The organism is Pseudomonas extremaustralis, assembly GCF_900102035.1.
GTDB classification, from domain to species: Bacteria; Pseudomonadota; Gammaproteobacteria; order Pseudomonadales; family Pseudomonadaceae; genus Aquipseudomonas; species Aquipseudomonas extremaustralis.
In genome coordinates, this window is the sequence record NZ_LT629689.1 from 5,061,904 (window position 1) to 5,286,144 (window position 224,241).

Consider the following 224,241-nt stretch of genomic DNA (forward strand, 5'->3'; position numbering starts at 1 on the left):
AGCGGTGGCTTACCGCGACCTGATCCTGGCCTGGGGCGCGGAAACCGTGCGTGTACCGGTCGAAGGCGATGCCGCCGAGCTGATTTTTCCGATCAACGACCTGGAAGACTATGCGCGCTTTCGCGCCGCCGCTGCCGGCAAGCACCGTGTGCTGGTGCTCGGCGCCGGCCTGATCGGCTGCGAATTCGCCAACGACCTGATCCTCGGCGGCTATGAGATCGACCTGGTCGCGCCGTGCGAGCAAGTCATGCCGACGCTGCTGCACCCGGCGGCGGCCGCTGCGGTCCAGGCCGGGCTGGAAGGCCTGGGTGCACGCTTCCACCTGGGCCCGGTGCTCAATCGCCTGCAACGCAGCGCCGATGGCCTGGAAGCGCATCTGTCGGACGGTAAAGTGATCCTGTGCGACCTGGTGGTCTCGGCCATCGGCCTGCGCCCACGTATCGACCTGGCGGCCGCCGCCGGCCTGCAGGTCAACCGTGGGATCATGGTCGACCGCCACCTCAAGACCTCCCACGCCAATATCTACGCCCTGGGCGACTGCGCCGAGGTCGATGGCCTGAACCTGCTGTACGTGATGCCGCTGATGACATGCGCCCGCGCCCTGGCCCAGACCCTGGCCGGCAATGCCACGGCTGTCAGCTATGGCCCGATGCCGGTCACCGTCAAGACGCCGGTCTGTCCGCTGGTGGTTTCGCCCCCGCCACGCGGCACCGAAGGCGTGTGGAGCGTCGAAGGCCAGGGCGCCGACATCAAGGCCCTGTGCCGCGACGCCAGCGGCCGCTTGCTGGGCTATGCACTTACCGGCAGCGCGGTGATGGAAAAACTGGCGCTGAACAAAGAACTTCCGCCTTTGCTGGCGTAAATACTGGTCGTTCTGTCGGAATAACCCTGTTTTTCAGTCTAGAAAGGTCGCCGCGAGACTGGCGGAGCGTGCGAGGGCATGCCATCCTCACTCCCGTCTGCCGCAGAGTAGAGCCTGCGGCGCTTTGGGCGCTGCTCCACAGATGAGCGGCACGGACATAACAACAAAAAACCGTCAAAGAGGCTTCACTTATGCGTAAACCAGAACTCGCAGCCGCCATCGCTGAAAAAGCCGATCTCACCAAAGAACAGGCCAACCGCGTCCTCAACGCCGTTCTCGAAGAAATCACCGGCGCCCTGCACCGCAAGGACAGCGTCACCCTGGTTGGCTTCGGCACCTTCCTGCAACGTCACCGCGGTGCCCGCACTGGCAAAAACCCGCAAACCGGTGAGCCTGTGAAGATCAAGGCGAGCAATACCGTTGCATTCAAGCCGGGCAAGTCGCTCAAAGACAGCGTCAACCCGTAATAGCAATACCGTCTCGAAGGGAGGCGGGGCGGTAAAAAAGATGGGCACGCCGACTGGGTCGGGTGCCCATTTTTTATTGGCGCGCGAGGGTGAGTATTTTGTATTGAATTTTGAACAGCCTACCTTCTGAAATTGGAACTTGTTTTTGTATGGCGTCACACAGTGTCTGAGGTTGCAGGGAGGCCTCTCTAATATCATTTTCAGAGGTGAACTTATGAAGTTATCCAATCAGCCCTTTCTTCCGCACTTGGCGTCGACGGCCCAGCCGCAGACACCGGGCACTTCTGCGGTGTTGATCAAAGGCAATGGTGCATCAGTCCAAGAGCATTCCAACACTGAACATGGCTCACAGCGCGCCCGGGTGTTTTCCCCCGAATATCCCATGGCGAGTGATCAAGATATTCATATACGAGACACCCGCGCATTGAGGCGTGCGTCCCCACTCAAACCACTGAAACCAAAGGCTGCCAAGCCCACGCCACAATCCCGACCAGCGCCCAGGCCCGTCCCAAAACCCGCGATAAAGCCAACGCCACAGGGGGCGGCGACCGGTACGCGAGCGGCAACGAGCAGCGCAAAAGCGATTAGCGATCTGCACAATAAACATGCATTTGCGCCCCTATCGTCTGAACTGGCTGCCAGCGCACGTAGTTCATTTGTAAGTTCGGCGACCAGCAACTTGATAAATATCCCCTTCAGTGTGGGGCAGCACATGGTTTCTAAAGCCATCCTCGAAAGAATTGACGCGCAGGCAAAAATGCCTGGCGCAGAAAAAAAGAATGCGGATGGCACCACGACCTCCGTTGATCCTTCCGCGACCCAACAGCAAAAAATTGAGGCACGCCTCACAGACAATGAAATAAAAGTCGAGTTGATGACCAACACGATCCTTTCCATCAACGAAGGGCCAAACGCACAGGCCGTGGGCAAGCGGCCTGACGCACCGACTGATACGAACGGACGCTTGACCGGCCTTGAGACAACCATGACGGCTGTTGAAGCCCAGATGAAAGATGCGGGCAAACGATATGGGCTTATCTATACGCCGTATGTTGCGCCCACCTCGGCAGACGTGCCTAGCGCTGAGTCGCGGCTGGACGAGATTGAAAAGCGTCACGCCCATATGAACAAAATGCTTAAACGGCTGGTCAGGAATGCAGAGGCGGATACGGAAGATGCTTGATGGGTTTCCGGTTTAAGCCGTAGACAAAAAATGGGCACCCCGGCGGGGCGGGGTGTCCATTTTTTCTGGGATATACAATCCGCCGATTGAAGGCTCTTGCCACGACGCGGATCCGGCTTACTGGACGCACGGTGCCGTGCCCTAACGTTTAAGCGTGAAACGCCGGTCGGTGTTTCATCTCGGTGAATCTTCGGCTAGCGTTTATGTTTTGTGTGAACAGGACGTTTTAACCAGATTGCGGCTCTCTGCTTTGGTTATCTCTGAGGAATAAGTCCAGTGATCTCAAACTTCCCTTTTTTGAAGGTGATGTCGTCATTTGCCTCGAATTCCAAGGTGCCAGTGAAACGCTCCGAAGCAGAGTCGTAGTGATAGATGACAGTTCCTTTATCTGCTCTATGTACGCCTGTATAAACCAATGTTGCCAATGCAGACTTACCATCTTCATTCAAAGTGATGGGTAACTCTGGCTCACCTAGTAAAGCACGAGGTATATGGAGGTGAATTTGATGTTCCGGGAATTCTTTAACTTTAGCAATGACTTGCAAGAAAGAGCCGGCGCCTGTGCCTCCGACAAACTCCATTGACACGTCAGTGGCTACAAATTCAATATTACCGGGCTGCAACTCGCCTTTCAGGCTTCCTTTACTGAGACGCTGAGGTTGCTGGTCGAAGGATACGATGCCGTGACTCAACGTCGCCTCCGCGGTTATTGCCGGGTCGACGCTTTTCGCCACGCAGTCAAAGCTGCCAACAATGCGTTGCTCAGTGGCCGTTTCAGTCAGATTGAAATGGCCGGATATATCGACGTAATAACTGAGTATGTTCAGGTGGGGTGGAAGGTAGAACACGCGGACTTTGTTGTTCGGATCTCCATCCAGCAGATACCTTCCCGGTGGTGTGCCATTTTTGATTCTTAAATCAACGGTGTACATGCGAAAGGGTGAGAAGGCATTCTCACGGGCCACGACCGTTAAAACATCTTCTTTTAATGTTGTGGTCGTGGTGTGGGCGTTGAAGTGATGGGTTTCTCCGTTTAGCTCTAGGGTGACCCTGATTTCGCCTGCTCTTTTTCCGTGATTGTTGCTCATGATGATTTCCTCAACGATGACGTGAGCTAATAATTTACGTTTCGAGTGTGCTGCGTTTATCAGGATGTAAGAGGCGCAGGATAATGGCTACTGTGATAATTAACAGGGCGTTAGAATTTTTTTAACTGGGTGTTATTTCCAATAGGTCTTTAGTGTCGCGGGAGCGTTGCATGATCGGGTCCTTAATTGACTGGCTAGTCATAAGGTTTTCCCGTCTGCGCACCACTATCACATACTGTTTTGAATAGTGGCGTTCTGTATGCGAATCGCTAAACTGCGGCAACTCTTTATTATTCTGAGGCTACGCGCTTATGAAATTTCGTCTTCTCCTCTGGGTGCTGGGCCTCATGATGGGCAAAGCCAGCCGCACCAATCCCACCTTCCAGCAACAGCTGGGTGACAAAGACCTGGCGTTCCAGTTGCAGACCCTCGACGGCAAGGTTGCCCGTCACTTCATCGTCAAAGACCAGCGCATCACCAGCCGCTCGGGCGTTCACCCGGCGCCAGCATTTGCCATCGCGTTCAAGGACGCCGCCTACGGCTTCGCCACGATGCAGGCGAAGAACAAGCAACTGGCGTTCATGACGGGGATTCAGGACAAGTCGATCCAGATCAAGGGCAACCCGGCGCTGGTGATCTGGTTCCAGGGGCTGACCAAGTATCTGAAGCCGAAGAAAACCAAGAAGGCTTGAAGGCAAGCCCTGTAGGAGCGAGCTCGCTCGCGAAAAACCCATAGACGACGCGGGCTACCGAATGGCGCTGCGTCATCGTTGACGTTCTTCGCGAGCAAGCTCGCACCTACAGAGGGATCGCTGGCTCAGGACTGGCTGAACTGGGACGCTAATTCACGCAGCAGCACTTCGGCATCCAGCACCTTGGCCACCACGTCCTCAGCCTTGTCACGCGTCAGCCCCAGGCGCTCCAGCAGTGCATCCGGAATCGTCTCGTCCGGCCCGGAGCCGATGCCATGGCTGCGCAGCAGGCGCACGGCCACGCACACCAGGTTCGGGTATTCGGCGTATTGGCCGTCGTAGGTCGGGTCGTGCTGGAAGCGCAGGGCGGTGGACAGTTCGTCGGGCATATCCCAGTAGCGCATCAGCCAGGCGCCGATTTGCTCGCGGCTGATGCCCAGCAGGTGTTGCTCCACATAGCTGTGGCACAGGTGCGGGTTGACCTCCAGGTGTCGGCAGATCAGCGAGAAGTGCGGTGGAAACACATGGGCCAGCAGCAGGTAGCCGAAGTTGTGCAGTAAACCAGCGAGGTAGGTCAGGCCGGCTTCCGGGCGCTGGGCGCGGGGCATGGCGCGGGTCAGGCCTTCGATTACCGCAGCGGTGTAGATCGACTGGTGCCAGTACGGCGTTGCCTGGTGCGGATGGTCTTTGGGCAGGCTCAAAGTCTTGCCCAGGGCCAGGCCCAGCGCCAGGTTGATCACCAGGTCGAAGCCCAGCACGCGCACGATTGCATCTTCCACGGAGCGGATCTTGCCCGGCGATGCGTAGTAGGGCGATGCAGCCCAACTGACCACCTGGGCGGCCAGCGACGGGTCGGTTTCCACCACGCTGGTGATGTCATCGATGGTGGCGTTGGGGTCGACGCGCAGCTTGATGATCTTCTGCGCAGTGTCGGCCAGCGGCGGAATCTCGATGGTCGCTTCCAGGCGCTGCTGGATGCGACGGGCGGTGAACGCCTGCATCGCCTGGGTGATTTCCTCGCGGTCGTCATTGGGGCGGTCGAGGTTCGGGCGGATATTGCTCAGCGGCTCGCCGAAGTGGCCGGCGCTGGCCTTGGTGAGCATGGTCTTGAAGTGGGCGCTGGAAATTTCCAGCAGCAACCCGGCTTCGCCCGAATGCACCAGCAGGCTTGGCTCGTTGAGCAGGCTGCCTTCGTACAGGCACGGCGAGCTGGTCAGGGCCGGCAGACCCGGCAGCAGGCTCAGGTCATGCTTGCTCAGCATACGTTCGACGCGATCCGGCGCCACTGCCGTGAGGCGGCGACCGGTGAGCTCGGTGAGGCGGTTGAGGTCGAGCAGTTGGTTCTGCGGGAACAGCACCATCAGAGCGCCCACCGCATCTTCCAGCAGCACGGCCTGGACCTTTCGAGCCGGATTCAGGCCAGGCGCTTCGATGACTTGCGTGTAGCTGATGGCGAGCTTTTCGAGCAACGCCCGAATGACCGGCGGGGCGGTCAGTGGGGTTGTGGCGAGGGCAACTTCTGACATGGCCTGATCCAATTTCTTACAATCACCGGAGTATAACCAGCTTGATACATATGTTGGTCGTATAAGTGCGGTTTGTGATGGTGTTGGCGATAGGGGCATCTTTCGGCCACCACCGCCGGTAATCCTTCAGACCTGACCGTATTGCTGCCCGTGTCGTAGCCAGCGATCCAGCAATGGGCTGACATGCTCCGGCCAGCGCTCCAGAAGGGCTTGCGCCGCATCGCGCACGGCCGGCAACAGGTCGGCGTCGCGCATCAGATCGGCGACCTTGAATTGCAACAGGCCGGTCTGGCGGGTGCCGAGCATCTCACCGGGACCGCGCAGTTCCAGGTCTTTTTCGGCGATGACAAAACCATCATTTGTTTCACGCATGATACTTAGGCGCTGGCGGCCGATCTGCGACAGCGGCGGGTGATAGAGCAGCACGCAGTGGCTGGCCGCGCTGCCCCGGCCGACGCGGCCGCGCAGCTGGTGCAGTTGCGCCAGGCCCAGGCGTTCGGGGTTTTCAATGATCATCAGGCTGGCGTTTGGAACGTCCACGCCCACCTCGATCACCGTGGTGGCCACCAGCAGTTGCAGGTTGCCGGCCTTGAACTCCGCCATCACCGCGGCTTTTTCCGCCGGTTTCATGCGCCCGTGGATCAGCCCGACCTTGAGTTCGCCCAAGGCGCTGGTGAGGTCTTCGTAAGTGGTTTCGGCGGCCTGGCAGGTCAGTTCTTCGGACTCTTCGATCAGCGTGCACACCCAATACGCCTGGCGGCCTTCGGCACAGGCGCTGCGTACCCGCTCGATGACTTCCACGCGTCGGGTGTCGGTGACCAGCACCGTGTTGACCGGGGTGCGCCCGGGGGGCAGTTCGTCGAGGATCGAGGTATCGAGGTCGGCGTAGGCGCTCATCGCCAAGGTGCGCGGGATCGGCGTGGCGGTCATGATCAGTTGGTGCGGGCTCATGCGTCCGCCCACGCCTTTCTGACGCAGGGCCAGGCGCTGTTGCACACCGAAGCGGTGCTGTTCGTCGATGATCACCAAGGCCAGATTCTTGAACTGAACTTCGTCCTGGAACAGCGCGTGCGTGCCCACCACCATTGGCGCGCCGGCGGCAATCTGTTCCAGCGCTGCCGCACGATTCTTGCCCTTGAGCTTGCCGGCCAGCCACGCCACTTCCAGGCCCAGCGGCTCGAGCCAGCGCTTGAAGGTGATGAAGTGCTGTTCGGCGAGGATCTCGGTGGGCGCCATCAGGGCCACCTGGTAACCGGCTTCCAGCGCCTGCAGGGCGGCGAGGGCTGCGACCATGGTTTTGCCCGCGCCCACATCGCCCTGAATCAACCGCAGCATGGGCTCTTTCTGGCTCAAGTCGTAGGCGATTTCGTTGCCGACGCGTTGCTGGGCACCCGTCGGCGCAAAGCCCAGGTTGGCCAGGTATTGCGCGGGCAGGCGTGTGGCCTTGGGCATCGCTGGCGCGCGCAGGGAGCGCATGCTTTCGCGCAGGCGCTGCTGGGACAGTTGGTGAGTCAGCAGTTCCTCAAACGCCAGGCGGTGCTGGGCCCAGTGATGACCGAGCGCGAGTTCGTCGACATCGGCGTCGGCCGGCGGGTGATGCAGGTAGCGAATCGCTTCGTCCAGCGGCGCCAACTGATAGTCGCGGGCCAGCTCCTGGGGCAGCCAGTCGGGCAGGCTTTTGGGGCCGAGCATCGTCAGGGTCTGCATGCACAACTGGCGCAGGCGCTGTTGGGTCAGGCCCTCGGTGAGCGGGTAGATCGGTGTGAGGGTGGTGTCCACCGGCGGCGGTTCGTCGCCGGTAATGGCGCGGTATTCCGGGTGATAGATCTCCAGGCCCGACGCGCCAGGCCGTGCTTCGCCATAGCAGCGCACGCGGGTGCCACGCTTGAGGCCTTCTTTCTGTGCATTGCTGAAATGATAGAAGCGCAGGCTCAGGCCGCCGGTGCCGTCCTGCAGGCGCACCACCAGGCTACGGCGCTTGCCCATCACCACATCGGCGCCGCTGACTGTGCCTTCGACCACGGCATCCTGCCCGGGACGCAACTGACCGATGGGCACTACGCGGGTCCGATCCTGATAACGCAGCGGCAGGTGGAACAGCACGTCCTGAAGGTTCTCCAGGCCGACCTTGGCCAGCTTCTCGGCCATGGCTTCACCGACACCCTTGAGTGCCGTCACTGACACTTGCGACAGCTCTGTCATACCGTTACTTAGCTCGCAGCAGGCGGCTTGGCCACCGAGCACAGGCGGATCGAGTCGGCGAGGATCTCAATGGCTTTGGGCCTTGGGAAGCTGGCGCGCCAGGCGATCGCTACGGTTCGGAATGGCACTGGCGGCGTGAGCGGGCGCACTTCGATTACGCCGGGGGCGTAGTGATGGCTGTCCACCGCCGACAACGGCAGGATCGAAATGCCCAGGCCCGAGGCGACCATGTGGCGAATGGTTTCCAGGGAGCTGGACTCCACGGTGGTGTGTTTGGCGCCGTCGTTGCCTTTGGTCAGGGTCGGGCAGGCTTCGAGCACCTGGTCGCGGAAGCAGTGGCCTTCGCCGAGCAGCAGCAGGCTCTTGTCATTGAGCAGGCCGGCGTCGATGGTGTCTTTTTGCGTCCACGGGTGGGAGGCGGGCATCAGCACATAGAACGGTTCGTCATAGAGTGGTAGGGTCAAAACGTCCGCTTCGGTGAACGGCAGGGCGATGATGATCGCGTCCAGTTCGCCGTTGCGCAGTTTGTCGCGCAGTACGTGGGTGAAGTTCTCTTCGATATACAGCGGCATCTGCGGCGCGACGCGGTGCAGTTGCGGGATCAGGTGCGGGAACAGGTAAGGGCCGACGGTGTAGATGGCGCCGACTTTCAGCGGGGCGGTCAGTTGATTCTTGCCGGCCTGGGCCAGTTCGCGAATGCTTTGCGCTTGCTCGAGAACCTTCTGGGCCTGGGCAACGATGCCTTCACCCACCGGGGTTAGGCGCACGGCGCTCTTGCTGCGCTCAAAAATCAGCACACCGAGTTCGTCTTCAAGCTTTTTCACGCCCACCGACAATGTCGGCTGGCTGACGTGGCAACGCTCGGCCGCGTGGCCGAAGTGCTGCTCTTGGGCGAGGGTGACGATGTAGCGTAATTCTGTAAGAGTCATAGCGGGCGTCCATGAGGTTGCGAGCCAAGCATACCGGCTGCAATCGATAGACGCACGTTATCAGAACTTTCGCCGGGATTGATTGGAGAATAGCTGAGTTTTCACTAAGCAAACGCCTGGCGGGGGCGGCGCCGTGGAGAGAGGGCAAGCCGCCTCTCCACAGGACACTGCCACCGTCAGCGGCGGTTCTTCTCGATGTTGTACACGAACGGCGCAACGATCTCGATGCTGCCGCTTTTCACCATGTCGGCCGGTGGCTTGGGCAATGGTTGGGCATTACGGATCATGTCCAGGGTGGCGCGGTCCAGGTTGGCGTTGCCGGAGCGGCCCACCAACTCGTAGGACAGCACATTGCCTTCGGCATCGACCACGAAGCGCAAGCGATTCATGCCTTCCTTGCCACTGTTCAGAGCGCTTTTCGGGTACTTCTTGTACTTCTGCAAGTGCGCCAGCAGGGCGCCTTCCCAGGAAGCCTTGGCCGCGACCAGTTGCGGCGACGGGCCTGGAGCCGGCTGGGCCGATTTTTCAGCGGGTGCGTGGCTCGGCGGCGTCTCGCTCGGTGGGTCCTCGGACGGTTTCTCCTTGGGCGGCTCGGGCTTTTTCTCCACCGGCTTGGGTGGCTGCGGTTTCGGCTTGGGCTTGACCGGCTTGGGCACCTGGATTGTCGGCTTGGGTGCCTCGGCCAGTTTCGGCAGGGGCAGTTCTTCCTCCGGTGCGGGCGGTTGCGGCGGCGTGATCACCTTGGGCGGTGCCGGCGGCGGTGGCGGCGCTGGCATCGGCGCCAGGTCGATGACCATGGCTGCCGGTGGCAGTTGCGGTTGGCGCGCAACCGACATATGCAGCATCAAGGCAATCGCGACGGCATGCACGCCCAGCACGACAGCGAGGCTGGTGCCATATCGCGTCAGTTTGCGGCGCGTCGTGATCATTTTTTGGCTGCCGTCTCGAGTCCGACCAGGCCGACCTTGAGGTAGCCGGCTGCCCGCAGGGCATCCATCACGCTCATCAGGTCGCCGTAGTCCACGCCTTTGTCGGCCTGGAAAAAGATCGTCGTGTCTTTCTTGCCCTGGGTCTTGGCGTCGAGCTTCGGCCCCAGGGTTTCAGCCTTGACTTCTTCTTCGCCCAGGAACAAGCGTTGATCCGCCTTGACGCTGAGGAAGACCGGTTTTTCCGGCCGTGGCGCCGGCTTGGCGCTGGACGCGGGCAGATCGACCTTGATGTCCACAGTGGCCAGGGGTGCCGCCACCATGAAGATGATCAGCAATACCAGCATCACGTCGATAAACGGTGTGACGTTGATTTCGTGGTTCTCGACGAGTTCGTCGTCGCCTTGATTCAGATGCAGGCCCATGGCCGATTACCCCACTTTCACCATGTGCGGTTGCGAGCTGCGCTCGGTAGGCAGGTGATCGAGATCGCGGCTGACCAGCAGCAGGACTTCTGCCGATGCGTCCGATACCTGGGCCTTGTAGCCGGCGATCGAACGGGCGAAGACGTTGTAGATCACCACCGCGGGAATCGCGGCAACCAGGCCCAGGGCGGTCGCCAGCAGAGCTTCGGCAATACCGGGCGCGACGACGGCGAGGTTGGTGGTCTGGGTTTTGGCGATGCCGATGAAGCTGTTCATGATGCCCCACACGGTGCCGAACAGGCCGACGAACGGCGCGGTGGAACCGATGGTCGCCAGCACGCCGGTGCCGCTGCTCATATTACGGCCGCAGGCTGCAACCAGGCGCTCCAGGCGGAACGCCACACGCTCCTTGATGCCTTCTTTTTCGCGGGTGTTGGCCGACAGGCGCATTTCTTCCAGGGCGTCGTGCACCAGGGTATTGGCCAGGGTGCCCTTCTGGGTCGCGCTTTCGCTGGCTTCCTTGAGGGTGGTGGCTTTTTTCAGGTGGACGATTTCGGTACGCAGGCGGCGCTTGGCGCCCAGCAGCTCGAAGCCCTTGGCGATCCAGATGGTCCAGGTAATGATCGAGGCGATGGCGAGGCCGATCATCACGGCTTTCACCACCACGTCAGCATTCTGGTACATGCCCCAAGGAGACAGGTCGTGGGCCATGCCCAGGGTGTTGTTTTCTTCCAGCACGACGCCGGTGTCGCTGGCTGCCGGGTCGGCGGCGGCTGGCGTTGCAGCCGGGGTGGCGGCATTCTGCTCGGCGGCAGGCGGTGTCGTCGGCGCTGTGGCATCAGCGAATGCGGCGGTCGGTGCCAGCAGTACGCTGAACAGCAGCGCAGCAATCGCACGCCAGGCGCGGGATGGACTGTGAAGCTTGGTTGGCGAAGCGGGGTTTGTATGACGTGTCATGCTGGCCGGACCTGAGAGAAAAAATGAGTGATCGTCCTTCCAGACCCTGAGCGGTCGAGGACAAATGGGCGGTTATTATTGCAAGTAATTCTTGTTAACAAAAGTAATACAGTTACTTTATTTGTCCTTTTTCTGGCCGTGGGTCGGTGGCGAAGGCTAATCTAGACCTTTCAGTCCGGAGTTTCATGATGTCTGTGCCTTCTGTTGTGATTGCCGGTTGTGGCGATGTGGGAAGTCGGCTGGCCAGCCAATTGCTCGCTTCGCAATGGGAGGTGCATGGCCTGCGACGCGATATTTCGCGTCTTCCCGATGGGGTGATCGGCATCGCCGGCGACCTGTTCAATAAGGACTGCCCGGACACCTGGCCGATCGGCGGGGTGGATTACCTGGTGTACTGCGCCGCCGCGACGGACCACGATGAAGCCGGTTATCGCGCGGCGTATGTGCAAGGCTTGCAGCATGTGCTGGAGTGGCTGGGCGACTACGGCCAGGCGCCCAAACACCTGTTGTTTGTCTCCAGCAGCAGCGTCTATGGGCAGCAGAACGGGGAATGGGTCGACGAAACGTCTGAGACCCAGGCGAAAGGGTATTCCGGCCAGGTCATGCTGGAAGCCGAGCAAGTGGCGCTCAATAGTGGCATCCCCGCCAGCATTGTGCGCCTGACGGGTATCTACGGTCCGGGTCGCGAATGGTTGCTGACCCAGGTACGCCAGGGCTACCGCGTAGCGATCGATCCACCTTTATATGGCAACCGGATACACGCCGATGATGCGGCGGGCTTGCTGGCGTTTTTGTTGCGTCATGTAGAGCAGGGCGGTTCGCTGGATAAGTTCTATATCGGCGTTGACGATGCCCCTGCGCCGTTGGCAGAGGTCGTGGCCTGGTTGCGTGAATATCTGGGCGTGACGCAATGGTCCGAGGACGCCAGTGTGCGGCGGGCGGGCAGTAAGCGATGCAGCAATGCCCGCGCCAAAGCGCTGGGTTGGGTGCCGACGTATCCAAGCTATCGCGAAGGTTACGCGGCAATCCTGAAAGGCTGACCATGCTCTTTGTGGGAGCCGGCAAGCCGGTACCTACAAAGAGGCTATTGTTTTTCGAGCAGCCATTGGCGAGGGCCCGGCGTAAACGAAGGTACTTCATCCGCCTGCGCGGTGTTGATCGCCTGGAAAATCTCCAGTTGCTTGCCCTTGCGCGCAAAGATCCACGGATTGCCTACGCCATTCAGTTGCAGCCAGATGCTGTCATAGCCGCCGCTCATGGACGCGCAATCACCGGCCAGGCACAACGAGTACCGATCGACGCCAGGCAATCCGGCGACTTTGCCGTTGGCCTGGAACTGGACCGTGGCGCCGTTCCCGAAACCGTCGGTGATCTTCCAGTCGCCGCCCATATAGGCTGCGTACAGCGCACGTTCGAAGTTGGCACCCAGCGGCGCGCCTTCTGGAGCCGGCTCCTGGGCGCGGGCGAACAGCTGTTCGGGCTCGTTGTCGTTGGCCACTTGCAGCAGTTGTTTGCCTTTGCGCTTGAGTTCGGTGGCGGAGCTGCCGTAGAAACTCACGCTCCAGGCGCCGGATTGTTCACCCAGCAATTTGCCTTCGGCTACTTCAAAACCGTTGTAGTAGCGTGCCTGCGAGCCCTTGGGGTTGATTTCCCACTCCAGGTTCGGGCCGTAGCTTTGCAGCGCTTCACGTAGAGGGCCACCCTTGGCGGCCGCATCGACAGCGGCCTGGTTGACCCAGGTACCACTCACATCCAGGTCGGCAGGGTTGCTGGCGCAGCCGCCGAGCAACAGGGCGAGCAACGAAGAGGCTACAAGCGCTTTGCGCATCATGAAATCCTTTAAAAACGAAGTCGGCGCAGCCTGTGGTGGCTGCGCCGAACGTATTACTCGATGACCAGAATCGCGTCCATCTCAACCTGTGCGCCCTTTGGCAGGGCGGCAACGCCGATGGCGGCGCGGGCTGGGTAGGGTTGTTCGAAGTATTTGCCCATGATCTCGTTGACCTTGGCGAAGTGGCTCAGGTCGGTGAGGAAAATGTTGAGCTTGACGATGTCCTTGAACGAACCGCCAGCGGCTTCGGCCACGGACTTGAGGTTTTCGAAGACTTGCACGGTTTGTGCTTCGAAGCCTTCCACCAGTTCCATGGTCTTTGGGTTCAGCGGGATCTGGCCGGACATGTAGACGGTGTTGCCGGCCTTGATCGCCTGGGAGTACGTGCCGATGGCAGCTGGGGCTTTGTCGCTGGTGATAACGGTCTTGGTCATGAATGACTCCTTGTAAGAGGTGGGCTATGCACGCATGCGGGTGATGCGGATCACCCCGGTCAGGGCGCGCAGTTTCTTGATCACGCGGGCCAGGTGCACACGGTCGTGTACGCTGACCACCAGTTGGACCACGCTGATGCGACCATCGCGCTCGTCCATGCTGATTTTTTCGATATTGCCATCGGCCGCGTTGACGCTGCTGGCCAGCAGGGCGATCAGGCCGCGCTGGTGTTCCAGCTCCACCCGCAGCTCGACATTGAATTCGCCGGTGACATCCTTGGCCCATGAGAGCTGGATGCATTTTTCCGGGTTGTGGCGGATTTCGCTGATATTGCGGCAGTTGTCCAGGTGGACCACCATGCCTTTGCCCGCCGATAGGTGCCCGACAATCGGGTCGCCCGGGATCGGCGTGCAGCACTTGGCGTAGCTGAGCACCAGGCCCTCGGTGCCACGAATCGCCAGCGGGCCTTCCGGGCTTGGCAATTGTTCGCCTTCACCAAGCAGACGACGGGCGACCACATAGGCCATGCGGTTGCCCAGGCCGATGTCTTCCAGCAGGTCTTCGATGGTTTCCTGGCGGTACTCGGTGAGCATCGCTTGCACGCGCTCTGCAGGAATCTTGTCCAGCGCACTGTCGAAACCGTTGAGCACCTTGTTCAGCAGGCGTTCGCCCAGGCTGATGGACTCGGAGCGGCGTTGCAGTTTCAGGGCATGGCGGATGTGGGTACGCGCCTTGCCGGTGACTACGAAGTTGAGCCACGCCGGGTTCGGGCGTGCGCCCGGTGCGCTGACGATCTCCACCGTGGAGCCGCTTTGCAGCGGCTCCGACAGCGGGGCCAGGCGACGGTTGATCCGACAGGCAATGCAGCTGTTGCCGACGTCGGTGTGTACCGCGTAGGCAAAGTCGACCGCCGTGGAGCCTTTCGGCAGCTCCATGATCCGGCCTTTGGGCGTGAACACGTAGACCTCGTCCGGGAACAGGTCGATCTTCACGCTCTCGATGAATTCCAGGGAGTTGCCCGCACGTTGCTGCATTTCCAGCACGCCTTTGACCCATTGGCGGGCGCGGGCATGGGTGCCTTTGGGCTGCTCGTCGCCGCTGGACTTGTACAGCCAGTGGGCGGCGATGCCGTTGTTGGCCATCTCTTCCATTTCCCGGGTGCGGATCTGGATCTCGATCGGCACCCCATGCATACCGAACAGCGTGGTATGCAGCGACTGATAGCCGTTGGCCTTGGGAATGGCGATGTAGTCCTTGAAGCGCCCCGGCAGGGGCTTGTACAGATTATGTACAGCGCCCAATACGCGGTAGCAGGTGTCGACCTTGTCGACGATGATCCGGAACGCATACACGTCCATGATCTCGTTGAAGGCCCGGCGCTTGCCGCGCATCTTCTTGTAGATGCCGTAGATGTGCTTCTGGCGTCCGCTGACCTCGCCCTCGATCTCGTCGATCGCCAGGCAATGGCTCAGGGACTCTTCGATCTTGTTGACGATTTCCTTGCGGTTGCCCCGGGCGCGCTTGACCGCCTGGTAGATGCGCGCCGAACGCATCGGGTGCATGGCCTTGAAACCGAGGTCTTCGAATTCGATACGAATGGCGTGCATGCCCAGCCGGTTGGCGATGGGCGCGTAGATTTCCAGGGTTTCCTTGGCGATACGCCGACGTTTTTCGCCGGACAGCACTTCCAGCGTGCGCATGTTGTGCAGCCGGTCGGCCAGCTTGACCAGGATCACGCGGATATCCCGGGCCATGGCCATGGCCATCTTCTGGAAGTTTTCCGCCTGGGCTTCGGCCTTGGTCTCGAAATTCATCTGGGTCAGTTTGCTGACCCCATCGACCAGTTCGGCCACGGTTTCGCCAAATTGCGCGCTGAGCGCTTCCTTGGCGATGCCGGTGTCTTCGATCACGTCATGCAGCATCGCAGCCATCAGGCTCTGATGGTCCATGTGCATGTCGGCGAGAATATTGGCCACCGCAAGGGGATGGGTGACATACGCCTCGCCACTGCGGCGGCGTTGGCCGTCGTGAGCTTGTTCGGCGTAGAAATACGCTCGGCGGACCAGGTTGACCTGGTCGGGGCCGAGGTAGGTCGATAAGCGATCGGCGAGGGCGTCTATGCTCGGCAAAGGATGAACTCCTGCCGATGGCTGTGACCCCGCGCCGTGCTACGTCGACCAGGCATAGGCTTAGACGGCCTCGTTGGACTCGTCCTCGAACGCTGCAAACAGCGGTTCGTCTTCAACGATTTCGGCGTTGGCGATGAACTCATAGCTCATCAGGCCTTCAGCGATTTCACGCAGGGCGACAACGGTAGGCTTGTCGTTTTCCCACTGGACCAGGGGCTCTTTGCCGCCAGTGGCCAGTTGACGGGCACGCTTGGTAGAGAGCATGACCAGCTCAAAGCGGTTATCCACGTGTTCTAGGCAGTCTTCAACGGTTACGCGGGCCATGGTATTCCTCGGAGCGAATGCAAGATGCGCGCTGCCCGGTTGGGCGAGCGGACTAAACAGTTTAAAAAATCACCAGCGTTTAGGGAAGCGCTGATTTTCCGCAGGCGCTTGCAAAACCGCTACAAGCGCCAATGTAAGGCCCTCGCAGCTGTTTTGGGAAGCGCTAATCAGCCGAGCAGTTCGGCCAGTAATTTGCCGAAACGCTGCTGTTGACGCTTCTGTTGCAGCTGATTGGCGCGGAAAATCGCCTTCAAATCGTCCAGCGCGTGGGAAAAATCGTCATTGATGATCAGGTAGTCGTAGTCGACGTAGTGGCTCATTTCGCTGACGGCTTCACGCATGCGGCCGTCGATGATCGCGTCGCTGTCCTGGCCGCGGTTGGTCAGGCGCTGATGCAGGGCTTCCAGGGACGGCGGCAGGATGAAGATCGAACGCGCCTTGGGCATCAGCTGGCGCACTTGCTCGGCGCCCTGCCAGTCGATTTCCAGGATCAGGTCATGACCTTCGTCCAGGGTCTGCTGCAGGTGGCTTTGCGAGGTGCCATAGAGGTTGCCGAACACTTCGGCACGCTCCAGGAAGTCACCGTGCTCAATCATCTTGACGAACTCGGTGCGTTCGACGAAGTGGTAGTGCACGCCATTCACCTCACCCGGACGCATGGCGCGGGTGGTGTGGGAGATCGAGATGCGGATCTGGTCGTTGGTGTCGGTCAGGGCCTTGACCAGGCTGCTCTTGCCTGCGCCCGAGGGGGCGGAAATGATGTAAAGGGTGCCAGTGCTGTGGGTCATGGAGGTTGCCTTACTCAATATTCTGTACTTGTTCGCGCATCTGCTCGATCAACACTTTGAGGTTGACCGCAGCCTGTGTGCTGCGCGGGTCAAATGCCTTGGAGCCGAGTGTATTGGCTTCGCGGTTGAGTTCCTGCATCAGGAAGTCCAGGCGCCGACCGGCGGCGCCGCCGGACTTGAGCACCCGGCGCACTTCAAGGATGTGAGTGCTCAGGCGGTCCAGCTCTTCGGCGACGTCACTCTTCTGTGCCAGCAGCACCATTTCCTGTTCCAGGCGCGTCGGATCGAGATCTGCCTTCATGTCGGTGAAGCGGTCGAGGACCTTCTGGCGCTGAGTGGCGAGCATCTGCGGGACCAGTTCACGCAGGGTCACCACATCGGCTTCGATCGCGGTCAGGCGCTCGCTGATCAGGCGGGCCAGTTCGGCGCCTTCGCGCTCGCGGCCGGCCTTGAGTTCCTTCAAGCCCTGGGTGAACAGGGCGAGGGCTTCGGCGTTGAGGGCTTGCGGGTCAGTGGCGTCGGCAACCAGCACACCAGGCCAGGCCAGTACTTCCAGAGGATTGAGCGCCGCAGGCTGTTTGATCAGGCCAGCGATGGTTTCGGCGGCGGCCACCAGTTGCGCGGCGCGGTCGCGGTCGACCTGCAGTGGCTTGCCGGTGGTTTCCTCGGTGAAGCGCAGGGTGCATTCCAACTTGCCGCGAGAGATGCCCTGGCGCAGCGCTTCACGCACGGCGCCTTCGAGGTCGCGGAACGATTCCGGTAGGCGCAGGTGCGGCTCCAGGTAGCGGCTGTTGACCGAGCGCAGCTCCCAACTCAGGGTGCCTTGGGCGCCGGCTTTTTCGACGCGGGCGAAGGCGGTCATGCTGTGCACCATGGAGGTACCTCGCGTTACAGTCCCCTAAAACACGGACTGATGGGTAAATTGAAGCCGACTGGCTGCGAAGGCGCAGGATTGTAGCGCAGTGGGGCGAGCGCGCCCAAACAATGGGCGATGGGCTGGCTATTCGTAAGCGTATTTTTTAGAAGTGCCCCGAATCGGCTCGCGGCTCTATAATGCTCGGCAGTTTTTCGTCCTCAGTACAGGTATCCCCTATGAAACGTCCAAGTGGTCGCGTTGCCGATCAGCTCCGCTCGATCCGCATCACCCGCAACTACACCAAACACGCCGAGGGATCCGTACTGGTCGAGTTTGGCGATACCAAGGTGATCTGCACCGTCAGCGTCGAAAATGGCGTGCCGCGTTTCCTCAAGGGGCAGGGCCAGGGTTGGTTGACCGCTGAATACGGCATGCTGCCGCGCGCGACCGGCGAGCGTAACCAGCGTGAAGCCAGCCGTGGCAAGCAAGGCGGGCGTACCCTGGAAATCCAGCGCCTGATCGGTCGCTCCCTGCGCGCCGCCCTGGACATGACCAAGCTGGGCGACGTGACCCTGTACGTCGACTGCGACGTGATCCAGGCCGACGGCGGCACCCGCACCGCATCCATCACCGGTGCCATGGTCGCGTTGGTCGACGCGCTGAAAGTGATCAAGAAACGTGGCGGTCTGAAAGCCGGTGACCCGCTCAAGCAGATGATCGCCGCTGTGTCGGTAGGCATGTACCAGGGTGAGCCTGTGCTGGACCTGGACTACCTGGAAGACTCGGCCGCCGAGACCGACCTGAACGTGGTCATGACCAGCACCGGTGGCTTCATCGAAGTGCAGGGTACCGCCGAAGGCGCGCCATTCCAGCCAGCCGACCTGAACGCCATGCTGGCCCTGGCCCAGAAGGGCATGACCGAGATTTTCGAGCTGCAGAACGCTGCCCTGGCTGACTGAGTCGGCTCTCAAGGAGAAACGCTATGAATGACCGCCAGTCACCGGTTCCTACGCTGTCCTATGAGGTGCGTCAGGCGGCGATGTTGTGTCATTTCGCGGCGTTTCTGGGGTTCGTGTTTCCCTTCGGCAGCGTTGTGGGGCCGCTGATCCTGTGGCAGGTCAAAAGGGAAAAGGATGGGTTCATCGACGATCAAGGCAAGGAAGCGCTGAACTTCCAGATCACCGTGGCGATTGCCTGGCTGGTCTGTATGGTCCTGGCGTTTGCAGTGATCGGCTTTTTCCTGATGATCGCACTGGCGATTGCCACCGTGGTGCTGACGACCATTGGCGGGATCAAGGCCAATAAGGGGATCGCCTATCGCTATCCCTTTACCTGGCGTCTGGTCAAATAATGAGCGCTCACAAAAAAACCGACAGCGATGTCGGTTTTTTTGCGCCTGGACAAAGACCTCAGATGGTCAGTGTCCAGTCGTAGTCCACGATCAGTGGCGCGTGCTGCGAGAAGCGTGGCTGGCGCGGCAGGCGTGCACTGCGTACGAACCGGCGCAGACCTGGGGTCAGCAGTTGGTAGTCGAAACGCCAGCCGAGGTTGAGCATCTCCGCCTGTTCGTTGTCCGGCCACCAGCTGTACTGGTCGCCTTCGCGGCTGACTTCGCGCAGGGCATCGACATAACCCATGTTGCCGACAATCTCGTCCATCCAGGCCCGTTCCGGCGCCAGGAAACCCGGGGATTGCTGGCTGTCGCGCCAGTTCTTGATATCCAGCTTCTGTTGCGCCACGTACAGCGAGCCACAATAAATGTACTCGCGACGTTTGCGTCGCTGTTTATCCAGATAACGGGCGAAATCGTCCATTAGCTTGAACTTCTGGTTCAAGTCTTCATCGCCATTCTGCCCCGAAGGGAGCAGCAAGGTCGCGATGCTGACCTTATCGAAATCGGCTTGCAGGTAGCGCCCGTAGCGGTCGGCTGTCTCGAAGCCGAGGCCGCTGATGACCGCCTTGGGTTGCAACCGCGAGTACAAAGCCACGCCACCTTGGGTGGGCACTTCGGCATCGCAGGCATAAAGGAAGTAGCCATCCAGTTGGAAGGCTGGATCGTCCAGTTCAAAGGCGGAAGCGCGGGTATCCTGCAGGCAGATGACGTCAGCATTCTGGGCTTGCAGCCAACTGAGCAAACCACGCTCGACTGCAGCCTGAATACCATTAACGTTCACACTGATGATCCGCATAAATGGCCCCAAAAATCGCGTGCGTGTATGATACACGCCGTCTACCTAATTAGCTAAATCCGTGGTATCTGAGGCTTTTTTCATGCAGGCGTATCAACGCGATTTCATTCGTTTTGCCATCGATCGCGGGGTTTTGCGCTTCGGTGAGTTCACCCTCAAGTCCGGGCGCACCAGCCCGTATTTCTTCAATGCAGGCTTGTTCAACTCGGGTTCGGCCCTGGCTCAGCTGGGTCGTTTCTACGCGGCAGCCATCGTTGAAAGCGGCATTTCCTTCGACGTTTTGTTCGGGCCGGCCTACAAGGGCATTCCCCTGGCCGCCGCTACCGCCGTGGCTCTGGCTGAACATCACGGGCGCGATCTGCCCTGGTGCTTCAACCGCAAGGAAGCCAAGGCCCATGGCGAAGGCGGCAGCCTGGTTGGCGCGCCGCTGACCGGCAAGGTGCTGATCATCGACGACGTGATCACTGCCGGCACCGCGATTCGTGAAGTGATGCAGATCATCGCTTCCCAGGAAGGTGCCAAGGCTGCAGGCGTGCTGATCGCCTTGAACCGCCAGGAGCGTGGCAATGGTGAATTGTCGGCGATTCAGGAAGTGGAGCGTGATTTCGGTATTCCGGTGGTGAGCATCGTGTCGTTGAACCAGGTGTTGCAGTTCCTGGAAGACGATCCGCAACTCAAGCAGCACTTGCCAGCGGTGCGTGCATACCGCGAGCAGTTCGGCGTCCAATAAACGCCGCACAACAAAAAGCCCCACCCTCTGCAGGAGCGAGCTTGCTCGCGAAGAACGCCAACGATGACGCGTTTATTCTGGATGAACGCGGCGTCTTTACGTTTTTCGCGAGCAAGCTCGCTCCTACAGAGGGTGGGGCTTTTTTTTGTTTAAGGGCGCTTGCGGTTGCTGATCAGCGTGCCTACACCGGTGTCGGTGAAGATTTCCAGCAGGATCGCATTCGGCACGCGGCCGTCCAGGATCAGCGAGCTACCCACGCCGCCCTGCACCGCTTCCAGGGCGCAACGGATCTTCGGCAGCATGCCGCCATAGATGGTGCCGTCGGCGATCAGTTCGTCCACCTGTTGGGTGGTCAGGCCGGTCAGCACCTTGCCTTGCTTGTCCATCAGGCCGGCGATGTTGGTCAGCAGCATCAACTTTTCAGCTTTCAGCGCTTCGGCCACTTTGCCGGCCACCAGGTCGGCGTTGATGTTGTAGGACTCACCGTTGGCGCCCACGCCGATTGGCGCGATCACCGGAATGAAGTCGCCCTTGACCAGCAGGTTCAGCAGGTCGGTATTGATACCGGTCACTTCGCCCACCTGGCCAATGTCGATGATTTCCGGCTGAGTCATTTCCGGCGTCTGGCGGGTGACCGTCAGTTTTTTCGCGCGGATCAGCTCCGCATCCTTGCCGGTCAGGCCGATGGCGCTGCCGCCGTGACGGTTGATCAGGTTGACGATGTCCTTGTTCACCTGGCCGCCGAGGACCATCTCCACCACGTCCATGGTCTGCGCATCAGTGACGCGCATGCCATCGATGAAGTGACTCTCGATCGACAAGCGCTTGAGCAGGTCGCCGATTTGCGGGCCGCCGCCATGGACCACCACAGGGTGGATCCCCACGGCTTTCATCAACACGATGTCGCGGGCAAAGCCGGTTTTCAGCTCGTCGCTTTCCATGGCATTGCCGCCGTATTTGATCACCAGCGTCTTGCCGACGTAGCGTCGAATGTAAGGCAACGCTTCGGACAGGACCTTGGCGGTGTTGGCAGCGGCTTCGCGTTCGAGGGTCATTCAGGGCTCCGGTAAAAAATCAGAACGGTAATTGGAGATCAGGGGCAACACGTTTCAACTGGGCGTGGAACACATCCTTGATGCGCTGCAACTCAGCCTCGGTATCCGCCTCGAAGCGCAACACCAGCACCGGTGTGGTGTTGGACGCGCGCACCAGGCCCCAGCCTTTGGCGTAATCGACTCGCACACCATCAATGGTGGTCAGGTTGGCACCTTCACCCCATTGCGCATCGTGCAGGGCGTCAATGATGCTGAATTTGCTCTCTTCGGTCACATGGATATTGATCTCAGGCGTAGAAATATCATTCGGGAAGGTCTCAAACAGCCCTTGCGCGGTGGATTTTTCCTTGCTGAGGATCTCCAGCAGACGAGCGGCGCTGTAAATGCCGTCGTCAAACCCGAACCAGCGCTCCTTGAAGAACACGTGGCCGCTCATTTCGCCGGCCAGCAGGGCGCCGGTTTCCTTCATTTTCTTTTTGATCAACGAGTGACCGGTCTTCCACGATTCTGTTGAAAAAGTCGGAATTTCAGGCTGTAAGAAGGCGACGTTGGCCCTCGTTTCAGAACCTGGTCACCACGTTGCGTGGCTTTCCGGTTCTGCATTGACCGTTGCAGCTTGGTTAATAGGTTAATTTGAGGGTTTTTGCTGATTCCGGGCGTACCTATCCCGTGGTCGGCGGCCCTTGTGAGGTCAGTTTCGCCAGTCGTCTTAAATTCTGTACCGCAGCGGCCAAGGTAAATTCGTCGTTTGCACCGGTCATTCCTCGTAGCCTTAATCGATCCAGTTTCAGGATTCGTTTGAGATGAGCGAACAACATTTCGACCTTTTTGCGCTCATGGCGAGAGCACACGTATTGCGGTGTTGCGGCAATTCGCCGAGCAACATTGCGTGCCGCCTCATGGACGCTACGGGCGATTTTTCGGAACGAGGTGTTTGGGCAGCAGCGCTCTTTCATTGAGCATTTAGAGCAGTCTGTTTTCCGGGATCGAAAGATGATGGTGTCGGCTTTCGTGACATGTGAGCGCTGGTTCTTGAAGGCCCGCCACTCGCTGCGCAGGGCGTGCCCCGTGGGACAACGATATTCCTGCGCTTCTTCACTCCATTGAAAATCACTGATCGAGAGGCTCTCGTTCTTACGCTCGGTTTTGTCCCAAACCGGCACATGCGGCTCGATGTCTTTTTCGTTCACCATCCAGGCCAGCATCGGTGCGGTTCCGTAAGCGGTATCGCCGATGAGCCGATCCGGCTTGATGTCGAACTGTTCTTCGACCCGCTCGATCATGGTCTTGGTGCTCTCGACCTCGGCGGTTCGATGCGCTGGGGTCGGCTCCACATCCATGATCACGCCATGCTCGACATCAATCAGATAGTTCGTCGAGTAGGCGAAAAACGCCGGGCCTCCTGGCGCTGCGGTCCAACGAGAAAGTGGATCAGTCAATGACAGGCGCTTAGGCAGTGCTTCGCGTAACGCTTCTTCATCCAGCGCTTCAAGGTACTCACGCACGGCGCGAGTACTCAGCGACGGATCGCGCCAGTTGATTTCATCATCGCCAGGTACGCCACGTTGCCGACTGGCATCTGCTTTGATGACGCTGGCGTCGACCGCAAACCCTTCGCCCTTGACCAGACCTGCGTCCATGCAGCGACGCAGCACCTCGTTGAACAGCCAGCGAAACAGCGAGCTGTCACGAAAGCGACCGTGCCGATTCTTGGAAAACGTAGAGTGATTGGGGACTTCGTCTTCGAGGCTTAAGCGGCAGAACCAGCGATACGCCAAGTTCAAATGAGCCTCTTCGCACAACCGACGTTCGGAGCGAATGCCGTAGCAGTAGCCCACCACCAACAGGCGAATCATCAGTTCGGGATCAATCGATGGGCGCCCGATTGGGCTATAAAAATCGGCGAGATAATGGCGCAGATCGCTGAGATCAAGGCATCGATCAATGCTGCGCAGGAGGTGATTGGCTGGGATGTGATCTTCAATGTTGAACGAGTAAAACAGCCTCTCTTGTCCGCTCGACAATTGTCCCATCATGCTGCGAATCCTCCCGCTGGCCGATGACCTGATTTTGCCGCAGGCCAAGCAGGATATCTACTTTTTCAACAGAATCCCACATTAACGGACGACCGCCATATTCCTTGATCAGTGGGGTGAGGCGGCGGGTGCACTTCACGTCGAAAATGATCTCGGCACCTGGGTTGCGCGCCACCACGTCGCGGGCAAACAGCATCAGCAGACGGTCCGGGAACACGATTTCGCCGGTTTCGGTCACCACGCCCACGCGGTCGCCGTCACCGTCGAAGGCCAGGCCGACATCGGCGCCGGTTTCCTTGACCTTGGCGATCAGGTCCACCAGGTTCTCAGGCTTGCCCGGGTCCGGGTGGTGGTTGGGGAAGTGGCCGTCAACCTCGCAGAACAGCGGGATCACTTCGCAGTTCAGGGCTTCGAGCAGTTGCGGGGCAATCACGCCAGCCGCGCCGTTGCCGCAATCCACCACCACTTTCAGGCGGCGGGCGAGTTTCACGTCGCCGGTGATTTCATCAGAGTAGCGCTGGAGAATGTCGACTTTGGTGATGCTGCCCTTGCCGCTGGTCAGGTCGTTGTTCTTCAGGCGGTCGTGCAGGGCCTGGATCTGTTCGTTGGCGAGGGTGTCGCCGGCGATGACGATCTTGAAGCCGTTGTAGTCCGACGGGTTATGGCTGCCGGTCAGCATGACCCCGGATTTGCCAGCCAAGACGTTGGCCGCATAGTACAGCGCTGGAGTTGGCACCAGGCCGACGTCGCTGACATGGCAGCCGCTGTCGGCCAGGCCCTGGATCAGTTGCTCGACGAGCTCCGGGCCGGACAGGCGACCGTCGCGGCCGACCGAAACGTTAGGCTCATCCTGGGCCAGGCTCTGGGAGCCGATGGCGCGGCCGATCCAGTAGGCGGTTTCGGCGGTCAGGGTCTTGGGGACTACGCCACGGATGTCATAGGCGCGAAAGATGCTGTCGGGGAATGTCGGGGCTACTCGGGCTGCGGTACTCATCGCGGGGGGAAACTCCATCTGAAGGGGGCAAGGCTGGCCTTAACGTGGCTGACCGGCAGGCTCAAACTGAAGGGTATGACGGTGTTTTCGGCAGAGAGTTCGTGCTGCAAAAATGCCATCGGAGTGCTGGCTTCGTGTTTTTGTCTGCGTAATACATTGATTTCATTGGTGAAATCTCGCTCATGAGGTCCGCGCATTCTTCGTCCTGAAAACCCTTGCGGTGGGCGTCGAGCCGGGCAAAAGCGCCCGGCCGGATTCAGCGTGGTCAGTGACTGCCGGAGTGCCCGAAGCCGCCTGCACCGCGTTGGGTCTCGTCGAATTCCTGCACCAGCTCGAAGTGCGCCTGGACCACCGGAACCAGCACCAACTGCGCAATGCGCTCGCCGACAGCGATGTTGAAGGCCGTCTGGCCACGGTTCCAGCACGACACCATCAGCTCGCCCTGGTAGTCCGAGTCGATCAGGCCCACCAGGTTGCCCAGCACGATGCCGTGTTTGTGACCCAGGCCGGAGCGCGGCAGGATCAGCGCCGCCAGGCCCGGGTCGCCGACATAGATCGACAGGCCGGTCGGAATCAGCAGGGTCTGGCCCGGTTCGAGCACGGTGTCCTGCTGGAGCATGGCGCGCAGGTCCAGGCCGGCGGAGCCCGGCGTGGCATAGGCCGGCAGTGGGAAGTCGGTGCCGATGCGGGGGTCGAGGATCTTGGCTTGCAAAGCGTGCATGGAAATTAAACCTGGTTCAGCCGTTGGGCGATAAAAGAGATCAGTTGGCGGGCAATCTTGCCCTTGCTGGTCTGGGCGAAAAGGGTGGCGTGCAGGTCGCGGTCGATCACGCTGCAAGCGTTTTCCTCGCTGTTGAAGCCGATGCTCGGGTTGGCGACATCATTGGCAACGATCAGGTCGAGGTTTTTGTCTTTCAATTTGCGTGCGGCGTAGTCCAGCAGGTGTTCGGTCTCGGCAGCGAAGCCGACGCTGAATGGGCGGTCCGGACGGGTTGCGATGGTGGCCAGGATGTCCGGGTTGCGCACCATTTGCAGGAGCAAGCCGTCACCGCTCGTAGGGTCTTTCTTGAGCTTTTGCGGGGCAACGACTTCAGGGCGGTAGTCTGCAACCGCTGCCGAGGCGATGAACAGGTCGCAGGGAATCGCTGCCTCACAGGCCGCCAACATGTCCCGGCCGCTGACTACATCGATTCGCGTGACGCGATCGGGGGTCGGTAAATGCACCGGCCCGGTGATCAGCGTGACCCGTGCGCCTGCCTCGACCGCCGCTTCGGCCAGGGCGAAGCCCATTTTTCCTGAGCTATGGTTGGTGATGTAGCGCACCGGGTCGATGTTTTCCTGGGTCGGGCCGGCGGTGATCAGCACGTGCTTGCCGGTCAGGGCCAGGTGCTGGAAGCACTCGGCGGCGCACAGCGCCAGGTCAGTAGCCTCGAGCATGCGGCCCATGCCGACGTCGCCGCAGGCCTGGCTGCCGGACGCCGGTCCGAACACCTTGAGGCCACGGCTTTGCAGCAGTTGAGTGTTCGCCTGGGTCGCCGGATCGCGCCACATGGCCTGGTTCATGGCCGGGGCGATGGCGACGGTGGCATCGGTGGCCAGTACCAGGGTGGTCAGCAGGTCATCGGCAATGCCTTGGGCCAGGCGGGCGATCAGGTCGGCGGTGGCCGGGGCGATCAGCACCAGGTCGGCCCATTTGGCCAGTTCGATATGGCCCATGGCGGCTTCGGCCGCCGGGTCCAGCAGGTCCAGGTGAACCGGGTGCCCGGACAAGGCCTGCATGGTCAGCGGCGTGATGAACTCACTGCCGCCGCGGGTCATGACCACGCGCACTTCGGCGCCTTGGTCGAGGAGCCTGCGGACCAGCTCTGCGCTCTTGTAGGCGGCAATGCCGCCGCCGACGCCGAGAACGATGCGTTTCCGATACAGACGCTGCATTGGTTTGCCTTTCCAGTTCAGTGAAGCCAGTTCAGTGACGCTTGCGATGCCCCCTCCCCAGGTGAAATCGCATGCAAAAAAGTGGGGCTACGATAACACAGCGTCCGCCAGGCAACAGCGGCGTGCATGCACAGGGAGGTGGGATGAGTATTCGTGATTGGCCGGCGGCAGAGCGTCCGCGGGAAAAGCTTCTGGAGTGGGGGGCGGCGAGCCTGTCCGACGCCGAGCTGTTGGCAATCTTCCTGCGCACCGGGGTTGCCGGTAGGAGCGCGGTGGACCTGGCGCGTCATCTGTTGGCGCAATTTGGCGGCTTGCGTCCGCTGCTGGAAGCGAGTCAGACATTATTTAACCAGCAACTGGGCCTGGGGCCGGCGAAGTTTGCCCAGTTGCAGGCGGTGCTGGAAATGTCCCGGCGCCACATGGCTGAACGCTTGCGCAATGATTCGGTGCTGGAGAGCCCGGTGATCGTGCGCGATTACCTCAAAGCGTTATTGCGCCACGAGCCCCACGAGGTATTCGGCTGCCTGTTTCTAGACTCCAAGCATCGGGTGCTGGGTTTCGAGGCATTGTCCCAGGGCACCATCGACGCTGCGTTGGTTTACCCCCGGCAAGTGGTCAAGCGCGCCCTGGCCCATAACGCGGCGGCGTTGATCCTGTGTCACAACCATCCTTCCGGGAACACGGAGCCCAGCGCGGCTGATCGAAAATTGACCAAGTTGTTGCAAAAGGCCCTGGAAGTGGTGGATGTGCGGGTGCTGGATCACATTATCGTGGGGGATGGCGATCCGTTGTCGATGGCCGAGTATGGATGGATGTAACCCCGCCCCATTGGGGCGGGGTGGGTGTTCAAGGTTTGACGCTGACTTTCGAGAAGTCCTGGCGTCCGAAAGGGCTTACCTGGTACCCCTCGACAGTCTTGCGGGCCAGGGCGAATGCCGTCGGGTGCGCCAGCGGCAGCCACAACGCCTGTTGCTGGATCTGCGCCTGGGCCTGCTGATACAACTTGCTGCGCACCCCTTGCTCGCTGGTGGTCTTGCCGGCGCTGATGAGTTTGTCCAAGGCCGGGTCGCAGTAACGGGCGAAGTTGGTGCCGGATTTCACCGCCGCGCAGGAGAACTGCGGGGTCAGGAAGTTATCCGGGTCACCGTTGTCACCGGCCCAGCCCATGAACAGCAGGTCGTGCTCACCCGCTTTGGCGCGGCGAATCAACTCGCCCCACTCGATCACGCGGATCTCGGCCTGGATGCCGACATTGGCCAGGTCCGCCTGCAGCAACTGCGCGCCGAGGTTGGGGTTGGGGTTCAGCAGGCTGCCGGTAGGGCGTGTCCAGATGGTGGTTTTGAAACCGTCCTTGAGACCGGCGCGCTCCAGCAGGAGCTTGGCCTTGGCGAGGTCCTGTGGATAACCCGGCAAGTCCTTGGCGTAGCTCCAGGTGTTGGGCGGGTAGGGGCCGTTGGCAGCTTCGGCGGTGCCTTCGAACACTGCTTTGAGATAGCTGCCTTTGTCGAAGGCCAGGTTGATCGCCTGGCGTACTTCGGGCTTGTCCAGCGGTGGGTGTTGGCTGTTGATCGCGACGAATGCGGTCATGAATGCTGCGGTTTTTTCTACTTTGAGTGCAGGATCTTTCTCGGCTTCGCCCACATCCAGGGGTTTGGGTGACAGTGCTATCTGGCATTCGTCGCGGTGCAGTTTCTGCAGGCGCACGTTCGCATCCGGGGTAATGGCGAAGATCAAGTTATCCACAGCCGGTTTGCCGGCGAAGTAGTCCGGGTTGGCTTTGTAGCGGACCACGGCATCTTTCTGGAAGCGGCTGAAGATGAACGGCCCGGTGCCGATCGGCTGGCTGTTGAGCTTCTCCGGGGTGCCGGCCTTGAGCAGTTTGTCGGCGTACTCCGCCGGATAGATCGAGGCAAAGCCCATGCTCAGGGCGGCGAGGAAGGTGGAGTCGGCGTGGTCCAGGGTAAAACGCACGGTCAGCGGGTCGAGCGCATCGATCTTCTTGATCAGATCCGGCAATTGCAGCGACTGCGCATGGGGGAAGCCGCTCTGGGCGATCTGGTGCCATGGGGTGGCCGGGTCGAGCATGCGTTCGAAGCTGAAGCGCACGTCTTCGGCGGTCAGGGTGCGGCTGGGGGTGAAGTACTCGGTACGATGGAATTTCACCCCTGGGTGCAGCTTGAAGGTGTAGGTCAGGCCATCCGGCGAGACATCCCAGCTGTCCGCCAGGCTCGGTACCAGTTTGCCGCTGGTCGCGTCGTAGTCCACCAGGCGGTTCATCAGCACGTCGGCCGAGGCGTTGGTGGTGGTCAGCGAATTGTATTGCACCACGTCGAACCCCTCGGGGCTGGCCTCGGTGCAAACGCTCAAGGTGCTGGCGGCAGAGGCCAGCGGTGCAATAAAGAGAGGGGCGAGCAATAGCGGTAGGGCAGCGAGGCGCATGTTCGGTTTCCTGTGCAGATCGAAGGCCCATCTGCGAGCGCAGTCTGGAAAAGACCTACCGTAGTGGTCTGATTGATAAATGACTAGCCCATTTTTGCCTGTGCTTTTGCCTCAAATGCTGTTTTGATGGCGCCTCAGCACGTTTCGCCGTGCGCTTCACTGCGCGCGCGGGCGCTGTAAATCATTCTGTGCGACGAGCGGTCGGCTATGGCAGCGGCCCCTCCTGGCAACGGTTCGGGCGTCTGTCGCCGAGATTTACACCGGTAAAAACACACGGGCTGTTGTTGCACTTGGGTCTTTCTGGTATAAAGCAGCGCTCTTTTCTAGGGGCCCGGTTCCTTCGCTTGTAGGTGTAGCCGGTAAGACCCTAAAGAAACGCGGCGCCTGGCGCCAAATGACTGAGAGATTAAGCGGCCAACCCATGCCGGGTTGGGCATGTGGTTTTAGAGGGCTGAGGCATGTCGAGAGTCTGTCAAGTTACCGGTAAGGGTCCGGTGACTGGGAATAACATTTCCCACGCAAATAACAAAACCCGTCGTCGTTTCCTGCCGAACCTGCAGCATCACCGCTTCTGGGTTGAAGAAGAGAAACGTTTTGTACGCCTGCGCGTATCCGCCAAAGGCATGCGCATCATCGACAAGCGTGGCATCACTGTCGTGCTGGCCGAAATCCGCGCCGCTGGCAAGATCTAAGGAGCTCTATCATGCGTGAATTGATTCGAATGATCTCTAGCGCCGGTACTGGTCACTTCTACACTACCGACAAGAACAAGCGTACTACCCCGGACAAGCTCGAAAAGAAAATGTTCGACCCGCGCGTTCGCAAGCACGTGATCTACAAAGAAGGCAAAATCAAGTAATTGATTTTCCTCCTTGTGAAAAAAGCCCGTATCTCACGATGCGGGCTTTTTTTTGCGTGTGGGATTTGCCGGTCAGGCTTTTTGCTCGAACACCACGTAGATCTTGCGGCACGGCTCCAGCACTTCCCAGGTGCCGCTGAAGCCAGCGGGAATCACGAAGCGGTCGCCAGCGCGCAGGGTCTTTGAATTGCCCTCGTTGTCGCGCAGTACCGAAACACCCTGCACGATTTCGCAATACTCATGTTCGGTGTAGTTGACCTTCCACTGCCCGACTTCACCTTCCCAGACACCAGCGCTCATCTGTCCGCACGGGCTGTTGTAGTGGTTGTAGATCGTTTGTTCGGGATCGCCCTTGAGGATTTTTTCCGGGGCAGGAAGGTAGCGATCGGGGGCGGAGTTGGCTTGGCTGAAGTCGACGATGTCCTGGATGCTCATGTGCGTGTCCCGTCTGGCCTGCGGTTGGAGAGCCCAAAGTCTATGTTTATTAAAATGAACATCGCAAGGCCGTTTACCGCCGTTATGTCAAATATATTGATACATCCCCAGCCGCTGGTTTAGGGTGGCAGCTGCCTTGAGCCGAACGACTGGCTGGCGGGGCAAGCATTCTTTGAGGCTGCCGGCGGACATCGCCTGGCCCTTGTATTCAATAAGAGGAGGACACTCGCATGACCACCCTGACCCGTGCCGACTGGGAACAACGCGCCAAGGACCTGAAGATCGAAGGCCGCGCCTACATCAATGGCGAATACACCGCCGCTGTTTCCGGCGATACGTTTGAATGCATCAGCCCGGTCGACGGTCGCCTCCTGGCCACTGTTGCCAGCTGTGATGCCGCCGACGCCCAGCGCGCCGTGGAAAACGCCCGCGCCACGTTCAATTCCGGTGTGTGGTCGCGCCTGGCGCCGGCCAAGCGCAAGGCCACGATGATCCGTTTCGCCGCGCTGCTCAAGGCCAATGCCGAAGAGCTGGCGCTGCTTGAAACCCTGGACATGGGCAAGCCAATCAGCGACTCCCTGAACGTCGACGTACCCGGCGCGGCGAATGCCCTGAGCTGGAGCGGCGAGGCGATCGACAAGATTTATGACGAAGTCGCCACCACCCCGCACGATCAGTTGGGCCTGGTGACACGGGAGCCGGTCGGCGTGGTGAGTGCGATCGTGCCGTGGAACTTCCCGTTGATGATGGCCTGCTGGAAGCTCGGCCCGGCCTTGTCCACCGGTAACTCGGTGATCCTCAAGCCATCGGAAAAATCCCCGCTCACCGCCATCCGCATCGCGGCCCTGGCTGTCGAAGCCGGTATTCCAAAAGGCGTGTTCAACGTGCTGCCGGGCTACGGCCACACCGTGGGTAACGCGTTGGCGCTGCACATGGACGTCGACACCCTGGTATTCACCGGTTCCACCAAAATCGCCAAGCAGCTGTTGATCCGCTCCGGCGAGTCGAACATGAAGCGCGTCTGGCTGGAAGCGGGCGGTAAGAGCCCGAATATCGTGTTCGCCGATGCCCCCGACCTGCAAGCCGCTGCGGAATCGGCTGCTGGCGCGATTGCGTTCAACCAGGGCGAAGTCTGCACCGCCGGTTCGCGCCTGCTGGTGGAGCGTTCGATCAAGGATAAATTCCTGCCGCTGGTGATCGAGGCCCTCAAAGCCTGGAAGCCAGGCAACCCGCTGGACCCGGCCACTAACGTCGGCGCGCTGGTGGACACCCAGCAGATGAACACCGTGCTGTCGTATATCGAAGCGGGCCATACGGATGGCGCCAAGCTGGTCGCCGGTGGCAAGCGCACCCTGGAAGAAACGGGCGGCACCTATGTGGAGCCGACGATTTTCGACGGCGTGACCAACGCCATGAAGATTGCCCGGGAAGAGATCTTTGGCCCGGTTCTGTCGGTGATCACGTTCGACAGCGCCGAAGAAGCTATCGCCATCGCCAACGACACCCAATACGGCCTGGCCGCAGCGGTGTGGACGGCGGATATCTCCAAGGCGCACCTGACCGCCAAGGCCTTGCGCGCCGGTAGCGTGTGGGTCAACCAGTACGACGGCGGCGACATGACCGCGCCGTTCGGTGGCTTCAAGCAGTCGGGTAATGGTCGCGACAAGTCGCTGCATGCATTCGACAAGTACACCGAACTGAAGGCGACCTGGATCAAGCTCTAAGCCACACGGCAGGTCCCTGTAGGAGCGAGCTTGCTCGCGAAAAACGTCAACGATAACGCGTGCTGTCTGGTTGAACGCGGTGTCTTTGAGTTCTTCGCGAGCAAGCTCGCTCCTACAGTTCGTTTGCAACCCTGAAAACAATGATCCACAGGAGCGTGGAAATGCGTTGGGCGACATATTTCGCCGTGCTGGCCTCGGTGCTCAGCGTCGGCCTGGCGTTGGGTGTCAGTATGCCGCTGGTGTCCCTGCGCCTCGAAAGCTGGGGCTATGGCAGTTTCGCCATTGGCGTGATGGCAGCGATGCCGGCCTTCGGCGTATTGCTGGGCGCCAAGGTCTCCAGTCGCCTGGCCTCATGGCTGGGGACTGCCAAGCTGATGCGCCTGTGCCTGTGGGCTGGCGCGGTGTCCATTGGTTTGTTGGCGATATTGCCCAGCTACCCGGTGTGGCTGGTGCTGCGGCTGATGATCGGGGTGATCCTGACCATCGTGTTTATCCTTGGCGAAAGCTGGATCAACCAACTGGTGGTGGAGCAGTGGCGCGGTCGGCTGGTGGCGCTGTATGGCTGCAGTTACGCCTTGAGCCAGCTGTCGGGTCCCTTGCTGTTGGGCGTGATCGGCACCGAGCATGACTACGGTTTCTGGGTCGGCGTGGGCCTGCTGACGGTCGCACCGCTGCTGTTGCTGGGGCGTTCCGGCGCGCCGACGGCCGAGTCGTTCGGCGTGACGTTCAGCGACCTGTGGCGCTTCTGCCTGAGCCTGCCGGCGATTGCCTGGGCGGTGGCCCTGTTCGCCGCGTTCGAAGCGATGATCCTGACGCTGCTGCCGGTGTATTGCCTGCAACAGGGCTTCACCGCCGAGATCGCCCTCGCGATGGTCAGCACGGTGGTGGTCGGCGATGCATTGCTGCAGTTGCCCATCGGCGCGCTGGCCGATTACCTGCCACGGCGCACGCTGTTCCTGGGGTGTGCATTGCTGTTGCTGGTATCGAGCCTGGCGGTTCCGCTGTTGATGCACACGCCGCTGATCTGGCCGGTATGGGTGCTGTTCGGTGCCAGTGCCGGTGGATTGTTTACCTTGTCGTTGATCCTGATCGGCGAGCGCTACCGCGACGACGCGCTGGTGCGGGCCAATGCCCATGTCGCGCAGTTGTGGGGCATCGGTTGCCTGATCGGCCCGCTGGTGGCCGGTGCGGGCAGCCAGTGGATCAGTGGGCATGCCCTGCCATGGCTGATGGCGGCCGGGGCGTTGGGGCTGGTGCTGTTGTTGCTGCGCCAAGGGGCCTTTGGTGTGGCGCAGCCTGTTTAGGTGATGCGTGGGGGCAGGTCGGGCGCGGTGTTCTTGCGTTTTTGCTCCTACAGCATGCGCTCCAGGCCCACGCGGGTGGCGAACCAGGCATTGAACCGCCGCCACCAACTGCCCGGCTCACGGGACAGGGTGTGCAGTCGGCCGTTGTCCTCGGTCACCCACACCACGTTGCCGCCCTTGAGTTTCGCTTCATAGCTCAAGGGCGGCGCCATGCCTTCCAGCGCCAGGTTGCGCACGTGTTCGGCCAGTTCGGGGCTGTCCACCAGCACGCCGACTTCAGTGTTCCACAGCGCCGAGCGCGGGTCGAAGTTGAACGAGCCGATGAATGATTTCGTCCGGTCGAAAATCATCGCTTTGCTGTGCAGGCTCGAATCCGAACCTCGGAAGGCGCCGCGCCGAAACAGGTGTGGCCCGCTGCCGGCGCCGGGTGCGCCGGGCTGGCGACGCAGCTCATAGAGTTTTACCCCGTATTCCAGCAGCGCCTTGCGATAGGGCGCGTAGCCGCCGTGTACGGCCGGCACGTCGGTGGCTTCCAGGGAGTTGGTCAACAGGCTGACCGACACACCCGCATCGGCCCGTCCGGTCAGGTACACCACCCCGGACGGGCCCGGCACGAAGTACGCCGAGATCATCATCAACTCGTGGTTGACCCCTTGCAGTTCCGGCGCCAGTTGGGTGGTCAGCAGTAATCGAGGGTCGGGGTCGGCTTCTGCCAGCACTTTGCTTGGCGCGTCCCACAATGCCTGGTTCCAGGCCCAGATCAGCTCGCGGCGCCACATGTCCATGCGCGGTTCGGTCTGGTAGATGCGCAGGCGGTTGTACAGGGCGTGGTTCTGTTGGCGGGATTGGGCCAGCGACTCGTTCAGGAGCCGGCGCGCAGCGGCCAGGTCGCCTTTGGACGGCAGGTTGGAGACGAACTCGGCGATGGGTTTGCTCAGGGCGCTGTTCCAATACTGATCGAAGCTGTGGCCGAGCTGTTCGGCTACCGGGCCCATGCTGAGCATGTCGATATCGGTGAAGTTCAGGTTGGGCTCGGCGTCGAAATACTCATCCCCCAGGTTGCGCCCGCCAACAATGGCCGCGCTGTTATCCGCCAGCCATAGCTTGTTGTGCATGCGTCGGTGTTGCAGCGACAGGTTGAACAGGCGGCCCATGGCGCGTGTGACCCCGGTACTGCGCCCCAGGTGCAATGGGTTGAACAAGCGAATATCGATCCGGGGATGGGCGGCGAGGGTGGCAATCACCTCATCGAGGCCGTCGCTGGTGGTGTCGTCCAGCAGGATGCGCACGCGCACGCCCCGGTCGGCGGCCTTGAGCAGTTCGTCCACGAGCATGCGTGTGCTGATGCCGTCGTGCACGATGTAGTACTGCAGGTCGAGGCTGGTCTGGGCGTTGCGGATCAGTTCGGCGCGGGCCATGAAGGCTTCGCTGCTGCTGGGGAGCAGGCGAAAGCCCGAGCGGCCTTGATACGCTGCGGCCTGGGCCTGGATCGAGCGGCCGAACGACGATTGCGCGGCCGGCAGGGCGTCACTGGGGATGCGCGGCGCGGTCACCGTGGCGCATCCGCCCAGGGCCAGGGCTCCCAACAGGAAAAACGGTAAAAGCCGTCGAATCATCAAGGGAGTCGCTTCCGGATCAGGGCGGTTGTCGACATATGACGGCAATTTCCCGCGAAAGGTCAGTCGGCTGCCTTGGCCAGCAGGTTGCTCGCGGCGGCGCCTACCTTACGCACGGCTTCTTCAATCTGCGGAGTGGGTTTGGCAGCGTAGTTCATGCGCAGGCAATTCCTGTACTTGCCCGAAGCCGAAAAAATACTGCCCACCGCGATCTGTACGCCTTGTTCCACCAGCACGCGATTGAGCTTCAACGTATCAAAGCCTTCCGGCAGCTCGACCCACAGCATGAAACTGCCTTGGGGCCGGCTGGCACGGGTGCCCGCCGGGAAATAGCGGCTGACCCAGTCGAGCATCAAGTCGCGATTGCGCTGGTATTGGGTGCGCATCCGGCGTAAATGCGGTTCGAAATGGCCGCCCTTGAGAAATTCGGCGATGGCGATCTGCGGCTGTGTGGCGGTGGAACCGGTGCTGATGTACTTCATGTGCAGCACTCGCTCCAGGTATCGACCGGGCGCTACCCAACCAATGCGCAGGCCTGGCGCCAGGGTTTTCGAGAACGAGCTGCACAGCAGCACGCGGCCATCTTCGTCGAAGGATTTGATGGTGCGCGGGCGCGGATAGCTGTAGGCCAATTCGCCGTAGACGTCATCCTCGATGATCGCCACGTCAAAGCGCTGGGCCAGGGTCAGCAGCGCCCGTTTGCGCGCCTCCGGCATGATGTAGCCCAAGGGATTGTTGCAGTTGGGGGTCAACTGGATGACCTTGATCGGCCACTGCTCCAGCGCCAGTTCCAAGGCTTCCAGGCTGATGCCGGTGAGCGGGTCCGTAGGGATTTCCAGGGCTTTCATGCCCAGGCCCTTGAGGGTCTGCATGGCGCCGTGGAAGCTCGGCGAGTCCACCGCAACGATATCTCCCGGCTCGCAGATCGCATGGATGCTGGCGGACAGCGCCTCGTGGCAGCCGGTGGTGATCACGATGTCTTCAGCGCTCAGTTGGCAGCCCGAATCCAGTGACAGCCGGGCGATCTGCTCCCGCAATTCCATACAGCCGAGGATATTGTCGTAATACAACCCCGGCAGATCCTGGCGTCGACTCACGCGTGCCAGGCTGCGCAGCAAGGGCTTGATGGTGGGGGACAATACATCCGGCATGCCACGCCCCAGCTGTATGACGTCTTTGCGCGGCACGGCGCGAATCAGTTCGAGCACCTGGTCCCACTGGGAAATTTCCACCGGACGCTGGGCCGGCCGCCCGACTTCGGGCAGTGCCGGCAGCTCGCGGCCAACCGGAACGAAGTAGCCGGATTTCGGCTTGGGCGTCGCCAGGCCGTTGTCTTCCAGCAGCCGGTACGCCTGCTGCACGGTGCTCAGGCTGACCCCATGCTCCACACTCAAGGCGCGTACCGAGGGCAGGCGATCGCCGGGGCGATAGAAACCCTGTTCGATGCGTGTGCCCAGTAGTTCGGCGAGGTTGACGTAAAGGGTCATGGCGGTCGCTCCCAGGGGACCAGTACAGATTGGGGGAAAATACAGGATTCAGCCGCGCAGAGGCAGTGTCTGTATGGATTTAATAAAGATCCATTGAATCTGTAATGGTTTTGCTTGCTCACCCATTCTAGTCACTCATGGCAACAGGCAAACGAGGGGCAGCAAAATGAACGGGATGAGCGATGTGCGGCTGATGTTACGCAGTCAGGAATTGCAGGCTGAGCAAGAGCGGGCGAGCGCGCCGCGCGATATCAGTCGTTGGCAGCTGTTCTGGCGTCGTCGCCACACGCGCAAGGCCTTGCTGCATTTGACCCGCGAGCAGCTGCGCGATATCGGGTTGACCCCGGAGCAGGCGCGCCAGGAGGGCTTGAAGCCATTCTGGCGCGATTGATCAGACCAGCTCTTTGAGGCGGTGCCAGAGCATCCCCAATGCCAGCAACGGCGAACGCAGGTGTTTACCGCCGGGGAAGGTGATATGCGGGACTTGGGCGAACAGGTCGAAACGCCCCTGTTGCTGGCCGCTGATGGCCTCGGCCAGCAGCTTGCCCGCCAGGTGCGTGGCGTTGAGGCCATGGCCCGCATAGGCCTGGGCGTAATACACATTGGGTTGATCCGCCAGCCGGCCGATCTGGGGCAGGCGGTTGGCGCCGATGCCGATCATCCCACCCCATTGGTAGTCGATTTTGACGCCGGCCAGTTGTGGGAACACGTGGAGCATCTTCGGCTGCATGTAGGCGCCGATGTCCTTGGGGTCGCGTCCGGAATAGTGGCAGGCGCCGCCGAACAACAGGCGACGGTCGGCGGAGAGGCGGAAGTAATCCACCGTCACCCGCTGGTCGCACACCGCCATGTTCTGCGGCAGCAACTGGGCGGCCTGGGCTTCGCTCAAGGGCTCGGTGGCGATGATGTAGCTGCCGGCGGGCAGGACCTTGCCACCCAACTGCGGATTGAGCCCATTCAGGTAAGCATTGCAGGCTAGCACCAGGGTGTTGGCGTGCACCGTGCCGTTGGCGGTGTGCACCTTGACCTCGGGCCCGTAGTCGATGCGCGTCACGTTGGATTGCTCGAATAACTGCACCCCCAACTGTTGCGCGGCTGCCGCTTCACCCAGCGCCAGGTTCAACGGGTGCAGGTGGCCGGAGCCCATGTCGATCATGCCGCCCACGTAGCGGTCGGAGCCGATCACGCTGCCCATCTCGGCGGCTTGCAGCAGGCGCACCTCGTGGCGGTAACCCAGGGCGCGCAGTTCTTCGGCGTCTTCGGCCAGGCCTTGCAGGTCGCGGGGTTTATTGGCGAGGTCGCAGTAGCCCCAGGTCAGGTCGCAGGGGATCTGGAAGCGCTCGACGCGCTCGCGCACGATTTCCACGGCCTCCAGCCCCATCAGCTTCATCTGGCACACGCCGTCGGTGCCGATCACGTTGGCGAACTGCTCCAGGCCGTGACCGATGCCGCGAATCAACTGTCCGCCGTTGCGCCCGCTGGCGCCCCAGGCGATTTTGCGCGCTTCCAGCAGGACAACGCGCAGGCCGCGTTCAGCCAGCTCCAGGGCAGTGTTGAGCCCGGAAAACCCACCGCCGATCACACACACATCGGCGCGTACATCGCCCGTCAACGCCGGGTAATCGGGTTGCGGCAGGCTGCTGGCGGCATAGTAGGAAGCGGTGTGCCGGGTGCTGGCAGTCATCGGGAGCATCCCTGTCTGGAAAATTTGACGCAGGATACAGCGGTCGGACGAAGCTGTCTGCGCGGGGTGTTTTGCGTCAGAATCCACGTCTATTCGCCGTTCGGTACGTGTTTCGATGAGTTGCAACAGTCAGAAAATCAGCGCCCTGCGCAGGCAGATTCCTACGTTCGAGTGCGTCCCCGGCTGCCACGACTGTTGTGGGCCGGTGACCACGTCGCCCGAGGAAATGTCGCGGCTGCCGCGCAAGACCGCTGCGGAGCAGGAGGCCGCCATGGATGAGTTGAACTGCGTGCACCTGGGCCCCAACGGCTGCACCGTGTATGACGAACGGCCGCTGATCTGTCGACTGTTCGGCACCACAAAGACCTTGCCATGCCCCAATGGGCGCGGGCCGCTGGAGCTGATTCACCCACGGGTGGAAAAGCAGATCCACGAATACATGGCGAGCACCCGGCAGGTGCTGGTCTAAATGTGGGAGGGAGCACGCCCCCTTCCACATTGACCCAGTTGTGTCAGTCAGTCGGGGATCGGCAGGTTCAGGCTCTCCTTCACCTCTTCCATCACGATATAGCTCTTGGACTCTCGCACATGGGGCAGCTTGAGCAGGATATCGCCGAGCAATTTGCGGTACGACGCCATTTCGGAAATCCGTGCCTTCACCAGATAGTCGAAGTCCCCCGAGACCAGGTGGCATTCCAGTACATGGGGCAGTTTCAGCACGGCGCGGCGGAACTCCTCAAAGGTGTCGCCGGATTTGTAATCCAGGCTGATCTCGACAAATACCAGCAAACTCCCCTTCAAATGCTGGGGATTGAGCCGTGCGTTGTAGCCCATGATGATCCCTTCGCGCTCCAGGCGCCGCACGCGTTCTGTGCAGGGGGTGGTCGACAGTCCGACCTTTTCCCCCAGCTCCGTGAACGAAATACGCCCGTCGGCTTGTAGGATGCGCAGGATGTTGCGGTCGATCTTGTCCAGCTCCCGCTTGGTCTGGGTGTTGGTACGCATAGGGGATACGCCTCTGTGAAAAGGGTTTTTGCCGAGAATTGTCGCCAAATATAAGCATTTATATAGTGAAATGCACTGGTGATTGCTTTTTATACTGCGCACATCATTGCTCGAACAACACACGTCGGCGGTCAGCCGCGATGAGGATATAAAAATGCGCGTTCTGGTCTTGGGTAGCGGCGTCATTGGGGTGACCAGTGCCTACTATTTGGCGCGGGCTGGTTTTGAAGTGGTCGTGGTCGACCGTCAACCTGCCGCTGCCATGGAAACCAGTTTCGCCAACGCCGGCCAGGTGTCCCCTGGCTACGCCTCACCATGGGCCGCTCCGGGCGTGCCGCTCAAGGCCATCAAGTGGCTGCTGCAACGCCACGCGCCGCTGGCGATCAAGGCCACTGCCAGTATCGACCAATACCTGTGGATGGCCCAGATGCTGCGCAACTGCACGGCCAGCCGGTATGCGGTGAACAAGGAGCGCATGGTGCGCTTGTCCGAGTACAGCCGCGACTGCCTCGACGAACTGCGCGCTGAAACCGGCATTGCCTACGAAGGCCGCACGCTCGGAACTACCCAGCTGTTCCGCACCCAGGCCCAGCTCGATGGCGCGGCTAAAGATATCGCCGTGTTGAAAGAGTCCGGCGTGCCGTTCGAACTGCTCGACCGCGCCGGCATCGCCCGCGTTGAACCGGCCCTGGCCAGTGTCACCGATATCCTCGCCGGTGCCCTGCGCCTGCCGAACGACCAGACTGGCGACTGCCAGATGTTCACCACCCGCCTGGCCGAGATGTGCAAGCAGTTGGGCGTGGAATTCCGTTTCGAACAGGACATCCAGCGCCTCGACCACGCCGGCGAGCGCATCAACGGTGTGTGGATCGACGGCAAGCTGGAAACCGCCGACCGCTACGTCCTGGCCCTCGGCAGTTATTCGCCGCAGTTGCTCAAGCCGCTGGGAATCAAGGCGCCGGTATACCCGCTCAAGGGCTACTCGCTGACCGTGCCGATCACCAACCCGGCGATGGCGCCGACATCGACCATTCTCGACGAGACCTACAAGGTCGCGATCACCCGTTTCGACAACCGCATCCGCGTCGGCGGCATGGCTGAAATCGCCGGTTTTGACCTGTCGCTGAACCCGCGTCGGCGTGAAACCCTGGAGATGATCGTCAACGACCTTTATCCTCAGGGCGGCGATCTGACCGAAGCGATCTTTTGGACCGGGCTGCGTCCAACCACGCCTGATGGCACACCGATTGTCGGCGCTACTCCGTTCAAGAACCTGTTCCTGAACACCGGCCACGGCACCCTCGGTTGGACCATGGCCTGTGGCTCCGGTCGTCTGCTGGCTGACCTGATGGCGAAGAAAACCCCGCAGATCAGCGCCGAAGGCCTCGATATTTCCCGTTATGGCAACCACCAGGAGACTGCAAAACATGTCAATCCAGCGCCAGCTCACCAATGAGCGCATGAGCCAGATCGTTACCCACGGCGGGACTGTGTATCTGGCAGGGCAAGTCGGCGACGATCTGAGTGCCGGGATTGAACAGCAGACCCGTGAAACCCTGGCCAATATCGAGCGCTTGCTGGACCTGGCCGGTACCGACAAGACCAAGTTGCTGTCGGTGACGATCTACCTGAAAGACATCGACGCCGATTTCGCCGGCATGAACGCGGTGTGGGACACATGGCTGCCCAAGGGTGTCGCCCCGGCCCGCGCCACCGTTGAAGCGAAGCTGTGCGAACCGGAAATTCTGGTAGAGCTGTCCGTCGTGGCTGCGCTGCCGTAAACAACGATCCCTCTCCCGGCGCCGATGTTGTCGGTCGGCGCCGGTTTTTTCTTCCCTTGCCGCCTAGAAGCCTGCCGCCATGCGTCCTGCCCGTGCCCTGATCGACCTCCAAGCCCTGCGTCACAATTATCAATTGGCCCGTGAAGTCACGGGGGCCAAGGCCCTCGCCGTGATCAAGGCCGATGCCTACGGCCATGGTGCCGTGCGCGTGGCCCAGGCGCTGGAAGCCGAGGCCGACGGGTTTGCCGTGGCTTGTATCGAGGAAGCGCTGGAGCTGCGGGCCGCTGGCATCCGCGCGCCGGTATTGCTGCTCGAAGGGTTTTTCGAAGCCGACGAGCTGCCGCTGATCATCGAGCATGATTTCTGGTGCGTGGTGCATTCGCTGTGGCAACTGGAGGCAATCGAACAGGCGGCCTTGAGCAAGCCACTCACTGTTTGGCTCAAGCTCGACTCGGGCATGCACCGCGTTGGTCTGCATCCCAAGGACTACCACGAGGCGTACCAGCGCCTGCTGGCCAGCGGCAAGGTGGCCAAGATCGTGTTGATGAGCCACTTCGCCCGTGCCGACGAACTCGATTGCGTGCGCAGCAATGAACAGCTGGCGATATTCGATGCGGCGCGCCAGGGCTTGTCGGCCGAAGTGAGCCTGCGCAACTCGCCGTCGGTGATGGGGTGGCCGAATGTGTCCAGCGACTGGGTGCGCCCGGGCATCATGCTGTATGGCTCGACGCCATTTACCGAAGACCAGGCCATCGCCGCGCGCTTGCAGCCGGTGATGACCCTGGAATCGAAAGTCATCTGCGTGCGTGAACTGCCGGCCGGCGAGCCCGTGGGTTACGGCGCCAAGTTCATCACGCCAAAACCGATGCGCATCGGCGTGGTTGCCATGGGGTATGCCGATGGTTACCCGCGCCATGCGCCGACCGGCACGCCGGTGCTGGTCGCCGGGCAACGCAGCCAGTTGCTGGGGCGTGTGTCCATGGACATGCTGTGCATCGACCTGACCGACGTGCCGCAAGCGGGTTTGGGTTCCACCGTCGAGCTGTGGGGCAAGAACATCCTCGCCAGTGACGTCGCGACGGCCGCCGAGACCATTCCCTACCAGATCTTTTGCAACCTGCGCCGGGTGCCAAGGCTCTATTGCGGCACTTGATCGCCCACGACGAAGGCCGTTGCCTGGGATTTAGGCCCAAGTGTTGTAAATACTGAACGCTGTCGCCATGATACCGCTCAATTACAACAAAGCCTGAATCCTAGGAGGCTCCCGCATTGGACGTCGGCGAACGACTGCAATCCATCCGTAAGCTGAAGGGTCTTTCCCAGCGTGAGCTCGCCAAGCGTGCGGGTGTCACCAACAGCACCATTTCGATGATCGAGAAAAACAGTGTCAGCCCTTCCATCAGTTCCTTGCGCAAGGTGCTGGGCGGCATCCCCATGTCGATGGTCGAGTTCTTTTCCGAGGAAGTCCTCCAGGAAATACCGACACAGGTCGTCTACAAAGCCAACGAACTGATCGACATCTCTGATGGCGCCGTCACCATGAAGCTGGTGGGCCGTGCGCATCCGGGTCGGGCGATCACGTTTCTCACCGAGATTTACCCGCCTGGCGCCGACACCGGCGAAGAAATGCTCACCCACGAAGGCGAAGAAACCGGAATTCTGGTGGAAGGCCGCCTGGAATTGGTGGTCGGTCTTGAAACTTTTGTGCTCGAAGCCGGCGATAGCTACTACTTTGAAAGCACCAAGCCTCACCGTTTTCGCAATCCGTTCGATGTGCCGGCGCGACTAATCAGCGCAGCCACACCGGCGAACTTTTGATAGAAGAGGCGTCCTGCCAGCGTTGCAGAGGCACCCGAGCCGTATTTCGCCAGGTTGAATCCCCCTTTATTTAATAGGGTTGTTTCGGCCAGGCGGGGTAACCGTTATACTTTCGCCGCCTGCGAAACCGTGGCCGCAGGCGTGAATAGCCACCATTGAGGGTGAATGCGTGAACCTAATTATGAAAATGCTGGCTGTACCAGCAATAGTATTAGCCCTTGGGGGCTGTGGGCAGAAAGCTGAGCCTCCTGTCAGTAAGACCGCCAGTGATGCGATTGCCCAGCGCCTGGACCCAGTAGGGAAGGTCTGCGTTCAGGGCGAAGAGTGCAAAGGGATGGCAGTCGCTGCGACAGCGGGCGGCGGCGGCGGTGCGAAAACACCGGACGCGATCATCGCCAAACATTGCAACGCATGCCACGGCACCGGCCTGCTGGGCGCACCGAAGATCGGCGACACTGCCGCCTGGAAAGACCGCGCCGACCACCAGGGCGGCCTCGACGGCATCCTGGCCAAGGCCATCACCGGTATCAACTCCATGCCGCCAAAAGGCACATGCGCTGATTGCTCGGATGACGAGCTCAAGGGTGCTATCAAGAAGATGTCTGGCCTGTAATCTGCCGATCTTCGCCAAAAACGCCGCTTACGAGCGGCTTTTTTGTTTCTTGAATTCTGTTTTCAGGCTGTTCTTTGCAGCAAAGACCCGGCAAGCTCGGTCCAACCCCTAATCATGGAATGTCAGGAGGGTCGGATGGTGCAGTTATGTTCAATCGAGCAAGCAGTTGATGACGTCCTGGCGCGGTTGCCGGCCCATGTCCACATGGGGCTGCCTCTGGGCCTGGGCAAGCCGAACCTGTTCGTCAATGCGCTCTACCGGCGTATTGCCAAGTTGCCTGAGCGGTCGCTGACCATTTACACCGCGCTGAGCCTGGGCCGCCCCGCCTTGGGCGACGGCTTGCAGAAGCGCTTTCTCGAACCCTTTGTCGAGCGCGTGTTTGGCGACTACCCCGAACTGGATTTTCTCGCTGACCTGCATAAAGACAGCCTTCCAGACAATATCCGCGTGCAGCAGTTTTTCATGCAGCCCGGCAACTTGCTCCACAGTGTGTCGGCCCAGCAGCAATACATCAGCAGCAACTACAGCCACGCCGCCCGCGATATCAACGCCGCCGGCCTGAACCTGGTGGCGCAATTGGTGGCCAGCAGTCCTGACCATCCGGACCGCCTGAGCCTGAGCTGCAACCCCGATATCACCCTCGACCTGCTACCGATGATCGCCAAGCGCCGCGCCGCCGGGGAAACCGTGCTGATCGTCGGCCAGGTCCATACCGATTTGCCCTACATGCCCGGTGATTCGGAGCTGGGCATGGACGAATTCGATTACCTGCTCGATGAAAAGGACAGCACCACGTTGTTCTCCACGCCGAACATGCCGGTGGGTGTCCAGGATCATTTTATCGGCCTGCATGCCAGCACCCTGGTGCGCGATGGCGGTACGTTGCAGATCGGCATCGGCTCCATGGGCGATGCGCTCACGGCCGCCTTGCTCGCCCGCCAGGCGGATAACGAAGCCTATCGGCGGCTGCTGACCGATCTCGATGTGTACCGGTGGGCGCCGCTGATCAGTCGTGAAGGCGGGGTCGACCCGTTCGCCCGCGGCCTCTATGGCTGCAGCGAAATGTTCGTCAACGGCCTGCTGGTGCTGGCGGATGCGGGAATTGTGCGGCGCAAGGTCTATCCGGACGTGGCGACGCAAGCGCAAGCCAACGCAGGGCTGCTGGATGACGCGGCGCAGCCCGATGGCGTGTCGATCCACGGCGGCTTCTTTCTCGGGCCGCGTAGTTTTTACCAGCGCTTGCAGGAAATGACTCACGCCAGGCGCCTGGATTTCGACATGACCCGCATCAGCTACATCAACGAACTGTATGGCCAGGAAGAACTCAAGCGTCTGCAGCGCCTGGATGCACGGTTTATCAACAGCGCGATCGTGGTGACCCTGCTCGGCGCTGGGGTTGCCGACCAACTGGAAGGTGGCCACGTGCTCAGTGGCGTGGGCGGGCAGTACAACTTCGTGGCCCAGGGCCACGCGCTGGAAGGCGCGCGCTCGATCCTGATTTTGCGCAGCTGGCGCGAAGCGGCGGGAGAGGTCAGTTCCAATATCGTCTGGGAGTACGGGCATTGCACGATCCCACGGCACCTGCGGGATATTGTCATCACCGAATACGGAATTGCCGACTTGCGCGGTCAGACCGATGCCAAAGTGATCGAGGCGTTGCTCAACATCACCGACTCACGTTTCCAGAACGACTTGATCGAACAGGCGAAGAAGGCTGACAAGCTGCCCAAGGACTTCGAGCTGGACCCGCGTTTTGCCGATAACACGCCGGAGCGGCTCAAGGACATCCAGGCGCGGCATCGACGGTTGTTTCCGGAGTATCCGCTGGGCACCGACTTCACGGACGAGGAGCGGGATCTGCTGCGGGCGTTGAACTGGCTCAAGAGCAAATTCAAGCTGACGGAGATGCTGGAGTTGGGCAAGGCGGCGTTGGATGCGCCGGAGCCGGAGGCGTTTCCCGAGCATCTGAAGCGGATGGGGTTGGACCAGCCGGAAGGGCTGAAAGAGGATCTGTACCAGCGCCTGCTGCTCGCCGGACTGCAGGCCACCGCGCACTAAAAACCCCTATCAAACCCTTGTAAAACCCACACAAAACCCAATGTGGGAGGGGGCTTGCTCCCGATAGCGGTGTGTCAGTTACCAATAAATTGACTGACCTACCGCTATCGGGAGCAAGCCCCCTCCCACCTGTTTAATCGCGTTTCGTCAGCGATTACTCGATGAAGGTCACGACCCCATTGGCCAGCGACTTCACGCGAGCCAGGGACTCAACCCGATAACCCTGCGCATCCAGCTCCGCACGGCCACCCTGGAACGACTTCTCGATCACGATCCCCAGACCTGCCACGGTGGCGCCGGCCTGCTTGATGATCGAGATCAGCGCCTGGGACGCTTTGCCGTTGGCCAGGAAGTCATCGATGATCAGCACGCGGTCGCTGCTGGTCAGGTGGCGTGGCGAGATCGCCACGGTGCTTTCCACTTTCTTGGTGAAGGAATACACCGTCGCCGACAACAGGTTTTCGGTCAGGGTCAGGGATTGCTGCTTGCGCGCGAAGATCACCGGCACGCCGAGGTTCAGGCCGGTCATGATCGCCGGGGCAATCCCCGAGGCTTCGATGGTGACGATCTTGGTGATGCCCGAGTCCTTGAACAGCGCGGCGAATTCGTCACCGATCAGTTTCATCAATGCCGGGTCGATCTGGTGGTTCAGAAAGGCGTCGACCTTGAGTACCTGATCGGAAAGCACGATGCCTTCTTCGCGAATTTTCTTGTGCAGTGCTTCCACGGAACGCTTCCTCTAATGGCGCGGGGTGCGCCGAAAGTAGATTGAAAAGTAGTCGATTCTAGCGCTTTAACATCGCGCGTATGTCCGCCAGGGCGGTGTTGCCGCGAACGGCCTTCACCTCGGTCGGGGTGTCGTCATTGCCTTCCCAGGCCAGGTCATCCGGCGGCAGTTCGTCGAGGAACCGGCTGGGGGCACAATCGATGATTTCGCCGTACTGCTTGCGCTTGGCGGCAAAGGTGAAGGCCAGTGTCTGACGCGCGCGGGTAATGCCCACGTAGGCCAGGCGCCGTTCTTCTTCGATGGTGTCGGCTTCGATGCTGGAACGGTGTGGGAGGATTTCCTCTTCCATGCCCATGATGAACACGTAGGGAAATTCCAAGCCCTTGGACGCATGCAAAGTCATCATCTGCACGCCTTCGGCGCCGTCCTCCTCTTCCTGCTGACGCTCGAGCATGTCGCGCAGTACCAGCTTGCCGATGGCGTCTTCGACGGTCATTTCGCCGTCTTCGTCTTTTTCCAGGGTGTTCTTCAGCGCTTCGATCAGGAACCAGACGTTGCCCATGCGGTAATCCGCGGCCTTGTCGCTGGAGCTGTTGGTGCGCAGCCAATTCTCGTAGTCGATGTCCATGACCATGCTGCGCAGGGCGCTGATCGGGTCTTCGCCGGCGCATTGCTCGCGCACCTTGTCCATGAAGCGCTTGAAGCGCGACAGGCGATCGGTGAAACGCGTGTCGAGGTGTTCGCCCAGGCCGATTTCGTCGGTGGCGGCGTACATCGAGATCTTGCGTTCGGTGGCGTAGTTGCCGAGTTTTTCCAGGGTGGTGGAGCCGATTTCCCGGCGCGGCACGTTGATCACCCGCAGGAAAGCGTTGTCGTCGTCCGGGTTCACGATCAGCCGGAAGTAGGCCATCAGGTCTTTGACTTCCTGGCGTCCGAAAAAGCTGTTGCCACCGGACAGACGATACGGCACCTGGTGATGCTGCAACTTCAGCTCGATCAGCTTGGCCTGGTAGTTACCGCGATAGAGAATCGCGAAGTCGCTGTAGGGCCGGTCGGTGCGCAGGTGCAGGCTGAGGATTTCCACGGCCACGCGCTCGGCTTCGGCGTCTTCGTTGCGGCAGCGGATCACGCGGATCTCATCGCCGTGGCCCATCTCGCTCCACAGTTGTTTTTCGAACTCGTGGGGGTTGTTCGAGATCAGCACGTTGGCGCAGCGCAGGATGCGGCTGGTGGAGCGGTAGTTCTGCTCCAGCATCACCACTTTCAGGGACGGGTAGTCGTCCTTGAGCAGCATCAGGTTTTCCGGGCGGGCGCCGCGCCAGGCATAGATCGACTGGTCGTCGTCGCCCACCACGGTGAACTGGTTGCGCGTGCCGATCAGCAGCTTGACCAGCAGGTATTGGCTGGCGTTGGTGTCCTGGTATTCGTCCACCAGCAGGTAGCGCACTTTGTTCTGCCACTTTTCCAGGATGTCTTTGTGTTCCTGGAACAGCTTCACGGGCAGCAGGATCAGGTCGTCGAAGTCCACCGCGTTGAACGCCTTGAGCGTGCGCTGGTAGTGGGTGTAGACGATGGCGGCGGTCTGTTCCTTGGGGTTGCGCGCGTTTTCCAGGGCTTCGGGCGGCAGGACCAGGTCGTTCTTCCAGGCGCCGATCATGTTCTTGATCTCGTCGACGCCGTCGTCGCCCGCGTATTCCTTCTGCATGATGTCGGTCATCAGGGCTTTGACGTCGGTCTCGTCGAAGATCGAGAAACCCGGCTTGTAGCCCAGCCGCGCATGCTCCTTGCGGATGATGTTCAGCCCCAGGTTGTGGAAGGTACACACGGTGAGGCCGCGGCCTTCGCCGCCCTTGAGCAGGGTGCCGACGCGCTCTTTCATTTCCCGCGCCGCCTTGTTGGTAAAGGTCATGGCGACGATGTACTGGGCGCGGATGCCGCAGTTCTGGATCAGGTGCGCGATCTTGCGGGTGATCACGCTGGTCTTGCCGGAGCCTGCGCCGGCGAGCACCAATAGAGGGCCGCCGACGTAGTTCACGGCTTCTTGCTGCCGGGGATTGAGTCGGGACATACAGAGTCAGGGAGTCATTGTTCAAAAGGGCGGGCATTTTAACAGGCTGGCAAGATTCTGCTGCCCTGGATCGATGGTGTGACGTACCACTCGATCTAAATTTGCCGCATTTGTTACTTTGCCGCAGGATGTGGGGGTATTTGCGCCTTTTGTGCGCATTGCTTGTATTTGATAACTCTTGTCATTGGTGATTGCCAGGCCGCACGTCATAATGCGCGCGGCCAACGAAATCTTGCAGAGTCTAGGGAGCTAGCTTGTCTACGCCTGTCGAACCCTTGCGTTTGCTGCTACTGGCCGATATGCCTGAGTGGGCAGCATTGTTGCGCGAGTGCCTGGCGCCGATGGGCGATGGGGCTGTGCTGATCAGTGCACCCAACTGGGACTCGGTGAGTCGTCTGTTCGATGACGACCACAGCGCCATGCTGTTGACCACGCCCAACCTGCAACCCGGCCCTGGCCGTTGCAGCTTGCCGTGCGTGTTGTTGCTGGAACAGGAGCCACTGGTGGTACCCCTGGGGGTCAGTGACTGGCTGGTCCGTCATGCCCTGGACGCCAACACCCTGCGTCGCTGCCTGCGCCATGTGCGCGAGCGCGGCGTGCTGGAAGACACCCTGCAGCGCCTGGCCGAACAGGACCCGCTGACCGGTATCGCCAACCGCCAGGGTTTCCAGACCCTGCTGGCTGCGCGACTGGCGGACAACGATGGTCGCGGCCTGGCCCTGGGGCACCTGGACCTCGACAACTTCCGCCACGCCAACGATGCCCTCGGCCACCAGGCCGGCGACCGGCTGATCCTGCAAGTGGTCTCGCGGCTCAAGAGCCAGCTCGAAGCCGGCGACCAACTGGCACGCCTGGGCAGCGACGAATTTGCCTTGCTGATCGACACCCGCCGCGCACCCCAGCGCGCCGAATGGATGGCCGAGCGCATCATCGAAGTCATGGCCGAACCTTATTGGGTGGATGGCGAAAGCCTGCTGATCGGCTGCAGCCTTGGCATCGCGCATGCCCGCGCCCGTGCTGGTGCCGACCCGTTGATGTGGCATGCCCATATCGCCATGCAGCAAGCCAAAAGTACCCAAGGTTGCACGTTTCATATCTTCAACGAACGCATCAACCGCAACGCCCGCAGCCTGGCCGATCTGGAAAGCGAACTGCGCCGGGCCCTGCGTCGCGATGAGCTGGAGCTGCATTACCAGCCGCGCCTGGACCTGGACGACGGGCATATCGTCGGCCTCGAAGCCCTGGTGCGCTGGCGCCACGGCGAGCGCGGGCTGTTGCCGCCCAGTGAATTCGTGCCGTTGGCCGAACAAAGCGGCCTGATCGTACCTTTGGGTTACTGGGTGATTTCCCGGGCCCTGCGCGACATGCAGGACTTGCGCGAACGCGGCCTGCCGCCGCTGCACATGGCGGTCAACCTGTCGTTCCGCCAGTTCCAGGACAGCCAGTTGCTCTCGACCCTCAGCCGGCTGATTGCCGAGCGTGGGGTGGAAGCACAATGGCTGGAGTTCGAACTCACCGAAACCGCCGTGATGCGCCGCAGTGACCTGGTCAAGCAGACCATGGACGCGCTTGGCCGCTTGGGCGTGCGGTTTTCCCTGGATGACTTCGGCACCGGATTCTCATCATTTGTGCACCTCAACAGCCTGCCGATCGCCTTGTTGAAGATCGACAAGAGTTTTGTCGGCGGCATGGAAGAGCGCGAAGAGAACCGCAAGCTGGTGCACGCCATGATCAACCTGGCGCATAACCTCAACCTGGAAGTGGTGGCCGAAGGGGTGGAAACCCCAGAGCAACTGGCGCTATTGCGCTTGTTCGGCTGCGACCAGGCCCAGGGCTACCTGATCAGCAAGCCGCTGCCGTTGGCCGAGTTGGTGGAATACCTGACGTTCGGTCAAAGCCAGCAAGCCTTGCTGGGCTAGTCCGTCTCACTCGGTCTGTGCGGCGTGAAACCCGCGGTGGGCCTTTGGCTCCCGGCGGATCATGCGCTTGATCTTCGCCTCAAACGCGCAGGTCAGGCTGACCGCCGCACAGGCCAGGCCCAGCGCCAGGCCCCACCATACACCGGTCGGTCCCCAGCCCAGGGTGAAGGCCATCAGCCAGGCAGAAGGCGCGCCGATCAGCCAGTAGCAGCCCGCACCGATCAGGAAGGTGGTCTTGGCGTCCTTGAGCCCGCGAATGCAGCCCATGGCGATGGTTTGCACGCCGTCGAACAATTCGAACCATGCGGCGACGGCGAGCAGGCTGACAGCCAGGATGATCACGTCGTGGAACGCCGGGTCGTTGTGGTCGATCAGCAGTCCGATCAGCGGATCAGAAAACAGCCACAGCACGGCGGCAAATCCCAGCATCACCGCCGCGCCAAATCCTATGCCGACGCGTCCGGCCATACGGGCCTGTACCAATTGCCCGGCGCCGTAATGCTGGCCGATGCGCATTGTGACTGCGTAGGACATTCCCGCCGGCACCATAAAGGCGACCGATACGATCTGCAGGGCGACCTGATGCGCCGCCAACTGGGTGCTGCCCATGGTGCCCATGCACAGCGCCGCAAAGGCGAACAGCCCGACTTCCACCGCATAGGTACCGCCAATCGGCAGGCCCAGTCGCCACAGCTCGCGCAAGTACTGGGTATTGAGGCGCAGCAGGCCCGCGCTCAGCGGGTAGGCGGCGTAAGTGCGGTTGCTGCGGATGTACCACATCAACGCCAACGCCATGCCATTGGCGACGATGGCAGTGACCAGGCCAATGCCCACCAGGCCGAGTTTCGGCAGGCCGAACATGCCTTCGATCAACGCATGGTTGAGCAGGTAATTGAGGACGGTGCCGCCCAGGCTGATCACCATCACTGGCGTCGCCTTGCCGATGGCGCTGGTGAAGCCGCGCAAGGCCATGAAGCTCAGGTACCCGGGCAGGGCGAACGGCAGGATCGTCAGGAATTGCCCGGCCGAGTGCACATTGGTTTCAGTCTGGCCGAACATCAGCAGGACAGGCTTGAGGTTCCACAGCAGTAGACCGGCCGCCAGGGCCATCAGCCAGGCAAGCCACAGCCCGGCTTGGGTCAGGCGGGTGGCGCCGTGGATATCGCCGGCGCCATGACGGATGGCTACCAGCGTGCCCACGGCGGCAATCACGCCAATGCAGAAAATCGATACGAATGAGTAACTCGCCGCGCCCAATCCGCCACCGGCCAGGGCTTCGGGGCTCAGGCGCGCCATCATCAGCGTGTCGGTCAGCACCATCAGCATGTGTGCCAACTGCGAGGCAATCAACGGCCCGGACAACCGCAGAATGGCCCAGAGTTCGCTACGTGCTGGATGCTGCATGATCATCACGCTCAAAAAGTCATTGGGGAGGGGAAGGGCTGATTCTCGGCGCTCTCAGACCGTTGCACAAAGGGATAAATGCGATCATATGCATGATTAAAACTCATGCCTGATTGATTCTGGTAGGGTTTGGGCATTGCGCCGTCGGAGCTTTCCTCATGTCTCGTCGTCTTCCTCCGCTTTACGCCTTGCGCGCGTTTGAAGCCGCCTCGCGGCACAACTCCTTCACCCGCGCGGCGGAGGAGCTTTCGATTACCCAGAGCGCGGTCAGCCGCCATATCCGCACGCTGGAAGAGCATTTCGCCTGCCGCCTGTTCCAACGCAGCGGCCGTAACCTGCAACTCACCGAAGCCGCGCGCTTGCTGTTGCCCGGCGTGCGCGAAGGGTTCGCCGCGCTGGAGCGGGCCTGCCATACCCTGAACGCCGAAGACGACATCCTGCGCATGAAGGCGCCGTCCACGCTGACCATGCGCTGGTTGTTGGCGCGGGTCAGTCGTTTCCGGCATTTGCAGCCGGGCAATGAGGTGCAACTGACCAGCGCGTGGATGAGCGTGGACGAAGTGGACTTCAACCAGGAGCCCTTCGATTGCGCGGTATTGCTGAGCTATGGGCATTTTCCGGCGGACTGGGAAGCCTGCTACCTGTTCCCTGAACTGCTGATTCCTGTCGGTGCCCCGAACCTGTTGGACGATGGGCCTTGGGACGCTGCGCGGCTGGCCACCGCCGAATTGCTGCACCCCACGCCCGACCGGCGGGATTGGCGCAACTGGCTGCAACGTATGGGGCTGTCCTCCCAGGTGTCGCTCAAGGGCGGGCAGGTATTCGACACCCTTGAGCTGGGCATGATCGCCGCCGCGCGGGGTTATGGCGTCTCCATGGGCGATCTGCTGATGGTGGCCGAAGACGTGGCCCAGGGCCGGCTGAGCCTGCCGTGGCCCACCGCCGTGGCCAGTGGGGAAAGTTACTACCTGGTGTGGCCGAAGACCCGTCCCGGCGGCGAGCGCTTGCGGCGGCTGGCGGACTTTCTCCAGAGCGAAGTCAGCGCCATGGAACTGCCCCAGGTCGAACGCCTCGGCTGACGTGGGGAAAACAGCCGATGCAATCGTTTGCGAGATACCCCTGCGAATCGCTCAAGTATTGCTTCTGGCCGCCGAAGTAGGGGTGTTGGAACTATCGTGCACCAACGTTTCCCACTCGATAATTTGCCGAGCAGCGCTATGAGATCAGGACGATCCAGGCGTCGGCCAGGAGCCGTCATGTCTAAACCCCGTGCCCGGATCGCTTCACAGTTAGGCCTTGCGCTCGCTGTGATTCTGGCCGTCGTCATCAGCGGCAGTACCGTGTTTGCCTTGCGTTCCCTCGACTCCGCCAACCTCGACACCCGTGAGGAACACCTGGCCAGCGAGGCACGCCTGCTCGCCGATCAACTCAATACCTTCCACAGCACCTTGCGCGAGAGTACTCAGCGTTTGAGCGGGCTGTTCGAAAAGCGTTTCGGCGCCGGCTTGAGTGTGCGCGGTGACCAGCCAGTGGCTATCGCCGGGATACAGACGCCAGGCCTGTATCTGGGCAGTCATCTGCTGAACAACGATTTCGCTGAGGTCGATGAATTCAAGGACACCTCCGGCGGCGTGGCCACGGTGTTTGTGCGCAGCGGCGAAGACTTTGTCCGCATCAGTACCTCCCTGACCAAGCAAGACGGCAGTCGCGCCATCGGTACGGCCCTGGACCATCAGCATCCGGCGTATCAACGCCTGCTGGCCGGGCAGAGTTATGTCGGCCGCGCGGTGCTGTTCGAACGGTCCTACATGACCCAATACACGCCAGTGCGCGATGCCGCCGGCAAGGTGATTGCGGTACTGTTCGTCGGCTTCGACTACACCGATGCCCAGAACGCCCAGTTCGACAACCTCAAACGCTTCCGAATCGGCAAGACCGGTTCTCTGGCCTTGCTGGACGAACAGAAGCGCTGGCTGGTGCCACCGGCCGGTGTGCAGGCGCTAGAGCAGGCGATCCCGGTGATGCTCGACCTGGCGAAAAAGCCGGGTGAAGGGCGTTTCTGGAGCGACAAGAACGAAGACTTCTACAGCGTTTCGGTGCCGTTCGAAGGCGGCCCGTGGTCAGTGGTGGCGAGCATGCCGAAGGCTGAAATCCGCGCAGTCACGTGGGCGGTGGGCATTCGTCTGGTGATTGGCAGTGCGCTGGCGATGCTGTTCGCGGTGGGGGCGACGGTCTGGCTGCTGCGCAGCAAATTGCAGCCCCTGAGTGACCTGGTACGTCAGGCCGAGGCCTTGGGCGCCGGTGATTTGAGCGCACGGCTGAACGTGTCCAGCCATGACGAGATCGGCCAGTTGGCGCGCAGCTTCAACCAGATGGGGGAAGCGCTGTCGACCATGGTTTCGCACATCCGCAAGGCCGCCGAAGAGGTCAACGGCCGTGCCCAGGCGTTATCCGGGTTGTCCGGCGGGGCGTATGAGGGCATGGAGCAGCAGTCCGGCGAGATCACCAGCATGGCCGGCGCGGTGGAAGAATTCAGCGCCACCTCGCTGAACATCGCCGACAACATGGGCAACACCGAGCGACTGGCCCAGGAAAACGCCCAGCAGACCCGCATTGGCCGGACCTCAATGCAAGAGGCATCGTCGTCCCTGGAACACATCGCCACCGCGCTGAACAGTACGGCCACGGTGATCAACACCTTGGGCCAGCGCTCCCAGGAAATCGGCGGCATTGTCGGCGTGATCACCTCGATCGCCGAACAGACCAACCTGCTGGCGCTCAATGCCGCCATCGAGGCCGCCCGTGCCGGTGAGCAAGGCCGAGGATTTGCCGTGGTCGCCGACGAAGTGCGCAACCTGGCCTCACGCACCCGCCAGGCCACCGATGAAATTTCCGGGATGATCCAGAGCATCCAGCAGGAAACCGGCAACGCCATCAGCACCATGGAACAGGGCAACGCGCTGATGCAGGAAGGCTTGTCACGCAACGCCGACGTGGCGTCGGCCCTGGCACGTATCGACGAGCAGAGCCGCTCGGCCGGTCAGCAATTCGCCGCGATCACCACCGCCACCCAGGAGCAGAGCAGCACCGCGACCTTGCTGAGCAGCAACCTGCAAAGCATTGCACTGGCCAACAGCGAGCAGCGCGAAGTGGTGTCGAACCTGGCGATTACCGCCAAGGAACTGGAGACGCTGGCGGCGAGCCTGCGCCAAGAGGTCGACCGGTTCCGTTGACGGCGTGCCTGGCTAGCGTGCTTTGAGCGCGTGAGCCAGGCGGCGCATGGCGGTTTCGATTTCATGGGCAGTCAGGGACGAGTAGCCCAATAACCATCCCTGTTGCGTTGCCGCACCGGCATACAGTCGGCTGAGACCGGGCAGTTGCACGCCCGCGCTGGCGGCCTGGCGGATGGTTTTTTCTTCCGACCAGCCCTCGTGCAGCACGCAGGGAATTTGCAGCCCGCCCTGGGGCCGACACGCTGTGACCACATGGCCCAGGTGCTTGCCGATGGCATCGAGCATGATGGCTTGGCGCCCGGCGTAGAGTTTGCGCATCGCCCGGACGTGGGCGTTGTAATGCCCGTCCTCCATGAAGCGCGCCAGCGTCAGCTGCAGGATTTGCGGAGTGTGGCCGTCCAGCATGCTGCGCGCGTAGGTAAAGGCCTTGACCAGTTCACGGGGCAGCACCATGTAGCCCATGCGCAGGCCGGGGAACAGGGTCTTGCTGAAGGTGCCGAGGTACAGCGTGCGCTGGTACTTGTCCAGGCCTTGCACGCAGGCCGTGGGTTTGCCGGCGTAGTGGAACTCGCTGTCGTAGTCATCTTCGATGACCCATTTGCCTTTTTCCGCGGCCCAGTTGATCAACTCAAGACGCCGCTCCAGGGTCAGCGTGGCGCCGGTCGGGTATTGATGAGAGGGCGTGACATACACGCAATGGGCGCCGCTGCGGTCGGCGTGCAGCAGGTCGGTGCGGATGCCGGACGCATCGACATCGATGGGCACGACCTTGGCCTCGGCGGTTTCGAAGGCCTTCCTGGCGCCGAAATAGCCTGGGTTCTCCAGCAGGATCGGTTTGCCGACATCCACCAGTAACTGTGCGCACAGAAAAAGCGCCTGGCGCGTACTGCTCAGCACCAGGACCTGGTCGGGCGCGCAGTTGGCGCCGCGCTCAAGGTTCAGATACGTCGCGATGGCTTTGCGTAACGACTCGCTCCCTTGCGGGTCGCCGTGCAACAGCACGCTGCTGCGATAGTCCTTCATCACCTGGCGTTGCAGGCGCTCCCAGACATCGGTCGGGAACGAGCGGGTTTCGGGCAGGCCGGTGGCGAATGCTTTGATCACTTGTTGATCGTTCACGCCGCCGCTGTCGAGGATCATCCGCCCGCGCTGGCTCAAGCCGGCGCCCGGCGCCGCCTGGCTGATTTTGACCGCTTGCGCCTGGCGGCGGCGGGAGGCGCCGCGCAATTCGGCGCCGATGGCCTCGCACACGTAACTGCCGGACCCTTCGCGCCGCACGATAAAGCCATCGCGGTGCAACTGTACGTAGGCGTTCTCCACCGTATCGCGCGCGACCCCCAATGACTTGGCCAGGACCCGCGTCGCCGGCAACTTCAGGCCGGGCGCCAGTACGCCATCGAGGATCAAGGCCCGCAGTGCCCGTTGGATTCGCTGGTGCAGATCCAACTGCCGGAGTTGTGCGTCGTCGAGGCGCATTTGCAGGGTTTCCAGCTCGAAGGTTTTCGCCATGCGGTCTGCCTTGCTTTGAAGAATTGGCCGGTAACGGCAGGCCAGTCTATCCGTAGACTTTCACCCGTGCCACCGCCTCAAGGCCGGCCAACGACCCATCACGCGAGGCTCAATACCTCGCCTGGCAAGGAGCAATGTCCCTATGTCTTCTTCAATCTCGCCGTCGTCGCTGCGTCTGCGCGACGTGTTCCACCCCATTGTGGCCGGGCTGATTTCGGTCATCGTCAATTATGGCGGCACCTTCATTCTGGTGTTCCAGGCGGCCAAGGTGGCCGGGCTCAGCCCCGAGCTGACGGCGTCGTGGGTCTGGTCGGTGTCGATCGGCGTGGGGGTGACCGGGCTGTTTCTCAGCTGGGTGAGCCGCGAGCCGATCATCACCGCATGGTCGACCCCCGCGGCGGCGTTCCTGGTGGTCGCGTTGTCTGCTACGCCTTACGCCGAGGCGGTCGGCGCGTACATCGTGTCAGCCGTGGCATTTGTGCTGCTCGGGCTGTCCGGCTGCTTTGAAAAAGTCATCCGGCTGATTCCGCCGGGCATCGCGGCGGCCATGCTGGCGGGGATTCTGCTGCAGTTCGGCATCGGCGCGTTTGGTGGCATGAGCCTCGACCCGGTGCTGGTCGGCTTGTTGATCGCCGCTTACGTCGCGCTCAAGCGGTTCACTGCACGCTATGCGGTCGTCGGTATTCTGCTGCTGGGCCTGGGATTCCTGCTGGTGCAGGGGCGGGTGGACCTGTCGGGGCTGTCCCTGCAACTGGCGGCGCCGGTATTCACCCAGCCCGTGTTCTCGCTCAATGCCTTGCTCAGTGTGGCGCTGCCGCTGTTTCTGATCACCCTTACGGGCCAGTACATGCCGGGCATGCTGGTGTTGCGCAACGATGGTTTCAAGACCAGCGCGAACCCGATCCTGACGGTGACCGGGCTGGGCTCGCTGTTGATGGCGCCGTTCGGCTCGCACGCGTTCAACGTCGCGGCCATTACAGCGGCCATCTGCACGGGCAAGGAAGCCTCGGAAGACCCGTCCAAGCGCTGGGTCGCCGGGGTTGCCGCCGGGGTGTTCTACATCCTCGTCGGAGTGTTCGGGGTGACGCTGGCCGCCGTATTCATGGCGTTCCCGCCGGCGTTCATCACCACCCTGGCCGGCTTGGCCCTGCTGGGCACCATCGGCGCCAGCCTGGCCAACGCCATGGCGGACGTCCGTTCACGGGAAGCCGCGCTGATCACCTTTCTGGCATGCGCCGCCAACATCAACCTGCTGGGGATCGGTGGCGCGTTTTGGGGCTTGTTGATCGGCTTGGCCGCGTATGCGTTGCTCAATGGTCGCCTGCCTCGTCGCGGCCGCGCGCCGGTTTATCGCTGATTTTGACTTCTAGGCGTTTGCACCGTCCGCCGAGTTGGAGGCCGATGGCCGGTATTGCAGGGCCTCGGCAATGTGGCTGCGCTCGATAGTGTCTGCGCGCTCCAGATCCGCCAGGGTGCGGGCGACCTTGAGCAGGCGGTGGGCCGCTCGAAGGGACAGGGTCAAACGCTCGCAGGCGCTTTCCAGCCAGGCTTCATCCGGCCTCGACAGCGCACAATGCTGGCGCAAACCCGGCAGGTCCAGGAACGCATTGGCGCAGCCCTGGCGCTGTTGCTGGCGTTCCCTGGCCTGGGCAACCAGTGCCGAGGCGCTGGCGGTGTTGTCCCCTGGCTGCGGGGCCGGGTTCAGCGCGGTGATTTCGCGGGCTACCGTCAGGTGCAGGTCGATCCGATCCAGCAACGGCCCGGAGAGTTTGTTGCGGTAGCGCTGGACTTGCTCCGGCGTACAGCGACAGCGCGCACTGGAGTCGCCCATGTAGCCGCAAGGGCAGGGGTTCATCGCGGCGACCAGTTGAAAGCGCGCCGGGAAACTCACGCGGTCACGGGCACGTGAGATCACGATATGCCCCGATTCCAGTGGCTCGCGCAAAACCTCCAGCACTTTACGATCAAACTCGGGCAGTTCATCCAGGAACAGCACCCCATGGTGGGCCAGAGTGATTTCCCCCGGTTGCGGCCTCGACCCACCGCCTACCAGTGCAGGGCCTGATGCCGAATGATGGGGCTGACGAAACGGTCGATGGGGCCAATGGCTCAAGGGCGCCAGGCTGACCACGGATTGAATCGCCGCGACTTCAAGGGCTTCCTGCTCGCTCAATGGCGGCAACAAGCCGGGCAGACGGCTGGCAAGCAGGGTCTTGCCGGTGCCGGGTGGCCCGCTGAACAACAGGTTGTGCGCGCCGGCCGCCGCAATCAGCAACGCGCGCTTGGCTGCCAATTGGCCCTGAACTTCACTCAGGTCCGGGTAAGGTTTGTTCAAGTACCGCAAACCGTCGGATTTATAGGCCTCAATCGGCACGTGCCCATTCAGGTGCGCCACCACTTGGAGCAGATGGTCCACCGCAATCACTTTCAGCCCTGAAGCCAGGCATGCTTCCTCGGCATTGTGCCGGGGCACTATTACCGTGCGCCCGGCCTTGCGCGCCGCCAGCGCTGCCGGCAGCACGCCCTTCACCGCGCGCACCTCGCCGGACAACGCCAACTCTCCCAGGCATTCCACGTCATCGAGCATCAATGCCGGCACCTGCACACTGGCTGCGAGGATTCCCAGGGCAATCGCCAGATCGAAACGCCCACCCTCCTTGGGCAGATCGGCGGGCGCCAGGTTGAGGGTGATGCGGCGGGAGGGGTATTGCAGGGCGGAGTTGAGAATGGCGCTGCGCACGCGGTCCTTGCTTTCCTTGACCGCCGCTTCTGGCAGACCGACCAGCGTCAACGACGGCAAACCATTGGCCATATGCACTTCGACGGTGACGGCAGGGGCTTCGACGCCAATCTGGGCGCGGCTGTGGACAATGGCGAGGGACATGCTCGTTCCTTGAAAAGTGGGGCCCGCTTCCTGCGGTTTTTCAAGGGTAGATGAGGTGGGGAAGAATGAGGCGGGGAGGTTTTACAGAACGTATCCAGGGGGCCGTGAGCCCCCCAGGGGTTGAACTTATTCGGCGGGCGGGTTCAACCTTGCTTCCAATTCCGCGACTTTCGCCTCAAGGCTCTCCAACCGCGCACGCGTGCGGGCCAGTACCACCATCTGGCTGTCGAATTCTTCCCGACTCACCAGGTCCAGTTTGCTGAAGCCACTCTGCAACAAGGCCTTGAACTGGCTTTCGATTTCATTGCGGGGCAGCGGGGTGTCACCGCTGAACAGGCGAGAGGCGTGGCCGCTCAGGGCGTCGAGGAGGTCTTTGGGCGCGAGCATGGGAAATATTCCGGAAAACTGTTGGCCGGCAGTGTATCACGCAGCGTCTATAGTCTTTTCCAGGGCCCGATGCGCACGCTTTTCGCGCAGGGGGCCGGGAGGTGGCGCACTGTTTTTGTGCGCATTGCGGCCGCCATGAAGCCCCGCCGGTGGGCATAAGTGAGCAAGGGACTGATTTCAGTGGTTTTTACGGAGCTGGCAAGGTTTCTGCTTAGACGATCATGACCCATGCACTGATGCAGTCGCTGTGACGAATGCAGTGCGCCGACGGATCAGGGGTACAGGTTTCGTCACCAGTGGTTCGCTGGCGTCGTAATGGCAACTGCTCTTGCGACGACGCGTTACAAAGCCAGGCGCTGCGCTTAGACTTGAGACGGGTTTGTTTTCCTGGGGCAAGTCCACCAATTCGGGAGAGAGTTTTCATGAAGCTAGTCACTGCCATCATCAAGCCGTTCAAGTTGGACGATGTACGCGAGTCGTTGTCCGAGATCGGCGTGCAGGGCATTACCGTTACTGAGGTCAAAGGCTTCGGTCGGCAGAAGGGTCACACCGAGCTGTATCGCGGCGCGGAATACGTGGTCGATTTCCTGCCGAAGGTGAAGATTGATGTCGCCATTGACGACAAGGATCTTGATCGGGTTATCGAGGCGATAACCAAGGCCGCCAACACTGGCAAGATCGGTGACGGCAAGATCTTCGTGGTCAATCTGGAACAGGCTATTCGCATCCGTACCGGCGAAACCGATACCGACGCAATCTAAGCCGCCAAACCCCAACGCCCCAGGAGAAAACAATATGACTCTGCGTAAATTCGCAGGGCTCGGAGCCCTGTTGTCCATCGTAATGCCCGGCCTGGCCATGGCGGCAGACGAAGTGGCGGCTCCAGTCCTCAATTCCGGTGATACCGCGTGGATGCTCACATCCACCGCGCTCGTGCTGTTCATGACCATTCCCGGCCTGGCGCTGTTCTACGGCGGCATGGTGCGGTCCAAAAACATTCTGTCGGTGATGATGCAGTGCTTCGCCATCACTGGCTTGATCACCATCCTGTGGTTCGTCTACGGCTACAGCATGGCGTTCGACACCACCGGTATGGAAGCAGGCGTCGTCAACTTCAACTCCTTCGTGGGCGGCCTGTCCAAGTTGTTCCTGTCGGGTGTGACGCCGGCCAGCATCACCGGCCCTGCGGCGCTGTTCCCTGAGGCGGTGTTCGTCACCTATCAGATGACGTTCGCCATCATCACCCCGGCGCTGATTGTCGGTGCCTTCGCCGAGCGTATGAAGTTCTCCGCGATGCTGATCTTCATGGGCGTCTGGTTCACCCTGGTCTACGCGCCGATTGCCCACATGGTGTGGGGCGGTCCGGGCTCGCTGCTGGGTGATTGGGGCGTGCTGGACTTTGCCGGCGGTACCGTGGTGCATATCAACGCCGGTGTGGCCGGCCTGGTAGCGTGCCTGGTGCTGGGTAAACGCAAAGGCTTCCCGACCACGCCAATGGCGCCTCACAACCTGGGTTACACCCTGGTGGGCGCGGCCATGCTGTGGGTCGGCTGGTTCGGCTTCAACGCCGGTTCCGCTGCTGCGGCCAACGGTACTGCCGGTATGGCGATGCTGGTGACCCAGATCGCAACCGCCGCCGCCGCCCTGGGCTGGATGTTCGCCGAGTGGCTCACCCACGGTAAGCCAAGTGCCCTGGGCATCGCCTCGGGTGTGGTTGCGGGCCTTGTGGCCATTACGCCAGCTGCCGGCACTGTGGGCCCGATGGGCGCGCTGATCATCGGCCTGGCGGCGGGTGTGGTGTGCTTCTTCTGCGCCACGACCCTCAAACGCAAACTGGGCTATGACGACTCCCTGGACGCCTTCGGTGTCCACGGTATCGGCGGTATCCTCGGCGCAATCCTGACCGGTGTGTTTGCGGCACCGGCCCTGGGTGGCTTCGGCACCGTGACTGATGTGGCAGCCCAAGTCTGGATTCAGTGCAAAGGCGTTGGCTTCACCGTGATCTACACCGCCATCGTGACCTTCATCATCCTCAAGGTGCTGGACATGGTCATGGGCCTGCGGGTTACCGACGAAGAAGAGGCGGTCGGCCTCGACCTGGCGCAACACAACGAACGCGGCTACAACTTGTAAGTACGCAAAAAAACATGCCCGGCTTGCCGGGCATTTTTTTGTCTGGCGTTTGTCATTCATAACAAGCTGTATCGGTTTTTGCGCTCCGTTTGTGATGGAGCGCACGTGGCACGTTTCAGTGTGCGTATGTCTTACAGCCCTGTGGGCGTATTCGGCACTTTGTTTTTTCCCAGAGCACGCTAGAATGCGCGCCGATGGGCGGAGAACTGTATGTGGCAACAGACCCTGATTACCCTGCGGGCCAAGCCCCGGGGCTTTCACCTGGTGACCGACGAGTTGCTTGCCGGCTTGCCTGAATTGAAGGCGTGTCGCGTGGGCCTGTTGCACCTGTGGCTGCAGCACACCTCGGCCTCGTTGACCGTCAACGAGAATGCCGATCCGGCGGTTCGCCGTGACTTCGAGCGTTATTTCAACTCGCTGGTGCCGCAAGGCCTGGCAGGGTTCGAACACAACGACGAAGGCCCGGATGATCTGCCGGCGCACTTCAAGGCCAGTCTCCTGGGCTGCCAGCTGAGTTTGCCGGTGAAGGCCGGCCGCTTGGCGATGGGGACCTGGCAAGGTGTTTATCTGGGCGAGCACCGTGATCATGGCGGTGCTCGTAAAGTCCTCGCCACTTTGCACGGTGATGGGGCATAAGCCACTGGTTATCCGGTGGATGTTGATTTTTTTCCGGCAACCTCGACAGAGGGTGAAGCTGGGCTATAACTAATCTGCTTTTCGCAAGTCATGAGGTAGAACATGAGCGACGATGATCTGGAAAACGACGAACTGGAAGTAGGTGACGAAGACGACACCGAGGAAGGTCTTGAAGCGGCGGCGGAAGACGTTGCTGACGACGACGGCGGTGACGATGTTCCTGTTCCGGCTGCCAAAGGCAAGGCCAAGGCCGCTGTTTCGGTAGACGAACTGCCGAGCGTCGAGGCCAAGAACAAAGAGCGCGATGCGCTGGCCCGTGCGATGGAAGAATTCCTCGCAAAAGGCGGCAAAGTGGTCGAGGTCGAGCCCAATGTGGTTGCAGACCCTCCCAAGAAGCCTGACAACAAGTACGGCAGCCGGCCTATTTAAGTCCGTCCCATGCTTGCGTGAAAAAGCCCGCCGTCGCTGCGGGCTTTTTCATGTGTGAAACAAACTCTGTATGCCACTCAAGATCAGTCTCAGTTCCAGCTGCGCAGTAACTCGGGCAACTCCGCCAGGCTATGAATCTGCGCATCCGGGCGCTTGTCCCCTTCCCAGACCTTGCCCGCTGGGTTGAACCACACCGCACGAAGCCCCGCCTGCTGCGCGCCGACGATGTCATCGCCGGGATGGTCGCCGACATGCACCGCCGCACTCGCCTCCACCCCGCCACGCTGCAACGCCTCCTCAAACAATCGCGCATCCGGCTTGGCGATGCCGACATCTTCGGCGCGCAGGGCAAAGTGAAAGTAGTCCGCCAGGCCCACGCGCTGCACATCCGCGTTGCCATTGGTGATCACCCCCAGCAGGAAGTGTTGGCGCAGCGCCCGAAGCATGGGCTCGGCTTCAGGAAACACGGTGAGCTGGTGCCGTGCACGAATGAACGCCTCAAAGCACACATCGGCCATTTGCGTGGCCTCGGGCTGTGGATAGCCTGCTTCTTCAAACGCATGTATCAGGACGCGATGGCGTAAGAGGCTGATGCGGTGTTTCAGTTCGGGATGACGTTGCAGCACCTGCTGGCGCAGGGTGGCGAAGTGTTCCAGAGGCAGTTCGCCGACCTTGGACGCATGGGTGGCCAGCCATTCGCGCATCGACGCTTCGGCGCTGATGATGACCGGTACGTTGTCCCAGAGTGTGTCGTCCAGGTCGAAGGTGATCAGCTTGATACTCATGAGTCGCCGCCCTTGATGCGTTTGGCCCGTGGATGGGCGCTGTCATACACCGTTGCCAGGTGCTGGAAGTCCAGATGGGTATAGATTTGCGTGGTCTTGATATCGGAGTGGCCGAGCAGTTCCTGCACTGCGCGCAGGTCTTGGGACGACTCCAGCAAATGACTGGCAAACGAGTGCCGCAGCATGTGCGGATGCAGGTTCTGCCCCAGCTCGCGCTCACCGGCCGCCTTGACCCGTAGTTGAATGGCCCGCGGCCCTAGGCGCCGGCCCTGCTGGCTGACGAATACGGCGTCGTCCGCCGGGTTGGTCAGCGCGCGCAGGGGCAGCCACAGTTGCAGCGCTTCCCGGGCCTTCCGGCCGACCGGCAGCACGCGGGTCTTGCTGCCTTTGCCGAGCACTTGCACCAGGCCGTCGGCCAGGTCCAGTTGATCGAGGTTCAGGCCGGTCAGCTCCGACAGGCGCAGGCCCGAGGAGTAGAACAGTTCGAGGATCGCCTGGTCGCGATGGGCGAGGAAGTCATCCTCCACGGCACCATCGAGCAGTTGCAGGGCGCGATCGGTGTCCAGGGTCTTGGGCAGGCGCCGTTCGCCCTTGGGCGGGGCCAGGCCATTGGCCGGGTCGTGGTCGCACAGGCCTTCACGGTTCAGGTAGTGATACAGGCCGCGCACCGCCGACAGCAGGCGCGACAGGCTGCGCGAGGATTGGCCTTGCTGGTGCAGCCGCGCAATCAGGCTGCGCAGGCTCTGGATATCCAGGGCCTTCCAGCTGGTGATCTGTTGTTTTTCGCAGTACGCCAGGACCTTGTTCAAGTCCCGCCGGTAGGCTTCCAGGGTATGGGGCGACACCTGGCGCTCGTTGCGCAGGTGAGCGCAATAAGCGTCCAGTTGCCGTTCCATGGCTAGCGCACCGCGCGCAGGGCGGTGGTGAAGCGCGGCAGTATGCGGCCCAGCACTTCGGCGATGTAGGTCAGGAACAGCGTGCCCACCGAACTCTTGTAATGCGCGGGGTCTCGGCTGCCGATGGCCAGCACGCCGTGCAGACCTTGATGGCTGAGGGCGACCACGGCGGTGGAGCCGATCTGCTTGCGTTGTTCGGTGCCGAACAGGAAGTCCAGTTCATGCTCGCGCAGGGTGCCGCAGATGGTCTTGCCTTCGGACAGCAGGCCGCCGATGGCGGTTTGCGCCTCGCCACCGCTGACCCAGCGACCCACCGGCATCGGGTTGTCGCTGAACAGGATCAGGCTGACGAAGGGCACCTGGAAGTCCAGGCGCAGGCTGTCTTCCACGGCGATCACCGCTTCTTCCAGGCTGGTGGCATCCATCAGTGTGAGGATCAGGCGGCGGGTCTTGTCGAACAGGCGGTCGTTGTCGCGCGCGACGTCCATCAACTGCGAGAGCCGATGGCGCATTTCGATGTTGCGCTCGCGCAGGATCTTCATCTGCCGCTCCACCAGCGACACGGTATCGCCGCGCTGGTGGGGGATGCGCAGGGCCGGCAGCAATTCTTCGTGGTCGACGAAAAAGTCCGGATTAGCCTCAAGGTACGCCGCGACAGCTGCGGCCTCCAGGCTTTCGCTCGGGGTTGCTTGGGCGGGTACTTGAGGCTTATCGGTCATTAGCTCGGCTCACTCATAGACGGACCTGTCCTTCGTATACACGCGTGGCCGGCCCGGTCATCAGCACCGGGTGGCCGGGGCCTGCCCATTCGATGGACAGGCGTCCACCGGGCAGGTCGATCAGCAGCGGCGAATCCATCCACCCCTGGCTGATCGCGGCCACGGCGGCAGCGCAAGCGCCGGTACCGCAGGCCTGGGTTTCGCCGGCGCCGCGCTCCCACACGCGCAATTGCGCGCGGGAACGGTCGATCACCTGCAGGAAGCCCACATTGACCCGTGCCGGAAAGCGCGGGTGATGTTCGATCTTCGGCCCCAGCTCATGCACGGGCGCGCTGTTGATGTCGTTGACCCGCAGCACCGCATGGGGATTGCCCATCGACACGGCGGCGATATCCACCGATTGTCCATCGACGTCCAGCGCGTAGTGGGTCGCCTGCTCGGCGGCCTGGAACGGAATATCCGCGGGCACCAGGCGTGGCGCGCCCATGTTGACGCTGATCTGGCCGTCATTACGGATATCCAGCTCGATCACGCCGCTCTTGGTCTCGACACGAATCTGGCGCTTGGCGGTCAGGCGCTTGTCCAGCACGAAGCGCGCAAAGCAGCGCGCTCCGTTGCCGCACTGCTCCACTTCGGAGCCGTCGGAATTGAAGATCCGATAACGGAAATCCACCTCCGGGTTGCTCGGCGCCTCGACGATCAGCAATTGATCGAAGCCAATCCCGGTATGCCGGTCGCCCCACTGTTTAGCGTGCTTGGGCAGGATGTGCGCGTGCTGGCTGACCAGGTCAAGGACCATGAAATCGTTGCCCAGCCCGTGCATCTTGGTAAAACGCAGCAGCATGGCTTACTCCGGCAGCAGGCTTTCGCCAGCATACAACTCGGCTACCGTCTCACGGCGACGCACTTCAAACGCTTGATCACCGTCCACCAGCACCTCGGCGGTACGCCCGCGAGTGTTGTAGTTGGAGCTCATGACAAACCCGTAGGCACCGGCCGAATGCACGGCCAGCAGATCGCCTTCTTCCAGGGCCAGTTGACGATCCTTGGCCAGGAAATCGCCGGTCTCGCAGATCGGGCCGACGATGTCATAGGCACGAGCCTGGCTGTCGCGAGGCTTCACGGCGGTGACATTCATCCAGGCCTGATACAGCGCCGGGCGGATCAGGTCGTTCATCGCCGCGTCGACGATGGCGAAATCCTTGTGCTCGGTGTGCTTGAGGTATTCGACCTGGGTCAGCAGCACGCCGGCATTGGCGACGATAAAACGGCCCGGTTCGAACATCAGTGTCAGGTCGCGGCCTTCGATGCGCTCGCGCACGGCCTTGATGTAGTCGGCAATCAGCGGTGGCTCTTCATCGCGATAACGCACGCCGACACCGCCACCGAGGTCGATGTGATGCAGGTAGATGCCGCATTCGCCAAGGCGATCGACCAGCGCCAGCAGGCGGTCGAGGGCATCGAGGAACGGTGGCAGGGTGGTCAGTTGCGAGCCGATATGGCAGTCGACGCCCAACACTTCCAGGTTCGGCAGCTGGGCGGCGCGGATGTAGACGTCCTCGGCGTCGGCGATGGCGATGCCGAACTTGTTCTCTTTGAGACCGGTGGAAATATATGGGTGGGTGCCAGCGTCGACGTCGGGGTTGACGCGCAGGGAGATCGGCGCGCGAACGCCCATCTCGGCCGCGACGACCTGCAGGCGTTCAAGCTCCTCGGCGGACTCGACGTTGAAGCAATGCACGCCGACTTCCAGGGCGCGGCGCATGTCTTCACGGCTTTTGCCGACGCCGGAGAACACGACCTTGTCGGCCTGGCCGCCAGCGGCCAGCACACGTTCCAGCTCGCCACGGGAGACGATGTCGAAACCGGCGCCCAAACGCGCCAGGACATTCAGTACACCCAGGTTGGAGTTGGCCTTGACCGCGTAGCACACCAGGTGCGGTACGCCATCGAGAGGGTCGGTGAATGAGCGGTACTGGGCTTCGATGTGCGCGCGCGAGTACACATAGGTCGGGGTGCCAAAGCGCTCGGCAATCGCGGACAGCGCCACGCCTTCCGCGAACAGCTCGCCGTCCCGGTAGTTAAAAGCGTCCATGAGGTTCCCTTAGTAGGTGTCGTGCTTATGCGCTTTGGCGGGCTTTTGCGACGATTGCGCCTGGTCATTCGGGTCTTTGCTGTCATCGGGCAAATACAGCGGGCCTTTTTGACCACAGGCACTAACGAGGCAAGCGACCGCGACGAGCGCAGCAAGAGAAGAGATCAGGCGCTTCATGGCGAAATCCTTGAATATGCATTAATTGCGCCCGAGTATACCGACCACCCGGCAGCTTGCCTATGCGCCGAAGTACCCGTCCGGCGGGGGTTTGCCGAGATAGTCGAGAAGCGGGCTACGCTGGCTGAGGATATTTCGTACCGCCATCTGTAATGAAATCGGTATCCTTTGCAATCGGCGGGGCTCGCCCGTATCGTGCGGCGCTCGAGCGAAACCAGACACTTTTGAGGTTGCCACAATGAGTTTGACCGAAGCCCGTTTTCACGACCTGGTGGATTCGACCCAGCAGGCGCTGGAAGATATTTTCGACGACAGCGGCCTGGACGTGGACCTGGAAAATTCGGCCGGTGTGCTGACCGTCAAGTTCGAGAACGGCACCCAACTGATCTTCAGTCGCCAGGAGCCTTTGCGCCAACTGTGGCTGGCTGCACGTTCCGGTGGTTTTCACTTCGATTACAACGAAGAAGACAACAATTGGCAGTGCGATACCAGCGATGAGCTGCTCAGCGAAATGCTCGCGCGGCTGGTTCAGGAGCAAGCTGGCGTCGAACTGGGCTTCGATGAGCTGAACCCCGACGAGGACTGATCGTGAGCCAGTCTGCGCCTGTGCGTGCGCCCAAGCCGCTGTTCAGCAATATCAGCCCGGCAGTGCCGTCACCTTGTATCAGTTTGTGTCGCCTGGATGAGCAGAAAATCTGCCTCGGCTGCTTCCGTCATGTGGAAGACATCCGGGAATGGCGCTCCGCCGATGATCAGCGGCGACGCGTGATCGTGGCCCAGGCCGAGCAGCGTAAAGTCGCGCCCTGAGCCTGTCTTGTTTATTTATGGTGCTGTGGTAGTGTCCGGGTACGCCTCGACCCATAGAGGCCCGTGAGAACCCCGCCTTTTTCTGGCGGGGTTTTGCTTTTTTGTGCAGGAAAAAGGAGTCTGCCTGAATCATGACCACCGCACCGTCCATCATTCTTACCCGTCTTGACGTGCAGCGTCTGGAGCAACTGATCGACCGCTTGGGCGACGAAGCTCCGGGCGTCGCGGCGTTGCAAGCCGAACTCGATCGCGCCGAAGACGTGGTTGGCCACGATGAAGTGCCTGCGGGTGTCGTGACCATGAACTCCAGCGTGCATTGCCGTGAGCAAGGCAGCGGCAAGGATTACCACCTGACCCTGGTCTATCCGAAAGACGCGAACGCCGATGAAGGCAAGATCTCGATCCTGGCCCCGGTGGGCAGTGCCTTGCTTGGCTTGCAAGTGGGCCAGCATATTGATTGGCCAGCACCTGGCGGCAAGACCCTCAAGCTTGAATTGCTCAGCGTTGAAGCCCAGCCCAAAGACGGCGGTCCCTTTTCGCTCTAGATCCGGCTCAGTGCCTGGTTCAGTGAGCGCTCAAGTTCGGCCTTGTAACGCAGGTACAGATTGCTTGGGCTCTGCACATCGCCGAGCAGACCCGACAGGTCCAGATCAGTGATATAGCAGCGGTAGCGCTCGGCTTCCCGGCGCTGCCCGACGATCTCCTGGGCGACCACTGCAAACAGCTGGTCGCCAAACTCCAGTTCGGAAAACTCCCGCTGATTGCAGTACAGGGTAATCCCCACCTGGCCAGGCGCCGCCTTGCCGATAATTGCCTGCACGTCATAAAACGGCTTGTTTGCCGGGTTTTGCGGTGCCGGCCGCGGCTCGATGCCGCGTGCGCGGTTGCTGCCTGACGGTAGCAGTTGGTAGTACAGGATTTGCACCGCACCCAGCGGTTGTTGCGGGTCCAGGGGCGACAGGGCGTCACGGCGATAAATGATCGACTGCAGAAAGCGCTGCAACGGTACCAGCAGGCTCTGTTCATCATGGAACGGCAAGCGTTGCTGCCAGAGCGCGTTGAATTCATCCAGCACGTACAGTTCGGCGAAGTTTTCGTTGACCCGGTAGAAGACCTGAATGCAATCGGCCATCCCCATGGGCAGCAGCAACGCGAGCTCGTGGTCTTCCAGGGCCATGGCGTCCAGGTGCAGCGGGCTGAAGCTGGCCAGTTCTTCGCTGAGGTAGGCGATCAAGGCGTCCTGGGTCGGCAGCGACACATGGGTGGCCTGGCCCGGTACCAACTCCATGACGTGATAGTGCTGTTGTACTTGCAACACATAACGGTGGTTGCCCTGAGCCAGCAGTAGGTTCTGCGCGGTGTCGAAGATTTCTTCCACACGCCGGGCAATGAATTGCGCGCGGTTGTGGCAGAAGCAGCGCACCCGCAGGCGTGGCAGGTGGTCCGGCGGCAGTTGGTTGAGATAGTCGCGCAGGCAGTCGAGCAGGGCCTGGGGGCCGTCGTAGCGGCTGACCATCACCTCGTTCCAGCTATTGAGGGTGACTTGGTCCAGGGTCAGCACCAGGTTGTCGCGTACACCGGCATAACTCAGGGAGTCGGTGCGCTCGGTGGTCATCAGGATATTCAGGTCGCGGTGGTGCTTGAGCGGGTCGATGCCGACGTTGATCAGCAGCAATACCTCTTCGGGCACCGCCGAGCGCAGCAGGCGTTCTTCATCGACGCTGGCCAGGGGCAGGGCGATGCTCTGTTGCAGGCTACCCAGCAGGTTGAACAGCTCGAATTCGGTCAGATCGCTGGCGCCAGGGTGCAGGGCCAGGCGGGTACTGCTGTCGATCACGCCATTGCGGTGGCACCAGGTGAGCATTTCCAGGAGGTCGCGGCTGCGCTTGATCGGCGCGAAGTGCTCCCACTCCAGGGCGGTTAGGTTGCCGTTGTACAGGCCCCAGTGGTGCTGGCCCGGCTCCTTGCGGATGGGCGATTGCACCAGGGTCAGGGTGTCTTCGGCCAGGTCCGGGGCGATGCCGGGGTTGATGAACTCGACTTTGCCGGCCTTGCGCTCAAAGGCCGCATACAGGCGGCGGCCCAGCACATTGAGGTCGCGCTTATTGATCAGGCTGACAGTCTGCTCGGTGCGCGCGAACTGGGTCAGGAAGCGATAGCTGTAATTGAGTTCGTTGACCAAGTCGCGCCGTTCGGAGACCACCTGGCGGACTTTCCATTGGCTGCGGCTGTCCAGTAGCGCCAATTGTCGCTGATCCCAACCCCACTCATGGGCCAGGCGCTCCAGCAAGAGTCGCTGCCAGCCGATGGTGCGCTGGCCGGAGGTGAGCTTGCGGTTGACCTTCAGGTACAGCGCGCGGCGTACCAGTTCCAGGCGTTCGGGCTCGTTGCGGGCCTTGAGGTATTCCTCGATGCGCCGGTACACCACGATATAGGGGTCCAGTTCATCCAGGTCCATCTGATTGGCGAACACCGCCCGTTTGAAGCGCAGGCTCAAGCAGTGCACGTTCGGGTGCTCGCTGGCATAGACCTCGGTCAGCAGCAGCTTGAGCAACGACTTGTAGGGCGACTCGATGCCCTTGAACAATTGCCACAGCCCGGCCCCGATGAATTCGCCCGGCGGGATGCGCGCCAGGTGGCCGAGGTCGAGGGTTTCATCGGCACGGATAAAACGTTTGGACATCAGCGTGTGGGTGAACTCGGCGTAGCGTGTTTCTTCATACACCGGTACCAGCCACCAGATCGGCGTACGCCCGGCCAGCCAGATGGCGGTGCGGTAGAACTCGTCCAGCAACAGGTAATGCTGGGTGGTGCCGCAATCGTCAGAGCTCAGTTGCGTGTCCCGTTCGCCCAGCACAAAGCGGGTCGGCTCGATCAGGAAGAAGTGGGCTTCGGCACCCATGCTCAGGGCCCAGGCTTCCAGGAGTTGGCATTTCTTGCGCAGCTCGGCCAGCTCGTTTTCGCCCAGGTCTGCCGCGTGGCACACCCACACGTCCATATCGCTCTGATCGGCCTGGGCCAGGGTGCCCAGGCTGCCCATCAGGAACAGACCGTGGATCGGTCGCGGTGGGTTGCCGTGGCGTGGTTTGTAGGAGAACGAACGGGTGAGGCGCTGGGCTTCGGTCAGGGCTTGAGCGTCAGGCTCGAAGTTCGACAGGCCCGCCGGCGTGCTACCCGACACATAGCCTGGCAGCAGCGGGTGGTTGACGTGAAAAAACAGCGGTAACAGGGTCAGCACACTTTGCTGGCGTGGCGTCAGCCCTTCGACGGCCCGGGCCATGCGGCCTTCATTGAGCGCCATGAAACGCGCACGCAACTGGGCCAGCACCTTGCGGTCGATGCCTTCGTCCAGGTCGGGGCGGATTTCATGGGTGCGGGTCATATCGGATTCGGTGGCTCGCAGGCCCGACGTAGGCGGTTTAGAGGGAAAAGGTTTTTGGCGTCAGAATTTTGTGCCGCCCACGGCAACGCCCTCGGAATCCGCATTGGGCGGACTCCATGGGCGGTATCAGGTATCAGGCGGCTTCTTTGTTCGTGGCGGTCGTCAAGATAGTCAGCAGGGTTTGCGCCTGCTCGGCAGCATCCCGGCCCAGGCTGGTCAGGTAGCCTCCGTCCGGTTGATCAATCAGTTTTTTCTCGAACAGGCGCTGGGCGGCGGCGATGGCAGTAGGCGCAGCGGTCTGGTGGACTTTCAGACCTTCCTGGGAGCTGTCCAGGTTGAAGAGTGCAAGGATTTCCAGTTCGGCAACCAACTCAGGGGTATACGACATAAGGACTCCAGACTTTCTAAGAATTTGTTAGAGGCTAGCAGGCCATAAGGTGAACGCACTTTGGCAGGCTGTCCAGTAGGAGCGAGCTTGCGCGCGAAAAACCTGAGAGCGCCGCGTATATCCAGGCGCCCTGGGGTACCGTTGACGTTTTTCGCGAGCAAGCTCGCTGCTACGGAAAATAGCGGGCTATTGGTTTTCGGGCGGCAGTTCAGGCAGCGCTCTTAATGCGGTTTCATACCACTGGGTATCGAAGGCGCGGTCTTCGTCCAGCATCTTGTCGATCTCCACGGCCAGCACATGGGCCATGAGATTCAAAATCTCATCACGCTCGTAACCCACCAGCGTCAACTTGTTGAATGTGGCTTTGGCCGCCGGCGGGTTGTCGCTTTCAATCTGGTTTTCGATGGCTTGGGTCAGCGTGCTTTCGGCGAACTCTTCTTCGTCGTTGTCGATATCGGTCGGCTCGCTCATGGCAGGCTCCTCAAGGAAAGGGCGTCAGTCTACCTCCATTCAGGCAGCTGATGCTGCTGGTCAGATCGGGCCTGGGGATCTATAACGCTTGCAGCCAACCCTATTCCCAGCCTGGAGGCGATTGTCATGCTCAAGCTCTATGGATTCTCGGTCAGCAACTACTACAACATGGTCAAACTGGCGTTGCTGGAGAAAGGGCTGCCTTTTGAAGAGGTGCCTTTCTATGCCGGGCAAACCCCCGATGCCCTGGCGGTGAGCCCGCGAGGCAAGGTGCCAGTGCTGGGCGTGAAGCAAGGTTTTATCAACGAAACCAGCGTGATCCTCGAGTACATCGAGCAAACCCAGGAGGGGCCGTCGCTGCTCCCGGCCGAGCCATTTCAACGCGCCCAGGTGTTGGCGCTGTGCAGGGAAATCGAGTTGTACATCGAATTGCCCGCACGGGCGTGCTTCGGCGAGGCGTTTTTCGGCATGCCGGTGCCGGAGGCGATCAAGGAAAAATCCCGGGCCGAGTTGTTGTTAGGCGTGGGATCGCTAGGGCGACACGGTAAGTTCGCGCCGTACGTGGCGGGTGAGAGCTTCACCCTGGCGGATCTGTATTTCATGTACAGCCTGAACCTCGCCTGCGGCGTGGGCGAGAAGCTGTTTGGCCTGGACCTGTTGGCGGAGTACCCGGCGGCCAAGGCGTTGCTGGAGCGTTTGCATGCCATGCCCAACGCCCGGAAGGTGGCGGCGGACAGGGAAGCAGCGATGCCGGCGTTCATGGCGATGATTGCGGCGAAGAAGTAGAACCGCGCTTGTAGTGAGGGAGCAAGCTCCCTCACCACAAGGTATTAACGACTGGCGAGTAGCGCCTGACCACGCACAACGGCTGCCTTCACCTGTGCCGGCGCAGTGCCGCCCACATGGTTGCGGGCATTGACCGAGCCTTCCAGGGTCAGTACGGCAAACACGTCCTGCTCGATCTGGTCGCTGAACTGACGCAGTTCTTCCAGGCTCATTTCCGCCAGGTCCTTGCCGCTTTCCACGCCATATTTCACGGCATGGCCGACGATTTCGTGGCAGTCGCGGAACGGCAGGCCACGGCGCACCAGGTAGTCCGCCAGGTCGGTCGCGGTGGAGAACCCGCGCAAGGCCGCTTCCCGCATGATCGCGTGCTTGGGCTTGATCGCCGGAATCATGTCGGCAAAGGCACGCAGCGAGTCGCGCAGGGTGTCGGCGGCGTCGAACAGCGGTTCCTTGTCTTCCTGGTTGTCCTTGTTGTAGGCCAGGGGTTGGCCTTTCATCAGGGTCAGCAGGCCCATCAGGGCGCCGAATACGCGGCCGCTCTTGCCACGGACCAGTTCGGGTACGTCGGGGTTTTTCTTTTGCGGCATGATCGAACTACCGGTGCAGAAACGGTCCGGCAGATCAATGAACTGGAATTGCGCGCTGGTCCACAGCACCAGCTCTTCGGAGAAGCGCGACAGGTGCATCATCGCGATGCTGGCGGCGGCGCAGAACTCGATGGCGAAGTCACGGTCCGAAACGCCATCCAGGGAGTTGCCACCCACGGCGTCGAAGCCCAGCAGTTGCGCAGTGTACTCGCGGTCGATCGGGTAGGTGGTGCCGGCCAGCGCGGCGCTGCCCAATGGCATGCGGTTGGCGCGCTTGCGGCAATCGACCAGGCGCTCGTAGTCACGGCTGAGCATCTCGAACCACGCCAGCAGATGGTGGCCGAAGGTCACGGGTTGCGCGGTCTGCAGGTGGGTGAAACCGGGCATGATGGTGTCCGATTCACGCTCGGCCTGTTCCAGCAGACCTTTTTGCAGGCGGGTGATTTCGGCCAGGATCAGGTCGATTTCATCACGCAGCCACAGGCGGATATCGGTGGCCACCTGGTCGTTGCGGCTACGGCCGGTGTGCAGTTTCTTGCCGGTCACGCCGATGCGATCGGTGAGGCGGGCCTCGATGTTCATGTGCACATCTTCCAGGTCGACGCGCCAGTCGAACGTGCCGGCTTCGATCTCACCGCGGATGGTGGTCAGGCCGTCGATGATGCTGTCACGCTCGGCGTCGGTCAGCACGCCGACCTTGGCCAGCATCGTGGCGTGGGCGATGGAGCCCATGATGTCGTGGCGGTACAGGCGCTGGTCGAAGGTGACGGAGGCGGTGAAGCGGGCGACGAAGGCGTCGACGGGTTCACTGAAGCGGCCGCCCCAGGACTGGTTGGTCTTGTCGGTGCTCATGGATTCGCTCGTGATCTGCTTATAGAGAGGCATGGAAGTGTGCCGGCGATAATAACAGGGTTGCCCGTGATGGCGGTGCTGTGGGTCGTCGGCATTTTTATTTGTGCAAAGGATGGCTAAGTGCCTTGCCGCCGAACGCGTCCGGGACGAGACTGGAGGCAGGCTTATTGAAACGATATTTGACGATTGAGCAATATCGTCTCAGTGAGCGTCTACAGTTGGACTGATAGTGTGTGAATGCACCAAAGTCGGGTGATGCGGTCATAGCCCAGACTATCCATTTAAAAAGGGGGGTATTCGGATTGTGTATCAGCAAACCCTACGACGATGCCCGAAGGCACCAGGTCTTGGGCGCTATTGAACAGGTCCGGGTAAATATGGGTGCCGATCTCGGGGCACTTTTTGCCGCTCGCGCTAGTCTTAGCGTGGATCGCTGTGACGCAAGTCACCGCACCTGTCTACGCTATCCTTGTGCGAGACTCACGCAGGAATCCAGCGCAATATGAATGTCCTGATCGTTGATGACGAACCCCAAGCCCGCGAGCGACTGAGCCGTTTGGTCAGTGAGCTCGAGGGTTATACAGTCCTTGAACCGAGCGCCACCACGGGCGAAGAGGCGTTGACGTTGATCGACAGCCTCAAGCCGGATGTGGTGTTGCTCGATATCCGTATGCCAGGCCTCGATGGCCTGCAGGTTGCCGCCCGCTTGAGCGAGCGGGAATCGCCGCCTGCCGTGGTGCTGTGCGCTACCCAGGAGGAGTTTTCCGCAGAGGCGCTGGAGGCCAGTGGCGTCAGCTTTCTTGTCAAGCCGGTGAGTGCCGAGGCACTGCTCAAGGCCCTGAAAAAGGCCGAGCGACCCAACCGCATACAACTCGCTGCACTCACCCAGCCAGCCGCCCAGAGTGGTAATGGCCCGCGCAGCCATATCAGTGCCCGCACACGCAAAGGCATCGAACTGATCCCCTTGAACCAGGTGGTCTACTTTATTGCTGATCACAAGTACGTGACCCTGCGGCACGAGACCGGCGAAGTGCTGCTCGATGAGCCGCTCAAGGCGCTCGAGGATGAATTTGGCGACCGCTTCGTGCGCATCCACCGCAATGCGTTGGTGGCCCGTGAGCGTATCGAGCGCCTGCAGCGCACGCCCCTCGGACACTTTCAGTTGTTCCTCAAAGGGCTCAATGGTGATGCGCTGATCGTCAGTCGGCGCCATGTCGCGGGCGTGCGCAAAATGATGCAGCAGCTTTAGCATCAGGGTTGCAGCGAGGCCTGCCTTCCTGATTCCGGTGCGACGTGGCCAGGGAGGCCTGGCACTTGCTGATTCAAATCAAAGCGTATTTGCCTGAGCTGTTATTATCTGCCGTATCTATTCAGTACGGATTGATCCATGTCCTCTCGCGAAATCCGCATCGCCACCCGTAAAAGCGCCCTGGCCTTGTGGCAAGCCGAATACGTCAAAGCCCGCCTTGAACAGGCTCATCCCGGCCTCAAGGTGACCTTGGTGCCCATGGTCAGTCGTGGCGACAAGCTGCTGGACTCGCCGCTGTCGAAAATCGGCGGCAAGGGCCTGTTCGTCAAAGAGCTGGAAACCGCGCTGCTGGAAAACCACGCCGACATCGCGGTGCACTCGATGAAAGACGTGCCCATGGACTTCCCCGAAGGCCTGGGCCTGTTTTGCATCTGCGAACGCGAAGACCCGCGCGATGCCTTCGTTTCCAACACCTACGCGTCCCTGGATGAGCTGCCCCCTGGCAGCATCGTCGGTACCTCCAGCCTGCGTCGCCAGGCACAATTGCTGACCCGTCGCCCGGACCTGCAGATCCGCTTCCTGCGCGGCAACGTCAACACGCGCCTGGCCAAGCTGGACGCTGGTGAGTACGACGCGATCATCCTCGCTTCGGCGGGCCTGATCCGCCTGGGCTTTGAAGACCGCATCACCTCGGCCATCAGTGTCGAGGACAGTCTGCCGGCGGGTGGGCAGGGTGCCGTGGGCATCGAGTGTCGCACCGTCGATACTGAAATCCACGCGCTGCTGCAACCGCTGGATCACCACGACACCGACGTGCGCGTCACCGCCGAGCGAGCCCTGAACAAGCACCTCAACGGTGGCTGCCAGGTGCCGATCGCCTGTTACGCGGTGCTCGAGGGTGAAAACCTGTGGCTGCGTGGCCTGGTGGGCGACCCGGACGGTGGCACGTTGTTGACGGCGCAAGCGCGGGGCCCGCAGCGAGACGCCGCCGCCCTGGGCATCCAAGTGGCGGAAGAATTGCTCGACAAGGGCGCCGGAGCCATCCTGCAAAAAGTCTATGGCGAGGCCGGCCCGCAGTGACCGATTGGCGAGTGCTGCTGACGCGGCCCGCCGAAGAGTCGGCAACCCTGGCGGCGACGTTGTCCGAAGCCGGTATCTACAGTAGCAGCTTGCCGTTGCTGGACATCGAGCCGTTACCCATCACGCCTGAGCGGCAAGCTGTCTTGCGTGACCTGGGCCGCTATTGCGCGGTGATCGTCGTGAGCAAGCCGGCTGCGCGCCTGGCCTTGCAGCAGCTGGATCAAGCCTGGCCGCACTTGCGCTGGTTCAGCGTCGGCGCGGCCACCGCTCAAGTGCTGGCCGATCGAGGCCTGGACGTTCACTATCCGCAAACGGGTGACGACAGCGAGGCCTTGCTTCAATTGCCTGCGTTGCGCGAGGCTATTGCACGCCCGGATGCCCGGGTATTGATCCTGCGGGGCGAGGGTGGGCGCGAGCTGCTGGCTGAGCGTTTGCGTGAGCAAGGTGCTAGTGTCGACTACCTGGAGTTGTATCGCCGTTTCCTGCCGGCTTACGACAGCGGTGTACTGACACAGCGCATCCAGTTGGAACGCTTGAACGGCCTGGTGGTCAGCAGTGGGCAGGGTTTCTTGCACTTGCAGGCCCTGGCCGGACCCGATTGGCCGCAGGTGGCCCAGATGCCGTTGTTCGTGCCCAGCCCGCGAGTCTATGAGATGGCGCGGGCCGCTGGCGCAGAAAAAGTTGTGGATTGTCGCGGCGCGAGTGCCGCGGCTTTGTTAGTGGCGTTGGGCAGCTTTGCCTTATAAGGCATCCCGCCCCCACTCTCTGATACGCAAAGGACGGATACGTGAGCGAAACATCCTTGCCCAAAGAAGAAGCCCAGCCCGCACTCGATGCGCCGGTTGAGTCACCGGTCAACGCGCCGCGCCGTGGCAACGGCCTGGCAATCGTGGCCCTGCTGCTGGGCGCTGCCGGTGTTGCCGTCGGCGGCTGGGGAATCTGGCAGGTCCGCGCCCTGCAAGCCAGCAGCCAGCAACAGCTGGGTCAGGTGCGAACCCTCGATGACCAAGCCCAGTCCCTCAAGCAGAGCCAGCAGCAACTGGCTGCGCGCCTGGCCCAGTTGCCCGGTGCGGACGAGCTGGAGGAGCGCCGCCGGCTGGTCGCCCAATTGCAGGGGGATCAACAGCATTTGAGCCAGCGCCTGGAAACCGTGCTGGGCGCCAGCCGCAAGGATTGGCGCCTGGCTGAGGCCGAGCACTTGATACGCCTGGCGAGCCTGCGCCTGTCTGCCTTGCAGGACATCAACAGCGCCCAGGCGCTGGTGCAGGGGGCCGACGAGATTCTTCGCGAGCAGAGCGATCCAGGCTCCTACGCCGCTCGTGAACAATTGGCCAAGAGCCTGGCCGCACTGCGCAGCACCGAGCAGCCGGACCGTACCGGGTTGTATCTGCAATTGGCGGCCCTGCGCGACCAGGTGGTGCAACTGGCGGCCATCGCCCCGGAATATCAACTGACCGAGCCTGCGCCCCAAGGCCGTCCGACCACCGACACCGACAACCGTTGGAGCCAATGGTGGGAGCAGATCTCCCGTTACTTCCGCATCGACTTCAACCCTGATGACAACATCCGTCCGCTGCTGGCCGGCCAAGGTCTGAACCAGGTGCGCCTGGCCCTGAGCCTGGCCCTGGAGCAGGCCCAATGGGCTGCGCTCAATGGCGAGTCGGCGGTCTACAGCCGCTCGCTGGGCGAGGCGCGCGGCGTGCTGCAGGACAACTTCAATCAGGACAACCCGCAAAGCAAGGCGATGCTGGCGCGCATCGCCGAGCTTGAACCCAAGGCCGTTTCGGTAGTGACGCCGGACCTGGCCGCGAGCCTGGCGGCGGTGCAGGCGTACCTTGAACGTCGTCATCTGTCTGCCGACGAAGCCAAGGCGGCGGCCACGCCGGCGACCCAGGAGTAGAACCGATGAAGCGCTTCTATGTGATCCTGGTGCTGACGATAGCGATCGCCCTGGCACTCGCCGTGGGCATTTCGAAACATACCGGCTATGTGCTGATTACCTATCCTCACGTGCTGAATTACGAGTCGAGCCTGTGGGCTACCGTGGTGGCGGTGTTTGCCATTGGCCTGGCGATCTACCTGATCCGCGTGTTATTCGGCCTGGTCAGCGCGTCAAGCGGGGTGGTCAACCCGTGGTCGCGGCGTAATCGCAGCCGTCGCGTGCAGATTGCCATCGAACAGGGCCAGATGGACCTCGCCGAAGGCCGCTGGGCCAGCGCCGAGCGCCACCTGCGCCGCGCTGCCGAAGCCGAGCGCCAGCCATTGCTGTATTACCTCGGCGCGGCGCGAGCCGCCAACGAGCTGGGGCGCTATGAAGAGTCGGACGGTTTGCTGGAGCGTGCCCTGGAGCGTCAGCCCGAGGCCGAGCTCGCGATTGCCTTGAGCCATGCGCAATTGCAACTGGACCGTGGCGACACGGATGGCGCGTTGACCACCCTGCAGGCGATGCATGAGCGTCATCCCCATAACGCCCAGGTGCTGCGCCAATTGCAGCGCCTGCATCAGCAGCGGGGCGACTGGTCGTCCGTGATTCGCCTGTTGCCGGAGCTGCGCAAGGACAGGGTGCTGCCTGCCGCCGAACTGGCCGAACTCGAGCGCCGTGCCTGGGGTGAAAATCTGAGCCTGGCCGCCCAGCGTGACGAGCAGGGCGAAGCGGGCCAGCAGTCGCTTGAGCGCGCCTGGCAGCAACTCACCTCGGCCCAGCGCCAGGAACCGCAATTGGTCCTGGCTTATGCCGAGCAACTGCGTCAACTGGGCGCCGATGCCGATGCCGAAGAAGCGCTGCGCGGGGCGATCAAGCGCAGCTACGACAGTCACCTGATCCGCCTCTACGGTCTGCTGCGTGGCAGCGATCCGGGCCGGCAATTGAAATTTGCCGAAGGTTGGCTCAAGGACCATCCAGGGGATGCCAGCCTGCTGCTGACGCTGGGTCGCTTATGCCTGCAAAACAGCTTGTGGGGCAAGGCGCGGGATTATCTGGAAAGCAGCCTGCAAGTGGAGCGCAATCCCGAGGCGTGTGCTGAATTGGCAAGGCTGTTGGCCCAGTTAGGCGACGCTGAGCGTAGCAACCAGTTGTTCCAGGAGGGCCTGGGGTTGTTGGATAGCCGCTTGCTGGCGTCACCCCTGCCTGTCCCGGCTCGGGTTTGATGTAGGAAGATGTCTGGGGTTGGGTCAGATGTGTCTGATAGCCAGCCCCTTAATGTCTCGCAAATGATGGGCCTTGAGCGTTCGTAGGTGAACTCCTACACGCTGCACCTCGAAGTCTTCCATGTTCTGACGGGTTGTCCTTACGCTCTCGCGGAATCGTCTGCTCTGGCGTGTATTGAAAGGGGTCAGGCCTTTCCTCTACCGTATCGACCTATATTTCGCGGTGCGGATAAAGCATGTCTTTGGCCCCTTCACGTTCCTTGTTTTTCCTTGCGTTCCTGGCGGGTGCGCTGACGTTGGGCGCGTCTTTTTACCTTGAGTTCGGTGCGTCGTTGCGGCCCTGCTTCCTCTGTCAGATGCAACGGGGCTTCCTGGCCGTCTTCACGTTGATCAATCTGCTCGCCGCCATCCACAGCCCCAAGCGTTCTGCCATCTACCTGTACGGGGTAGCCAGCATGGGATGCGCGCTGCTCGGCGCCATCACCGCCGTGCGCCAGGTGTTGCTACAAAACGCCGCACCGGAGTTGGCTGGCGATTGCTGGCCCAGCCTGCACCATATGATCGAAAACCTGTCGCTCTGGCAGGCGCTGCAATTGACTGTCCAGGGCAGCGTCGATTGCATGGAGATCACCTGGACACTGTTTGACTTGAGCCTTCCCGAGTGGAGCCTGCTGTTCTTCCTGGGGATGCTGATGCTCGGCGTAATGCAGTTTTCACGGCTGTTTTTGAGCCAGCGCCTGCGCCCGGCAAGGCACTGAGCGGCAGTCGCAGTTTGTAGGACGGGATTAAACACTTGTATGAACATTCTCTCCTGCGTACCTTGAAGCCATAGTCATGCGGGCATAATCTGGCCCGCACGCGTTACTGAAACCGTTGTCAGATGCGGCCTTGCCCGGCTGCCGCTTTTATCCATGAAGTGTTGCGCGGGCATGGGCGGCAGCGCCCCTATAGGGAAGAGAGATCATCATGCTGGAAAGTTGTCAGAATGCTCAGGAACGCTGGGGTGGGGTGCACAAGCTGATCGACAGCTGGTTGAAGGCACGTCACGAACTGGTTCGGGCCTTTGATGTTCTCGGCGCAAAGCCCGAGGCACTGGCTGCGAATCTCAAGCCGTTGCAAGAGTTCTGCGGAGTGTTGGTGGACTACGTGTCGGCTGGCCATTTCGGCGTCTATGAGCAACTGACCAAGGAGGCGGAAGCCTTCGACGATCAGCGTGGCCTGGAATTGGCCGAGACGATTTACCCGCGCATCGATGTCATTACTGGGCAACTGCTGGCCTTCAACGACCTGTGTGATGCCGGAAACTGTGTGGCGGAAAAATTCAAAGAATTGGGCGCATTGCTTCACGAGCGTTTCGAGCTGGAAGACTGCTTGATCGAAGTGCTGCACAACGCGCACAAGGAAGAGCCGGCTATCCAGGCCTGATCCTCGACAGCGGGAAAAAAACGGTGCGCATGACGCACCGTTTTTTATTGGGTCAAGGGCGAGTGCCGAGCAATTCGATCTCGAACACCAGTGGCGTATAAGGCGGGATCAGCTCGCCAGCACCGTCGGCGCCATAGGCCTGGGCCGATGGAATCACCAGGCGCCATTTCGCACCCACCGGCATCTGTTGCAGTGCACTGCTCCAGCCGCTGATCACACTGTCCAGGCGGAACCATTGGGGCTGCGTGCTCTGATCGAACACCGTACCGTCGGGTAGCCGTCCCACGTAGTTCACTTGAACCTGGTCGCTGGCCATCGGCTTATTGCCCGTGCCGGCCGTGAGTTCTGTGAGCAGGATACCGTCCGCCAATTCGCGTACACCTTTTGCGGCTTTTTCCTTGGCCAGAAACTGTTGTTCGGCAGCCAGTGCTTTTTCGCTTTTGGGGGCTTGCGTGTCAGCTTCGCTCTGCGCTTCTTGCTGGGCAAGAATCTGTTCGATGCGCGCGTTATCCAACGCCAGCGGTTGGCCTTGATAGGCTTGCTTGAGGCCATCGATCAGGGCCTGGATCTGCAGGTCGGGAACCTCTTGGCGCAGCCGCTCGCCCAGGCTGGCACCCAGGCTGTAGGCGAGATCGTGCTGAGTCTGCGCCGGGGTTTGGGGCGGCGACTGTTCGTTCGCATGGGCCACCGAAATCGCCAGGCCAAGCACAAGAAAAAGGTAACGCGACATGGGTGTTCTCCCGCCGAAAGTGCGACGGATTATGCCAGTGCGAGGAGGTAAAAAGTGCCGCGTATTTTCGTTATATCGATAAGAATTTTCGTAGGGTGCAACGCAAGGCAAACGATACTGTCAACATGCCCTAGCGGCGGTAAGAGCAGAGGGCTAGTATGAGCCGCACCCACGTCAGCCAGGAGGTAAACCATGTCGGCCAAACAGAAGCCTGTTAATACCCCGTTGCATCTACTTCAACAACTTTCGGGCAGCTTGCTCGAACATCTGGAAAGCGCCTGTTCTCAAGCGTTGGCCGATGCAGAAAAACTGCTCGCCAAGCTGGAAAAACAACGCGGTAAAGCGCAAGAAAAACTGCACAAATCCCGCACCAAACTGCAAGACGCCGCCACTGCCGGCAAGGCCAAGGCACAAGCCAAAGCCAAGGACGCCGTCAAAGAACTCGAGGATCTGCTGGACGCTCTCAAGGATCGTCAGGCTGAAACCCGCGCCTATATTTCCCAACTCAAGAAAGATGCCCAGGAAAGCCTGAAACTGGCCCAGGGCGTTGGTCGTGTGAAGGAAGCCGTGACTAAAGTGCTGGGCGCTCGTACCCCTGCAAAAGCTGTTGCAGCAAGCCCGGTGAAAAAGCCGGCAAGCAAAGCAGTTGCCGCCAAGGCCCCTGCCAAGCCAGTTGCCAAAACCGCTGCTGCAAAACCAGCCGCCAAGCCAGTTGCCAAAACCGCTGCTGCAAAACCAGCCGCCAAGCCAGTTGCCAAAACCGCTGCTGCAAAACCAGCCGCCAAGCCAGTTGCCAAAACCGCTGCTGCAAAACCAGCCGCCAAGCCAGCTGCCAAAACTGCTGCTGCGAAACCAGCCGCCAAGCCAGCTGCCAAAGCTGCTGCTGCGAAACCAGCCGCCAAGCCAGCTGCCAAAGCTGCTGCTGCGAAACCAGCCGCCAAGCCAGTTGCCAAAGCTGCTGCTGCGAAACCAGCCGCCAAGCCAGCCGCCAAAACTGCTGCTGCGAAACCAGCTGCTAAGCCAGTCGCCAAAGCTGCTGCCGCGAAACCAGCCGCCAAGCCAGTTGCTAAAGCTGCTGCTGCGAAACCAGCGGCCAAGCCAGTTGCCAAAGCTGCTGCTGCGAAACCAGCCGCCAAGCCAGTTGCTAAAGCTGCTGCTGCAAAACCAGCGGCCAAGCCAGCCGCTCCAGCAGCACCTGCTGCTACTCCTGCGCCCACCGCGCCGGCGAGCAGCGCTCCTGCGGCGGTAGTGCCAAGCACCACCCCAACCAGCGCTTCCTAAGTGCCGGTGACCATGGCGCGCAGCCGCAGCAGCGCGTCATGGTCAAGGTTGGTGGCATTCTCAGCCGCCAGCCCTTCCAGCCATCGCGGGTAACCCATCGTCTCTGTGATCGGCCATGTTTGTGCCAACGCTTCCAGTCGCATCAGTAGCGTTCTTTCGGCGTCCAGCTCCAGGGCTTTGACCCGCTCCCGCAACACCGCCAATTGCTCATCCTGCTGCGCCATGGCGCGCCATTGCCCGCGCATCTGTCGCAACGGCTCGACCACCTGCGCCTGCCACGGCCGGGCGAGCTGTTGCAGTGCCTGCGCGCGCCCCGGCTCAAACGCAACACCGCGCTGTTCCAGCCACGCGCCGCACAGTAACAGGCACACATCCGCGCCTTGCGCCTGCAAGCGCAGGCAAGCGGCTTCGACGCCGGGGCGGGCGTAAGTCGAGAGGGCAAAGCTCCACAGGTCAGCGCACATATTCACACCCAAGCCAGCGGCCAACGAAGCTGGTAGACTCCGCCGCCATTATGATCCGACTTCAAAGCCTAACATTACAGCGTGGCCCGCAACGTCTTCTCGAAGACGCCGAGCTGACCCTGCACGCCGGTCACAAAGCCGGCCTGATCGGTGCCAACGGCGCCGGCAAATCCACATTGTTCGCCCTGTTGCTCGGTGAGCTGACCCCTGATTCCGGGGACTGCCTGCTGCCGGCCGACTGGCGCATCGCCCACATGCGCCAGGAGATCGATACCCTGGACCGCATCGCGATCGACTATGTGCTCGATGGCGACCTGCGTCTGCGCCAGGTGCAACACGACCTGGCCGAGGCCGAGAAAGCCCAGGACGGTGCCGCCCAGGCCCGCCTGCACGCTGAACTCGACAGCGCCGACGGCTACACCGCCGATGCCCGTGCGCGCAAGATGCTCGCCGGCCTGGGCTTTACCAATGAACAGATGGACCGCCCGGTCGCTGACTTCTCCGGCGGCTGGCGCATGCGCCTGAACCTGGCCCAGGCGCTGATGTGTCCCTCGGACCTGCTGCTGCTCGACGAACCGACCAACCACTTGGACCTCGATGCGATCCTGTGGCTGGAAGACTTCCTCAAGAGCTACCAGGGCACCTTGCTGCTGATTTCCCACGACCGGGATTTCCTCGACGCGGTGGTCGACAACATCGCCCATGTCGAACAGCAGAAAATCACCCTCTACCGTGGTGGCTACACCGCGTTCGAACGCGCCCGTGCCGAACGTCTGGCCCAGCAGCAACAGGCCTACGAGAAGCAGCAGGCGCAGCGTGCGCACATGGAAAGCTACATCGCCCGGTTCAAGGCCCAGGCCACCAAGGCCCGTCAGGCCCAGAGCCGGATCAAGGCGTTGGAGCGCATGGAGGAACTGTCGGCGGCCCACGTCGATTCGCCGTTCGATTTTGTGTTCCGCGAATCGGTGAAAATCTCCAGCCCCTTGCTCGATCTCTCGGATGCGCGCCTGGGTTACGGCGACAAAGTCATCCTGGAGAAGGTCAAGCTGCAGCTCACGCCGGGCGCACGCATCGGTTTGCTCGGGCCAAATGGCGCGGGTAAATCGACGCTGATCAAGAACCTGTCGGGCGAGTTGCAGCCGTTGGCCGGCCGCCTGACCCGAGGCGAGAACCTGGTGGTGGGCTACTTCGCCCAGCATCAGCTGGACTCCCTCGACGCCAAGGCCAGCCCGTTGTTGCACTTGCAGCGCCTGGCACCGACCGAACGCGAACAGACCCTGCGCGACTTCCTCGGCGGTTTCGATTTCCGTGGCGCGCGCATCGATGAACCGGTGCTGAATTTCTCCGGTGGCGAAAAAGCCCGCCTGGCCCTGGCCTTGATCGCCTGGGACCGGCCGAACCTGCTGCTGCTCGACGAACCGACCAACCACCTGGACCTGGAAATGCGCCTGGCGCTGACCATGGCCTTGCAGGAATTCAGCGGCGCGGTACTGGTGGTGTCTCACGATCGCCACTTGCTCAAGAGCACCACCGACAACTTCCTGCTGGTGGCCGATGGCAAAGTCGAAGAGTTCGACGGCGACCTCGACGACTACGCGCGCTGGCTGACGGATTACCGCCTGCGCAACGCGCCGACCAGCAACACCCCGGTCAACCCGGACAAAACCGACAAGAAGGCCCAACGCCAGGCCGCCGCCGCGCTGCGCCAACAACTGGCGCCGCACAAGCGCGAAGCCGACAAGCTGGAAGCCGAACTGGGCAAGGTGCACGAGCGCTTGGCCAAGATCGAAGCCAGCCTGGGCGACAGCGCCGTGTACGAGGCGGCACGCAAGGACGAACTGCGCGACCTGCTGGCCGAACAGGCCAAGCTCAAGGTGCGTGAAGGGCAATTGGAGGAGAGCTGGATGGAAGCCCTCGAACTGCTCGAAAGCCTGCAAGCGGAGCTGGAGGCGCTGTCCTGATGGAAGCGTTGCATCTGCCGCCACAATGGGTCGAACCCGTGTGGATCGGCGTGCAAATCCTGCTGATCCTGCTGGCCGGTTACCTTGCTCAGCGGTTTGTCGCCAAGGGCCTGACTCGCCTGGGGGAGCGTTACCCGTTGCCGCCGCAACTGCTGATGCCGCTGCGCGGGGGCTTGCGCTGGTTGATCATGGGCAGTGCGCTGATCTTTGTGCTGGGCCGCCTGGGTGTGTCCGCCACGGTGTTGTGGACGGCACTGTCAGGGTTTGTCGCGGTGGCGGCGGTGGCGTTTTTCGCCATGTGGTCGGTGCTGTCCAACCTGTTGTGCGCGATCCTGATTTTCACGGTCGGCCCGTTTCGCCTCGGTGACATCGTTGAGTTGGTCGACACCGTCGACAAACCTGGGGTGAAGGGGCGCGTGGTGGCGATCAATCTGCTCTACACCACGTTGATCGAAGTGGAAGACGCAGGCACCGGCAGCGCCATGGTGCAGGTACCTAACAGCCTGTTCTTCCAGCGCTCGGTGCGACGTTGGCCGGGTACCCATGTGTTTCCGGGCGACCGCTAGCGTTTACATCCTGTAAAAATCTATAGCCAGCGTTTGCTCGGCGGAGTTAGCTTAAGGCCCATCAGCAAACGCGCTCCTGAGGTATGTCATGGCACTCGATACGTGGCTGGCCTTTTTCCTGGCCAGTTGGATCATTTCCCTTTCCCCCGGCGCCGGCGCCATCGCCTCGATGTCCAGCGGCCTGCAATACGGTTTCCTACGCGGTTACTGGAATGCCATCGGCCTGCAAATCGGCCTGGCGATGCAGATTGCCGTGGTGGCGGGCGGTCTGGGGGCGATTCTGGCGGCGTCGTCTACCGCGTTTTATGCGATCAAATGGTTCGGTGTGGCGTACCTGGTGTACCTGGCCATCAAGCAATGGCGGGCCTTGCCCATGGATATGACCGATGACGCGGCCGTGCGCCCGGTCGGCAAGCCGATGGCAATGGTGTTCCGTGGCTTTCTGGTCAACGCCAGCAACCCCAAGGCCCTGGTGTTCATGCTGGCGGTGTTGCCGCAGTTCGTGAACCCGCAGGCGCCGCTGCTGATCCAGTACCTGATCCTCGGCGCGACCATGATCAGCGTCGACATGATCGTGATGGCGGGCTACACGGGGCTGGCGTCGAAAGTGTTGCGCCTGTTGCGCACGCCTAAACAGCAGAAGCGCATGAACCGCACCTTTGCCGGGTTGTTCGTGGGGGCTGCAGGTTTCCTGGCCAGCCTGCATCGCGCAACGGCCTGATTGACGAAACCGGATCAATATGTGGGAGGGAGCTTGCTCCCACATTGGTTTTGGGTTGTCCGCAGGATTGCGGCTCAGCGCAGAATCTTCGGCGCTTCATCCAGTGGCAGGTGGTTGCGCAGCGGCGGTTGGCCGGGGTCTTGATACCCGCCGCCCAATTGTTCCGCCAACTGCCGCGCCACATCCTCACCCAGCGCCTTCGACACTTCCTTCACCACCCGCGGCCGGTTCAGGCTCACGCGCACGTCGCGGCTGCTCACCAGTTTGGTGTCCTGGCCTTCACCCATGGCGGTGAACGCCGAGGTGATCTCGTAGGTGCGCGTATTAATCAGGCTGAAATCCGCCACCAGCGTCAGGCCCAGCACCGCCGAGTAGCTGTTGGTGTGGTCCAGGGCGTTGATGTCCTGGGTGAAGTCGATGTCTGACAGCGTGCCGAACAGCACGTAGTCCGCGCCCTTGAAATGACCGGCCTTGATGCGCTTGATCACGTCATACACGTCACCCTTGGCATCGGCGGTGTAGGGCGTGCCCTGCACCAGCTGGAACTGACGGGACTTGAGGATCTCGCCTTTGATGTCGCCGCTGAATTTACGCAGCTCGGTCTGTTCGATGTAGCTGGTACGGCTCTCGTACTCGCTGTAGTTCGACGCGCCGCTGGCGTGGTAGGCGCTGGCCTGAAAGTTGTTGCTGGCCGAAACCTGGTGGATGTACTCCTCGACCCGAGCCTCGTAGGCCAGGTCGGTCACCGCGATCTTCGGGGCGGCCGAGGCGCCGAAGGCGCACAGCAGGCCGATGATGCCGATCCATGCACGCATTGCTTAACGCTCCGTGGTTTTGCGGATTTCTTTTTCGTCCATCCATTCGGCCAGGCCGCTCTCGACGTCGATCAGCTGCAGGCTGAACTTGTAGAACACGTCCTTGTAGTCGGAACTGCGCTTGACGATGGAGCTGATGGAGCCTTCGAGGCGGTACTTGGCGGCGACCATGTTGCCGGTCTTGTTCACCGTGGACTTCTTGTACAGGCCGCTCTGGTTCTGCAGCTTGAGCTGGTCGACCTGGCTCTGCATGTCGGTGTTGTCGCTGGCGAAGCGCGCGGTGCCGGTCTTCATCAGTTGGGTCTTGATCGACGTGGTGATCTCGCGGGTGTCGATGTACTCGCTGGTCTTGTTCTTCACGTCATACACCTGCACCACCGGGCGGCCCTGGAGGATGCCGGACTGGGCCAGGGAGCGGGTCATGCTTTCGGCGATCATCTGCAGGTCGGTGGAGCCGAACTCGTTGGTCACCAGTTCCACGGCCTTGGTGTCGCCGTAGCCGATGTTTTTACCGCCCAGTACCGGGGAGGTGTTGGCGCAGCCACTGGCCAGGACGGCGACGACGGCGAGGATCGAAAAGCGTGCAAACATGGGGACATCTCTCAGCAGCAAAAGGGGTGGACGGCTCAAGGGGTTTTCACTTCAAGACGGAAGTCCGCCGCCTGGGGCAGATTGGCGATGGCCGGCAGGAAGGTCGCCTGGTTGGCGTACAGGTTCAGCACTTTCCAGGTCTCTTCGTCGCCCACCGGAAAGCCGTCGGCGCCCAGCCAGGCGAAGCGGTAATACATCATCCGGTTGCTGCTGGTGGTGTTGCTCAACTGCACCTTGGCGGTGAGAAAACCGTTCTCGCGCGCGACGCGAATGGCACCGACGGCGATGCCCTTGAACGAGCCCATCACCACGATTTTGCTGGCGGCGCTGCCGGGCGCCGGCGGCGGCGGGGTGGCGCAACCGGCGAGCAGGACCAGCGCCAGGACGCCGAGGATGAAATGACGCATAGCGCGCTCCTTAAGGTTATTTGAGAGTGGCGATAGCCTGGGGTTGAGTGCTCGGCACGACATGGGCCGCAAGGCCGCCGGTGAACACTTGGTTGCCGACCACGCGCAGCGTGATCACTTGGTAGCGCTGATCGGCCTTGACCGTCACCAGCGTGCCGCCCAGGGCATTGGGCAGGCTGACCTGGTGTTCGCCGTGCTTGAGGCGCAGGCGGGTCACTTGGGTCATGTCCGGCAAGGTGCGCCAGGTGCGGGTGTCGGCGCCTTCGGCCACCGCCGAGGCGACACCCAGGACCAGGCCCGCCATGGGGTTGGTCTTGTTCAGGTTGTTTTGCGCCACGCCACGGCTGACGGCCCGCACGGTGGTACGCAGGATGATGCCGGGCATGTCATCGCGCAGGGCTCGGCGGGACATGGCGGTGGTGCTGTTGAGTGGCGTGAGGTTCTGCTGCTGGCCGTCGACACCGATCTGGGCGAACGACGCGGTCGATGTGTCGGCCTTGATCACCGGGAACGACAACGGGGTGATCACCAGGTTGCCATTGATCGGGATCGGCAGCGGCAGGCGAATCGAGTCGCGGGCCGGTGCCAGGCCGCTCTGGACCACGATCAGGACATCCGTTTCATCGGCGCCGACCTTGGATTTGTCCAGGTTCAGCAGGGCCTGCTCCAGCAGCGGCGTGTTGGGACGCAACTCGGCAGCCTTGCGGTAGCCGGGGGCGGCCAGGTCTTTTTCGCCCAGGGCTTCGTAGACGAAGCCCGCCAGGTAATGGCTGAACGCACTCTGGTAGCTGTTTTTCAGTCCGACCACTTCCGGCGCGTCCAGGGCTTCCACCGGGTAGCCGCGCAGGTCTTTCATCTGGGTGGTCACGCCTTCGCGCTTGGCTTCATCCTCGCGCTTGAGGTATTCCTTGTCCCGCAGGTCGGCGATCACTGCTTCGCGTTCGTGGGTCTTCTTGATTTCGGTGCGTGCGCCGTCGAAGTCATTCAGGGCCAGCAGGTTCAGGGCCATCTGCGTGGTCAGCATGACTTTTTCGTAGTCATAACCTTCGTAGCGACGCACTTTGTCGTTGACCAGGAAACTGCCGAACTGGGCGAGGTACTTTTCGCTGTCGAACTTGACCGACTCTTCCCACTTGTAGACTTGCAGATCGGCGCTGCGCCAGGCGGCCTGGCTGCCGGTCAGATCGCCCTTGGCCCGCAGCAACTCGCCTTTTTCAAAGAAATAGAGCAGGTCTTTGTCTTTGCCGGTGTTGTTCTTTTCCAGCTGCGTCAGGGCGCCGTCGACATTGCCGGTGGCCAGTTGCTGGTTGGTGGCTTGCAGCTCGGTATCGTAGCTGCGGAACATCGAACAGCCGGACAGCAAGGTGACTGCCGCAAGCGCGAGCGGAGGTAAGGCGCGAAATGCCATGCAACTTCTTCCCTGAAAGTATTCAACTTATATGGCAATTCCTCATAAAAATGAGGATTGAAATTCCCTTTAGCGCTAACAGGGGCGCGCATTATAAGCGCCATTACTGGCGAAACAATGGCTTTGTGCTTTTACGCGAGCGACTAAATGCCACTATCGTCGCTGGACTGCGACGTCTTTACACAGGCGAGACCACGAACACCTTGAGTCAAACCCTTTAAAGTTAAACAATGTGTTACTTCGTATTTCCCTTTGAGATTCATTCATGATTGCGCCCCTCCGTTTGCTCGCCTGGCTGGTAGTGCCGGCGTTGATGTCGTGCAGCTTCAACCTGTTGGCCGCGAATGCCGAGGGCGCCCCGAAAGCCTTGCATTTACTCGATTACATCGGCGCGGACTACCCGCCGACCGTGGCCGCTGGCAAGGTCATCGATGAGTCGGAATACCGCGAGCAGGTGGAGTTTCTCGGGGTGTTGCAGGGGCTGGTGGCAGATTTGCCCGTCAAGCCCGAGCGCGCCGAGTTGGTCAAAGGGGTCGATCAATTGAAGGCGGCAGTGACCGCTCGTCAGGACGGAGCCACCGTGGCCCGCCAGGCTCGGCAGTTGGGCGCCAAGCTGGCGGTCGCGTATGAAGTCAGCCAGGCCCCGGCGATTACCCCCGACCCAACGCGCGGCGCACCGCTCTATGCCCAGCATTGCTCGGTCTGCCACGGCACGGCGGGGGCCGGTGATGGCCCCGCGAGCGTTGGCATGACGCCACCACCGGCGAACCTCACAAGCGGTGCACGTCTGGACCGCCTGAGTCTCTACGCGATCTACAACACCCTGGGCCTGGGCGTTGAAGGCACCGATATGCCGTCCTTCGCCGACCAACTGGACGACCGTCAGCGCTGGGACCTGGCCACCTATATCGCCGGCTTCACCGCCGATCCGGCCGCCGCTAAGAGCGAACAACCCTTCAACCTCGCCGACCTGGCCCGCCAGACCCCCAATGAAGTGCTCGCCGCCAGTGGCCCGGATGTCACCGCGAACTTCCGCGCCCAGCGTGCGCAACCGCCCCAGGTCAAACGTGGCCCGGCGCAGTTGCTCGACTACACCGCCGCCACCCTGGACAAGAGCCTTGCCGCGTTCCGCAACGGCGATCGCGAACAGGCCTATGACCTGTCGGTAGCGGCTTACCTGGAGGGCTTCGAGCTGGTGGAAAGCTCCCTGGACAACGTCAACGCCAACGTACGCAAGGACACCGAGAAGGCCCTGATGGCCTACCGGCAGGCGTTGCAGGACGGGTTGTCGATCGAGCAGGTGCAGCAGCGCCTGGACGCTGCCAAGGGCAAGCTCACCGAATCCGCCGGCTTGCTCGGCGGCGACGGCCTGAGCTGGTCGCTGAGCTACATCTCCGGCTTGTTGATTCTGCTGCGAGAAGGCCTGGAAGCGATTCTGGTGCTGGCCGCGGTCCTCGCTTTCCTGCGTAACACCGGCCAGCAATCGGCGGTGCGCAGTGTCCACATGGGCTGGGGCCTGGCGCTGTTGGCCGGCTTGGCCACCTGGGGGCTGGCGGCGTATGTGATCGACGTCAGTGGCGCCCAACGCGAACTGCTTGAAGGTTGCACGGCACTGTTCGCCAGCGTGATGGTGCTGTGGCTCGGCGTGTGGATGCATGACCGACGCCACGCAGCCGCCTGGCAGGATTACATCAAGAGCAGCCTGGTGGGCGGCGGCGGGCGTTTCGGCTTTGCGATGCTGGCGTTCTTCTCGGTGTACCGCGAGCTGTTCGAAGTGATCCTGTTCTACGAAACCCTGTGGTTGCAAGCCGGCCCTGCCGGGCACAACGCGGTGCTGATGGGGGGCGCCACGGCGCTGGTGCTGTTGACGGGCCTGGCCTGGGTGATCCTGCGCGGTTCGGCGAAGCTGCCGCTGGCGTTGTTCTTCGGTATCAACGCGGCGCTGCTGTGTGCGTTGTCGGTGGTGTTCGCCGGGCATGGTGTGAAGGCGCTGCAGGAAGCGGGCATCTTTGGTACGCGGCCGGTGGCGTTCTTCGACTTCGACTGGCTGGGCATCCACGCCGACGCTTACTCATTGGGCGCGCAGGTGGTGGCGATCCTGGCGATTGTGGTGCTGTATGGCCGCAGCCGCCTGGCCGACAAGCACCGCGTGGCGGCCTAGGCATGCGGGTGTGGATCGACGCCGACGCCTGCCCGCGGGCGGCCAAGGACCAAGTGGTGAAGTTCGCCCTCAAGCGCCAGTTCGAAGTGGTGTTGGTGGCCGGACAGAGCCAGATCAAGCCGAGCTTCTCTTGTGTGAAGCTGATCGTGGTGCCCAGCGGCCCGGACGCGGCCGATGATTACCTGGTGGAGCACGCCGTGCCTGGCGAGCTGGTGATCTGCAGCGATGTGCCCCTGGCCGACCGGCTGGTGAAGAAGGGCGTCGCAGCCCTGGACCCGCGCGGCAAGGAGTTCAGCCCGGCGAACATGAGTGAGCGGCTGGCGGTGCGCAACCTGTTCACCGATCTGCGCGAGCAAGGCCAGATGGGCGGCGGTCCACCGCCCCATGGTGAAAAGGACAAACAGGCATTTGCCAACGCGCTTGACCGCATCCTCACTCGGTTGATGCGGTAAGCCTGGAGGTGAGCAGGGCTCAGTCGTTCTCGTGGGTCAGCTCCAGCACCCGATCCACCAGCTTGTTGATGCCTGACGCCACCTCGCTGATGTTCTTGCCCAGCATGTAGGCTGGTGTACTCACCAGTTTGCGCGCCTTGTCCTCGACGATGTCCTCCACCGTGCATTCGTGGTGGGTGGCGCCCATTTTTTCGAGGGCGGCGGCGGTGCCGGCATCGTTGCCGATGGTGCAGATCACGCCCGGGCCATAGATTTTCGCGGCCAGGGCCGGCGAGATGCAGATCAATCCCACCGGTTTACCCGCTTCGGCAAAGGCTTCGGCCAGCGCCAGCAGTTGCGGGTCGATACTGCAAGCGGCGCCCTCAACGGCAAAGTTCGACAGATTCTTCGCCGCCCCGAACCCGCCGGGCACGATCAGCGCGTCAAAGTCTTCGACGTTGGCGTCGCGGATGTCTTTCACTTCACCCCGGGCGATGCGCGCCGATTCCACCAGCACATTGCGCGATTCGGGCATTTCGACGCCGGTGAGGTGGTTGATCACATGCAACTGCGCGATGTCCGGGGCAAAGCATTGGACCTGAGCGCCGCGCTGGTCCAGGCGCAGCAAGGTGATCACGCTTTCATGGATCTCTGCGCCGTCGTACACGCCACAGCCGGAAAGGATCACTGCAATCTTTTTGCTCATGGGCATTTCTCCTGGGTTCTTGGCGTTAAATGTCTACTAATTTGTAACCTGTTGCCAATGGGATCTCGTGCCACTGCACCTAATCTTGACCAAACAAAAACACACCGGACCAGCCCATGGACTTCGTGCCTTATGCGGTACCGTTTTTCATCGCCTTGATTGTGGTAGAGCTGCTCGCCGACCTTTGGCGCGGCCAGCGCAACTACCGAGTGGCGGACGCCATCAACAGCCTCAGCACCGGGGTGCTATCCACCACCACGGGCCTGCTGACCAAGGGCGTGGGGCTTTTGACCTACGCGTTTGCCCTCCAGCACCTGGCACTGATCGAACTGTCGGCCCAGAACGTCTGGACCTGGGTGTTCGCCTTTGTCTTCTATGACTTCTGCTACTACTGGCTGCATCGCTGCGGCCATGAGCGCAACATCCTTTGGGCCGCGCATTCGGTGCATCACCAGAGCGAGGACTACAACCTCACCACCGCCCTGCGCCAGACCAGCACCGGCTTCCTGCTGAGCTGGATCTTCTACCTGCCCCTGGCCGTGCTCGGCGTGCCGTTGGTGGTGTTCATCAGCGTGGCATCGCTCAACCTGCTGTACCAATTCTGGGTGCACACCCGCCACGTGCCCAAGCTTGGCTGGTTCGAGTGGTGCTTCGTCACGCCATCTAATCATCGGGCCCACCATGCACAGAACGCTCTCTACATGGATCGCAACTACGGCGGGGTGTTCATTATTTGGGACCGGTTGTTCGGCAGTTTCCAGGAAGAAGACGATAACGAGCCGGTGATCTTTGGCGTGACCACGCCCCTGGCCAGCTGGAACCCGCTATGGGCCAACCTGCAGTTTTATGTGCAGTTGTGGAACGATGCGCGGCGCACGCAGAGCTGGTGGGACAAGCTGCGCATCTGGTTCATGCGCACCGGTTGGCGGCCGGCCGATGTGAAGGCCAAATACCCGCTGGCCAAGCCGGACCTGAGCCAGTTCCGCAAATTCGAGGTGCCACTGGACACGCGCCAGCAGGTGTACGTCTCTGTGCAATTTGCGGCGTATGTGGGCTTTGGCAGCTATTTGATGAATGTCGGCGAGGGATTGCCCGCGGCGGCGCTGATCCTGGGCTGGAGTGCGATGGCGCTGGGGTTGTTCACGTTGGGGGTGGCCCTGGAGAATCGTCCGTGGGCGCTCAAGGCCGAGCTGGTGCGCCTGGCGCTGAATGTGCCATGGGTGTGGCTGGCGCCGGTGGTCGGGCTGTGGCCCGCCAGCGCTTTGGGCTGGCTGGGCCTGGTGAGTTACAGCTTGCTCAGCCTGATCGGCCTTTACTGCTGCAGAAGCCGCCTTACTCGACTGGCGTCTTAGGGGGCTCGACCGGAGCGGGCTCGACGGTCAGTCGGGCCTCGGCATCGGCGCAGGCTTGGCGGGCGATACGTGCGTTCTTGAAGCGCCGACGCAGCCACAGGGCAAAGCCCAGCACCAGCAAGGCGCCCAGTACCCACAGCTCGTATTTCTTGACGCTGCCGAGCATGCCTTCGAGTACCGCGCCGAAGTGATAGGCCGCAGCGCCCAGGGCCGCAGCCCAGACCGCAGCGCCGATACCATTGAGGATCAGGTAGCGCACCGGCGAGTAGCCGGAAAGACCGATCGCCACGGGCATCACCGTGCGCAAGCCGTAGACAAAGCGGAAACTCAGCACCCAGACATCCGGATGCTTGCGGATATGTTCCAGGGCCTTGTCGCCCATCAATTGCCAGCGCGGCTTGCGCGCCAACAGTTTGCGGCCGTGCTTGCGCCCCATGTAATACCAGAGCTGGTCACCGGCGTAGCTGCCGAAGAAGGCAACGACCACTACCAGGTTGATATCCATATATCCACGGAACGCCAGGAAGCCTGCGAGAACCAAAATGGTCTCGCCTTCGAAGAACGTGCCTAGGAAGAGGGCGAAGTAGCCGAAGTCATGCAGAAATTGTTGAAGCATGGTCTGGGTGCTGGCGAAATGAACGCGCAGCCTACGCCTTCGTGAACTTTGATGAAAGTATCGAGATGTGTCACGAAGTGAACAATTCCTACATAAACGACGAATGCGACTACAGGTCGCATGCTTAAGCACAACTGTCATACCTTCGTCATAATGGCCGCTTATAACTGCAACGCTCGCCCGTAAACCCGGGCTCAGGAGTCTGTCGTGAGCTTTACCCCTGCCAATCGCCTGTTCCCAGCCACTCGCCTGCGTCGCAATCGCCGTGATGATTTTTCTCGTCGCCTGGTGCGTGAAAACGTGCTGACGGTGAACGATTTGATCCTGCCGGTGTTCGTACTGGAGGGTGAGAATCGTCGGGAAGCGGTGGCATCGATGCCCGGTGTAGAGCGTTTGACCATTGATCTGCTGCTTGAAGAGGCTGCGAACTGGGTCGAACTGGGGATTCCGGCGCTGGCGCTGTTTCCGGTCACGCCATCCGAACTCAAGTCCCTTGACGCTGCACAAGCCTGGAACCCGGAAGGGATCGCCCAGCGCGCCACCCGTGCCCTGCGCGAGCGCTTTCCCGAGCTTGGGGTGATCACCGACGTGGCATTGGACCCATTCACCACCCACGGGCAGGATGGCATTCTTGACGAAGACGGCTATGTTCAAAACGACCTGACCGTCGACGCGCTGGTCAAGCAGGCCTTGTCCCACGCGGCAGCCGGTGCCCAGGTGGTCGCACCTTCTGACATGATGGACGGACGTATCCAGGCGATTCGCGAAGCCTTGGAGTTGGCCGGTCACGTCAACGTGCGGATCATGGCCTACTCGGCCAAATACGCCAGTGCCTATTACGGCCCGTTCCGCGATGCGGTGGGCTCGGCCCTGAACCTGGGCAAGGCCAACAAGGCCTCGTACCAGATGGACCCGGCCAACAGCCACGAGGCCTTGCACGAAGTGGCGGCCGACCTGGCCGAAGGCGCCGATATGGTAATGGTCAAGCCGGGGATGCCTTACCTGGACATCCTTTACCGCGTCAAAGAGGAATTCAAAGTGCCGACCTTTGTGTATCAGGTCAGTGGCGAGTACGCCATGCACATGGCTGCAATACAGAATGGCTGGTTGAGTGAAGGGGTGATCCTTGAATCCCTGACGGCCTTTAAACGTGCCGGGGCTGATGGCATCCTGACCTATTTCGCCGCCCGCGCCGCCCAATTGCTTAGAGAGCAACAATAGCCCTCACAGGAACAGTCAATGAATACCGAAGGACTCTCTGAAGTTGCCGTAAAAGACGCTCACCCGGTGGTTGAATCCGTCGCTGAGACCCCGCCGGAGCTGGAGCCGGTGCCGCCCGTGGTGGTCGCCGAAGCGCCGGCCCCGGCCCCGGCGCCCGCCGTGGTGACCAACCTGGATGACAGCAGCCTGTACATCCACCGCGAACTGTCGCAGCTGCAATTCAATATCCGCGTGCTGGAACAGGCGCTGGATGAGTCTTACCCACTGCTGGAGCGGCTGAAGTTCCTGCTGATCTTCTCCAGCAACCTGGACGAGTTCTTCGAAATCCGCGTCGCCGGTCTCAAGAAGCAGATCACCTTCGCCCGTGAGCAAGCCGGCGCCGACGGCCTGCAGCCGCACCAGGCCCTGGCACGTATCAGCGAGCTGGTGCACGGCCATGTGGACCGCCAATACGCGATCCTCAATGACATCCTGCTGCCGGAACTGGAAAAACATCAGGTCCGCTTCATCCGTCGCCGTCACTGGACCACCAAGATCAAGACCTGGGTGCGTCGCTACTTCCGCGACGAAATCGCACCGATCATCACCCCTATCGGCCTCGACCCGACCCACCCGTTCCCATTGCTGGTGAACAAGAGCCTGAACTTCATCGTCGAGCTGGAAGGTATCGACGCCTTCGGTCGCGATTCCGGCCTGGCGATCATCCCGGCGCCGCGCTTGCTGCCACGGATCATCAAGGTACCGGAAGAAGTGGGGGGCGCTGGCGATAACTATGTATTCCTGTCGTCGATGATCCACGCTCACGCCGATGACCTGTTCCAGGGCATGAAGGTCAAGGGCTGCTACCAATTCCGCCTGACCCGAAACGCCGACCTGGCGCTGGATTCCGAAGACGTCGAAGACTTGGCCCGTGCCCTGCGCGGCGAGCTGTTCTCGCGGCGCTACGGCGATGCGGTGCGCCTGGAAGTGGCCGACACCTGCCCCAAACACCTGTCGGACTACCTGCTCAAGCAGTTCAACTTGAGTGAGAGCGAGCTGTATCAGGTCAACGGCCCGGTGAACCTGACGCGTCTGTTCAGCATCACCAGCCTGGACAGCCATCCAGAGCTGCAATACACGCCGTTCACGCCGCAGATCCCGAAACTGCTGCAAAACAGCGAAAACATTTTCAGCGTGATCAGCAAGCAGGACATCCTGTTGCTGCACCCGTTCGAGTCCTTCACGCCGGTGGTCGACCTGCTGCGCCAGGCCGCCAAGGACCCCCATGTACTCGCCGTGCGTCAGACCCTGTACCGCAGCGGCGCCAACTCGGAAATCGTCGACGCCCTGGTGGACGCTGCGCGTAACGGCAAGGAAGTCACTGCGGTGATCGAACTGCGCGCGCGCTTCGACGAAGAGTCCAACCTGCAACTGGCCAGCCGCCTGCAAGCAGCCGGCGCGGTGGTGATCTACGGCGTGGTCGGCTTCAAGACCCACGCCAAGATGATGCTGATCCTGCGCCGCGAAGCCGGTGAAATCGTGCGCTACGCCCACTTGGGCACCGGCAACTATCACGCCGGTAATGCCAAGCTCTACACCGACTACAGCCTGTTGACCTCCGACGACGCCTTGTGTGAAGACGTCGGCAAGTTGTTCAGCCAGCTGATCGGCATGGGCAAGACCTTGCGCATGAAGAAGCTGCTGCACGCGCCGTTCACCCTCAAGAAGGGCATGCTCGACATGATTGCCCGCGAGACCCAGTTCGCCCTCGACGGCAAACCGGCGCACATCATTGCCAAGTTCAACTCGCTGACCGATCCGAAGATCATCCGCGCGCTGTACAAGGCCAGTCAGTCCGGCGTGCGTATCGACCTGGTGGTGCGCGGCATGTGCTGCCTGCGTCCGGGCATCGCCGGCGTCTCGCATAACATCTATGTGCGTTCGATCATCGGCCGCTTCCTGGAACACACGCGGGTGTTCTACTTCCTCAACGGCGGCGAAGAGCAGATGTTCCTCTCCAGTGCCGACTGGATGGAGCGCAACCTCGACAAGCGTGTCGAGACCTGCTTCCCGGTGGAGGGCAAGAAGCTGATCATGCGGGTCAAGAAGGAGCTGGAAAGCTACCTCACCGACAACACCCACAGCTGGAGCCTGCAGTCGGACGGCCGCTATGTGCGCAACACGCCGACCGGCAACCAGAACCCGCGCAGTGCGCAGGCGACGTTGCTGGAAAGGCTGGGTAGCCCGATTCTGGCCGTGAATTGACGCGGACCTAATGTGGGAGGGGGCTTGCTCCCGATAGCAGTGTGTCAGTCAACCCATCAGTGACTGACACTCCGCGATCGGGGGCAAGCCCCCTCCCACTTGTGTTTTCGGCGTTGTTTAGCGCAGGTTCAGGGTAAACCCCACCCGCGTCAGCCACTCCGCTTCCTGGGCGAAGTCCGCCTGGGTCAGTTGGTTCTCGTCCAGCCAGCCTTTCGGAAACACCACATCCAAGCTGTCGCCGCTGGCGCGCAGGGCCACCTGGGGCATTTCCTGGGTGCCACGGATGTGGTGGAACAGGATCGCAAAGCGCAGCAGCACGCACAGGCGGATCAGCTTGATGCCGTCGTCGCCGAATTCGGCGAATTTGTCCTTGGGGATATTGCGGCGATGGCCGCGTACCAGCAGCGCGAGCATCTGCTGGTCTTCCCGGGAGAAACCGGCCAGGTCCGAGTGCTCGATCAGGTAGGCGCCGTGCTTGTGGTAGTGATAGTGGGCGATATCCAGGCCCACTTCATGCACCTTGGCCGCCCAGCCCAGCAGTTCGCGCCAGACACCGTCTTCCAGATCCCAGTCCGCGGCCACCTGGTCGAAGGCATGCAGGGCTTTGCGTTCCACGCGGGCCGCTTGTTCCAGATCGGCGTGATAGCGCTCCATCAACGAACTGAGGGTGCGCTCACGCACGTCCTCGTGGTGATGGCGACCCAGCAGGTCGTAGAGCACGCCTTCGCGCAGGGCGCCGTCACAGTGGTCCATGCGTTGCAGCTCGAGGGCGTCGAAGATCGCTTCGAGGATCGCCAGGCCGGCCGGGAAGATAGTGCGCCGGTCGGGCTTGATGCCGTCGAAGTCGATCTTCTCGGCATCCCCCAGCTTGAACAGTTTGCGCTTGAGCCATGCCAGGCCTTCGGCATTGACTTCACCGGTGCCATGGCCGCCGGCCTTGAGGGCCAGGCCGATGGCGCGGATGGTGCCGGAGGAGCCGATGGCTTCATCCCAGGTCAGGCGGTGCAGGGCGTGCTCGATACTCATGATCTCCAGGCGCGCCGCCGTATAGGCCTGGGCGTAGCGTGCCGGGGTGATCTTGCCGTCCTTGAAATAGCGTTGGGTGTAGCTGACGCAGCCCATTTGCAGGCTTTCGCGCAGCAGCGGCTCGAAGCGCTGGCCGATGATGAACTCGGTACTGCCGCCGCCGATGTCCGCCACCAGACGCTTGCCAGGGGTGTCGGCGAGAGTGTGGGACACACCGAGGTAGATCAGGCGCGCTTCTTCGCGGCCGGAAATGACTTCTACCGGGTGCCCGAGAATTTCCTCGGCGCGGCGGATGAACTCACCGCGGTTGCGGGCCTCGCGCAGGGCGTTGGTACCGACGATTCGCACGGCACCAGTGGGCATGCCGTTGATCAACTGAGCAAAACGCTTGAGGCAATCGAGCCCGCGTTGCATGGATTCTTCATTGAGCTGGCGCTCGTCGTCGATCCCGGCAGCCAGTTGCACTTTCTCGCCGAGCCGTTCAAGGATGCGGATTTCGCCGTTCTGGGCCTTGGCCACGACCATGTGAAAGCTGTTGGAGCCCAGGTCGATGGCGGCGATCAGGGACAGATTCTTGGCTTGGGATTGCGGCATGGTTAGGGGGTCTCGGTCGATAACCTCGCCATCGTGCCACGATCGACCGCTGCCGCCAACGCGTAGTGCCTCAGGAATTTCTCTTCGGCCGCTTGTAGGTGATTCTTGTAGGAAATGTAGGTTAGCTTTCCAAGCTTCTGTTGGCTTGAGCATATGGCACGTAGGAAGTATTAACTTTGATCGGTTGTAAGGTCACTAACGAATTGGCCTACACCCTGGTCGGAGGTGTTTTATTCGTGATTATGTTTGAGCCTACTGTTGGGTCAGGTTCTGGCGACAATTTATTTATATCGCTCTCACATTAATTGACGTGTTGTCTTATTCTTTAGCGCCGTACCAAAGCGACAGACTGTCACTCGGCAATTTTGCCGTGGTGTTATTTATTTATGACTTGCCGTTTCAAGTTAAAAATAAATACGCCTGATAACTTTAAGTGACAGGTCGAATATGAAAAAAATTGTTGGATTGACTCTTGGTCTCGCTTGCCTGGCCGCAGGCCTCAACGCTCAGGCATCCACCAGCGCCGAGCTGATCGTCAGGGGGACGATCAAGCCCGTCGCCTGCAACCTCAGCATGACCGGTGGCGGCATTATCAATTACGGCGACATCCCCTCGGGTCAACTGCAGCAGGCGGCGTTCAACCCGCTTGCGGAAAGAACCACGCCGTTGACCGTCAACTGCGGTAACACACCTGCCAGGTTCGGCCTGAAGTTCGTCGACCTCCAGGCGGGTAGCAAGGTGCCAGGCATCCTCAATGCACTCGGGGCAGGCTACACCGAGGCGCACAACTATGGCCTGGGCACAGCGTCGGGCCGCAAGACCGGTGGCTTTGCGGTCACCCTCAAGGACCTCAGGGCGTCGACCACGCCGCTGTATCCCATCATGCGTTCCGGTGTGGGCGCCTGGCAGAGCAGCGACGGCAAGGTTGCCCAATCGCCCACTCAATACTCATGGCGCAGCAGCACAGCGATCGTTCCAGCCGCGGTCTCTCAACTGGCCGGGACTATCGCGGTGCGGGCGGTTATCAACAGGGGCCAGGATCTGGACCTGAGTCGTGACATTACCCTTGATGGGCGCGCGACACTTGAGTTGAGCTACATCTAAGCGACTGAAATACAGCCGACCAAGATACTCCGTGTTTCTTGTCGGCTGTTTTTACGTGGGCGTCTGGTTATCAATCGTCAACTTCAAGGTCGTGGGGAGCGCTGAGTGCTTAGTCTTTCAGTAATAAATAATCTGCGGTTGTTGTGTGCAAGTGTGTGTATCGGATTTGTCGGTATTACCGTGGCGGACGGTATGTTGCCGGAAACTACGGTAGTTGTGCTTTATGAGGAACAGGGCGAAGCCACGATAAACATCAAGAATACCGACGCGGCGCCGGCGCTGTTGCATTCGGTCGTGGAAAACGTGCCCGAAGACCTGGAGCCGTTATTGATTGTGACGCCACCCATAACGCGTGTGGAAGCCGGTGAAACCCAGCTGGTGCGCTTCATCGGCACCTTGCAGGAACCCCTGAAGACCCAACGCCTGAAACGCGTGACTTTCGAGGGCATCCCCCAGGCGCGCGTCGGCGGCGGTGCGACCATTGGTATCACCCTGCGGCAGAATTTGCCGTTGATCCTGCACCCGCGAGGCCTGCCCGTGCACCACAGCCCTTGGGAGCTGCTGAAGTGGCAGCGTGCAGGGGAGCGTCTCACGGTTCACAACGACAGCGCCTATGTGGTGCGCCTGGCGCCGGAGGTGCAGTTGCTTCCGCAAGGCGTGCTGGCAACGTTGCCGCGAACCTACGTGTTGCCGGGCGAAGCGCTGACGCTCAAGGTTGAAGGTTCGTTGGAGGGCGTGGCAGGCGTCGAAATCCATCCGGCGACGATCTACGGGTTTTCGGCAGACAGTCACCGAGCCTCGATCGATACCGATGGGAGTTGATCGGGCCATGACCAACCTGTCGAGTCATCGATCTGCCGCTTCCTGCTGGCCGCGCCGACCCACCCTGCTCGTGGGGGTTGCCACGCTATGGAGCTTGCCGGGCCTCGTTCCTGCCCTGGAGCTGGGCGAGGGGTTCGATCTGGCGGCGCTCACCACCCACGGTATCGACCCGAAAGTCTCCGACTACTTCCGCAGTGCGGCGCGGTTTCGCGAGGGTGTCCATGTAGTGGGGCTGCGGGTCAATGGAGACCCCCTCGGCCTGGTGGATGCGCGGTTCGACGCCCAAGGGCAATTGTGTTTTACGCCGGGGTTGCTGGAAAAAGCGGGCCTGGTAAAGCCCGGTGATGTCGTTCGCGCCGCGGCTACTGCAGATCAGGCCTGTCACGACTTTCTCGGGGCCTTCCCCACAACGATGGTGCGGCTGCGGCCTGGCAGCGACGAAGTGGCGCTGGTGGTGCCGACCGGTTCACTGCGTGAGCCGCAATGGGATGCCGGGGAGTTTGCCCGGGGCGGTGCGGCAGCGATGTTCAACTATGACGTGCAGGGTTTAGACAGCCATTCGCGCAGCGGGCCCAGCCGCTTCGTTTCGGCCTATACCGAGGCAGGCTTCAACTTGGGCGATTGGCTCGTGCGTAGCCGCCAATTCTATGTGTCCGACAACGGTACAGCCCGTACCGAGCATCTGTATGCCTACGCCCAGCGGGATATCGCCGCGTTGCAATCGACCTTTCAGGTGGGGCAGCTTTCCAGCAACAACCCGTTGTTTGGCGGCATCCAGCTGTCCGGCGTGCAGTTTTCTCCCGATGGTCAATCGCGGGCGCCGGCGGGCAGCAACAATGCGGTGGTCGAAGGGCTGGCCCAGAGCCAGTCGCGGATTGAAGTGCGCCAGTCCGGTGTGTTGATTCACAGCACGCTGGTGCCGGAAGGTCCCTTCAGGTTGACGGGCCTGCCCCTGCTCAACGGCACCAGTGACCTGGAGGTCAGCGTCATCGATGTGCGCGGTGCCAAGCGCAGCTTCGTGGTGCCGGCGGCCTCTTTCGCGGGGGCTGTTCCGGCGGCCCCCGGTTATTACTTCGCCCTTGGCAAGGTGCGTGAAAATGCCCAGGAGGAGGCTCGGTCGCCGGTAGTTGCCATGGGCGGCGGCACCTGGGGCCTGGGGCGCGACACCTCGGCGGGCCTGGGCCTGTTGGGCACCGATGAGTACGGGGCGGCAGGGGGCACCCTGAGCCATGTGTTTTTCCAGCGGGTTTCCGTGGGGGCGCGTCATAACCTGTCTCGGGACAGCCGTAATGCCGTATCCGGGTCACGCAGCAGCGTGTCCGTGAGCAGCCCGGTGTTCGCCAATATCGATGCCAACCTCAGCGCAACCACGCAGACCCGTGGTTACCGGGAAGTGCTTGAAGCGGGCCGCTCGCCCAAGGTCGACGAGCTGGATTCGCGCTTCAAGAACCAATATACGGCGGGCCTGAGCTGGGTCGATGACACCTTGGGTGCCTTCTCCCTGGGCTATACCCGTAGTGCGCAGGTGAATGGGCAAGCCACCGAACATGTGTTCGCCTCCTGGAACAAGTCGTTGCGCTACGCCGATATCGCGCTGGTCGCCGATTCCCAGGTGGGCGGCACTTCGCCGCGCCGCAACGTCAATGATCCGGATCGCCGGCGTGATACTGCGCGGGACAATGACCTGTCCGTGCGGTTGCAGGTCAGCGTGCCCTTGGGCGGGGATCGTCGCGTGAACAGCTACATCAGCCGTCGTGGGGATCAGTCCCGAGCGGGTACCGCACTCAGCGAGCGGGTCAATGAGTATGTGAATTACGAGGTGGGCGTCGAGCGCGACCTCAGTGCACGCGAGCAATCGATGCATGGCCGGGTGGACCTGATGCCTCGTTATACCCGCGTGGGCCTCGGGGTCAGTCGCGACCCATCGGGTACCCGCTATTCAGGGCAATTGCAGGGCGGCGTAGTGGCTCATGGTGGCGGGGTGACTTTTTCGCCCTACGCGGTGCAGGACACATTCGGCATCGTCTCGGTAGGTGACATCGGCTCTGCCAGGATCGATACCCCGCAAGGTCCGGTCTGGACCGACTTCAGCGGGCAGGCCGTTCTCCCTGCCTTGCCGGCCTACACCAACAGTCGTATCGAGGTACAAACCCAATCCTTGCCAAAACGCGTGGACTTGAAGAACGGCACCCAGGTGCTCGCCGCGGGGCGAGGGTCTTTCAATAACGTGGCATTCGATGTGGTGAAAGTGCGTCGGGTCTTGATCTCCGCCAGCGATGCACAAGGTCGACCGTTGCCTCAGGGGGCTGCGGTGTTCGACAAGGACAATCGCTTCCTCACCAGCGTGGTGGGTGAGGGCATGATTTTCCTGAACGACGCCAATGACGCGCCAAACCTGCGGGTGTCACTGTCGGACTCTTCCTCCTGCCTGCTGAACCTTGCCCCCGAGACCCAGGCCGACAATGACAAGTTCTACGAGACAACATCGGCGGTGTGCCATGGTCGCTAAGTTCAAAGGCATCGGCGGGGTAATGCTGTGCATGCTGCTGATGGTCCAGGGGGCGCGGGCGGACGACTGTCGGTTGTCCATCAGCCAGTCCCGTGTCGATTACGGCGTCATTCACAGGGAGGCCCTGGTCGAGAGACCTTCGGTTGCGCTGGGTACGCGTACGCTGCACTTGAACGTACTCTGCACGGAGCCTTCGGCAATGGCATTGCGGTTTACCGGAGCAGCAGAAGGGCAGGGTTTTCGCTTTGGTCGTGAGGGACGCATGCGTCTGACGCTCAGGCACGCCCAGGTGGATGGGCGTGCCATCGATTGGAGGATGGCCCACCTTCCCGGCGAGACCGCCAGCGGCCAGTTGCTACCGGGGCAGGTTCTGGTGGCCGGCTCGCCGGGAAAGCGGCTGACGGCCCAGGTCGATATCGACACCGACCTGCCCTCGGACGCCTTGCAGGTGCGCAGTGAGACGATCCTGGAGGGGCTGGGCCGCTTCGAGCTGGTCAGTCCGGCTGTTCCGTTGAGCCGATGAAGTTGGCGAGCTCGGGGGTTCGCGGGTTGGCGAACAATACCTTGGGGTCACCCACTTCGTGCACCTTGCCCTGGTGCATGAACACCAGCTTGTCGCCGACTTCGCGGGCAAAGCGCATTTCGTGGGTGACCATGATCAAGGTCATACCGTCCTTGGCCAGTTGGCGCACCACGCTGAGCACTTCGTTGACCAGTTCCGGGTCCAGGGCAGAGGTGATTTCGTCACACAGCAGCACCTTGGGCGACATCGCCAGGGCGCGGGCAATGGCGACCCGCTGTTGCTGGCCGCCGGACAAACGATCGGGAAACGCGTCGAACTTTTCTCCCAGGCCGACGCGTTCCAGCATCTGTCTGGCCAGTTTCGCCGCCTTGGCCTTGGGCACTTTCTGCACCACTTGCGGCGCGAGCATGACGTTTTCGCCCACCGTCAGGTGCGGAAACAGGTTGAACTGCTGGAACACCATGCCGACTTTCTGTCGCAGGCTGCGCAGGTCGGCGCGGGCGGCGTCGAGGTATTCGCCGTCGACCTCGATCACGCCATCGTTGATCGACTCCAGGCCATTGAGGGTCCGCAGCAAGGTGGACTTGCCCGAGCCGCTGCGGCCGATGATCGCCACCACCTGGCCTTCTTCGACCGTCAGGTCGATGCCCTTGAGGACGTGGTGATCGCCGTAATACTTATGCAGGGCGGAAATTCTAAGCAGAGGCATGCAGTCTCCTTTCCAGGTAGCGCGCACTGAGGGACAAGGGGTAGCAGAGCAGGAAGTAACCAAGGGCCACGAGGCCGTAGACCATGAAGGGTTCGAAGGTGGCGTTGGCGAGCATGCCGCCGGTCTTGGTCAGTTCGGTGAAGCCGATGATCGATGTCACGGCAGTGCCCTTGACCACCTGCACCGAGAAACCCACGGTGGGCGCCACGGCAATCCGCAGGGCTTGAGGCAGGATCACATAGCGCAATTGTTCAAGAGGGTTCAACGCCAGGCTGGCCGATGCCTCCCACTGTCCGTGGGCGATGGAGTCGACGCAACCGCGCCAGATTTCGGCGAGGTAGGCGCTGGTGAAGAGGGTCAGGGCAATCGCGGCTGCCAGCCAGGGCGAAATATCCACCCCGAGCAGGGCGACGCCGAAAAACACCAGGAACAGCTGCATCAGCAGCGGCGTGCCCTGGAACAGTTCGATATAGGTACGGGCGACGTTGCGCGGGAAGGCTTTTTGGCTGATGCGCATCGTCATCACCAGCAAGCCGATCAGCCCGCCACCGATAAACGCCACCAGCGACAGCAGCACGGTCCACTGCAGGCCGGTGAGCAGATTGCGCACGATGTCCCAGAAGGAAAAATCACTCATCGGCTGTTCCTCATCACAAACCGCCGACCGATCCAGTTGAGCAACTGGCGAATCATCAACGCCATGCACAGGTACACCAGGGTGGTCAGGGCATAGGTTTCAAACGCACGGAAGTTGCGCGACTGGATAAAGTTGGCGGCAAAACTCAGTTCCTCGGTGGCGATCTGCGAGCACACCGCCGAACCGAGCATCACGATGATGATCTGGCTGCTCAGGGCCGGCCAGACTTTGCCCAGCGCCGGCAGCAGCACCACATAGCGGAACGCTTCGAAGCGCGTCATCGCCAGCGCGGCGGCGGCTTCCAGTTGCCCGCGAGGGATGGCCTGGATGCCGGCGCGGATAATCTCGGTGGAATAGGCGCCCAGGTTGATCACCATCGCCAGCACGGCGGCTTGCCACTCGGTGATTTTCAGCCCCAGGGAGGGCAGGCCGAAGAAGATAAAGAACAACTGCACCAAAAATGGTGTGTTGCGGATCAACTCGACATACACCCCGAAAAACCACGCGAACGGTTGGATCTTCCACGCCCGTACCACTGCGCCCACAGTACCCAGGGCGATCCCCAGGATCGCGCCGATAGCGGTCAGTTCAAGGGTGAACAGGGCGCCGCGCAACAGCAGGTCGGTATTGGCCAGCACCGGCACAAAGTCGAATTGATAGGCCATGGGTCAGCTCCGCTTCAGAGATCGGCAGGCAATGGTTCTTTCAGCCATTGCATTGCGTTCTTTTCCAGGCTGCCGTCAGCCTTGGCCGCCACCAGGATCTGGTTGACCTTCTCCAGCAGCGCCGGCTCGTTCTTGTTCACGCCTACGTAGACCGGCGAATCCTTGAGCTTCACTTTCAGTGCCGGGACCCGTTTCGGGTTGCGCTCGCTGATGGCCACCATCACCACGTTGCCGCTGGCGATCAGGTCGACCTGGCCGGCCAGGTAGGCGGCGATGGTCGAGTTGTTGTCTTCGAAGCGCTTGATCGTGGCTTCCTTGGGGGCTACGGCGGTCAGCTCGATGTCTTCGATCGCGCCACGGGTCACGCTGATGGTCTTGCCCTTGAGGTCGTCAGTGGTGCTGATCGCGGCGTCAGGCGGGCCGAACACGGCCAGGTAGAACGGTGCGTAGGCCTTGGAGAAATCGATGACCTTCTCGCGTTCTGGGTTCTTGCCCAGGCTGGAAATCACCAGGTCGACCTTGCCGGTGGTGAGGAACGGAATGCGGTTGGTGCTGTTGACCGGGGTCAGCTCCAGCTTGACCTTGAGCTGGTCCGCCAGCAGCTTGGCGGTATCGATGTCCAGGCCACGTGGCTTCATGTCGGGGCCGACCGAGCCGAACGGTGGGAAGTCCTGAGGCACGGCGACCTTCAGGGTGCCGCGGGCGACGATGTCGTCCAGACCATTGGCCTGGGCGGGTGCCTGGCTCAGCATCAGGCTGGCAAACAGGGCAGTGAACAGGGCGCTGCAGCGCTTGGTCATGGCAACTCTCCGAGAAGGGCGAAGGATTTTTCTGGATTTGCTCAGTGCACAGCCCATGCCAGCCGCGCTCGGATCGTCTGCAGGGCTGGAGTTCATTGAGCTGAGGTGGTCTTACTGGTCTGAACAGTAGGCAGGCTTTTCGCACCCTTTTCGAGCGCCGGTAAAATTGCGCGAGCCCCTTTGGGGCGTGGCTTGCCGCCAGCCGCGAATAGCTTTACAACTAGCCGCACAGCTGACCGAAAACTTGAGTTTTTTATGACTTCCATCGCCCAAGCCGTACCCGAAGCGGCCCTGCAGGCCATCCGCAAACTGATCAAGCAGCACGGCTTCGGACCGGGCGATGCGTTGCCGTCCCAGCGCGACCTGGCGGTGCAGTTGGGGGTGAGTCGGGCGTCGTTGCGCGAGGCGTTGTCGTCCCTGAGTGCCTTGGGCGTCGTCAGTGTGCAGCCGGGCAAGGGGGTGTTCGTGCAGGCGATCGATGAGACGCCGTCGTTCGCCTGGCCTTTTACGGCGCAGGCCACGCCGCTGGATATCTTCCAGTTGCGCTATGCCCTTGAGGGGTTCGCGGCGGGGTTGGCGGCGGTGACGTTGACGATCGACGAGCTGGACAGCCTGGAGGACAACGTCGAGGCGATGCGCAAGGTGCTCAAGGCCGGTGACTTCGATGCAGCCAACCGGCTGGACTTCGAATTCCACCAACGCATCCTGCTCGCCAGCGGCAACCAGGCGATGGTGAGCATTCTCAGCACCAGCGCCGAGGTGTTCCTGGAGAGCCAGAAGCTACCGTTCATCCGACCGGAACGGGCCATGGAGACCTGGCAGGAGCATCGCAAGATCCTGCGTGCATTGGCCCGTCGCGCCAGCGCGGCGGCGCAGAAAACCATGCAGGAACATGTACGTAACGCGGCGTTGCGTACCGGCATTGCCTTCGTTACCCCTGTAACTCCGTGAGTCGGGCCATACCCAAACTCATGGCCCATCATAGGAAGACTCAATCAGAGGCAGCTTCCTGAACGAGGGAAGGGCAGCTATGATGGGCAACGTTTTTTTTGCTTACAATCCGGAGACATCCATGAGCAACGATCTTATCAAGCACGTCACCGACGCGACCTTTGAGGCCGAAGTACTCAAGGCTGCTGGCCCGGTGCTGGTTGACTACTGGGCTGAGTGGTGCGGCCCTTGCAAAATGGTCGCTCCTGTCCTGGACGACATTGCAACCACCTACGAAGGCAAACTGACCATTGCCAAGCTGAACATCGACGACAACCAGGATACCCCGACCAAACACGGCGTGCGCGGTATTCCTACACTGATGCTGTTCAAGAACGGCAACGTCGAAGCGACTAAAGTAGGCGCGCTGTCGAAGTCTCAGTTGCAAGCATTCCTCGACGCACATCTCTAAGCGTCGTCAAAAAAGCCCCGCAAATTGCGGGGCTTTTTCGTGAAACAGGGCTAGACGCTCCGAAACTCAGGTGGTACATTCGGCCCCGCACTGGTTTCTCCACTGCCCCCTGCAAGCCGTCGCCGACGCATTCCTTTTCGATTAGTACGCGATCCTGTCGCCTTCTCTGCGGCGCGGCCTCATTAAGCCAAAAGCTTAATTTCCCCCCCTCCATAAATGATTACGTCATTCCTATATGAATCTGACTGAACTCAAGCAAAAGCCAATTACCGACCTGCTCCAATTGGCCGAAGAAATGGGCATAGAAAATATGGCCCGTTCGCGCAAGCAGGACGTGATTTTCTCCCTGCTCAAAAAGCACGCGAAAAGCGGCGAGGAAATCTCTGGTGATGGCGTGCTGGAGATTCTCCAGGACGGTTTCGGTTTCCTCCGCTCTGCAGACGCCTCCTATCTCGCCGGCCCGGACGATATCTACGTCTCGCCGAGCCAGATCCGCCGTTTCAACTTGCGCACCGGTGACACCATCGTTGGCAAGATCCGCCCTCCGAAGGAAGGCGAGCGTTATTTTGCCCTGCTCAAGGTCGACACGATCAACTTCGATCGTCCCGAGAACGCGAAAAACAAGATTCTCTTCGAGAACCTGACTCCGCTGTTCCCGACCGTGCGCATGAAGATGGAAGCCGGTAACGGTTCCACCGAAGACTTGACCGGCCGTGTGATCGACCTGTGCGCGCCTATCGGCAAGGGCCAGCGTGGCCTGATCGTCGCACCGCCGAAAGCCGGTAAGACCATCATGCTGCAGAACATTGCAGCGAACATCGCACGTAACAACCCGGAAGTTCACCTGATCGTGCTGCTGATCGATGAGCGTCCGGAAGAAGTGACCGAAATGCAGCGCACCGTGCGCGGCGAAGTGGTTGCCTCCACGTTCGACGAGCCGCCAACCCGCCACGTGCAGGTTGCTGAAATGGTGATCGAGAAGGCCAAGCGCCTGGTCGAACACAAGAAAGACGTGGTGATCCTGCTCGACTCCATCACCCGTCTGGCCCGTGCCTACAACACCGTGATCCCAAGCTCCGGCAAGGTATTGACCGGTGGTGTCGATGCCCACGCCCTGGAGAAACCGAAGCGTTTCTTCGGTGCCGCGCGCAACATCGAAGAAGGCGGTTCGTTGACCATCATCGCCACCGCGCTGGTCGAAACCGGCTCGAAGATGGATGAAGTGATCTACGAAGAGTTCAAGGGTACCGGCAACATGGAACTGCCCCTGGACCGTCGCATCGCGGAAAAACGCGTCTTCCCGGCCATCAACATCAACCGCTCCGGCACCCGCCGCGAAGAGTTGCTGACCGCTGACGACGAACTGCAGCGCATGTGGATTCTGCGCAAGCTGCTGCACCCGATGGACGAAGTGGCCGCCATCGAGTTCCTGATCGACAAGCTGAAAACCACCAAGACCAACGACGAGTTCTTCCTGTCGATGAAGCGTAAGTAATACGACGTTTCAGGTCCGAAAGAATGGCGCCCCCAGGGGCGCCATTTTTTTGTGTGCGCTTTTTAAGGGCCTTCGACAGCCAAATGCACCGCGATAAGCTGCCAGCCGCCCTCAGAGCAGGTAGGATGTACGCCTATTTTACGGGTGGCATGGTTAATGAAATTCAAGGATCTTCGGGATTTCGTGCAGCAACTTGAGCAGCGCGGAGAGTTGAAACGTATCCAGGTGCCGGTGTCCCCGGTGCTGGAAATGACTGAGATTTGCGATCGTACCCTGCGCGCCAAGGGCCCGGCGCTGCTGTTCGAGAACCCGACCGGTTTTGATATCCCGGTGCTCGGCAACCTGTTCGGCACCCCCGATCGCGTGGCCTTTGGCATGGGCGCCGAGTCGGTCAGCGAATTGCGCGAGATCGGCAAGTTGCTGGCATTCCTCAAGGAGCCAGAGCCACCCAAGGGCTTGAAGGACGCCTGGTCGAAGCTGCCGATCTTCCGCAAGATCATTGCCATGGCGCCCAAGGTGGTCAAGGACGCGGTATGCCAGAAAGTGGTCATCGAAGGCGATGACGTCGACCTGGGCATGCTTCCGGTGCAGACCTGCTGGCCCGGCGATGTCGGCCCGCTGATTACTTGGGGCCTGACCGTCACCAAGGGCCCGAACAAGGAGCGCCAGAACCTCGGCATCTACCGTCAGCAAGTGATCGGCCGCAACAAGGTGATCATGCGTTGGCTGAGCCACCGTGGCGGCGCCCTGGACTTCCGTGAGTGGTGCGAGAAGCATCCCGGCAAGCCATTCCCGGTCTCCGTGGCCCTGGGCGCCGATCCGGCCACCATCCTTGGCGCCGTGACCCCAGTGCCTGACAGCCTGTCCGAATATGCCTTCGCCGGTCTGTTGCGCGGCAATCGCACCGAACTGGTGAAGTGCCGTGGCAACGACCTGCAGGTGCCGGCCACCGCCGAAATTATCCTCGAAGGCGTGATTCACCCCGGTGAAATGGCCGACGAAGGCCCATACGGCGACCACACCGGCTACTACAACGAAGTCGACAGCTTCCCGGTGTTCACCGTCGAACGCATCACCCATCGGATCAAGCCGATCTATCACAGCACCTACACCGGCCGTCCGCCGGATGAGCCAGCGATTCTCGGCGTGGCGCTCAACGAAGTGTTCGTGCCGATCCTGCAGAAGCAATTCCCGGAAATCACCGACTTCTACCTGCCGCCCGAAGGCTGCTCGTACCGCATGGCCATCGTGACCATGAAGAAGTCGTACCCAGGCCATGCCAAGCGGGTCATGCTCGGCGTGTGGTCGTTTTTGCGACAGTTCATGTACACCAAGTTCGTTATTGTCACCGACGATGACATCAATGCCCGCGACTGGAACGACGTGATCTGGGCCATCACCACGCGCATGGACCCCAAGCGCGATACGGTGATGATCGACAATACGCCGATCGACTACCTCGACTTCGCTTCGCCGGTGTCGGGCCTGGGTTCGAAGATGGGCCTGGATGCCACCCACAAATGGCCGGGTGAAACCACCCGCGAGTGGGGTCGGGTGATCGTCAAGGACGAAGCCGTGACGGCACGTGTCGATGCGATGTGGAAAGAATTGGGAATAGATTGATGCGTTTAACCCTGCAACCTTCCGGCGCCGTACTGGAGCTGGTCCCCGGCGAGCGAATCCTCGAAGGCGCGCGGCGCCTGGGCTACGACTGCCCTCAGGCGTGCCGCAATGGCGTGTGTCATGTGTGTGCGGCTTTGCTGGTGGAAGGCCGGGTGCAGCAAGCCGGCGAAGTGCGCGATCACGGTGAGTTCTACACCTGTATCGCCGAACCGCTGGAAGATTGTGTGGTGTTGTGGGATGGCGTGCTGGCGCCGGGAGAGTTGCCGTTGCGCAAGTTGTCGTGCCAAGTGAGTGAATGCGTGGAAGTCGGTGGCGATGTCTGGCGTGTGCGCCTGCTCGCCCCGGCCGGCAAGGCAGTGCGTTACCACGCCGGGCAATACCTGATGATCGAGCGGGAGAACGGCGAGAAGTCGGCGTTTTCCCTGGCGTCGGCGCCCCATTGCGGGCGTGAATTGGAGCTGCATGTGCTGGTCCGCGAGGACAGCGCGCGCACCCTGCTGGAGCAATTGCAGCGCAACCGCATGGCGCGCATCGAGCTGCCGTTTGGTGACACCCACCTGGCCGAGCTGCCGGACGGGCCGCTGGTGCTGATCGCCGCCGGCACCGGCATGGCGCAGATGCACAGCCTGATCGAGCATTGCCGTGCCTCCGGCTTCAAACACCCGGTGCACTTGTATTGGGGCGTGCGTCGTCCTGAGGATTTCTACGAGATCCAAGAGTGGGATCAATGGTTGAAACTGCCCAACCTGTTCTTGCACAAAGTCGTCAGCGACCTGTGCGGTTGGGATGGGCGTTGCGGGTTACTGCATGAAGCCGTGTGCGAAGACATTGCCGATCTCAAGGGCGTGCACGTCTACGCCAGCGGCTCGCCGGCGATGATCTACGGCACGCTGGATGCGCTGGTCGACGCCGGCATGGATGCGCACCAGATGCGTGCCGACGTGTTTGCCTATGCACCGCGCCCTTAAAAACGCACGCCGGTCGTCACCATTGCCGCATTGAACCCCAGCAGCACCAGTTCCGCCGCGACCGGCCCGTAATGGGTGCCCACTGACGGAATGATCACCGGCGCCACGCCGAAACGGTTCAAGGGGATCTTGTCGCGGTACTTGCCGCGATACCCCTGGATCGCCCCGCCTGTCAGTTTCAAATACACCGGATAGTCGCGCATGTCATAGCGTTTGCCTGCATAGACGTAGTAGGCGCGCTGGCTGAACGAGTTGCGAAACGTCGCCCCGCCATACACCAGGCCTGACGCCTCATTGCGCTCCAGGCCGAGTAAATCCTGATGATTGTTGTGCTCGGGGTCTGGTGAGAAGTGCCGGGTGTAGACGCTGGTCTGCGCATACCAGAAGCCTTTGTCATCGTCGGCAGGCAGCGCTTCGGCCGCCAGAGCAGTGGTGGCCTGTACCAGTAGCAGCAGGCCAGTCAGTCGAATTTTTTTCATGGAGGTGACCTCGATTAGTCGGTTTGAGGGGCGGCTAGGTGGGTCGTGATAGGGGAACTATTTTGAAGAGTTGGTGTGCACCCAGTCTGAACCGGGGCTGAAAGTAACGGGATTGCTGTCTCGGATCCTGACGATCGGGTGTACCGTTCAGGGGAGCTTTTTCGCCGTACGGTAACAGCCGCGCGTTTTATTACGGTAAAGTTGCTTACAACTGGTAACACAAAGGGGGCACTCCGCTTTTCGCCATGACCGCCATTGAATCCGATCTTTTGCAGTTGGCTTACCCTCCGCGGCTCGATCTGGGGCCGCAACTCACTCACGAACAGTTGATGAGCTCGATGCAGGCCACCATGGCGCGGCATAAGGGTGGGCCAGTGTGGCTATTTGCATATGGTTCGTTGATCTGGCGCCCTGAATGTTCGTCGACCGAGCGGGTGCGGGCCCGGGTTCATGGTTATCACCGTGGCTTGTACCTGTGGTCCCATGAACACCGAGGCACGCCGGAATTGCCGGGGCTGGTCTTTGGCTTGGATCGCGGCGGATCCTGCAGCGGGTTTGCCTACCGCTTGCCGGAAGATCAACTGGAGGCCTCGCTTTATGCCCTGTGGCAGCGCGAGATGCCTTACCCCTCCTACCGGCCGCACTGGCTCAGCTGTCGTCTTGAAGATGGCAGCCAGGTGCAGGCTTTAGGGTTTGTCCTGGAGCGGCACTTGCCCAGCTACGCGGGCAACTTGCCTGACATCGTGCTTAACCATGTACTGCAAAGTGCGTGCGGGCGTTATGGCACCACGCGTGATTATGTCGAGCAGACCGTCAAGGCCCTGCGCAGCCACGCCATGCCAGATAAAAACCTGGAGGCGCGGCTCAAGCGTTGTGCCAAGGATTGCTCAGCATGATGGCGTTAGCGGGTCTGGACGACGACTTTGCCAACCGCCTTGCGCTGGCCCAGGTCATTAATCGCCTGGGCGGCCTGATCGAGTGGGTATACCTGCGACACTAACGGCTTGAGCTTGCCCTCGGCGTACCACGTGAACAGTTGTTGGAAATTCGCCCCATTATCCTGCGGCTGGCGCTGGGCAAACGAGCCCCAGAACACCCCGACCACCGCCGCGCCCTTGAGCAGCGCCAGGTTCACCGGCAGCTCGGGAATGCGTCCGCTGGCAAAGCCCACCACCAGCAGGCGGCCGTTCCAGGCGATGGCGCGGATGGCCTGGTCGAACAGGTCGCCGCCCACCGGGTCGTAGATCACGTCGGCGCCGTTGCCGTCGGTCAGGCGTTTGATCTCGTCCTTCAGGCTGGTTTCGCTGTAGTTGATCAACTCATCGGCACCGGCCGCCTTGGCCACCGCCAGTTTCTCGGTACTGCTGGCGGCGGCGATCACCCGCGCGCCCATGGCCTTGCCGATTTCCACGGCAGCCAGGCCCACCCCCCCGGAAGCGCCGAGCACCAGCAGGGTTTCACCGGGTTGCAGGTTGGCCCGTTGTTTCAGCGCATGCATGGACGTGCCGTAGGTCATGCTGAACGCGGCGGCGGTGTTGAAGTCCATGCTCGGCGGGATCGGCAGCACGTTATAGCCCGGCACGGCGACCTGTTCGGCAAAGCTGCCCCAGCCGGTGAGCGCCATGACCCGGTCGCCGACTTTCAAGTGACTGACCTTTTCCCCTACTTCGCTGACCACGCCCGCCGCTTCGCCGCCCGGCGAGAACGGGAAGGGCGGCTTGAACTGGTATTTGCCCTCGATGATCAGCGTGTCCGGGAAGTTCACCCCGGCGGCATGCACGTCCAGCAGGATTTCGTTTTTCTTGATCGCCGGGCTGGCGATTTCTTCCAGCACCAGGGTTTCGGCAGGGCCGAAGGCTTTGCACAGCACAGCTTTCATCGGACTATTCCTTTGGGCGTCGTGGCCGATAAGTGTAGGAGGGTATGTCCGAGGGTCAATGAGCATGTCCCGGCCTGATAAGTCGCCATAAGCTTGTGCTCTGCGTTGCTAGCGTTATGCTACCGGGCAACCGAATGTGAGGAATGAACTGTGAAAGCGTGGATTCTGTTGATGCTGGCCCTGACCTTGCCGATGGCGGCCCAGGCCCAAGAGGCGAAAGAAGCGAAAGAAGGCGAGGCGCCGAAGGTCAGCTATATCAGCCTGAGCCCGCCGTTCGTGGGCAACTATGGCCTGGATGGCACGGCGAAACTCAAGGTATACAAGGCCGACATCGCCCTGCGCGTGACCGGCACCGAAGCGGCCGCAGCAGTCAAAGCCAATGACGCGCTGATTCGTAACCAGTTGGTGGCGTTGTTCAACCAGCAGACCAGCGAGACCATGAGCACCGTCGAAGGCAAGGAAAAGCTGCGCCAGGAAGCCCTGAAGCAAACCCAGCAAGTGATGAGCGACGAGACGGGCAAGCCGATGGTGGAAGATCTGTTGTTCAACAACCTGATTGTCCAGTAGGAGCAAGCTTGCTCGCGAAAATCGTCAACGATAACGCGTACTTTCTGATTTGACGCGGTGTCCTTGAGTGCTTCGCAAGCAAGCTCGTTCCTACCGTCGGCGGCACGCGGTTTCAGGAAGCCAGGCTCTTCCTGAACCGCGCCAGCGCCACCGCAAAGAACAGCAAACCAATCCCCGCCAGCGCCAGCATGTCCGGCCACACCACGCTGACTCCCGCATCCCGGAACAGAATCGCCGCGCTCAGGCTTACAAAGTGTGTCGACGGCGAGACCTGCATCACCCACTGCAACCATTCGGGCATGCTGTCCAACGGCGTACTGCCGCCTGAAAGCAGCAGCATCGGGATGATCACCGGGATCGCCAGCAAGCCGAACTGCGGCGTCGAGCGCGCGAGGGTGGCGAGGAAGATGCCCAGCGCGGTGCTGGCAAACAGGTACAGCGCCGTCACAAACAGGAACAAGACCAGCGACCCGGCCAACGGCACGCCGAGCATCCACTTGACCACCACCTCCAGCGACAGCCAGGTACACAGCACCACCACCAGCATGTTGCTCCAGATTTTCGCCAGCATGATTTCCAGCGCGGTCAGCGGCAGTACCAGCAGGTGGTCGAGGGTGCCGTGTTCGCGCTCGCGCAGCAACGCGGTGCCGGTGAGTACGATGGCGAGGATGGTGATGTTGTTGACGATCTGGATCACCGCCAGGAACCAGCCGCCCTCCAGGTTACTGTTGAACAGCGCCCTGGACGTGAGCAGGGCGGGCGCCTGACTGGCGGCATTGGCTTGCCCGCTGTAGGTCAGCAGTTCCTGCTGGAAAATCCGCCCGATGTAGCCCGCGCCCATGAACGCCTGGCTCATTGCCGTGGCATCGACATTCACCTGCACGCCCGGCTGACGCCCTGCCAGCAGGTCGGCCTGGAAGTTCGCCGGCACGTTGATCACGAACGTGTACTCGCCGCTGTCCATGACCTTGTCCAACTGATCGTAGGCCAACGGCACTGGCGTCTGAAACTCGGGGGGCAGCAGCGCTTCGGCCATCTGCCGCGAGAGCGCGCTGTGATCTTCATCGACAAACGCCACGCTGGCATTGTGCACGCCGATCACCGAACCGGCGGCAGGCATATAGATCGCCACGGTGAAGGCGTAGAACAGGAACAGCAGCAACACGCTGTCGTGGCGCAGGCTGGTGAGTTCCTTGAGGCCCAGGCGCAGGATATGAGCGAACTTGTGCATCAGACCTCCTGTTTCTTGAGCATGATCAGACTGAGCCCGGTGAACCCGACGAAAAATCCGAACAGCGCCAGGCATTGCGGCCACAGCTGGCGCAGGTCCAGGGCCTTGGTGAAGGTGCCCACGGCAATATCCAGGAAGTGCCCGGCGGGAAACAGCGTGCCCATTACTGCAGCAGCGCCTTCCAGGGACGAGCGCGGCACGATCAGCCCGGAGAACTGGATGGTCGGCAGGCTGGTGATGATCATGGTGCCGAGGATCGCCGCGATCTGGGTGCGGGTGAACGCGGAAATCAGCAGGCCCATGCTGGTGGTCGCCAGCACGTACAACAGGCCGCCGAACGCCAGGGTCAGGGCGCTGCCCTTGAACGGGACGCCGAACAGCCAGCGGTTCATGGCCACCAGTACGGCCAGGTTGATCAGGCTCACTGCCAGGTACGGCGCCTGTTTGCCCAGCAGGAACTCCAGGCGGGTCAGGGGGGTGGCGTAGAAGTTGGTGATCGACCCCAGCTCTTTTTCGCGCACGATGCCCAAGGCGGTGAGCATCGCCGGGATAAAGGCGAGGATCAGCGCCATCACGCCCGGGCCGATGGCATTTACGCTGACCACATCCTGGTTATAGCGAAAGCGTGTTTCCAGCTTGGCCGCAGCCTGGTTGTTCGCGGGCGCGCTGCTCAGCTCGGCCAGTTGCTCAAGGTTGGCCTGGTGTACGGCTTCCACATAGTTGCGGCTGGTTTCTGCGCGAAACGGCATGCCGCCGTCGAGCCAAGCGGCCACCGTGGGTTGACGGCCGGCATACAGGTCGCGGCCGAAACCGGGCGGGATTTCCAGGGCCAGTTTGATTTCCGAGCGTTGCAGGCGCCGGTGCAGTTCGCTGGCATCCTGGATCGGGGCTTGTTCGGCGAAGTAACGCGAACTGCGAAAGGCTTCCAGGTAGGCGCGGCTTTGTGGGGTCTGGTCCTGGTCGTAGACGGCGAAGGCGAGGTTTTCCACGTCCAGGGAAATGCCGTAGCCGAAGATCACCATCATGAACATCGCCCCGAGCAGGGCAAAGGCCATGCGCACCTTGTCGCGCAGCAATTCCTTGCCTTCACGGCTGGCCACGGCCATCAGGCGCGGCAGACTGAACCCGCGCCTGCTCGCGGGCGGTGCGGCGGTTTCGCTGACGGTTTGGGCCGGCGCGCTGGGTTCGGGTTCGCCCTGGGCCTGTTCCAGGCAGGTGACGAACGCGGCTTCCAGGGTGTCGCCGTGGAACTGCTGTTGCAGCGCGTCGGGTGTATCGCAGGCCAGTACCTTGCCGGCGTGCATCAGGGAAATGCGGTCGCAGCGCTGGGCTTCGTTCATGAAGTGGGTGGACAGGAAGATCGTCACCCCTTGTTCGCGGGACAACTCGATCAGCAGCCGCCAGAAATCATCCCGCGCCGCCGGGTCGACGCCCGAGGTTGGCTCATCGAGGATCAACACTTCCGGGCGATGCAGCACCGCCACGGCCAAGGACAGGCGCTGGCGCAGGCCAAGGGGCAGTTCGCCGGACGGCTGCTCGGCCACATGGTCGAGGTCGAAGCGTTGGATCAGCTCATCGATGCGCTTAGCGCTGTCGTCCTTGGGCAAGTCGAACAGTTGCGCGTGCAGCACCAGGTTCTGGCGCACGCTGAGTTCGCCATACAGCGAGAAGCTTTGCGACATGAAGCCCACCCGCTTGCGGGTGGCGAGGTCCTTGGCGTCCACCGGGTTGCCCAGCAGCGTGGCGCTGCCTTCGGTGGCGGGCATCAGTCCGGTGAGGACTTTCATGGTGGTGGTCTTGCCGCAGCCGTTGGAGCCGAGGAAGCCGAAAATCTCGCCGCGACCGATGGCAAAGCTGACCTTGTTCACCGCGGTGAAATCGCCGAAGCGCAGGGTCAGGTCGTGGGCTTCGATGGCGATATCGTTGTTGGCGTTTGTCCTGGGTGGAATCACCAGCGGCTGGTTGTCATGGCCGCTGTCGCCCTGGAAGTGGGTGAACGCTTCATCCAGTTTGCCGCTGGGGGTGGCGGCGGCCAGTTCGTGGCTGAGGCCATCGGCGATCAGCTTGCCACGGTCGAGCATCAGGCAATGTTCGAATTGCTCGGCTTCTTCCATGTAGGCCGTGGCCACCAGCAGCGTCAGTTGCGGGCGCTCGCTGCGCACGGTTTCGACCAGTTCCCAGAAGCGCCGGCGCGACAGCGGGTCGACGCCGGTGGTGGGTTCGTCGAGGATCAGCAGGTCCGGTTCGTGGATCAGCGCGCAGCACAGGCCGAGCTTCTGTTTCATCCCGCCAGAGAGTTTGCCGGCCGGGCGGTCGGCGAAGCGTTCGAGGTCGGTGGCCAGCAGCAGGTTGTGCATGCGCTGGTCGCAATCGGCTTTGGACAGGCCGAACAGCGTCGCGAAGAAGCGGATGTTTTCGCTGATGGACAGCTCGGGGTACAGGTTGCCGCCTAGGCCTTGGGGCATGAAGGCGATGCGCGGGTACAGGCTGTTGCGGTGGTGGCGGTCGGCGATGGAGCCGCCGAGCACCTCCAGCTGGCCGTCCTGCAGTTTTTTGACCCCGGCGATCAGTCCCAGCAGGCTCGACTTGCCGGCGCCATCCGGGCCGATCAGCCCGCAGCGCGTGCCGGCGGGCAGGCTGAAGGCGATGTCGATCAGTGCCTGTTGCTTGCCGTAGCGGTGCTGGATGCCCGTGGCGTGCAGCGCCAGGCCGCTCATTGCAGGTTGGCCGGCCAGTCGATGTCAGCCGTGCGCACATAGCCGGCGCCGGGCATGCCCGGTTTGGCCTGGGGCACGGCGCTGGGTTGGGTCAGGCGCAGCTTGACGCGGAATACCAGCTTCTGGCGTTCATCGCGGGTTTCCACTTCCTTGGGGGTGAACTGGGATTTGGCCGCGACAAAGCTGATTTTGGCCGGCAGCGATTGGCCGGGGAGCGCGTCGAGGAGGATGCGCGCATCGCTGCCGACGGTCAGGGCGCCGGTCACCGAGGCGGGCAGGTAGAGGTTCATGTATTGATCCTCGGGGTCGATCAGCAGCAGCACGCGACCGCCAGCGCCGAGCACTTCGCCGGGCTCGGCCAGGCGCAGCTGGATGATGCCGTCGATCGGCGCGCGCAGGCTGCTGTCGTCGATTTCGCTGGTGAGCTGGGCCACCTGGGCCTGGGCCGCGCCGATGGCAGCCTTCACCGAATTGACCTGGGCCTGGGCCGCGACCACCGCCGCATTGCCGGTGCTCTGGCGGGACTGCTGCTGGTCGATCAATTGGCTGCTGGCAAAGCCGCGCTTGTACAACTCCTGGGTGCGCTTGAGTTCTTGATTGGCCAGCAATTGTTCGCTCTGGCGCAGTTGCACGGTGGCCTCGGCGGCGGCGAGGTTTTCCCTGGCGCGCAGCACTTCGGCTTCGGCCTGGGCACGCTGGGCTTCCAGGGTGCGGGTGTCCATGCGCGCCAGCAGTTGGCCTTTAAGCACCTTGTCGCCTTCATCTACCCGCACTTCGGCCAGGCGGCCAGGGATCTTGGCGGCGATCTGCACTTCAGTGGACTCCAGTCGGCCGTTGCCCATGCTCAAGCCTTCGGGCAGACGGTCCTGGGTGGAGCGCCAGTAACCGAAGGCGCCAGCCCCCAGCAATAGGGCGAGCAGTGCGATGGCAAAAAAGCGGGACAGATGGCGGTTCGTGGACATGACTGCTTCCTGCGGCATTAGCGGATGAGTGTGATCTGTTTCCCCGGAGAGGGCTTTGATACCGGTCAGTTAAAGCAAATGAAGGATGGCGGCCCATTGCTGCGGCGTGACGGCCATCACGGAAAGGCGGCTGCCTTTTTGCACCAGCGGCAACTCGGCGAGGGCGGCTTGCTGTTTCAGATAGCCCAGACCCAGCACCTTGGGGAAGGTCTGGACGTGCGCCACATTGATGGCACTCCACGGGTTCTTCTCCGGGCTGGCCTTGGCGTCGAAATAGTGGCTGTCCGGTTCCAGTGCGGTGGGGTCCGGGTAGGCGGCCTCGACGATTTTGCCGATGCCGGCAATGCCCGGCTCGGGGCAACTGGAGTGATAGAAGAAGAACTCATCGCCGACGGCCATGGCGCGCAGGAAATTGCGCGCCTGGTAGTTGCGCACCCCGTCCCAGCGGGCTTCACCGAGCTTTTCCAGACCTTTGATCGAGAGTTCGTCCGGTTCGGATTTCATCAGCCAGTAGGCCATTGTCGGGCTCCTGAAAATGGGGTTTGGCAAGTTGTGCGGCAATTGGATGACAAACCGACAGTCGGTTGGCGCCAAGGTTTGCGTGTTGGTTCACGTTAACGCAGAATGCCGGGATTTTAAGCTTGACGCAGCTGCAACGGACTACTTTGGAACGTTGTTGTCATCGTGTACGAGGTGCCTGAAGGGGGGCAATCGATGCAACGTAAACCGGATTTACTATGGATTCTGGTGATTTTGTTTGGTCTGGGTGTGGTCACCACCGGGTATGCGCAAAGCCTGTGGTCGAACAAGACAGATGCCCCGGTGGAGCTGGCCCAGAAGCCGCCACAACCGTTCAAGCGTTGACCCTTCTTCAAGGCGCCGCTGATTCCAGTGGCGTCTGTGCGGTATACCATCTCTTGTCAGTAACGGTGCCCGCCAACGGCACATCCCAGCTCGCCTGTACCAGCCGTTCGACTTTCTGACACTCATGGGCCAGGCCCAATAGCGTCGGCTTGCGCCAGCGTTGGCGGCGCGCCAGGTACGCCAGGCTGCGGTCGTAGAAGCCACCGCCCATGCCCAGGCGACCACCCGCCTCATCGAACCCCACCAATGGCAGCAATACCAGGTCCAGTGCCCATACCTTGCGTTGCCGGCTGACGGTCACGCGTGGCTCCAGAATGCGAAAACGGTTGGGCCGCAGCTTTTCTGCGGGCAGCACGCGCTGGAACACCATCTTGGTCCGCGGCCAGGCGCTGAGCACCGGCAGGTAAGTGGCCTTGCCCCGGCGCTGCGCTGCGCGCAGCAGCAGGCGCGGATCGATTTCACCGTCCGTCGGTAGATACAAAGCGATATGTTTGGCCCGGCGAAACAGCGGATGCTGTGCCAGTTGTCGATACAGGCCAAGGGCGGCCTGGCGCTGCTCACTCGGCGTGAGGGCGCGTCGAGCGTTGCGCAACATGCGTCGAAGTTGCGGACGGGAAAGCGGCGCAGGTTCGGTCATGGCTTTTCGGCTCATAAAACAATGCCAGTCCTTGAGACTGGCATTGAGTTTGGAATTCAGGCTCCCCGACAGAGCCGCTGTCGACTCAGCCCTTGAACCCGAAAGTTCAAGGTGGAAGATGCAGTAGGCTTTAAGGCTTTCCGTCTAGCGGACATGCACACCAGCCCAACGTGCAACTTCCAGGGTAGTGCGAATCGGCTCCGGGACATCGCCGACTGGCAAGCACGCCAGGGAGTGCGGCGAGTATACCTTAAACCTTGGCGGCAATCAGCCTTTGGGTGTGTCTGAATCGCTGGAGAGAACCAGGTCGACGCGTTCCAGCAGGTCGCGCACTTGCTCGCGCGTCGAGCCGCTGGCCTGCACGTCAGGGCGTTCCTGCTTATGCAGCAGATCGTGGGTGATATTCAGGGCGGCCATCACGGCGATGCGATCGGCGCCGATCACTTTGCCGCTGCTGCGGATTTCACGCATCTTGCCATCGAGGTAGCGGGCGGCGCTCACCAGGTTGTTGCGCTCTTCCGGGGGGCAGATGATCGAATATTCTTTGTCGAGGATCTGCACGGTGACGCTATTGCTTGAACTCATGAGTCTTGCTCCAGGGCCTTCAGGCGCGAAATCATCGATTCGACCTTACGCCGGGCGATTTCGTTTTTTTCAATGAGGTGAGCGCGTTCCTCGCGCCAGGTCTTTTCCTGAGCTAATAGGAGTCCGTTTTGACTCTTAAGTTGCTCGACCCGAGTAATTAGCAATTCGAGTCTGGCCATCAGCGCTTGCAGGTCGGTGTCTTCCATTGGGTTCCACTGGATTTGTCTGATGAATGGCAACTGCAGGATAAACGATCTGACGCCCTTGATAGTCTTGGTACGTCTGCCGGTGCTAGGATACAGCGCTCCATTCTAGACATTGCGCCGTCTGGCGCCTAGCTCACCATGCCCAATCCAAATTCCCCGTACGATGCTTTTTCCACACTGCTGAGCACCAGCGGTCATCCTTGCTCACCTGCCGAACTGCACGGCGTGCTTTTGGGCCGCAGTTGCACCGGCGTTGGTTTCGATGCCGACAACTGGCTGGCCGATGTGGCTGAGCTGCTGGAAAAAGAGCCAGAAGACAGCGTGCGTAATGCACTGATCGGCCTGCAGGAAATGGTCAAGGGCGAGCTGACCGGTGATGACGTCACCGTGGTCCTGCTGCTGCCGACCGATGATGCGCCGCTCGCCGAGCGTGCCGCTGCGCTGGGTCAATGGTGCCAGGGCTTCCTCCATGGCTTTGGCGTGAATGCCGGCGGCCTGGAACTGAGTGACGACGCCAAGGAAGTACTGCAGGACCTCGCGGCCATCTCCCAGGTGCAAGATGCCCTGGAAGAATCCGAAGACGGCGAAGGCGACTACATGGAAGTCATGGAATACCTGCGCGTCGCGCCGCTGCTGCTGTTCACCGAGACCAAGAAGTCTGCTGAGCCGGTCGCGGCCAAGCCGTCGTTGCACTAAGGCCGTCACTGCACCCAGAAAGGAAGCCCATCTGCCCATGATCCATATCCCGAAAGCGGAATACATCCGGCGCCGCAAGGCGCTCATGGCGCAGATGGTCCCCAACAGCATCGCCATTCTGCCGGCCGCCGCCGTGGCGATCCGCAATCGCGATGTCGAGCATGTCTACCGCCAGGACAGCGACTTCCAGTACCTGAGCGGCTTCCCCGAGCCCGAAGCGGTGATCGTGCTGATGCCCGGTCGCCAGCACGGCGAATACGTGCTGTTCTGCCGCGAGCGCAATGCCGAGCGCGAACTGTGGGACGGCCTGCGCGCCGGTACCGAAGGCGCCGTGCGTGACTTTGGCGCCGACGATGCCTTTCCCATCACCGATATCGACGACATCCTGCCCGGCCTGATCGAAGGCCGCGACCGGGTGTATTCGGCCATGGGCAGCAATGCCGAATTCGACCGGCACTTGATGGAGTGGATCAACGTCATCCGTTCCAAAGCGCACCTGGGCGCCCAGCCACCGAACGAATTCGTTGCCCTGGATCATCTGCTCCACGACATGCGCCTGTATAAATCGGCGGCGGAAGTGAAGGTGATGCGCGAGGCTGCGCGCATTTCCTGCGCGGCTCATGTCCGCGCGATGCAGGCCAGTCGCGCCGGTTTGCATGAGTTCAGCCTGGAAGCCGAGCTGGATTACGAGTTTCGCAAGGGCGGCGCGAAGATGCCGGCCTATGGCTCAATCGTCGCGGCCGGACGCAACAGCTGCATCCTGCATTACCAGCAGAATGACGCGTTGCTCAAGGACGGCGACCTGGTGCTGATCGACGCCGGTTGCGAGATCGACTGCTATGCCAGCGATATCACTCGCACCTGGCCGGTCAACGGCAAGTTTTCGCCGGAACAGAAGGCGATCTACGAAATCGTACTGGCCTCCCAGGAAGCCGCGTTTGCCCAGATCGCGCCGAACAAGCATTGGAACCAGGCCCACGAGGCGACCGTCCAGGTGATCACCGCCGGGCTGGTCAGGCTGGGGTTGTTGCAGGGCGACGTTGACGAGTTGATCGCCAGCGAAGCCTACAAGCCTTTCTATATGCACCGCGCCGGCCATTGGCTGGGGATGGATGTGCATGATGTGGGCGAGTACAAAGTGGGCGGTGAATGGCGCGTGCTGGAAGTCGGCATGGCGTTGACCGTGGAACCGGGGATTTATATTTCGCCGGATAACCAGAACGTGGCAAAGAAATGGCGTGGCATTGGCGTACGCATCGAGGACGACGTGGTGGTGACCAAGCAAGGCTGTGAAATCCTGACCGGCGGCGTGCCCAAGGCGGTCGCCGAGATTGAAGCGTTGATGGCGGCAGCCCGATGAGCCGGGTCAACCTGGCGATTATCGGCGGCGGCCTGGTGGGTGCCAGCCTCGCGTTGGCGTTGCAGGCCGGCGCCAAGGCGCGGGGCTGGAAGATTGTCCTGATCGAACCGTTCGCTCCGGGCGACAGCTACCAGCCGAGCTACGATGCGCGGTCGTCTGCGTTGTCCTATGGGGCTCGTCAGATTTATCAGCGGCTGGGCATCTGGCAGGACATTTCCCGCCGTGCCGAGCCGATCAAGCAGATCCATGTGTCGGACCGTGGGCGTTTCTCCACCGCACGTCTTTCGGCCATGGAAGAAGGCGTGCCGGCCCTCGGTTATGTGGTCGAAAACGCCTGGCTCGGCCAATGTCTGTGGCAGGGTTTGGATCGCGACGTGGTCAGTTGGCGTTGCCCGGCGGAAGTCACGCGCATGGAACCGCTGCCGGATGGTTATCGCCTGACCCTCAACGACGAAACCGTGCTGGAGTGTGACCTCGCGGTGCTGGCCGATGGCGGCCGTTCCGGTTTGCGCGAGCAACTGGGCATCGGCGTGAAAACCCGGCCCTACAACCAGAGCGCGCTGATCGCCAACATCACCCCCAGCGAAGCCCACAATGGCGAAGCCTTCGAGCGCTTCACCGACGACGGGCCGATGGCCTTGCTGCCGCTGCCGGACAACCGCTGCGCGCTGGTCTGGACCCGCGCCGGCATGGACGCCCAGCGCCTGGCCGCACTCGACGAGCGCAGCTTCTTGAGTGAATTGCAGGGCGTGTTCGGCTATCGCCTGGGCACCTTGAAGCAAGTGGGCGCCCGTCATCTGTATCCGTTGAATCTGGTGGAAGCCGAAGAGCAAGTGCGCTCGCACCTGGTGATCCTCGGCAACGCCGCCCACAGCCTGCACCCGATTGCCGGGCAGGGCTTCAACCTGTCCCTGCGCGATGCGAGTGCCTTGGCCGAGGCCTTGTTGGCCGGGCCTGCGGTACCCGGTGACCTGGCGACCCTGCAAGACTATCGCGAGCGTCAGCGGATGGATCAGAAGCTGACCGTGGGTTTTTCCGACCAGGTCACGCGGCTGTTCGGCAGTGCCCAACCGCTGGTGGCGTTGGGCCGCAACATGGGCTTGCTGGGCCTGGACCTGTTACCGCCGGCCAAGCGCTGGTTCGCCCGTCAGGCCATGGGCCTGGGCACGCGTCCCGATGCGTAAAGGGTTGATCGAGCGTCTGGGCAAGGCGCGGTTGTTGCGTTGGATCATGACCCTGTACCCGCCGTATCTGGGCGCGGGCATCCGCGTACAGCACATGAGCGCTGATTTTCGCCATGTCAAAGTGCGCATGGGCCTGGGCTGGTACAACCGCAATTACGTCGGCACGCAATTCGGCGGTAGCCTGTATTCGATGGTCGACCCGTTCTACATGTTGATGCTGATGGAGAACCTGGGCCGCGACTACATCGTCTGGGACAAGGCCGCCAGCATCGATTTCGTCTCGCCGGGCAAGGGCCCGGTGTACGCCGAATTTTCCATCGACGACGCCTTGCTCGATGAGGTACGTCGCCAGACCGCAGGCGGCGAGAAGTATTTGCCCCACCTCGAGGTCCAGATTCATGACGGCTCCGGCACCTTGGTGGCGCGCGTCGACAAAACCCTTTACGTGCGGCGCAAGCCGCCAGCGAGACAGGCTTAAAGCATGGACATGCGCGCAGATGTGCTGATTGTCGGGGCCGGAATGGTCGGAAGCGCCCTGGCGCTGGCGTTGCAGGGCAGTGGCCTGCAGGTGCTGCTGCTCGACGGCAGCGCGCTCAGCGTCAAGCCGTTCGACCCCGAGGCCGCCTTCGAGCCACGGGTGAGCGCCTTGTCGGCCGCCAGCCAGCGCATCCTGGAGCGCCTGGGTGTGTGGGACGGCATCGTCGCACGGCGCGCCAGCCCTTACGGCGAAATGCAAGTGTGGGATGGCAGCGGCACCGGGCAGATCCACTTTTCGGCGGCCAGCGTGCATGCCGAGGTGCTGGGGCATATCGTCGAGAACCGCGTGGTCCAGGATGCCTTGCTCGACCGCCTGCACGACTGCGACCTGGGCCTTTTGGCCAATGCGCGCCTGGAGCAGATGCGCCGCTCCGGCGATGACTGGCTGCTGACCCTGGCCGATGGCCGCACGCTGCGCGCGCCGCTGGTGGTCGCCGCCGATGGCGCCAACTCCGCTGTGCGCCGCCTGACCGGCACCGCAACGCGTGAATGGGATTATCTGCATAACGCCATCGTCACCAGCGTGCGCAGCAGCCAGCCGCACCAGCGTACTGCGTGGCAACGCTTTACCGACACCGGCCCGCTGGCGTTTTTGCCGCTGGTGCGCGATGGCCAGGAGGATTGGTGTTCGATCGTCTGGTCGACCACGCCGGCTGAATCCGCACGCCTGATGGCGCTGGACGATGAGCGCTTCTGCCGTGAGCTGGAGCGTGCGTTCGAGGGGCGCCTGGGCACCGTGGTCAGCGCTGACCCGCGCGTTTGCGTGCCCTTGCGCCAGCGCCACGCCAAGCGCTATGTGGCCGAGGGGCTGGCACTGATCGGCGATGCCGCCCACGTGATCCATCCATTGGCGGGGCAGGGCGTGAACCTGGGCTTTCTCGACGCTGCGGTGCTGGCCGAGGTGCTGTTGTCGGCGACCGAGCGTGGCGAGCGCCTGGCGGACTTGAAAGTGCTGAGCCGTTACGAGCGCCGGCGCATGCCGCATAACCTGGCGCTGATGGCGGCGATGGAGGGCTTCGAGCGCTTGTTCCAGGCCGATCAACTGCCATTGCGCTGGTTGCGCAATGCGGGCTTGAAGCTGGTCGACCAGATGCCCGAAGCGAAGGCCGTCTTCGTTCGCCAGGCCCTCGGCCTGACGGGCGACTTGCCGGAACTGGCCAAACTCTGAAACACAACCCTCCTGTAGGAGCGAGCTTGCTCGCGAAAAACGCAATGACACCGCGTTTATCCAGTCGGACAAGCGTTATCGTTGACGGTCTTCGCGAGCAAGCTCGCTCCTACCGGGAGGGCGGTTTGCAACATCTGGTAACGCCTCTGCTGAGTGTTTGATTGAGATGCTAAATGTGAGTCCCTATCATTTGCCTTCAATTTGCATCTGAGAGACCGCACCCATGTCGGCATCCAAACGCCTTCTGACTGCCCTGGCACTCACCCTGATCGGCACCACCACCGTGCAGGCGGCCGACGAAGTCGTGGTCTACTCCTCGCGCATCGATGAACTGATCAAGCCGGTGTTCGACGCCTACACCCAGAAGACCGGCGTACAGGTGAAGTTCATCACCGACAAGGAAGCCCCGCTGATGCAGCGCATCAAGGCCGAGGGCGAAAACGCTACCGCCGACCTGCTGCTCACCGTGGATGCCGGCAATCTCTGGCAGGCCGAGCAGATGGGCATCCTGCAACCGTTCACCTCTGACGTGATCGACAAGAACATCCCTCTGCAATACCGCTCTTCCAAGCACGCCTGGACCGGCTTGAGCCTGCGTGCGCGGACCATCGCCTATTCCACCGACCGGGTAAAACCGGGTGAGCTGACCACCTACGAAGCCCTGGCCGACAAACAATGGGAAGGCCGTCTGTGCCTGCGCACAGCGAAAAAGGTCTACAACCAGTCGCTGACCGCCACCCTGATCGAGACCCATGGCGAGGCCAAGACCGAAGCCATCGTCAAGGGCTGGGTCAGCAACCTGTCCACCGATGTGTTCTCCGACGACATTGCTGTCCTGGAAGCGATCAACGCCGGGCAATGCGACGTGGGTATCGTCAACACGTACTACTACGGCCGCCTGCACAAGCAGAAGCCGGACCTGGCGGTGAAGCTGTTCTGGCCGAACCAGGGCGACCGTGGCGTGCATGTGAACCTGTCGGGTATCGGCCTGACCCAACACGCACCGCACCCGCAAGCCGCCAAGGCACTGGTGGAATGGATGACCACGCCCGAGGCGCAGAAGATCTTTGCCGATGTGAACCAGGAATTCCCGGCCAACCCGGCGGTACCGCCATCGGCTGAAGTGGCGAGCTGGGGCAAGTTCGTAGCCGATACCTTGCCGGTGGAAGTGGCGGGCAAGCGCCAGGCCGAGGCAATCCGCTTGATGGATCGGGCCGGCTGGAACTGAATGTAAATGTGGGAGGGGGCTTGCTCCCGATGGCGGTCGGTCAGTCACTGATGGGGTGACTGGCACGGTTCCATCGGGAGCAAGCCCTCTCCCACATTGTTTTGTGTCTGTCTGTAGATCATCCACTCCCTGGGAACTTGCTCTTGGCCCACCCCGCGCAACGTCGTTGGTACCTGCCGGTCTTCACCGTCGCCGCCCTGGTTTTGCTGCCGCTGAGCGTGCTGGTGCTGTCCTGGCAAAGCATCGACGTGCAAATCTGGTCCCACCTCTGGGACACCCAGATGCCGCGCCTGCTGGGTAACACCCTGACCCTGGTGCTGGGCGTCGGTATCGGCGTCACGCTGCTGGGCGTGAGCCTGGCCTGGCTGACCAGCCTCTGTGAGTTCCCCGGACGGCGCTGGCTCGACTGGGCGCTGATGCTGCCCTTCGCGATCCCTGCCTATGTGCTGGCCTTTGTATTCGTGGGGCTGCTGGATTTCGCCGGCCCGGTGCAAACCCTGCTACGGGACGGGTTCGGCTCAGGGCTGCGCTTGCCACGGGTGCGCTCCACTGGCGGCGTGATCATCGTGTTGGTGCTGGTGTTCTATCCCTATGTCTACCTGCTGGCACGCGCCGCGTTCCTGTCCCAGGGCAAAGGCTTGATGGAAGCCGCGCGGGTGCTGGGACAGTCGCCCTGGCAAGCATTCTGGCGCGTGGCGTTGCCCATGGCGCGACCGGCGATTGGCGCGGGCGTGGCCCTGGCGTTGATGGAAACCCTGGCGGATTTCGGCGCCGTATCGGTGTTCAATTTCGATACTTTCACCACCGCCATCTACAAGACCTGGTATGGCTTCTTCAGCCTGTCCAGCGCGGCGCAGTTGGCCAGCCTGTTGCTGCTGGTGGTGATGCTGGTGCTGTACGGCGAACGGCGCGCCCGGGGCGCCAGCCGACCCAGCAACGAACGACCGCGAGGCAAGGCCCTGTATCACCTGCGCGGCTTCAAGGCCGCGGCGGCCAGCGGTTGGTGTGGATTGGTATTTGCCTGTGCCTTTGTCATTCCGATGCTGCAACTGCTCGCCTGGTTCTGGCAGCGCGGGCGGTTCGACCTGGATGAGCGCTATTCGGGCCTGATCGTCCACACCCTCTACCTGGGCGGCATCGCGGCCCTGATCACCGTCAGCGTGGCGCTGCTGCTGGCCTTCGCCAACCGCCTGGCACCTACCCGGACGATTCGCTCCGGCATCAGCCTGGCCAACGTCGGGTACGCCTTGCCGGGCTCGGTGCTGGCGGTGTCGATCATGTTGGCATTCAGCTATCTCGACCGGGAACTGGTGGTGCCGCTGTCCGGCTGGCTCGGCGGTGCGGGCAAACCCTTGCTGTTGGGCAGCCTGTCGGCGCTGGTGCTGGCGTACCTGGTGCGTTTCCTGGCCGTGGCCTATGGGCCGCTGGAAAACAGCCTGGCGCGCATCCGCCCCTCCTTGCCGGAAGCGGCACGCAGTCTTGGAGTGAGTGGTCCACGACTGTTTTGCAAAGTGTATCTGCCGTTATTACTGCCCGGGACGTTGAGCGCTGCGCTGCTGGTGTTCGTCGATGTGCTCAAGGAAATGCCCGCGACCTTGCTGATGCGCCCGTTTGGCTGGGACACCCTGGCGGTGCGGATTTTTGAAATGACCAGCGAGGGGGAATGGGCACGAGCATCATTACCGGCCTTGACCCTGGTGTTGGTGGGCCTGCTGCCGGTCGTCGGGCTGATCCGACGCTCTGCCCGTCAAATCGGCTAGGTGCCAGTCCTACAGCTTGAGGCTACAATGCGCGGCATTCGGTGCGGTCCGTCTTTCGGATCGAGTCGCTGTGCGTCGCTGCAGGCCTTGTAATTCAAGGTATTCAGTACGACCGGCAACCCTGCGCACCTTCGCCAAGCCCGGAAGGAGAAACCCATGGGACAGCGTACGCCTCTGTATGACCTGCATCTCGCCCTCGGCGCGAAAATGGTCGATTTTGGCGGTTGGGATATGCCTCTGCACTACGGCTCGCAAGTTGAAGAGCACCATCAGGTGCGACGCGACTGCGGGGTGTTCGATGTATCTCATATGACCGTGATCGATATCTCAGGCCCCCAGGCCAAGGAATGGCTCCAGCACCTGCTGGCCAATGACGTCGACCGTTTGGATGGCTGCGGCCGTGCGTTATACAGCGCCATGCTCAACGAGCAGGGCGGCGTGGTGGACGACATGATCGTCTACCGTACCGAAACCGGTTACCGGCTGGTGGTCAATGCCGCCACCCGTGACCAGGACATGGCCTGGATGCAGGCGCAACTGGGTGACTATCAGGTGCAACTGCTTGAACGGCCCGAGCTGGCCATGTTGGCGATTCAAGGCCCTCACGCGCGGCAGAAAATTGCCGAGCTGGTCACCCAGTCTCGTGCCACGCTTATTCACCAGCTCAAGCCTTTTGAAGGCCAGGCCGACGGCGACTGGTTCATTGCCCGGACCGGCTACACCGGTGAAGATGGCCTGGAAATTATCCTGCCTGCCGACCAGGCTCCGGGTTTTTTCAACGACCTGGTGGGCGCGGGTATTTCACCCATCGGCCTCGGCGCCCGCGATACCTTGCGCCTGGAGGCCGGCATGAACCTGTACGGCCAGGATATCCGCGAGGATGTCTCGCCGCTGGCAGCCAACATGGCCTGGAGCATTGCCTGGGAGCCTGCCGGACGCAACTTCATCGGCCGTGCGGCGCTGGAAGCCGAGTTGGCGGCGGGCGTGCAGTCCAAACTGGTGGGGTTGGTGCTGGAAGAACGCGGGGTTTTACGCGCGCATCAGGTGGTTCGTATCGCCAATGTTGGCGAAGGGGAGATCACCAGTGGTAGTTTCTCTCCTACGCTGAGCAAATCCATTGCCTTGGCGCGTGTACCGTCGGCGACTGCCGACCGGGCCGAAGTGGAAATCCGCGGCAAGTGGTACCCGGTTCGAGTGGTCAAACCGACCTTCGTGCGCCATGGCAAAACCTTGATCTAACTATTTATGGCAGGCCAAAGGCCGCTGACATTTCTTCTTGAGGACACAGACTATGAGCAATATCCCGGCCGACCTGCGTTTTGCCGTAAGTCATGAATGGGCCCGCCTGGAAGCAGACGGCACCGTGACCGTCGGTATCTCCGATCATGCCCAGGAAGCCTTGGGTGATGTGGTGTTTGTTGAGTTGGCCGAAGTGGGGGCTGAATTTGCCGCCGAAGGCCAGGCTGGCGTAGTCGAATCGGTGAAAGCCGCTTCGGATATCTACGCCCCGGTGGCTGGTGAGGTCATTGCAGTCAACGAGGAACTGAGCGCAAGCCCTGAGCTGTTGAACTCCGACCCTTATGGCGCCTGGATCTTCAAGCTCAAGCCGGCTAACCCGGCTGACCTGGACAAGCTGTTGGATGCTGCCGGCTACAAAGCCGCCATCGGCGAGTGATCCTGCTGCAGGAGCCGGGCATCCGGCTCCTGCAATACGCTTTCAGCGTTGCAACACTGCTTTTACCGCTGCGACCGACCGTTCGACATCCGCTAGCGTCATCGCCGTAAACATCGGCAACGACACGATCAAGCGCCCCACCTTCTCCGCTACCGGGAACATGCCTTCCTTGAACCCCTGCGCCCGATACAGGCTCAGCAGGTGGATCGGTGGGTAGTGGTAGCCAATGCCTACGCCGCGGGCCTGCATCTGCTCCATGAAGGTGGCGCGGGCGGGCAGGCCGTCCTGACGCTCCGGCAGTACCAGCTGGAACAGGTGCCAGTTGCTGTTTTCGAAATCCGCCGGCGGCAGTTGCGCACCGTACTTCTCTTCGAAATCGCTGCCGAAGCACTTGAAGTAGTGCTGTGCCAGGCTGCGGCGGTGGGCAGTGATTTGCTCGATGTGGGCAAACTGCCCCAGGCCGATGGCGGCGGCAATATCGGTCATGTTGAACTTGCCGCCCAGTACATCCACGTCCAGGCCGTCGAAGCCGGTACGGGTCACGCCCTGCAGGCGGTATTTTTCCGCCAGGCGCGCCTCTTCGGCATCGTTCAGCACCAGGCAACCGCCTTCGGATGAGGTGATGTTCTTGTTGGCCTGAAAGCTGAACGACACAAAATCACCGGTGGAGCCGATGCGTTCACCGTCCCAGCTGGAACCCAACGCTTGTGCGGCGTCTTCGACGATGCGCAGGTTGTACTTGTTGGCCAGCGCATACAGCATCGGCATATCCACGGGCAGGCCCGCCAGGTAGACCGGAATGATTGCCTTGGTGCGTGGAGTGATCGCGGCCTCCACTTGGGCCAGATCGATATTGCGGGTGACCGGATCGATATCGGCGAACACCGGCGTGGCACCCACTTCCAGGATCACGTTGGCCGTGGCGACCCAGGAGATCGGCGTGGTGATGACTTCATCGCCCGGCCCGATACCGGCAATGCGCAAGGCAATCTCCATGGTGCAGGTGCCCGAGTTGAAAGTCCGCACCGGTCGGCCGCCGAAATATTCCGACAACTGCGCCTCGAATGCCTGCACTTTGGGCCCGCTGGTGATCCAGCCCGAGCGCAGTACATCGCCGACCGCCGCAATGGTGGCTTCGTCGATGGTAGGTTTGGAAAACGGCAGAAAGGGCTGTTGGCTCATAACGACGAAGGCATCCGTTTCAGATTGGCGATGAGTAAGCAAGGTATCAGTACCGGCATGGTTGCACGGTTCTACTGAATATAGCCTGTCGCCTGTGAATGAATCGTCAGCATGCAGACAAAAAAATGCCGCTTCGAGAGCGGCATTCTTCAGAGTGGGCGTATCACTCGGTGACAGCGTTTTTCGCAAGGATGGCGTTGGCCAGTTCCATATCCGTGGCTTGCAGGCCAGGATTGTCGGCGCGGACTTTCTGCATGGCCGCTTCCAGGTACGGGCCGCGGATGCCGCCGTCGCTGGCGACAAAGCTGCCGGCGTCGTCTTGAGCGGCGACTACCAGCTTGTGGTCCTTGAAGGTCAGGTACGTCGAGCCGGTAGTGGCACCCGACGAAATGACATTGCGCCAGAAGCTGTCGGCCATGGCTGAGCCGACAGGGAGAGAAAGCACGGCGAGGGTTACGACAGCATATTTGAGACGCATGATGGGTGACTCCGGGTGGGGTATCTGTTCATTATGATTGTCGTTAGCCCAGCCGAGTTCCATCGCTGACTAAACAGTTTCAACCTTCAGCACGGCACCTTCCTGAGCAACCACCCTTACATGAGCGCCTACAGGGCTGTCCGGACCGGTTACCATCCATACGCCATCCCCGACTTTTACCTTCCCTCGGCCATCGACAATCGCCTGATGGACCACAAACGTGCGGCCGATCAGCTCCGAGCCCCGTTCGTTCAGCCCCGGTTGGTCACTGGTTTTGGCACTGCTGCGTTGGCGCTTCCACCAATACACCGCGGTCAGTATCGACAGCACGGCAAACAGCAGCAGCTGCCATTCCATTCCCAGGTGCGGGACCAGAAACTTGATCACGCCTACGGCGGCCGCTGCGATACCCATCCACAGCAGGTAACCACCGGCGCCGAAGACCTCAAGTATCAACAGCACCGTGCCCAGTGCCAGCCAATCCCAGAATGACAAGTGCTGCAGGAAATCCCACATGATGGTGGCCTCAGCCTTTCTTGCTATCGAACGTGGCCTTGACGATCTCGCCGATACCGCCGACGGCGCCGATCACCTGGCTGGCTTCCAGCGGCATCAGGATGACCTTGCTGTTGTTGGCCGAAGCCAGCTTGCCCAGGGCGTCGATGTATTTTTGGGCGACGAAATAGTTGACCGCCTGCACGTTGCCCGACGCGATCGCTTCCGACACCACCTGAGTGGCGCGGGCTTCGGCTTCGGCCTGACGCTCGCGGGCCTCGGACTCCAGGAAAGCCGCCTGACGGCTACCTTCGGCTTCAAGGATCTGCGCCTGCTTCTTGCCTTCGGCAGTCAGGATTGCCGAGGCGCGCAGACCTTCGGCTTCGAGGATTTGCGCTCGCTTGATCCGCTCGGCTTTCATCTGGCCGGACATGGCGGCCATCAAATCGGCGGGCGGGCTGATGTCCTTGATTTCGATACGGGTGATCTTGATGCCCCAGGGTGCGGTGGCTTCGTCGACGGTTTTCAGCAGTTTTTCGTTGATGCCGTCGCGTTGGCTGAGCATGGCGTCCAGCTCCATGGAGCCGAGCACGGTACGGATATTGGTTTGCAGCAGGTTGCGGATGGCGTGCTCGAGGTTGTTGACCTCATAGGCGGCTTGCGCGGTATTGACCACCTGGAAGAAACACACTGCGTCGATCTGCACGGTGGCGTTGTCGGCGGTGATCACTTCCTGCGGCGGGATATCCAGCACGCTTTCCATCACGTTGATCTTGCGACCGATCCGGTCCATGACGGGGATGATGATGTTCAGGCCTGGCTTGAGGGTGTTGGTGTAGCGGCCGAAGCGCTCGACCGTCCATTGGTAACCCTGGGGCACGACCTTGAAACCCATGAAGAGGATGGCGATGGCCAAGCCCACGAAAAGAAGCAGTACGGTTCCGATCTGCATAGCGATTCCCTATCTGAAGGTCTAAGTAAAACGACATTTGGCCGATTGTAGCGGTGTTGTCTCCGATGTTTCACCGCCCAACTGACAAAGGATTTGTATCTGAATCCCCAGGCGTGACCCGTAATACTTCTGCCACCGTGGTCAACCCCGCCTTGACCTTTTGCAGGCCTGCCATGCGCAGGCTGCACATGCCACGGGCAATGGCCGTGCGGCGCAGGGCCTGTACGTCGGCGCCAGGCGTGATCAGCGCCTTGAGGTCCTCGTCCACTGTCATGATCTCGTAGACCCCGGCACGGCCCTGGTAGCCACTGTGTCGGCACTGCGCGCACCCGATGGCTTCGTGGGCATCCCCCGCCACGCGTTTGCAGTCAGGGCAAAGCAGCCTGACCAGGCGCTGCGCCATCACGCCTAGCAGGGTGGCTTTGATCAAATAATGAGCGATGCCCAGTTCTTGCAGGCGACTGATGGCGCCGGGGGCATCGTTGGTATGCAGGGTCGACAGCACCAGGTGCCCCGTCAGTGCGGCCTGGATCGCCATTTCGGCGGTTTCCTGGTCGCGGATTTCGCCGATCATGATGATGTCCGGGTCCTGGCGCAGCAGGGCACGGATGCCTCTGGCAAAGGTCAGGTCGATAGAGTGTTGCACCTGCATCTGGTTGAAGGCCGGCTCGACCATCTCGATCGGGTCTTCCACGGTGCACAGGTTGACCTCCCTGGACGCCAGTTGCTTGAGTGTGGTGTAGAGAGTGCTGGTCTTGCCTGAACCGGTCGGACCGGTGACCAGAATGATGCCACTGGTTTGGCGAGTCATGGCGCGCCAGCGTTGTTGGTCCCCGTCGGACAGACCCAGTTGGTCGAAGTCCTTGAGCAGTACCTGCGGGTCGAAAATCCGCATCACCAGCTTTTCGCCAAAGGCGGTGGGCAAGGTTGAAAGGCGCAGCTCGACTTCCACCCCCGCGGGGCTTTTGGTCTTGACCCGGCCGTCCTGGGGTTTGCGTTTCTCCGCGACGTTCATGCGGCCCAGGCTTTTCAGGCGGCTGACCACCGCCATCGTGACCTGGGGTGGAAACTGATAGACGTCGTGCAGCAGCCCGTCAATGCGAAAGCGTACACGGCCCTGTTCGCGGCACGGTTCGACGTGAATATCACTGGCCCGCTGGCCGAAGGCGTACTGCAATAGCCAGTCGACGATATTGACGATATGCGCGTCGTTGGCATCCGGCTCTTGATCGCCGGCACCGAGGTTGAGCAGGTCGGATTGGCCGGGCGCCACGGCCTTTTGCTCTGCGCCGTTGACCGACTTCGCCAGCCGGTAGAACTCGCCGATACAGCGTGCAATGTCCTGGGGGTTGGCCACCACGCGTTTGATCGAGCGCTTGAGCACTTGGGCAAGCCCGGCTTCCCAGCGAGTGACGTAAGGCTGGGCGCTGGCGACGGTGACGGTCTGCGCGTCCACGGCGACCGCAAGGATGGCGTGGCGTTGGGCGAACGCATAGGACATCAGCGGCACAATCTTCGCCACCTCGATCTTCAGCGGGTCGATGCGCAGGTAAGGTTGCCCGGCGTGCCGGGCAAGCCATTGGGTCAGGGTTTCCAGGCAAGGGCCTTCGGCGGCGATGCATTCCAACGGATGCCGGTCTGGGTCGGTCGGTAGGTTCGCCAAACGCTGGGCGATGTCGCCATTGATCAGCCCGGCCTCGATCAAGGGCGGTAACAGCGGACGTAGTTCTAATCGTCGGTCAACGGGCATGAAAAAATCCTGGGTGGCATCGGTGGTAAATCCCAGGCTAGCCAGCCCCTGAATATCTTCCTCTCCGCGTGTATTGCAGGCTTTTACCGGACGGCGGCCCGCCCATCGATGCGGGCGCCATTTCGACGTAGCGCTGTCGCGCAGCAAACGGCACCTCTGTAGCAAGCCCGCCGGCCACAAAAAAGCGCTCGACTGAAATGGCTATGCAAGACTCAAAACTTCAGGCTGAAATTTTAATCCTTTGAAATCAACAAGTTACTTTAATTTTGATAAGGGCGGGCTCTCTCGCGAAAAACTCCAAGACACCGCGTTTACCCAGGAAACCCGCGTGATCGTTGACGCTTTTCGCGAGCAAGCTCGCCCCTACAGGCAGATGGATTTACAGGCGCAACAGGGTCTTCCAGGCGCGGTTCTGATACACCGCAATCGCTTGATGCATACGTGCATCCAACGATTCGTCGGTGATCGGCTGGTTGGCCAGCAGCGCCAGCTTGTTCAGCTCGCCATACAGACGGTCCAGTTCTGGAATGTCCACCACCTGACGCGCATGGTGCAGCCACGCCTGGATGCGTTCGATACGCGGCAGTTGCTCGGCCAAGTCTTCCGGTTGCTGCTGGTAACGCTGCAGCTGCAGGGCGACGGCATCGTCGGCCAACAGGCGTGGCAGCCAGTTGGTGATTTGCGCAGCACCCTGGCGGTTGCCACGCACATTGCGGTCGGCGGTCCAAGTGCGGTTCAGCAACCAGCGGGAGGTGTTCAGTGAGAACAGGCCCCAGCGCACGTCGGCCAATTCGTCGGCGAATTGCTCCGGCGCGGCTTTGCGGATGTCTTCATCGTCGTCACCGGCCTGGACCAGCGGGCGCCAGTCTTCCAGCAGGGCATCGAGTGCGCTGCGCAGTTCGCTGGTGGATTGACGCGGTGCGGCCTGGCCGAGGCTGCCGAGCAGGGCGCGCAATTCGCCGAGGTTTTCGACCCAGTCCTGCAACAGGCGCCAGTGGCCATTGAAACGGTATTGCTCGGCCAGGCGCTGGCTGCTGCCCAGCAGGTGCCACATGATCGCGGCGAAGGCGTCGTCCAGCGGCATTTCGGCGTGCAGCTGCGGTGCCGGCAGGCTCAGGGAGTAGCTGCTGGCGTCATACAGGCGGTAGCCGCGCTCAGCCTTGCTGATGTCACAGGGCATCAGTGCCAAGGTCGCCGCCAGCTCGGCGGCCAGCTCCAGCAGGGCAGCGGGTTCGCCTTCGCGCAGTTCCAGTTCCAGCTCGCAGATTTCTTCTTTCTGCTTGCCGGCGACCACATGGCCCAGGTCCAGGGCGGCTTCGATCACCACCTTGGCCTTGCCGCGGCCCCAGGCGATTTCGGCGCGTTCGCGCACGAAGTCGGTGGTGAAGATCGGCTTGAGGGTCTTTTTGTCCAGCTCGGCGAGTTCCTCGGGCCAGCACTCGCCGTCGAGTTTCTTCACGTCGAGCTTGGCTTTGGGCAATTCCCAGTTGTATTCGTTACGTTCCGACAAGCCGGCGACGCTTTGGCCGCGGGTCTTGAGGGTCTGGATAATGTCGTCACCGTCCTTGCGCAAGCGCAGGGCGACTTTGGCGCGGGCCAGGTCGCGTTCAGGGGTGTCGAAGTACTGGTTCATCAACTCACGGCGTTCCCAGCCACTTTTGTTGCGTTTTTTCAGTAGCGGGTGCTCACGCAGCGCGGCGAGCGTTTCGCGGCTGACACGGAGCTTGATTTCGGTTTCTTTCTGCATGGCCGGAAAATCCAGGATCGGGAGCGCAGCCGGGGAAAAGAGAGGCTGCCAAGGTCGTGCAGTGTACAGGACTGCGCCCGGCAACGCGCCGCAACGGTTTATTGTGTCGCACCGATGCCTTTATAGTGAGGTTCATCCGGGAAGTAGGGAGACCGCGCATGCCGTTACCGTCCATGAAAGAGCAATTCGCCGCCTTGATTGCCACGCCGTCGGTCAGTTGCACCCAAGCGTCTCTCGACCAGAGCAACCGTCCGGTGATCGACCTGCTCGCCAGTTGGCTGGGCGATCTGGGCTTCGCCATCGACATCCAGCCCGTCAGCCCCGGCAAGTTCAATCTGCTTGCCAGCTTCGGCACAGGCCCTGGTGGCCTGGTGCTGGCCGGTCATAGCGATACCGTCCCGTATGACGCCGCATTGTGGAAGACCGATCCGCTCAAGCTGACGGAAGTCGACGGCCGCTGGGTAGGACTGGGCAGCTGCGATATGAAGGGCTTTTTCGCACTGGCCATCGAAGCGGTGTTGCCGCTGCTGGATCAACCGTTCAAGCAGCCGTTGCTGATCCTCGCCACTTGCGATGAAGAAAGCTCGATGTCCGGGGCCCGTGCGCTGGCCGCCGCCGGCCGTCCGTTGGGCCGCGCGGCGGTGATTGGTGAGCCGACCGGCCTCAAGCCGATCCGCTTGCACAAAGGCGTGATGATGGAACGCATCGACATCCTCGGTCGCAGCGGCCATTCGTCGGACCCGAGCCTGGGCCACAGCGCCCTGGAAGCCATGCACGACGCCATCGGCGAACTGCGTGGCCTGCGTCTGGCCTGGCAGCGCGAGTACCGCAACCCACAGTTCAGCGTGCCGCAACCGACCCTGAATTTCGGCTGCATCCATGGTGGCGATAACCCCAACCGCATCTGTGGCCAGTGTTCCCTGGAGTTCGACCTGCGGCCCTTGCCTGGCATGGACCCGCAGGTGCTGCGCGCGGCGATCCGGCAGAAGCTCGAACCCGTGGCCGAGCGCCATAAGGTGAAGATCGACTATGCGCCGCTGTTCGCCGAAGTGCCGCCGTTCGAGCAGGCCGAAGACGCAGAGCTGGTACGGGTCGCTGAGCGATTGACCGGTCATCGTGCCGAAGCAGTAGCGTTTGGCACCGAAGCGCCTTATCTTCAGCGCCTTGGTTGTGAAACCCTGGTGCTTGGCCCCGGCGATATCGCCTGCGCCCACCAGCCGGGCGAGTACCTCGAAATGTCACGCTTGACGCCTACAGTGCGTCTATTGCGGGAACTGATCGAGCATTACTGCCTGACACCTGCCTAATTTGATCCCCACCCATTCGTACATAAGGAGAGCGAGCGTGTCGCCAAGCCTGTTCCGACGATAACCATCAGCCTGCTGTGCGTTTTCACGACTCATCCTTTTTCGGCTGCTTTTTATTACAGGCCCAGGTTCCATGCCCGATTACGTCAATTGGCTTCGTCACGCTTCGCCCTACATCAACGCTCACCGGGACTGCACCTTTGTGGTCATGCTGCCCGGCGATGGTGTGGATCATCCGAACTTCGGCAATATCGTCCACGACCTGGTGCTGCTCCACAGCCTGGGCGTGCGGCTGGTGCTGGTCCACGGTTCGCGCCCACAGATCGAAGCGCGCCTTGACGCGCGCGGCCTCACCCCGGTTTACCACAAGGGCCTGCGCATCACCGATGCCGCAACCCTGGAGTGCGTGATCGACGCGGTCGGCCAACTGCGTATTGCCATTGAAGCGCGCCTGTCGATGGACATGGCGTCGTCGCCGATGCAGGGCTCGCGCCTGCGCGTGGCCAGCGGCAATCTGGTGACGGCCCGCCCGATCGGTGTGCTGGAAGGCGTGGATTACCACCACACCGGCGAAGTGCGCCGCGTCGACCGCAAGGGTATCAATCGCCTGCTGGACGAGCGCTCCATCGTGCTGCTGTCGCCCCTGGGTTATTCGCCCACTGGCGAGATTTTCAACCTGGCCTGCGAAGACGTCGCCACCCGCGCCGCCATCGATCTGGCGGCCGACAAGCTCCTGCTGTTCGGCGCCGATCCCGGTCTGATCGACGAAAATGGCCGTCTGGTGCGCGAGTTGCGTCCGCAGCAAGTGCCAGCGCATTTGCTGCGCCTGGGCAGCAACTACCAGGCTGAATTGCTCGATGCGGCCGCCGAAGCTTGCCGTGGCGGGGTAGGGCGCAGCCATATCGTCAGTTATGTCGAAGACGGTGCCTTGCTCACCGAACTGTTCACCCGGGACGGCGGCGGTACGCTGGTGGCCCAGGAGCAATTCGAGCTGGTGCGCGAGGCGGCGATCGAAGACGTCGGCGGCTTGCTCGACCTTATCAGTCCGCTGGAAGAACAGGGCATCCTGGTACGCCGTTCGCGGGAAGTGCTGGAGCGCGAGATCGAGCAGTTCAGCGTCGTCGAACGCGAAGGCATGATCATCGCCTGCGCGGCGCTGTATCAAATTGCCGATTCGGATGCGGGGGAGCTGGCGTGCCTGGCGGTCAACCCGGAGTACCGCCACGGCAGGCGCGGCGATGAGCTGCTGGAGCGCATCGAGGCCCGTGCGCGGGCACAGGGTTTGAAGACGCTGTTCGTACTCACCACACGCACAGCGCACTGGTTCCGCGAGCGCGGCTTTGTGCCTAGCAGCGTGGAGCGCCTGCCTTCGGCGCGGGCATCGCTGTACAACTATCAGCGTAACTCGAAGATTTTCGAGAAAGCCCTGTAAACACCTGCCCCGCCGCTATTGAGCCAGCGCCTGTGGGCGCTGGCTTGTCTGTCGATGACTTGGTCGCTCAAGCTTTTGGGGCGCGTCTGTGTGTTTCCCCATTCACTGCTACAGTTTCAGAATTCTTGACTTTGAGCCGGATCGATCAGGGCCCAGAGGGGTAAATTGCGCGAAGTTTTCGTGGGCAGACGGTTGCACCGGCGGCGTCGATACCACCTTGAAATATTAGTGATACAAAAACTGTAACAAATTGACTGGAAAATCGGCGTTTGGCCATGATGGCCTCGTTTTTTCTGATCCTGGTTGACGTATGTAATGCCGCGTTCAAGCCTAAAAGATCTAAAAGGCTCATAAAAAATACCCTTTAGGAATTAGCTTATGCGACGACTCGTCTACTCTGACGTGCCCGACTCATGCCAAGGCTTATTCCGAAATTGTATGAAAAAGGATGAAATAATTCTTTTTGGGTGTATGAAAAACTCATTACCCTGCAAGGACCAAATCAACTGCGATTAGACGAAGGTAGTAGACACATAAGGTTACGATTGACTTGTTGGTCACTATGCGGTGCTAATCGCGCATCTGTGGATCGCGGGCGTCAGACCCGGGACCAAAGAAATACAAAAATTAGAAAAAGAGGAGCGGTACATGAAGAAGTCCAATTTGGCACTGGCTGTAGCTTTGGGCGCAATCGCCCAGCATGCAGGCGCTGCTGGTTTCATCGAAGACAGCCACGCCACACTGAGTGCGCGTAACTTTTACATCAACACCGATAACCGTGATGGTGCTCCAACGGCGAGCAGTCGTAGTAAAAACGCCGAGTGGGGCCAAGGCTTCGATCTGCGTTTCATCTCGGGTTACACCCAAGGTACCGTTCAGTTCGGCGTTGATGCGATCGGCCTGTATGGCGTGCGTCTGGACTCCAGCCGCGAAAACCACGGTAACTACAGTGGCACTGCTTCCGGCGGTACCATCTTCCCAAGCGATGGCAACAAGGCCGTCAACGATTTCGCCAGCCTGGGCGTGACCGGCAAGGTCAAGATCTCCCAAACCGAATTGAAACTGGGCACCCTGCAGCCTAAGTTGCCCGTTATCGTGACCAACGATGGTCGTATGCTGCCGCAAACGTTCCAAGGTGGTCAGATCACCTCTAACGAGATCAAGGATTTGACTCTGGTTGGTGGTCAGATTGAAAAGGCTAAGGGGCGTAACTCCAGCAATAACGAAAACCTGTCGATTGCCGGTGCCAACGCTAGTTCTAACTACAACACCGGCAAATTTAGCAATAAGTTCTACTACGCTGGTGGTGACTACAAGCTCACCAAAGATCTGACTGCCCAGTACTACTACGGCAACCTGGAAGACTTCTACAAGCAGCACTTCCTGGGGCTGACTCACAACTGGGCCATCGGTCCGGGCGTGTTGAAGTCTGACCTGCGTTATTTCAACAGCTCTGACGATGGTAAGAACGGCAACACCGCCGCTTACTACACCAGCGGTAACTACAATGGTTTCGCCAGCGGTAAGGGCAAGGTCGACAACAACCTGTACAGCGGCCTGTTCCTGTACACCGTTGCCGGTCACACCTTCGGTGGTGGTTATCAGGTCAGCAACGGCAGCAGCGACTTCCCTTGGTTGAACCAGGGCGACGGTTCGTCGGCTTACCTGACAACTGACATGCAGATCCAGAAGTTCGCCCGTGCCGGCGAGCGTACCTGGCAAGCTCGCTACGCTTATGACTTCGCTACAGTCGGCGTACCTGGCCTGACTGCCGGTGTTATCTACCTCAAGGGTAGCGATATCGACACCGTTACTGCTTCGCGCACTGAAATTACCGGCCAATCCGAGTGGGAACGTGACATCACGCTCGCCTACGTAATTCCAGAAGGCCCGCTGAAAAACCTCGGCTTTGCCTGGAAAAACGCAATGTGGCGTACCGACCTGGCGAATACCCGTTCCCAGGACGAAAACCGTCTGATCGTCAGCTACACCCTGCCACTGTTCTAGTAGCGTGAAGCTGTTGTAAGACTGTAAACCCTGCCCGGCGCAACGCCGGGCAAGGTGTCTTGCTTTTCAAGTCGGGCTCAACCCCCGCAAGCCCTTCCTGAACCCCTCTTTTGCAGCGTCTCAAGGCCTTCTCGAACCTTGGAGCGAATGTTGGCCCTCGCCTGTTTCCCGGTCCAGTGAACACATTTTTAATATTCCTTTATCGTCTAGATAAATCGATATTTATTCTTTTTAAAATATCCACAACCGATGCACAGTGAGCTCCATAAGCACTCATCAGGAGCCACACCATGAGCCTAAGACTGGGCGATATCGCCCCCGACTTCGAACAGGATTCCAGCGCCGGCAAGATCCGTTTCCACGAATGGCTGGGCGACAGCTGGGGTGTGTTGTTTTCCCACCCGGCGGACTTCACTCCGGTCTGCACCACCGAGTTGGGGTTCACCGCCAAGCTCAAGGACGAATTCGCCAAGCGCGGCGTCAAGGCCATTGCCCTGTCGGTGGACCCGGTGGACTCGCACCACAAGTGGATCGAAGACATCAACGAAACCCAGCACACCGTCGTCAATTTCCCGATCCTGGCCGATGCCGACCGCAAGGTCTCGGACCTCTACGACCTGATCCACCCGAACGCCAGCGACACCCTGACCGTGCGTTCCTTGTTCGTGATCGACCCGAACAAGAAGATCCGCCTGACCATCACCTACCCGGCCAGCACCGGACGCAACTTCCACGAAATCCTGCGGGTGATCGACTCGCTGCAACTGACCGACCACTACAAAGTCGCCACGCCCGCCAACTGGCAGGACGGTGATGAAGTGGTGATCGTGCCGTCGCTCAAGGACGAGGAAGAAATCAAGAAACGTTTTCCCAAGGGGTATCGGGCGGTGAAGCCATATCTGCGGCTGACACCGCAACCCAATCGCTGAAACAGGACCGATGTGGGAGGGGGCTTGCTCCCTCCCACCCGTTGATCGCATTTCAAAGTACACATAACAGGGGTTTTGAGGCCGTTTCGACGGCCTTTTTTTTCGCCTGGCGATTCATGATCCTTATATTCTTTTAAGGAATAAACAAATGAAAAAATAAGATTTATAGATATATAAATCTGCTGATAAGGTCTGTTCCATCTTGGCGCTATCGCCACACAGCGAACCGCCGACACTTGCTCAAGGAATACCTGCATGCTGGTCGTAACACTTGGAGGCAGTCCCAGCCAACGTTCCCGCTCCGGGGTCTTGCTGGATAAAACCCGTCAGTGGTTGCAAGACAAAGGTGTGGAAGTGGTGAGTTACCAGATACGGGACTTCCCGGCCGAAGACTTGCTGCACGCGCGCTTCGACAGCCCCAAGGTCATCGACCTGCTGCAACAGGTGGCCAACGCCGATGGCCTGGTCATCGCCACCCCGGTGTACAAGGCTTCGTTTTCCGGCGCGCTGAAAACCGTACTCGACCTGCTGCCCGAACGCGCCCTGGCCCACAAGATTGTGTTGCCCATAGCCACCGGCGGCAGCATCGCCCACATGCTGGCGGTGGACTACGCCTTGAAGCCGGTGCTGTCGGCGCTCAAGGCCCAGGAATTGCTCCACGGGATTTTTGCCGAAGACAGCCAGATCGCCTATGGCGAAGGCAGTGCCCAGGCGCAACTGGTGCCGGTACTCGAACACCGTTTGCACGAGGCCCTGGAGACGCTCTACAGCGCCATGGCCCGACGCCCGAAACCTTTGGACCCTCATGTGTTGAATGAGCGTCTGTTGAGTGCTCGCTGGAGCATCTGAGCCTTACCGATACAACGAAGTACTCACCTTACTCAGCCGCCAACGGCCAAGCAGGTGCAGCCAACCCCCTCATCGCACTATTTGGAGAGAGCGCCATGCGCACTGTCATCTTGCGTCGTGGTCTGGTCGCACTGTTTGCTGCGGCTGTGTCCTTCGGCGCCATTGTTCAAGCCCAAGCTGCCGAGGCCCTGCGCATCGGCTATCAGAAATACGGCACCCTTGTGCTGCTCAAGGCCAAGGGCACTCTGGAAAAACGCCTGGCCGCCCAAGGTGTCCAGGTGCAATGGACCGAGTTTCCCGGCGGCCCGCAATTGCTCGAAGGCCTGAACGTCGGCTCCATCGACTTCGGCGTCACCGGCGAAACCCCGCCGGTCTTCGCCCAGGCGGCCGGTGCCGATCTGCTCTACGTCGCCTACGAACCGCCAGCGCCGACCAGCGAAGCGATCCTGGTGCCCAAGGATTCGCCGATCAAATCGGTGGCCGAGCTCAAGGGCAAGAAAATCGTGCTCAACAAAGGCTCCAACGTGCACTACCTGCTGGTACGTGCCCTGGAAGACGCGGGCCTGAAATACACCGACGTACAGACTGTATTCCTGCCGCCCGCCGATGCCCGTGCTGCGTTCGAGCGTGGCAGCGTGGACGCCTGGGTAATCTGGGACCCGTACCAGGCCGCCGCCGAGAAACAACTGCAAGCGCGCACCCTGCGTGACGGTACCGGCATCGCCGACAACCACCAGTTCTACCTGGCTACCAAGCCTTATGCCGAAAAACACCCTGAAGTGATCAAGGCGTTGGTGGAAGAAGTACGCGCAGTGGGCGAATGGTCCAAGGCCAACCCGCAGGAAGTCACCGAACAAGTCGCGCCGCTGCTCGGCCTGCCGGCTGACATCACCCTGACCTCGGTGAAACGCCAGGGCTACGGCGCGCTGTTCCTGACCCCGGAAGTGGTCGCCGCCCAGCAGAAAATCGCCGACACCTTCTACCAACTCAAATTGATCCCCAAACCCTTGAGCATCAAGGACGTGATCTGGACGCCACCGGCCGCCGTTGCCAAAGCGCCGTAATCCGACTTCTTCAGGAGACAACTCCATGAGCCTCAATATTTTCTGGTTCCTGCCTACCCACGGCGACGGCCATTACCTTGGCACCGCCGAAGGCGCTCGCGCCGTCGACCACGGTTATTTGCAGCAAGTGGCCCAGGCTGCTGATCGCCTGGGCTTCGGCGGGGTGCTGATCCCCACTGGCCGCTCTTGCGAAGACTCGTGGCTGGTGGCTGCCTCGCTGATCCCGGTGACCCAGCGTTTGAAATTCCTCGTCGCGTTGCGCCCCGGGATCATTTCCCCGACGGTGGCGGCGCGTCAGGCCGCGACCCTCGATCGCCTGTCCGGCGGCCGGGCGTTGTTCAACCTGGTGACGGGCGGTGACCCGGAAGAATTGGCCGGCGACGGTTTGTTTCTCAGCCACGAAGAACGCTACCAGGCCTCGGTGGAATTCACCCGCATCTGGCGCCGCGTGCTGGAAGGCGAAACCGTGGATTACGACGGCGAGCACATCAGCGTCAAAGGCGCCAAATTGCTCTATCCGCCGATCCAGCAACCGCGTCCGCCGCTGTACTTCGGCGGTTCTTCCGAAGCGGCCCAGGATTTGGCGGCCGAGCAGGTGGACATGGTGCTGACCTGGGGCGAGCCACCGGCTGCCGTGGCGGAAAAGATCGAACAGGTGCGGGCCAAGGCCGCGAAACTGGGGCGCACCGTGCGCTTCGGCATTCGTTTGCATGTGATCGTGCGCGAAACCAACGATGAAGCCTGGAAAGCCGCCGACAAACTGATCTCCCATCTGGACGACGACACCATCGCCCGTGCCCAGGCTTCCCTGGCGCGCTTCGATTCGGTCGGCCAGCAACGCATGGCCGCCCTGCATGGCGGCAGCCGCGACAACCTGGAGGTCAGCCCCAACCTGTGGGCCGGCGTCGGCCTGGTGCGCGGCGGTGCGGGTACCGCGCTGGTGGGCGATGGCCCGACGGTTGCGGCGCGCGTCAAGGAATACGCCGCGCTGGGCATCGACACCTTTATCTTCTCCGGGTATCCCCACCTGGAAGAGTCATATCGGGTCGCCGAACTGTTGTTCCCCCATCTGGATATCGAACGTCCCGAGCTGCCAAAAAGCGCCGGCTACGTCAGCCCGTTCGGGGAGATGGTCGCCAACGACATCCTTCCCAAAGCGGCGTCACAGAGCTGAGGTGGCGCCATGAACTTTGAAAAATTGAGCCATCGCGTGGCGCCCTGGGTGCTGCCGATTGTATTGCTGGCGGTGTGGCAGTTGTCTGTGTCGGCCGGCTGGTTGTCGACACGCATCCTGCCGGCGCCCAGTGCGGTGATTGAAGCCGGGATCCATCTGGTGGTCAGCGGAGAAATCTGGACCCACCTGGCCATCAGCGGCTGGCGCGCAGGCCTGGGCTTTGTGATCGGTGGCAGCATCGGCCTGGCCCTGGGTTTCATCACCGGGTTGTCGAAGTGGGGCGAGCGCCTGCTGGACAGCTCGGTGCAGATGATTCGCAACGTGCCGCACCTGGCGCTGATCCCGCTGGTGATCCTGTGGTTCGGCATTGACGAGACCGCGAAGATTTTCCTGGTCGCCCTCGGCACGCTGTTCCCGATCTACCTCAACACGTACCACGGCATCCGCAACGTCGACCCGGCGCTGGTGGAAATGGCGCGCAGCTACGGCCTGTCCGGCTTCAGCCTGTTCCGCCAGGTGATCCTGCCCGGTGCATTGCCTTCGATTCTGGTGGGTGTGCGCTTTGCCCTGGGCTTTATGTGGCTGACGCTGATCGTGGCGGAAACCATCTCGGCCAGCTCCGGTATCGGTTACCTGGCGATGAACGCCCGTGAATTCCTGCAAACCGACGTGGTGGTACTGGCCATCGTCATGTACGCCATCCTCGGCAAGCTGGCCGACCTGGCCGCCCGTGGATTGGAGCGTGTGTGGCTGCGCTGGCACCCGGCTTATCAAGTGAACAAAGGAGGTGCGGCATGACCGCTCAACAACCTCCGCGCCTGTTGAAAGGCATCCCGTTGGCGGTGCGCAAATTGCGCAAGGCTTTTGGCGCGCGGGAAGTGCTCAAGGGCATCGACCTGCACATTCCAGCGGGCCAGTTCGTTGCCGTGGTCGGCCGTAGTGGTTGCGGCAAAAGTACCTTGCTGCGTCTGCTGGCCGGTCTCGACAAGGCCAGCAGCGGTGAGTTGCTGGCTGGCTCCGCGCCGCTTGGCGAGGCGATCGAGGACACGCGGTTGATGTTCCAGGAAGCGCGTCTGCTGCCGTGGAAAAAGATCATCGACAACGTCGGCCTGGGCCTCAAGGGCAATTGGCGTCCCAAGGCGCTGGAAGCGCTGGAAGCGGTCGGCCTGGCCGAACGTGCCAATGAGTGGCCGGCGGCGCTGTCCGGTGGCCAGAAGCAGCGCGTGGCACTGGCTCGCGCACTGATTCACCAGCCGCGCTTGCTGCTGCTGGACGAGCCGCTGGGGGCGCTGGATGCCCTGACGCGTATCGAGATGCAGCAACTGATCGAAAACCTCTGGCAGAAGCATGGTTTCACCGTGTTGCTGGTGACCCACGACGTCAGCGAAGCCGTGGCGATTGCCGACCGGGTGATCCTGATCGAAAACGGCGAAATCGGCCTCGACCTGATCGTCGACCTGCCGCGCCCACGCGCCCGAGGTTCCCATCGCCTGGCCGCGCTGGAAGCCCAAGTGCTCAACCGTGTGTTGTCGCTGCCCGGCACTCCGCCGGAACCCGAACCTGTTTCACCGCTGCCGACGCAATTGCGTTGGGCGCAATAACTCACTTGTCCCATGAAGGAAGAACGACATGACCATCAAAGCCATCAACGTGCGTAACCAATTCAAAGGCACCATCAAGGAAATCGTCGAAGGCGACGTACTCTCGGAAATCGACGTACAGACCGCATCCGGCATCGTCACCTCCGTGATCACCACCCGCTCGGTCAAGGAGCTGGAACTGGTGATCGGCAGCGAAGTGATTGCCTTTGTGAAATCCACCGAGGTGTCGATCGCCAAGTTGTGATCGATGCTGCGCACAAAGCCCCGAAGGTGAAAGCCTGTCGGGGTTTTTTTGTCACTCCGTGTGTGTTGCGAGACGCTTCTTTCGCTGTTTTCGGACCCTTCCCACGCTAGCCCCGCTGACTTTTTAAGTAGTGTTTTGGCTGGCGCTGAGCCTCCTGATACGGAGGCTTTTTTGTATCCGAACAAGGACTGCGTATGGCAAGCAATCAAGGCCCAGGCCCGATGCCCAACGTGCTGCGGCCGGCAAATAAAAATTATCTGCCCGGCAAATCGCGCAGGCAGCCCGCACCCGCATCGACGGCTCCAACTCGTGAATTCATCGCACCTGTAAAGACTGTCCCCGAGCCGCTTCCGGCACCGGTCGGGTGTGTATTTGCCAAGTCCTGCAATCTGCCGAACGCTGTTATTGATTACTGCTCATCTACAGGTTTCGTACCCATCGACAGCCCGAAAGCCTACGGTGATCTGGTATTGCTCGGCGGGCGTGAAGTCGATGAGTCGGGGCGTATGCCACTGAAAAAAATCAGTGGCATCGCGCTACCGGTCGGCATGGGTGGGCTCGCCCTGGGCGGTACGTCGTTGGGCGCTCTATCGGGCGCGGCGAGTGGCTTGTTGGTGGGGCTTGTGGCGTTGGTATGGCCCTCCAGCCTGGGCGACGGCACGCTCTATACCGAAGACCAACTGCAAACCCTCAAAAAAGCCCGCACGCGGATGCGTTACAACCCCAAAAAATCACATTGATATTCATCGGAAATAGATCTATGAAATCGAGTATTTCAGAATATACAGAAGATCAATTCATTAACTTCATGCAGGAAATATTTAAGGCAAATAAAGGCGCTCCAGATGAGGTTTTAGATCCTTTACTTGATGAGTTTGAACGTATCACCGAGCACCCTGCGGGGTCTGATCTTATTTATTACCCCGAGGAAGGTGCTGATAATTCAGCCGAGGGTATTACTCATACAATCAACGCTTGGCGGGCAGCTAATGGCTTGCCGGGTTTTAGACCAGCATGAAGCCTGGCGTTATTGGTCCTTCAGACCGATGTGGGTCGCTTGGGTAAATACATCGGTAAATAAAGCCCCACATACGCATCAAACACCCGCATCCCTTCCTCTGCCATGCGCGGTGTAATCAGCCCATGCTGATGCACTGAGCGTGCGTACACGCGATCACTCAACTCCAGCGCCAACGCGAACACATCCACATCCGCCGGGAGGCTCGGCACTTCAAAGTGGCGACTGAACACTTCCAGCATCAAATCGCCCAATTCCAGATCATGCTGGCGATCCGCCTGGGTCACTTCGGTGAGTCCATGCTGAGTCAGGATCAACTGGCGCGCGGCGGCGTCTTGCTCGTAGATGGTGAGCATGCGCTGTTCGACGATGTAGGAGAGGTCGCGCCAGTGCTTGAGGGATTCATGGTCGATGGGGGCCTGGATGGCGGCGCGGAAGGCGGCGTGGACGTCAGCGGTCAACGCTTCCAGCAGTGCCGGCACGCTGGCGAAGAAGTGATACACCGACGACGGCGGAATCTGTGCGCGCTCGGCCACGTTGTAGATCGACAAACCGGCCACGCCTTCGGCGGCCAGCAAGGTGCGGGCGGCGTCGAGGATCGCGTCGATCCGGGCCCGGCTGCGGGCGCGGGGTTTGCGAGGGGCGGCGGGGCGGGTGGTCATGGAAGTCTCCTACAAGGCAGCGGGCATTGTATGAGCAGGAACCGGTGTTGTCTGCCAAGCCGCTATCGGGAGTAAGCCCCACACACACTTGACTGCATTTCAAGGTTGGAACTCAGTCAAGTGTGGGAGGGGGCTTGCTCCCGATAAGGCCAACTCGGTCTACCAGGAGAAACCCATAAAAAAACGCCACAGACCAAAGGCCGGCGGCGTTTTTTCAGTGCAACCACTGCTTACACGGTATGCAGGTACCAGTTGTACTCAAGGTCGGAGATGGAGTGTTCGAACTCTTCCAGCTCACTTTCCTTACAGGCGACAAAGATATCGATGTATTTAGGATCGATGTACTTGGCCATCACCTCGCTGTCGTCCAACTCGCGCAGGGCATCGCGCAGGTTGTTCGGCAGGCTCTGCTCGTTCTGCTCGTAGCTGTTGCCTTCCACCGGTGCGCCCGGTTCGATCTGGTTGGTCAGACCGTGGTGCACGCCCGCCAGGACCGAAGCCATCAGCAGGTAAGGGTTGGCATCGGCGCCGGCCACACGGTGTTCGATACGCACGGAGTCAGCCGCGCCAGTCGGCACGCGAATCGCCACGGTACGGTTATCCAGGCCCCAGCACGGCGAGTTCGGCACGTAGAACTGTGCGCCGAAACGACGGTAGGAGTTGACGTTAGGGCACAGGAACGCCATTTGGGCGGGTAGGGTCTCCAGCACACCGCCGATCGCGTGACGCAATGCGGCGTTCTGCTCGGGATCCTCGCTGGCAAAGATATTTTTGCCGTCCTTGTCCAGGATCGAAATGTGCACGTGCAAACCATTACCTGCCTGGCCGGGGTAAGGCTTGGCCATGAAGGTGGTGTCCATCTCATGGTCGTAGGCGATGTTCTTGATCAGGCGCTTGAGCAGTACCGCATAGTCGCAGGCCTTGATCGGGTCGGCCACGTGGTGCAGGTTCACTTCGAACTGCGCCGGGGCACTTTCCTTGACGATGGCGTCGGCCGGAATACCTTGTTCCTTGGCACCTTCCAGGATGTCCTGGAGGCAGTCGACGTATTCGTCGAGGTCGTCGATCAGGTAGACCTGTGTCGAGTGCGGGCGTTTGCCGGAGATCGGCGAGCGGGGCGGTTGTGGGCGGCCGTTCACGTTCTCCTGGTCGATCAGGTAGAACTCGAGCTCGAAGGCGGCGCAGATGGTCAGGCCGAGATCGTCGAACTTGCTTACAACCTGGCGGAGCACTTCGCGCGGGTCGGCGAAGAAAGGTTCACCTTCAAGTTCGTGCATGGTCATCAGCAGTTGCGCGGTCGGGCGCTTTTGCCAGGGCTCATTGCACAGGGTGTCGGGGATTGGATAACAGATTCGGTCAGCATCACCGATGTCTAGCAGCCTGTCGGACTTTTCCCCTCGCCGGTAGAATTGCGCATCGCTCCTGGAACCTGACTGTATGAGCCGCTTTCGACCGATAAACCGCGAAATCGACTACTTGCTCCCGCCGTCGGTGCAGGACTGGCTGCCCGAGTCACATTTGGCGCGCTACGTGGTGGAGGTCGTAGAGGGCCTGGATCTGTCGAAGCTGGAGAGCGTCTATGCGGGCCGTGGCAGCGCTGCCTACCATCCGGCTATGTTGCTGTCGTTGCTGATCTACGGCTATGCCACGGGTGCGTATTCAAGCCGCAAGATCGAGCGAGCCAGCTATGACTCCCTGGCGTTCCGGTTTATCGCCTGCGACCAGCACCCGGATCACGACACCCTGGCCAGCTTCCGCCGTCGCCACGGAGAGCAGTTCGCCGCGACCTTTGTGCAGGTACTGCAAATCGCGCGCGAGAACCAAGTCTCGCGTTTTGGCACGGTCAGTCTGGACGGCACCAAGATCCACGCCAATGCCTCGCGGCACAGCGCCCTGTCCTATGCTCACGCCGAGAAGATCGAGGCCCAGCTAAAGGCCGAGGTCCAGGAGATGCTCAAGCTGGCAGAAGCGGCCGATCAGAGCGACCTCCCCGACGGGGTCAGTCTGCCCGACGAGATCAAGCGGCGCGAAGACCGCCTGGCCGCCATAGCAGAAGCCAAGACCAAGATCGAAGCGCGGGCCAAGGAACGCCTCGAGCGCGAGCAGGCCGAGTATCAAGCCAAGCTGGACAAGCGCGAGGCCAAGGAAAAGGCCAACGGCAAGAAGCCTGGAGGCAAACCGCCGAAGCCGCCGCAGGTGGGCCCGCGCCCGGACGACCAGATCAACCTGACCGACGAAGAGTCGCGCATCATGAAGGTGGCTGGTGGCGGCTTCGAGCAGTGCTACAACGCCCAAGCGCTGGTCGATAGCGAATCCATGTTGGTCATGGCGCCGCATGTGACCCAGGCGGGCAACGACAAGGAACAGGTCGTACCGATGCTGGCCAAGCTTCAAGCGCTTCCCGAGGAGCTGAACCAGCCGGAGAAATTCCTGGCCGATAGCGGCTACTTCAGCGAGAAGAATGTCGAAGCCTGCGAGGCCGCCAGGATCGAGCCCCTGATTGCCGTGGGCCGCGACGCCCACCATCGGCACTGGCGCGAGCGTTTCGAAGAGCCGGCAGCGTCATCGGAGCCGACCAGTCCGGTCGACAAAATGAAGCACCGACTCAAGACCAAGGCCGGGCGCGCGGCCTATGGGCAGCGCAAGCAGACGGTGGAACCGGTATTCGGAATCATCAAGTCGGTGATGGGCTTCCGTCAGTTCCTGCTGCGCGGTCTGGCGAATGTCCAGAACGAATGGACCCTGGTGTGCCTGGCGTGGAACTTGAAACGCATGGCCACGTTGCGCCCGCATTCCGTTCAAAATGCGTGAACAGAGGCTGAATCCGCTCGAATTCAGGAAATTCAGGGCAACAACCGGTTAAAAACGCTCAAATAGTGGGCAATTCGCTTTGTCTTTGTCGCGCTCTGTCCATTTATGAATTCAAGTCCGACAGGCTGCTAGGCCCAGGCCGGTGCTTTCGACCGTAGAGCCATTGATATCCAGGGCAAATAAAGAGGCAGGCAGGTTAATGCCTTTCTCGTAAACCTTGTGGAGGCTGGTGCGTTCGATGCGCTTGCCGCGCACCACACCATTCATATCCGCAATTAGAAGGTCTACGTACAGAACCTCAGGATGATCCTTAAGGAACGCGTTCGCTTCGTTAAGCTGAACGGCACGCGGGGGTACCGACATGATGCAACACCTTTGTTGTTAAAAATATCAATCATTGATCTTTTCAGGTTTCAGTCAACCCGAACGGCATGCCGAAGTCAAGCGAGGCCTTTTTTGCCCTGAAAAAGCGCATCGAGGGCTTTTTTGGGGCTTTTTGGGGCGCTTTTGTCAGTTTGACTCGCATGGGACTAGCAGGCTTGAGCGGGCCGTGTTGTATTTTTTACGGGGGTGTTGTGTAAAAAAATGAACAAGGCTAAGCTCGATTCAAACCCATAACAGTAATAATACCGGGGTGCTTCATGTCTGGCCTGTCGTTGATCGGCATCACCACCTGCTCGAAACAGGTCGGTCTGCATGCTTTTCACATCCGTGTCGAATGTTGCAAGCGCGCATTCCCGTTGATTATTCCTTCCCCGATAAGTCCCTTCGATCCGGCCATTATTCTTGACGGCCAGGATGGGATTCGCGTTACCCGTTCATTTTCTTGTACTCGACCTTTTCATGACGCCGGTCCTGCCTTTTTTGCGGTTGCCGCTCATTATCCTGCACGGGAGGCAAGCCTTTTGCTTTAGGAGTGCAACGGCACCCCAAATGGCGGTTAAGCTCCCACTCTGATGAACCAGCGACGCCGATGCGTCAACCGACGCCTGGCCTTTAATGGACGCCAGGAAACCCAGCCCAGAGGCATTTATGAGTAACAACCTCGACCAGCTCACCGATTGGTTGAAAGACCACAAGATCACAGAAGTCGAATGCATGATTGGCGACCTGACCGGCATCACCCGGGGCAAGATCTCGCCGACCAACAAGTTCATCGCCGAAAAAGGCATGCGCCTGCCCGAGAGCGTTCTGTTGCAGACCGTGACCGGCGACTATGTCGAAGACGACATCTATTACGAATTGCTCGACCCGGCCGACATCGACATGATCTGCCGCCCCGACCAGAACGCGGTGTTCCTGGTGCCATGGGCCATCGAGCCCACCGCCCAGGTGATCCACGATACCTACGACAAGCAAGGCAACCCGATCGAGCTGTCGCCGCGCAACGTACTCAAGAAAGTCCTCAAGCTCTACGCCGACAAAGGCTGGCAGCCCATCGTGGCGCCGGAGATGGAGTTCTACCTGACCAAACGCTGCGAAGACCCGGACTTCCCGCTGCAACCGCCGATTGGCCGTTCCGGGCGCCCGGAGACCGGCCGGCAGTCGTTCTCCATCGAAGCGGCGAACGAATTCGACCCGCTGTTCGAAGACGTCTACGACTGGTGCGAACTGCAGGAACTGGACCTCGACACCCTGATCCACGAGGACGGCACGGCGCAGATGGAAATCAACTTCCGTCACGGCGATGCCCTGTCCCTGGCCGACCAGATCCTGGTGTTCAAGCGCACCATGCGTGAAGCCGCGCTCAAGCACGACGTGGCCGCCACCTTTATGGCCAAGCCCATGACCGGCGAGCCCGGCAGCGCGATGCACCTGCACCAGAGCATCATCGACATCGCCACCGGCAAGAACGTCTTCTCCAATGACGACGGGACCATGAGCCAACTGTTCCTCAATCACATCGGCGGCCTGCAGAAATTCATCCCCGAATTGCTGCCGTTGTTTGCTCCCAACGTGAACTCGTTCCGCCGTTTCCTGCCGGACACCTCGGCACCGGTGAACGTGGAATGGGGCGAAGAGAACCGCACCGTCGGCCTGCGCGTACCGGATGCCGGCCCGCAGAACCGTCGCGTGGAAAACCGCCTGCCAGGTGCTGACGCCAACCCGTACCTGGCGATTGCCGCCAGCCTGTTGTGCGGCTACATCGGCATGGTCGAAGGGCATAACCCGAGCGCGCCGGTCGTCGGCCGTGGTTACGAACGGCGCAACCTGCGCCTGCCGTTGACCATCGAAGACGCCCTGGAACGCATGGAAAACAGCAAGACCATCGAGAAATACCTGGGTCACAAATTCATCACTGGCTACGTCGCGGTCAAGCGGGCCGAGCATGAAAACTTCAAGCGCGTGATCAGTTCGTGGGAGCGGGAGTTTCTGCTCTTCGCCGTCTGACGCGCCGGGCGCGCCCTTTAAAAGGATGCGCCCTTCACTGAAAAGTCTAGGAGATTGGTATGTCCAGCAACAACCCGCAAACCCGTGAATGGCAGGCCTTGAGCAGCGATCACCACCTGGCGCCGTTCAGCGACTTCAAACAGCTGAAAGAGAAAGGTCCGCGGATCATCACCAAAGCCGACGGCGTTTACCTGTGGGACAGCGAAGGCAACAAGATTCTCGACGGCATGGCCGGCCTGTGGTGCGTGGCGATCGGTTACGGTCGCCATGAACTGGCTGACGCCGCCGCCAAGCAGATGAAAGAACTGCCGTACTACAACCTGTTCTTCCAGACCGCCCACCCGCCGGTATTGGAACTGGCCAAGGCGATCTCCGACATCGCGCCGGCCGGCATGAACCATGTGTTCTTCACCGGTTCCGGCTCCGAAGGCAACGACACCATGCTGCGTATGGTGCGCCACTATTGGGCGATCAAAGGCCAGCCGAACAAGAAAACCATCATCAGCCGCAAGAATGGCTACCACGGCTCCACCGTGGCCGGCGCCAGCCTGGGCGGCATGACTTATATGCATGAGCAGGGCGATCTGCCGATTCCAGGCATCGTCCACATTGCCCAGCCTTACTGGTTCGGCGAAGGCGGCGACATGAGCCCCGAAGAGTTCGGCGTATGGGCGGCCAACCAGCTGGAAGAGAAGATCCTGGAACTGGGCGTGGACAACGTCGGTGCCTTTATTGCCGAACCGATCCAGGGTGCCGGTGGCGTGATCGTACCGCCCGCCACCTACTGGCCGCGCATCAAGGAAATCCTCGCCAAGTACGACATTCTGTTCGTCGCCGACGAAGTGATCTGCGGTTTCGGCCGTACCGGTGAGTGGTTCGGTAGCGATTTCTACGACCTCAAGCCCGACATGATGACCATCGCCAAAGGCTTGACCTCGGGCTACATCCCCATGGGCGGCCTGATCGTGCGCGACGATGTGGTGGCGGTGCTCAACGAAGGCGGCGATTTCAACCACGGCTTCACCTATTCCGGTCACCCGGTGGCGGCGGCGGTCGCGTTGGAAAACATCCGCATCATGCGTGATGAAAAAATTGTTAAGCATGTACATGACGAAACGGCACCCTATTTGCAGAAACGTCTGAGGGAGCTGGCCGATCACCCGTTGGTGGGGGAAGTGCGTGGTGTTGGCATGCTCGGTGCAATTGAACTGGTTCAGGACAAAGCAACGCGCAAGCGTTACGAAGGCCGTGGTGCTGGCATGATCTGCCGCACGTTCTGCTTCGAGAATGGCCTGATCATGCGCGCCGTGGGTGACACCATGATCATTTCGCCGCCGCTGGTGATCAGCAAGGCTGAAATCGACGAGCTGGTAACCAAGGCTCGTCACTGTCTGGACCTGACTTTGGCCGCATTGCAGGGCTAAGTGCTAGGCTCAGTGCGCGGCGGCTTCGGGCGCCGCGTCTGGGCAGTGATCAAGACGCTTCTCTAAATAGGGCGTGTTGGTTGAAAGCCGGCCAATGAACTTGCCAGACTGTCACCTTGTTTTGTTGTCCTTGGTAGGTAGCGAAACATACAAAGTTTGTGGCCCAAAAAAGAAAAATTGGAGCATCACCAAATGAAGGCATTAGGTTTGAAGAACGCTGGCAAGACCCTCCTCGCCGTGTCCCTGATGGGCGCAATGGCGGGCGCGGTCCAGGCAGACGATAAAGTGCTGCACGTCTACAACTGGTCCGACTATATCGCTCCGGACACCATTGCCAACTTTGAAAAAGAGTCGGGCATTAAAGTGGTGTACGACGTTTTCGACAGCAACGAAACCCTGGAAGCCAAGTTGCTGGCAGGCAAGTCCGGTTACGACATCGTTGTACCGTCGAACAACTTCCTCGCCAAGCAGATCAAGGCCGGTGTCTACCAGGAGCTGGACAAGTCCAAACTGTCCAACTACGACAACCTGAACAAATCCCTGCTCAAGGCCGTGTCGGTCAGCGACCCGGACAACAAGCACGCTTTCCCGTACATGTGGGGCTCGATCGGCATCGGCTACAACCCGGAGAAGGTCAAGGCCGCGCTGGGCGTCGACAAGATCGATTCCTGGGACACCCTGCTCAAGCCTGAGAACATTGCCAAGCTGAAAAGCTGCGGCGTGAGCTTCCTCGACTCGCCAACCGAAATGCTGCCAGTGGCGCTGCATTACCTGGGCCTGCCGACCGACACTCAGAAAAAAGAAGACCTGAAGAAAGCTGAAGATCTGTTCCTCAAGATCCGTCCTTCGATCGGCTACTTCCACTCGTCCAAGTACATTTCCGACCTGGCCAACGGCAACATCTGCGTGGCCGTGGGTTACTCGGGTGACATCCAGCAGGCCAAGTCCCGTGCGGCTGAAGCCGGTGGCAAGGTCAAAGTGGCCTACGACATTCCGAAAGAAGGTGCTGGTAGCTTCTACGACATGGTCGCCATCCCTAAAGATGCCGAAAACGTCGCAGCCGCCTACAAGTTCATGAACTACCTGCTCGAGCCAAAAGTCATGGCCGGGATCACCAACAGCGTCCGTTTCCCGAACGGTAACGAGAAAGCCACGGCACTGGTCGACAAAGACATCACCAGCGATCCGGGCATCTACCCATCTGCTGAAGTGCAAGCCAAGCTCTACGCCATTGCTGACCTGCCGGCTGCCACCCAGCGTGAAATGACGCGCAGCTGGACCAAAATCAAGTCCGGTAAGTAAGCGAGGAAACCTGTAGGAGCGAGCTTGCTCGCGAAAATCGTCAACGATAACGCAGCGTCTCTAGTCGCCCGCGTTACCTGTGAGTTCTTCGCGAGCAAGCTCGATCCCACAAAGAGCGGCAACCGTGCAGTAATTAAATGACAGAAAGTTTTGCCGGATCGGTTTATCGAGGGTAAGTTGCGCGCCGGTTTTGTTGCCGGGCAACAACTTTGGGCCCAACTATTTAAGAGGACCTCCACTTGCCAATTTCTTTATTTCGCCAAGCCTTGCTGGTGGGTGCGGGTATCACGCTGGCTGTCAGCGTGCAGGCCGCATCGACTGTGCATGTTTATAACTGGTCGGACTACATCGGCCCCGACACCCTGGCCAACTTCGAAAAAACCACCGGTATCAAACCGGTGTACGACGTGTTTGATTCCAACGAAACCCTGGAGGGCAAGTTGCTCGCCGGCCGTACCGGCTACGACGTGGTAGTGCCGTCCAACCACTTCCTGGGCAAGCAGATCAAGGCCGGGGCGTTCCAGAAGCTCGATAAGTCGTTGCTTACGAACTATGCCAACCTTGACCCTGCGCTGCTCAAGCGCCTGGAGAAGAACGATCCGGGCAACCAGTACGCGGTGCCGTACCTGTGGGGCACCAACGGCATCGGTTACAACGTCGAAAAAGTCAAAGCCGTGCTGGGCGTCGACAAGATCGATTCCTGGGCCGTGCTGTTCGAGCCGGAGAACATGAAAAAGCTGGCCTCCTGTGGCGTGTCCTTTATGGACTCGGCGGATGAAATGCTGCCGGCGGTGCTCAACTACATGGGCCTGAACCCCAACAGCACCAACCCCGAAGACTACAAGAAGGCTGAAGCAAAGCTGCTGAAAGTGCGGCCCTACGTGACCTACTTCCATTCGTCCAAATACATCTCGGACCTGGCCAACGGCAACATCTGCGTGGCCGCCGGGTTCTCCGGCGACGTGTTCCAGGCCAAGGCTCGCGCAAGCGAAGCGGGCAAGGGCGTGAATATCGCCTACGCCATTCCGAAAGAAGGCGGCAACCTGTGGTTTGACGTGCTGGCGATCCCCAAGGACGCGACCAATATCAAAGAGGCCCACGCCTTCATCAACTATTTACTGCAGCCTGAGGTGATCGCTCAGGTCAGTGATTACGTCGGTTACGCCAACCCTAACCCTGGGTCGGACGCACTGATGGAACAATCGATACGCACGAACGAAGCGGTTTACCCACCGCAGGCGGTTCTCGATCGGACATTCGTCAACGTCGAGCTACCCCCGAACGTGCAGCGTTTAATGACCCGTAGCTGGACCAAGGTCAAGACGGGCAAGTAAAGCTCAAACTATCCAAGGTTTGCCTGTATCGGGCGAACTGCACTATTTTTTTGGGAGTTTCGTAAATGGCAGTTGCCTCCGGCGCCTATAAGAAAGCCCTCGAGGGCGACCAGACACCGAAGAAGGTGCTGGTCAAAATCGACCGGGTCACGAAGAAGTTCGACGAGACGATTGCCGTGGACGATGTGTCCCTGGAAATCAAGAAAGGCGAGATCTTCGCCTTGCTCGGCGGTTCGGGTTCGGGCAAATCCACCTTGTTGCGCATGCTCGCCGGTTTCGAGCGTCCAACCGAAGGTCGTATCTACCTCGACGGTGTGGACATCACCGATATGCCGCCCTACGAGCGGCCGATCAACATGATGTTCCAGTCCTACGCCTTGTTTCCGCACATGACCGTGGCGCAGAACATCGCGTTCGGGCTGCAGCAGGACAAGATCCCCAAGGCCGAGATCGACGCCCGCGTGGCCGAGATGCTCAAGCTGGTACAGATGAGCCAGTACGCCAAGCGCAAGCCGCACCAGTTGTCCGGTGGCCAGCGCCAGCGTGTGGCCCTGGCCCGCTCCCTGGCCAAGCGCCCGAAACTGCTGCTGCTCGATGAGCCGATGGGCGCCCTGGACAAGAAGCTGCGCTCGCAGATGCAACTGGAATTGGTGGAGATCATCGAACGCGTGGGCGTGACCTGCGTGATGGTGACCCACGACCAGGAAGAGGCCATGACCATGGCCGAGCGCATCGCCATCATGCACCTGGGCTGGATCGCGCAGATCGGCAGCCCGGTGGACATCTACGAGACGCCTACCAGCCGCCTGGTGTGCGAGTTCATCGGCAACGTCAACATCTTCGACACCCAGGTGATCGACGACGCCGAAGGCCACGCGGTGCTCCAGTGCCCGGACCTGGACCGCGACATCTACGTCGGCTACGGCATCGCCACTGCGGTGGAAGACAAGTCGGTGACCTACGCCATCCGCCCGGAAAAACTGTTGGTCACTACTGAAATGCCGACCTGCGAGCACAACTGGTCCAGCGGCAAGGTGCATGACATTGCCTACCTCGGCGGCCATTCGGTGTTCTACGTCGAGTTGCCGAGCGGCAAGCTGGTGCAATCGTTCGTGGCCAACGCCGAGCGTCGTGGCCAGCGCCCGACCTGGGGCGATCAGGTCTACGTATGGTGGGAAGACGACAGCGGCGTGGTACTTCGCTCATGAACACAAAGAAGCTCAAGCGCCGCCTGCAACGAATAACTCCCAGTGGCCGTCATGTGGTCATTGGCATTCCCTTCCTGTGGCTGTTCCTGTTCTTCATGCTGCCGTTCTTCATCGTCCTGAAGATCAGCTTTGCCGAAGCCGACGTGGCGATCCCGCCGTACACCGAGATCTACACCTTCGTTGAGCAGAAGTTGCAACTGGTGCTGAACCTGGCCAACTACTCGATGCTCGGCGACGACGAGTTGTACATCGCCGCGTACCTGGGCTCGCTGAAAATGGCGTTCTTCAGCACGCTGCTGTGCTTGTTGATCGGCTACCCGATGGCCTATGCCATCGCCAGTGCGCGCAAAGAGATGCAGACCGTGCTGGTGCTGCTGATCATGATGCCGACCTGGACCGCGATCCTGATCCGCGTGTATGCGTGGATGGGCATTCTCAGCAACAACGGCCTGCTCAATGGGTTCCTGATGTCCATCGGGTTGATCCACGAGCCGCTGCAGATCCTCAACACCAACATTGCGGTGTATATCGGCGTGGTCTATTCGTACCTGCCGTTCATGATCCTGCCGCTGTACGCCAACCTGGTGAAGCACGACCAGAGCCTGCTGGAAGCCGCCTCAGACCTGGGTTCGAGCACCTTCAACAGCTTCTGGAAGATCACCGTGCCGCTGTCCAAGAACGGCATCATTGCCGGTTGCATGCTGGTCTTCATTCCGGTGGTGGGCGAGTTCGTGATCCCGGAACTGCTCGGCGGCCCGGAAACCCTGATGATCGGTAAAGTGTTGTGGCAAGAATTCTTCAACAACCGTGACTGGCCGGTGGCTTCTGCCCTGGCGGTGGTGATGCTGGCGATCCTGATCGTGCCGATCATCCTGTTCAACCGCAGCCAAGCCAAAGAGATGGAGGGCAAGATATGAAGCGCGTCAGTTTCTCAAGCTTCATGCTGGTGGCGGGGTTGTTGTTCATCTACCTGCCGATGCTGATTCTGGTGATTTACTCGTTCAACGAATCCAAGCTGGTGACGGTCTGGGGCGGTTGGTCGATCAAGTGGTACGTGGGCCTGCTGGACAACACCCAGTTGATGGGCTCGGTGGCGCGTTCCCTGGAAATCGCCTGCTACACGGCCGTTGCGGCCGTGGCGCTGGGTACATTGGCGGCGTTCGTGCTCACGCGCATCAGCCAGTTCAAGGGCCGCACGCTGTTCGGCGGTCTGGTGACCGCGCCGTTGGTGATGCCGGAAGTGATCACCGGTCTGTCGCTGTTGCTGCTGTTCGTGGCGATGGCGCAGATGATCGGCTGGCCCCAGGAACGTGGCATCGTCACCATCTGGATCGCCCACACCACCTTCTGCGCCGCGTATGTGGCGGTGGTGGTGTCGGCGCGCCTGCGTGAACTGGACCTGTCCATCGAAGAAGCGGCGATGGACCTGGGGGCGCGGCCATGGAAGGTGTTCTTCCTGATCACCATCCCGATGATCGCGCCGTCGTTGGCGGCGGGTGGGATGATGTCGTTCGCGCTGTCCCTCGATGACCTGGTACTCGCCAGCTTCGTGTCCGGCCCGGGCTCGACCACTTTGCCGATGGAAGTCTTCTCGGCGGTGCGCCTGGGGGTCAAACCGGAGATCAACGCCGTGGCCAGCCTGATTCTGCTGGCGGTGTCGATTGTGACTTTCCTGGTGTGGTTCTTCAGCCGTCGTGCCGAAGAGATGCGCAAGAAGGCGATCCAGCAGGCGATCGAAGAAGCGGCGGCCGATGGTTGGCAGCAGCCGGACAAACGTCGGGCGCCCGCGCCGGTCTGACGGTCGGAGCCGGGTTAAACATGTGGGAGGGGACGTGTTCCCGCTAGCAGTGGTTCAGTCACAGCATTTTTGACTGACACACCGCTATCGGGAGCAAGCCCCCTCCCACAGTGTTGATCGCATTCCAGGTTGATCAGGCCGTCCACGGCGACTGGCGAATCACCTCGACAAAATTCATCGGTTTGAACTCCGGCTCCTGATCCACCAGCACATCGGTCTTCACGTTGCCAAACGTGGTCTGCGGACGATGGCGCAAGCCGTCGGCGAACGCGCAGATGATGCACTCCTTGAACCCTTCTCCCCGTGGATGCGCATGCACCACCGCGTCGCGCTGTCTGTCTGTAAAGGCTGTGTAGTCCAGGCCCAGCACGTCCATCTCGACCCCCGCCGTGACCAGCGCCACGGTCGGCCGCAGGTGTTGCGGCACGCCAGGCGTGGTATGCAGGGCAATGGACATGCGCAGTGTGTTCAACCGCCGCCTGGGCGTGACGCCGCAACAGTTCCGGCTCAACTTCGCGGCGCCGGTGTAGGCGCCGGTCAGCGCGCTGGCAGTAGCTTCAGGGTGCCGCGGGTGTTGGCGGTGACTTCCTCATCACTGAAGTGCGCTTGCTCGTAGCCGCCTTCGATATAGGTTTCTGCCTGGTCGCCATAGTGCTTGTCGAACGGCACGCCGCTTTGTCCCACGGGGTTGATGGTGAGCGCGTGGGGGACGTCGGCGAAATCGATCAGGCGACGGGTCGACGGGCCGTAGGTCACCGGCCATGGTGCCGGACCGATGTTGGCCGATTGGTTGTTCGGCACTTCATGGCTGCCCGGTGCCGGGAAGGGGCCGACGTTGACGATCAGGTCCAGCGGCTTTTGCGAACCCATTGGGTGGCCGTGGGTCAGGGTATGGGCCTTGCCCCACTGCCATTGGGTCGGGTCATCGCCGAAGGTGGCCTTGAGGTTCGCGAGGCTGTTGTCCCAGGCGAGCTTGACGGTGTCGGCGCGCTTGCCGTTCCACCATGGCGAGTCTGCCGTGGCGGCCAGGCGTGGCAGGGCGGCGTCGATCACGCGGGTGCCGAGCAGGGTCTTGAACATGCTGTCGCCCAGTTTCGGGCGCAAGGCCGCGTCGGCCAGGTTGAACAGGAACTGGTTGAACAGCGTGGCGCTGGTGGAGTCCAGCGGGTAGTCGCCTTTCCAGGCGGCCAGTTGTTCCACCAGCTTCAGTTGCGCCGGGTCCTTGACCACGTCGCGCAGCACCGGCAACAGCGGCGCCAGCAAGCGCGGGCCATAGGCGGTCGTGGTGCCCAGTTGCAGGGCCTGGCTGTTGTTCACATCCCACTTCACGCTTTTGTCACTCAACTGCGCGTTCAACTGCTGGCCGCGGTCGGCCAGGTTGTAATAGCCGGGGATCTCCATGCCGGTGGGCGATACCGGTTGGGCATTGGCGGACACCACATAACCGCGCACCGGGTTTTCTTCCTGGGGGTTGGCGCTGAAGGGGTAGAACCCGAGCTTGTCCGCCTGGTCGGTGCTGCCGTCGAGGATAAACCCGGCGTTGACGCCCGCCGGACGGATCGGCAACTGCGCCGCCGCCCACCAGCCGATATCGCCCTTGGCATTGGCCCAGACGATATTGAGCCCCGGCGCCGACACCTTGGCCGCGGCGGCACGCGCTTTGGCCAGGGTGTCGGCGCGGTTGAGCTGGTAAAAGCCTTCGAGGATCGGGTTCTGGGTGTCGAGGAACGCCCACCACATGGCGATCGGCGTCTTGCCGCCGTTCTCGCCGAGCACATCGTTGATGATCGGGCCGTGGGGCGAGCGGCGCAGGGTGAGGGTCACCGGTGCCTGGCCCTTCACCGCGATCTGTTGCTCGCTGCTGGTCATGTCGACCCACTGGCCTTGGTACCAGACCTGGTTGGGGTTGTCCGGGTTGACCTTTTCGGCGATCAGGTCCAGGTCATCGTTCTGGAACATGGTCAGGCTCCAGCCGAAATCCCGGTTGTGTCCCAGGAACGCCACCGGCACCAGCGCGTTGTGATAGCCATAAAGCTCAAAGCCCGGCGCCGACAGATGCGCTTCGTACCACACCGATGGCACCGAAAAACGGATGTGCGGGTCGCCCGCCAGCAACGGCTTGCCGCTCTTGGTGCGGCTGCCGCTGATGGCCCAGGCGTTGCTGCCTTCGAACTGCGGCAAGCCGTTGTCGGCCAGCGCCTGCTGACTCAGGGCGGCGAGGGCGTCGAGGGCTTTCCAGTCGCTGTCGGCCAGGTTGAGCGCACCCTTGGGTTGCCAGTCGAGGTCGAAGATTTTCAGGTAGTCGCTGCCCAATTGGTCGCGCACGTAAGTCAGCACGGGCTCGGTACGAAACGCGGCGGCAAAGCTGTAGGCCAGGTAGCCGGCGACGCTGATGGTGTCTTCGGCGGTAAATCGGCGCTTGGGAATGCCCAGCACGTCGAACTCCATCGGGCTGGCGTGGCTGTCCTGATAGCTGTTGATCCCGTCCAGGTAAGCTTGCAGGGCCTTCCACGCGGCGGACTGGTGGTCCATCTGTTCCACGTAGCTCAAGGCCCGCTCACGAATGCGCAGGCTGCGGAACAGCTTGTCGGTCTCCAGCAGCTTGGGCCCGAGCACCTCGGCCAGTTCGCCACGGGCCAGGCGGCGCATGATTTCCATCTGGAACAGGCGATCCTGGGCGTGCACATAGCCCAGGGCGCGATACAGGTCGGCCTCGTTCTCGGCGCGGATATGCGGAACGCCACGGTCGTCATAGCGCACCGTCACCGAGCCTTGCAGGTTGGCCAGCGTGACGGTGCCCTGGCGGGTGGGTTGCTTGCTGTAGACGTACCAGCCGGCGCCAATGGCAACCAGCGCCACCAGCACCGCGAGAACCTGCAAGACGCGCTTCATGAACATTCCTTACCCAATGGGGGGGCCGCTGGCTACGAGCCGTTTGGCCACGAACAATAGCAGCCCACCGCCAGGGTGTGAGTGGCATTCACCTCGCGCCCGGCTTCAAGCGCCTTCAAGATCGGCTCGATAAAACTGTTGCTGGCGTTGCACGTCAGCCCTTCGCTGTACGGCCCGAAATACGCGAGCTTGCCGCTGCGGTCCCAGATGCCCACGGCTGGCGTTGCCGGTATCTGATCGGCACCGGGCAGGGCGGTCAGCACTTTCATGTGGCGCAGGTTATCGGGCAGTTGGCCGTGGCTGCCGGGTTTTTGCAGGGCGTAGAACTCGACGCCTTGGGGGGCGTACTGCTCGATCAGTTCGGCCAGGTGTTGCTGGTTGCCGACGTTACAGGGGCAGGCCGGGTCCCAGAAGTGCACCAGGCGGATCGGGCCCGGGCCGCTGAGTTCGGCGGGCAGGCGCAGGGCGTCGCCGGAGAAGACCGCCGTGTGTTCGCTGAAGGCGCGCAGGTAGCGGCCCTGAAACCAGTCATAGGCGGCCCATAGCACGCCAGCGCAAAGGATCAGAATCAGGCTGGCGAACAGGGCGTTACGGTAAGGCTGTCGCATGTGGATCTATCCTCGCAGGTCGCGTAGCTTGCCATGCTTGTCCTGACAGATGAATATCGCCGCTCGATATTCATCTTCGTCTTACGCTTGGAACCCCTTTATGCCCGTCACCTTTGACCCCGATCGTCTGCGCGAAAGCTTGCGGCCCCTGGTGGATGCGCAACCGCTCAGCGCCGAGGCGCGAGTCTACCAGCGGTTCTACGGGCTGGACCTGGCGGCGCGCAAAGTTGCGGTGCCGAGCCGGCTGGGGCGTTTCGAGGTGGATGGGTTCGAAGTGGTGGCCCAAGTGTGGTGGCCGCCTGTGCCTGTGGCGACGATGTTCATGTTCCACGGGTTCTACGACCATATGGGGCTGTATCGCCATGTGCTGGATTGGGCGCTGGACCAGGGTTTTGTGGTGATTGCCTGCGATTTTCCGGGTCATGGTCTGTCCAGTGGCGCGCGCGCCAGCATCGATGATTTCGCGGTGTATCAGGATGTGATGCAGGCGTTGTTCGCCCAGGCCCAAGCGCTGAGCCTGCCCCAACCCTGGCACCTGTTCGGACAAAGTACCGGTGCTGCGGTGGTGGTGGACCACTTGCTCAACCATGGCATCGACAGTCCGGCCCAGGGCAAGACTTTTCTGCTTGCGCCCTTGGTGCGGCCGCGTGGCTGGGGGTGGTCGAAGGTCAGCTATTACCTGCTGCGCCCGTTCGTCAAAGGCATCGCGCGGCGGTTCAGCGAAAACACCAACGATCCGGCGTTCAAGCCGTTCCTGGAGGCCGATCCGCTGCAGCCCCGCCAGTTGCCCACCGCCTGGGTCGGCGCTCTGGTGCGCTGGATCAAACGTATCGAAGCCGCCCCGCGCAGCCCAAGGCGGCCGTTGATCGTGCAGGGCGAAGAGGACATGACGGTGGACTGGCAGCACAATTTGCAGGTGCTGCGGGACAAGTTCGATGAGCCTGAGGTGTTGATGCTCAAGCGCGGTCGGCATCACCTGGCCAATGAGATTCCCGAGATTCGCCAAGCATATTTCAACTTTCTAGGCGAACACCTGTGTAGGAGCGAGCTTGCTCGCGAAGAACGTCAACGATGACGCGGGATGCCTGAATAAACGCGGTGAGTTCGCGTTCTTCGCGAGCAAGCTCGCTCCTACAGGGCTCAGGGAGCCAGGCTGGCGGTGCTTTGGCCGACCGCCAAGCCTGCGCGGACCGCCGCCAACGCCGCCTTGTAATACGCCTTGCCGGCTGCCGACTCGGCAAACGTTGCGAATTCTTCCAGCTCGGGGTCTGACAAATCCCGGTAGACATACAGCAGTGTGTTGTTCAGGTCATTCCCGATCTGCTGCATCAGCCGCTCACGCTGGCCATTGAGCATGCCTTGGGCCTGACTGCCCCCCAGCAGGCCGGGAATCATCTGGCTCAAGCTGTCGGCTGCCACGCCGGCAATCGCCAGGCTGACTTCCGCCCCGGCTTCACGGGCGGGCAGGGCCTGGGCCAAGTGGCCGATGATCAGGCTGCGGGTGGCGTCGGCTTCGATTTTCGGCAGGCCCTGGGCGTTTTTCGCCAACTGGTCGCGGCGGGTGGCGAGCAATTCGGCGGCGACAATCTTGCGCCCCAGCGGCGACTGGAAAAACGCCAGGGCCGGCTTCGGGTCTGCCAGGTGCTTGCGCAACTGCGCTTCGGCCCGCTGGTCCATGGCCTGGGCGGCGAAGCGTTTATTGCTGTTGTCCACCAGCGCCTGGTACACCGCCGGCGGCAGGCTATTGCGATAGCGTTGCTGGGCGGCACTGAGGGCGTCATTGAAATGCGCACGTTGTTCGGCCCAGCCGGCGACCTTGTACAACTGGTCATGGCCGTCTGCCCAGGCGGGCAAAACGCAGAACATCAGCAAGGAAAAAAACAAACGACGCATAGGGACTCCTGTCAGTCGGCCACTATTGTCCGTGTCGGGCGTAGGATTTGTCGAGAAGTCCTATCAGTCACGTGAGTAAAGTGTATTCAGACGCTCGGCGGCTCTGTCGGATTCACAGGCGTATGGATACTATGCGCGCCATGCACATACCCTTCGATCACCCCCTGCTGCAACGCATCGTCGACGACCTGGCCGAAAAAGGCTGGTCGCAGCAAAACGGCTTCCTGCCCCAGGCTCTGACCCTGGAACTGGCGGCTGAGTGCCGTAAACGTGCGGCGGAAGGTGAACTGGCGCCGGCGGCGGTGGGGCGCGGACCGGCCCAGGAGATCCGCGAGGGTATTCGCGGCGACCATATCCAGTGGCTGGAAGAGGGCGACGCGGCGGTCTGCGACAACTATATGGCCTTGATGGACAGCCTGCGCCTGACGATCAACCGCAGTCTGTTCCTTGGCCTGGAAGATTTCGAAAGCCACTTCGCGATGTACCCGCCAGGGGCGTTTTACCTCAAGCATCTCGACCGTTTCCGTGACGATGACCGACGCACGGTGTCGGCGGTGATTTACCTGAACGACGCCTGGCTGCCCGAGCATGGCGGCCAGCTGCGCATGTACCTCAAGGACGGCGTCGAACACGATGTAGTGCCCACCGGTGGATGCCTGGTGGTGTTCCTGTCGGGCGAGGTACCCCACGAAGTCCTGCCAGCCACACGCGAACGGTTGTCCATCACCGGCTGGTTCCGTCGGCGGGGCAGCGAGCCGTTTTAACCATGGAAAAGATTCTGATCAGCCGCTGCCTGCTCGGCCACGCAGTGCGCTATGACGGTGGGGCCAGCGGGCCGTTCGACCAACTGACGATGTGGCAGGCCGAAGGCCGTGTGGTTGCGATCTGCCCGGAAGTGGCCGGCGGGTTGCCGACGCCGCGCCCGGCGGCCGAGATTGCGGGCGGGCAGGGCGTCGACGTGTGGGAGGGCCGCGCCCAGGTGCTGACCGCCGAGGGCGAAGACTTCAGCGCCGCCTTCCTCGACGGTGCCCGCCAGGCGTTGGCGCTGGTGCAACACCACAACATCCGCATCGCCGTGCTCAAGGCCAATAGCCCCTCGTGTGGCAATCTGCTGACCTACGACGGCACCTTCAGTGGCGTGAAGGTGCACGGTGAAGGCGTGACAGCGGCGCTGCTCAAGCGCCATGGTGTGCAGGTGTTCAGTGAGCTGGAGTTGCCTGAGGCGGCGCAAGCCCTGGCCAATATTTGATCTACTGTGCCTTGACCGTCGGCGTATCGCTTTCAAACCACTTCTGCGACAGCTCCTTCAAGCGGCCATCGTCTTTCACGCGCTTCAACGCCCCGTCCAGACTCGTCTTGAACGCCGGGTTGCCCTTCTGGAACGGGATCGCCAATTCGGGCTTCTCACGATACGCCTCACTGAAATCGAACTGATCCTCAAGCTCGGCAGTCTTAGCGATATGGTTGATGGCCACGTCGTACTTGCCGGTCGCGACCCCCGTCAGCAGATCGGCGTCATCGGTGGTGATAAATGAGGAGCGCACGTCCATTTCTCTTGCCAGCAGTTCACCCAGCTCGACTTCAAAGCCGGTGAGTTTGTCGCCTTCCTTGAAGTTGTAGGGCGGGGTATTGGCTTCAAGAGCGATGCGCAGTTCACCGCGGTCGTTCACATCGTCGATCAGCTCGGCATGAGCCAAAGGGCTCAAAAGGGGAAGCAAAAGTAACAGGCCAGGCGAAAAGCGCATGGTCACTCCTAGAATTTTCAAATGTGCGAGGCGTCGTTCAGCATCGCTTTGTTATGGTGTCGAGAGCCTTGGACAGCAATTTGCCGCGAAGTTGTTATAACCCTACAGATTTCCTGGAAAAACTGGAGAAGCGAATGAAAGCCTTATTGTCCCGTGCAACGATTGCCAGCGTATTGCTGGGTGCTTCGATGTTGGCTACCGCTGCCGATGGCATCCCGCGCAGCGCGCCGCCCGAAGGCGCCAAGGTATTTATCGTGTCGCCCAAAGACGGCGCCACCGTCGATAAAACCTTCACCGTCAAATTCGGCATGGAAGGCCTGAAGCTGGCGCCAGCCACCGATCAGACCCCAGGCACCGCTCACCAGCACCTGCTGATCGACCAAAAAGAGCTGCCGGACGCCAGCGTGCCAATCCCGGCCACCGACACCGTGATCCACTACGGCAAGGCCCAGACCGAAACCGAACTGACCCTCACCCCAGGCAAGCACACCTTGCAACTGGTGGCCGGCGACAAGCTGCACATGCAATTCAACCCGACTGTCGCCTCGAAAGTCATCACGGTTAACGTGAAATAAAAAAAACGGGAGCCCTGTAAGGGGCTCCCGTTTTTTGTAGGGACGGGTTCTTAGAAAAGAACGCGGCTACGGATGGTGCCATTGATGTGCTGCAGCTTCTCTTGCGCCAGGTCCGAGTACTCGGCGTCTACGTCGATTACCACGTAGCCGACCTTCTCGTTGGTCTGCAGGAACTGACCGGCGATGTTGATGCCGTTTTCCGCGAAGACCTTGTTGATCTCCATCATCACGCCAGGAATGTTCTGGTGGATGTGCAGCAGACGGTGCTTGCCAGGGTGAGCCGGCAGCGCCACTTCCGGGAAGTTGACCGACGACACCGAGGTGCCGTTGTCGCTGTACTTGACCAGTTTTTCCGACACTTCCAGACCAATGTTGGCCTGGGCTTCAGCGGTGGAACCGCCGATGTGCGGGGTCAGGATCACGTTGTCCAGGCCACGCAGCGGGCTTTCGAAGATGTCGTCGTTGGAGCGTGGCTCCACCGGGAACACGTCGATGGCGGCGCCGATCAGGTGCTTGTCCTTGATCGCGTCGGCCAGGGCGTCCAGCTTGACCACGGTACCGCGCGCAGCGTTGATCAGGATGCCGCCTTTCTTGATCGAGCGGATTTCCTTCTCGCCGATCATCCACTGAGTCTCAGCGGTTTCCGGCACGTGCAGGGTGACGATGTCGGACATGCCCAGCAGCTCGGACAGGCTCGACACTTGCGTGGCGTTGCCCAATGGCAGCTTGGTCAGTGTGTCGTAGAAGAACACCTGCATGCCCAGGCCTTCAGCCAGTACCGACAGCTGAGTGCCGATCGAGCCGTAACCGACGATACCCAGCTTCTTGCCGCGGATTTCGAAGGAGTTGGCTGCGCTCTTGATCCAGCCGCCACGGTGGCAGGAAGCGTTCTTCTCAGGGATACCGCGCAGCAGCAGGATGGCCTCGGCCAGCACCAGCTCCGCGACGGAACGGGTGTTGGAGTACGGTGCGTTGAACACCGCGATGCCACGCTCGCGCGCTGCGTTGAGGTCGACCTGGTTGGTGCCGATGCAGAAACAACCGACCGCCACGAGCTTCTTGGCGTGATCGAAGATCTCTTCGGTCAGCTGAGTGCGGGAGCGAATGCCGATGAAGTGCGCGTCGGCGATCTTTTCCTTGAGCTGGGCGTCCGGCAGAGAACTGGTGATGTACTCAATGCTGGAGTACCCGGCGGCCTTCAGGACTTCGACGGCCGATGGGTGGACACCTTCCAGAAGAAGGAACTTGATCTTGCTCTTATCGAGAGAAGTCTTGCTCATCTGCGTAAACCTGTATCCCGGAGAAAAATGGCAGGGAATCGGATCGCTTAAGCTGACCCGGACGGCAGGAAAGCCGTCACCGCAGAAACGCCTTTGGGCTCTATCCTGCGGGGGCGGTATGCTAGCATACGTGCCCCGCTAAACACCTATTCCTGCGACGTGAAGCGTTCTCAGGATGACCATGAATTGTTCGAGAGTTCTGTCGATGACCCATCCTGCCCTGATTGATGAGCTAAAGACCCTGGTTGAGCCCGGCAAAGTGCTGACCGATGCAGACTCCCTGGAGGCTTACGGCAAGGATTGGACCAAGCACTTCGCCCCCGCGCCGACCGCCATCGTCTTCCCCAAGACCATCGAGCAGGTCCAGGCCATCGTGCGCTGGGCCAATGAACACAAGGTGGCGCTGGTGCCGTCGGGTGGTCGTACCGGCCTGTCGGCCGCCGCCGTGGCGGCCAATGGCGAAGTGGTCGTCTCCTTCGACTATATGAACCAGATCCTCGACGTGAACCTCACCGACCGCACCGCCAAGTGCCAGCCGGGTGTGGTCACCAAGCAATTGCAGAACGTCGCCGAAGAGAACGGCCTGTATTACCCGGTGGATTTCGCCTCGTCCGGTTCAAGCCAGATTGGCGGCAATATCGGCACCAATGCCGGCGGAATCAAGGTCATTCGCTACGGCATGACCCGTAACTGGGTGGCCGGCATGAAAGTCGTCACCGGCAAGGGCGACGTGCTGGAGTTGAACCGCGACCTGATCAAGAACGCCACCGGCTACGACATGCGCCAGCTGTTCATCGGCGCCGAAGGCACCCTGGGCTTTGTGGTCGAAGCCACCATGCGCCTGGACCGGGCGCCGAAAAACCTCACCGCCATGGTGCTCGGCACCACCGATTTCGACTCGATCATGCCGGTGCTCCACGCGTTCCAGAGCAAGCTGGACCTGACCGCCTTCGAGTTTTTCTCTGACAAGGCCCTGGCCAAAGTCCTCGGCCGTGGCGATGTGCCGGCGCCGTTCGAAACCGAGTGCCCGTTCTACGCGCTGCTGGAATTCGAGGCCACCACCGAAGAAGTCGCCAACCACGCCCTGGAAACCTTCGAGCACTGCGTCGAGCAGGGCTGGGTACTGGACGGCGTGATGAGCCAGAGCGAAACCCAACTGCACAACCTGTGGAAACTGCGCGAGTACATCTCCGAGACCATTTCCCACTGGACGCCGTACAAGAACGATATTTCGGTCACCGTGTCGAAAGTGCCGGCGTTCTTGCAGGAAATCGACGCGATCGTCGGCGAACACTACCCTGACTTCGAAATCGTCTGGTTCGGCCACATCGGCGACGGCAACCTGCACTTGAACATCCTCAAGCCAGAAAACCTGAGCAAGGATGAGTTCTTCGCCAAGTGCGCCACCGTGAACAAGTGGGTGTTCGAAACCGTCGAGAAGTACAACGGCTCGATCTCCGCCGAACACGGCGTGGGCATGACCAAACGTGATTACCTGACTTACAGCCGTTCGCCGGTTGAAATCGAATACATGAAGGCCGTCAAAGCGGTGTTCGACCCGAACGGGATCATGAACCCCGGCAAGATCTTCGCTGTTTAACCGCCCCTGAAGGAGTCGTTCCATGAGCTACCAGCACAAGTATGTCGACGGCACCAACATCCACTTTCCAGTGGGGAAAGTGGTGTGTATCGGGCGTAACTACGCCGAACATGCCAAGGAACTGGATAACCCGGTGCCGACCGAACCGCTGCTGTTCATCAAGCCGGGCAGTTGTGTCGTACCGCTGGAAGGCGGGTTCAGTATTCCGACCGAGCGCGGTTCGGTGCACTACGAGGCGGAAATCGCGGTTCTGATCGGCAAGCCGCTGTCGGCCAAGCCCAGCCGTGAAGAAGTGCTGGACGCCATCTCCGGCTTCGCCCCGGCCCTGGACCTGACCCTGCGCGACAAGCAGGCCGAGCTCAAGGCCAAGGGCTTGCCGTGGGAAATCGCCAAGTCCTTCGACGGCGCGGCGGTGATCGCTCCGTTCGTGGTCGGCAGCACTTTCCCGGACCTGACCGATATCGGCATCCGCCTGACCATCAATGGCGAAGTGCGCCAGGATGGCAACAGCGCGGTCATGCTCAATCCGATCGTCCCGATGATCCAGTACATGGCTGGCTGTTTCTCGCTGCAGGCGGGCGACGTGATCCTCACCGGCACCCCGGCCGGTGTCGGCCCGCTGAATGTGGGTGATGAGCTGGTGCTGGAACTGACCGGCGTGAACCGCTTCGAAACCAGCGTTCGCTGAGTTACCGGCCAAAAGTGGAAGGGGGCAAGCCCCTTCCATATTGGATCTATGGCTTTTGCATTTTTTTCACACTGCATCCGGATAATTTCCTGCCTCCGGCACGCGGGCCCGTTGATCCTGTGCTATCCCTTGAAGCTGACTTTCTGGAAAAGCACCCTATGGCCCTGCCTTTGCCCGCGGCACCCTCCAAACCCCGTTCTCGCTTTGCCCTGCGCTGGTACTCCTGGCTGTTTCTGGCGGTCGCGATCGGGTATGGCGTTTCCTGGGCCATGCACTGGGACGATCGTGGTGTGTTGTGGGTACTGGAACGCTTTGAAACGCCGGCCGGACGCCAGGAAAGCGTATGGTTGCCGGACTACCGTGCGGTCATCGATGGCAAGCTGTTGCCGGGCATGGAGAAAGACGAAGCTTCGGACATTTCCTACAATCCCCAGACCAAAACCCTGTTTTCCGTCATGGGCAAAAATCCCTTCCTCGTCGAGCTGACCCTGCACGGCGATGTGCTGCGCAAGATGCCGCTCAACGGCTGGAGCAACCCCGAAGGCGTGGCCGTCATGGAAAACGGCCTGATGGCAGTGGTCGACGAGCGTGACCACAGCCTGACCATCGTCAAGGTCGACCCCAGCACCCAGCAACTGAACAAGGCCGATTTCCCGAGCTACGACCTGGGCCCGTCCAAGGACCAGAACAAAGCGTTCGAGGGTATTACCTGGGACAAACGCAATCAGCAGTTTTTGCTGGGCGAAGAGCGCCCGCCGGCGTTGTTCGCCTGGAAAAGCGATGGCAGCCAGACCCTGACCGGCGACAAGCAAAAACTGCCCAGTAAGAAACTGGACATGCGCAACCTCTCGGCCCTGGCCATCGACCCGCGCACCGGGCACTTGCTGGTGCTGTCGGCCGACTCCCACCTGTTGCTGGAGCTGAATGAAAAAGGCGAACAGGTCAGCTTCATGACCTTGCTCGGCGGCTTCAACGGGCTCAAAAACACCATTCCGCGGGCGGAAGGGGTGACCATGGACGAGGAGGGCACGCTGTACATGGTCAGTGAGCCGAACCTGTTCTACGCGTTCAAGAAATCCGCTCAGGCGCCCCTGTAGAAGCCGGCAAGCCGGCTTCCTACCAGGAAGCCATGCGTCAGGCCTTGAGGGTTTTCACGCCTTCCGGGGTGCCCAGCAGCAGCACATCGGCCGGACGCGCGGCGAACAGGCCGTTGGTGACCACGCCGACGATAGCGTTGATCCGGGTCTCAAGCTCCACCGGGTTGGTGATCTGCATGTTGTACACGTCGAGGATGATGTTGCCGTTGTCGGTCAACACGCCTTCGCGGTACACCGGGTCGCCGCCCAGCTTCACCAGCTCGCGGGCCACATGGCTGCGGGCCATCGGGATCACTTCCACCGGCAGCGGGAAGGCGCCGAGTACCGGTACCAACTTGCTGGCGTCGGCGATGCAGATAAAGGTCTTGGCCACGGCTGCGACGATCTTCTCGCGGGTCAGGGCTGCGCCGCCGCCTTTGATCAGGTGCAGGTGTTCGTCGCTTTCATCGGCGCCGTCGACGTAGAACTCCAAGTCGCTCACGGTATTGAGCTCGTACACCGGAATGCCATGGCCCTTGAGGCGCGCGGCGGTGGCTTCGGAGCTGGCCACGGCGCCGTCGAACGCGCCCTTGTGCTTGGCCAGTGCATCGATGAAGCAGTTGGCGGTGGAGCCGGTGCCGACGCCGACGATGCTTTTGTCGTCGAGTTTGGGAAGGATTAAATCGACGGCGGCCTGGGCCACTGCCTGTTTGAGTTGATCCTGGGTCATGCGGGCTCCGGAGCGGGCGGGGAGTAAAGAGGGCGCGAGTATACCCCAACAAACCTTGGGATTCGTGTGGTCTCCCGGCCAAACGCTGGGTTAGACTCGTTGCCCCTGTCAACCCGCCCAGTGATCTCCGCCGATGCTTGAACAGTACGTCAAAAAGATTCTCACCTCGCGCGTTTACGACGTTGCGGTAGAAACCCCGCTGCAGACCGCCCGCCAGCTCTCCGAGCGGCTGGGCAACACGGTCTTGCTCAAGCGTGAAGACTTGCAGCCGGTGTTCTCGTTCAAGATTCGCGGCGCCTACAACAAGCTGACCCAATTGACGGCTGAAGAGCGCGCGCGCGGCGTCGTCACGGCCTCGGCAGGCAACCACGCCCAGGGCCTGGCTTTGGCGGCCAAGGTGCTGGGGGTCAAGGCTACTATCGTGATGCCCAAGACCACGCCGGAGATCAAGGTCGAAGGTGTGCGTTCCCGTGGCGGCAAAGTCGTGCTGCATGGCGATTCCTTTCCGGAAGCCCTGGCCTACTCGCTGAAGCTGGTCGACGAAAAAGGCTACGTCTACATCCACCCCTACGATGACCCCCATACCATTGCCGGGCAGGGCACCGTGGCGATGGAGATCCTGCGCCAGCATCAGGGGCCGTTGGACGCGATTTTCGTGCCGGTGGGCGGCGGCGGGTTGATCGCCGGTATCGCGGCGTATGTGAAATACCTGCGCCCGGAGATCAAGATCATCGGCGTCGAACCAGACGACTCCAATTGCCTGCAGGCCGCCATGGCCGCCGGCGAGCGTGTGGTGCTGCCGACCGTGGGCATCTTTGCCGATGGTGTGGCGGTGGCGCAGATCGGCCAGTACACCTTCGACATCTGCAAGGACTATGTGGATGAAGTGATCACCGTCAGCACCGATGAAATCTGCGCGGCGATCAAGGATATCTACGACGATACCCGCTCCATCACCGAGCCTGCGGGCGCCTTGGGTGTGGCAGGCATCAAGAAATACGTCGAGACCCGCAACGTCACCGGGCAGACCCTGGTGGCCATCGACTCCGGTGCCAACGTCAACTTCGACCGCCTGCGCCATGTGGCCGAGCGCGCCGAGCTGGGCGAAGGGCGCGAAGCCATCATCGCCGTGACCATCCCCGAGAAACCGGGCAGCTTCAAGGCGTTCTGCGAGGCCGTGGGCAAGCGTCAGATCACCGAATTCAACTACCGCTATCACACCGGCCGCGAGGCGCACATCTTCGTCGGCGTACAGACCCACCCGGAAAACGACCCGCGCAGTGCATTGATCGCCAGCTTGACCGGCAAGGGCTTCCCGGTGCTGGACCTGACCGAGAACGAACTGGCCAAGTTGCACATCCGGCATATGGTCGGCGGGCATGCGGCCAAAGTCAGTGATGAAGTGGTGTTTCGCTTCGAGTTCCCGGAGCGGCCAGGGGCTTTGTTCAACTTTCTCAACAAATTGGGCGGGCGCTGGAACATCTCGATGTTCCACTATCGCAACCACGGCGCAGCCGATGGCCGAGTGGTCGCTGGCCTGCAAGTCCCGGCGGACGAGCGCCATCTGGTATCGGCAGCCCTGGAGGCCATCGGCTATCCGTACTGGGACGAAAGTGATAACCCGGCTTACAAACTGTTCCTCGGTTGAGCGACTACGCTGATTGGGGCGGCCTTTAAGGAAGACGACACATGGAAACCCTGACCACCCTCAAAGTTATCCACATGGCGGCCACGGTGTTGCTGCTGCTCAGCGGCCTCGGTCTGGCGTTGCTGGCCTGGCGCAAACGTAGCGCCGGTCCGGCGGTGATCGTGCAGCGCCCGTGGGCATTCGTCTGGTTGCTGATGGGGATTTGCGTGGTGAGCATGCCGTTTACCGGCTGGTGGCTGGTGCATTTGACGGGCTGGCCGCTGGGGCAAGCCTGGATCCTGGGTTCCAGCCTGCTCTACACCGTGGCGGCGTTGGCGTGGTTCTGGCTGGTGGCGCGGCTCAATCGCTTGCGCAAAGGCGAGGGCGGTAGCCTGAATTTCACCCTGGTGCTGGCGGTGGTCAGCCTGGTGGGGTTCGTGGCGATTGCCGGGCTCATGGGCGCCAAGCCGGTTTAAGGCTTGGGATCGAGTTGTCCGCATCGGGAGCAAGCCCCCTCCCACAAAGGTGGCGGACTTGCTCCCGATAGGGCCATCAACTGCGCAGCGTAATCACCGGCCAGCCGCGTTTTTCGGCTTCGGCCCGCAGATTCGGGTCCGGGTCTACCGCGATCGGATGCGTCACCTGCTCCAGCAGCGGCAAATCATTCATCGAGTCGCTATAGAAATAGCTGCCTTCCAGGCTGTGCCCGGTTTCTTCCAACCAACGATTCAGGCGCGTCACCTTGCCCTCGCGAAAGCACGGCACATCGGTGCTGCGCCCGGTGTAGCGGCCGTCTTCCATCTCGCATTCGGTGGCGATCAGCGCGTCCACACCCAGGCGTGCGGCAATCGGCGCGGTGACGAACCGGTTGGTGGCGGTGATGATGACCAGCTTGTCACCCGCGTCGCGGTGCTTGCCCAGCAGTTCAAATGCCAGCGGCAGCATGATCGGCTCGATGCAGTCGCGCATATAGTCGTTGTGCCACTCCTCCAACTGGGCCATCTCGGTGCGGCCGAGGATTTCCAGGCAGAAGTTCAGGTACGCGGCGTTGTCCAACTGACCGGCCAGGTAGTCCTGATAGAACTCATCGTTGCGGGCCTTGTAGGCCACCGGGTCGAGAATCCCGCGTTCGCAGAGGTAATCGCCCCAGGCGTGATCGCTGTCACCCCCCAAAAGCGTGTTGTCCAAGTCGAATAAAGCCAGGCGCATCGCAGTTACTCGCTGAAAAGTCTGTAAAAAGGCGTCCAGAATACGGTCTTTTCACAAGAGTGCACATAAGGTAAGAAGCCTCGTTGCCGCTGGAACAACCTTTGTGGAACAATGCGGCGACATGCGTTTGCGAGGTTGTTGCCGTGATCGACCCCGATGGTTTCCGTCCTAATGTCGGGATTATTCTTACGAATGATGCCGGACAGGTGCTATGGGCTCGCCGAATCAACCAAGATGCCTGGCAGTTTCCTCAGGGCGGAATCAACCCCGATGAAACCCCTGAAGACGCCCTGTACCGTGAGTTGAATGAAGAAGTTGGCCTTGAGCGCGAAGATGTGCAAATTCTGGCCTGTACCCGGGGCTGGTTGCGCTATCGTTTGCCGCAACGCTTGGTGCGTACCCACAGCCAACCGCTGTGCATCGGCCAGAAGCAGAAATGGTTTCTCCTGCGCCTGATCTCCAACGAGCAGCGGGTGCGGATGGATTTGACCGGTAAACCGGAGTTCGATGGCTGGCGTTGGGTCAGTTATTGGTACCCGTTGGGCCAGGTGGTGACATTCAAGCGCGAGGTTTATCGTCGCGCTCTCAAAGAGCTTGCCCCGCGCCTTTTAGCGCGCGACTGACGACGGAGTTCGACCCCGAGCCATGCTCAATACGCTGCGCAAGATCGTCCAGGAAGTTAACTCCGCCAAGGATCTCAAGGCGGCGTTGGGGATTATTGTGTTGCGCGTCAAGGAAGCCATGGGCAGCCAGGTCTGCTCGGTTTACCTGCTGGACCCCGAGACCAACCGTTTTGTGCTGATGGCCACCGAGGGCTTGAACAAGCGCTCCATCGGCAAGGTCAGCATGGCGCCCAATGAAGGTCTGGTGGGCCTGGTGGGGACGCGTGAAGAACCCCTGAACCTCGAAAACGCGGCCGATCACCCGCGTTATCGCTACTTTGCCGAAACCGGCGAAGAGCGCTATGCCTCGTTCCTCGGCGCACCGATCATTCACCACCGCCGCGTTGTCGGCGTGTTGGTCATCCAGCAAAAAGAACGCCGCCAGTTCGACGAAGGTGAAGAAGCCTTCCTCGTGACCATGAGCGCGCAGCTCGCCGGCGTTATTGCCCACGCCGAAGCCACCGGCTCGATTCGCGGCCTGGGGCGCCAGGGCAAGGGCATCCAGGAAGCCAAGTTCGTCGGCGTGCCTGGTTCGCCGGGTGCGGCCGTCGGTACGGCGGTGGTCATGCTGCCACCGGCCGACCTGGACGTGGTGCCGGACAAGAACGTCGATGACATCGACGCCGAAATCAGACTGTTCAAGACCGCCCTTGAGGGCGTACGCGCCGACATGCGCAACCTGTCGACCAAACTGGCCACGCAGTTGCGCCCCGAAGAGCGCGCGCTGTTCGACGTGTACCAGATGATGCTCGACGACGCGTCCCTGGGTAACGAAGTCAAGACCGTGATCAAGACCGGCCAGTGGGCCCAGGGCGCGCTGCGCCAGGTGGTCTCCGATCACGTCAACCGTTTCGAATTGATGGACGACGCCTACCTGCGCGAACGTGCCTCGGATGTGCGCGATCTCGGTCGCCGTCTGCTCGCCTACTTGCAGCAAGATCGTTCCACCAATCTGGTCTACCCCGACAACACCATCCTGATCAGTGAAGAACTGACCGCCACCATGCTCGGCGAAGTGCCGGAAGGCAAACTGGTTGGCCTGGTCTCGGTACTCGGTTCGGGTAACTCCCACGTTGCGATCCTGGCTCGCGCCATGGGTATTCCGACGGTGATGGGCCTGGTGGACCTGCCGTATTCCAAGGTCGATGGCATCGACATGATCGTCGATGGGCATCGCGGCGAGGTGTTTACCAACCCCAGCGAGCTGATGCGCAAGCAATACGCCGAAGTGGTCGAGGAAGAGCGCCAACTGTCCCAGGGCCTCGACGCCCTGCGCGAACTGCCGTGCGTGACCCTCGACGGCCACCGCGTACCGCTGCTGGTCAACACGGGCCTGCTGGCGGATGTGGCGCGTGCTCAACAACGTGGCGCCGAAGGGGTCGGGCTGTACCGCACCGAAGTGCCGTTCATGATCAACCAGCGGTTCCCGAGCGAGAAGGAGCAGCTGGCGATTTACCGCGAGCAACTGTCCGCCTTCCACCCGTTGCCGGTGACCATGCGCAGCCTCGACATCGGCGGCGACAAATCGCTGTCCTATTTCCCGATCAAGGAAGACAACCCCTTCCTTGGCTGGCGCGGCATTCGCGTCACCCTCGATCACCCCGAAATCTTCCTCGTGCAGACCCGTGCGATGCTCAAGGCCAGCGAAGGCCTGAACAACCTGCGCATTCTGCTGCCGATGATCTCCGGTACCCACGAGCTGGAAGAAGCCCTGCACCTGATCCACCGCGCCTGGGGTGAAGTGCGCGACGAAGGCGCCGACGTACCGATGCCGCCGATTGGGGTGATGATCGAAATTCCGGCGGCGGTGTACCAGGCCAAGGAATTGGCGCGGCAGGTGGACTTCCTGTCCGTGGGCTCCAACGACCTGACCCAGTATCTGCTGGCCGTGGACCGCAACAACCCACGGGTGGCCGACCTCTACGACTACCTGCACCCGGCGGTGCTGCAAGCGCTGCAGCATGTGGTGCGCGACGCCCATGCCGAAGGCAAGCCGGTGAGCATCTGCGGGGAAATGGCCGGCGATCCGGCGGCGGCGGTGCTGTTGATGGCAATGGGCTTTGACAGCCTGTCGATGAACGCCACCAACTTGCCGAAAGTGAAATGGCTGTTGCGCCAGGTGAATCTGAGCATGGCCAAGGAACTGCTGGCCGAGTTGATGACCATCGACAACCCGCAAGTTATCCACAGCTCGCTGCAATTGGCCCTGAAGAACCTGGGGCTGACGCGGATGATCAACCCGGCGGCGGCAGCCAAAACCTTGTAGGAGCGAGCTTGCTCGCGAAAAAACTGAGGGCACCGCGTGCATTCAGGGGGCGCGCATTATCGTTGACGATTTTCGCGAGCAAGCTCGTTCCTACAGGTTGATCTCTACTTCGCCGAGCCGCCCACCGTGCGGCCCAAAACTGCGCTCCACTATCTGCCGCGTGCCGTCCGCATTCACAATCAGCGCTGTACTCGCCCGTGTCCCATAACTGGGGCTGGCGATAAATACGCTTGATAGCAAACTCTCGGTTGCCAAGCCCACGCCGGTGTCCGGCAGCTCGGCAAACGGTGCGGTCTGCGGGTCGCTCAAGATGTCCAGCAGGGTTTCCGGCTGCGGGTTCTCCAGTACCTCGCCCAGCGCCGCCTTGGCCTTGAGCAATTTCGGCCATGGCGTGTCGAGCCCTGCATTGGAAAGGCCGTACACCCCCGCGGGTAGCTGCGTAGGCACGCTGTCGCGGGCGTTGTAATGCCACAGCTCCTCCCGCGTGCCCACCAACAGGTTGAACCCGGCATATTCAATCGCGCGGCCGTTGATCTCCGCCAAATACTGCTCAAGCGGCAGCGAACCGCCGAGAAACCGCGCCACCAGTTCCCCACGCGACTTGCGGGCCGGCGGCTGGTGCGGGTCGCGGATATTGGTCAGGGCGGCAAAACGCCCATCGGCGTTGACCCCAAGCCAGGTGCCGCCGGCTTCCAGGTCGCGACCGGCGTAGACGTGCGGCGCATCCTGCCATTGGGCCAGTGGCAGGCTGGGGCGGGCGTAGAACTCGTCACGGTTGGCCGCGACGATCAGCGGCTGGGCATGGCCAGGCCGCCAGGCGAATACGATCAGGCACATCAGGTGATTCCCCTTTGTGTTTTTGGCCACTCTACTCACACACGCGGTTACGTTCCATCGTATCCAGTTGGGTCGCATGCCTTCCATCCGTTAACATGCCGGACTTGGTTTGGGGGCTCCCATGGAATTTCTGCTGTATTTGCTGCTGGGTGCTTGTGCGGGCGTGCTCGCCGGGCTGTTTGGCGTGGGCGGCGGGATCATTATCGTGCCGGTGCTGGTGTTCAGTTTCACCTTGCAGGGCTTCGATCCGCAGGTGCTGACCCACCTGGCCGTGGGCACGTCGCTGGCGACGATCATCTTTACCTCGATTAACGCCGTGCGTGAACACCACCGGCGTGGCGCGGTGCGTTGGCCGATCTTTGTGTGGATGACCGTGGGCATCCTGATCGGCGCAGGCTTCGGCGCGCTGACGGCCGAGGCGATTTCCGGCCCCCATCTGCAGAAGATCATCGGGGTGTTCGCGCTGGTCATCGCCGTGCAACTGGCCCTGGAGGTCAAGCCCAAGGCCAGCCGCACGGTGCCGGGCAAGGTCGGCCTGACCCTGGCGGGCACGGTGATCGGCTGGGCCTCGGCGATCTTCGGGATCGGTGGCGGCTCGCTGACCGTGCCGTTCCTGACCTGGCGCAGCGTACCGATGCAGCAGGCGGTGGCCACCTCATCGGCCTGTGGTTTGCCGATTGCCTTGGCCAGTGCATTAAGTTTCATGATTCTGGGCTGGCATGACCCCTTGCTGCCCGCTCATAGTCTAGGGTTCGTGTATTTGCCGGCGCTGCTGGGCATTGCCCTGACCAGCATGGTGTTTGCCCGCTTCGGCGCGCGCCTGGCGCACCGCTTGTCGCCGCGCTTGCTGAAACGGCTGTTTGCCGGGCTGCTGTTTTGCGTGGGCTTAAATTTCTTGCTGTAACGCAGGCTTAATCGCGCCCGGGCATGGTCCGGCGCTATAACGAATGATTTACGAGGAGTCGCAATGCTGCCTTACCCGCAGATCGATCCGGTGGCCGTGGCCATCGGTCCGCTGAAAATCCACTGGTACGGGTTGATGTACCTGATCGGCATCGGCGGTGCCTGGTTGCTGGCGTCCCGGCGCCTGAACCGTTTCGACCCGACCTGGACCAAGGAGAAACTCTCCGACATGGTGTTCTGGCTGTCGATGGGGGTGATCGTCGGCGGGCGCCTGGGGTATGTGCTGTTCTACGACTTGTCCGCGTACATCGCCAACCCGACGCTGATCTTCGAAGTGTGGAAGGGCGGCATGGCGTTCCACGGCGGGTTTATCGGCGTGATGATCGCCGCCTGGTGGTTCGGTCGGCGTAACGGCAAGTCGTTCTTCCAACTGATGGACTTCGTCGCACCGCTGGTGCCGATCGGCCTGGGCGCCGGGCGTATCGGCAACTTCATCAACGCCGAGCTGTGGGGCAAGCCGACCGACGTGCCATGGGCCATGGTGTTCCCGCCGTTCAGCGACCCGGCGCAACTGCCGCGCCATCCGTCGCAGCTCTACCAGTTCGCCCTGGAAGGTGTGGCACTGTTTCTCATTCTGTACCTCTTCTCGCGCAAGCCACGCCCCACCATGGCCGTGTCGGGGATGTTCGCGCTGTTCTACGGGATCTTCCGCTTTATCGTCGAGTTCGTGCGCGTGCCGGATGCGCAGTTGGGCTACCTGGCGTTTGGCTGGGTGACCATGGGCCAGATCCTCAGCCTGCCGATGATCCTCGGTGGCCTGGGCCTGCTGTGGTGGGCGTACAACCGCCCGCAACCGCTCAAGAACACCGCGCTTTAAATTCGAACGCCGAGGCCTGCGAGGTCTCGGCTTCAACGATACGGGTAATGAAATGAAGCAATATCTCGAACTACTGAACGACGTCGTGACCAATGGCCTGACCAAAGGCGACCGTACCGGCACCGGCACCAAGGCTGTGTTCGCCCGTCAGTATCGGCATAACTTGGCCGACGGCTTTCCGCTGCTGACCACCAAGAAGCTTCACTTCAAAAGCATCGCCAATGAATTGATCTGGATGTTGAGCGGCAACACCAACATCAAGTGGCTGAACGAGAACGGTGTGCGCATCTGGGACGAGTGGGCCACCGAAGACGGTGATCTGGGCCCGGTGTACGGCGAGCAGTGGACCGCCTGGCCGACCAAGGACGGCGGCAAGATCAACCAGATCGACTACATGGTCGAGACGCTGAAGACCAACCCCAACAGCCGCCGCATCCTGTTCCACGGCTGGAACGTCGAGTACCTGCCCGACGAGACCAAGAGCCCCCAGGAAAATGCCCGTAACGGCAAACAAGCGCTGCCGCCTTGCCACCTGCTGTACCAGGCGTTCGTGCATGACGGCCATCTGTCGATGCAGTTGTATATCCGCAGCTCCGACGTGTTCCTCGGCTTGCCGTACAACACCGCCGCGCTGGCGCTGCTGACCCACATGCTGGCCCAGCAATGCGACCTGATCCCCCACGAGATCATCGTCACCACCGGCGACACCCACGCCTACAGCAACCACATGGAACAGATCCGCACCCAACTGGCGCGCACGCCGAAGAAGCTGCCGGAACTGGTGATCAAGCGTAAGCCAGCGTCGATCTACGACTACAAGTTCGAAGATTTCGAAATCGTAGGTTACGACGCCGATCCAAGCATCAAGGCCGACGTCGCCATCTGAGGCTATCTCAGTCTAAAGGTGTGGGCTTGTGTGGGAGGGAGCAACCCCCTCCCACAATTTGATCCGGTGACCCCTTCAAATTAATGGCCGTGGCTTCTGCCTACATGGGAAGGCTCAGCCTCGCTGGCGGCAACACCGCCGTTGACCTCCAACCGCTGCAAAATCCCGCAATGATCCCCGCCGCCACAACGCTGGCGCAGGTCGATCAACTGCTCCTGCAACGCCAATAGCCCGTCGATCCGCGCTTTGACATGGTGGATATGCTCGTCGATCAACGCATTCACGTTTTCGCACTGGTCCTGAGGGCTGTCGCGCAGGTCGAGCAGGCTGCGGATTTCTTCCAGGGTCATGTCCAGGCTGCGGCAGTTGCGGATAAAGATCAGTCGTTCGGTGTGCGCCTGGGTGTACACGCGGTAGTTGGCCTCGGTGCGCGCCGGGGGAGGCAGCAGGCCTTCCTTCTCGTAATAACGGATGGTTTCCACCGGGCAGTCGGTCAGTTTGGCCAGTTCGCCGATCTTCATTGCCGCAATCTCCAAATGGGTGCTTGACCCTATAGTGGCTACAGGGTCTTTACTTGGCAACAGGCACCTTACGGACGCGACCTGATGAGCGACTCCCTCCACACCCCGCACAAACACGAGCATGGCCATGACCACGATCATGACCATGATCATGGCCCGAAGAAACTCACCCCCGTGCATGACCACGGCCACGGCGACAGCTGCTGTTCCGGCACGCCGGCCCCGACGCTGGTGAAGCTGGGCCAAGCGCCCACCGCCAGCTCGCGCCTGAGCACTTTCCGCATCGAAGCCATGGACTGCCCCACCGAGCAGACGCTGATCCAGAACAAACTGGGCAAGCTCGCCGGTGTGCAGCAGCTGGAATTCAACCTGATCAACCGCATCCTTGGCGTCACCCACGACCTGCCGAACACTGCGCCGATCATCGAGGCCGTCAAATCCCTCGGGATGCAGGCCGATCCTGTCGAAGAAGGCACCCCGGCGGCCGAACTGCCCGCCAAGAAGCATTGGTGGCCGCTGGCAGTGTCCGGCGTGGGCGCCCTGGGCGCCGAGGTGTTGCACTTCACCAACGCGGCGCCGACCTGGGTCATTGCCATGGTGGCGTTGGTCTCGATCCTCAGCGGTGGCCTCACCACTTATAAAAAGGGCTGGATCGCCCTGAAGAACCTCAACCTGAACATCAATGCGCTGATGAGTATCGCGGTCACCGGCGCGGTCTTGATCGGCCAGTGGCCGGAAGCGGCGATGGTGATGTTCCTGTTCACCGTGGCCGAACTGATCGAAGCCAAGTCCCTGGACCGTGCGCGCAATGCCATCAGTGGCTTGATGCAGATGACCCCGGAGCGGGCCACGGTGCGTCAGGCTGACGGCAGTTGGGTCGAACTTGAAGTTAATAACATCGAACTTGGCGCGATCGTGCGGGTAAAGCCCGGAGAGCGCATCGGCCTGGACGGCGACGTCACCGCCGGCACGTCCACCATCGACCAGGCGCCGATCACCGGAGAAAGCCTGCCGGTTGAAAAAACCGTGGGCGATAAGGTCTTCGCCGGCACCATCAACCAGGCCGGCTCCCTGGAATACCAAGTCACGGCGGCGGCGAACAATTCCACCCTGGCGCGGATCATCCACGCCGTGGAGCAGGCCCAGGGCGCCCGTGCGCCGACCCAGCGTTTTGTCGACAGCTTCTCGAAGCTCTACACCCCGGCAGTGTTCCTGCTTGCCCTGGGTGTGGCCGTCATCCCGCCGCTGTTCATGGCCGCTGCCTGGTTCGACTGGATCTACCGCGCCCTGGTGCTGCTGGTGGTCGCGTGCCCTTGCGCCCTCGTGATCTCCACCCCGGTGACCATCGTCAGCGGCCTGGCGGCGGCAGCGCGCAAAGGCATTCTGATCAAAGGCGGCGTGTACCTGGAGGGCGGTCACAAGCTGAATTACCTGGCCCTCGACAAAACCGGCACCATCACCCACGGCAAACCGGTGCAGACCGATTACCTGATGCTGGTGCCCGACGTCGAGGCGCGAGTCCAGGCCCTGGCCGCCGGCCTGGCGGCGCGCTCCGACCACCCGGTGTCCCTGGCGATTGCCAACGCGGCTGTGGATAAAAGCCTGCCGGTGCACCTTGTGGATAACTTCGAAGCCCTGGCCGGTCGAGGCGTGCGCGGTGATATCAACGGCGAAACCTATCACCTGGGCAACCATCGCCTGGTGGAAGACCTCGGCCTGTGCTCGCCGGCACTGGAAGACAAACTCTTCGCCCTGGAGAAACAAGGCAAGTCCGTGGTGTTGTTGTTGGATAAATCCGGCCCGCTGGCGCTGTTCGCCGTGGCCGACACGGTCAAGGACAGCAGCCGCGAAGCCATCGAGCAACTGCACGAGCTGGGCATCAAGACCCTGATGCTCACCGGCGACAACACCCACACCGCCCAGGCCATCGCGGCCCAGGTTGGCATCGACCAAGCCCAGGGCGACCTGTTGCCCACCGACAAGCTGCTGGCCATCGAAGCCCTTTACGGCCAGGGCCATCGGGTGGGCATGGTCGGCGATGGCATCAACGACGCGCCGGCGTTGGCCCGCGCCGAGATCGGTTTCGCCATGGCCGCCGCCGGTACCGACACCGCCATCGAGACCGCCGACGTGGCCTTGATGGACGATGATTTGCGCAAGATTCCGGCTTTCATTCGGTTGTCGCGGCAAACGTCGAGTATCCTCAGGCAGAACATCGCCCTGGCGCTGGTGATCAAGGCGATCTTCCTGGTGGTCACCTTCCTGGGCCTGGCCACCATGTGGATGGCGGTGTTCGCCGACATGGGCGTGGCCCTGCTGGTGGTGTTCAATGGCCTGCGCCTGTTGCGCAAATAGATGATGAGAGGCTGGCGTGCTGAGTGCCGAGTTAAAGGCGTTTTATATGGTCGCCCGCCTGGGCAGCATCACCCAGGCGGCAAAGAAACTCGGCCTCAGCCAGCCCACCGTCACCACCCAGATCCGTAACCTGGAGAGCCAATACGGCGTCGAGCTGTTCTACCGCGGCGGCCGGCGCCTCACTGTCAGCGACGAAGGTGCGCGCCTGCTGCCGATGGTCAAGACGCTGTTGCAGCAGGAAGCGGATATCGAGTTTTTCCTGCGCAACAATGGCCAGGTCCAGGGCGCGCTGCGGATCGCCGCCACGGCGCCGTATTACATCCTCGACCTGGTCAAAGCCTTTCGCGAACGCCTGCCGCAAGTGGAGGTGTCGGTGGAAATCGGTAACTCCCAGCAGGTGCTCGAAGCATTGGACGACTACCGCGTCGACGTCGCCGCTTCCTCGCAATTGCTGGAAGACCCACGCCTGATTCGCCGCGTACTGGGCTCCGACCCGCTGGTGCTGGCGGTGCACCGCAACCATCCCCTGGCCAGCCTCGATCACGTGCCGTTGACGGCATTGGCCGGTCACACCTTGTTGATGCGCGAAGCCGGCTCCACCACGCGACGGCTGACCGAAGACATGCTGCAAGGCGCCGGCGTGAGCTACGGGCCGCTGCTGGAAATCGGCAGCCGCGAGTCGATCCGCGAAGCGGTGCTGCGCAATATCGGCATCAGCATCATCGCCCGCCAGGAAGTGCCCCATGACCGGCAACTGAAGGTACTGACCCTGGAGAATGCGCCGCAGATTCCCGAGTACCTGTATTGCCTCAAGGAAAGAAAAGGCGCGCGGTTGCCGGCGGCGTTTCTGGGGTTGGCGCAGGAAATGTCGCCGATCTGAACAAGACGGTGGCATTGAGGGCGCTATCGGGAGCAAGCCCCCTCCCACACTTGACCGGGTTCCAACATGACAATGCGGTAAAAATGTGGGAGGGGGCTTGCCCCCGATAGCGGTAGTCCAGGCCCTCCACCTCTGTGAGCCCTACCCAAATCCACCAATACCACTATCACCGCGTTTTGCCTTTCTGCCACATCAGGGACGCATTGCCTGCCTAGCATGGCCTTCATCCGTTCGATGAGGTGCCTTGCATGAACACAGCCCTGACCCAACCCGGCGCGCCGATGAAGGTGCGCGGTATCCAGAAACGCTTCGGCGCCTTTACCGCGCTGGACAACGTGTCCCTGGACGTCGCCGCCGGTGAGCTGGTGTGCCTGCTGGGTCCGTCCGGTTGCGGCAAGACCACATTGCTGCGCTGCATCGCCGGCCTGGAACGCCAGGACAGCGGCGAACTGTACCTGGGCAACCGCGACGTTTCCCTGTTGCCGCCCCAGGCGCGGGACTACGGGATTCTGTTCCAGTCCTACGCGCTGTTTCCCAATCTCACCGTCGAAGCGAATATCGCCTACGGCCTCACCGGCAGCGGTCGCGACGAAGTGCGTAAGCGCGTCGGCCAGATGCTTGAACTGGTGGGCCTGCTCGGCAGTGAAAAGAAATACCCCGGCCAACTCTCCGGCGGTCAGCAGCAAAGGGTGGCCCTGGCCCGTGCGCTGGCGCCAGCGCCGTCGCTGCTGTTGCTGGATGAACCGATGTCGGCTCTCGACGCCCGCGTGCGCGAGCATCTGTGCACCGAGTTGCGCCAGTTGCAACGGCGCCTGGGCATTACCACGTTGATGGTCACCCACAACCAGGACGAAGCCATGCTGATGGCCGACCGCATCGCCGTGATGCACAACGGCAAGGTCGAGCAATACGCCACGCCCCAGGAAATTTACGACCGCCCGGCTACGCCGTTCGTGGCGGAGTTTGTCGGCCAGGGCAACTGGCTGCCATTCAGCCGCAACAGTGCCAGCCATGCCCAGGTCGGCGGGATGAATATGCGCCTGGCCGACGATGCCGGCGTGGCCAAGTCCGGCCGTTTGTTTTGCCGCCCGGAAGCCATCAGCGTCAACCCGCCGGTGCATGAAGAAAACCTGTTCCCGGCCAAAGTGCGCGAGATCACCTTTCTCGGTAATCGCTGCCGCATGAGCTTTGAGCTGGAGCAACTGCCCGGTCATCCGCTGCTGGCCGAACTGGCCCCGGAAGCCATGCCGCGCCTGGGCGCCCAGGACATCTGGGTGGCCTTGCCGCCGCGCAGCCTGCAGGTGTTTGCCTGAGATGGCTGCCGTTATGACGCTGCCGCGCCAGGTCACCCGCGCCGAATGGGGCGACCGCCTGTTCGTAGTGGGCGGCAAATGGCTCTGGCTGTTGCTGCTGGGCATCGCCGTGCTGCTGCCACTGCTGGCGATCTTCTGGCGCGGCTTCAGCAGCGAGGCAGGGCAGGGTGGTGGCCTGGTGGCGGCGCGCGAGCTGGTGACCAGTGCCAACTTTCACTGGCTGCTGGGCAATAGCCTGAAAGTTTCCCTCAGCGTGGCGGCCATCGTCGTACCGCTGGCCTACCTGTTTGCCTACGCACTGCAACGCACCTTGATACCCGGCAAAGCCCTCTGGCGCGGCCTGTCGCTGTTGCCGCTGATGGCGCCGTCGATGCTGCCGGGCATTGCGCTGGTGTACCTGTTCGGCAACCAGGGCCTGCTGCGTGGGCTGCTCTCGGAAAATATCTACGGCTTCTGGGGCATTGTGCTGGGGGAAGTGATCTACACCTTCCCACACGCCCTGATGATCCTGCTGTCGGCGCTGTCCCTGGCGGATGCGCGGCTGTTCGATGCAGCCTCGAGCATGGGCGCCAGCCCCGCCCGGGCGTTTCGCAGCATCACCTGGCCGGCCACGCGGCAGGCCGCGTTCGCCGCGTTCTGCCTGGTGTTCACCCTGACCATCACCGACTTCGGCGTGCCCGTGGTGGTCGGCGGCGATTATCAGGTGCTGGCGCTGGAGGCCTACAAGGCCGTGGTCGGCCAGCAGCAGTTCGGACGCGGGGCGTTGATCGGCATGGTGTTGCTGCTGCCGGCGCTGTTCAGTTTTGGCGTCGATGCCTGGCTGCGTCGGCGTCAGGGCGATTCGATGAGCGGCCGTGCCCAGGTGTTCCAGCCGGTGCGGTCGCGGCGGCGCGATGGTTGCTACCTGGCCATCGTGCTGCTGATCTGCGCGGCGTTGCTGCTGGTGTTCGGCATGGCGGTGTATTCCTCGCTGGTGAAGTTCTGGCCGTACAACCTGTCGCTGTCGCTCAACCATTACCAGTTCGAAGACACCGCCGGCGGCGGTTGGCTGGCCTATCGCAATAGCCTGACCCTGGCCCTGTGTACCGCGTTGATCGGCAGCGTGCTGATCTTCACCGGCGCCTACCTGATGGAAAAGACCCGTGGCCAGCAAGGCCTGAACCTGGCGCTGCGCCTGCTCAGTTTTGTGCCGATGGCGGTGCCGGGGTTGGTGCTGGGCCTGGGCTACGTGTTCTTTTTCAACCTCAGCGGCAACCCGTTGCACGTGTTCTACGGAACCATGACCCTGCTGGTGGTATGCACCATCGCGCACTATCTGACCACCGCGCAGATGACCGCCACCACCGCGCTGCGCCAGCTGGACGCCGAGTTCGAAGCTGCCGCGCTGTCCCTCAAGGCGCCGTTGTATCGCCATTACCTGCGCGTGACCGTGCCGATCTGCCTGCCGGCACTGTTGGACATCGTGCGCTATCTGTTCGTGTCGGCGATGACCACCGTCTCGGCCGCGATCTTCCTCTACAGCCCCGACACCATCCTCGCCGCCGTCGCCGTGTTGAACATGGACGATGCCGGCAACGTCGGCGGCGCGGCGGCCATGTCCACTTTGATTCTGTTCACTTCGGCCGGCGTTTCGCTGCTGCTGGCGTGGGCCTCACGTGGCGCCCTGCGCCGCTCCCAAGCCTGGCGCCAGACCGCGCCCGGCCAATAACCCTTGAAGGAGGTATTCCATGTTCAAGCCCCTGACGCTGGTCGCTGCCGTACTCACTGCATTCAGCCTGAATGCCTTCGCCAAGACCGAGCTGACCGTGTACACGGCCCTCGAAGCCGAGCAGTTGAAAACCTATAAACAGGCATTCGAAAAGGCCAACCCCGACGTCGAAATCAAATGGGTGCGCGATTCCACCGGCATCATCACCGCCAAGCTGCTGGCCGAGAAAGCTCGCCCGCAAGCCGACGTGGTGTGGGGCCTGGCCGCGTCGAGCCTGGCGATCCTCGACCAGCAAGGCATGCTGGACAACTACGCGCCGAAGGACCTGGACAAGATCGGCAAAAACTACCGCGACGCCGCGAACCCGCCGGCCTGGGTCGGCATGGACGTATGGGCCGCGACCATCTGCTTCAACACCGCCGAGGCTGAGAAGCAAGGCCTGACCAAACCGGTGAGTTGGCAGGACCTGACCAAGCCTGAGTACAAGGGCAAGATCGTCATGCCCAACCCGGCGTCCTCGGGCACCGGCTTTCTGGATGTGAGCGCCTGGCTGCAGACCTTCGGCGAGAAGCAGGGCTGGCAGTACATGGACGACCTGCACCAGAACATCGGCCAATACGTTCATTCCGGTTCCAAGCCGTGCAAGCTGGCCGCCTCGGGGGAATTCCCGATTGGCATTTCGTTCGAGTACCCGGCCGTGCAGTTGAAACGCCAGGGTGCGCCGCTGGACATCATCCTGCCGAAAGAAGGCCTGGGCTGGGACATCGAGGCCACGGCCGTGATCAAGGGCACCGCCCACGCCGATGCCGCGAAAAAACTCGCCGACTTCTCCGCCAGCCCGGCGGCGATGGACCTGTACAAGGACAACTTCGCTGTTCTCGCCCAACCGGGTATCGCCAAACCGCAGACCGAATTGCCGGCCGATTACGAGCAGCGGTTGATCAAGAACGACTTTGCCTGGGCGTCGTCGCATCGCGACAGCATCCTGACTGAATGGCGCAAGCGCTATGACGGCAAGTCGGAAAAACAATAACTTTCACCTCTACCTGTAGGAGCGAGCTTGCTCGCGAAAAACGTCAACGATGAGGCAGCGCTTCAGGTTATCCGCGTCGCCTATTCGTTCTTCGCGAGCAAGCTCGCTCCTACAGAGGGTTACGTATTTCATGACAGATTTACTGATCATCGGCGCCGGCATCCTTGGCCTGTCCCACGCCTACGCCGCCGCCAGGCGCGGGCTCAAGGTCAAGGTGTTCGAGCGCAGCGCCACGCCGCTGGGGGCTTCGGTGCGCAACTTCGGCCAGGCCCTGGTTACCGGCCAGCCGCCAGGCATCATGCTCGACCTGGCGCAGCAAAGCCGTGATATCTGGGGCGAATGGGCCCGGGTGGCGGGCCTGCAACTCAAGCGTAACGGCGCGTACCTGTTCGCCCGTACCGAAGCCGAAGAACATCTGCTTGAAGCCTTCTGCGCCGGGCGCGCCCGCGAGCACGGCTACAACGTCGAGCTGCTGCAAGGCGCGGCCCTCAGGGATTTATACGGCGGCCAGTTCCGCCATCATCGCGCCGCCCTGCATGGCCGCGATGATCAGCAGTTGTATTCGCGCGAAGCGATCCCGGCATTGATCCGCTATCTGAGCCAGGAACTGAAGGTGGAGTTTCACTTCTCCACCCTGGTGCGCGACGTCGAGCCGGGCCGATTGCACAGCACGGCGGGCAGCTTTCGTGGCGAGCAGATCATCGTGTGCGCCGGCCACGACTACCAGACCCTGCTGGCCGAAGCGATCGCCGACCTCAACCCGCAAGTCTGCCGCCTGCAAATGCTGCGCGCGCGACCGGCGGTCAACTTGAACCTGCAACACGCCTTGCTCACCGGTCTCAGTTGCGTGCATTACGGCGCGTTTGCCGACCTGCCGGAAGCAGCGGCGGTGCAGGCGCAGATCCTGCGCGATGCACCGCACCTGCATGAACACGGGATTCACTTGCTGATCAGCCCGACGCCCTACGGCGAGCTGATCATCGGTGATTCCCACCAGTACGGCAGCGACGCGTCGCCGTTCAACGCCGAGCGGGTCGATGACTGGCTGATCGAGCTGGCCGAACAGACCTTGGGCTGCACGGTCCAGGTGGTCGAGCGCTGGCAGGGTGTGTATGGCGCGCGCGGGCCGGGGCCGTTTTCGTTCCTGCGGGCGGCGCCGGGGGTGAGTGCGGCCTTGATGCACACCGGCGTGGGCATGAGCGTGGGGCCGGCGCTGGCCGAGCGCAATATCAGCGGATTGTGGGGCGACACAGCATGAACCCGGAACAGGCGATTACCGAGGTGTTCGGCTTGTACGAACGCCATGGCACGGCGGATTACATCGGTGAGTCGGTGTCGCAGATCGAACACATGTCCCAGGCCGCGCAGTTGGCCATGGCCGAAGGGTTCGACGATGAGGTGGTGTTGGCGGCGTTCTTCCACGATATCGGCCATCTTTGCGACGAAGGCGGCGCGAGCATGGGCGGTTATGGCGTGGTCAGTCATGAGCGGCTGGGCGCCGATTATTTGCGTCGCGCAGGGTTCAGCGAGCGTCTGGCCAGGCTGGTGGAATATCACGTCGAGGCCAAGCGTTACCTGACCTTCAGCCAGCCGGACTATTACGAACGCTTGAGCGAGGCCAGCCGCCGGACCTTGGTGTATCAGGGCGGTGTGATGAGCGCCGAAGAGGCCCGGGCTTTCGAGCAGGACCCGCTCTGCGCCGTGAGTCTGCGCCTGCGCCACTGGGACGAAGAGGCCAAGGTCATGCAGGTACCGGTGCTCGACCTTGAGGTACTCAAGGCCAAGGCCCGGCGGGTGCTGGCGGCGGCTTAAGCTTCGTCGAGGCGCTGGGCCAGGGCTTCGACCTGTTCCTGGCGTTCGGCCTGGCTCAGTTTGGCGTGGGGGTTGAGGGACGACCATTGCGGATGGGCGCGAGCCTTGTGCAAGGCGTCCGGCAACTTGCCTTCGCGCCAGGTTTTGTCCTGAGGCGTGTCGACCTTGATGCTGTGCATCGCCGCGTGGCCGCGCAGGTTCAGGGCCTTGAGCAGTTGGCGCTGGCGCAGGGCGAGCAGGCGCAGCACGCTGTCGTCGACGGTCAGCTCGCGCTGGCCCTTGATCTTGCCCAGCAGGCGGCCGCCATAACTGCGCGCGGTTTGCAGGGCGCCGCCGGCAATCGCACCGGCCAGCGCAGCGGCGCCGAGGGTCAGGCCGCCGACCAGTAAATCCACACCGGCCCCGGCGGCCGCGCCTGCTGCAATCCCGCCACCGACGCGCACGCCGAGTTGCTTGAGGGTTTCCGGGTTGAACAAGTCATCGCCCCAGCGGCCGTCCAGCAGCGGTAAATCGCTGGCGGCGGCGTCCTGCGGGCGAAAGCCAAACAGCTTGAGCAGCGCCTCGACGCACTTCTGTTCGCGCTGGCGCACGGCTTTGCGCAGATCCGCGATGGCTTGCGGCTCATCTTCGCTCACCACGCTGCGTCGACACGCGGCGCAATCGATCAGCAACTCGGCGATCAATCGCGCCGCGCTTTGCAAGCGCGCCTGGCGCTGGGCCTGCTGGTCGAGCACCAGGCGCTCCAGTTGCGGGCGTGCGTTTTCCAGCAGCAGGGCGAGGCTTTCATACAGCCGCCGTTCGCCGTCTTCCGGCGGCGCGACGCTGTCGAACCGCACCAGCGCATGCAGGCCGAGGCGTGCCAGGGCTTCGCGCCAGTCCGGCTCGCGGTGGTCGCTGCTGCTGACAAAGTTGAGCACCGGCAGCAATGGCTTGCCGCAGCTGGCCAGCACTTGCAGCTCGTCGCGGTACTTGGCCAGCACCGGCTCACGGGCGTCGATCACATACAGGCCGGCATCGGATGCGAGCAGTTGGCGCAGCACCTTGGCTTCCTGTTCGAAACGCTGGCGCGCTTCGCTGCCGTCGAGGAAGCGCGCCAGCCGGGCGGGCCCATCGAGGCGTTCGCCGGGACGTTCCAGGCGTTCCAGGTAATCGAGCAGGGCGATGGCATCTTCCAGCCCCGGCGTGTCGTACAGCTCCAGCAAGGCTTCGCCATCCACCGACAGGCGCGCGCCTTCGACATGCCGCGTGGTGCTGGGGCGATGGGAGACTTCGCCGAAGCCTACGTCCCGCGTGAGGGTGCGCAACAGCGAGGTCTTGCCGACGTTGGTGTGGCCGACCACGGCGAGTTTCAGCGGTTTAGTCATGACCGGTCTCCAGCCAGTTCAGCGGCGCGCAGTCGGCGAAGGGCAACTCCAACTGTTGCAGCGCGGTGTGCCAGTCGCCCAGGCGCTCGGCGTCCAGGGCCTGGCCGGGCGGCGCTTGCAGCAGCCATACGCGGGTGGCGGTGGCGCTGCGGGCCAGCTCGGCGATCAGCGCCAGGCTGCCACGGTCCGGCGAGCGGCGAGGGTCGCAGGCGATGGCCAGGCGCGCGGGCGGGAAGCGGCTGAGTTGTTCCAGCAGTTTGTTGCGTGATTCGCGGCTGTCGAGGATGCCGGCGTCTTTCACGTTGGCCGATAGCTTCGGTGGCCAGGGGTGTTGATCGTCCAGCTCGATGGCCACCAGCAGCGCGCCGGCGCTTTGCAGTTCGCTGACGCCGCCGCTGACGTGGTGTAACTGTTCCGGCGCCGCATCGTTGACCCCCAGGCGTTCGCTGCTCGGCATCAGGCGTTCGCGCAGTTGCGCGTAGCCGGGCAGGTTGAGGTCCAGGCGCAAGGCGGCACGCCCGCGTTTCCAGCGCCACAGGCACAAGAGGGCGAGTATCAACCGGGGCAGCAGGCCGTAGACCAGCAACACCCCCACCAGCCAGGCGGCCCAGGCTTGGCGGGCGCTGTCGATATTCAACGCGGAATCGCCGCTGGCGCGGATCATTTCGACGCTCGGCACGTTAAAGCCGAGCAAGGCGGGCAGGCTGCCCAAGGCTTGGGTCACGGCGACAAAAGTGTCGGCGCCGAGGATGGTGGTTTCCCACACAAAGCCGTAGCGCCGGGTGGCGAGCAGCGTCAGCAGGATCACCAGCGCGCTGAGCAACGCCAGCAACCACAGGCTGTTGACCAGCACACCGACGGCCCAGCGATTGAGTTTCTGGCGCTGCAACAACAGCAGCAACGCCGGCGCCAGCTGTGCGGCCTTGGCATCACGGGCGAATTTCTCGCTGAGCCACAACCACAAGCGCCCAAGGCTGGCACTGTGCTCGCCGGCAAACAGCAGGCCCAGGGCCCAACTCAACAACAGGATCAGGTTCAAACCGAGCAGGCTGCCCAGGGCCCAGAACACATTCACCGGGGCCAAGCCGTTGCCCAGCGCGGCAAAGGCCAATCCGGCGCCGCTGACGACCGCCACGATGGCCAGCAACACCAGCGCCAGGCGCGCGCCTTGCAGCCAGCGGGTGAGGGCGGCGCGCAGACCATCGCGCTCGGCCAGGTGCAGGGCGCGGTTCTGGATGCGCGTCGACAGGTCGCCGCCGGCCGTGCGGGCCAGGCGGTTGGCTTCCAGGTCGTCCAGGGGGCCGGCGTGTTCTTCACGCAGGCGCACGGTTTCCGTCAGCCAGAGTTTTTGCAGGGGGGTCAGTGCAGTCACGCGTTTTCCAATCGTGGCAGTGAGCCTGGAGCATAACCGCTGTACAGCCGATTGGGGAAAGCTGCGCGGGGCTCTGGTATTCTCGTCGCCATGAAAAAAACTCTCCCTCTCAGCCTGATCGCGGCCCTCGGTGAAAACCGCGTGATCGGCGTCGACAACAGCATGCCCTGGCATTTGCCGGGGGATTTCAAATATTTCAAGGCCACCACGCTGGGCAAGCCCATCATCATGGGGCGCAAGACCTGGGACTCCCTGGGGCGACCGCTGCCGGGGCGGCTGAACCTGGTGGTCAGTCGTCAGACCGATCTTGCGCTTGAAGGTGCGGAAGTTTTTCCGTCACTGGAAGCGGCGGTCGAGCGGGCCGACGCCTGGGCGCGGGAGCACGGCGCGGACGAGCTGATGCTGATCGGCGGCGCGCAGTTGTATGCCCAGGGGCTTGCACAGGCCGATCGCCTGTACCTGACCCGCGTGGCGCTGAGCCCGGAAGGGGATGCGTGGTTTCCAGCGTTCGATGAGAACCAGTGGAAGTTGGTTTCCAATCTTCCGAACCCCGCCGAAGGGGATAAACCGGCTTACAACTTTGAAGTCTGGGAAAAAGCCTAAACGCATCAGGTGCCGCCTGTCGTTTTTGGACTCAGTAGTTGGCGTCCAGGCGTATGGCAATGGCGGCATCAGAACGTAAGCGGTCGTGACCGGACGAAAACTGTCACAGGGATTTGTTAGCGTCGATGTCTTTCACTCAGGGAGACAACGCCTATGAAGCTCGCGCCGAAATTACTTGTATCCGCTGCATTCTGCCTTGGACTCGCCAGCCAGGCATTCGCCGACACCGAGTTGAAACACTGGCCGGCCCCGGCCGCCAAGCAACTGAACGAAATGATCGCCGCCAATGCCAACAAGGGTAACTTCGCGGTCTTCGACATGGACAACACCAGCTACCGCTACGACCTCGAAGAGTCCCTGCTGCCCTACATGGAAAACAAGGGCCTGATCACCCGCGACAGCCTCGACCCGTCGCTCAAGCTTATGCCGTTCAAAGACACCGCCGACCATAAGGAAAGCCTGTTCAGTTACTACTATCGCCTGTGCGAAGTGGACGACATGGTCTGCTACCCCTGGGTGGCCCAGGTGTTCTCCGGTTTCACCCTCAATGAACTCAAGACCCAGGTCGATGAGTTGATGGCCTCCGGCAAGCCCGTGCCTGTCAGCTATTTCGAAGGCGATGTGGTGAAGCAATCCGAGGTGCAACCGCCGAAGGTCTTCACCGGCCAGGCTGAGCTGTACAACAAGCTGATGGAAAACGGCATCGAGGTGTATGTGATGACCGCCGCATCGGAAGAACTGGTGCGCATGGTCGCGGCTGATCCGAAGTACGGCTACAACGTCAAACCCGAGAATGTCATCGGCGTGACCACCTTGCTCAAAGACCGCAAGACTGGCGAGCTGACCACCGCGCGCAAGCAGATCGCGGCCGGCAAATACGACCAGAAAGCCAACCTCGGCCTGGAACTCACCCCGTACCTGTGGACCCCGGCGACCTGGATGGCCGGCAAGCACGCGGCGATCCTCACCTACATCGACGAATGGAAAAAACCGGTGATCGTCGGCGGCGATACCCCGACCAGCGACGGCTACATGCTGTTCCACGATGTGGACGTGGCCAAGGGCGGCGTGCACCTGTGGGTCAACCGCAAGGACAAATACATGGCCCAGCTCAACGGCATGATGGCCAAGCACGCGGCGGCCCAGGCCAAGGAAGGCTTGCCGGTGACGGCGGACAAGAACTGGGTGATCGTCAAGCCTGACGAAATCCAGTAACTACGGGGGTTCGCCTCTCCCACATGTTGGCCTCCAGGGTTTGGAGGTTTTCTCCAGGCAAAAAAATGCCCCGCACCTGGCGGGGCATTTTTATCGGCTAGCCTTACAGGCCGTCGAGCATTGCCTTGTTACGCACAGCACCTTTGTCGGCACTGGTGGCCAGCAGGGCATAGGCTTTCAGCGCGGTAGTGACTTTGCGCGGACGCTTCTCCACCGGCTTCCAGCCTTTCTTGTCCTGTTCGACCCGACGCGCGGCCAGTTCTTCGTCGCTGATCAACAGGTTGATCGAACGGTTCGGAATGTCGATCAGCACTTTGTCGCCATCTTGCACCAGGCCAATCGCGCCGCCGGCAGCGGCTTCCGGCGATGCGTGGCCGATGGACAGGCCCGAAGTACCGCCGGAGAAACGCCCGTCGGTCAGCAGCGCGCAGGCTTTGCCCAGGCCCTTGGATTTCAGGTAGGACGTCGGGTAGAGCATCTCCTGCATGCCCGGGCCGCCTTTGGGGCCTTCGTAGCGGATGATCACGATGTCGCCTTCTTTGACTTCGTCGGCGAGGATGCCGCGCACGGCGCTGTCCTGGCTTTCGAAGATCTTGGCGTTGCCTTCGAACACATGGATCGACTCGTCCACGCCGGCGGTTTTCACCACGCAGCCGTCGAGGGCGATGTTGCCGTACAGCACGGCCAGGCCGCCTTCTTTGGAATAGGCGTGCTCGACACTGCGGATGCAGCCGTTTTCACGGTCGGCGTCCAGGGTGTCCCAACGGGTCGACTGGCTGAATGCAGTCTGGGTCGGGATGCCCGCCGGGCCGGCCTTGAAGAAGGTGTGCACGGCTTCGTCGTCGGTCTGGGTGATGTCCCACTTGGCGATGCCTTCGGCGAGGGACTTGCTGTGTACGGTCGGCAGGTCGGTGTGCAGCAGGCCGCCACGGGCCAGGGAACCGAGGATCGAGAAAATCCCGCCGGCGCGGTGCACGTCTTCCATGTGGTACTTCTGGATGTTCGGCGCGACCTTGCACAGTTGCGGCACGTTGCGGGACAGACGGTCGATGTCGCGCAGGTCGAAATCGATCTCGGCTTCCTGGGCGGCGGCCAGCAAGTGCAGGATGGTGTTGGTGGAACCGCCCATGGCGATGTCCAGGGTCATGGCGTTTTCGAACGCCTTGAAGTTGGCGATGTTGCGCGGCAACACCGACTCATCGTTCTCGCCGTAGTAGCGCTTGCACAGCTCGACGATGGTACGGCCGGCCTGCAGGAACAGCTGCTCGCGGTCGCTGTGGGTGGCCAGGGTCGAACCGTTGCCCGGCAAGGCCAGGCCCAGGGCTTCCACCAGGCAGTTCATCGAGTTGGCGGTGAACATGCCGGAGCACGAACCGCAGGTCGGACAGGCGCTGCGCTCGTATTCCGCGACCTTCTCGTCAGAAGCGCTGGAATCGGCGGCGATGACCATGGCGTCGACCAGATCGAGGCCGTGGGAGGCGAGTTTGGTCTTGCCGGCTTCCATCGGACCGCCGGAGACGAAAATCACCGGGACGTTGAGGCGCAGGGCGGCCATCAGCATGCCAGGGGTGATCTTGTCGCAGTTGGAGATGCACACGATGGCGTCGGCGCAGTGGGCGTTGACCATGTACTCCACGGAGTCGGCGATGATCTCGCGGCTCGGCAGGGAATACAGCATGCCGTCATGGCCCATGGCGATGCCGTCATCCACGGCAATGGTGTTGAATTCCTTGGCCACGCCGCCAGCGCGTTCGATCTCGCGGGCGACCAGTTGGCCCAGGTCCTTGAGGTGGACATGGCCGGGGACGAACTGGGTGAACGAGTTGGCAATCGCGATGATCGGCTTCTTGAAGTCGTCATCTTTCATCCCGGTGGCGCGCCACAGTGCGCGGGCGCCGGCCATGTTGCGGCCGTGGGTGGATGTTTTCGAGCGGTAATCAGGCATTGGAGCACTCCGGGCGGCTAATCAGATGTCAAAGGGGAGTGAGCTTCTATGGACGTCTGGAACACCCGAAAAATGGCACTGGTGTCCGGAAGTTGCCGCAAACGTTACGGGATCGCCGTGCGCAGTGGCCTTGAGCTCATAAACCCGCCGGGGGATGACTGGCGATGAATAGGGCCGATTCTACACCGTCTTCCTGTAGGCGCGAGCTTGCTCGCGAAAAACGTCAACGATAACGCAGCGCTAGCGGGAGGCCCGCGTTGCCTGTTCGTTTTTCGCGAGCAAGCTCGCTCCTACAGGGGCGGGACATATTCAGAACCACTGTTTACAGGCCGGGCGAAGTCGGTCCGCCTACCGTTTCTCTTCCACTCACAGAAGAGGACGAAGGAATGTCCACCCAGCAACATGCACATCGGCTGCGCATCGGGCGCTATTCGGAGTCGGGCCGTGTTTACCTGCTCACGGCGGTTACCCATCAACGGCAATTGGCTTTTCAGGACTGGCGCATCGGCCGCCTGCTTGTCAGTGCGTTCAGGAAAGCTCAGGAAGACGGCGAGGCGACTTCGCTGGCCTGGGTGGTCATGCCTGACCATTTCCACTGGCTGGTCGAGTTGCATAACGGCGACTTGCCAAGGCTGATGCGCAGCACCAAGTCGCGAAGTGCCCGCGCCATCAACAAGGCCAGGTGTTCGTTCGGGACCTTGTGGCAAAAAGGCTATTTCGACCGCGCACTGCGTCGGGAGGAAGACTTGAAGGCAATGGCCCGTTATATCGTGGCCAATCCCTTGCGGGCAGGGCTGGTCAAACATATCGGCCAGTACCCGCTATGGGACGCCATCTGGTTGTAACCTCTTCTCCCCTGTAGGAACGAGCTTGCTCGCGAAGATCGTCAACGATGACGCAACGCTATCAGGTAGCCCGCGTCGTCTATGGGTTTTCGCGAGCAAGCTCGCCGCTACAGGGGGAAAGTGTCAGTGTCCGACCCGCGTATTGGTCAGCCAACCCCACAGGCTGAAAATGATAAAGCTCACGGCAATCGTCATCAGCAAATGACTGCCGGTTTGCGCGAGCGCTGCGCTGCTGACGGCAGCGGTGAGGAACATGATGCTATTGCCCGCCGAAGCCGCCGTCCCCGCGCAGCTAGAAAACAACACCATCGCTGCCGAAATTGCAGCGGGCCGAACCAGGGTGACCGCCAGTGCGCTGATAAGCATCGGGATGAGCAGGGTTACCGTGGTAATGGTTTTAAAGAGGACGACCAGCGTCAGCAGCACACCCGCGAGGAGCAGTAACCCGAGGCCGATGTTGATTTGTCGGGGCAGCGAGATGCGCTTTTGCAGGTACGAGGCCGCCACACCACCGATCAGGTAGGCCACGCCGTACACTATTAGCACCAGCGCGTATTGGTATTCGGAGAGCTTCAGTGCATCCATGAAGATCAGCGGTGTGACGCTGACCAGCGCGAAATAACAGGCGAACACCAGTGCGGCGATCCACCAGTAGCGCAGGAAGTCGCGATTGGCGGCGACCGTTTTGAGCGTGCCGAGGATCGAGGCGGGCGCGCGGAGCGGGCTGGCAGCTTTGGAGGGCAAGATGCAAAACGCATGGATCAACATGCCCAATGCCATGAGTGCAAACCCATAGAAGCTCCCTTGCCAGTCGAAGGTGGTTTGCAGCCAGGAGCCGATCAGCGGTGACAATGCGACAAACGAGCCGCTCAGGGTCATGTAATAGAGGCGCACCCGGGCTCGATCCTGTTCGTCGAACAGGTCTTCCACTAGTGCATGGCCCAATACGAAGAAACCGCAGCCCATGGCCTGCACTGTGCGAAACAGCAGGAGGGTCAGGTAGTCCGACGCCAGGGCACAGCCTATTGCGCCGAGAATCGATAGCGTGATGCAGCCGAGCAGCACTTCCTTGCGCCCGCATTTGTCCGACAACGGGCCGACGATCAGTTGGGATATGGAGAAGATCAGGGTGAACAGGCTGATGGAGAGCGCGACGTCGGCCGTCGGAGTGTCGAATTGGGCGGCCAGTGCGGGGAATGAAGGCAGGAGAATATTGATCGGGAAGAAGCTGATCAGGGCAATGCAGGTGATCAGGATGAAGCGGGAAAGTTGTTGGCGTTTTACCTCGCCACTGAGGGCGGGAGAGCGGAAGGGCTCAGACATGAGTGGTAATTTCCGGAGTAAAACCAGAAACCGATACTAGTCAGCGAAAAATTGAATTCAATCAAATCTATTGTGCGAAGCGTCCCGTAATGGTGTACGCCGCCTCTGTAGGAGCGAGCTTGCTCGCGAAGATCGTCAACGATGACGCAACGCTATCAGGTAGCCCGCGTCGTCTATGGGTTTTTCGCGAGCAAGCTCGCTCCTACAGGGGGACGGTTTCAGTCTTTAGCTATTGGGCAGTAACCGGCAGGTGATGCTCTTGATGTAGCGTGTCTCGACAATCGCCGGGTGCACCGGGTGATCCGGGCCCTGGCCGCCGCGTTCGAGCATCTGGATGTTGCGGTCCAGGTGGCGGGCGCTGGTCAGCAGGATGTTTTGCAGGTCGTCTTCCGGCAGGTGCATCGAGCAGGAGGCGCTGACCAGGATGCCGTCCTTGCTGAGCAGGCGCATGGCTTGCTCGTTGAGGCGACGGTAGGCACCTTCGCCGTTTTTCATGTCTTTTTTGCGTTTGATGAAGGCCGGTGGGTCGGCGACGATCACGTCGAAACGTTCTTCGCTGGCCTTGAGTTCTTTGAGGGCTTCGAATACGTCGCCTTCGATGCAGGTCATTTTTTCGGCGACGCCGTTCAGCGCGGCGTTGCGCTCGACGCCGTCGAGGGCGAAGGCCGAGGCGTCGACGCAGAACACTTCAGTGGCGCCGAAGACCGCAGCCTGCACGCCCCAGCCGCCGATGTAGCTGTACAGGTCGAGGACGCGCTTGCCTTTGGCATACGGGGCCAGGCGGGCGCGGTTCATGCGGTGGTCGTAGAACCAGCCGGTTTTCTGGCCCTGGATTACCGGAGCTTCGAATTTCACGCCGTTTTCTTCCAGCGCGACCCACTCCGGTACCAGGCCGAATACGGTTTCGACGTAGCGGTTGAGGCCTTCGGCGTCGCGCGCGGCGGAGTCGTTCTTGAACAGGATGCCGCTGGGCTTGAGCACTTGGGTCAGGGCGGCGATCACGTCGTCTTTATGGGCTTCCATGGTCGCCGAAGCGATCTGTACCACCAGGATGTCGCCGAAACGGTCGACCACCAGGCCCGGCAACAGGTCGGAATCGCCGTAGACCAGGCGGTAGAACGGCTTGTCGAACAGGCGGTCGCGCAGGGACAGGGCGACATTCAGGCGGTGCACCAGCAGCGACTTGTCCAAAGGCAACTTGATGTCACGCGACAGCAGGCGCGCGCAGATCAGGTTGTTCGGGCTCATGGCCACGATGCCCAGGGTCTTGCCGCCGGCCGCTTCGAGGATGGCCTGGTCGCCCGCCTGGAAGCCGTGAAGTGGGGTGGCGGCCACGTCGATTTCGTTGCTGTAGACCCACAGGTGGCCGTTGCGCAAACGACGATCGGCGTTGGCTTTGAGACGCAGGCTTGGCAGGGACATGACGTCGCTCCGGAAAAAAGAGCGGGAGTATACCGTGTTGCACTACATTTCGCGGCTTGGCCTGATGGGCTGCAGGAGCGAGCTTGCTCGCGAAGACCGTCCACGCTGACGCAGCGCTATCAGGTAGGCCGCGTCATCCATGGTTTTTTCGCGAGCAAGCGCGCTCCTGCGGGAGCGGGTTGCCATTCGGGTTTTTGAGGTGTCGGTCAGCTTCCCATCGGGGTTAGAATCGGCGCCTAGCCCAGAGTATGTACTTATGCACCCAGAGCTTTCCGCCGAACAGATCCAACAGGCCCTGCAAGGCATCAGCGTGCCGCCTCAACCGCAGATCATGGTGGATTTGCAGATGGAGCAATACATGCCCGACCCGGACCTGGAGGTGATCGCGCGGTTGATCGCCCAGGACCCGGGCCTGTCCGGCGCATTGCTCAAGATCGTCAACTCGCCGTATTACGGCCTGACCAACAAGATCGCCTCGATCCAGCGCGCCGTGAACCTGTTGGGCAGCCGCTCGATCATCAACCTGATCAACGCCCAGTCGATCAAGGGTGAGATGAACGATGAGACCATCGTCACCCTCAACCGCTTCTGGGACACCGCCCAGGATGTGGCCATGACCTGCCTCACCCTGGCCAAGCGCACCGGCGCCCAGGCGGTGGACGAAGCCTACGCCCTGGGGCTGTTCCACGATTGCGGCGTGCCGCTGATGCTCAAGCGTTTCCCCAATTACATGTCGGTGCTCGAAGAGGCCTACGGCAATGCCGGGGCTGACTCCCGCGTGGTGGACACCGAAAACAATGCGTTCAACACCAACCATGCGGTGGTTGGCTACTACACCGCCAAGTCCTGGCGCCTGCCGGAGCATGTGACCGACGCCATCGCCAATCACCACAATGCCCTGGCGGTTTTCAGCGATGAGTCGTCGCGCAATTCTCAGCTGAAAAACCTGCTGGCGATCCTGAAGATGGCCGAGCACATCTGTTCGTCCTACCGGGTGCTGGGCAACCAGACGGTGGATCATGAGTGGAATGCGGTGGGCGATCTGGTGTTGGACTACGTGGGCCTGTCGGACTACGACTTCGATAGCCTGAAGTTGTCGATCCGTGAGCTGGGCGCGCACTGACCCTTTCACCCCGAGGTACACATGCCCGAATTACCCGAAGTCGAAACCACCCGGCGTGGGATTGCCCCGCACCTGGAAGGCCAGCGCGTCAGCCGTGTAGTGGTGCGTGAGCGGCGTCTGCGCTGGCCGATCCCGGAGGACCTGGATGTGCGTCTGTCCGGGCAGCGCATCGTGCTGGTGGAGCGGCGGGCCAAGTACCTGTTGATCAACGCCGAGGTAGGCACCTTGATCAGTCACTTGGGCATGTCGGGCAACCTGCGCCTGGTGGAAGTCGGCCTGCCGGCGGCCAAGCACGAGCATGTGGACATCGAGCTCGAATCCGGCCTGGCCCTGCGCTACACCGACCCCCGGCGTTTTGGCGCAATGCTCTGGAGCCAGGACCCGCACAACCATGAACTGCTGATCCGCCTCGGGCCGGAGCCGTTGACCGACCGGTTCGACGGTGAGCGTTTGTTCCAGCTGTCCCGTGGCAAGACGATGGCGGTGAAGCCGTTCATCATGGACAACGCCGTGGTGGTGGGGGTGGGCAATATCTATGCGACCGAAGCGCTGTTCGCCGCCGGGATCGACCCGCGGCGGGCGGCGGGCGGGATTTCACGGGCGCGTTATTTGAAGCTGGCGATCGAGATCAAGCGCGTGCTGGCCGCCGCCATCGAGCGGGGCGGCACCACATTGCGCGACTTTATCGGCGGCGACGGGCAACCGGGGTATTTCCAGCAGGAACTGTTCGTCTACGGCCGGGGCGGCGAGGCGTGCAAGGTCTGTGGGAGCGAATTGCGCAATGTAGTGCTGGGGCAGCGGGCGAGTGTGTTTTGCCCTAAGTGCCAGAGCTGATTGCTGTGTGATGGCTGATATCGCCATCGGGAGCAAGCCCCCTCCCACATTTTGATTTGTGAATACATTTCACATGTGGGAGGGGGCTTGCTCCCGATAAGGCCCTTGCAGGCGCCAACAGGCTCAAGCCTTACCGGTAATCTTGCGGTACTTCTCCATCAACTGCGCTTCAGTCTCCGGGTGGGCTTCATCCAACGGAATGCAATCCACCGGGCAGACCTGCTGGCACTGAGGTTCGTCGTAGTGGCCAACACACTGGGTGCACAGGTTGGGGTCGATCACGTAGATTTCTTCGCCCTGGGAAATCGCAGCGTTCGGGCACTCGGGTTCGCAGACGTCGCAGTTGATGCAATCGTCGGTGATGATCAGGGACATGGAAACTCCTGCCAGGGCTGTCAGCCAAGGCATCTTAAAAACGAATGCGCGCAATTGTGCCGCATTGGCGCCCGCAGTGCGAGTGGGCGCCGATTGAGCGGTCTTACTTCTTGAAGCGCTGGGTCAGCGCATCCGCCACGGCCGGGTGCACGAACTTGGTGATATCCCCGCCCAACGCCGCAATTTCGCGGACCAGTGTCGAGGAAATAAACGAATAACGTTCCGACGGCGTGAGGAACAGGCTTTCCACGTCCGGCGCCAGTTGGCGGTTCATGTTGGCCAGTTGGAATTCGTATTCGAAGTCCGACACCGCACGCAGGCCACGCAGGAACACATTGGCGTTCTGCTCTTTGGCGAAGTGTGCCAGCAGTGTCGAAAAACCCACCACTTCCACGTTGGGCAGGTGCTTGGTGACCTCACGCGCCAGCTCCACGCGCTGTTCCAGGGGAAACAGCGGGTTTTTCTTGGGGCTGGCCGCGACTGCGATGATCACATGGTCGAACAAGCGTGAGGCGCGTTCGACCAGATCGCCATGGCCTTTGGTAATCGGGTCGAAGGTACCTGGGTACAACACTCGGTTCATCGCGTCGTCCTGGCGGAGTCCGTTGGGGAACCGGATGGTATCGCAGCCATCCCGGTCGGCCAAGTCAACTTATGCAGATAGACCTGGTGAATACCGTGTTTTTTCACGCCGTTTTCAGACGTTCGGCCAATGCGCTCGCCAGTTGCGCGGTCAATCCGTACACCGACAATTGTGGGTTGGCGCCAATGCTGGTGGGGAACAGCGAGCCGTCATGGATCGACAGGTTGCGCAACTGGTGATGGCGACCGAGGCTGTCGGCCACGGCGTTTTTCGGCTCTTCGCCCATGGCGCAACCGCCCATCACGTGGGCGCTGCCCAGGCAGGTGCGGTGCAGTTCCAGGTTCAGGCCGTCGATCAGGCTGCGGGCTTCTGCCAGGGTCTTCACGTAGCGCGCATCGTGGTGCAACGGTTTGACCGACTTGGCGCCGGCCGCGAACTGAATCTCGGCCATGCTGTGAAAGGCCCGGCGCAGGCCGTCCCAGGCGTAGGGCGAAACCTGATAGTCGAGCACCGGCGTGCCATCGCCGCGCAGTTCCACGCTGCCGCCGGGGCTGTCGGGATGGAAGCCGTCGCGCAGCAGGGCAAGCATCGCGTGGGTGTTGGGCAGCTGGCTCATGTCCAGGGCGTTATCGGTGCCGTAGCCTCCGAGCAGGGTGCTGGCCAGCGCCGGGTGCAGCGGCGGTGCCTCGAGCTTGTAGGACATTTTTCCGGTGGTGCCGTCCTGCCATTGGAAATGGTCGGAGTAGATCGACTGCGGTGCGCCATAGAACGGGTTGATCACCTCGTCGAACAGCGCCGCGGAGAAATTCACCAGGTGCAGAAAGGTGCGTTTGCCCAGTCGCGAATGCGGGTCCGGGGCGTTCGAGCGCATCAGTAGCGCCGGGCTGTTGATGCCGCCGCCCGCCAGCACGTAATGCCTGGCCTTGACCGTGATCTTGCGTCCAGTCGGCGCCACGCAGCGTTCGTCCATGGCCACGCATTCCAGGCTATTGATGTGGTCGCCGCTGTAGACCAGGCGTTCGGCGCGGGCCAGGTAAAGCAGTTCGCCGCCTTTTTCCAGGGTGGACGGGATGGTGGTCACCAGCATCGACTGCTTGGCGTTGACCGGGCAGCCCATGCCGCAATAGCCCAGGTTGAAGCAACCGCGCACATTGCGCGGGATCACGTGCCAGCTGTAGCCGAGCTTTTCGCAGCCTTTGCGGATTACGTCGTTATTGGCGTTGGGCGGCATGGCCCAGGGCGCGATGCCCAGGCGCTGTTCCATTTTCTCGAACCAGGGTGCCATCTCGGCGCTGCTGTGGCCCTTCACCGCATATTCGCTGGCCCAGTGGGAAAGGGTGGCGTCTGGCGTGCGAAAGCTCGAGGTCCAGTTGATCAGCGTGGTACCGCCCACGGCGCGGCCCTGGAGGATGGTGATCGCGCCGTCCTTGCTCATGCGGCCGATGCCTTCCTGGTACAGGCTGGTGTAGGCCTCGTGTTCGAGCAGCTTGAAATCGCTGCTGGTCTTGAGCGGGCCTTCTTCGATCAGCAGCACCTTGTAGCCGGCGGCGCTGAGGATTTCGGCGGTGGTGCCGCCGCCGGCGCCGCTGCCGATGATCGCTACGTCGGCTTCCAGGGTCAGGTCATGGTCGAGGGCGGCGCCATTGTGGGTCTTCCAGCCACGGGCCAGGCCGTCGCGGAACAGATCGGGTACGGGCATCAGGATCGTCTCTAGTTTTTATTGTGGAAGATGCGGATCAGATCTTCGGCGGGCCGGGGTAGCCGCAATGGGCCCAGGACGCCGGCCGGAAATACCAGGCCATGATCACCAGCTTGAGCAGCGAGCCCTGGCCCATGCGCAGCAGGTTCAGGTAGCTGTTTTCCCAGCGATGCAGGAAGTGGCGGATCTGCTCGCTGCTGGCGTTTTCCCAACTGCCCCAGATACCGGTCAACGGGCCACGGGTGATGCCCATGCCCAGTACGTCGAACAGTTGCTGAGTGAGCTTGAACATCTCCGGCGACAGGTGTTGCAGGCTGTAGTCGAGTCTTTTGAGGGTGTCCTCTATCCCGGCGACCACGTCCTCGGCGCTGGCCGCGCCTTCGAGCAACACCGGGATCACCGCGCGCAGAAACGGCAGGTCACTGCTGCGCAGCATGGCAAAGCCGCTGGCCGGGGTGCTGCTGGAACAGCCGCTGAGGCTGGCGCCGAGCCCGGCCGTGGCCAGGAAGGCGCTGGCGCACAGGCCGATCTTCAACACGCCGCGCCGCGACAGCGCAGGAGAATCCGTGAGGCTTGGGTTCATTGTTGTTATCCCGTAGGTGGCGGTGTCAGCGGACGAACAGCTTCTGGATCAACTTCTGGATGGCCTTGCCGTAAGGCGGGTAAATCAACTTCGCCGCGTTCAGGCGTTGTTTCACCAGCACGCCCTTGGCTTTGCTGAACGTGAGGAAGCCTTCGTGGCCGTGGTAGTGGCCCATGCCCGACGGGCCGATGCCGCCAAAGGGCATGTCGTCCTGGGCCACGTGCAGGAGGGTGTCGTTCAGGCACACGCCGCCCGAATGGGTTTCGTGGAGTACGCGATTTTGTTCGCGCTTGTTGTAGCCGAAGTAATACAACGCCAGCGGGCGAGGGCGCTGGTTGATGTAGGCAAAGGCTTGGTCGATGCCACGATAAGGCACGATCGGCAGCACCGGGCCGAAAATCTCGTCCTGCATCACGGTCATGTCGTCGCTGACATTCAACAACAGGCTGTGGGCCATGCGCCGTGCCTGGCCCTGGTCGTACAGCGGGACCAGGGTGGCGCCCTTGTCGGTGGCGTCCTTGATGTAGGCATTGAGCCGGGCCAACTGACGCTCGTTGATGATGGCGGTGTAGTCCGGGTTATTGGCCAGTGTCGGATAAAAACCGCGAACCGCCTTGCTGTAGGCCTCGACGAAGCCGTCGACGCGATCTTCCGGCACCAGCACGTAGTCGGGTGCCACGCAGGTTTGCCCGGCATTCAAGGCCTTGCCGAAGGCGATGCGTTCGGCGGCGTCCTTGAGCGGCACATCGGCGGAGACGATAGCCGGCGACTTGCCGCCCAACTCCAGGGTGACCGGAGTCAGGTGTTCGGCTGCGGCGCGCATCACATGCTTGCCGATGCTGGTGGCGCCGGTGAACAACAGGTGATCGAAGCGCAGCTTGGAAAAGGCCATGCCCACGTCGGCCTCGCCGAGTACCACGCACACCAGGTCTTCGGGGAAGACTTTCGCCAGCAGTGTCTTGAGCAATTCGCCGGTGGCGGGCGTGGATTCGCTGAGCTTGAGCATGACCCGGTTACCGGCGGCCAACGCCCCGACCAGTGGGCCGATGGCCAGGTACAGCGGGTAGTTCCAGGGCACGATCACGCCGACCACGCCCAGCGGTTGGTAGATGACTTTGGCCGACGCGGGCTGGAAGGCGATGCCTACAGCGCGGCGGGACGGTTTCATCCAGCCGTTGAGGTGTTTGCTGGCGTAATGAATGCCGTGCAGGCTGGGCATCAGTTCGGCGAACAGGGTTTCGTCTGCGCTGCGGTGGCTGAAATCCTGGCTGATTGCGTCAATCAGCGCCTGGCGTTCGTCGCTGAGTATCTCGCGCAGGGCCTTGAGCCACTGCTGGCGTTGCGCGGCCGGTGGCATCGGGTTGGCGGCGTAGGCGCGGCGCTGGGCGTCGAACAGCGTCTGGAGGTGGTCCAGCGCCTGGGACTCTTGCAGATAGGCAGCGGTGGCAGACATGGCGCAGTTCCCGATTGTTATAGGTCTGCGTGAATTTTTAGAGTCATTGCTCTAAATTGTCAAATGACATCGCTGCGACATGCTGATTTATCCCGACAAGGATAGGCCGTAAGATGCCCCATCACGTGTATAGAAGCTGATCCCCTATGGCACCACGAGTAAAGACCAGCGAGCGCATTGTGCAAACCAGCCTGGAGCTTTTTAACCAGCAGGGCGAGCGCAGTGTGAGCACCAACCATATTGCCGCCCACATGGAAATTTCGCCGGGCAACCTGTACTACCACTTCCCCAACAAGCAGGCGATCATCGCCGTGCTGTTCCGCGAATACGAAGCCCTGGTGGACAGTTTTCTGCGCCCGCCCCAGGGGCGCGCCATGCAGGTGGAGGACAAACGTTTCTACCTGCAGGCCGTGCTGGCTGGCATGTGGCGTTACCGTTTCCTGCACCGCGACCTCGAACACCTGCTGGAAAGCGACCCGGAACTGGCCACCGGCTACCGGCGGTTTTCCCAGCGCTGCCTGATCCAGGGCAACGCCATTTACCAGGGATTCGTCGATGCGGGCATCCTCAGCATGGACCCGGTGCAGACCGAAGCCCTGACCCTCAATGCCTGGATCATCCTCACCTCCTGGGTGCGTTTCCTGTGCACCACCAATGAAAACTCCGCCCATTTGAGCGCCGAAGCGATCAAGCGCGGGGTGTATCAGGTGCTGGTGCTGGAGGCGGGGTTTGTCACGCCCCAGGCGAGGGCGGCGGTGGATGCATTGTTCAAGGAGTTTTACGTGCCGTTGAATCAGGCACTGGAAGACGTGAAGTAGAACCTTTCCCGAATCTGTTCACAGGAGTCCGTCATGTCGCTTGCTCAACTGATCAACCCCCAGCAATTGGCCGAGCGCCAGAAGTCGGCGGGCCTGGTGATCCTGGATTGCCGTTTTGCCCTGGAAGACCCGGACTACGGGCGTTGCAGCTATAGCGAAGGGCATATAGAAGGCGCGCAATACGCTGACCTGGAGCGCCATCTCAGCGGCCCCGTGGCCAAGGGCGTGACCGGGCGCCACCCGTTACCGGCGGCGGATACGTTCGTCGAGCAACTGCGGGTCTGGGGCATCAATGCCGATGCCGACGTGGTGCTTTACGACGACGGCCCCGGTGCCTTTGCCGCCCGTGCCTGGTGGTTGCTGGCCTGGCTGGGCAAGCGTGACGGCGTGTTCATTCTCGACGGTGGCCTCAGGGCCTGGCACGCCGCCGGTTTCCCCCTGAGCCTGGACGCGCCGGTGATCGAGCCGGGCACCTTTGTCGGTACGCCGGACCATCGCCTGGTGCTGGATGCCGAACACCTGCAAAAACGCCTCGGTCAACCCGGCCTGACCCTTATCGATGCTCGCGCCCAGCCGCGTTTTCGCGGCGACGTGGAGCCCATCGATCCGGTAGCCGGGCACATTCCCGGGGCGCAGTGCGCGGCCTTCAATGAAAACCTGGGCAGCGACGGCCGTTTCCTCCCGGCAGAGCAACTCCGGCAACGCTTCGCCGCCCAATTGCAGGGGCGCTCGCCGGATGAACTGGTGGCGTATTGCGGCTCGGGCGTGACGGCGTGCCACAACCTGTTCGCCTTGAGCCTGGCGGGTTATCCGTTGGGCAAGTTGTATGCAGGGTCGTGGAGCGAGTGGATTACCGATCCGGCGCGGCCGATCGCTACCGGCGATTGAGTGACCGGCGAGTAAGCCGGCCCCCGCAGGTTTAGCGGTGTTGTGCCGCTAACCATTGGGGGATTCTCCGCTCCAGGTAGTAGCCGGGGCGCCTCAGCGAACCGTCGACAAACCCTACGTGCCCGCCCTTGGCCAGCAATTCGAACTCGGTGCAAGCCGACAACTCGCTGGCCTCGGGCAAGCTGTGGGCGAAGACGAACGGGTCGTCCGCCGCCTGGATGATCAGGGTCGGCGTACGGATCGCGCCCAGGTAGTAACGGCTCGAGGCGCGGCGGTAATAGTCCTCGGCACTCAAGAAACCATGCAATGGCGCGGTGACCCGGCCATCGAAGTCCCAGAACGTGCGCATCTTCTCCAATGAGCCGAGGGCTTCCAGGGTTTTCAGCCCGTCGGCACGACCGTCCTGCAAAAAACGACGTTGTTTGACGCGGATATACGCGAGCATTTCACGCATGAAGTGCTTTTGATAAACCCGCGAAAAACCCAGCCCGATGCGGTCCGCGCATTGATCCAGGCGAAACGGTACCGATACCGCCGCCGCGCCTTGCAGCCCCGATGCTTCGCCGGTTTCCCCCAAGTGCTTGAGCAGCACGTTGCCGCCCAGGGAATAACCCACCGCATACAACGGCGCCAGTGGCCGTTTGGCGTGCAGGTGCGCGATCGCCGCCGCCAGGTCTTCGCTGGCGCCCGAGTGATAGCTGCGTGCCAACAGGTTCGGCTCGCCCGAGCAACCGCGCCAGTTCAAGGCCGCGCTGGCCCAGCCCTGGGCGGCAAGGGCTTTTTGCAGGCCGGCCACGTAAGGCGAGTTGGACGAGCCGGTCAACCCGTGCAACACCAGCACCAACGGCGCTTGGGCATCGTGGGGGCCGTGCCAGTCGAGGTCGAGAAAGTCGCCGTCTTCCAGCCACAGGCGTTCGCGTTGGCGTTCGATATGGGTAGTGGGGCGCCACAGCGGTCCCCACAGCGTTTGCAGATGGGGGTTGCCGAGGCCGAAGGCGGGGATGAAGCGGTTGGAAGGGGTCATGAATATCTCGGTGGCAAGCACGCCTGTTGTAGCAAGCTCGCTCGCCACAACAAGCGGTCTGCCTGGCAGTTATGCGGCGCTTTCGACCAATCGATGCCACAACGCGTAATACACCCGCCCGGACTTCTGCTCCCGATGCAGGCGCCAGGCGCCTGGCAGGCCCAGGGTCGAGGGCGCGGTTTCGCTCTCAGTGTAGATCCATGCATCCGGCGCCAGCCATTGGCGCTCTTCCAGCAAGGCGCACACGGTCGGCAGCAGGTTCTGGTTGAAGGGCGGATCGAGGAACACCACGTCGTATTCACTGGCCGCCTGGGTTTCCAGGTAGCGCAGGGCATCGGCGGTCTGCACCTGGCCGTTGGTGCAGCGCAGGGTGCCCAGGTGTTCCTTGAGGCTGGAAACCGCCACATTGCTGGCATCCAGCGCCTGGGCCTGGGCTGCGCCACGGGACAGCGCCTCCAGGAACAGCGCGCCGCTGCCGGCGAACGGGTCCAGCACCTTGGCCCCGCCGATGTACGGCGCGAGCCAGTTGAACAGGGTTTCGCGCACGCGATCGGGCGTCGGGCGCAGGCCCACGACGTCGGGGAAGCTCAGCTTGCGGCTGCCCCATTCGCCGCCAATGATGCGCAGTTGGCCCACACCGTTATGCACGTTGTGGACAGGTTTTTTCGGGCGAGATGAACTGGCCATTAATGCTCCGGAACCCCGAGCGGCTGCTCGGCAGGTTTATCAGTGGGGGGCGGTAGTGGCTTTTGCGCAATCGTCGGGCCGGCGGTCACGATGACCATCTTGTCGGCGCTCAAGTGTTTGTTCAAGGCAGCCTTGACCTGCTCTACGGTCAGGGCCTGGGATTGTTTCATGAAATCTTCCAGATAGGTCAACGGCAGGTTGTAGAAACCCATGGCGCCCAACTGCCCGACGATATCGGCGTTACTCGCGGTGGACAGCGGGAAGCTGCCGGCCAGTTCGCGCTTGGCGTCGTCCAGTTCTTTCTGGGTCGGGCCGGTCTTGAGATAGTCGGCCAGCACGTCTTCGACCAGGCGCAGGGTGCCGCCGCTCATTTCGGCGCGGGTCTGTAGGTTGATCATGAACGGGCCGCGCACCTGCATGGGCGAGAAGCCGGAGTAGACGCCATAGGTCAGGCCACGTTTCTCGCGCACTTCACTCATCAAGCGGGTGCCGAAGCCACCGCCGCCGAGGATCTGGTTGCCCAGGGACAGGGCGGCGTAGTCCGGGTCGGCACGGTCGATGCCCAACTGGGCGAACAACAGGTGGGTCTGTTTGGACGGAAACTCGATATGGCTCAGGCCGGCCTTGGGTTCGGTCGGCTGGGCGATCTTCGCCAGGGCCGGGCCCTTGGGCAGCGATGCCGACACCTTGGCGGTCACGGCCTCGGCTTCGGCGCGGGTCAGGTCGCCCACCACCGCAATCACCGCGTTACCGGCGGCATAAGCCTTGGCGTGGAACCCCTGCAATTGGGCGAGGGTAATCTTCGGTACGCTTTCGGGCGTGCCTTCGCTCGGGTGCGCGTAGGGGTGATCGCCATACAGGCGCTTGAACAGCTCGATGCTCGCCAGTTTGCCGGGGTTCTGCTTCTGGTACTCGAAGCCTGCGAGGATCTGGTTCTTGATCCGCTCCAGGGAGTCGGCGGGGAAGGTCGGCTTGCCGATCACTTGGTCAAACAGCGCCAGGGCGGCGTCGCGTTTGTCGCGCTCGCTCAGGCTGCGCAGGGACACCAATGCCATGTCGCGGTAAGCGCCGTTGCTGAAGTCGGCACCCAGCCCTTCGAAGCCACTGGCGATCTGGCTGACGTTCTTGCCCGGTATGCCTTCGTTGAGCATGGCGTTGGTCATCAGCGCCAGGCCCGGCACGTTGCCGTCCTGGCTGCTGCCGGCGGCGAACAGGATGCGCATGTCGAACATCGGCAGTTCATGGGCCTCGACAAACAGCACCTTGGCGCCTTCGGCGGTGGTCCAGCTTTGCACGTCGAGCTTACGGTTGGTCGGCGCCTTGTCGTCCAGCTCCGCCAGGGATTGCAGGGTGCGGGTCGACTGGGCTTTTTCCAGCGCCGGGCTGGCGACGGATTCGCTTGGGCGCAGGAAATACACGGCACTCGCCGCGATCAGGGTGACGGCGATCAGTCCGGGCAGGATCAGGCGGCTGCTTTTGCGATCACTCATGAGCGGTCTCCTCAGGCAGGACATGGGCGACGCTGAGACGTTCGCGGGTGAAATAGGTACGTGCGGCCTTCTGGATATCGTCCGGGGTCACGCTTTGCAGGTCGGCCAGTTCGGTATCCATCAGTTTCCAGGACAGGCCGACGGTTTCCAGGGAACCGATGGCGGTCGCCTGGCTGGTGATCGAATCGCGTTGGTAGACCAGGCCGGCAATGACCTGGGCGCGGATACGTTCCAGTTCCTCGGCGGTCGGCGGCTTGGCTTTGAGTTCTTCCAGCAGGCGCCACAGGCCGGCTTCGGCTTGTGCGATGGTCTTTTTCTTCTGCTGGTTCGGTGTGGCGCTCAGGGTGAACAGGCTGTCACCGCGGGTGTAGGCGTCGTAGCGGGTGGAGGCGGAGGAGACCAGCTCTTCACCGCGTTCGAGCCGTTCCGAAATGCGCGCGCTGTAGCCGCCGTCCAGCAGTGCCGAGAGCAGGCGCAGGGCTTGTACCGAGCGCTTGTCTTCGGCAGTGGCCAGGCCCGGCACGTTGAAGCCCAGGATCACGCTCGGCAGTTGGGTCTGCACATGCATCGTCAACAGGCGCTCGCCGGGCTCGGCCAGTTCCAGCGGAATCTTCGCCGGCGGCACGTCACGCTTGGGGATCGGGCCGAAGTAGCGCTGGGCCAGGGTCTTCACCTCGTCCGGGGTCACGTCGCCGACCACCACCAGGGTGGCGTTGTTCGGCACGTACCAGGATTGGTACCAGTGGCGCAGTTCCTCGACCTTCATGCGGTTCAGGTCGGCCATCCAGCCGATGGTCGGCGTGTGGTAGCCGCTGGCCGGGAAGGCCATGGCCTTGAAGCGCTCGTAGGCCTTGGACATCGGGTTATCGTCGGTGCGCAGGCGGCGCTCTTCCTTGATCACCTCGATTTCGCGGCTGAACTCATCGGCCGGCAGGCGCAGGCTGGCCATGCGGTCGGCTTCGAGCTCAAAGGCGACGCCCAGGCGGTCGCGGGCCAGCACCTGGTAGTAGGCGGTGTAGTCGTCGCTGGTGAAGGCGTTCTCTTCGGCGCCCAGGTCGCGCAGGATCAGCGAGGCTTCGCCGGGGCCGACCTTGGCGCTGCCCTTGAACATCATGTGTTCCAGGGCGTGGGACAAACCGGTCTGGCCCGGGGTTTCGTAGCTCGAGCCGACTTTGTACCAGACCTGGGAAACCACCACCGGCGCGCGATGATCTTCGCGCACGACCACTTTGAGGCCGTTATCCAGGGTGAATTCATGGGTGGGTTGTGGGTCGGCAGCCAGGGCTGAGAGGGGCAGACAAACTGTGCTGAGCAGCAGGCCTGCGGCGCGGCGGGCTAGAGCATTCATTCGTTTTTAAACCTGTTGGGCTGCCCGCTTGGTCTTAGCGTCGGCGGGCGAGGAGGTGCTAGGATACTGATCCGATTTGTGGACGGCCACTGTGGTCGTCATATGGTTCTGGTTTCAGTTGTAGGGTTGTTGGTGTTCGCGGCGGTTTTCCCCGACGATCTTCCATTTTTCGCCGATTTTATCGCTTCAGTCCTATATTGAATCGATTTGTTGAGGCCTTTATTTACGCCTTACAGAATGTTGCGCATGAACAAGCGAGCGTTAAAGCAGTCTGTTCTGCATTGAATTTTATTTACCGAGGCGCCCCTGGCGCGTCGCTACCTTGAGATAGCCGTCTCCATGTTTGGTTCCAACGACGACAAGAAGACCCCAGCTGCGGCTGGCGAGAAAAAAGGCCTGTTCGGATGGCTGCGCAAAAAGCCGCAGGAAACCGTCGTCGAACAGCCGCAGGTTCGCACTGAGCCTATTCCTGAACCCAAAGTAGACGCCGCACCGGTGTCCGAGGCCCCGGCACCGGTCGTGTTGCCGACGGCCGAGCATGCGCCATGGCCGCAACTGCCGGTGCCCGAAGAGCCCGTAGCGCTGGTTGAAGATGTGCAGGCCGAGCATGTAGTGCCACCGATTCCACTGGTGGTTGAGCCGCAGCCGGTCATCGTCGAAGCGCCGGCACCAGCGCCTGCCGAAACCAGCAAAACCGGATTCTTCGCCCGCCTCAAGCAAGGCCTGAGCAAAACCAGCGCCAGCATCGGCGAAGGCATGGCCAGCCTGTTCCTGGGCAAGAAGGTCATCGATGACGAACTGCTCGAAGACATCGAAACCCGTCTGCTGACCGCCGACGTGGGCGTCGAAGCCACCGCCGTGATCATCCAGAGCCTGACCCAGAAGGTCGCGCGCAAGCAACTGACCGACGCCGATGCGCTGTACAAGTCGCTGCAGGCTGAACTGGCCGCCATGCTCAAACCGGTGGAAGCGCCGCTGGTGATCACGCCGAAGAAGCCCTTCGTGATCCTGGTGGTGGGCGTCAACGGCGCCGGCAAGACCACCACCATCGGCAAGCTGGCCAAGAAGCTGCAGTCCGAAGGCAAGAAAGTCATGCTCGCCGCCGGCGACACCTTCCGCGCCGCTGCCGTGGAGCAGTTGCAGGTCTGGGGGGAGCGCAACAAGATTCCGGTGATCGCCCAGCACACCGGGGCCGATTCCGCCTCGGTGATCTTCGACGCCGTGCAAGCCGCCAAGGCCCGTAACATCGACGTGCTGATCGCCGATACCGCCGGTCGCCTGCACACCAAAGACAACCTGATGGAAGAACTGAAGAAAGTGCGCCGCGTGATCGGCAAGCTCGACGCTGACGCTCCGCACGAGGTGCTGCTGGTGCTCGATGCCGGTACTGGCCAGAACGCCATCAGCCAGGCCAAACAATTCAACCAGACGGTCCAACTGACCGGCCTGGCATTGACTAAGCTCGACGGCACGGCCAAGGGCGGCGTGATCTTCGCCCTGGCCAAACAGTTCGGGTTGCCGATTCGCTACATCGGCGTCGGTGAAGGTATCGACGACCTGCGCACCTTTGAAGCCGAGCCCTTTGTCCAGGCACTGTTTGCCGAGCGGGAGCGTTCATGATTCGATTCGAACAGGTCGGTAAACGCTATGCCAATGGGCATGTCGGCTTGCATGAGCTGAGTTTTCGAGTGCGTCGCGGCGAATTCTTGTTTGTCACCGGCCATTCGGGCGCCGGCAAAAGTACCCTGTTGCGCCTGCTGCTGGCCATGGAACGCCCGACCACCGGCAAGCTGCTGCTGGCCGGCCAGGACCTGGCCACCATCAGCAATGCACAGATTCCGTTCCTGCGCCGCCAGATCGGCGTGGTGTTCCAGAACCACCAGTTGCTGTTCGATCGCACGGTGTTCAATAACGTTGCCCTGCCATTGCAGATCCTTGGGCTGTCCAAGGCCGAAATCATCAAGCGTGTGGACTCGGCGCTGGAGCGCGTGGCGTTGTCGGACAAGACCGACCTCTATCCCGGCGACCTGTCTACCGGCCAGCAACAGCGCGTCGGCATCGCCCGCGCCATCGTCCACCGCCCGGCCTTGCTGCTGGCGGACGAACCCACCGGTAACCTCGACCCGCGCCTGGCGGCCGAGATCATGGGGGTGTTCGAAGACATCAATCGCCTGGGCACCAGCGTATTGATCGCCAGTCACGACCTGGCGCTGATCGCCCGCATGCGCCATCGCATGCTGACCCTGCAACGCGGTCGCCTGATCGGTGACGGGGAGGCGGGCGTATGAGTGCGACACGCAGCCCCAAGGTTTCCGAGCGCGTGGCGCCGAAACCGGCCGACCCGCAACCGAAAAAGAAAAAACACGACGAAGACGACGGCCCGGATTTCGGCACCCTGCTGCGCGCCTGGATCGAAAGCCATCGCGCGAGCCTGCTCGACAGCCTGCGTCGCCTGGGCAAACAGCCGATCGGCAGCTTTTTCACCTGCCTGGTGATGGCGGTGGCCTTGAGCCTGCCAATGGGTTTGTCGCTGCTGCTTAATAATGTGGAGCGCCTGGGCGGCTCCTGGCAGCGTGCGGCGCAGATTTCGCTGTACCTGCACCTGGATGCCAGCGCCAAAGACGGTGAGGCCCTGCGCCAAGAGATCAAGAACCTGCCCGGCGTGGCGGATGCCGAGTACATCAGCCGCGATCAGGCCCTTGAGGAGTTCCAGCAACAGTCCGGCCTGGGCGAGGCACTCAAGGAGTTGCCGCAGAACCCGCTGCCAGGCGTGGTGCTGGTGACGCCGAATGAGGTCGACAAGCCGGCCCTGGAAGCCCTGCGACAAAAACTCGCAGAGATGCCCAAGGTGCAACAGGCGCAACTTGATCTAGTCTGGGTGGAGCGCCTGGCAGCGATTCTCAAGCTGGGCGACCGTTTTGTGTTCGGTCTGACGGTGTTGTTGGTGTCTGCATTACTTTTGGTGATAGGTAATACCATTCGTCTTCATATTGAAAACCGTCGCACCGAGATAGAAGTGATTAAACTCGTCGGCGGCACGGACAGCTATGTGCGTCGTCCTTTTCTGTACATGGGCGCGCTTTATGGCTTCGGTGCGGGGATTTTGTCCTGGGGCTTGTTGGCGTTCGGCCTCGACTGGCTGAACGACGCGGTCGTCGGGCTGGCCGGCTTGTATGGCAGTGATTTTGCCCTGGCCGGGGTGCCGGTGGCCGATGGTCTGTCGCTCTTGCTTGGCGCGGTCCTGTTGGGGTATATCGGTGCGTGGATTGCGGTCGCACGGCATTTACGCGAGCTGGCGCCGAAGTAGTTAATGTCAGGGTAATGTGGTTTCGTTTGTATTGACCGTATCAGTGGTTTAGGGAACTTGTCCTACGGTTCCCGGTCAATTTTCGCAGTGCTGAACTGCACGAGTTATGTGAGTCGGAGGTTTTTTCGTATGACCACTTCTTTGCAACCTGCTTATGCCTTGGTCCCGGGTGCGAACCTGGAAGCCTATGTGCACACGGTCAACAGCATTCCATTGCTGACGCCGGAGCAGGAGCGTGAACTGGCCGAGAGTCTCTACTATGAGCAGGATTTGGGGGCGGCTCGGCAGATGGTGCTCGCCCACCTGCGTTTTGTCGTACATATCGCCCGTAGCTATAGCGGCTACGGGCTGGCCCAGGCCGACCTGATCCAAGAAGGCAACGTCGGCCTGATGAAGGCTGTGAAACGCTTCAACCCTGAAATGGGTGTGCGCTTGGTGTCGTTCGCCGTGCACTGGATCAAGGCGGAAATCCACGAATTCATCCTGCGCAACTGGCGCATCGTGAAAGTGGCCACCACCAAGGCCCAGCGCAAGCTGTTCTTCAACCTGCGCAGCCAGAAGAAACGCCTGGCGTGGCTGAACAACGAGGAAGTCCACCGCGTGGCTGAAAGCCTCGGCGTGGAGCCCCGTGAAGTGCGCGAGATGGAAAGCCGCCTGACCGGCCATGACATGGCCTTCGACCCGGCCGCCGAAGCGGACGACGACAGTGCTTTCCAGTCGCCGGCCAACTATCTGGAAGACCACCGGTACGATCCGGCCCGTCAACTGGAAGACGCCGATTGGAGCGACAACTCCAACCACAACCTGCACGAAGCGCTGGAAGTGCTGGACGACCGCAGCCGTGACATTCTCTACCAGCGCTGGCTGGCCGAAGAAAAAGCCACGCTGCACGACCTGGCGCAGAAGTACAACGTGTCGGCCGAGCGGATTCGCCAGCTTGAAAAAAGCGCGATGAACAAGC

The 224,241-nt window shown here is 61.5% G+C and carries 215 protein-coding genes, 1 other RNA gene and 5 pseudogenes (2 of these 221 cut by a window edge); 123 read left to right on the forward strand and 98 right to left on the reverse strand.

What is annotated here, in order from left to right; all coding sequences use genetic code 11:
- From BLR63_RS23200 to BLR63_RS31965, 3 genes are all read left to right on the forward strand, one after another.
- Window positions 1-862, forward strand: the 3' portion of a protein-coding gene (locus BLR63_RS23200) for an NAD(P)/FAD-dependent oxidoreductase (protein WP_010566951.1). 287 nt of this gene lie to the left of the window's left edge; only the last 862 of its 1,149 coding nucleotides appear in the window; the start codon falls outside the window, past its left edge; its stop codon occupies window positions 860-862.
- Between the two features lie 191 nt (window positions 863-1,053).
- Window positions 1,054-1,329, forward strand: a complete 276-nt coding sequence (locus tag BLR63_RS23205) for an HU family DNA-binding protein (protein WP_003213368.1) — start codon at window positions 1,054-1,056, stop codon at window positions 1,327-1,329.
- Window positions 1,330-1,543: 214 nt separating this feature from the next.
- Entirely contained in the window at window positions 1,544-2,512 is a 969-nt protein-coding gene (locus BLR63_RS31965; protein ID WP_231998104.1) for a hypothetical protein, read from the forward strand.
- A gap of 254 nt (window positions 2,513-2,766) precedes the next feature.
- Here the strand turns inward: BLR63_RS31965 and BLR63_RS23215 are convergent, their stop codons facing one another.
- Window positions 2,767-3,600 (reverse strand): hypothetical protein, encoded by an 834-nt coding sequence (locus tag BLR63_RS23215; RefSeq protein WP_010566953.1) that lies wholly within the window; start codon window positions 3,598-3,600, stop codon window positions 2,767-2,769.
- A gap of 311 nt (window positions 3,601-3,911) precedes the next feature.
- Between BLR63_RS23215 and BLR63_RS23220 the strand changes: the two genes are divergently transcribed.
- Entirely contained in the window at window positions 3,912-4,292 is a 381-nt protein-coding gene (locus BLR63_RS23220; protein ID WP_010566954.1) for a hypothetical protein, read from the forward strand.
- A gap of 125 nt (window positions 4,293-4,417) precedes the next feature.
- Here the strand turns inward: BLR63_RS23220 and BLR63_RS23225 are convergent, their stop codons facing one another.
- The 6 genes from BLR63_RS23225 to exbB form a co-directional block, all read right to left on the reverse strand.
- Window positions 4,418-5,818, reverse strand: a complete 1,401-nt coding sequence (locus tag BLR63_RS23225; protein WP_010566955.1) for an aminoacyl-tRNA deacylase and HDOD domain-containing protein — start codon at window positions 5,816-5,818, stop codon at window positions 4,418-4,420.
- A gap of 126 nt (window positions 5,819-5,944) precedes the next feature.
- The gene (gene recG / locus BLR63_RS23230; protein ID WP_010566956.1) at window positions 5,945-8,020 is read right to left on the reverse strand and encodes an ATP-dependent DNA helicase RecG; all 2,076 of its coding nucleotides are present in this window, start codon (window positions 8,018-8,020) and stop codon (window positions 5,945-5,947) included.
- 8 nt (window positions 8,021-8,028) lie between these two features.
- Window positions 8,029-8,949 (reverse strand): hydrogen peroxide-inducible genes activator, encoded by a 921-nt coding sequence (locus BLR63_RS23235; protein ID WP_010566957.1) that lies wholly within the window; start codon window positions 8,947-8,949, stop codon window positions 8,029-8,031.
- A gap of 176 nt (window positions 8,950-9,125) precedes the next feature.
- Window positions 9,126-9,878, reverse strand: coding sequence for an energy transducer TonB family protein (locus BLR63_RS23240; protein WP_010566958.1), 753 nt, complete (start codon window positions 9,876-9,878; stop codon window positions 9,126-9,128).
- Entirely contained in the window at window positions 9,875-10,300 is a 426-nt protein-coding gene (gene exbD / locus BLR63_RS23245) for a TonB system transport protein ExbD (protein WP_010566959.1), read from the reverse strand. The genes BLR63_RS23240 and exbD overlap by 4 nt, the downstream gene beginning before the upstream one ends.
- Window positions 10,301-10,306: 6 nt before the next feature.
- Window positions 10,307-11,257 (reverse strand): tonB-system energizer ExbB, encoded by a 951-nt coding sequence (gene exbB, locus BLR63_RS23250; protein ID WP_010566960.1) that lies wholly within the window; start codon window positions 11,255-11,257, stop codon window positions 10,307-10,309.
- A gap of 188 nt (window positions 11,258-11,445) precedes the next feature.
- On the opposite strand from exbB, the gene BLR63_RS23255 reads away from it, so the two are divergent.
- The gene (locus tag BLR63_RS23255) at window positions 11,446-12,297 is read left to right on the forward strand and encodes an SDR family oxidoreductase (protein WP_010566961.1); all 852 of its coding nucleotides are present in this window, start codon (window positions 11,446-11,448) and stop codon (window positions 12,295-12,297) included.
- Window positions 12,298-12,341: 44 nt separating this feature from the next.
- Here BLR63_RS23255 and BLR63_RS23260 read toward each other — a convergent pair whose 3' ends face one another.
- The 6 genes from BLR63_RS23260 to BLR63_RS23285 all read right to left on the reverse strand — a co-directional run bounded on the left by BLR63_RS23260 (window position 12,342) and on the right by BLR63_RS23285 (window position 17,638).
- On the reverse strand, window positions 12,342-13,085 hold the full coding sequence (locus tag BLR63_RS23260; protein WP_010566962.1) for a hypothetical protein: 744 nt from the start codon (window positions 13,083-13,085) through the stop codon (window positions 12,342-12,344).
- Window positions 13,086-13,141: 56 nt separating this feature from the next.
- Window positions 13,142-13,522: a RidA family protein gene (locus BLR63_RS23265; RefSeq protein WP_010566963.1), complete on the reverse strand. Its 381-nt coding sequence runs from the start codon at window positions 13,520-13,522 to the stop codon at window positions 13,142-13,144.
- Between the two features lie 24 nt (window positions 13,523-13,546).
- The gene (gene spoT / locus BLR63_RS23270) at window positions 13,547-15,652 is read right to left on the reverse strand and encodes a bifunctional GTP diphosphokinase/guanosine-3',5'-bis pyrophosphate 3'-pyrophosphohydrolase (RefSeq protein WP_010566964.1); all 2,106 of its coding nucleotides are present in this window, start codon (window positions 15,650-15,652) and stop codon (window positions 13,547-13,549) included.
- 60 nt (window positions 15,653-15,712) lie between these two features.
- Entirely contained in the window at window positions 15,713-15,976 is a 264-nt protein-coding gene (gene rpoZ, locus BLR63_RS23275) for a DNA-directed RNA polymerase subunit omega (RefSeq protein WP_003176920.1), read from the reverse strand.
- 167 nt (window positions 15,977-16,143) lie between these two features.
- Window positions 16,144-16,764, reverse strand: coding sequence for a guanylate kinase (gene gmk / locus BLR63_RS23280; protein WP_010566965.1), 621 nt, complete (start codon window positions 16,762-16,764; stop codon window positions 16,144-16,146).
- A 10-nt stretch (window positions 16,765-16,774) separates the two neighbouring features.
- Entirely contained in the window at window positions 16,775-17,638 is an 864-nt protein-coding gene (locus BLR63_RS23285) for a YicC/YloC family endoribonuclease (protein ID WP_010566966.1), read from the reverse strand.
- Between the two features lie 218 nt (window positions 17,639-17,856).
- Here BLR63_RS23285 and rph point away from each other — a divergent pair, with 218 nt between their 5' ends.
- Window positions 17,857-18,579 (forward strand): ribonuclease PH, encoded by a 723-nt coding sequence (rph, locus tag BLR63_RS23290; RefSeq protein ID WP_010566967.1) that lies wholly within the window; start codon window positions 17,857-17,859, stop codon window positions 18,577-18,579.
- Between the two features lie 23 nt (window positions 18,580-18,602).
- Window positions 18,603-18,971 (forward strand): DUF4870 domain-containing protein, encoded by a 369-nt coding sequence (locus BLR63_RS23295; RefSeq protein ID WP_010566968.1) that lies wholly within the window; start codon window positions 18,603-18,605, stop codon window positions 18,969-18,971.
- 58 nt (window positions 18,972-19,029) lie between these two features.
- Here the strand turns inward: BLR63_RS23295 and BLR63_RS23300 are convergent, their stop codons facing one another.
- Complete coding sequence (locus BLR63_RS23300; RefSeq protein ID WP_003195493.1) at window positions 19,030-19,809, reverse strand: exodeoxyribonuclease III; 780 nt, start codon at window positions 19,807-19,809, stop codon at window positions 19,030-19,032.
- Between the two features lie 82 nt (window positions 19,810-19,891).
- Here BLR63_RS23300 and pyrE point away from each other — a divergent pair, with 82 nt between their 5' ends.
- The gene (gene pyrE / locus BLR63_RS23305) at window positions 19,892-20,539 is read left to right on the forward strand and encodes an orotate phosphoribosyltransferase (RefSeq protein ID WP_010566969.1); all 648 of its coding nucleotides are present in this window, start codon (window positions 19,892-19,894) and stop codon (window positions 20,537-20,539) included.
- Window positions 20,540-20,688: 149 nt separating this feature from the next.
- Here pyrE and argB read toward each other — a convergent pair whose 3' ends face one another.
- The 6 genes and pseudogenes from argB to coaBC all read right to left on the reverse strand — a co-directional run bounded on the left by argB (window position 20,689) and on the right by coaBC (window position 26,559).
- On the reverse strand, window positions 20,689-21,594 hold the full coding sequence (gene argB / locus BLR63_RS23310) for an acetylglutamate kinase (RefSeq protein ID WP_010566970.1): 906 nt from the start codon (window positions 21,592-21,594) through the stop codon (window positions 20,689-20,691).
- Between the two features lie 19 nt (window positions 21,595-21,613).
- Window positions 21,614-22,096 (reverse strand): annotated as a pseudogene (locus tag BLR63_RS23315) (phosphomannomutase/phosphoglucomutase); the annotation flags it as partial.
- A 160-nt stretch (window positions 22,097-22,256) separates the two neighbouring features.
- On the reverse strand, window positions 22,257-23,630 hold the full coding sequence (locus tag BLR63_RS23320) for an IS1182 family transposase (RefSeq protein WP_010568148.1): 1,374 nt from the start codon (window positions 23,628-23,630) through the stop codon (window positions 22,257-22,259).
- Between the two features lie 76 nt (window positions 23,631-23,706).
- A pseudogene (locus BLR63_RS23325) lies at window positions 23,707-24,633 on the reverse strand (phosphomannomutase/phosphoglucomutase); the annotation flags it as partial.
- A gap of 256 nt (window positions 24,634-24,889) precedes the next feature.
- Window positions 24,890-25,345, reverse strand: a complete 456-nt coding sequence (dut, locus tag BLR63_RS23335; protein ID WP_010567156.1) for a dUTP diphosphatase — start codon at window positions 25,343-25,345, stop codon at window positions 24,890-24,892.
- Window positions 25,346-25,350: 5 nt separating this feature from the next.
- Window positions 25,351-26,559: a bifunctional phosphopantothenoylcysteine decarboxylase/phosphopantothenate--cysteine ligase CoaBC gene (gene coaBC, locus BLR63_RS23340; RefSeq protein WP_010567157.1), complete on the reverse strand. Its 1,209-nt coding sequence runs from the start codon at window positions 26,557-26,559 to the stop codon at window positions 25,351-25,353.
- A gap of 143 nt (window positions 26,560-26,702) precedes the next feature.
- Between coaBC and radC the strand changes: the two genes are divergently transcribed.
- Window positions 26,703-27,377 (forward strand): RadC family protein, encoded by a 675-nt coding sequence (gene radC, locus BLR63_RS23345; RefSeq protein ID WP_010567158.1) that lies wholly within the window; start codon window positions 26,703-26,705, stop codon window positions 27,375-27,377.
- Window positions 27,378-27,405: 28 nt separating this feature from the next.
- On the opposite strand, the gene BLR63_RS23350 is transcribed toward radC, so the two are convergent.
- Window positions 27,406-28,998, reverse strand: coding sequence for an ABC transporter substrate-binding protein (locus tag BLR63_RS23350; protein ID WP_010567159.1), 1,593 nt, complete (start codon window positions 28,996-28,998; stop codon window positions 27,406-27,408).
- Window positions 28,999-29,456: 458 nt separating this feature from the next.
- Here BLR63_RS23350 and rpmB point away from each other — a divergent pair, with 458 nt between their 5' ends.
- Both rpmB and rpmG read left to right on the forward strand, forming a co-directional pair.
- Entirely contained in the window at window positions 29,457-29,690 is a 234-nt protein-coding gene (gene rpmB / locus BLR63_RS23355; RefSeq protein WP_003176907.1) for a 50S ribosomal protein L28, read from the forward strand.
- An 11-nt stretch (window positions 29,691-29,701) separates the two neighbouring features.
- Complete coding sequence (rpmG, locus tag BLR63_RS23360) at window positions 29,702-29,857, forward strand: 50S ribosomal protein L33 (RefSeq protein ID WP_003176906.1); 156 nt, start codon at window positions 29,702-29,704, stop codon at window positions 29,855-29,857.
- Between the two features lie 72 nt (window positions 29,858-29,929).
- On the opposite strand, the gene BLR63_RS23365 is transcribed toward rpmG, so the two are convergent.
- A complete protein-coding gene (locus BLR63_RS23365; RefSeq protein ID WP_010567160.1) occupies window positions 29,930-30,292 on the reverse strand; it encodes a cupin domain-containing protein in 363 nt (120 codons plus the stop codon).
- Between the two features lie 230 nt (window positions 30,293-30,522).
- Here BLR63_RS23365 and BLR63_RS23370 point away from each other — a divergent pair, with 230 nt between their 5' ends.
- Window positions 30,523-32,016, forward strand: a complete 1,494-nt coding sequence (locus tag BLR63_RS23370; RefSeq protein WP_010567161.1) for an aldehyde dehydrogenase — start codon at window positions 30,523-30,525, stop codon at window positions 32,014-32,016.
- A 161-nt stretch (window positions 32,017-32,177) separates the two neighbouring features.
- Complete coding sequence (locus BLR63_RS23375; protein ID WP_010567162.1) at window positions 32,178-33,320, forward strand: MFS transporter; 1,143 nt, start codon at window positions 32,178-32,180, stop codon at window positions 33,318-33,320.
- A 47-nt stretch (window positions 33,321-33,367) separates the two neighbouring features.
- On the opposite strand, the gene BLR63_RS23380 is transcribed toward BLR63_RS23375, so the two are convergent.
- The gene (locus BLR63_RS23380) at window positions 33,368-34,936 is read right to left on the reverse strand and encodes a phospholipase D family protein (RefSeq protein ID WP_010567163.1); all 1,569 of its coding nucleotides are present in this window, start codon (window positions 34,934-34,936) and stop codon (window positions 33,368-33,370) included.
- A gap of 62 nt (window positions 34,937-34,998) precedes the next feature.
- Window positions 34,999-36,423, reverse strand: a complete 1,425-nt coding sequence (locus BLR63_RS23385) for an aminotransferase-like domain-containing protein (protein WP_010567164.1) — start codon at window positions 36,421-36,423, stop codon at window positions 34,999-35,001.
- A gap of 166 nt (window positions 36,424-36,589) precedes the next feature.
- Between BLR63_RS23385 and BLR63_RS23390 the strand changes: the two genes are divergently transcribed.
- Complete coding sequence (locus BLR63_RS23390; protein WP_010567165.1) at window positions 36,590-36,814, forward strand: DUF1127 domain-containing protein; 225 nt, start codon at window positions 36,590-36,592, stop codon at window positions 36,812-36,814.
- Here the strand turns inward: BLR63_RS23390 and BLR63_RS23395 are convergent, their stop codons facing one another.
- Complete coding sequence (locus tag BLR63_RS23395; protein WP_010567166.1) at window positions 36,815-38,107, reverse strand: NAD(P)/FAD-dependent oxidoreductase; 1,293 nt, start codon at window positions 38,105-38,107, stop codon at window positions 36,815-36,817.
- A 115-nt stretch (window positions 38,108-38,222) separates the two neighbouring features.
- On the opposite strand from BLR63_RS23395, the gene BLR63_RS23400 reads away from it, so the two are divergent.
- On the forward strand, window positions 38,223-38,576 hold the full coding sequence (locus tag BLR63_RS23400; protein WP_010567167.1) for a YkgJ family cysteine cluster protein: 354 nt from the start codon (window positions 38,223-38,225) through the stop codon (window positions 38,574-38,576).
- Window positions 38,577-38,623: 47 nt separating this feature from the next.
- Here BLR63_RS23400 and BLR63_RS23405 read toward each other — a convergent pair whose 3' ends face one another.
- Window positions 38,624-39,112 carry an Lrp/AsnC ligand binding domain-containing protein gene (locus tag BLR63_RS23405; protein WP_003206849.1) on the reverse strand — a complete coding sequence of 163 codons (489 nt, stop codon included), beginning with the start codon at window positions 39,110-39,112 and terminating at the stop codon, window positions 38,624-38,626.
- A 154-nt stretch (window positions 39,113-39,266) separates the two neighbouring features.
- On the opposite strand from BLR63_RS23405, the gene dadA reads away from it, so the two are divergent.
- The 6 genes from dadA to BLR63_RS23435 all read left to right on the forward strand — a co-directional run bounded on the left by dadA (window position 39,267) and on the right by BLR63_RS23435 (window position 45,382).
- Window positions 39,267-40,568 (forward strand): D-amino acid dehydrogenase, encoded by a 1,302-nt coding sequence (gene dadA, locus BLR63_RS23410; protein ID WP_010567168.1) that lies wholly within the window; start codon window positions 39,267-39,269, stop codon window positions 40,566-40,568.
- On the forward strand, window positions 40,540-40,893 hold the full coding sequence (locus BLR63_RS23415; protein WP_010567169.1) for a RidA family protein: 354 nt from the start codon (window positions 40,540-40,542) through the stop codon (window positions 40,891-40,893). The genes dadA and BLR63_RS23415 overlap by 29 nt, the downstream gene beginning before the upstream one ends.
- 79 nt (window positions 40,894-40,972) lie before the next feature.
- On the forward strand, window positions 40,973-42,046 hold the full coding sequence (gene alr, locus BLR63_RS23420) for an alanine racemase (RefSeq protein ID WP_010567170.1): 1,074 nt from the start codon (window positions 40,973-40,975) through the stop codon (window positions 42,044-42,046).
- Between the two features lie 116 nt (window positions 42,047-42,162).
- The gene (locus BLR63_RS23425; protein WP_010567171.1) at window positions 42,163-42,711 is read left to right on the forward strand and encodes a cupin domain-containing protein; all 549 of its coding nucleotides are present in this window, start codon (window positions 42,163-42,165) and stop codon (window positions 42,709-42,711) included.
- Between the two features lie 181 nt (window positions 42,712-42,892).
- Window positions 42,893-43,324 carry a c-type cytochrome gene (locus BLR63_RS23430; protein WP_078834113.1) on the forward strand — a complete coding sequence of 144 codons (432 nt, stop codon included), beginning with the start codon at window positions 42,893-42,895 and terminating at the stop codon, window positions 43,322-43,324.
- Between the two features lie 135 nt (window positions 43,325-43,459).
- Complete coding sequence (locus tag BLR63_RS23435) at window positions 43,460-45,382, forward strand: acetyl-CoA hydrolase/transferase C-terminal domain-containing protein (protein ID WP_042947508.1); 1,923 nt, start codon at window positions 43,460-43,462, stop codon at window positions 45,380-45,382.
- A gap of 154 nt (window positions 45,383-45,536) precedes the next feature.
- Here BLR63_RS23435 and BLR63_RS23440 read toward each other — a convergent pair whose 3' ends face one another.
- Both BLR63_RS23440 and rep read right to left on the reverse strand, forming a co-directional pair.
- Window positions 45,537-46,109 carry a xanthine phosphoribosyltransferase gene (locus BLR63_RS23440; protein ID WP_010567174.1) on the reverse strand — a complete coding sequence of 191 codons (573 nt, stop codon included), beginning with the start codon at window positions 46,107-46,109 and terminating at the stop codon, window positions 45,537-45,539.
- A gap of 58 nt (window positions 46,110-46,167) precedes the next feature.
- Window positions 46,168-48,177, reverse strand: coding sequence for a DNA helicase Rep (gene rep / locus BLR63_RS23445; protein ID WP_010567175.1), 2,010 nt, complete (start codon window positions 48,175-48,177; stop codon window positions 46,168-46,170).
- A 254-nt stretch (window positions 48,178-48,431) separates the two neighbouring features.
- Here rep and BLR63_RS23450 point away from each other — a divergent pair, with 254 nt between their 5' ends.
- The gene (locus tag BLR63_RS23450) at window positions 48,432-50,096 is read left to right on the forward strand and encodes a putative bifunctional diguanylate cyclase/phosphodiesterase (protein WP_042947511.1); all 1,665 of its coding nucleotides are present in this window, start codon (window positions 48,432-48,434) and stop codon (window positions 50,094-50,096) included.
- 6 nt (window positions 50,097-50,102) lie between these two features.
- Here BLR63_RS23450 and BLR63_RS23455 read toward each other — a convergent pair whose 3' ends face one another.
- Complete coding sequence (locus tag BLR63_RS23455; protein WP_010567177.1) at window positions 50,103-51,506, reverse strand: NorM family multidrug efflux MATE transporter; 1,404 nt, start codon at window positions 51,504-51,506, stop codon at window positions 50,103-50,105.
- Between the two features lie 152 nt (window positions 51,507-51,658).
- On the opposite strand from BLR63_RS23455, the gene BLR63_RS23460 reads away from it, so the two are divergent.
- Together BLR63_RS23460 and BLR63_RS23465 are read left to right on the forward strand one after the other, a co-directional pair.
- The gene (locus tag BLR63_RS23460) at window positions 51,659-52,579 is read left to right on the forward strand and encodes a LysR substrate-binding domain-containing protein (RefSeq protein ID WP_010567178.1); all 921 of its coding nucleotides are present in this window, start codon (window positions 51,659-51,661) and stop codon (window positions 52,577-52,579) included.
- A 177-nt stretch (window positions 52,580-52,756) separates the two neighbouring features.
- Entirely contained in the window at window positions 52,757-54,733 is a 1,977-nt protein-coding gene (locus BLR63_RS23465; protein ID WP_010567179.1) for a methyl-accepting chemotaxis protein, read from the forward strand.
- A gap of 12 nt (window positions 54,734-54,745) precedes the next feature.
- Here BLR63_RS23465 and pdxR read toward each other — a convergent pair whose 3' ends face one another.
- Entirely contained in the window at window positions 54,746-56,242 is a 1,497-nt protein-coding gene (gene pdxR, locus BLR63_RS23470) for a MocR-like pyridoxine biosynthesis transcription factor PdxR (RefSeq protein WP_010567180.1), read from the reverse strand.
- Window positions 56,243-56,384: 142 nt separating this feature from the next.
- Between pdxR and BLR63_RS23475 the strand changes: the two genes are divergently transcribed.
- Complete coding sequence (locus tag BLR63_RS23475) at window positions 56,385-57,599, forward strand: benzoate/H(+) symporter BenE family transporter (protein ID WP_010567181.1); 1,215 nt, start codon at window positions 56,385-56,387, stop codon at window positions 57,597-57,599.
- Between the two features lie 9 nt (window positions 57,600-57,608).
- Here BLR63_RS23475 and BLR63_RS23480 read toward each other — a convergent pair whose 3' ends face one another.
- Window positions 57,609-59,126: a YifB family Mg chelatase-like AAA ATPase gene (locus BLR63_RS23480; protein ID WP_010567182.1), complete on the reverse strand. Its 1,518-nt coding sequence runs from the start codon at window positions 59,124-59,126 to the stop codon at window positions 57,609-57,611.
- 126 nt (window positions 59,127-59,252) lie between these two features.
- Entirely contained in the window at window positions 59,253-59,513 is a 261-nt protein-coding gene (locus BLR63_RS23485; protein ID WP_010567183.1) for an accessory factor UbiK family protein, read from the reverse strand.
- Between the two features lie 422 nt (window positions 59,514-59,935).
- Between BLR63_RS23485 and glnK the strand changes: the two genes are divergently transcribed.
- The 4 genes from glnK to sutA all read left to right on the forward strand — a co-directional run bounded on the left by glnK (window position 59,936) and on the right by sutA (window position 62,711).
- The gene (gene glnK / locus BLR63_RS23490) at window positions 59,936-60,274 is read left to right on the forward strand and encodes a P-II family nitrogen regulator (RefSeq protein ID WP_002555808.1); all 339 of its coding nucleotides are present in this window, start codon (window positions 59,936-59,938) and stop codon (window positions 60,272-60,274) included.
- 34 nt (window positions 60,275-60,308) lie between these two features.
- Window positions 60,309-61,646, forward strand: coding sequence for an ammonium transporter (locus BLR63_RS23495; protein ID WP_010567184.1), 1,338 nt, complete (start codon window positions 60,309-60,311; stop codon window positions 61,644-61,646).
- A gap of 210 nt (window positions 61,647-61,856) precedes the next feature.
- Window positions 61,857-62,282 carry a secondary thiamine-phosphate synthase enzyme YjbQ gene (locus tag BLR63_RS23500; protein ID WP_010567185.1) on the forward strand — a complete coding sequence of 142 codons (426 nt, stop codon included), beginning with the start codon at window positions 61,857-61,859 and terminating at the stop codon, window positions 62,280-62,282.
- Window positions 62,283-62,384: 102 nt separating this feature from the next.
- Window positions 62,385-62,711 (forward strand): transcriptional regulator SutA, encoded by a 327-nt coding sequence (sutA, locus tag BLR63_RS23505; RefSeq protein WP_010567186.1) that lies wholly within the window; start codon window positions 62,385-62,387, stop codon window positions 62,709-62,711.
- A gap of 89 nt (window positions 62,712-62,800) precedes the next feature.
- On the opposite strand, the gene BLR63_RS23510 is transcribed toward sutA, so the two are convergent.
- Genes BLR63_RS23510 through lptM form a run of 6 tightly spaced genes read right to left on the reverse strand, consistent with a single transcriptional unit; the run spans window position 62,801 to window position 67,383 of the window.
- Entirely contained in the window at window positions 62,801-63,496 is a 696-nt protein-coding gene (locus tag BLR63_RS23510; RefSeq protein ID WP_010567187.1) for an HAD family hydrolase, read from the reverse strand.
- Complete coding sequence (gene xerC / locus BLR63_RS23515; RefSeq protein WP_010567188.1) at window positions 63,493-64,392, reverse strand: tyrosine recombinase XerC; 900 nt, start codon at window positions 64,390-64,392, stop codon at window positions 63,493-63,495. Before xerC ends, BLR63_RS23510 begins: the two co-directional genes overlap by 4 nt.
- A gap of 2 nt (window positions 64,393-64,394) precedes the next feature.
- Entirely contained in the window at window positions 64,395-65,111 is a 717-nt protein-coding gene (locus BLR63_RS23520; RefSeq protein WP_010567189.1) for a DUF484 family protein, read from the reverse strand.
- Between the two features lie 13 nt (window positions 65,112-65,124).
- Window positions 65,125-65,955, reverse strand: coding sequence for a diaminopimelate epimerase (dapF, locus tag BLR63_RS23525; RefSeq protein WP_010567190.1), 831 nt, complete (start codon window positions 65,953-65,955; stop codon window positions 65,125-65,127).
- 3 nt (window positions 65,956-65,958) lie between these two features.
- A complete protein-coding gene (gene lysA, locus BLR63_RS23530) occupies window positions 65,959-67,206 on the reverse strand; it encodes a diaminopimelate decarboxylase (protein ID WP_010567191.1) in 1,248 nt (415 codons plus the stop codon).
- A 9-nt stretch (window positions 67,207-67,215) separates the two neighbouring features.
- Window positions 67,216-67,383, reverse strand: coding sequence for an LPS translocon maturation chaperone LptM (gene lptM, locus BLR63_RS23535; RefSeq protein ID WP_010567192.1), 168 nt, complete (start codon window positions 67,381-67,383; stop codon window positions 67,216-67,218).
- 238 nt (window positions 67,384-67,621) lie between these two features.
- On the opposite strand from lptM, the gene cyaY reads away from it, so the two are divergent.
- The 3 genes from cyaY (at window position 67,622) to rnk (ending at window position 68,735) form a co-directional block, all read left to right on the forward strand.
- A complete protein-coding gene (gene cyaY, locus BLR63_RS23545; protein ID WP_010567193.1) occupies window positions 67,622-67,969 on the forward strand; it encodes an iron donor protein CyaY in 348 nt (115 codons plus the stop codon).
- A 2-nt stretch (window positions 67,970-67,971) separates the two neighbouring features.
- A complete protein-coding gene (locus BLR63_RS23550; RefSeq protein WP_010567194.1) occupies window positions 67,972-68,190 on the forward strand; it encodes a DUF1289 domain-containing protein in 219 nt (72 codons plus the stop codon).
- A gap of 131 nt (window positions 68,191-68,321) precedes the next feature.
- Window positions 68,322-68,735 (forward strand): nucleoside diphosphate kinase regulator, encoded by a 414-nt coding sequence (rnk, locus tag BLR63_RS23555; protein WP_010567195.1) that lies wholly within the window; start codon window positions 68,322-68,324, stop codon window positions 68,733-68,735.
- Here rnk and BLR63_RS23560 read toward each other — a convergent pair.
- The 3 genes from BLR63_RS23560 to BLR63_RS23570 form a co-directional block, all read right to left on the reverse strand.
- Window positions 68,732-71,572, reverse strand: coding sequence for a class I adenylate cyclase (locus tag BLR63_RS23560; RefSeq protein ID WP_010567196.1), 2,841 nt, complete (start codon window positions 71,570-71,572; stop codon window positions 68,732-68,734). The two genes, rnk and BLR63_RS23560, sit on opposite strands and share 4 nt — an antisense overlap.
- A gap of 133 nt (window positions 71,573-71,705) precedes the next feature.
- Window positions 71,706-71,960, reverse strand: a complete 255-nt coding sequence (locus BLR63_RS23565; RefSeq protein WP_010567197.1) for a TIGR02647 family protein — start codon at window positions 71,958-71,960, stop codon at window positions 71,706-71,708.
- Between the two features lie 186 nt (window positions 71,961-72,146).
- Entirely contained in the window at window positions 72,147-72,431 is a 285-nt protein-coding gene (locus BLR63_RS23570; protein WP_010567198.1) for a hypothetical protein, read from the reverse strand.
- 126 nt (window positions 72,432-72,557) lie between these two features.
- Between BLR63_RS23570 and BLR63_RS23575 the strand changes: the two genes are divergently transcribed.
- Window positions 72,558-73,217 (forward strand): glutathione S-transferase family protein, encoded by a 660-nt coding sequence (locus BLR63_RS23575; protein WP_010567199.1) that lies wholly within the window; start codon window positions 72,558-72,560, stop codon window positions 73,215-73,217.
- Between the two features lie 44 nt (window positions 73,218-73,261).
- On the opposite strand, the gene argH is transcribed toward BLR63_RS23575, so the two are convergent.
- Entirely contained in the window at window positions 73,262-74,656 is a 1,395-nt protein-coding gene (argH, locus tag BLR63_RS23580) for an argininosuccinate lyase (RefSeq protein ID WP_010567200.1), read from the reverse strand.
- A gap of 502 nt (window positions 74,657-75,158) precedes the next feature.
- On the opposite strand from argH, the gene BLR63_RS23585 reads away from it, so the two are divergent.
- The 7 genes from BLR63_RS23585 (at window position 75,159) to BLR63_RS23615 (ending at window position 81,557) form a co-directional block, all read left to right on the forward strand.
- Complete coding sequence (locus tag BLR63_RS23585) at window positions 75,159-75,905, forward strand: LytR/AlgR family response regulator transcription factor (RefSeq protein WP_010567201.1); 747 nt, start codon at window positions 75,159-75,161, stop codon at window positions 75,903-75,905.
- A 138-nt stretch (window positions 75,906-76,043) separates the two neighbouring features.
- A complete protein-coding gene (hemC, locus tag BLR63_RS23590; protein WP_010567202.1) occupies window positions 76,044-76,985 on the forward strand; it encodes a hydroxymethylbilane synthase in 942 nt (313 codons plus the stop codon).
- Window positions 76,982-77,731, forward strand: coding sequence for a uroporphyrinogen-III synthase (locus BLR63_RS23595; RefSeq protein ID WP_010567203.1), 750 nt, complete (start codon window positions 76,982-76,984; stop codon window positions 77,729-77,731). Before hemC ends, BLR63_RS23595 begins: the two co-directional genes overlap by 4 nt.
- 41 nt (window positions 77,732-77,772) lie before the next feature.
- Window positions 77,773-78,885, forward strand: a complete 1,113-nt coding sequence (locus tag BLR63_RS23600) for a uroporphyrinogen-III C-methyltransferase (RefSeq protein WP_010567204.1) — start codon at window positions 77,773-77,775, stop codon at window positions 78,883-78,885.
- 5 nt (window positions 78,886-78,890) lie between these two features.
- On the forward strand, window positions 78,891-80,132 hold the full coding sequence (locus BLR63_RS23605; RefSeq protein WP_010567205.1) for a heme biosynthesis protein HemY: 1,242 nt from the start codon (window positions 78,891-78,893) through the stop codon (window positions 80,130-80,132).
- A gap of 236 nt (window positions 80,133-80,368) precedes the next feature.
- Window positions 80,369-80,890, forward strand: a complete 522-nt coding sequence (locus BLR63_RS23610) for a disulfide bond formation protein B (protein WP_010567206.1) — start codon at window positions 80,369-80,371, stop codon at window positions 80,888-80,890.
- Window positions 80,891-81,098: 208 nt separating this feature from the next.
- Window positions 81,099-81,557, forward strand: a complete 459-nt coding sequence (locus tag BLR63_RS23615) for an Rsd/AlgQ family anti-sigma factor (protein WP_010567207.1) — start codon at window positions 81,099-81,101, stop codon at window positions 81,555-81,557.
- 52 nt (window positions 81,558-81,609) lie between these two features.
- On the opposite strand, the gene BLR63_RS23620 is transcribed toward BLR63_RS23615, so the two are convergent.
- On the reverse strand, window positions 81,610-82,287 hold the full coding sequence (locus BLR63_RS23620) for an FKBP-type peptidyl-prolyl cis-trans isomerase (RefSeq protein WP_010567208.1): 678 nt from the start codon (window positions 82,285-82,287) through the stop codon (window positions 81,610-81,612).
- A 192-nt stretch (window positions 82,288-82,479) separates the two neighbouring features.
- Between BLR63_RS23620 and BLR63_RS23625 the strand changes: the two genes are divergently transcribed.
- Window positions 82,480-83,568, forward strand: a complete 1,089-nt coding sequence (locus BLR63_RS23625; RefSeq protein WP_083365971.1) for an AlgP family protein — start codon at window positions 82,480-82,482, stop codon at window positions 83,566-83,568.
- On the opposite strand, the gene BLR63_RS23630 is transcribed toward BLR63_RS23625, so the two are convergent.
- Complete coding sequence (locus BLR63_RS23630) at window positions 83,565-84,032, reverse strand: TIGR02444 family protein (RefSeq protein WP_010564529.1); 468 nt, start codon at window positions 84,030-84,032, stop codon at window positions 83,565-83,567. The genes BLR63_RS23625 and BLR63_RS23630 overlap by 4 nt on opposite strands.
- 50 nt (window positions 84,033-84,082) lie before the next feature.
- Here BLR63_RS23630 and BLR63_RS23635 point away from each other — a divergent pair, with 50 nt between their 5' ends.
- The 3 genes from BLR63_RS23635 (at window position 84,083) to BLR63_RS23645 (ending at window position 87,280) form a co-directional block, all read left to right on the forward strand.
- Window positions 84,083-85,993, forward strand: coding sequence for an ATP-binding cassette domain-containing protein (locus tag BLR63_RS23635; RefSeq protein ID WP_010564528.1), 1,911 nt, complete (start codon window positions 84,083-84,085; stop codon window positions 85,991-85,993).
- Window positions 85,993-86,559: a mechanosensitive ion channel family protein gene (locus tag BLR63_RS23640; RefSeq protein WP_010564527.1), complete on the forward strand. Its 567-nt coding sequence runs from the start codon at window positions 85,993-85,995 to the stop codon at window positions 86,557-86,559. Before BLR63_RS23635 ends, BLR63_RS23640 begins: the two co-directional genes overlap by 1 nt.
- 88 nt (window positions 86,560-86,647) lie before the next feature.
- Entirely contained in the window at window positions 86,648-87,280 is a 633-nt protein-coding gene (locus tag BLR63_RS23645; RefSeq protein WP_010564526.1) for a LysE family transporter, read from the forward strand.
- 74 nt (window positions 87,281-87,354) lie between these two features.
- Here BLR63_RS23645 and BLR63_RS23650 read toward each other — a convergent pair whose 3' ends face one another.
- The 4 genes from BLR63_RS23650 to BLR63_RS23665 are packed head-to-tail and all read right to left on the reverse strand — an operon-like array spanning window position 87,355 to window position 90,501.
- Window positions 87,355-88,095, reverse strand: a complete 741-nt coding sequence (locus BLR63_RS23650; RefSeq protein ID WP_010564525.1) for a hypothetical protein — start codon at window positions 88,093-88,095, stop codon at window positions 87,355-87,357.
- A 3-nt stretch (window positions 88,096-88,098) separates the two neighbouring features.
- Window positions 88,099-88,686: a penicillin-binding protein activator LpoB gene (gene lpoB / locus BLR63_RS23655; protein WP_010564524.1), complete on the reverse strand. Its 588-nt coding sequence runs from the start codon at window positions 88,684-88,686 to the stop codon at window positions 88,099-88,101.
- Between the two features lie 35 nt (window positions 88,687-88,721).
- Window positions 88,722-89,093: a YcfL family protein gene (locus BLR63_RS23660; RefSeq protein ID WP_010564523.1), complete on the reverse strand. Its 372-nt coding sequence runs from the start codon at window positions 89,091-89,093 to the stop codon at window positions 88,722-88,724.
- 16 nt (window positions 89,094-89,109) lie between these two features.
- Window positions 89,110-90,501 carry a COG3014 family protein gene (locus BLR63_RS23665; RefSeq protein ID WP_010564522.1) on the reverse strand — a complete coding sequence of 464 codons (1,392 nt, stop codon included), beginning with the start codon at window positions 90,499-90,501 and terminating at the stop codon, window positions 89,110-89,112.
- Window positions 90,502-90,766: 265 nt separating this feature from the next.
- Here BLR63_RS23665 and BLR63_RS23670 point away from each other — a divergent pair, with 265 nt between their 5' ends.
- Window positions 90,767-92,662 carry an FTR1 family protein gene (locus BLR63_RS23670; protein ID WP_010564521.1) on the forward strand — a complete coding sequence of 632 codons (1,896 nt, stop codon included), beginning with the start codon at window positions 90,767-90,769 and terminating at the stop codon, window positions 92,660-92,662.
- Between the two features lie 2 nt (window positions 92,663-92,664).
- Window positions 92,665-93,114 (forward strand): YaiI/YqxD family protein, encoded by a 450-nt coding sequence (locus BLR63_RS23675; protein ID WP_010564520.1) that lies wholly within the window; start codon window positions 92,665-92,667, stop codon window positions 93,112-93,114.
- Between the two features lie 19 nt (window positions 93,115-93,133).
- On the opposite strand, the gene elbB is transcribed toward BLR63_RS23675, so the two are convergent.
- Complete coding sequence (gene elbB, locus BLR63_RS23680; protein ID WP_010564519.1) at window positions 93,134-93,799, reverse strand: isoprenoid biosynthesis glyoxalase ElbB; 666 nt, start codon at window positions 93,797-93,799, stop codon at window positions 93,134-93,136.
- 116 nt (window positions 93,800-93,915) lie between these two features.
- Here elbB and BLR63_RS23685 point away from each other — a divergent pair, with 116 nt between their 5' ends.
- Window positions 93,916-95,151 (forward strand): sterol desaturase family protein, encoded by a 1,236-nt coding sequence (locus tag BLR63_RS23685; protein WP_010564518.1) that lies wholly within the window; start codon window positions 93,916-93,918, stop codon window positions 95,149-95,151.
- On the opposite strand, the gene BLR63_RS23690 is transcribed toward BLR63_RS23685, so the two are convergent.
- Window positions 95,132-95,767 (reverse strand): DedA family protein, encoded by a 636-nt coding sequence (locus tag BLR63_RS23690; protein WP_010564517.1) that lies wholly within the window; start codon window positions 95,765-95,767, stop codon window positions 95,132-95,134. The two genes, BLR63_RS23685 and BLR63_RS23690, sit on opposite strands and share 20 nt — an antisense overlap.
- Window positions 95,768-95,974: 207 nt before the next feature.
- Here BLR63_RS23690 and hemB point away from each other — a divergent pair, with 207 nt between their 5' ends.
- Window positions 95,975-96,988, forward strand: a complete 1,014-nt coding sequence (hemB, locus tag BLR63_RS23695) for a porphobilinogen synthase (protein ID WP_010564516.1) — start codon at window positions 95,975-95,977, stop codon at window positions 96,986-96,988.
- Window positions 96,989-97,006: 18 nt separating this feature from the next.
- Entirely contained in the window at window positions 97,007-99,232 is a 2,226-nt protein-coding gene (gene ppk1 / locus BLR63_RS23700; protein ID WP_010564515.1) for a polyphosphate kinase 1, read from the forward strand.
- Between the two features lie 117 nt (window positions 99,233-99,349).
- On the opposite strand, the gene ppx is transcribed toward ppk1, so the two are convergent.
- The gene (ppx, locus tag BLR63_RS23705; protein ID WP_010564514.1) at window positions 99,350-100,852 is read right to left on the reverse strand and encodes an exopolyphosphatase; all 1,503 of its coding nucleotides are present in this window, start codon (window positions 100,850-100,852) and stop codon (window positions 99,350-99,352) included.
- A 447-nt stretch (window positions 100,853-101,299) separates the two neighbouring features.
- On the opposite strand from ppx, the gene BLR63_RS23710 reads away from it, so the two are divergent.
- From BLR63_RS23710 to BLR63_RS23725, 4 genes are all read left to right on the forward strand, one after another.
- Window positions 101,300-101,956 (forward strand): DUF1120 domain-containing protein, encoded by a 657-nt coding sequence (locus BLR63_RS23710; RefSeq protein ID WP_010564513.1) that lies wholly within the window; start codon window positions 101,300-101,302, stop codon window positions 101,954-101,956.
- A 132-nt stretch (window positions 101,957-102,088) separates the two neighbouring features.
- The gene (locus tag BLR63_RS23715; RefSeq protein ID WP_081480355.1) at window positions 102,089-102,778 is read left to right on the forward strand and encodes a fimbria/pilus chaperone family protein; all 690 of its coding nucleotides are present in this window, start codon (window positions 102,089-102,091) and stop codon (window positions 102,776-102,778) included.
- Between the two features lie 7 nt (window positions 102,779-102,785).
- Window positions 102,786-105,287, forward strand: a complete 2,502-nt coding sequence (locus BLR63_RS23720; protein WP_050901324.1) for a fimbria/pilus outer membrane usher protein — start codon at window positions 102,786-102,788, stop codon at window positions 105,285-105,287.
- Window positions 105,277-105,810, forward strand: coding sequence for a DUF1120 domain-containing protein (locus BLR63_RS23725; protein ID WP_010564510.1), 534 nt, complete (start codon window positions 105,277-105,279; stop codon window positions 105,808-105,810). Before BLR63_RS23720 ends, BLR63_RS23725 begins: the two co-directional genes overlap by 11 nt.
- On the opposite strand, the gene BLR63_RS23730 is transcribed toward BLR63_RS23725, so the two are convergent.
- Genes BLR63_RS23730 through BLR63_RS23745 form a run of 4 tightly spaced genes read right to left on the reverse strand, consistent with a single transcriptional unit; the run spans window position 105,782 to window position 108,621 of the window.
- Complete coding sequence (locus tag BLR63_RS23730; protein ID WP_010564509.1) at window positions 105,782-106,519, reverse strand: amino acid ABC transporter ATP-binding protein; 738 nt, start codon at window positions 106,517-106,519, stop codon at window positions 105,782-105,784. The two genes, BLR63_RS23725 and BLR63_RS23730, sit on opposite strands and share 29 nt — an antisense overlap.
- A complete protein-coding gene (locus BLR63_RS23735; protein WP_010564508.1) occupies window positions 106,506-107,156 on the reverse strand; it encodes an amino acid ABC transporter permease in 651 nt (216 codons plus the stop codon). The genes BLR63_RS23730 and BLR63_RS23735 overlap by 14 nt, the downstream gene beginning before the upstream one ends.
- Window positions 107,153-107,821 (reverse strand): amino acid ABC transporter permease, encoded by a 669-nt coding sequence (locus BLR63_RS23740; protein ID WP_010564507.1) that lies wholly within the window; start codon window positions 107,819-107,821, stop codon window positions 107,153-107,155. The genes BLR63_RS23735 and BLR63_RS23740 overlap by 4 nt, the downstream gene beginning before the upstream one ends.
- 14 nt (window positions 107,822-107,835) lie before the next feature.
- On the reverse strand, window positions 107,836-108,621 hold the full coding sequence (locus BLR63_RS23745; RefSeq protein WP_010564506.1) for a transporter substrate-binding domain-containing protein: 786 nt from the start codon (window positions 108,619-108,621) through the stop codon (window positions 107,836-107,838).
- Window positions 108,622-108,876: 255 nt separating this feature from the next.
- Between BLR63_RS23745 and BLR63_RS23750 the strand changes: the two genes are divergently transcribed.
- The 5 genes from BLR63_RS23750 (at window position 108,877) to BLR63_RS23770 (ending at window position 114,109) form a co-directional block, all read left to right on the forward strand.
- Complete coding sequence (locus BLR63_RS23750) at window positions 108,877-109,572, forward strand: FadR/GntR family transcriptional regulator (RefSeq protein WP_010564505.1); 696 nt, start codon at window positions 108,877-108,879, stop codon at window positions 109,570-109,572.
- Window positions 109,573-109,693: 121 nt separating this feature from the next.
- Window positions 109,694-110,023, forward strand: coding sequence for a thioredoxin TrxA (gene trxA, locus BLR63_RS23755; RefSeq protein WP_010564504.1), 330 nt, complete (start codon window positions 109,694-109,696; stop codon window positions 110,021-110,023).
- A 235-nt stretch (window positions 110,024-110,258) separates the two neighbouring features.
- Window positions 110,259-111,518 (forward strand): transcription termination factor Rho, encoded by a 1,260-nt coding sequence (rho, locus tag BLR63_RS23760; protein ID WP_003176825.1) that lies wholly within the window; start codon window positions 110,259-110,261, stop codon window positions 111,516-111,518.
- A gap of 156 nt (window positions 111,519-111,674) precedes the next feature.
- Entirely contained in the window at window positions 111,675-113,141 is a 1,467-nt protein-coding gene (ubiD, locus tag BLR63_RS23765) for a 4-hydroxy-3-polyprenylbenzoate decarboxylase (protein WP_010564503.1), read from the forward strand.
- Entirely contained in the window at window positions 113,141-114,109 is a 969-nt protein-coding gene (locus BLR63_RS23770; protein WP_010564502.1) for a CDP-6-deoxy-delta-3,4-glucoseen reductase, read from the forward strand. Before ubiD ends, BLR63_RS23770 begins: the two co-directional genes overlap by 1 nt.
- Here BLR63_RS23770 and BLR63_RS23775 read toward each other — a convergent pair.
- A complete protein-coding gene (locus tag BLR63_RS23775; protein WP_010564501.1) occupies window positions 114,106-114,588 on the reverse strand; it encodes a hypothetical protein in 483 nt (160 codons plus the stop codon). The genes BLR63_RS23770 and BLR63_RS23775 overlap by 4 nt on opposite strands.
- A 245-nt stretch (window positions 114,589-114,833) precedes the next feature.
- Between BLR63_RS23775 and BLR63_RS23780 the strand changes: the two genes are divergently transcribed.
- Entirely contained in the window at window positions 114,834-115,484 is a 651-nt protein-coding gene (locus BLR63_RS23780; RefSeq protein ID WP_010564500.1) for a gamma-glutamylcyclotransferase, read from the forward strand.
- A 5-nt stretch (window positions 115,485-115,489) separates the two neighbouring features.
- On the opposite strand, the gene BLR63_RS23785 is transcribed toward BLR63_RS23780, so the two are convergent.
- Window positions 115,490-116,467: an NADPH:quinone oxidoreductase family protein gene (locus BLR63_RS23785; protein WP_010564499.1), complete on the reverse strand. Its 978-nt coding sequence runs from the start codon at window positions 116,465-116,467 to the stop codon at window positions 115,490-115,492.
- 150 nt (window positions 116,468-116,617) lie between these two features.
- Between BLR63_RS23785 and BLR63_RS23790 the strand changes: the two genes are divergently transcribed.
- Window positions 116,618-117,034, forward strand: coding sequence for a flagellar basal body-associated protein FliL (locus tag BLR63_RS23790; RefSeq protein ID WP_010564498.1), 417 nt, complete (start codon window positions 116,618-116,620; stop codon window positions 117,032-117,034).
- 112 nt (window positions 117,035-117,146) lie between these two features.
- On the opposite strand, the gene BLR63_RS23795 is transcribed toward BLR63_RS23790, so the two are convergent.
- From BLR63_RS23795 to BLR63_RS23810, 4 genes are all read right to left on the reverse strand, one after another.
- Entirely contained in the window at window positions 117,147-118,265 is a 1,119-nt protein-coding gene (locus tag BLR63_RS23795) for an ABC transporter permease (RefSeq protein ID WP_010564497.1), read from the reverse strand.
- Complete coding sequence (gene rbbA, locus BLR63_RS23800) at window positions 118,265-120,982, reverse strand: ribosome-associated ATPase/putative transporter RbbA (RefSeq protein WP_010564496.1); 2,718 nt, start codon at window positions 120,980-120,982, stop codon at window positions 118,265-118,267. Before rbbA ends, BLR63_RS23795 begins: the two co-directional genes overlap by 1 nt.
- Window positions 120,979-121,944, reverse strand: a complete 966-nt coding sequence (locus tag BLR63_RS23805) for an HlyD family secretion protein (protein WP_010564495.1) — start codon at window positions 121,942-121,944, stop codon at window positions 120,979-120,981. The genes rbbA and BLR63_RS23805 overlap by 4 nt, the downstream gene beginning before the upstream one ends.
- Window positions 121,945-122,013: 69 nt before the next feature.
- Window positions 122,014-122,463 carry an EVE domain-containing protein gene (locus tag BLR63_RS23810; RefSeq protein ID WP_010564494.1) on the reverse strand — a complete coding sequence of 150 codons (450 nt, stop codon included), beginning with the start codon at window positions 122,461-122,463 and terminating at the stop codon, window positions 122,014-122,016.
- A gap of 195 nt (window positions 122,464-122,658) precedes the next feature.
- On the opposite strand from BLR63_RS23810, the gene BLR63_RS31570 reads away from it, so the two are divergent.
- Entirely contained in the window at window positions 122,659-122,808 is a 150-nt protein-coding gene (locus tag BLR63_RS31570) for a hypothetical protein (protein WP_010564493.1), read from the forward strand.
- A 7-nt stretch (window positions 122,809-122,815) separates the two neighbouring features.
- Here BLR63_RS31570 and BLR63_RS23815 read toward each other — a convergent pair whose 3' ends face one another.
- From BLR63_RS23815 to BLR63_RS23830, 4 genes are all read right to left on the reverse strand, one after another.
- Complete coding sequence (locus BLR63_RS23815; protein WP_042946694.1) at window positions 122,816-123,445, reverse strand: 5-formyltetrahydrofolate cyclo-ligase; 630 nt, start codon at window positions 123,443-123,445, stop codon at window positions 122,816-122,818.
- 58 nt (window positions 123,446-123,503) lie between these two features.
- Window positions 123,504-123,682, reverse strand: a non-coding RNA gene (gene ssrS, locus BLR63_RS23820) — 6S RNA.
- A 30-nt stretch (window positions 123,683-123,712) separates the two neighbouring features.
- The gene (locus BLR63_RS23825) at window positions 123,713-124,030 is read right to left on the reverse strand and encodes a cell division protein ZapA (RefSeq protein ID WP_010564491.1); all 318 of its coding nucleotides are present in this window, start codon (window positions 124,028-124,030) and stop codon (window positions 123,713-123,715) included.
- Window positions 124,027-124,236, reverse strand: a complete 210-nt coding sequence (locus BLR63_RS23830; RefSeq protein WP_007982902.1) for a TIGR02449 family protein — start codon at window positions 124,234-124,236, stop codon at window positions 124,027-124,029. Before BLR63_RS23830 ends, BLR63_RS23825 begins: the two co-directional genes overlap by 4 nt.
- Before the next feature lie 138 nt (window positions 124,237-124,374).
- Here BLR63_RS23830 and BLR63_RS23835 point away from each other — a divergent pair, with 138 nt between their 5' ends.
- From BLR63_RS23835 to gcvH, 9 genes are all read left to right on the forward strand, one after another.
- A complete protein-coding gene (locus tag BLR63_RS23835; RefSeq protein WP_010564490.1) occupies window positions 124,375-124,932 on the forward strand; it encodes a YecA/YgfB family protein in 558 nt (185 codons plus the stop codon).
- A 37-nt stretch (window positions 124,933-124,969) separates the two neighbouring features.
- Entirely contained in the window at window positions 124,970-126,292 is a 1,323-nt protein-coding gene (gene pepP, locus BLR63_RS23840; RefSeq protein WP_010564489.1) for a Xaa-Pro aminopeptidase, read from the forward strand.
- A complete protein-coding gene (gene ubiH / locus BLR63_RS23845) occupies window positions 126,289-127,476 on the forward strand; it encodes a 2-octaprenyl-6-methoxyphenyl hydroxylase (protein ID WP_010564488.1) in 1,188 nt (395 codons plus the stop codon). The genes pepP and ubiH overlap by 4 nt, the downstream gene beginning before the upstream one ends.
- Window positions 127,469-127,954, forward strand: coding sequence for a DUF4442 domain-containing protein (locus tag BLR63_RS23850; protein WP_010564487.1), 486 nt, complete (start codon window positions 127,469-127,471; stop codon window positions 127,952-127,954). The genes ubiH and BLR63_RS23850 overlap by 8 nt, the downstream gene beginning before the upstream one ends.
- A gap of 9 nt (window positions 127,955-127,963) precedes the next feature.
- Entirely contained in the window at window positions 127,964-129,181 is a 1,218-nt protein-coding gene (locus BLR63_RS23855) for a 2-octaprenyl-3-methyl-6-methoxy-1,4-benzoquinol hydroxylase (protein WP_162830761.1), read from the forward strand.
- 223 nt (window positions 129,182-129,404) lie between these two features.
- Window positions 129,405-130,409, forward strand: coding sequence for an extracellular solute-binding protein (locus tag BLR63_RS23860; RefSeq protein WP_010564485.1), 1,005 nt, complete (start codon window positions 129,405-129,407; stop codon window positions 130,407-130,409).
- A 143-nt stretch (window positions 130,410-130,552) separates the two neighbouring features.
- Entirely contained in the window at window positions 130,553-132,169 is a 1,617-nt protein-coding gene (locus tag BLR63_RS23865) for an ABC transporter permease (protein WP_010564484.1), read from the forward strand.
- 156 nt (window positions 132,170-132,325) lie between these two features.
- Entirely contained in the window at window positions 132,326-133,408 is a 1,083-nt protein-coding gene (gene gcvT / locus BLR63_RS23870) for a glycine cleavage system aminomethyltransferase GcvT (RefSeq protein ID WP_010564483.1), read from the forward strand.
- A gap of 52 nt (window positions 133,409-133,460) precedes the next feature.
- The gene (gcvH, locus tag BLR63_RS23875) at window positions 133,461-133,844 is read left to right on the forward strand and encodes a glycine cleavage system protein GcvH (RefSeq protein ID WP_010564482.1); all 384 of its coding nucleotides are present in this window, start codon (window positions 133,461-133,463) and stop codon (window positions 133,842-133,844) included.
- 42 nt (window positions 133,845-133,886) lie between these two features.
- On the opposite strand, the gene BLR63_RS23880 is transcribed toward gcvH, so the two are convergent.
- From BLR63_RS23880 to BLR63_RS23905, 6 genes are all read right to left on the reverse strand, one after another.
- Window positions 133,887-135,026 carry a DegT/DnrJ/EryC1/StrS family aminotransferase gene (locus BLR63_RS23880; protein WP_010564481.1) on the reverse strand — a complete coding sequence of 380 codons (1,140 nt, stop codon included), beginning with the start codon at window positions 135,024-135,026 and terminating at the stop codon, window positions 133,887-133,889.
- Window positions 135,027-135,189: 163 nt separating this feature from the next.
- Window positions 135,190-135,504, reverse strand: coding sequence for a DUF2388 domain-containing protein (locus BLR63_RS23885; RefSeq protein ID WP_010564480.1), 315 nt, complete (start codon window positions 135,502-135,504; stop codon window positions 135,190-135,192).
- A 69-nt stretch (window positions 135,505-135,573) separates the two neighbouring features.
- A complete protein-coding gene (locus tag BLR63_RS23890) occupies window positions 135,574-136,020 on the reverse strand; it encodes an NfeD family protein (RefSeq protein WP_010564479.1) in 447 nt (148 codons plus the stop codon).
- 10 nt (window positions 136,021-136,030) lie between these two features.
- The gene (locus tag BLR63_RS23895) at window positions 136,031-136,951 is read right to left on the reverse strand and encodes an SPFH domain-containing protein (protein WP_010564478.1); all 921 of its coding nucleotides are present in this window, start codon (window positions 136,949-136,951) and stop codon (window positions 136,031-136,033) included.
- A 70-nt stretch (window positions 136,952-137,021) separates the two neighbouring features.
- The gene (locus BLR63_RS23900; protein ID WP_010564477.1) at window positions 137,022-138,701 is read right to left on the reverse strand and encodes a GspE/PulE family protein; all 1,680 of its coding nucleotides are present in this window, start codon (window positions 138,699-138,701) and stop codon (window positions 137,022-137,024) included.
- Window positions 138,702-139,080: 379 nt separating this feature from the next.
- Window positions 139,081-140,448, reverse strand: a complete 1,368-nt coding sequence (locus BLR63_RS23905) for a CYTH domain-containing protein (RefSeq protein ID WP_010564476.1) — start codon at window positions 140,446-140,448, stop codon at window positions 139,081-139,083.
- A gap of 158 nt (window positions 140,449-140,606) precedes the next feature.
- Between BLR63_RS23905 and argE the strand changes: the two genes are divergently transcribed.
- From argE to BLR63_RS23965, 12 genes are all read left to right on the forward strand, one after another.
- Entirely contained in the window at window positions 140,607-141,755 is a 1,149-nt protein-coding gene (gene argE, locus BLR63_RS23910) for an acetylornithine deacetylase (protein ID WP_010564475.1), read from the forward strand.
- A 133-nt stretch (window positions 141,756-141,888) separates the two neighbouring features.
- The gene (argA, locus tag BLR63_RS23915; RefSeq protein ID WP_010564474.1) at window positions 141,889-143,187 is read left to right on the forward strand and encodes an amino-acid N-acetyltransferase; all 1,299 of its coding nucleotides are present in this window, start codon (window positions 141,889-141,891) and stop codon (window positions 143,185-143,187) included.
- Window positions 143,188-143,835: 648 nt separating this feature from the next.
- Complete coding sequence (locus BLR63_RS23920; protein ID WP_010564473.1) at window positions 143,836-145,194, forward strand: OprD family porin; 1,359 nt, start codon at window positions 143,836-143,838, stop codon at window positions 145,192-145,194.
- Window positions 145,195-145,484: 290 nt separating this feature from the next.
- Window positions 145,485-146,123 carry a peroxiredoxin gene (locus tag BLR63_RS23925; RefSeq protein ID WP_010564472.1) on the forward strand — a complete coding sequence of 213 codons (639 nt, stop codon included), beginning with the start codon at window positions 145,485-145,487 and terminating at the stop codon, window positions 146,121-146,123.
- 255 nt (window positions 146,124-146,378) lie between these two features.
- Complete coding sequence (ssuE, locus tag BLR63_RS23930) at window positions 146,379-146,972, forward strand: NADPH-dependent FMN reductase (protein WP_010564471.1); 594 nt, start codon at window positions 146,379-146,381, stop codon at window positions 146,970-146,972.
- A 95-nt stretch (window positions 146,973-147,067) separates the two neighbouring features.
- Window positions 147,068-148,036: a sulfonate ABC transporter substrate-binding protein gene (locus BLR63_RS23935; protein ID WP_010564470.1), complete on the forward strand. Its 969-nt coding sequence runs from the start codon at window positions 147,068-147,070 to the stop codon at window positions 148,034-148,036.
- Window positions 148,037-148,061: 25 nt separating this feature from the next.
- On the forward strand, window positions 148,062-149,210 hold the full coding sequence (ssuD, locus tag BLR63_RS23940) for an FMNH2-dependent alkanesulfonate monooxygenase (protein WP_010564469.1): 1,149 nt from the start codon (window positions 148,062-148,064) through the stop codon (window positions 149,208-149,210).
- Window positions 149,211-149,219: 9 nt separating this feature from the next.
- Window positions 149,220-150,008 carry an aliphatic sulfonate ABC transporter permease SsuC gene (ssuC, locus tag BLR63_RS23945; RefSeq protein WP_010564468.1) on the forward strand — a complete coding sequence of 263 codons (789 nt, stop codon included), beginning with the start codon at window positions 149,220-149,222 and terminating at the stop codon, window positions 150,006-150,008.
- Window positions 150,005-150,811, forward strand: coding sequence for an aliphatic sulfonates ABC transporter ATP-binding protein (gene ssuB / locus BLR63_RS23950; protein ID WP_010564467.1), 807 nt, complete (start codon window positions 150,005-150,007; stop codon window positions 150,809-150,811). The genes ssuC and ssuB overlap by 4 nt, the downstream gene beginning before the upstream one ends.
- A 28-nt stretch (window positions 150,812-150,839) precedes the next feature.
- Complete coding sequence (locus tag BLR63_RS23955; protein ID WP_003213899.1) at window positions 150,840-151,055, forward strand: TOBE domain-containing protein; 216 nt, start codon at window positions 150,840-150,842, stop codon at window positions 151,053-151,055.
- Between the two features lie 194 nt (window positions 151,056-151,249).
- Window positions 151,250-151,795, forward strand: a complete 546-nt coding sequence (locus tag BLR63_RS32475; protein WP_130926129.1) for a hypothetical protein — start codon at window positions 151,250-151,252, stop codon at window positions 151,793-151,795.
- Between the two features lie 20 nt (window positions 151,796-151,815).
- Window positions 151,816-152,073 carry a bacteriocin immunity protein gene (locus BLR63_RS23965; protein WP_010564465.1) on the forward strand — a complete coding sequence of 86 codons (258 nt, stop codon included), beginning with the start codon at window positions 151,816-151,818 and terminating at the stop codon, window positions 152,071-152,073.
- A gap of 20 nt (window positions 152,074-152,093) precedes the next feature.
- On the opposite strand, the gene BLR63_RS23970 is transcribed toward BLR63_RS23965, so the two are convergent.
- Both BLR63_RS23970 and BLR63_RS23975 read right to left on the reverse strand, forming a co-directional pair.
- Entirely contained in the window at window positions 152,094-152,735 is a 642-nt protein-coding gene (locus tag BLR63_RS23970) for a TetR/AcrR family transcriptional regulator (RefSeq protein ID WP_010564464.1), read from the reverse strand.
- Between the two features lie 230 nt (window positions 152,736-152,965).
- Window positions 152,966-154,111, reverse strand: a pseudogene (locus BLR63_RS23975) (glutamine synthetase family protein); the annotation flags it as partial.
- A gap of 61 nt (window positions 154,112-154,172) precedes the next feature.
- On the opposite strand from BLR63_RS23975, the gene BLR63_RS23980 reads away from it, so the two are divergent.
- Window positions 154,173-155,546: an IS1182 family transposase gene (locus tag BLR63_RS23980; RefSeq protein ID WP_003458619.1), complete on the forward strand. Its 1,374-nt coding sequence runs from the start codon at window positions 154,173-154,175 to the stop codon at window positions 155,544-155,546.
- 129 nt (window positions 155,547-155,675) lie between these two features.
- Here the strand turns inward: BLR63_RS23980 and BLR63_RS23985 are convergent.
- Window positions 155,676-155,909: pseudogene (locus BLR63_RS23985) on the reverse strand (glutamine synthetase); the annotation flags it as partial.
- A gap of 278 nt (window positions 155,910-156,187) precedes the next feature.
- Between BLR63_RS23985 and BLR63_RS31345 the strand changes: the two are divergent.
- From BLR63_RS31345 to BLR63_RS24020, 8 genes are all read left to right on the forward strand, one after another.
- The gene (locus BLR63_RS31345; RefSeq protein WP_130926100.1) at window positions 156,188-156,460 is read left to right on the forward strand and encodes a glutamine amidotransferase; all 273 of its coding nucleotides are present in this window, start codon (window positions 156,188-156,190) and stop codon (window positions 156,458-156,460) included.
- Between the two features lie 118 nt (window positions 156,461-156,578).
- On the forward strand, window positions 156,579-157,937 hold the full coding sequence (locus tag BLR63_RS23990) for a glutamine synthetase family protein (protein ID WP_010564462.1): 1,359 nt from the start codon (window positions 156,579-156,581) through the stop codon (window positions 157,935-157,937).
- A gap of 59 nt (window positions 157,938-157,996) precedes the next feature.
- Window positions 157,997-159,361, forward strand: a complete 1,365-nt coding sequence (locus tag BLR63_RS23995; RefSeq protein ID WP_010564461.1) for an aspartate aminotransferase family protein — start codon at window positions 157,997-157,999, stop codon at window positions 159,359-159,361.
- A 207-nt stretch (window positions 159,362-159,568) separates the two neighbouring features.
- A complete protein-coding gene (locus BLR63_RS24000) occupies window positions 159,569-160,663 on the forward strand; it encodes a polyamine ABC transporter substrate-binding protein (protein WP_010564460.1) in 1,095 nt (364 codons plus the stop codon).
- A gap of 239 nt (window positions 160,664-160,902) precedes the next feature.
- Window positions 160,903-161,997, forward strand: a complete 1,095-nt coding sequence (locus BLR63_RS24005; protein WP_010564459.1) for a polyamine ABC transporter substrate-binding protein — start codon at window positions 160,903-160,905, stop codon at window positions 161,995-161,997.
- 65 nt (window positions 161,998-162,062) lie between these two features.
- Window positions 162,063-163,205 carry an ABC transporter ATP-binding protein gene (locus BLR63_RS24010; RefSeq protein ID WP_010564458.1) on the forward strand — a complete coding sequence of 381 codons (1,143 nt, stop codon included), beginning with the start codon at window positions 162,063-162,065 and terminating at the stop codon, window positions 163,203-163,205.
- Window positions 163,202-164,122, forward strand: a complete 921-nt coding sequence (locus BLR63_RS24015; protein ID WP_010564457.1) for an ABC transporter permease subunit — start codon at window positions 163,202-163,204, stop codon at window positions 164,120-164,122. Before BLR63_RS24010 ends, BLR63_RS24015 begins: the two co-directional genes overlap by 4 nt.
- Window positions 164,119-165,003 (forward strand): ABC transporter permease subunit, encoded by an 885-nt coding sequence (locus BLR63_RS24020; protein ID WP_010564456.1) that lies wholly within the window; start codon window positions 164,119-164,121, stop codon window positions 165,001-165,003. The genes BLR63_RS24015 and BLR63_RS24020 overlap by 4 nt, the downstream gene beginning before the upstream one ends.
- A 133-nt stretch (window positions 165,004-165,136) precedes the next feature.
- On the opposite strand, the pseudogene BLR63_RS24025 reads toward BLR63_RS24020, so the two are convergent.
- From BLR63_RS24025 to BLR63_RS24035, 3 genes and pseudogenes are all read right to left on the reverse strand, one after another.
- Window positions 165,137-165,460, reverse strand: a pseudogene (locus BLR63_RS24025) (phosphohydrolase); the annotation flags it as partial.
- 80 nt (window positions 165,461-165,540) lie between these two features.
- On the reverse strand, window positions 165,541-167,895 hold the full coding sequence (locus BLR63_RS24030) for a penicillin acylase family protein (protein WP_010564453.1): 2,355 nt from the start codon (window positions 167,893-167,895) through the stop codon (window positions 165,541-165,543).
- Between the two features lie 32 nt (window positions 167,896-167,927).
- Window positions 167,928-168,503, reverse strand: coding sequence for a DUF6436 domain-containing protein (locus BLR63_RS24035; RefSeq protein WP_010564452.1), 576 nt, complete (start codon window positions 168,501-168,503; stop codon window positions 167,928-167,930).
- Between the two features lie 100 nt (window positions 168,504-168,603).
- Between BLR63_RS24035 and BLR63_RS24040 the strand changes: the two genes are divergently transcribed.
- On the forward strand, window positions 168,604-169,578 hold the full coding sequence (locus tag BLR63_RS24040) for a phospholipase BipL (protein WP_010564451.1): 975 nt from the start codon (window positions 168,604-168,606) through the stop codon (window positions 169,576-169,578).
- A gap of 65 nt (window positions 169,579-169,643) precedes the next feature.
- On the opposite strand, the gene BLR63_RS24045 is transcribed toward BLR63_RS24040, so the two are convergent.
- Window positions 169,644-170,396 (reverse strand): DUF2059 domain-containing protein, encoded by a 753-nt coding sequence (locus BLR63_RS24045; RefSeq protein ID WP_010564450.1) that lies wholly within the window; start codon window positions 170,394-170,396, stop codon window positions 169,644-169,646.
- A 131-nt stretch (window positions 170,397-170,527) separates the two neighbouring features.
- Here BLR63_RS24045 and BLR63_RS24050 point away from each other — a divergent pair, with 131 nt between their 5' ends.
- A complete protein-coding gene (locus BLR63_RS24050) occupies window positions 170,528-171,160 on the forward strand; it encodes a 2OG-Fe(II) oxygenase (RefSeq protein ID WP_010564449.1) in 633 nt (210 codons plus the stop codon).
- A 2-nt stretch (window positions 171,161-171,162) separates the two neighbouring features.
- A complete protein-coding gene (locus BLR63_RS24055; protein WP_010564448.1) occupies window positions 171,163-171,645 on the forward strand; it encodes a DUF523 domain-containing protein in 483 nt (160 codons plus the stop codon).
- A 1-nt stretch (window position 171,646) separates the two neighbouring features.
- Here the strand turns inward: BLR63_RS24055 and BLR63_RS24060 are convergent, their stop codons facing one another.
- Window positions 171,647-172,141: a transporter substrate-binding domain-containing protein gene (locus tag BLR63_RS24060; protein ID WP_010564447.1), complete on the reverse strand. Its 495-nt coding sequence runs from the start codon at window positions 172,139-172,141 to the stop codon at window positions 171,647-171,649.
- A 134-nt stretch (window positions 172,142-172,275) separates the two neighbouring features.
- Here BLR63_RS24060 and BLR63_RS24065 point away from each other — a divergent pair, with 134 nt between their 5' ends.
- A complete protein-coding gene (locus BLR63_RS24065) occupies window positions 172,276-172,716 on the forward strand; it encodes a DUF4399 domain-containing protein (RefSeq protein WP_010564446.1) in 441 nt (146 codons plus the stop codon).
- A gap of 50 nt (window positions 172,717-172,766) precedes the next feature.
- Here BLR63_RS24065 and serA read toward each other — a convergent pair whose 3' ends face one another.
- Window positions 172,767-173,996: a phosphoglycerate dehydrogenase gene (gene serA, locus BLR63_RS24070; protein ID WP_010564445.1), complete on the reverse strand. Its 1,230-nt coding sequence runs from the start codon at window positions 173,994-173,996 to the stop codon at window positions 172,767-172,769.
- A 205-nt stretch (window positions 173,997-174,201) separates the two neighbouring features.
- Between serA and BLR63_RS24080 the strand changes: the two genes are divergently transcribed.
- From BLR63_RS24080 to BLR63_RS24090, 3 genes are all read left to right on the forward strand, one after another.
- Window positions 174,202-175,596, forward strand: coding sequence for an FAD-binding oxidoreductase (locus BLR63_RS24080; RefSeq protein WP_010564444.1), 1,395 nt, complete (start codon window positions 174,202-174,204; stop codon window positions 175,594-175,596).
- A gap of 22 nt (window positions 175,597-175,618) precedes the next feature.
- Window positions 175,619-176,284 carry a fumarylacetoacetate hydrolase family protein gene (locus tag BLR63_RS24085; RefSeq protein WP_010564443.1) on the forward strand — a complete coding sequence of 222 codons (666 nt, stop codon included), beginning with the start codon at window positions 175,619-175,621 and terminating at the stop codon, window positions 176,282-176,284.
- A gap of 158 nt (window positions 176,285-176,442) precedes the next feature.
- Window positions 176,443-177,381: an SdiA-regulated domain-containing protein gene (locus BLR63_RS24090; protein WP_010564442.1), complete on the forward strand. Its 939-nt coding sequence runs from the start codon at window positions 176,443-176,445 to the stop codon at window positions 177,379-177,381.
- A 37-nt stretch (window positions 177,382-177,418) separates the two neighbouring features.
- Here the strand turns inward: BLR63_RS24090 and rpiA are convergent, their stop codons facing one another.
- Entirely contained in the window at window positions 177,419-178,090 is a 672-nt protein-coding gene (gene rpiA / locus BLR63_RS24095) for a ribose-5-phosphate isomerase RpiA (RefSeq protein WP_010564441.1), read from the reverse strand.
- A 133-nt stretch (window positions 178,091-178,223) separates the two neighbouring features.
- On the opposite strand from rpiA, the gene ilvA reads away from it, so the two are divergent.
- Both ilvA and BLR63_RS24105 read left to right on the forward strand, forming a co-directional pair.
- Complete coding sequence (gene ilvA, locus BLR63_RS24100) at window positions 178,224-179,738, forward strand: threonine ammonia-lyase, biosynthetic (protein WP_010564440.1); 1,515 nt, start codon at window positions 178,224-178,226, stop codon at window positions 179,736-179,738.
- Window positions 179,739-179,779: 41 nt separating this feature from the next.
- Window positions 179,780-180,193 (forward strand): DUF2269 family protein, encoded by a 414-nt coding sequence (locus BLR63_RS24105; RefSeq protein WP_010564439.1) that lies wholly within the window; start codon window positions 179,780-179,782, stop codon window positions 180,191-180,193.
- A 76-nt stretch (window positions 180,194-180,269) separates the two neighbouring features.
- Here BLR63_RS24105 and BLR63_RS24110 read toward each other — a convergent pair whose 3' ends face one another.
- Window positions 180,270-180,926 (reverse strand): histidinol-phosphatase, encoded by a 657-nt coding sequence (locus BLR63_RS24110; RefSeq protein ID WP_010564438.1) that lies wholly within the window; start codon window positions 180,924-180,926, stop codon window positions 180,270-180,272.
- Between the two features lie 143 nt (window positions 180,927-181,069).
- Here BLR63_RS24110 and BLR63_RS24115 point away from each other — a divergent pair, with 143 nt between their 5' ends.
- On the forward strand, window positions 181,070-181,549 hold the full coding sequence (locus BLR63_RS24115) for an RNA pyrophosphohydrolase (RefSeq protein ID WP_003176750.1): 480 nt from the start codon (window positions 181,070-181,072) through the stop codon (window positions 181,547-181,549).
- A gap of 22 nt (window positions 181,550-181,571) precedes the next feature.
- Window positions 181,572-183,854: a phosphoenolpyruvate--protein phosphotransferase gene (gene ptsP, locus BLR63_RS24120; protein ID WP_010564437.1), complete on the forward strand. Its 2,283-nt coding sequence runs from the start codon at window positions 181,572-181,574 to the stop codon at window positions 183,852-183,854.
- 90 nt (window positions 183,855-183,944) lie between these two features.
- Here ptsP and BLR63_RS24125 read toward each other — a convergent pair whose 3' ends face one another.
- On the reverse strand, window positions 183,945-184,691 hold the full coding sequence (locus BLR63_RS24125; protein WP_010564436.1) for an NRDE family protein: 747 nt from the start codon (window positions 184,689-184,691) through the stop codon (window positions 183,945-183,947).
- A 121-nt stretch (window positions 184,692-184,812) separates the two neighbouring features.
- Here BLR63_RS24125 and BLR63_RS24130 point away from each other — a divergent pair, with 121 nt between their 5' ends.
- The 3 genes from BLR63_RS24130 to BLR63_RS24140 all read left to right on the forward strand — a co-directional run bounded on the left by BLR63_RS24130 (window position 184,813) and on the right by BLR63_RS24140 (window position 187,357).
- A complete protein-coding gene (locus BLR63_RS24130) occupies window positions 184,813-185,595 on the forward strand; it encodes a sulfite exporter TauE/SafE family protein (RefSeq protein ID WP_010564435.1) in 783 nt (260 codons plus the stop codon).
- A gap of 63 nt (window positions 185,596-185,658) precedes the next feature.
- Complete coding sequence (lgt, locus tag BLR63_RS24135; RefSeq protein WP_010564434.1) at window positions 185,659-186,471, forward strand: prolipoprotein diacylglyceryl transferase; 813 nt, start codon at window positions 185,659-185,661, stop codon at window positions 186,469-186,471.
- Window positions 186,472-186,523: 52 nt separating this feature from the next.
- Window positions 186,524-187,357: a thymidylate synthase gene (locus BLR63_RS24140; RefSeq protein ID WP_010564433.1), complete on the forward strand. Its 834-nt coding sequence runs from the start codon at window positions 186,524-186,526 to the stop codon at window positions 187,355-187,357.
- 80 nt (window positions 187,358-187,437) lie between these two features.
- Here BLR63_RS24140 and cadR read toward each other — a convergent pair whose 3' ends face one another.
- Window positions 187,438-187,878 carry a Cd(II)/Pb(II)-responsive transcriptional regulator gene (cadR, locus tag BLR63_RS24145; protein ID WP_010564432.1) on the reverse strand — a complete coding sequence of 147 codons (441 nt, stop codon included), beginning with the start codon at window positions 187,876-187,878 and terminating at the stop codon, window positions 187,438-187,440.
- 84 nt (window positions 187,879-187,962) lie between these two features.
- On the opposite strand from cadR, the gene BLR63_RS24150 reads away from it, so the two are divergent.
- From BLR63_RS24150 to BLR63_RS24180, 7 genes are all read left to right on the forward strand, one after another.
- Entirely contained in the window at window positions 187,963-190,233 is a 2,271-nt protein-coding gene (locus BLR63_RS24150) for a heavy metal translocating P-type ATPase (protein ID WP_010564431.1), read from the forward strand.
- A 16-nt stretch (window positions 190,234-190,249) separates the two neighbouring features.
- Window positions 190,250-191,113, forward strand: coding sequence for a LysR family transcriptional regulator (locus BLR63_RS24155; RefSeq protein WP_010564430.1), 864 nt, complete (start codon window positions 190,250-190,252; stop codon window positions 191,111-191,113).
- A gap of 248 nt (window positions 191,114-191,361) precedes the next feature.
- Window positions 191,362-192,426 carry a putative 2-aminoethylphosphonate ABC transporter ATP-binding protein gene (locus tag BLR63_RS24160; RefSeq protein WP_010564429.1) on the forward strand — a complete coding sequence of 355 codons (1,065 nt, stop codon included), beginning with the start codon at window positions 191,362-191,364 and terminating at the stop codon, window positions 192,424-192,426.
- Window position 192,427: 1 nt separating this feature from the next.
- Window positions 192,428-194,134 (forward strand): putative 2-aminoethylphosphonate ABC transporter permease subunit, encoded by a 1,707-nt coding sequence (locus BLR63_RS24165; RefSeq protein WP_010564428.1) that lies wholly within the window; start codon window positions 192,428-192,430, stop codon window positions 194,132-194,134.
- A 19-nt stretch (window positions 194,135-194,153) separates the two neighbouring features.
- Entirely contained in the window at window positions 194,154-195,167 is a 1,014-nt protein-coding gene (locus BLR63_RS24170; protein WP_010564427.1) for a putative 2-aminoethylphosphonate ABC transporter substrate-binding protein, read from the forward strand.
- 130 nt (window positions 195,168-195,297) lie between these two features.
- On the forward strand, window positions 195,298-196,425 hold the full coding sequence (locus BLR63_RS24175) for a TIGR03364 family FAD-dependent oxidoreductase (RefSeq protein ID WP_010564426.1): 1,128 nt from the start codon (window positions 195,298-195,300) through the stop codon (window positions 196,423-196,425).
- The gene (locus BLR63_RS24180; protein ID WP_010564425.1) at window positions 196,422-196,979 is read left to right on the forward strand and encodes a phosphonate degradation HD-domain oxygenase; all 558 of its coding nucleotides are present in this window, start codon (window positions 196,422-196,424) and stop codon (window positions 196,977-196,979) included. Before BLR63_RS24175 ends, BLR63_RS24180 begins: the two co-directional genes overlap by 4 nt.
- Here the strand turns inward: BLR63_RS24180 and BLR63_RS24185 are convergent.
- Complete coding sequence (locus BLR63_RS24185; RefSeq protein WP_010564424.1) at window positions 196,976-198,343, reverse strand: DUF3482 domain-containing protein; 1,368 nt, start codon at window positions 198,341-198,343, stop codon at window positions 196,976-196,978. The genes BLR63_RS24180 and BLR63_RS24185 overlap by 4 nt on opposite strands.
- Window positions 198,336-199,715 (reverse strand): DUF2868 domain-containing protein, encoded by a 1,380-nt coding sequence (locus BLR63_RS24190; protein ID WP_010564423.1) that lies wholly within the window; start codon window positions 199,713-199,715, stop codon window positions 198,336-198,338. Before BLR63_RS24190 ends, BLR63_RS24185 begins: the two co-directional genes overlap by 8 nt.
- A 90-nt stretch (window positions 199,716-199,805) precedes the next feature.
- Here BLR63_RS24190 and BLR63_RS24195 point away from each other — a divergent pair, with 90 nt between their 5' ends.
- Entirely contained in the window at window positions 199,806-200,318 is a 513-nt protein-coding gene (locus BLR63_RS24195; RefSeq protein WP_010564422.1) for a dihydrofolate reductase, read from the forward strand.
- A gap of 153 nt (window positions 200,319-200,471) precedes the next feature.
- Window positions 200,472-201,533 (forward strand): HAD family hydrolase, encoded by a 1,062-nt coding sequence (locus BLR63_RS24200; RefSeq protein WP_010564421.1) that lies wholly within the window; start codon window positions 200,472-200,474, stop codon window positions 201,531-201,533.
- A gap of 103 nt (window positions 201,534-201,636) precedes the next feature.
- Here BLR63_RS24200 and ilvD read toward each other — a convergent pair whose 3' ends face one another.
- On the reverse strand, window positions 201,637-203,478 hold the full coding sequence (gene ilvD, locus BLR63_RS24205; RefSeq protein ID WP_010564420.1) for a dihydroxy-acid dehydratase: 1,842 nt from the start codon (window positions 203,476-203,478) through the stop codon (window positions 201,637-201,639).
- Between the two features lie 386 nt (window positions 203,479-203,864).
- Between ilvD and BLR63_RS24210 the strand changes: the two genes are divergently transcribed.
- Window positions 203,865-204,323 carry an REP-associated tyrosine transposase gene (locus tag BLR63_RS24210; RefSeq protein WP_010564419.1) on the forward strand — a complete coding sequence of 153 codons (459 nt, stop codon included), beginning with the start codon at window positions 203,865-203,867 and terminating at the stop codon, window positions 204,321-204,323.
- A 123-nt stretch (window positions 204,324-204,446) separates the two neighbouring features.
- On the opposite strand, the gene BLR63_RS24215 is transcribed toward BLR63_RS24210, so the two are convergent.
- Window positions 204,447-205,646: an MFS transporter gene (locus tag BLR63_RS24215; protein WP_010564418.1), complete on the reverse strand. Its 1,200-nt coding sequence runs from the start codon at window positions 205,644-205,646 to the stop codon at window positions 204,447-204,449.
- A 225-nt stretch (window positions 205,647-205,871) separates the two neighbouring features.
- A complete protein-coding gene (locus tag BLR63_RS24220; protein ID WP_010564417.1) occupies window positions 205,872-207,068 on the reverse strand; it encodes a class I SAM-dependent rRNA methyltransferase in 1,197 nt (398 codons plus the stop codon).
- A gap of 310 nt (window positions 207,069-207,378) precedes the next feature.
- Here BLR63_RS24220 and BLR63_RS24225 point away from each other — a divergent pair, with 310 nt between their 5' ends.
- A complete protein-coding gene (locus BLR63_RS24225) occupies window positions 207,379-208,191 on the forward strand; it encodes an HDOD domain-containing protein (RefSeq protein ID WP_179130341.1) in 813 nt (270 codons plus the stop codon).
- A 21-nt stretch (window positions 208,192-208,212) separates the two neighbouring features.
- A complete protein-coding gene (mutM, locus tag BLR63_RS24230; protein ID WP_010564415.1) occupies window positions 208,213-209,025 on the forward strand; it encodes a bifunctional DNA-formamidopyrimidine glycosylase/DNA-(apurinic or apyrimidinic site) lyase in 813 nt (270 codons plus the stop codon).
- A gap of 123 nt (window positions 209,026-209,148) precedes the next feature.
- On the opposite strand, the gene BLR63_RS24235 is transcribed toward mutM, so the two are convergent.
- The 5 genes from BLR63_RS24235 to BLR63_RS24255 form a co-directional block, all read right to left on the reverse strand.
- Window positions 209,149-209,400 (reverse strand): YfhL family 4Fe-4S dicluster ferredoxin, encoded by a 252-nt coding sequence (locus tag BLR63_RS24235; RefSeq protein WP_010564414.1) that lies wholly within the window; start codon window positions 209,398-209,400, stop codon window positions 209,149-209,151.
- A gap of 103 nt (window positions 209,401-209,503) precedes the next feature.
- Window positions 209,504-209,983, reverse strand: coding sequence for a pantetheine-phosphate adenylyltransferase (coaD, locus tag BLR63_RS24240; protein WP_010564413.1), 480 nt, complete (start codon window positions 209,981-209,983; stop codon window positions 209,504-209,506).
- A gap of 103 nt (window positions 209,984-210,086) precedes the next feature.
- Complete coding sequence (locus tag BLR63_RS24245; RefSeq protein WP_010564412.1) at window positions 210,087-211,682, reverse strand: GMC family oxidoreductase; 1,596 nt, start codon at window positions 211,680-211,682, stop codon at window positions 210,087-210,089.
- A 37-nt stretch (window positions 211,683-211,719) separates the two neighbouring features.
- Complete coding sequence (locus BLR63_RS24250) at window positions 211,720-212,265, reverse strand: hypothetical protein (protein WP_010564411.1); 546 nt, start codon at window positions 212,263-212,265, stop codon at window positions 211,720-211,722.
- A gap of 25 nt (window positions 212,266-212,290) precedes the next feature.
- Entirely contained in the window at window positions 212,291-213,718 is a 1,428-nt protein-coding gene (locus BLR63_RS24255) for a coniferyl aldehyde dehydrogenase (protein ID WP_010564410.1), read from the reverse strand.
- A 146-nt stretch (window positions 213,719-213,864) separates the two neighbouring features.
- Between BLR63_RS24255 and BLR63_RS24260 the strand changes: the two genes are divergently transcribed.
- Together BLR63_RS24260 and BLR63_RS24265 are read left to right on the forward strand one after the other, a co-directional pair.
- Complete coding sequence (locus tag BLR63_RS24260) at window positions 213,865-214,536, forward strand: TetR/AcrR family transcriptional regulator (RefSeq protein ID WP_010564409.1); 672 nt, start codon at window positions 213,865-213,867, stop codon at window positions 214,534-214,536.
- Between the two features lie 33 nt (window positions 214,537-214,569).
- On the forward strand, window positions 214,570-215,424 hold the full coding sequence (locus BLR63_RS24265) for a sulfurtransferase (RefSeq protein WP_010564408.1): 855 nt from the start codon (window positions 214,570-214,572) through the stop codon (window positions 215,422-215,424).
- A gap of 31 nt (window positions 215,425-215,455) precedes the next feature.
- Here BLR63_RS24265 and BLR63_RS24270 read toward each other — a convergent pair whose 3' ends face one another.
- The 4 genes from BLR63_RS24270 to BLR63_RS24285 all read right to left on the reverse strand — a co-directional run bounded on the left by BLR63_RS24270 (window position 215,456) and on the right by BLR63_RS24285 (window position 219,973).
- Window positions 215,456-216,448 (reverse strand): hydrolase, encoded by a 993-nt coding sequence (locus BLR63_RS24270; RefSeq protein WP_010564407.1) that lies wholly within the window; start codon window positions 216,446-216,448, stop codon window positions 215,456-215,458.
- A gap of 69 nt (window positions 216,449-216,517) precedes the next feature.
- A complete protein-coding gene (gene rsmD / locus BLR63_RS24275) occupies window positions 216,518-217,135 on the reverse strand; it encodes a 16S rRNA (guanine(966)-N(2))-methyltransferase RsmD (RefSeq protein ID WP_010564406.1) in 618 nt (205 codons plus the stop codon).
- A complete protein-coding gene (locus BLR63_RS24280) occupies window positions 217,135-218,625 on the reverse strand; it encodes a M16 family metallopeptidase (protein WP_010564405.1) in 1,491 nt (496 codons plus the stop codon). Before BLR63_RS24280 ends, rsmD begins: the two co-directional genes overlap by 1 nt.
- Entirely contained in the window at window positions 218,618-219,973 is a 1,356-nt protein-coding gene (locus BLR63_RS24285; RefSeq protein ID WP_010564404.1) for a M16 family metallopeptidase, read from the reverse strand. Before BLR63_RS24285 ends, BLR63_RS24280 begins: the two co-directional genes overlap by 8 nt.
- Before the next feature lie 339 nt (window positions 219,974-220,312).
- Between BLR63_RS24285 and ftsY the strand changes: the two genes are divergently transcribed.
- The 4 genes from ftsY to rpoH form a co-directional block, all read left to right on the forward strand.
- A complete protein-coding gene (gene ftsY / locus BLR63_RS24290) occupies window positions 220,313-221,593 on the forward strand; it encodes a signal recognition particle-docking protein FtsY (protein WP_010564403.1) in 1,281 nt (426 codons plus the stop codon).
- Complete coding sequence (gene ftsE / locus BLR63_RS24295; protein WP_003176700.1) at window positions 221,590-222,261, forward strand: cell division ATP-binding protein FtsE; 672 nt, start codon at window positions 221,590-221,592, stop codon at window positions 222,259-222,261. Before ftsY ends, ftsE begins: the two co-directional genes overlap by 4 nt.
- On the forward strand, window positions 222,258-223,280 hold the full coding sequence (gene ftsX / locus BLR63_RS24300) for a permease-like cell division protein FtsX (RefSeq protein ID WP_010564402.1): 1,023 nt from the start codon (window positions 222,258-222,260) through the stop codon (window positions 223,278-223,280). Before ftsE ends, ftsX begins: the two co-directional genes overlap by 4 nt.
- 129 nt (window positions 223,281-223,409) lie before the next feature.
- Window positions 223,410-224,241, forward strand: partial view of an RNA polymerase sigma factor RpoH gene (gene rpoH / locus BLR63_RS24305; protein ID WP_003176698.1) — the 5' portion only. It continues 23 nt past the right edge of the window; only the first 832 of its 855 coding nucleotides appear in the window; its start codon is at window positions 223,410-223,412; its stop codon lies beyond the right edge, outside the window.

Coding starts and splice junctions, on each gene's coding strand:
- BLR63_RS23205 (WP_003213368.1), top strand. CDS start 1,054: ATGCGTAAACCAGAACTCGCAGCCGCCATCGCTGAAAAAGCCGATCTC.
- BLR63_RS31965 (WP_231998104.1), top strand. CDS start 1,544: ATGAAGTTATCCAATCAGCCCTTTCTTCCGCACTTGGCGTCGACGGCC.
- BLR63_RS23215 (WP_010566953.1), bottom strand. CDS start 3,600: ATGAGCAACAATCACGGAAAAAGAGCAGGCGAAATCAGGGTCACCCTA.
- BLR63_RS23220 (WP_010566954.1), top strand. CDS start 3,912: ATGAAATTTCGTCTTCTCCTCTGGGTGCTGGGCCTCATGATGGGCAAA.
- BLR63_RS23225 (WP_010566955.1), bottom strand. CDS start 5,818: ATGTCAGAAGTTGCCCTCGCCACAACCCCACTGACCGCCCCGCCGGTC.
- recG (WP_010566956.1), bottom strand. CDS start 8,020: ATGACAGAGCTGTCGCAAGTGTCAGTGACGGCACTCAAGGGTGTCGGT.
- BLR63_RS23235 (WP_010566957.1), bottom strand. CDS start 8,949: ATGACTCTTACAGAATTACGCTACATCGTCACCCTCGCCCAAGAGCAG.
- BLR63_RS23240 (WP_010566958.1), bottom strand. CDS start 9,878: ATGATCACGACGCGCCGCAAACTGACGCGATATGGCACCAGCCTCGCT.
- exbD (WP_010566959.1), bottom strand. CDS start 10,300: ATGGGCCTGCATCTGAATCAAGGCGACGACGAACTCGTCGAGAACCAC.
- exbB (WP_010566960.1), bottom strand. CDS start 11,257: ATGACACGTCATACAAACCCCGCTTCGCCAACCAAGCTTCACAGTCCA.
- BLR63_RS23255 (WP_010566961.1), top strand. CDS start 11,446: ATGTCTGTGCCTTCTGTTGTGATTGCCGGTTGTGGCGATGTGGGAAGT.
- BLR63_RS23260 (WP_010566962.1), bottom strand. CDS start 13,085: ATGCGCAAAGCGCTTGTAGCCTCTTCGTTGCTCGCCCTGTTGCTCGGC.
- BLR63_RS23265 (WP_010566963.1), bottom strand. CDS start 13,522: ATGACCAAGACCGTTATCACCAGCGACAAAGCCCCAGCTGCCATCGGC.
- rpoZ (WP_003176920.1), bottom strand. CDS start 15,976: ATGGCCCGCGTAACCGTTGAAGACTGCCTAGAACACGTGGATAACCGC.
- gmk (WP_010566965.1), bottom strand. CDS start 16,764: ATGACCCACAGCACTGGCACCCTTTACATCATTTCCGCCCCCTCGGGC.
- BLR63_RS23285 (WP_010566966.1), bottom strand. CDS start 17,638: ATGGTGCACAGCATGACCGCCTTCGCCCGCGTCGAAAAAGCCGGCGCC.
- rph (WP_010566967.1), top strand. CDS start 17,857: ATGAAACGTCCAAGTGGTCGCGTTGCCGATCAGCTCCGCTCGATCCGC.
- BLR63_RS23295 (WP_010566968.1), top strand. CDS start 18,603: ATGAATGACCGCCAGTCACCGGTTCCTACGCTGTCCTATGAGGTGCGT.
- BLR63_RS23300 (WP_003195493.1), bottom strand. CDS start 19,809: ATGCGGATCATCAGTGTGAACGTTAATGGTATTCAGGCTGCAGTCGAG.
- pyrE (WP_010566969.1), top strand. CDS start 19,892: ATGCAGGCGTATCAACGCGATTTCATTCGTTTTGCCATCGATCGCGGG.
- argB (WP_010566970.1), bottom strand. CDS start 21,594: ATGACCCTCGAACGCGAAGCCGCTGCCAACACCGCCAAGGTCCTGTCC.
- BLR63_RS23320 (WP_010568148.1), bottom strand. CDS start 23,630: ATGATGGGACAATTGTCGAGCGGACAAGAGAGGCTGTTTTACTCGTTC.
- dut (WP_010567156.1), bottom strand. CDS start 25,345: ATGCACGCTTTGCAAGCCAAGATCCTCGACCCCCGCATCGGCACCGAC.
- coaBC (WP_010567157.1), bottom strand. CDS start 26,559: ATGCAGCGTCTGTATCGGAAACGCATCGTTCTCGGCGTCGGCGGCGGC.
- radC (WP_010567158.1), top strand. CDS start 26,703: ATGAGTATTCGTGATTGGCCGGCGGCAGAGCGTCCGCGGGAAAAGCTT.
- BLR63_RS23350 (WP_010567159.1), bottom strand. CDS start 28,998: ATGCGCCTCGCTGCCCTACCGCTATTGCTCGCCCCTCTCTTTATTGCA.
- rpmB (WP_003176907.1), top strand. CDS start 29,457: ATGTCGAGAGTCTGTCAAGTTACCGGTAAGGGTCCGGTGACTGGGAAT.
- rpmG (WP_003176906.1), top strand. CDS start 29,702: ATGCGTGAATTGATTCGAATGATCTCTAGCGCCGGTACTGGTCACTTC.
- BLR63_RS23365 (WP_010567160.1), bottom strand. CDS start 30,292: ATGAGCATCCAGGACATCGTCGACTTCAGCCAAGCCAACTCCGCCCCC.
- BLR63_RS23370 (WP_010567161.1), top strand. CDS start 30,523: ATGACCACCCTGACCCGTGCCGACTGGGAACAACGCGCCAAGGACCTG.
- BLR63_RS23375 (WP_010567162.1), top strand. CDS start 32,178: ATGCGTTGGGCGACATATTTCGCCGTGCTGGCCTCGGTGCTCAGCGTC.
- BLR63_RS23380 (WP_010567163.1), bottom strand. CDS start 34,936: ATGATTCGACGGCTTTTACCGTTTTTCCTGTTGGGAGCCCTGGCCCTG.
- BLR63_RS23385 (WP_010567164.1), bottom strand. CDS start 36,423: ATGACCCTTTACGTCAACCTCGCCGAACTACTGGGCACACGCATCGAA.
- BLR63_RS23390 (WP_010567165.1), top strand. CDS start 36,590: ATGAACGGGATGAGCGATGTGCGGCTGATGTTACGCAGTCAGGAATTG.
- BLR63_RS23395 (WP_010567166.1), bottom strand. CDS start 38,107: ATGACTGCCAGCACCCGGCACACCGCTTCCTACTATGCCGCCAGCAGC.
- BLR63_RS23400 (WP_010567167.1), top strand. CDS start 38,223: ATGAGTTGCAACAGTCAGAAAATCAGCGCCCTGCGCAGGCAGATTCCT.
- BLR63_RS23405 (WP_003206849.1), bottom strand. CDS start 39,112: ATGCGTACCAACACCCAGACCAAGCGGGAGCTGGACAAGATCGACCGC.
- dadA (WP_010567168.1), top strand. CDS start 39,267: ATGCGCGTTCTGGTCTTGGGTAGCGGCGTCATTGGGGTGACCAGTGCC.
- BLR63_RS23415 (WP_010567169.1), top strand. CDS start 40,540: ATGTCAATCCAGCGCCAGCTCACCAATGAGCGCATGAGCCAGATCGTT.
- alr (WP_010567170.1), top strand. CDS start 40,973: ATGCGTCCTGCCCGTGCCCTGATCGACCTCCAAGCCCTGCGTCACAAT.
- BLR63_RS23430 (WP_078834113.1), top strand. CDS start 42,893: ATGAAAATGCTGGCTGTACCAGCAATAGTATTAGCCCTTGGGGGCTGT.
- BLR63_RS23435 (WP_042947508.1), top strand. CDS start 43,460: ATGGTGCAGTTATGTTCAATCGAGCAAGCAGTTGATGACGTCCTGGCG.
- rep (WP_010567175.1), bottom strand. CDS start 48,177: ATGTCCCGACTCAATCCCCGGCAGCAAGAAGCCGTGAACTACGTCGGC.
- BLR63_RS23455 (WP_010567177.1), bottom strand. CDS start 51,506: ATGATCATGCAGCATCCAGCACGTAGCGAACTCTGGGCCATTCTGCGG.
- BLR63_RS23460 (WP_010567178.1), top strand. CDS start 51,659: ATGTCTCGTCGTCTTCCTCCGCTTTACGCCTTGCGCGCGTTTGAAGCC.
- BLR63_RS23465 (WP_010567179.1), top strand. CDS start 52,757: ATGTCTAAACCCCGTGCCCGGATCGCTTCACAGTTAGGCCTTGCGCTC.
- pdxR (WP_010567180.1), bottom strand. CDS start 56,242: ATGGCGAAAACCTTCGAGCTGGAAACCCTGCAAATGCGCCTCGACGAC.
- BLR63_RS23475 (WP_010567181.1), top strand. CDS start 56,385: ATGTCTTCTTCAATCTCGCCGTCGTCGCTGCGTCTGCGCGACGTGTTC.
- BLR63_RS23480 (WP_010567182.1), bottom strand. CDS start 59,126: ATGTCCCTCGCCATTGTCCACAGCCGCGCCCAGATTGGCGTCGAAGCC.
- BLR63_RS23485 (WP_010567183.1), bottom strand. CDS start 59,513: ATGCTCGCGCCCAAAGACCTCCTCGACGCCCTGAGCGGCCACGCCTCT.
- glnK (WP_002555808.1), top strand. CDS start 59,936: ATGAAGCTAGTCACTGCCATCATCAAGCCGTTCAAGTTGGACGATGTA.
- BLR63_RS23495 (WP_010567184.1), top strand. CDS start 60,309: ATGACTCTGCGTAAATTCGCAGGGCTCGGAGCCCTGTTGTCCATCGTA.
- BLR63_RS23500 (WP_010567185.1), top strand. CDS start 61,857: ATGTGGCAACAGACCCTGATTACCCTGCGGGCCAAGCCCCGGGGCTTT.
- sutA (WP_010567186.1), top strand. CDS start 62,385: ATGAGCGACGATGATCTGGAAAACGACGAACTGGAAGTAGGTGACGAA.
- BLR63_RS23510 (WP_010567187.1), bottom strand. CDS start 63,496: ATGAGTATCAAGCTGATCACCTTCGACCTGGACGACACACTCTGGGAC.
- xerC (WP_010567188.1), bottom strand. CDS start 64,392: ATGGAACGGCAACTGGACGCTTATTGCGCTCACCTGCGCAACGAGCGC.
- BLR63_RS23520 (WP_010567189.1), bottom strand. CDS start 65,111: ATGACCGATAAGCCTCAAGTACCCGCCCAAGCAACCCCGAGCGAAAGC.
- dapF (WP_010567190.1), bottom strand. CDS start 65,955: ATGCTGCTGCGTTTTACCAAGATGCACGGGCTGGGCAACGATTTCATG.
- lysA (WP_010567191.1), bottom strand. CDS start 67,206: ATGGACGCTTTTAACTACCGGGACGGCGAGCTGTTCGCGGAAGGCGTG.
- lptM (WP_010567192.1), bottom strand. CDS start 67,383: ATGAAGCGCCTGATCTCTTCTCTTGCTGCGCTCGTCGCGGTCGCTTGC.
- cyaY (WP_010567193.1), top strand. CDS start 67,622: ATGAGTTTGACCGAAGCCCGTTTTCACGACCTGGTGGATTCGACCCAG.
- rnk (WP_010567195.1), top strand. CDS start 68,322: ATGACCACCGCACCGTCCATCATTCTTACCCGTCTTGACGTGCAGCGT.
- BLR63_RS23560 (WP_010567196.1), bottom strand. CDS start 71,572: ATGACCCGCACCCATGAAATCCGCCCCGACCTGGACGAAGGCATCGAC.
- BLR63_RS23565 (WP_010567197.1), bottom strand. CDS start 71,960: ATGTCGTATACCCCTGAGTTGGTTGCCGAACTGGAAATCCTTGCACTC.
- BLR63_RS23570 (WP_010567198.1), bottom strand. CDS start 72,431: ATGAGCGAGCCGACCGATATCGACAACGACGAAGAAGAGTTCGCCGAA.
- BLR63_RS23575 (WP_010567199.1), top strand. CDS start 72,558: ATGCTCAAGCTCTATGGATTCTCGGTCAGCAACTACTACAACATGGTC.
- argH (WP_010567200.1), bottom strand. CDS start 74,656: ATGAGCACCGACAAGACCAACCAGTCCTGGGGCGGCCGCTTCAGTGAA.
- BLR63_RS23585 (WP_010567201.1), top strand. CDS start 75,159: ATGAATGTCCTGATCGTTGATGACGAACCCCAAGCCCGCGAGCGACTG.
- hemC (WP_010567202.1), top strand. CDS start 76,044: ATGTCCTCTCGCGAAATCCGCATCGCCACCCGTAAAAGCGCCCTGGCC.
- BLR63_RS23605 (WP_010567205.1), top strand. CDS start 78,891: ATGAAGCGCTTCTATGTGATCCTGGTGCTGACGATAGCGATCGCCCTG.
- BLR63_RS23610 (WP_010567206.1), top strand. CDS start 80,369: ATGTCTTTGGCCCCTTCACGTTCCTTGTTTTTCCTTGCGTTCCTGGCG.
- BLR63_RS23615 (WP_010567207.1), top strand. CDS start 81,099: ATGCTGGAAAGTTGTCAGAATGCTCAGGAACGCTGGGGTGGGGTGCAC.
- BLR63_RS23620 (WP_010567208.1), bottom strand. CDS start 82,287: ATGTCGCGTTACCTTTTTCTTGTGCTTGGCCTGGCGATTTCGGTGGCC.
- BLR63_RS23625 (WP_083365971.1), top strand. CDS start 82,480: ATGTCGGCCAAACAGAAGCCTGTTAATACCCCGTTGCATCTACTTCAA.
- BLR63_RS23630 (WP_010564529.1), bottom strand. CDS start 84,032: ATGTGCGCTGACCTGTGGAGCTTTGCCCTCTCGACTTACGCCCGCCCC.
- BLR63_RS23635 (WP_010564528.1), top strand. CDS start 84,083: ATGATCCGACTTCAAAGCCTAACATTACAGCGTGGCCCGCAACGTCTT.
- BLR63_RS23640 (WP_010564527.1), top strand. CDS start 85,993: ATGGAAGCGTTGCATCTGCCGCCACAATGGGTCGAACCCGTGTGGATC.
- BLR63_RS23645 (WP_010564526.1), top strand. CDS start 86,648: ATGGCACTCGATACGTGGCTGGCCTTTTTCCTGGCCAGTTGGATCATT.
- BLR63_RS23650 (WP_010564525.1), bottom strand. CDS start 88,095: ATGCGTGCATGGATCGGCATCATCGGCCTGCTGTGCGCCTTCGGCGCC.
- lpoB (WP_010564524.1), bottom strand. CDS start 88,686: ATGTTTGCACGCTTTTCGATCCTCGCCGTCGTCGCCGTCCTGGCCAGT.
- BLR63_RS23660 (WP_010564523.1), bottom strand. CDS start 89,093: ATGCGTCATTTCATCCTCGGCGTCCTGGCGCTGGTCCTGCTCGCCGGT.
- BLR63_RS23665 (WP_010564522.1), bottom strand. CDS start 90,501: ATGGCATTTCGCGCCTTACCTCCGCTCGCGCTTGCGGCAGTCACCTTG.
- BLR63_RS23670 (WP_010564521.1), top strand. CDS start 90,767: ATGATTGCGCCCCTCCGTTTGCTCGCCTGGCTGGTAGTGCCGGCGTTG.
- BLR63_RS23675 (WP_010564520.1), top strand. CDS start 92,665: ATGCGGGTGTGGATCGACGCCGACGCCTGCCCGCGGGCGGCCAAGGAC.
- elbB (WP_010564519.1), bottom strand. CDS start 93,799: ATGAGCAAAAAGATTGCAGTGATCCTTTCCGGCTGTGGCGTGTACGAC.
- BLR63_RS23685 (WP_010564518.1), top strand. CDS start 93,916: ATGGACTTCGTGCCTTATGCGGTACCGTTTTTCATCGCCTTGATTGTG.
- BLR63_RS23690 (WP_010564517.1), bottom strand. CDS start 95,767: ATGCTTCAACAATTTCTGCATGACTTCGGCTACTTCGCCCTCTTCCTA.
- ppk1 (WP_010564515.1), top strand. CDS start 97,007: ATGAATACCGAAGGACTCTCTGAAGTTGCCGTAAAAGACGCTCACCCG.
- ppx (WP_010564514.1), bottom strand. CDS start 100,852: ATGCCGCAATCCCAAGCCAAGAATCTGTCCCTGATCGCCGCCATCGAC.
- BLR63_RS23710 (WP_010564513.1), top strand. CDS start 101,300: ATGAAAAAAATTGTTGGATTGACTCTTGGTCTCGCTTGCCTGGCCGCA.
- BLR63_RS23720 (WP_050901324.1), top strand. CDS start 102,786: ATGACCAACCTGTCGAGTCATCGATCTGCCGCTTCCTGCTGGCCGCGC.
- BLR63_RS23725 (WP_010564510.1), top strand. CDS start 105,277: ATGGTCGCTAAGTTCAAAGGCATCGGCGGGGTAATGCTGTGCATGCTG.
- BLR63_RS23730 (WP_010564509.1), bottom strand. CDS start 106,519: ATGCCTCTGCTTAGAATTTCCGCCCTGCATAAGTATTACGGCGATCAC.
- BLR63_RS23735 (WP_010564508.1), bottom strand. CDS start 107,156: ATGAGTGATTTTTCCTTCTGGGACATCGTGCGCAATCTGCTCACCGGC.
- BLR63_RS23740 (WP_010564507.1), bottom strand. CDS start 107,821: ATGGCCTATCAATTCGACTTTGTGCCGGTGCTGGCCAATACCGACCTG.
- BLR63_RS23745 (WP_010564506.1), bottom strand. CDS start 108,621: ATGACCAAGCGCTGCAGCGCCCTGTTCACTGCCCTGTTTGCCAGCCTG.
- BLR63_RS23750 (WP_010564505.1), top strand. CDS start 108,877: ATGACTTCCATCGCCCAAGCCGTACCCGAAGCGGCCCTGCAGGCCATC.
- trxA (WP_010564504.1), top strand. CDS start 109,694: ATGAGCAACGATCTTATCAAGCACGTCACCGACGCGACCTTTGAGGCC.
- rho (WP_003176825.1), top strand. CDS start 110,259: ATGAATCTGACTGAACTCAAGCAAAAGCCAATTACCGACCTGCTCCAA.
- ubiD (WP_010564503.1), top strand. CDS start 111,675: ATGAAATTCAAGGATCTTCGGGATTTCGTGCAGCAACTTGAGCAGCGC.
- BLR63_RS23770 (WP_010564502.1), top strand. CDS start 113,141: ATGCGTTTAACCCTGCAACCTTCCGGCGCCGTACTGGAGCTGGTCCCC.
- BLR63_RS23775 (WP_010564501.1), bottom strand. CDS start 114,588: ATGAAAAAAATTCGACTGACTGGCCTGCTGCTACTGGTACAGGCCACC.
- BLR63_RS23780 (WP_010564500.1), top strand. CDS start 114,834: ATGACCGCCATTGAATCCGATCTTTTGCAGTTGGCTTACCCTCCGCGG.
- BLR63_RS23785 (WP_010564499.1), bottom strand. CDS start 116,467: ATGAAAGCTGTGCTGTGCAAAGCCTTCGGCCCTGCCGAAACCCTGGTG.
- BLR63_RS23795 (WP_010564497.1), bottom strand. CDS start 118,265: ATGCACAAGTTCGCTCATATCCTGCGCCTGGGCCTCAAGGAACTCACC.
- rbbA (WP_010564496.1), bottom strand. CDS start 120,982: ATGAGCGGCCTGGCGCTGCACGCCACGGGCATCCAGCACCGCTACGGC.
- BLR63_RS23805 (WP_010564495.1), bottom strand. CDS start 121,944: ATGTCCACGAACCGCCATCTGTCCCGCTTTTTTGCCATCGCACTGCTC.
- BLR63_RS23810 (WP_010564494.1), bottom strand. CDS start 122,463: ATGGCCTACTGGCTGATGAAATCCGAACCGGACGAACTCTCGATCAAA.
- BLR63_RS31570 (WP_010564493.1), top strand. CDS start 122,659: ATGCAACGTAAACCGGATTTACTATGGATTCTGGTGATTTTGTTTGGT.
- BLR63_RS23815 (WP_042946694.1), bottom strand. CDS start 123,445: ATGACCGAACCTGCGCCGCTTTCCCGTCCGCAACTTCGACGCATGTTG.
- BLR63_RS23825 (WP_010564491.1), bottom strand. CDS start 124,030: ATGAGTTCAAGCAATAGCGTCACCGTGCAGATCCTCGACAAAGAATAT.
- BLR63_RS23830 (WP_007982902.1), bottom strand. CDS start 124,236: ATGGAAGACACCGACCTGCAAGCGCTGATGGCCAGACTCGAATTGCTA.
- BLR63_RS23835 (WP_010564490.1), top strand. CDS start 124,375: ATGCCCAATCCAAATTCCCCGTACGATGCTTTTTCCACACTGCTGAGC.
- pepP (WP_010564489.1), top strand. CDS start 124,970: ATGATCCATATCCCGAAAGCGGAATACATCCGGCGCCGCAAGGCGCTC.
- ubiH (WP_010564488.1), top strand. CDS start 126,289: ATGAGCCGGGTCAACCTGGCGATTATCGGCGGCGGCCTGGTGGGTGCC.
- BLR63_RS23850 (WP_010564487.1), top strand. CDS start 127,469: ATGCGTAAAGGGTTGATCGAGCGTCTGGGCAAGGCGCGGTTGTTGCGT.
- BLR63_RS23855 (WP_162830761.1), top strand. CDS start 127,964: ATGCGCGCAGATGTGCTGATTGTCGGGGCCGGAATGGTCGGAAGCGCC.
- BLR63_RS23860 (WP_010564485.1), top strand. CDS start 129,405: ATGTCGGCATCCAAACGCCTTCTGACTGCCCTGGCACTCACCCTGATC.
- gcvT (WP_010564483.1), top strand. CDS start 132,326: ATGGGACAGCGTACGCCTCTGTATGACCTGCATCTCGCCCTCGGCGCG.
- gcvH (WP_010564482.1), top strand. CDS start 133,461: ATGAGCAATATCCCGGCCGACCTGCGTTTTGCCGTAAGTCATGAATGG.
- BLR63_RS23880 (WP_010564481.1), bottom strand. CDS start 135,026: ATGAGCCAACAGCCCTTTCTGCCGTTTTCCAAACCTACCATCGACGAA.
- BLR63_RS23885 (WP_010564480.1), bottom strand. CDS start 135,504: ATGCGTCTCAAATATGCTGTCGTAACCCTCGCCGTGCTTTCTCTCCCT.
- BLR63_RS23890 (WP_010564479.1), bottom strand. CDS start 136,020: ATGTGGGATTTCCTGCAGCACTTGTCATTCTGGGATTGGCTGGCACTG.
- BLR63_RS23895 (WP_010564478.1), bottom strand. CDS start 136,951: ATGCAGATCGGAACCGTACTGCTTCTTTTCGTGGGCTTGGCCATCGCC.
- BLR63_RS23900 (WP_010564477.1), bottom strand. CDS start 138,701: ATGCCCGTTGACCGACGATTAGAACTACGTCCGCTGTTACCGCCCTTG.
- BLR63_RS23905 (WP_010564476.1), bottom strand. CDS start 140,448: ATGCAGAAAGAAACCGAAATCAAGCTCCGTGTCAGCCGCGAAACGCTC.
- argE (WP_010564475.1), top strand. CDS start 140,607: ATGCCGTTACCGTCCATGAAAGAGCAATTCGCCGCCTTGATTGCCACG.
- argA (WP_010564474.1), top strand. CDS start 141,889: ATGCCCGATTACGTCAATTGGCTTCGTCACGCTTCGCCCTACATCAAC.
- BLR63_RS23920 (WP_010564473.1), top strand. CDS start 143,836: ATGAAGAAGTCCAATTTGGCACTGGCTGTAGCTTTGGGCGCAATCGCC.
- BLR63_RS23925 (WP_010564472.1), top strand. CDS start 145,485: ATGAGCCTAAGACTGGGCGATATCGCCCCCGACTTCGAACAGGATTCC.
- ssuE (WP_010564471.1), top strand. CDS start 146,379: ATGCTGGTCGTAACACTTGGAGGCAGTCCCAGCCAACGTTCCCGCTCC.
- BLR63_RS23935 (WP_010564470.1), top strand. CDS start 147,068: ATGCGCACTGTCATCTTGCGTCGTGGTCTGGTCGCACTGTTTGCTGCG.
- ssuD (WP_010564469.1), top strand. CDS start 148,062: ATGAGCCTCAATATTTTCTGGTTCCTGCCTACCCACGGCGACGGCCAT.
- ssuC (WP_010564468.1), top strand. CDS start 149,220: ATGAACTTTGAAAAATTGAGCCATCGCGTGGCGCCCTGGGTGCTGCCG.
- ssuB (WP_010564467.1), top strand. CDS start 150,005: ATGACCGCTCAACAACCTCCGCGCCTGTTGAAAGGCATCCCGTTGGCG.
- BLR63_RS23955 (WP_003213899.1), top strand. CDS start 150,840: ATGACCATCAAAGCCATCAACGTGCGTAACCAATTCAAAGGCACCATC.
- BLR63_RS32475 (WP_130926129.1), top strand. CDS start 151,250: ATGGCAAGCAATCAAGGCCCAGGCCCGATGCCCAACGTGCTGCGGCCG.
- BLR63_RS23965 (WP_010564465.1), top strand. CDS start 151,816: ATGAAATCGAGTATTTCAGAATATACAGAAGATCAATTCATTAACTTC.
- BLR63_RS23970 (WP_010564464.1), bottom strand. CDS start 152,735: ATGACCACCCGCCCCGCCGCCCCTCGCAAACCCCGCGCCCGCAGCCGG.
- BLR63_RS23980 (WP_003458619.1), top strand. CDS start 154,173: ATGAGCCGCTTTCGACCGATAAACCGCGAAATCGACTACTTGCTCCCG.
- BLR63_RS31345 (WP_130926100.1), top strand. CDS start 156,188: ATGTCTGGCCTGTCGTTGATCGGCATCACCACCTGCTCGAAACAGGTC.
- BLR63_RS23990 (WP_010564462.1), top strand. CDS start 156,579: ATGAGTAACAACCTCGACCAGCTCACCGATTGGTTGAAAGACCACAAG.
- BLR63_RS23995 (WP_010564461.1), top strand. CDS start 157,997: ATGTCCAGCAACAACCCGCAAACCCGTGAATGGCAGGCCTTGAGCAGC.
- BLR63_RS24010 (WP_010564458.1), top strand. CDS start 162,063: ATGGCAGTTGCCTCCGGCGCCTATAAGAAAGCCCTCGAGGGCGACCAG.
- BLR63_RS24015 (WP_010564457.1), top strand. CDS start 163,202: ATGAACACAAAGAAGCTCAAGCGCCGCCTGCAACGAATAACTCCCAGT.
- BLR63_RS24020 (WP_010564456.1), top strand. CDS start 164,119: ATGAAGCGCGTCAGTTTCTCAAGCTTCATGCTGGTGGCGGGGTTGTTG.
- BLR63_RS24030 (WP_010564453.1), bottom strand. CDS start 167,895: ATGAAGCGCGTCTTGCAGGTTCTCGCGGTGCTGGTGGCGCTGGTTGCC.
- BLR63_RS24035 (WP_010564452.1), bottom strand. CDS start 168,503: ATGCGACAGCCTTACCGTAACGCCCTGTTCGCCAGCCTGATTCTGATC.
- BLR63_RS24040 (WP_010564451.1), top strand. CDS start 168,604: ATGCCCGTCACCTTTGACCCCGATCGTCTGCGCGAAAGCTTGCGGCCC.
- BLR63_RS24045 (WP_010564450.1), bottom strand. CDS start 170,396: ATGCGTCGTTTGTTTTTTTCCTTGCTGATGTTCTGCGTTTTGCCCGCC.
- BLR63_RS24050 (WP_010564449.1), top strand. CDS start 170,528: ATGCGCGCCATGCACATACCCTTCGATCACCCCCTGCTGCAACGCATC.
- BLR63_RS24055 (WP_010564448.1), top strand. CDS start 171,163: ATGGAAAAGATTCTGATCAGCCGCTGCCTGCTCGGCCACGCAGTGCGC.
- BLR63_RS24060 (WP_010564447.1), bottom strand. CDS start 172,141: ATGCGCTTTTCGCCTGGCCTGTTACTTTTGCTTCCCCTTTTGAGCCCT.
- BLR63_RS24065 (WP_010564446.1), top strand. CDS start 172,276: ATGAAAGCCTTATTGTCCCGTGCAACGATTGCCAGCGTATTGCTGGGT.
- serA (WP_010564445.1), bottom strand. CDS start 173,996: ATGAGCAAGACTTCTCTCGATAAGAGCAAGATCAAGTTCCTTCTTCTG.
- BLR63_RS24080 (WP_010564444.1), top strand. CDS start 174,202: ATGACCCATCCTGCCCTGATTGATGAGCTAAAGACCCTGGTTGAGCCC.
- BLR63_RS24085 (WP_010564443.1), top strand. CDS start 175,619: ATGAGCTACCAGCACAAGTATGTCGACGGCACCAACATCCACTTTCCA.
- BLR63_RS24090 (WP_010564442.1), top strand. CDS start 176,443: ATGGCCCTGCCTTTGCCCGCGGCACCCTCCAAACCCCGTTCTCGCTTT.
- rpiA (WP_010564441.1), bottom strand. CDS start 178,090: ATGACCCAGGATCAACTCAAACAGGCAGTGGCCCAGGCCGCCGTCGAT.
- ilvA (WP_010564440.1), top strand. CDS start 178,224: ATGCTTGAACAGTACGTCAAAAAGATTCTCACCTCGCGCGTTTACGAC.
- BLR63_RS24105 (WP_010564439.1), top strand. CDS start 179,780: ATGGAAACCCTGACCACCCTCAAAGTTATCCACATGGCGGCCACGGTG.
- BLR63_RS24110 (WP_010564438.1), bottom strand. CDS start 180,926: ATGCGCCTGGCTTTATTCGACTTGGACAACACGCTTTTGGGGGGTGAC.
- ptsP (WP_010564437.1), top strand. CDS start 181,572: ATGCTCAATACGCTGCGCAAGATCGTCCAGGAAGTTAACTCCGCCAAG.
- BLR63_RS24125 (WP_010564436.1), bottom strand. CDS start 184,691: ATGTGCCTGATCGTATTCGCCTGGCGGCCTGGCCATGCCCAGCCGCTG.
- BLR63_RS24130 (WP_010564435.1), top strand. CDS start 184,813: ATGGAATTTCTGCTGTATTTGCTGCTGGGTGCTTGTGCGGGCGTGCTC.
- lgt (WP_010564434.1), top strand. CDS start 185,659: ATGCTGCCTTACCCGCAGATCGATCCGGTGGCCGTGGCCATCGGTCCG.
- BLR63_RS24140 (WP_010564433.1), top strand. CDS start 186,524: ATGAAGCAATATCTCGAACTACTGAACGACGTCGTGACCAATGGCCTG.
- cadR (WP_010564432.1), bottom strand. CDS start 187,878: ATGAAGATCGGCGAACTGGCCAAACTGACCGACTGCCCGGTGGAAACC.
- BLR63_RS24150 (WP_010564431.1), top strand. CDS start 187,963: ATGAGCGACTCCCTCCACACCCCGCACAAACACGAGCATGGCCATGAC.
- BLR63_RS24160 (WP_010564429.1), top strand. CDS start 191,362: ATGAACACAGCCCTGACCCAACCCGGCGCGCCGATGAAGGTGCGCGGT.
- BLR63_RS24165 (WP_010564428.1), top strand. CDS start 192,428: ATGGCTGCCGTTATGACGCTGCCGCGCCAGGTCACCCGCGCCGAATGG.
- BLR63_RS24170 (WP_010564427.1), top strand. CDS start 194,154: ATGTTCAAGCCCCTGACGCTGGTCGCTGCCGTACTCACTGCATTCAGC.
- BLR63_RS24175 (WP_010564426.1), top strand. CDS start 195,298: ATGACAGATTTACTGATCATCGGCGCCGGCATCCTTGGCCTGTCCCAC.
- BLR63_RS24180 (WP_010564425.1), top strand. CDS start 196,422: ATGAACCCGGAACAGGCGATTACCGAGGTGTTCGGCTTGTACGAACGC.
- BLR63_RS24185 (WP_010564424.1), bottom strand. CDS start 198,343: ATGACTAAACCGCTGAAACTCGCCGTGGTCGGCCACACCAACGTCGGC.
- BLR63_RS24195 (WP_010564422.1), top strand. CDS start 199,806: ATGAAAAAAACTCTCCCTCTCAGCCTGATCGCGGCCCTCGGTGAAAAC.
- BLR63_RS24200 (WP_010564421.1), top strand. CDS start 200,472: ATGAAGCTCGCGCCGAAATTACTTGTATCCGCTGCATTCTGCCTTGGA.
- ilvD (WP_010564420.1), bottom strand. CDS start 203,478: ATGCCTGATTACCGCTCGAAAACATCCACCCACGGCCGCAACATGGCC.
- BLR63_RS24210 (WP_010564419.1), top strand. CDS start 203,865: ATGTCCACCCAGCAACATGCACATCGGCTGCGCATCGGGCGCTATTCG.
- BLR63_RS24215 (WP_010564418.1), bottom strand. CDS start 205,646: ATGTCTGAGCCCTTCCGCTCTCCCGCCCTCAGTGGCGAGGTAAAACGC.
- BLR63_RS24220 (WP_010564417.1), bottom strand. CDS start 207,068: ATGTCCCTGCCAAGCCTGCGTCTCAAAGCCAACGCCGATCGTCGTTTG.
- mutM (WP_010564415.1), top strand. CDS start 208,213: ATGCCCGAATTACCCGAAGTCGAAACCACCCGGCGTGGGATTGCCCCG.
- BLR63_RS24235 (WP_010564414.1), bottom strand. CDS start 209,400: ATGTCCCTGATCATCACCGACGATTGCATCAACTGCGACGTCTGCGAA.
- coaD (WP_010564413.1), bottom strand. CDS start 209,983: ATGAACCGAGTGTTGTACCCAGGTACCTTCGACCCGATTACCAAAGGC.
- BLR63_RS24245 (WP_010564412.1), bottom strand. CDS start 211,682: ATGCCCGTACCCGATCTGTTCCGCGACGGCCTGGCCCGTGGCTGGAAG.
- BLR63_RS24250 (WP_010564411.1), bottom strand. CDS start 212,265: ATGAACCCAAGCCTCACGGATTCTCCTGCGCTGTCGCGGCGCGGCGTG.
- BLR63_RS24255 (WP_010564410.1), bottom strand. CDS start 213,718: ATGTCTGCCACCGCTGCCTATCTGCAAGAGTCCCAGGCGCTGGACCAC.
- BLR63_RS24260 (WP_010564409.1), top strand. CDS start 213,865: ATGGCACCACGAGTAAAGACCAGCGAGCGCATTGTGCAAACCAGCCTG.
- BLR63_RS24265 (WP_010564408.1), top strand. CDS start 214,570: ATGTCGCTTGCTCAACTGATCAACCCCCAGCAATTGGCCGAGCGCCAG.
- BLR63_RS24270 (WP_010564407.1), bottom strand. CDS start 216,448: ATGACCCCTTCCAACCGCTTCATCCCCGCCTTCGGCCTCGGCAACCCC.
- rsmD (WP_010564406.1), bottom strand. CDS start 217,135: ATGGCCAGTTCATCTCGCCCGAAAAAACCTGTCCACAACGTGCATAAC.
- BLR63_RS24280 (WP_010564405.1), bottom strand. CDS start 218,625: ATGAGTGATCGCAAAAGCAGCCGCCTGATCCTGCCCGGACTGATCGCC.
- BLR63_RS24285 (WP_010564404.1), bottom strand. CDS start 219,973: ATGAATGCTCTAGCCCGCCGCGCCGCAGGCCTGCTGCTCAGCACAGTT.
- ftsY (WP_010564403.1), top strand. CDS start 220,313: ATGTTTGGTTCCAACGACGACAAGAAGACCCCAGCTGCGGCTGGCGAG.
- ftsE (WP_003176700.1), top strand. CDS start 221,590: ATGATTCGATTCGAACAGGTCGGTAAACGCTATGCCAATGGGCATGTC.
- ftsX (WP_010564402.1), top strand. CDS start 222,258: ATGAGTGCGACACGCAGCCCCAAGGTTTCCGAGCGCGTGGCGCCGAAA.